Source organism: Ktedonobacter sp. SOSP1-52 (assembly GCF_016587395.1).
Map to the genome: position 1 here is coordinate 922744 of NZ_BNJH01000003.1, position 230686 is coordinate 1153429.

The 230686-nt window shown below is 53.3% G+C and carries 175 protein-coding genes, 1 tRNA gene, 1 other RNA gene, 7 pseudogenes and 1 riboswitch (1 of these 185 cut by a window edge); of the genes and pseudogenes, 70 read left to right on the forward strand and 114 right to left on the reverse strand.

All coding sequences use genetic code 11. The features are described from left to right. The 4 genes and pseudogenes from JMJ16_RS29495 to JMJ16_RS29510 all read right to left on the reverse strand — a co-directional run. Positions 1-141, reverse strand: the 5' portion of a protein-coding gene (locus tag JMJ16_RS29495; RefSeq protein WP_201387434.1) for a type I phosphomannose isomerase catalytic subunit. It extends 906 nt beyond the left edge of the window; 141 of the gene's 1047 nt are visible here — the first part of the coding sequence; its start codon is at positions 139-141; its stop codon lies beyond the left edge, outside the window. An 84-nt stretch (positions 142-225) separates the two neighbouring features. After that, positions 226-567, reverse strand: a complete 342-nt coding sequence (locus JMJ16_RS29500; RefSeq protein WP_007906035.1) for a co-chaperone YbbN — start codon at positions 565-567, stop codon at positions 226-228. Positions 568-778: 211 nt separating this feature from the next. Next, a pseudogene (locus tag JMJ16_RS29505) lies at positions 779-2391 on the reverse strand (DNA repair helicase XPB); the annotation flags it as partial. Positions 2392-2394: 3 nt separating this feature from the next. Next, positions 2395-3069 (reverse strand): alpha/beta hydrolase, encoded by a 675-nt coding sequence (locus JMJ16_RS29510; RefSeq protein WP_201371563.1) that lies wholly within the window; start codon positions 3067-3069, stop codon positions 2395-2397. Positions 3070-4062: 993 nt separating this feature from the next. On the opposite strand from JMJ16_RS29510, the gene JMJ16_RS29515 reads away from it, so the two are divergent. Next, the gene (locus JMJ16_RS29515; protein ID WP_201387436.1) at positions 4063-5082 is read left to right on the forward strand and encodes a response regulator; all 1020 of its coding nucleotides are present in this window, start codon (positions 4063-4065) and stop codon (positions 5080-5082) included. 121 nt (positions 5083-5203) lie between these two features. Next, positions 5204-5608: a hypothetical protein gene (locus tag JMJ16_RS29520; protein ID WP_201387437.1), complete on the forward strand. Its 405-nt coding sequence runs from the start codon at positions 5204-5206 to the stop codon at positions 5606-5608. 12 nt (positions 5609-5620) lie between these two features. Here the strand turns inward: JMJ16_RS29520 and JMJ16_RS29525 are convergent, their stop codons facing one another. Next, positions 5621-6262 carry a hypothetical protein gene (locus JMJ16_RS29525; protein ID WP_201371566.1) on the reverse strand — a complete coding sequence of 214 codons (642 nt, stop codon included), beginning with the start codon at positions 6260-6262 and terminating at the stop codon, positions 5621-5623. Positions 6263-6400: 138 nt separating this feature from the next. Here JMJ16_RS29525 and JMJ16_RS29530 point away from each other — a divergent pair, with 138 nt between their 5' ends. Continuing rightward, a complete protein-coding gene (locus JMJ16_RS29530; RefSeq protein ID WP_201387439.1) occupies positions 6401-7342 on the forward strand; it encodes a GNAT family N-acetyltransferase in 942 nt (313 codons plus the stop codon). A 101-nt stretch (positions 7343-7443) separates the two neighbouring features. Here JMJ16_RS29530 and ruvA read toward each other — a convergent pair whose 3' ends face one another. The 4 genes from ruvA to JMJ16_RS29550 form a co-directional block, all read right to left on the reverse strand. Beyond that, positions 7444-8034: a Holliday junction branch migration protein RuvA gene (gene ruvA / locus JMJ16_RS29535; RefSeq protein ID WP_201371568.1), complete on the reverse strand. Its 591-nt coding sequence runs from the start codon at positions 8032-8034 to the stop codon at positions 7444-7446. 42 nt (positions 8035-8076) lie between these two features. After that, the gene (gene ruvC, locus JMJ16_RS29540; protein WP_201387441.1) at positions 8077-8625 is read right to left on the reverse strand and encodes a crossover junction endodeoxyribonuclease RuvC; all 549 of its coding nucleotides are present in this window, start codon (positions 8623-8625) and stop codon (positions 8077-8079) included. Between the two features lie 29 nt (positions 8626-8654). Beyond that, positions 8655-9416, reverse strand: a complete 762-nt coding sequence (locus JMJ16_RS29545) for a YebC/PmpR family DNA-binding transcriptional regulator (protein ID WP_007906012.1) — start codon at positions 9414-9416, stop codon at positions 8655-8657. A 173-nt stretch (positions 9417-9589) separates the two neighbouring features. After that, on the reverse strand, positions 9590-10330 hold the full coding sequence (locus tag JMJ16_RS29550) for an alpha/beta fold hydrolase (protein ID WP_201387443.1): 741 nt from the start codon (positions 10328-10330) through the stop codon (positions 9590-9592). A 193-nt stretch (positions 10331-10523) separates the two neighbouring features. Between JMJ16_RS29550 and JMJ16_RS57325 the strand changes: the two are divergent. The 10 genes and pseudogenes from JMJ16_RS57325 to JMJ16_RS29595 all read left to right on the forward strand — a co-directional run. Further along, a pseudogene (locus tag JMJ16_RS57325) lies at positions 10524-10601 on the forward strand (YraN family protein); the annotation flags it as partial. Positions 10602-10666: 65 nt separating this feature from the next. After that, positions 10667-10873: a YraN family protein gene (locus JMJ16_RS57330; protein ID WP_374229104.1), complete on the forward strand. Its 207-nt coding sequence runs from the start codon at positions 10667-10669 to the stop codon at positions 10871-10873. A 233-nt stretch (positions 10874-11106) separates the two neighbouring features. Continuing rightward, complete coding sequence (locus JMJ16_RS29560) at positions 11107-11532, forward strand: hypothetical protein (protein ID WP_201387447.1); 426 nt, start codon at positions 11107-11109, stop codon at positions 11530-11532. A 675-nt stretch (positions 11533-12207) separates the two neighbouring features. After that, on the forward strand, positions 12208-12420 hold the full coding sequence (locus tag JMJ16_RS29565; protein ID WP_201387449.1) for a hypothetical protein: 213 nt from the start codon (positions 12208-12210) through the stop codon (positions 12418-12420). Between the two features lie 41 nt (positions 12421-12461). Continuing rightward, a complete protein-coding gene (locus JMJ16_RS29570) occupies positions 12462-12854 on the forward strand; it encodes a tRNA (adenosine(37)-N6)-threonylcarbamoyltransferase complex ATPase subunit type 1 TsaE (RefSeq protein WP_236601740.1) in 393 nt (130 codons plus the stop codon). Continuing rightward, complete coding sequence (gene tsaB / locus JMJ16_RS29575; RefSeq protein ID WP_201387451.1) at positions 12835-13638, forward strand: tRNA (adenosine(37)-N6)-threonylcarbamoyltransferase complex dimerization subunit type 1 TsaB; 804 nt, start codon at positions 12835-12837, stop codon at positions 13636-13638. Before JMJ16_RS29570 ends, tsaB begins: the two co-directional genes overlap by 20 nt. A gap of 22 nt (positions 13639-13660) precedes the next feature. Further along, on the forward strand, positions 13661-14305 hold the full coding sequence (gene rimI, locus JMJ16_RS29580; RefSeq protein WP_201387453.1) for a ribosomal protein S18-alanine N-acetyltransferase: 645 nt from the start codon (positions 13661-13663) through the stop codon (positions 14303-14305). Between the two features lie 146 nt (positions 14306-14451). Then, a complete protein-coding gene (gene tsaD, locus JMJ16_RS29585) occupies positions 14452-15618 on the forward strand; it encodes a tRNA (adenosine(37)-N6)-threonylcarbamoyltransferase complex transferase subunit TsaD (protein WP_201379442.1) in 1167 nt (388 codons plus the stop codon). Positions 15619-15626: 8 nt separating this feature from the next. Beyond that, the gene (locus tag JMJ16_RS29590; protein WP_201387455.1) at positions 15627-16661 is read left to right on the forward strand and encodes an ROK family protein; all 1035 of its coding nucleotides are present in this window, start codon (positions 15627-15629) and stop codon (positions 16659-16661) included. Positions 16662-16754: 93 nt separating this feature from the next. Beyond that, on the forward strand, positions 16755-17369 hold the full coding sequence (locus JMJ16_RS29595) for a GNAT family N-acetyltransferase (protein ID WP_201387457.1): 615 nt from the start codon (positions 16755-16757) through the stop codon (positions 17367-17369). 81 nt (positions 17370-17450) lie between these two features. On the opposite strand, the gene metG is transcribed toward JMJ16_RS29595, so the two are convergent. Both metG and JMJ16_RS29605 read right to left on the reverse strand, forming a co-directional pair. Next, on the reverse strand, positions 17451-19127 hold the full coding sequence (gene metG, locus JMJ16_RS29600) for a methionine--tRNA ligase (RefSeq protein WP_201387459.1): 1677 nt from the start codon (positions 19125-19127) through the stop codon (positions 17451-17453). 204 nt (positions 19128-19331) lie between these two features. Continuing rightward, positions 19332-20354: a ThiF family adenylyltransferase gene (locus JMJ16_RS29605; protein WP_236600293.1), complete on the reverse strand. Its 1023-nt coding sequence runs from the start codon at positions 20352-20354 to the stop codon at positions 19332-19334. 369 nt (positions 20355-20723) lie between these two features. Here JMJ16_RS29605 and JMJ16_RS29610 point away from each other — a divergent pair, with 369 nt between their 5' ends. Together JMJ16_RS29610 and JMJ16_RS29615 are read left to right on the forward strand one after the other, a co-directional pair. Then, positions 20724-21170, forward strand: coding sequence for a response regulator transcription factor (locus JMJ16_RS29610; RefSeq protein WP_201371582.1), 447 nt, complete (start codon positions 20724-20726; stop codon positions 21168-21170). Between the two features lie 151 nt (positions 21171-21321). Further along, on the forward strand, positions 21322-21717 hold the full coding sequence (locus JMJ16_RS29615; protein ID WP_201387460.1) for a PleD family two-component system response regulator: 396 nt from the start codon (positions 21322-21324) through the stop codon (positions 21715-21717). A 211-nt stretch (positions 21718-21928) separates the two neighbouring features. Here the strand turns inward: JMJ16_RS29615 and JMJ16_RS29620 are convergent, their stop codons facing one another. The 11 genes and pseudogenes from JMJ16_RS29620 to JMJ16_RS29670 form a co-directional block, all read right to left on the reverse strand. Continuing rightward, a complete protein-coding gene (locus JMJ16_RS29620; RefSeq protein WP_201379435.1) occupies positions 21929-22936 on the reverse strand; it encodes an ABC transporter ATP-binding protein in 1008 nt (335 codons plus the stop codon). 15 nt (positions 22937-22951) lie between these two features. Then, the gene (locus JMJ16_RS29625) at positions 22952-23929 is read right to left on the reverse strand and encodes an ABC transporter ATP-binding protein (protein WP_201371585.1); all 978 of its coding nucleotides are present in this window, start codon (positions 23927-23929) and stop codon (positions 22952-22954) included. A 19-nt stretch (positions 23930-23948) separates the two neighbouring features. Next, positions 23949-25037 carry an ABC transporter permease gene (locus JMJ16_RS29630; protein WP_201371586.1) on the reverse strand — a complete coding sequence of 363 codons (1089 nt, stop codon included), beginning with the start codon at positions 25035-25037 and terminating at the stop codon, positions 23949-23951. Positions 25038-25057: 20 nt separating this feature from the next. Beyond that, a complete protein-coding gene (locus JMJ16_RS29635) occupies positions 25058-26017 on the reverse strand; it encodes an ABC transporter permease (protein ID WP_201379428.1) in 960 nt (319 codons plus the stop codon). A 969-nt stretch (positions 26018-26986) separates the two neighbouring features. Continuing rightward, positions 26987-28744, reverse strand: coding sequence for an ABC transporter substrate-binding protein (locus tag JMJ16_RS29640; protein WP_201387463.1), 1758 nt, complete (start codon positions 28742-28744; stop codon positions 26987-26989). 697 nt (positions 28745-29441) lie between these two features. Beyond that, positions 29442-31198: pseudogene (locus tag JMJ16_RS29645) on the reverse strand (ABC transporter substrate-binding protein). A 620-nt stretch (positions 31199-31818) separates the two neighbouring features. Continuing rightward, entirely contained in the window at positions 31819-33546 is a 1728-nt protein-coding gene (locus JMJ16_RS29650; RefSeq protein ID WP_201387465.1) for an ABC transporter substrate-binding protein, read from the reverse strand. A gap of 255 nt (positions 33547-33801) precedes the next feature. After that, complete coding sequence (locus JMJ16_RS29655) at positions 33802-34752, reverse strand: hypothetical protein (protein WP_201387467.1); 951 nt, start codon at positions 34750-34752, stop codon at positions 33802-33804. A 47-nt stretch (positions 34753-34799) separates the two neighbouring features. Further along, the gene (locus JMJ16_RS29660) at positions 34800-35237 is read right to left on the reverse strand and encodes a hypothetical protein (RefSeq protein ID WP_201387469.1); all 438 of its coding nucleotides are present in this window, start codon (positions 35235-35237) and stop codon (positions 34800-34802) included. A gap of 116 nt (positions 35238-35353) precedes the next feature. Next, on the reverse strand, positions 35354-36121 hold the full coding sequence (locus JMJ16_RS29665; protein ID WP_201387470.1) for a hypothetical protein: 768 nt from the start codon (positions 36119-36121) through the stop codon (positions 35354-35356). 150 nt (positions 36122-36271) lie between these two features. Continuing rightward, positions 36272-38515 (reverse strand): tetratricopeptide repeat protein, encoded by a 2244-nt coding sequence (locus tag JMJ16_RS29670; protein ID WP_201387472.1) that lies wholly within the window; start codon positions 38513-38515, stop codon positions 36272-36274. A 227-nt stretch (positions 38516-38742) separates the two neighbouring features. On the opposite strand from JMJ16_RS29670, the gene JMJ16_RS29675 reads away from it, so the two are divergent. Further along, positions 38743-39171 carry a Crp/Fnr family transcriptional regulator gene (locus JMJ16_RS29675; RefSeq protein WP_201379412.1) on the forward strand — a complete coding sequence of 143 codons (429 nt, stop codon included), beginning with the start codon at positions 38743-38745 and terminating at the stop codon, positions 39169-39171. Positions 39172-39267: 96 nt separating this feature from the next. Here the strand turns inward: JMJ16_RS29675 and nrdR are convergent, their stop codons facing one another. Both nrdR and JMJ16_RS29685 read right to left on the reverse strand, forming a co-directional pair. Continuing rightward, positions 39268-39759, reverse strand: coding sequence for a transcriptional regulator NrdR (gene nrdR, locus JMJ16_RS29680; protein WP_201386983.1), 492 nt, complete (start codon positions 39757-39759; stop codon positions 39268-39270). A gap of 86 nt (positions 39760-39845) precedes the next feature. Beyond that, the gene (locus JMJ16_RS29685) at positions 39846-40112 is read right to left on the reverse strand and encodes a DUF6788 family protein (RefSeq protein ID WP_201379410.1); all 267 of its coding nucleotides are present in this window, start codon (positions 40110-40112) and stop codon (positions 39846-39848) included. A gap of 578 nt (positions 40113-40690) precedes the next feature. Between JMJ16_RS29685 and hpf the strand changes: the two genes are divergently transcribed. Continuing rightward, positions 40691-41326 carry a ribosome hibernation-promoting factor, HPF/YfiA family gene (gene hpf, locus JMJ16_RS29690; RefSeq protein WP_201387475.1) on the forward strand — a complete coding sequence of 212 codons (636 nt, stop codon included), beginning with the start codon at positions 40691-40693 and terminating at the stop codon, positions 41324-41326. Positions 41327-41481: 155 nt separating this feature from the next. On the opposite strand, the gene JMJ16_RS29695 is transcribed toward hpf, so the two are convergent. The 3 genes from JMJ16_RS29695 to JMJ16_RS29705 are packed head-to-tail and all read right to left on the reverse strand — an operon-like array spanning position 41482 to position 44903. Next, a complete protein-coding gene (locus JMJ16_RS29695) occupies positions 41482-42129 on the reverse strand; it encodes a ClpX C4-type zinc finger protein (protein ID WP_201379406.1) in 648 nt (215 codons plus the stop codon). 30 nt (positions 42130-42159) lie between these two features. Then, positions 42160-43095, reverse strand: coding sequence for a type 1 glutamine amidotransferase (locus tag JMJ16_RS29700; RefSeq protein ID WP_201387477.1), 936 nt, complete (start codon positions 43093-43095; stop codon positions 42160-42162). After that, positions 43092-44903: a Mur ligase family protein gene (locus tag JMJ16_RS29705; protein WP_201387479.1), complete on the reverse strand. Its 1812-nt coding sequence runs from the start codon at positions 44901-44903 to the stop codon at positions 43092-43094. Before JMJ16_RS29705 ends, JMJ16_RS29700 begins: the two co-directional genes overlap by 4 nt. A 303-nt stretch (positions 44904-45206) precedes the next feature. Here JMJ16_RS29705 and topA point away from each other — a divergent pair, with 303 nt between their 5' ends. Further along, the gene (topA, locus tag JMJ16_RS29710; protein WP_201387481.1) at positions 45207-47669 is read left to right on the forward strand and encodes a type I DNA topoisomerase; all 2463 of its coding nucleotides are present in this window, start codon (positions 45207-45209) and stop codon (positions 47667-47669) included. 253 nt (positions 47670-47922) lie between these two features. Next, entirely contained in the window at positions 47923-49008 is a 1086-nt protein-coding gene (locus tag JMJ16_RS29715) for an isocitrate/isopropylmalate dehydrogenase family protein (protein ID WP_374229128.1), read from the forward strand. Positions 49009-49097: 89 nt separating this feature from the next. On the opposite strand, the pseudogene glpX reads toward JMJ16_RS29715, so the two are convergent. Further along, positions 49098-50046, reverse strand: a pseudogene (gene glpX, locus JMJ16_RS29720) (class II fructose-bisphosphatase). 74 nt (positions 50047-50120) lie between these two features. After that, on the reverse strand, positions 50121-50777 hold the full coding sequence (gene gmk / locus JMJ16_RS29725) for a guanylate kinase (protein WP_201387485.1): 657 nt from the start codon (positions 50775-50777) through the stop codon (positions 50121-50123). A gap of 399 nt (positions 50778-51176) precedes the next feature. Between gmk and JMJ16_RS29730 the strand changes: the two genes are divergently transcribed. Then, a complete protein-coding gene (locus JMJ16_RS29730; RefSeq protein WP_201387487.1) occupies positions 51177-53156 on the forward strand; it encodes an NFACT family protein in 1980 nt (659 codons plus the stop codon). A gap of 39 nt (positions 53157-53195) precedes the next feature. Here JMJ16_RS29730 and rpoN read toward each other — a convergent pair whose 3' ends face one another. Both rpoN and rnc read right to left on the reverse strand, forming a co-directional pair. Next, positions 53196-54668 carry an RNA polymerase factor sigma-54 gene (rpoN, locus tag JMJ16_RS29735; RefSeq protein WP_201387489.1) on the reverse strand — a complete coding sequence of 491 codons (1473 nt, stop codon included), beginning with the start codon at positions 54666-54668 and terminating at the stop codon, positions 53196-53198. Positions 54669-54840: 172 nt separating this feature from the next. Continuing rightward, the gene (rnc, locus tag JMJ16_RS29740; RefSeq protein ID WP_007905931.1) at positions 54841-55524 is read right to left on the reverse strand and encodes a ribonuclease III; all 684 of its coding nucleotides are present in this window, start codon (positions 55522-55524) and stop codon (positions 54841-54843) included. Positions 55525-55938: 414 nt separating this feature from the next. Here rnc and rnpB point away from each other — a divergent pair. Further along, positions 55939-56348, forward strand: an RNA gene (rnpB, locus tag JMJ16_RS29745) — RNase P RNA component class A. Between the two features lie 109 nt (positions 56349-56457). Here rnpB and JMJ16_RS29750 read toward each other — a convergent pair. Then, a complete protein-coding gene (locus JMJ16_RS29750) occupies positions 56458-56658 on the reverse strand; it encodes a hypothetical protein (protein ID WP_007905871.1) in 201 nt (66 codons plus the stop codon). 288 nt (positions 56659-56946) lie between these two features. Then, positions 56947-58095 carry a glycerate kinase gene (locus JMJ16_RS29755; RefSeq protein ID WP_201387491.1) on the reverse strand — a complete coding sequence of 383 codons (1149 nt, stop codon included), beginning with the start codon at positions 58093-58095 and terminating at the stop codon, positions 56947-56949. Between the two features lie 131 nt (positions 58096-58226). Between JMJ16_RS29755 and JMJ16_RS29760 the strand changes: the two genes are divergently transcribed. After that, complete coding sequence (locus tag JMJ16_RS29760; RefSeq protein WP_201387493.1) at positions 58227-59129, forward strand: cytochrome c oxidase assembly protein; 903 nt, start codon at positions 58227-58229, stop codon at positions 59127-59129. A gap of 107 nt (positions 59130-59236) precedes the next feature. Here JMJ16_RS29760 and JMJ16_RS29765 read toward each other — a convergent pair whose 3' ends face one another. From JMJ16_RS29765 to JMJ16_RS29775, 3 genes are all read right to left on the reverse strand, one after another. After that, the gene (locus JMJ16_RS29765) at positions 59237-60991 is read right to left on the reverse strand and encodes an oligosaccharide flippase family protein (RefSeq protein WP_201387495.1); all 1755 of its coding nucleotides are present in this window, start codon (positions 60989-60991) and stop codon (positions 59237-59239) included. A gap of 83 nt (positions 60992-61074) precedes the next feature. Then, positions 61075-61539, reverse strand: coding sequence for a hypothetical protein (locus JMJ16_RS29770; protein ID WP_201387497.1), 465 nt, complete (start codon positions 61537-61539; stop codon positions 61075-61077). A gap of 168 nt (positions 61540-61707) precedes the next feature. Then, positions 61708-63279, reverse strand: a complete 1572-nt coding sequence (locus JMJ16_RS29775; RefSeq protein ID WP_201387499.1) for a glycoside hydrolase family 3 protein — start codon at positions 63277-63279, stop codon at positions 61708-61710. Between the two features lie 471 nt (positions 63280-63750). Between JMJ16_RS29775 and JMJ16_RS29780 the strand changes: the two genes are divergently transcribed. The 4 genes from JMJ16_RS29780 (at position 63751) to JMJ16_RS29795 (ending at position 73894) form a co-directional block, all read left to right on the forward strand. After that, on the forward strand, positions 63751-69030 hold the full coding sequence (locus JMJ16_RS29780) for a HEAT repeat domain-containing protein (RefSeq protein ID WP_201387501.1): 5280 nt from the start codon (positions 63751-63753) through the stop codon (positions 69028-69030). A gap of 81 nt (positions 69031-69111) precedes the next feature. After that, positions 69112-71127: a WD40 repeat domain-containing serine/threonine protein kinase gene (locus JMJ16_RS29785; RefSeq protein ID WP_201387503.1), complete on the forward strand. Its 2016-nt coding sequence runs from the start codon at positions 69112-69114 to the stop codon at positions 71125-71127. Between the two features lie 124 nt (positions 71128-71251). Further along, positions 71252-71749, forward strand: a complete 498-nt coding sequence (locus JMJ16_RS29790) for a pyridoxamine 5'-phosphate oxidase family protein (protein ID WP_201387504.1) — start codon at positions 71252-71254, stop codon at positions 71747-71749. Positions 71750-72184: 435 nt separating this feature from the next. After that, a complete protein-coding gene (locus tag JMJ16_RS29795; RefSeq protein ID WP_201387505.1) occupies positions 72185-73894 on the forward strand; it encodes an ATP-binding protein in 1710 nt (569 codons plus the stop codon). A gap of 24 nt (positions 73895-73918) precedes the next feature. Here JMJ16_RS29795 and JMJ16_RS29800 read toward each other — a convergent pair whose 3' ends face one another. Continuing rightward, positions 73919-74869 (reverse strand): heme NO-binding domain-containing protein, encoded by a 951-nt coding sequence (locus JMJ16_RS29800; RefSeq protein WP_201387506.1) that lies wholly within the window; start codon positions 74867-74869, stop codon positions 73919-73921. Positions 74870-75663: 794 nt separating this feature from the next. Here JMJ16_RS29800 and JMJ16_RS29805 point away from each other — a divergent pair. Genes JMJ16_RS29805 through JMJ16_RS29815 form a run of 3 tightly spaced genes read left to right on the forward strand, consistent with a single transcriptional unit; the run spans position 75664 to position 79442 of the window. Beyond that, the gene (locus JMJ16_RS29805; RefSeq protein ID WP_201371635.1) at positions 75664-77025 is read left to right on the forward strand and encodes a PAS domain-containing protein; all 1362 of its coding nucleotides are present in this window, start codon (positions 75664-75666) and stop codon (positions 77023-77025) included. Continuing rightward, entirely contained in the window at positions 77016-78218 is a 1203-nt protein-coding gene (locus tag JMJ16_RS29810) for a sensor histidine kinase (protein ID WP_201387507.1), read from the forward strand. Before JMJ16_RS29805 ends, JMJ16_RS29810 begins: the two co-directional genes overlap by 10 nt. Positions 78219-78221: 3 nt before the next feature. Beyond that, on the forward strand, positions 78222-79442 hold the full coding sequence (locus JMJ16_RS29815) for a response regulator (RefSeq protein ID WP_201387508.1): 1221 nt from the start codon (positions 78222-78224) through the stop codon (positions 79440-79442). Between the two features lie 21 nt (positions 79443-79463). On the opposite strand, the gene abc-f is transcribed toward JMJ16_RS29815, so the two are convergent. The 6 genes from abc-f to JMJ16_RS29845 all read right to left on the reverse strand — a co-directional run bounded on the left by abc-f (position 79464) and on the right by JMJ16_RS29845 (position 89122). Then, positions 79464-81134, reverse strand: a complete 1671-nt coding sequence (abc-f, locus tag JMJ16_RS29820) for a ribosomal protection-like ABC-F family protein (protein ID WP_201387509.1) — start codon at positions 81132-81134, stop codon at positions 79464-79466. 463 nt (positions 81135-81597) lie between these two features. Next, positions 81598-82782 (reverse strand): VWA domain-containing protein, encoded by a 1185-nt coding sequence (locus JMJ16_RS29825; protein WP_201379356.1) that lies wholly within the window; start codon positions 82780-82782, stop codon positions 81598-81600. Then, complete coding sequence (locus tag JMJ16_RS29830) at positions 82769-85096, reverse strand: DUF5682 family protein (RefSeq protein WP_201387511.1); 2328 nt, start codon at positions 85094-85096, stop codon at positions 82769-82771. Before JMJ16_RS29830 ends, JMJ16_RS29825 begins: the two co-directional genes overlap by 14 nt. Further along, positions 85096-86226, reverse strand: coding sequence for an AAA family ATPase (locus JMJ16_RS29835; protein ID WP_201371641.1), 1131 nt, complete (start codon positions 86224-86226; stop codon positions 85096-85098). The genes JMJ16_RS29830 and JMJ16_RS29835 overlap by 1 nt, the downstream gene beginning before the upstream one ends. Before the next feature lie 2 nt (positions 86227-86228). Continuing rightward, entirely contained in the window at positions 86229-87803 is a 1575-nt protein-coding gene (locus tag JMJ16_RS29840) for a DUF5691 domain-containing protein (protein WP_201387513.1), read from the reverse strand. 2 nt (positions 87804-87805) lie between these two features. Then, on the reverse strand, positions 87806-89122 hold the full coding sequence (locus JMJ16_RS29845; RefSeq protein WP_201387515.1) for an SWIM zinc finger domain-containing protein: 1317 nt from the start codon (positions 89120-89122) through the stop codon (positions 87806-87808). A 374-nt stretch (positions 89123-89496) separates the two neighbouring features. Here JMJ16_RS29845 and JMJ16_RS29850 point away from each other — a divergent pair, with 374 nt between their 5' ends. Beyond that, positions 89497-89991: a hypothetical protein gene (locus JMJ16_RS29850; protein ID WP_201387517.1), complete on the forward strand. Its 495-nt coding sequence runs from the start codon at positions 89497-89499 to the stop codon at positions 89989-89991. Positions 89992-90169: 178 nt separating this feature from the next. Further along, entirely contained in the window at positions 90170-90565 is a 396-nt protein-coding gene (locus JMJ16_RS29855) for an Hsp20/alpha crystallin family protein (RefSeq protein WP_201387519.1), read from the forward strand. Between the two features lie 126 nt (positions 90566-90691). Here JMJ16_RS29855 and JMJ16_RS29860 read toward each other — a convergent pair whose 3' ends face one another. Continuing rightward, on the reverse strand, positions 90692-91123 hold the full coding sequence (locus JMJ16_RS29860) for a CrcB family protein (protein WP_201387521.1): 432 nt from the start codon (positions 91121-91123) through the stop codon (positions 90692-90694). Then, positions 91120-91509 carry a fluoride efflux transporter CrcB gene (gene crcB / locus JMJ16_RS29865; protein ID WP_201387522.1) on the reverse strand — a complete coding sequence of 130 codons (390 nt, stop codon included), beginning with the start codon at positions 91507-91509 and terminating at the stop codon, positions 91120-91122. Before crcB ends, JMJ16_RS29860 begins: the two co-directional genes overlap by 4 nt. A gap of 708 nt (positions 91510-92217) precedes the next feature. Here crcB and JMJ16_RS29870 point away from each other — a divergent pair. Then, positions 92218-93234 (forward strand): hypothetical protein, encoded by a 1017-nt coding sequence (locus JMJ16_RS29870; protein WP_201387524.1) that lies wholly within the window; start codon positions 92218-92220, stop codon positions 93232-93234. A gap of 205 nt (positions 93235-93439) precedes the next feature. Continuing rightward, positions 93440-94978: a xylulokinase gene (gene xylB / locus JMJ16_RS29875; RefSeq protein WP_201387526.1), complete on the forward strand. Its 1539-nt coding sequence runs from the start codon at positions 93440-93442 to the stop codon at positions 94976-94978. A 67-nt stretch (positions 94979-95045) separates the two neighbouring features. On the opposite strand, the gene JMJ16_RS29880 is transcribed toward xylB, so the two are convergent. After that, positions 95046-95591 carry a DUF4190 domain-containing protein gene (locus tag JMJ16_RS29880; protein WP_201387528.1) on the reverse strand — a complete coding sequence of 182 codons (546 nt, stop codon included), beginning with the start codon at positions 95589-95591 and terminating at the stop codon, positions 95046-95048. 311 nt (positions 95592-95902) lie between these two features. Between JMJ16_RS29880 and JMJ16_RS29885 the strand changes: the two genes are divergently transcribed. The 4 genes from JMJ16_RS29885 (at position 95903) to JMJ16_RS29900 (ending at position 100312) form a co-directional block, all read left to right on the forward strand. Further along, positions 95903-96562: an iron-containing redox enzyme family protein gene (locus JMJ16_RS29885; RefSeq protein WP_201387530.1), complete on the forward strand. Its 660-nt coding sequence runs from the start codon at positions 95903-95905 to the stop codon at positions 96560-96562. A gap of 574 nt (positions 96563-97136) precedes the next feature. Beyond that, on the forward strand, positions 97137-98402 hold the full coding sequence (locus JMJ16_RS29890; RefSeq protein ID WP_201387532.1) for an MFS transporter: 1266 nt from the start codon (positions 97137-97139) through the stop codon (positions 98400-98402). A gap of 97 nt (positions 98403-98499) precedes the next feature. Next, positions 98500-99096, forward strand: coding sequence for an IS607 family transposase (locus tag JMJ16_RS29895; protein ID WP_236601839.1), 597 nt, complete (start codon positions 98500-98502; stop codon positions 99094-99096). Further along, positions 99068-100312, forward strand: coding sequence for an RNA-guided endonuclease TnpB family protein (locus JMJ16_RS29900; protein WP_201387534.1), 1245 nt, complete (start codon positions 99068-99070; stop codon positions 100310-100312). Before JMJ16_RS29895 ends, JMJ16_RS29900 begins: the two co-directional genes overlap by 29 nt. 100 nt (positions 100313-100412) lie before the next feature. Here the strand turns inward: JMJ16_RS29900 and nth are convergent, their stop codons facing one another. Further along, the gene (nth, locus tag JMJ16_RS29905) at positions 100413-101156 is read right to left on the reverse strand and encodes an endonuclease III (RefSeq protein WP_201387536.1); all 744 of its coding nucleotides are present in this window, start codon (positions 101154-101156) and stop codon (positions 100413-100415) included. Positions 101157-101275: 119 nt separating this feature from the next. Next, complete coding sequence (locus JMJ16_RS29910) at positions 101276-101746, reverse strand: isoprenylcysteine carboxylmethyltransferase family protein (RefSeq protein WP_201387538.1); 471 nt, start codon at positions 101744-101746, stop codon at positions 101276-101278. A gap of 230 nt (positions 101747-101976) precedes the next feature. Here JMJ16_RS29910 and JMJ16_RS29915 point away from each other — a divergent pair, with 230 nt between their 5' ends. Further along, positions 101977-102783, forward strand: coding sequence for a hypothetical protein (locus tag JMJ16_RS29915; protein ID WP_201387540.1), 807 nt, complete (start codon positions 101977-101979; stop codon positions 102781-102783). A 136-nt stretch (positions 102784-102919) separates the two neighbouring features. Here the strand turns inward: JMJ16_RS29915 and JMJ16_RS29920 are convergent, their stop codons facing one another. Both JMJ16_RS29920 and JMJ16_RS29925 read right to left on the reverse strand, forming a co-directional pair. Continuing rightward, positions 102920-103726: an ABC transporter ATP-binding protein gene (locus tag JMJ16_RS29920; RefSeq protein WP_201387542.1), complete on the reverse strand. Its 807-nt coding sequence runs from the start codon at positions 103724-103726 to the stop codon at positions 102920-102922. A 21-nt stretch (positions 103727-103747) separates the two neighbouring features. After that, positions 103748-105193, reverse strand: coding sequence for an ABC transporter permease (locus JMJ16_RS29925; RefSeq protein WP_201387544.1), 1446 nt, complete (start codon positions 105191-105193; stop codon positions 103748-103750). 357 nt (positions 105194-105550) lie between these two features. Here JMJ16_RS29925 and JMJ16_RS29930 point away from each other — a divergent pair, with 357 nt between their 5' ends. Further along, positions 105551-106303 (forward strand): 2-phosphosulfolactate phosphatase, encoded by a 753-nt coding sequence (locus JMJ16_RS29930; protein ID WP_201387546.1) that lies wholly within the window; start codon positions 105551-105553, stop codon positions 106301-106303. A 7-nt stretch (positions 106304-106310) separates the two neighbouring features. Here the strand turns inward: JMJ16_RS29930 and JMJ16_RS57335 are convergent, their stop codons facing one another. Beyond that, positions 106311-106829 carry a WD40 repeat domain-containing protein gene (locus tag JMJ16_RS57335; protein WP_374229129.1) on the reverse strand — a complete coding sequence of 173 codons (519 nt, stop codon included), beginning with the start codon at positions 106827-106829 and terminating at the stop codon, positions 106311-106313. Beyond that, the gene (locus tag JMJ16_RS29940) at positions 106736-107614 is read right to left on the reverse strand and encodes a hypothetical protein (RefSeq protein ID WP_201387548.1); all 879 of its coding nucleotides are present in this window, start codon (positions 107612-107614) and stop codon (positions 106736-106738) included. Before JMJ16_RS29940 ends, JMJ16_RS57335 begins: the two co-directional genes overlap by 94 nt. Before the next feature lie 260 nt (positions 107615-107874). On the opposite strand from JMJ16_RS29940, the gene JMJ16_RS29945 reads away from it, so the two are divergent. From JMJ16_RS29945 to nadA, 4 genes are all read left to right on the forward strand, one after another. After that, positions 107875-108288, forward strand: a complete 414-nt coding sequence (locus JMJ16_RS29945; RefSeq protein ID WP_007905760.1) for a secondary thiamine-phosphate synthase enzyme YjbQ — start codon at positions 107875-107877, stop codon at positions 108286-108288. 350 nt (positions 108289-108638) lie between these two features. Continuing rightward, positions 108639-110333: an L-aspartate oxidase gene (gene nadB / locus JMJ16_RS29950; protein WP_201387550.1), complete on the forward strand. Its 1695-nt coding sequence runs from the start codon at positions 108639-108641 to the stop codon at positions 110331-110333. After that, positions 110326-111168, forward strand: coding sequence for a carboxylating nicotinate-nucleotide diphosphorylase (gene nadC, locus JMJ16_RS29955; protein WP_201371672.1), 843 nt, complete (start codon positions 110326-110328; stop codon positions 111166-111168). The genes nadB and nadC overlap by 8 nt, the downstream gene beginning before the upstream one ends. 123 nt (positions 111169-111291) lie before the next feature. Beyond that, on the forward strand, positions 111292-112479 hold the full coding sequence (gene nadA / locus JMJ16_RS29960) for a quinolinate synthase NadA (RefSeq protein ID WP_201379292.1): 1188 nt from the start codon (positions 111292-111294) through the stop codon (positions 112477-112479). 89 nt (positions 112480-112568) lie between these two features. Here nadA and JMJ16_RS29965 read toward each other — a convergent pair whose 3' ends face one another. The 5 genes from JMJ16_RS29965 to JMJ16_RS29980 form a co-directional block, all read right to left on the reverse strand. After that, positions 112569-113903 (reverse strand): hypothetical protein, encoded by a 1335-nt coding sequence (locus JMJ16_RS29965; RefSeq protein ID WP_201387552.1) that lies wholly within the window; start codon positions 113901-113903, stop codon positions 112569-112571. After that, positions 113875-114003 carry a hypothetical protein gene (locus JMJ16_RS56145; protein ID WP_255553253.1) on the reverse strand — a complete coding sequence of 43 codons (129 nt, stop codon included), beginning with the start codon at positions 114001-114003 and terminating at the stop codon, positions 113875-113877. The genes JMJ16_RS29965 and JMJ16_RS56145 overlap by 29 nt, the downstream gene beginning before the upstream one ends. A gap of 221 nt (positions 114004-114224) precedes the next feature. Next, on the reverse strand, positions 114225-115355 hold the full coding sequence (locus JMJ16_RS29970; protein WP_201387553.1) for a hypothetical protein: 1131 nt from the start codon (positions 115353-115355) through the stop codon (positions 114225-114227). Then, the gene (locus tag JMJ16_RS29975) at positions 115352-116779 is read right to left on the reverse strand and encodes a glycosyltransferase family 2 protein (protein WP_201387554.1); all 1428 of its coding nucleotides are present in this window, start codon (positions 116777-116779) and stop codon (positions 115352-115354) included. The genes JMJ16_RS29970 and JMJ16_RS29975 overlap by 4 nt, the downstream gene beginning before the upstream one ends. 98 nt (positions 116780-116877) lie before the next feature. After that, positions 116878-117348, reverse strand: a complete 471-nt coding sequence (locus JMJ16_RS29980) for a hypothetical protein (RefSeq protein WP_201387555.1) — start codon at positions 117346-117348, stop codon at positions 116878-116880. 524 nt (positions 117349-117872) lie between these two features. On the opposite strand from JMJ16_RS29980, the gene bcp reads away from it, so the two are divergent. The 5 genes from bcp (at position 117873) to JMJ16_RS30005 (ending at position 122338) form a co-directional block, all read left to right on the forward strand. After that, the gene (gene bcp / locus JMJ16_RS29985; protein WP_201387556.1) at positions 117873-118370 is read left to right on the forward strand and encodes a thioredoxin-dependent thiol peroxidase; all 498 of its coding nucleotides are present in this window, start codon (positions 117873-117875) and stop codon (positions 118368-118370) included. A gap of 220 nt (positions 118371-118590) precedes the next feature. Beyond that, on the forward strand, positions 118591-118851 hold the full coding sequence (locus JMJ16_RS29990) for a glutaredoxin family protein (RefSeq protein WP_201387557.1): 261 nt from the start codon (positions 118591-118593) through the stop codon (positions 118849-118851). A 36-nt stretch (positions 118852-118887) separates the two neighbouring features. Continuing rightward, a complete protein-coding gene (locus JMJ16_RS29995) occupies positions 118888-119544 on the forward strand; it encodes a DUF2085 domain-containing protein (RefSeq protein ID WP_201387558.1) in 657 nt (218 codons plus the stop codon). 168 nt (positions 119545-119712) lie between these two features. Continuing rightward, complete coding sequence (gene mtaB / locus JMJ16_RS30000) at positions 119713-121200, forward strand: tRNA (N(6)-L-threonylcarbamoyladenosine(37)-C(2))-methylthiotransferase MtaB (RefSeq protein ID WP_201387560.1); 1488 nt, start codon at positions 119713-119715, stop codon at positions 121198-121200. After that, entirely contained in the window at positions 121187-122338 is a 1152-nt protein-coding gene (locus tag JMJ16_RS30005; protein ID WP_201387562.1) for an SMP-30/gluconolactonase/LRE family protein, read from the forward strand. The genes mtaB and JMJ16_RS30005 overlap by 14 nt, the downstream gene beginning before the upstream one ends. Positions 122339-122387: 49 nt before the next feature. Here the strand turns inward: JMJ16_RS30005 and JMJ16_RS30010 are convergent, their stop codons facing one another. The 9 genes from JMJ16_RS30010 to JMJ16_RS30050 form a co-directional block, all read right to left on the reverse strand. After that, positions 122388-124427, reverse strand: coding sequence for a S9 family peptidase (locus tag JMJ16_RS30010; RefSeq protein ID WP_201387564.1), 2040 nt, complete (start codon positions 124425-124427; stop codon positions 122388-122390). A 100-nt stretch (positions 124428-124527) separates the two neighbouring features. After that, entirely contained in the window at positions 124528-126243 is a 1716-nt protein-coding gene (locus JMJ16_RS30015) for a M14 family metallopeptidase (RefSeq protein WP_201387566.1), read from the reverse strand. 159 nt (positions 126244-126402) lie between these two features. Beyond that, positions 126403-127233: a hypothetical protein gene (locus tag JMJ16_RS30020; protein ID WP_201387568.1), complete on the reverse strand. Its 831-nt coding sequence runs from the start codon at positions 127231-127233 to the stop codon at positions 126403-126405. Positions 127234-127691: 458 nt separating this feature from the next. Continuing rightward, entirely contained in the window at positions 127692-132809 is a 5118-nt protein-coding gene (locus JMJ16_RS30025) for a hypothetical protein (protein WP_201387569.1), read from the reverse strand. Positions 132810-132923: 114 nt separating this feature from the next. Beyond that, positions 132924-134084, reverse strand: coding sequence for a hypothetical protein (locus JMJ16_RS30030; protein ID WP_201387571.1), 1161 nt, complete (start codon positions 134082-134084; stop codon positions 132924-132926). A 195-nt stretch (positions 134085-134279) separates the two neighbouring features. Further along, on the reverse strand, positions 134280-134825 hold the full coding sequence (locus tag JMJ16_RS30035) for an acyl-CoA thioesterase (RefSeq protein ID WP_007905712.1): 546 nt from the start codon (positions 134823-134825) through the stop codon (positions 134280-134282). 166 nt (positions 134826-134991) lie between these two features. Continuing rightward, positions 134992-136839, reverse strand: a complete 1848-nt coding sequence (gene typA / locus JMJ16_RS30040) for a translational GTPase TypA (protein ID WP_201389184.1) — start codon at positions 136837-136839, stop codon at positions 134992-134994. Between the two features lie 278 nt (positions 136840-137117). Further along, the gene (locus tag JMJ16_RS30045) at positions 137118-139004 is read right to left on the reverse strand and encodes a glycoside hydrolase family 15 protein (protein WP_201387573.1); all 1887 of its coding nucleotides are present in this window, start codon (positions 139002-139004) and stop codon (positions 137118-137120) included. Positions 139005-139178: 174 nt separating this feature from the next. Further along, complete coding sequence (locus JMJ16_RS30050) at positions 139179-139604, reverse strand: hypothetical protein (RefSeq protein WP_201387575.1); 426 nt, start codon at positions 139602-139604, stop codon at positions 139179-139181. A 529-nt stretch (positions 139605-140133) separates the two neighbouring features. Between JMJ16_RS30050 and JMJ16_RS30055 the strand changes: the two genes are divergently transcribed. After that, positions 140134-141306, forward strand: a complete 1173-nt coding sequence (locus tag JMJ16_RS30055) for a DUF1786 domain-containing protein (protein WP_201387576.1) — start codon at positions 140134-140136, stop codon at positions 141304-141306. Positions 141307-141465: 159 nt separating this feature from the next. Here the strand turns inward: JMJ16_RS30055 and JMJ16_RS30060 are convergent, their stop codons facing one another. Both JMJ16_RS30060 and JMJ16_RS30065 read right to left on the reverse strand, forming a co-directional pair. After that, complete coding sequence (locus tag JMJ16_RS30060) at positions 141466-141942, reverse strand: helix-turn-helix domain-containing protein (protein WP_007905702.1); 477 nt, start codon at positions 141940-141942, stop codon at positions 141466-141468. A 303-nt stretch (positions 141943-142245) separates the two neighbouring features. Next, on the reverse strand, positions 142246-142569 hold the full coding sequence (locus tag JMJ16_RS30065) for an SCP2 sterol-binding domain-containing protein (RefSeq protein WP_201387579.1): 324 nt from the start codon (positions 142567-142569) through the stop codon (positions 142246-142248). A 237-nt stretch (positions 142570-142806) separates the two neighbouring features. Here JMJ16_RS30065 and JMJ16_RS30070 point away from each other — a divergent pair, with 237 nt between their 5' ends. After that, positions 142807-143307, forward strand: a complete 501-nt coding sequence (locus JMJ16_RS30070; RefSeq protein ID WP_201387581.1) for a 6-pyruvoyl tetrahydropterin synthase family protein — start codon at positions 142807-142809, stop codon at positions 143305-143307. Between the two features lie 54 nt (positions 143308-143361). Here the strand turns inward: JMJ16_RS30070 and JMJ16_RS30075 are convergent, their stop codons facing one another. From JMJ16_RS30075 to JMJ16_RS30130, 12 genes are all read right to left on the reverse strand, one after another. Further along, complete coding sequence (locus tag JMJ16_RS30075; RefSeq protein ID WP_201387583.1) at positions 143362-144531, reverse strand: alanine--glyoxylate aminotransferase family protein; 1170 nt, start codon at positions 144529-144531, stop codon at positions 143362-143364. A 48-nt stretch (positions 144532-144579) separates the two neighbouring features. Further along, a riboswitch (ZMP/ZTP riboswitch) is annotated at positions 144580-144673 on the reverse strand. 120 nt (positions 144674-144793) lie between these two features. Next, positions 144794-145873, reverse strand: a complete 1080-nt coding sequence (gene aroF / locus JMJ16_RS30080; RefSeq protein ID WP_201387585.1) for a 3-deoxy-7-phosphoheptulonate synthase — start codon at positions 145871-145873, stop codon at positions 144794-144796. A gap of 249 nt (positions 145874-146122) precedes the next feature. Next, complete coding sequence (gene aroH, locus JMJ16_RS30085; protein ID WP_201379249.1) at positions 146123-146494, reverse strand: chorismate mutase; 372 nt, start codon at positions 146492-146494, stop codon at positions 146123-146125. A 341-nt stretch (positions 146495-146835) separates the two neighbouring features. Next, positions 146836-147690, reverse strand: a complete 855-nt coding sequence (trpA, locus tag JMJ16_RS30090; RefSeq protein ID WP_201387588.1) for a tryptophan synthase subunit alpha — start codon at positions 147688-147690, stop codon at positions 146836-146838. A gap of 3 nt (positions 147691-147693) precedes the next feature. Further along, positions 147694-148425, reverse strand: a complete 732-nt coding sequence (locus JMJ16_RS30095; protein WP_201387590.1) for a B3/4 domain-containing protein — start codon at positions 148423-148425, stop codon at positions 147694-147696. A gap of 22 nt (positions 148426-148447) precedes the next feature. Continuing rightward, entirely contained in the window at positions 148448-149686 is a 1239-nt protein-coding gene (trpB, locus tag JMJ16_RS30100; protein WP_201387592.1) for a tryptophan synthase subunit beta, read from the reverse strand. Positions 149687-149724: 38 nt separating this feature from the next. After that, a complete protein-coding gene (gene trpCF / locus JMJ16_RS30105; RefSeq protein WP_201387594.1) occupies positions 149725-151161 on the reverse strand; it encodes a bifunctional indole-3-glycerol-phosphate synthase TrpC/phosphoribosylanthranilate isomerase TrpF in 1437 nt (478 codons plus the stop codon). 4 nt (positions 151162-151165) lie between these two features. After that, positions 151166-152209 (reverse strand): anthranilate phosphoribosyltransferase, encoded by a 1044-nt coding sequence (gene trpD / locus JMJ16_RS30110; protein WP_201387596.1) that lies wholly within the window; start codon positions 152207-152209, stop codon positions 151166-151168. 51 nt (positions 152210-152260) lie between these two features. Further along, complete coding sequence (locus JMJ16_RS30115; protein ID WP_201371701.1) at positions 152261-152824, reverse strand: aminodeoxychorismate/anthranilate synthase component II; 564 nt, start codon at positions 152822-152824, stop codon at positions 152261-152263. A gap of 1 nt (position 152825) precedes the next feature. Further along, positions 152826-154436, reverse strand: a complete 1611-nt coding sequence (gene trpE, locus JMJ16_RS30120) for an anthranilate synthase component I (protein WP_201387598.1) — start codon at positions 154434-154436, stop codon at positions 152826-152828. A gap of 71 nt (positions 154437-154507) precedes the next feature. Beyond that, entirely contained in the window at positions 154508-155545 is a 1038-nt protein-coding gene (trpS, locus tag JMJ16_RS30125; RefSeq protein ID WP_201389186.1) for a tryptophan--tRNA ligase, read from the reverse strand. Positions 155546-156052: 507 nt separating this feature from the next. Further along, positions 156053-156757: a LysM peptidoglycan-binding domain-containing protein gene (locus tag JMJ16_RS30130; RefSeq protein ID WP_201387599.1), complete on the reverse strand. Its 705-nt coding sequence runs from the start codon at positions 156755-156757 to the stop codon at positions 156053-156055. 261 nt (positions 156758-157018) lie between these two features. On the opposite strand from JMJ16_RS30130, the gene JMJ16_RS30135 reads away from it, so the two are divergent. The 3 genes from JMJ16_RS30135 (at position 157019) to JMJ16_RS30145 (ending at position 160125) form a co-directional block, all read left to right on the forward strand. After that, the gene (locus JMJ16_RS30135) at positions 157019-157738 is read left to right on the forward strand and encodes a metal-dependent transcriptional regulator (protein ID WP_201371704.1); all 720 of its coding nucleotides are present in this window, start codon (positions 157019-157021) and stop codon (positions 157736-157738) included. Positions 157739-158149: 411 nt separating this feature from the next. After that, the gene (locus JMJ16_RS30140) at positions 158150-159712 is read left to right on the forward strand and encodes an O-antigen ligase (RefSeq protein WP_201387601.1); all 1563 of its coding nucleotides are present in this window, start codon (positions 158150-158152) and stop codon (positions 159710-159712) included. Between the two features lie 98 nt (positions 159713-159810). Beyond that, on the forward strand, positions 159811-160125 hold the full coding sequence (locus JMJ16_RS30145; RefSeq protein ID WP_201379231.1) for a DUF3307 domain-containing protein: 315 nt from the start codon (positions 159811-159813) through the stop codon (positions 160123-160125). Positions 160126-160235: 110 nt separating this feature from the next. On the opposite strand, the gene JMJ16_RS30150 is transcribed toward JMJ16_RS30145, so the two are convergent. The 3 genes from JMJ16_RS30150 to JMJ16_RS56435 form a co-directional block, all read right to left on the reverse strand. Beyond that, the gene (locus JMJ16_RS30150; RefSeq protein WP_236601078.1) at positions 160236-160970 is read right to left on the reverse strand and encodes a transposase; all 735 of its coding nucleotides are present in this window, start codon (positions 160968-160970) and stop codon (positions 160236-160238) included. 5 nt (positions 160971-160975) lie between these two features. Then, positions 160976-161527, reverse strand: coding sequence for a helix-turn-helix domain-containing protein (locus tag JMJ16_RS30155; protein WP_201377651.1), 552 nt, complete (start codon positions 161525-161527; stop codon positions 160976-160978). A gap of 74 nt (positions 161528-161601) precedes the next feature. Next, entirely contained in the window at positions 161602-162426 is an 825-nt protein-coding gene (locus JMJ16_RS56435) for a PadR family transcriptional regulator (RefSeq protein WP_201379230.1), read from the reverse strand. Positions 162427-162988: 562 nt separating this feature from the next. Here JMJ16_RS56435 and JMJ16_RS30165 point away from each other — a divergent pair. Both JMJ16_RS30165 and JMJ16_RS30170 read left to right on the forward strand, forming a co-directional pair. Further along, on the forward strand, positions 162989-163528 hold the full coding sequence (locus JMJ16_RS30165; RefSeq protein WP_201387604.1) for a DinB family protein: 540 nt from the start codon (positions 162989-162991) through the stop codon (positions 163526-163528). 523 nt (positions 163529-164051) lie between these two features. Beyond that, positions 164052-164468: a cupin domain-containing protein gene (locus JMJ16_RS30170; RefSeq protein WP_201387606.1), complete on the forward strand. Its 417-nt coding sequence runs from the start codon at positions 164052-164054 to the stop codon at positions 164466-164468. Positions 164469-164650: 182 nt separating this feature from the next. On the opposite strand, the gene JMJ16_RS30175 is transcribed toward JMJ16_RS30170, so the two are convergent. After that, positions 164651-165364 (reverse strand): TetR/AcrR family transcriptional regulator, encoded by a 714-nt coding sequence (locus tag JMJ16_RS30175; protein ID WP_201387608.1) that lies wholly within the window; start codon positions 165362-165364, stop codon positions 164651-164653. 270 nt (positions 165365-165634) lie between these two features. Between JMJ16_RS30175 and JMJ16_RS30180 the strand changes: the two genes are divergently transcribed. Both JMJ16_RS30180 and JMJ16_RS30185 read left to right on the forward strand, forming a co-directional pair. After that, positions 165635-166621: an alpha/beta hydrolase gene (locus JMJ16_RS30180; RefSeq protein WP_201389188.1), complete on the forward strand. Its 987-nt coding sequence runs from the start codon at positions 165635-165637 to the stop codon at positions 166619-166621. Positions 166622-166853: 232 nt separating this feature from the next. Continuing rightward, positions 166854-168125: a serine/threonine-protein kinase gene (locus JMJ16_RS30185; RefSeq protein WP_201387610.1), complete on the forward strand. Its 1272-nt coding sequence runs from the start codon at positions 166854-166856 to the stop codon at positions 168123-168125. A gap of 94 nt (positions 168126-168219) precedes the next feature. Here JMJ16_RS30185 and JMJ16_RS30190 read toward each other — a convergent pair whose 3' ends face one another. The 3 genes from JMJ16_RS30190 to purU form a co-directional block, all read right to left on the reverse strand. Continuing rightward, positions 168220-168633 carry a gluconate 2-dehydrogenase subunit 3 family protein gene (locus tag JMJ16_RS30190; protein ID WP_201387613.1) on the reverse strand — a complete coding sequence of 138 codons (414 nt, stop codon included), beginning with the start codon at positions 168631-168633 and terminating at the stop codon, positions 168220-168222. A gap of 214 nt (positions 168634-168847) precedes the next feature. Further along, positions 168848-170323 (reverse strand): serine hydrolase, encoded by a 1476-nt coding sequence (locus JMJ16_RS30195; protein ID WP_201387615.1) that lies wholly within the window; start codon positions 170321-170323, stop codon positions 168848-168850. A gap of 78 nt (positions 170324-170401) precedes the next feature. Beyond that, the gene (gene purU, locus JMJ16_RS30200; RefSeq protein WP_201387617.1) at positions 170402-171265 is read right to left on the reverse strand and encodes a formyltetrahydrofolate deformylase; all 864 of its coding nucleotides are present in this window, start codon (positions 171263-171265) and stop codon (positions 170402-170404) included. Positions 171266-171528: 263 nt separating this feature from the next. Between purU and JMJ16_RS30205 the strand changes: the two genes are divergently transcribed. After that, positions 171529-172608 (forward strand): L-threonylcarbamoyladenylate synthase, encoded by a 1080-nt coding sequence (locus tag JMJ16_RS30205; RefSeq protein ID WP_201387619.1) that lies wholly within the window; start codon positions 171529-171531, stop codon positions 172606-172608. 19 nt (positions 172609-172627) lie between these two features. On the opposite strand, the gene JMJ16_RS30210 is transcribed toward JMJ16_RS30205, so the two are convergent. The 4 genes from JMJ16_RS30210 to JMJ16_RS30225 form a co-directional block, all read right to left on the reverse strand. Further along, entirely contained in the window at positions 172628-174241 is a 1614-nt protein-coding gene (locus JMJ16_RS30210; RefSeq protein WP_236601840.1) for a helix-turn-helix domain-containing protein, read from the reverse strand. Positions 174242-174333: 92 nt separating this feature from the next. Next, positions 174334-175152 (reverse strand): tetratricopeptide repeat protein, encoded by an 819-nt coding sequence (locus JMJ16_RS30215; protein WP_201387624.1) that lies wholly within the window; start codon positions 175150-175152, stop codon positions 174334-174336. Between the two features lie 43 nt (positions 175153-175195). After that, positions 175196-176704 carry a MiaB/RimO family radical SAM methylthiotransferase gene (locus JMJ16_RS30220; RefSeq protein ID WP_201387626.1) on the reverse strand — a complete coding sequence of 503 codons (1509 nt, stop codon included), beginning with the start codon at positions 176702-176704 and terminating at the stop codon, positions 175196-175198. A gap of 228 nt (positions 176705-176932) precedes the next feature. Then, positions 176933-178294, reverse strand: a complete 1362-nt coding sequence (locus tag JMJ16_RS30225; protein WP_201387628.1) for a phenylacetate--CoA ligase family protein — start codon at positions 178292-178294, stop codon at positions 176933-176935. 419 nt (positions 178295-178713) lie between these two features. On the opposite strand from JMJ16_RS30225, the gene JMJ16_RS30230 reads away from it, so the two are divergent. Then, positions 178714-179370: an HAD family phosphatase gene (locus JMJ16_RS30230; RefSeq protein WP_201387630.1), complete on the forward strand. Its 657-nt coding sequence runs from the start codon at positions 178714-178716 to the stop codon at positions 179368-179370. A 44-nt stretch (positions 179371-179414) separates the two neighbouring features. Beyond that, positions 179415-179510, forward strand: a tRNA-Sec gene (locus JMJ16_RS30235). A 424-nt stretch (positions 179511-179934) separates the two neighbouring features. Here the strand turns inward: JMJ16_RS30235 and JMJ16_RS30240 are convergent. The 6 genes and pseudogenes from JMJ16_RS30240 to JMJ16_RS30260 form a co-directional block, all read right to left on the reverse strand. Continuing rightward, positions 179935-181221, reverse strand: a complete 1287-nt coding sequence (locus JMJ16_RS30240; protein ID WP_201387632.1) for a HEPN domain-containing protein — start codon at positions 181219-181221, stop codon at positions 179935-179937. 259 nt (positions 181222-181480) lie between these two features. Continuing rightward, positions 181481-184006, reverse strand: a complete 2526-nt coding sequence (locus JMJ16_RS30245; protein WP_201387634.1) for a nuclease-related domain-containing DEAD/DEAH box helicase — start codon at positions 184004-184006, stop codon at positions 181481-181483. 652 nt (positions 184007-184658) lie between these two features. Then, a complete protein-coding gene (locus JMJ16_RS30250) occupies positions 184659-186791 on the reverse strand; it encodes a TniQ family protein (RefSeq protein ID WP_236601743.1) in 2133 nt (710 codons plus the stop codon). A gap of 54 nt (positions 186792-186845) precedes the next feature. After that, a pseudogene (locus JMJ16_RS57340) lies at positions 186846-187346 on the reverse strand (TniQ family protein); the annotation flags it as partial. Then, on the reverse strand, positions 187343-188560 hold the full coding sequence (locus JMJ16_RS30255; protein ID WP_201387638.1) for an AAA family ATPase: 1218 nt from the start codon (positions 188558-188560) through the stop codon (positions 187343-187345). The pseudogene JMJ16_RS57340 and the gene JMJ16_RS30255, both read right to left, overlap by 4 nt. After that, entirely contained in the window at positions 188560-191295 is a 2736-nt protein-coding gene (locus JMJ16_RS30260; protein ID WP_201387640.1) for a TnsA endonuclease N-terminal domain-containing protein, read from the reverse strand. Before JMJ16_RS30260 ends, JMJ16_RS30255 begins: the two co-directional genes overlap by 1 nt. Positions 191296-191863: 568 nt before the next feature. On the opposite strand from JMJ16_RS30260, the gene JMJ16_RS57345 reads away from it, so the two are divergent. Continuing rightward, positions 191864-192055, forward strand: a complete 192-nt coding sequence (locus JMJ16_RS57345) for a hypothetical protein (RefSeq protein WP_374229130.1) — start codon at positions 191864-191866, stop codon at positions 192053-192055. Here JMJ16_RS57345 and JMJ16_RS30265 read toward each other — a convergent pair. Together JMJ16_RS30265 and JMJ16_RS30270 are read right to left on the reverse strand one after the other, a co-directional pair. After that, positions 192045-193421 carry a TniQ family protein gene (locus JMJ16_RS30265; protein ID WP_201387642.1) on the reverse strand — a complete coding sequence of 459 codons (1377 nt, stop codon included), beginning with the start codon at positions 193419-193421 and terminating at the stop codon, positions 192045-192047. The two genes, JMJ16_RS57345 and JMJ16_RS30265, sit on opposite strands and share 11 nt — an antisense overlap. A 4-nt stretch (positions 193422-193425) precedes the next feature. Continuing rightward, positions 193426-194775 (reverse strand): hypothetical protein, encoded by a 1350-nt coding sequence (locus tag JMJ16_RS30270; protein ID WP_201387643.1) that lies wholly within the window; start codon positions 194773-194775, stop codon positions 193426-193428. Between the two features lie 192 nt (positions 194776-194967). On the opposite strand from JMJ16_RS30270, the gene JMJ16_RS30275 reads away from it, so the two are divergent. The 3 genes and pseudogenes from JMJ16_RS30275 to JMJ16_RS30285 form a co-directional block, all read left to right on the forward strand. Then, entirely contained in the window at positions 194968-195510 is a 543-nt protein-coding gene (locus JMJ16_RS30275) for a helix-turn-helix domain-containing protein (protein WP_201387645.1), read from the forward strand. A 372-nt stretch (positions 195511-195882) separates the two neighbouring features. Beyond that, the gene (locus JMJ16_RS30280; protein WP_201387647.1) at positions 195883-199404 is read left to right on the forward strand and encodes a helicase-related protein; all 3522 of its coding nucleotides are present in this window, start codon (positions 195883-195885) and stop codon (positions 199402-199404) included. Then, positions 199401-200288: pseudogene (locus tag JMJ16_RS30285) on the forward strand (DUF1156 domain-containing protein); the annotation flags it as partial. The gene JMJ16_RS30280 and the pseudogene JMJ16_RS30285, both read left to right, overlap by 4 nt. Positions 200289-200314: 26 nt before the next feature. Here JMJ16_RS30285 and JMJ16_RS54695 read toward each other — a convergent pair. The 3 genes from JMJ16_RS54695 to JMJ16_RS54705 are packed head-to-tail and all read right to left on the reverse strand — an operon-like array spanning position 200315 to position 201320. After that, positions 200315-200794, reverse strand: a complete 480-nt coding sequence (locus JMJ16_RS54695; RefSeq protein WP_236601122.1) for a transposase — start codon at positions 200792-200794, stop codon at positions 200315-200317. A gap of 26 nt (positions 200795-200820) precedes the next feature. Beyond that, on the reverse strand, positions 200821-201018 hold the full coding sequence (locus JMJ16_RS54700; RefSeq protein WP_236601630.1) for a winged helix-turn-helix domain-containing protein: 198 nt from the start codon (positions 201016-201018) through the stop codon (positions 200821-200823). Further along, the gene (locus tag JMJ16_RS54705) at positions 201015-201320 is read right to left on the reverse strand and encodes a helix-turn-helix domain-containing protein (protein WP_236601631.1); all 306 of its coding nucleotides are present in this window, start codon (positions 201318-201320) and stop codon (positions 201015-201017) included. Before JMJ16_RS54705 ends, JMJ16_RS54700 begins: the two co-directional genes overlap by 4 nt. 98 nt (positions 201321-201418) lie before the next feature. Here JMJ16_RS54705 and JMJ16_RS30295 point away from each other — a divergent pair, with 98 nt between their 5' ends. The 3 genes from JMJ16_RS30295 to JMJ16_RS30305 all read left to right on the forward strand — a co-directional run bounded on the left by JMJ16_RS30295 (position 201419) and on the right by JMJ16_RS30305 (position 208896). Next, positions 201419-203323 carry a DUF1156 domain-containing protein gene (locus JMJ16_RS30295; protein WP_201387651.1) on the forward strand — a complete coding sequence of 635 codons (1905 nt, stop codon included), beginning with the start codon at positions 201419-201421 and terminating at the stop codon, positions 203321-203323. A 307-nt stretch (positions 203324-203630) separates the two neighbouring features. Continuing rightward, on the forward strand, positions 203631-207017 hold the full coding sequence (locus JMJ16_RS30300) for a DUF499 domain-containing protein (protein ID WP_201387653.1): 3387 nt from the start codon (positions 203631-203633) through the stop codon (positions 207015-207017). Between the two features lie 112 nt (positions 207018-207129). Continuing rightward, positions 207130-208896: a DUF262 domain-containing protein gene (locus JMJ16_RS30305; RefSeq protein WP_201387655.1), complete on the forward strand. Its 1767-nt coding sequence runs from the start codon at positions 207130-207132 to the stop codon at positions 208894-208896. 246 nt (positions 208897-209142) lie between these two features. Here JMJ16_RS30305 and JMJ16_RS30310 read toward each other — a convergent pair whose 3' ends face one another. From JMJ16_RS30310 to JMJ16_RS30320, 3 genes are read right to left on the reverse strand one after another with little or no spacing between them, the layout of a single operon-like run. Beyond that, the gene (locus JMJ16_RS30310; RefSeq protein ID WP_201387657.1) at positions 209143-209706 is read right to left on the reverse strand and encodes a hypothetical protein; all 564 of its coding nucleotides are present in this window, start codon (positions 209704-209706) and stop codon (positions 209143-209145) included. Next, positions 209703-209972 carry a hypothetical protein gene (locus JMJ16_RS30315; RefSeq protein WP_201387660.1) on the reverse strand — a complete coding sequence of 90 codons (270 nt, stop codon included), beginning with the start codon at positions 209970-209972 and terminating at the stop codon, positions 209703-209705. Before JMJ16_RS30315 ends, JMJ16_RS30310 begins: the two co-directional genes overlap by 4 nt. Continuing rightward, positions 209959-213885: a tetratricopeptide repeat protein gene (locus JMJ16_RS30320; RefSeq protein WP_201387662.1), complete on the reverse strand. Its 3927-nt coding sequence runs from the start codon at positions 213883-213885 to the stop codon at positions 209959-209961. The genes JMJ16_RS30315 and JMJ16_RS30320 overlap by 14 nt, the downstream gene beginning before the upstream one ends. 318 nt (positions 213886-214203) lie before the next feature. On the opposite strand from JMJ16_RS30320, the gene JMJ16_RS30325 reads away from it, so the two are divergent. From JMJ16_RS30325 to JMJ16_RS30335, 3 genes are read left to right on the forward strand one after another with little or no spacing between them, the layout of a single operon-like run. Next, positions 214204-215436, forward strand: a complete 1233-nt coding sequence (locus JMJ16_RS30325) for an ATP-binding protein (RefSeq protein ID WP_201387664.1) — start codon at positions 214204-214206, stop codon at positions 215434-215436. Positions 215437-215452: 16 nt separating this feature from the next. Beyond that, entirely contained in the window at positions 215453-216484 is a 1032-nt protein-coding gene (locus JMJ16_RS30330; protein ID WP_201387667.1) for a response regulator, read from the forward strand. 56 nt (positions 216485-216540) lie between these two features. After that, positions 216541-217137, forward strand: coding sequence for a BglII/BstYI family type II restriction endonuclease (locus JMJ16_RS30335; RefSeq protein WP_201387668.1), 597 nt, complete (start codon positions 216541-216543; stop codon positions 217135-217137). A gap of 544 nt (positions 217138-217681) precedes the next feature. Here the strand turns inward: JMJ16_RS30335 and JMJ16_RS30340 are convergent. From JMJ16_RS30340 to JMJ16_RS30385, 9 genes and pseudogenes are all read right to left on the reverse strand, one after another. After that, complete coding sequence (locus JMJ16_RS30340; protein WP_236601744.1) at positions 217682-220306, reverse strand: ATP-binding cassette domain-containing protein; 2625 nt, start codon at positions 220304-220306, stop codon at positions 217682-217684. 235 nt (positions 220307-220541) lie between these two features. Continuing rightward, complete coding sequence (locus JMJ16_RS30345) at positions 220542-221069, reverse strand: L,D-transpeptidase (RefSeq protein ID WP_201387670.1); 528 nt, start codon at positions 221067-221069, stop codon at positions 220542-220544. 152 nt (positions 221070-221221) lie between these two features. Further along, entirely contained in the window at positions 221222-221677 is a 456-nt protein-coding gene (locus JMJ16_RS30350; protein WP_201387672.1) for an NUDIX hydrolase, read from the reverse strand. Between the two features lie 87 nt (positions 221678-221764). After that, the gene (locus JMJ16_RS30355) at positions 221765-223036 is read right to left on the reverse strand and encodes a sugar ABC transporter permease (RefSeq protein ID WP_201387675.1); all 1272 of its coding nucleotides are present in this window, start codon (positions 223034-223036) and stop codon (positions 221765-221767) included. A gap of 5 nt (positions 223037-223041) precedes the next feature. Beyond that, positions 223042-223866 carry an ATP-binding cassette domain-containing protein gene (locus JMJ16_RS30360; RefSeq protein ID WP_201387677.1) on the reverse strand — a complete coding sequence of 275 codons (825 nt, stop codon included), beginning with the start codon at positions 223864-223866 and terminating at the stop codon, positions 223042-223044. A 151-nt stretch (positions 223867-224017) separates the two neighbouring features. Then, positions 224018-225253, reverse strand: a complete 1236-nt coding sequence (locus JMJ16_RS30365) for a sugar ABC transporter substrate-binding protein (RefSeq protein ID WP_201387679.1) — start codon at positions 225251-225253, stop codon at positions 224018-224020. Positions 225254-225385: 132 nt separating this feature from the next. Continuing rightward, positions 225386-226716 (reverse strand): annotated as a pseudogene (locus tag JMJ16_RS30370) (PTS sugar transporter subunit IIC). 39 nt (positions 226717-226755) lie between these two features. Continuing rightward, positions 226756-227076, reverse strand: a complete 321-nt coding sequence (locus JMJ16_RS30380) for a PTS sugar transporter subunit IIB (protein WP_201379154.1) — start codon at positions 227074-227076, stop codon at positions 226756-226758. Between the two features lie 292 nt (positions 227077-227368). After that, on the reverse strand, positions 227369-230404 hold the full coding sequence (locus JMJ16_RS30385) for a sigma 54-interacting transcriptional regulator (RefSeq protein WP_201387686.1): 3036 nt from the start codon (positions 230402-230404) through the stop codon (positions 227369-227371). Positions 230405-230686 lie beyond the last annotated feature (282 nt).

A 230686-nucleotide genomic window follows, 5' to 3' on the forward strand; every position in this document is an offset into this window, starting at 1 on the left:
GCTGATTTCAGTCTCCCAGGACTCACCGATGGCTGTATCATCTTCTGGGAGTTGCTTCCAGCTGTCGTGTTCCAGGCGGCGTCCACCCCAGATGGTTTCGTGTAGCGAAGACTCTAATCGAAGTGGGTATAGTAAACTCACAAAAAATCTCCCCTCGCATCCATACGTTGTGTTCTGTATGGAGCGTGTTTGTTTGTGGTAATGGGTTGCAGCGTGCGGCGCTATTTACTCGCTCGCTACGAGCAGGACTCCTTCGAGCTGGCGACGAAGCTTATCACGCATCATAATGCCTTTGATGCGATAGATCTCGTTCCCCCCTTTGAAGAAGACGAGGGTCGGAATGCCATCGATTGTGTACTGGTTGGTCAGGCCTTCCTCGTTTTCGACATTTACCTTCGCGAAGGTGACGCGATCCTGGTACGCTTTGCTGACCGCGACAAACTCGGGTTCCTGTATCTGGCAGGAATTACTCTTATCGGCAGCAAAGTAGACGACTACGAGCTGCGGAGCCTGGAGTACCTGCTCAGGAAAGTTTTCATTTGTAACAGAGATATACGTATCTGCCATACCATCCTCTTAGAAAATAGTAAAGAAGCGTTGTTCGTCTCTCAAGGTACCACTCCATTGATGGTACTGTCAAGAAGAGGTTTTTCCATGTACTTCCTCATACGTCCTATTACGCTTCTGGTAAGGATGAGAGGAGCGCCTCTGCATCCTCGATGCTATAGCGATATCCCTGTTCGGTCAGGAAGAGCTGACGGTTGGTGGAGAAATCCTGGTCGCATGTATCGCGTGTCACGATGGTATAAAAGTGCGCGATCCCGCCATTACTTTTGGGGCGCAAGATGCGTCCAAGTCGCTGAGCCTCCTCCTGGCGTGAGCCAAAGGTGCCAGAGACCTGAATCGCCACATTCGCGTCGGGCAGGTCAATGGCAAAGTTCGCAACCTTGCTGACGACCAGGCGTTTGATCTGTCCCTGGCGAAACTGTTCATAGAGCTTTTCACGCTGGCTTGTCGAGGTGCGTCCGGTGAGGAGAGGCGCCTGTAGCTCCTGGGCAAGCACTTTGAGCTGGTCTAGGTATTGGCCAATGATAAGTACCTGGTCGTCTTTATGCTGCTCGGCCAGGAGGTGTGTCACCGTAAACTTGGCGGGATTCTCAGCGGCCAGACGGTATTTCTCCCGCGTCTGCGCCATGGCATAGGTAAGCTGCCCCTCATCTGGAAGGCTGACGCGAATTTCATGGCACTCGGCAGTGGCGATCCAGCCCTGGCGTTCAAGCTCGCGCCAGGGAACATCATACTTCTTGGGACCGATCAGGCTGAAGACATCGGCCTCACGCCCATCTTCGCGTACCAGGGTGGCGGTCAGCCCCAGGCGCCGGCGTGCCTGGATTTCGGCGGTGACACGAAAGACCGGGGCAGGCAGTAGGTGGACTTCATCATAGATAATCAGTCCCCAGTCATAGCTCGTCAAGAGCGAGAAGTGTGGGTAGTCGGCGAGCGACTCTGTGCCTTCCTCCTCACCATTGGCGCGGCGGTAGGTCAACATCTGATAGGTGCTGACAGTCACTGGCGCGATATCCTTGCGTTCACCTGTATATTCTCCAATCATTTCGGGAAGAAGCGAGGTTTTCGCGCGAAGCTCGTGAATCCACTGGCGTACCGCGACGGTATTGGGCGTGAGAATCAAGGTTGCGCGCTGAATGTCGGCCATCGTGACCAGGCCAACGATGGTCTTGCCCGCCCCACAGGGGAGTACAACCACGCCGCTGCCCCCACCCGGTGCTCCACCTGCATAGAAGGCCGCGGACGCCGCCTGCTGATAGGTTCGAGGCGTAAATGGCTTTCCTACCTCATCGTGCTCACGGAGTTTAAAGGGCAGGGGCGAGCCATCGGCGTAGCCTGCAAGATCCTCAGCCGGAAAACCGATATGGATCAGCGCTTGCTTGATATGCCCCCTCCGGCTGCCGTCTACCAACAGGGTCGAGGCATCGCGTGGACATCGCAGGTAGGGTTGTATAAGCCGGTGATGAAGAATTTCGGCGATAAGGCGGGAATCTTCGGAGGTGAGCAGCAACTGGTCGCCATCGCGTATGAGCTTAAGACGACCATAGCGGCTGATATAGTCGTGGATATCGGTCAGGATATTTGGCGGAAGGGGGTATTTGCTATAGCGTTCAAGCAGGTCGACAATGGCTGGTGCCTGCATCCCCCGGAGGCCGCGTTCCAGAGCGAAAGGGGCGAGAGACGATAGGTATGAATATGCTCCGGTGATTTCTCAAGCTCAGCAAAGCGTGAGAGCGCGTCACGAGCCTCGGCATGGAGTGAGTGATCGACCTCAAGTAAGACAGTACGATCACTCTGGACGATCATAGGGTTCTTGGGATTCATGGACTACACTCCAGGCATGCTCGCCCATTTATTAATATAATTCAGGATCGCGAGCACGGCAGGCTCTTCAAAGCCACGCATCAGGTGACGTGCGCCAGTAATAACTTTGATACCCTTGGGGCCGCTCTGTTGCTCCACAAAGGGTTCTAGCTTGTAGAGAGGACAGATCTCGTCGAACTCGCCCGTCACAAAGAGCTTGGGGCGTTCGAAGGGACGTGGAAAGCCACTTGTCGCGCGAAAGAGAGGGAGGCTCACAGAGACAAGCGTGCGTACCCGTTGATCAAATGGAGCATAGAGGAGTCCAATATAAGCACCGAAGCCATGCCCTACAACGCAGAGCTTGGCTGGATTGGCTCCTGGGAGTGAGAGTGCCATGTCAATAGCGCCCGCCAGGTCCAATGGTTCCAGGCGCCCATCAGTTTGTTGCCCCTGGCTGCGACCAACGCCACGGAAGTTGAAGCGCACAGCGTACATCCCTGCCAGTGCCAGGGCGCGTGCCAGGACAACGAGCAAACTGTCGTTCATATTACTGCTGGCAGGCTGTGGATGGCATAAAATAACGACAGGCGCGAGCTGCATCTTCTGGAGCGGTTCATGGACGACCCCCTCCAGGATAAATGCGGGTTGCCCCTTGCTATAGAAGGAGATTGCTCGCTCCGCAGGTGCTGATAAGGTCATGTTGTGCCTCTCTCCCCTGATCAAGAAGATATTTCTGGAACGTATCTTATCTCAGCCTGGGACTAGCGTCAACTTTTCACGAAAAATACTGGGGCCAGTTCTCTTTTGCTATCTGCCTCGGCTTGCAAGCTCATCTAGGGGTAAGGCGTGTGGTAGGTGTGGTGCTGGCTCCACCAGCACCACACCTACCACACGCCTTACCCATCAGCGCCGCAGGCGCGAAGAGAGATGGTGGTGCATCTGGACCGTTCCTGGCGCAATTATAAACGCAAGAAAATACAAAAGTGTGGATTCTTATTATTGCCCATCATTATGTAGTACAAAAGTCACTATGTTGTGAGTTCCGCGAAAATTTTGACGAAATGGGCAAAATTGAGTGGCAAATACTTTGCATGGACCACGAAGGATGTTATACTGATTAAAGACATATGTATGCATATTTATAATTATGTTCGTTCGTATGTCAACTAGACGCATGATCTCGTTCCGCTACATGTCCTTTATTTTACGAGCCTTTCTGGTAATCCGTCACTGTGCTATGAGCGGCAAGAGGCAAGCGTACAGCGAGCATGTAAGTTCTATTTTGTGGGTCTATGGTGCAGTATTGCCTCTTGTGTATGAAGCCTTCCACCCCACATATATGTGCATTGGATGGTAAGTTCTTTAAGCTTGCAGGTTTTTTGCGCTCAAGCACATTTTTGTTGAGCATAGAGACGATGGTGGTTGTCAGGGGGCTGGTAGAGGAAAGCGCATAGTACGCTTTACTAATGAAGACATGCGTACCTATACTATGCGGCATATTTCATGAGAACGAGTATGTGGAGAGTGGTGATAGCGGATGATACTTACTGATGAGAGAGATATGTGAGAGCGGGAGAGAGATTGCAATCTCACGGACAAAAAGCTTCCACAAATTGTTAGTGTTTCATGACAAGAGTGGTATACGTGAGGTATACACAATGTGTAAAATGAAACGTAGAGGCAGGAGTGCATATGTCCAGCATTTTAGTCATCGAGGATGAGGAATTGATCACTAAGCTGCTACGAGAGAAGCTAGCGTTCAAAGGTTACCAAACTGCGATGCACCTCAATGGCGATGCTGCGCTACAGTTTGCTTTACGTGACATTCCCCATGTGATTGTCATTGATTTTTCGACCAGTGGTCTCGATGGATATGCTTTGCTGCGGAGGCTGCGCGCTCATCCCAAGAGTATGCACATTCCTCTTATCGTCGTCAGTTCTTCACAAGAAATAGATGACCGGGTGCGTGCCCTGGACATGGGAGCAGACGCCTACATCGCTACACCTGTCAACAATGATGAGCTTCTGGCCCATGTGCATAGGCAACTCCGTCGTATCCAGCAATACTCTCTCTCCCCTTTGACCCTGCTTCCTGGTGGCTTGCAACTTGAATGGGCACTGGATAATAAGCTCAAGAGCGCAGAACCCTGGAGCATTCTCTATCTTGACCTCGATAACTTTAAGGCCTTTAACGATGTGTATGGCTTTCTGGCTGGCAATGACATGATCCTGCTCGTAAGCCATATCTGCCAGAGTGTCGTCTATGATTATGGGAACGCGGATGACTTTGTTGGCCATATCGGAGGCGATGATTTTATTATTTTAACGACCCCTGAGCGCGCTACCGTCCTCTATCAGCATATCCTCAATCTCTATAAACGCGAGAGCCTGCAACTGTATCGGCCAGACGATGTCGAGCGCGGTTCCATTAGTGGGGTAGACCGCAAAGGCCGCCCCTATCAATTCCCACTCGTCTCCCTCTCGATTGGGATTGTCAGCGATCAACGTCGTTATCTTCACGATGAGATAGGCTCCCTAACCGCGACGGCCAAACGGCGCGCAAAGCAGTCTTCCGGGAATGTCTGTCATATCGACAAAATGCCTGCACACGACTGCGCCTATCCCTTCTCTCCCCCCTCAGGCAAGCGTATAAGCCTGGTTACCAGGCCGATAGCATGCCTGAAGGAAGACGCTTTCGCGGAAAGTAAGTGATGCGAAGTAACTACTATCAGGTCTTGCCTTGGGTATGAAGCCTGTTCGTAGATAGGGATATCTGCTACAATCTGAGGGAGCCGCCGGCTCACAAACTCAAACATAGAGAGAGAATGGCTGTATGAATCAGGAACCCGAGACACTACCGAACGCCTCACCTCTGGAGGAACATAGTCAGCAGCAGCGCGAGAACGCCAAGCGTATCTTTCGTGTCAGTGGCTTGCCAGAAATGCTTCAATCAATCAACACGACCGAGTTGAAGGGGCGTGGCCACTTTGAAGAGTACGATACCATGGTGTTGTTCCGTTGGGGGACTGGCTACACGCGACGGCATATGTGGATTGAAGTCGTCGAGGAGAATATTCGTTTTCGCTTGCTCCCTCATCTTAAGCATAAGCACGAGGTCCCCATCTGTGATGGCGAGTATCACATCTTCACGCCACAGATGTGGCAGCAGCGCGATTTTCTCCAGGCGGAACTCAAAAAATATTATGACCGCCCGGTCCATGAGACGAGCGTCGATTAGGTAAAGGGCGCGCTAAAGAATTTCAAACGGTAGCGTGTGTAGCTTCCCTAGCGATTGAAGGATATTCCCCAGAGCCTGGGTATGAGGGTGTTGAAAGAAGGCCTCGCTTTCCTCCTGACTACTCCAGCTAAAGAGGCCAAAGAGCGTGGTTTGTGGCTCATTGCTTGTGGATGTGGGCTGGGTGAATTGAGAGGGACCATCAGAGACACCATAGGCCAGGAAGGCGAAGGTCAGCGGGGCCTGGAGCGTTAATTGATGTAGGTAGCGCAGGCATTCCTGGTTGGCGCGCTTGAGTTGCTGCGGTGGTAGGGAGAGCAGGTGAACTGTCGCGAAGCCCGGTTGTCTCGTGGCACGGCTATATCCCCAGAGATAGTGCATATACCATTGCTGAGGAGGCCCTGCAAGCAGATCGGCCATACTACTACGCAGGAGGAACTGTGGATTATGACGTTCGCCCGCGCTTTTCCAGCTGGTTTCATCATCCCAGGTGGTCAGGAGCAGGTAATAGGGTTGCTTGCCTCGACCTTGATACAGGTTGGAGGAGATGACTCCTGGAGCATTGCGTGCCGTATCAAAGACCAGGCGTATGCGTGCTATGCTATCAATATCTTTCCCTGCCTGAAGCGAGGTCAGGGTAGCGACAAGTAATTCCATACAGTCAGCATCTATCTCTATCACTAACCCGATGTGTACGTTATTGGTGTGACACCTCTGGAGTATAACCTAAGCTTTTCAGATTGGCAAGGAAGGGGACCTGCTCTCCTATAGTTCCTCGCTGTTGGAGGTCTACCGATGCTTGATTCTGACGTGATGCGTAACTCTGTCGAATGGCGCCAGGCACTTCCACAAGATGCCGAGACCTGGGTGTCGGTTACCCGGCAGAGCGCGGACCAGCTGCACTTTGAAATGGAGGAGGCGCAAATCGAGCGATATCGCAGTGAGCCGCTGAAAAAGCAGGCTCAACGCTATCTCCTCTGGCAGGGCGAGAGGCCCGTTGGTCGCTTACGCTTCTATGTGGCTGAAGACGAGGAGGAGAAGACCGCCGTTCTAGATGGTTTTGTCTTGCTCTTTGACGCGGGCGGGAGTGTTGCGGCTCAGGTGGTAGCTGAGGCGCAGGTGCGCGCGGCTGCCCTGGGCGTACGCTATATTAAGGCTACCTATCCCGCGGCTTATACCGCCTCCTTTGCCGCCGCCAATTTTCGTGAACTACGCCGGCGTACCGTGATGGTGGCCTCGACCCAGCTCACAATGCCCCTGTTTCCCTTGCCTGCCTCCTTGCGTGTCCGAGAAATTACCCAGGGTGATGTGGAGCAGCTAGGCATCTTGTTGCAGCGTGCGTACGCAGGTGGCCCCGACAATGTCCATGCCGATCCGGGAGAGTGGCGTGCTGAGGCGCGAGCGATACAAGAAGGCGCCTTTGGCCCATTTATGCCTGAATGTTGTTTTGTCGTTGAGCATAGCCTGGACCGTTTTCATTTGGCGGGCGCCGTTCTGGTGCATCTAGAGCGGGGTGTGCCCCGCATCCGGCATATGGTGGTGGCTCCCGCCTTTCGGCACATCGGTCTGGGGCAGTACCTGGGCGTGCGGTGTATTCGCCGCCTGCGCGAGCTGGACTATGCAACGGTGTTGCTCAATATTACCCTCAACATTCCAGCGGTCAATCTCTACCATCGCCTGGGGTTTATCGAGGCAGGTCCAACCTATATCGAAGCCGAACGCATCTTAACGCGGTAAAAGTCCCTGTATGGATGCTGATTCACGGCGACCGTCTCTTCATAAAGCGAATTGTGGAACCGATTGCGCGCCTGACGTGAGCCCTGTCAGGCGCTTTTGCCTCATGAGCGAGAGAAGGTGCGTAGGGCGTAGGTCACCTGCTGTTCGAGGGTCATGGCCTGGTCCTGAGGAATTTTCGCAATGGCTGCCTGGGCCTCCGCGCTTGAGAAGCCAAGTCCCATCAAGGCCTCCAGCACCTCGGCCTGAAGCTTGCCCGAAGGAACACCGCTGATCGTGCCCGCGGGGACGATAGATGGTAGTTTCCCCTTGAGCGCGAGTATGAGCTGCGCGGCGAGGCGCTTGCCAACACCCTTGGCGAGTCCCAAGCGCTGCTGATCCTCATCGGCGATGGCTTTATAGAGCGCGGGCGCATCCATTACCGAGAGCAGCGAGAGGGCCACGCGTGGGCCAACCCCGTTGACGGCGATGAGTTGCTCAAAAGCGTCGCGATCTATCTCGGTCGCAAAGCCGTAGAGCGCGATCCCATCCTCGCGCATATGAAAATGCGTATGTAGCTCTACCTCGGTGCCAGTTTCACCCAGGCCACTAATGGTGGTGGCTGGCGCGAAGACCTGGATGCCAAAACCACCCACACGTACCGTCACGTGGTCGGGGTGGCAGGTTTGCAATATTCCATGAATACTTGTAATCATCTTTTTACTATTCTGTTTCACGAGCTGGAAAGCGGTTGCTTACTAGCGCTGGTAGCTCGTGTAGCTCGCAAAGTTTCTGGCCAGGGGCAGGGTATGCAGATGGCAAATAGCGATGGCGGCGGCGTCAGCGGCGTCATCGGGCTTGGGAACCGCGGTCAGCTTGAGTAAAATGCGCACCATTTCGCCTACCTGGTCCTTGTTGGCGTCCCCATAGCCGGTAACAGCCTGTTTAACTTGTTTGGGCTTATATTCAGCGACAGAGAGTCCACCATTCGCCAGAGCCAGCATGGCGACGCCGCGCGCATGTCCTACCGTCATGGCGGTCCGGGCATTTTTGGCGAAGAAGAGCTCTTCAATGGCGGCTTCCTGGGGCTTAAAGGTGGCAATAATGTTGCTGAGTTCGGCATAGATCGTCTGAAGGCGCTGTGCGAGCGGTGTTTTGGCCGGGGTAGTGATGACATCACAGGCCAGCAAGCTCAAGTTACTTCCCTGAGCCATCACTACCGCATACCCTACAATGGCAGTGCCCGGGTCGATACCCAGCGCGATGCGCGGACGAGTTGCTGATGCTTGATCGCGTACGGTATCCATGAGGCTACTTCCCTTTTCTTTTTGTGCGCCTACTGATACGAGGCCGCGAACTCCTCAGGGAAGTCAGCGTTAGTATGAACACCCTGGACATCGTCCAGGTCCTCAAGCTTATCAATCAGGCGCATTAACTGGTGAGCCTGTTTCTCGTCTGTGATCTCGGCCTTGGTCTTCGGCACCATCGAGGTCTCGGCCTTGACGATGGTGTAGCCCTTCTCCTCCAGCGCCTTCCGCATGCTCTCCAACTCAGAGGGATCGGTATAGATGGTGAGTGTCTCACTATCGGCTGCGACTGGCTCCACATCATCGGCGCCCAGGTCGAGCGCTTCGAGCGAGAGTTCATCAGGGTCTTTGCCCGCCAGCTCAATCTCAATAATGCCTTTGAGCTCAAAGAGCCAGTCAACGCACCCATTTTCACCCATGTTGCCGGCGTTACGGTTAAAGGCGTTACGGACCTCGGCAACGGTGCGGTTGCGATTTTCGGTCATGGTCTGAACCAGGATGGCGGTGCCACCAGGACCATACCCCTCGTAGGTGATCTCTTCCAGGCTGGGTCCCTCGGCGCCACCCAGCGCGCGCTTAATCGTGCGCTCAATATTGTCGAGTGGCATATTGGCGTCGCGAGCACGCTGAACTGCCATGCGCAGGCGGAAGTTTGCTGCTGTATCACCGCTTCCACCCTCACGTACGGCAACAACGATTTCGCGTCCCAGGCGGGTGAAGAGTTGACCACGGCGTGCATCGTTGACGCCTTTTGAGCGGCGAATCTGCGCCCATTTAGAATGACCTGACATATCGTTGCTCCCTAATTTGATCTTATTGTACGAGTGACATTGTTGAAAATATGCCTCAAGCATATGGTCACGCTCGTGTTTTAAGTGCTGCTCGATTATTGTAACACGAACAGCCGTAGAGCGTCGAGGGGGTGAGATGAGCTAGTGTATCTCCCTTGGGAGACTGCGCGTAGCTAGGCATCACCTTCGATTTCTTGTAGCCACAATGAGAGCGCCTGGTAGATCGCCTCCGCTTGCTCACACATGACGTAGTGTCCTGCGGCGGGCAAAACCTGCAAAGATGCGTGCGCAAGTTGCTGCTGGAGATAACGGCTATACTTAGGAGGCGTGAGTTGATCATCCTCGCCGCAGAGTAGGCAAGTTGGCAGCGTGATCTCGGGGATGCGTTCCATGACATCAAAGCTATTGCAGGCGGCCAGGTCACGATAGAGCATCTGCATATCATTGGCGCCTTTCTGTTGTAACAGGCGAGGTAGCATGCTGGCGCTAGTGCTGGGTGCCAGGGCCAGCGTCGTCAGTCGCTCTGCGGCCATGCCTGGCTGGTGTTGGGCCTCCTCTAACAAGGTAGGATGGACACGTAGGCGCGCTCCACTGCCGATCAAGGCCAGCCCCGAGAGCATCTGTGGATACTCTAACGCAAGCGTGAGCGCGATGGCCCCACCCAGGGAGTGCCCAACGATAATCGCCGAGGAGAGATGTAGCTCATTGCTCAGGATATGGGCGACCTCCCTGGCGTAGTCGGCAACGCTCGCCGTCGCGGGCAGCGTATCTGTCCGCTTGCCATGCCCGGGGAGGTCGAGCGCGTAGGTGGGGTGTTGCCCCTGCTGCTGAAAATAGGGCAGCAGCGTATCCCATATCCGGGCATTATCGCCTGAGCCATGGATGAAAACCAGGGGCCTGGGTACTATCTGCATGTGGGTGAGTCCTCCTTGTCTTAACAGACGTCCTACTATCTCTATCATATCCTATGAGAGTGGGTTTATGGTGGCGCGCTGGCATCAACCAGCACGCCACCATAAACCCGGCACAACATTTCACCTGGTGCTTCGTACTAGCTTTGTAGAGCCATAAAGAGGATTGGGAGGAGTTGTGCCAGAGAAAAAGAGTGTGCAGCGAAGTCTGGGTATACTTGGTGAGGATCTGGCCGTAGCCAGGTTACAGGAGTGTGGCTATCATATAGTAGCACGCAATTTTCGTTGTGTCTTTGGTGAGATTGATATTATCGCGGAAGAGGGGAAGACCTCGTATTTGTGGAGGTTAAGGCGCGCCGGGGATGGAGCTACGGCTTGCCGGAAGAGGCTGTGCATAAGCGTAAGCAGCACAAGCTCATTCAGGTCGCGCAATACTACCTGGCTCATCACGGGCTTACTGAGCGTTCATGGCGTATCGATGTCGTCGCGATTGATCTGAATGCCCAGGGGCGACCAGAGAGATTCGGCTCTACCAGCACGCAGTAGTAGAAGAGTAGTATGCTGTTAAAGCTTAACTTGAAAAGGAAAAGTGGGGAGTGCAGAGGGGCTGACGCCCTCTGCGTCCTTTTCCTATGCCGCCGCAGGCGGTATGAATACCTTTCAGTTGAACTTTAACAGAGCAGTTGGCGTGCAAAAATAGACAGATATCAAGAAAATACTATACAATGTAGCAGTTGTGCAGGCCAAAAGCACACCTGACACAGATTTTGGAGGCAGAGATGAGTGACTTTATTGAATCGGCAAAAAATTTCTTGAATACCGCTGTCAGTCGCACAGGTTGGGAAGCGCAGAAACAAATGCGTGTCCGTGGCAAGCAAGGCGAGATTGATAAACTGCTGGAGCAGCGCCAGCAGCTTTTGAATGACTTGACCGTTACAGCCATGAACTTGTATCAGCAGGGGGCTTTGACGGATTCCCAGCTCTCGCGTCTCTGCGCGAGCATTATCGAGCTTGATCATGATGTGAAGCGGCGCGAAGAGCAGTTAGATGAGGTAAAAAGAGAGCTCTACCCGGCCGATCAGTATGCCCCGGGTCAGACCACCAACTACACTCCCCCTCTCCAAACCAGGGGAATCCAAACACCAATTCACAGCCTGGCACGCCTCCCCCAGCTTCAAGTGTTGCGCCAAACTATCAGCCAGTGACCGGCAATACTCCAACGGCGCAGGGGCAAACAATCTGTCCCAATTGTAAGAGCGTCGTGCGTCCCAATGCGCTCTATTGCCGCGCCTGTGGGGCCAAATTACGCTAAGTGTGGCGCTTAATTGCCCATCGACTGCTGCATTGCGCCGTTAACGCGTGAGCAGTTGCTGGCTGGTGAGGTCGCATAGTCGTCACGAGGGTATGCTATAATAAGTTCACCATTCTGCCCTATGCATGCGAGGAATGTATTTTCTGGCAGGTAGCTGGCAATGGTCAAGTGAACTACCACTGAGCTGAAGACGCAGTGGCTTCTTCGGGAGTCACTGAAGACCCAGTTCAGTAGCTTCGCAAGAAGCCTGAGTTCACCAGACTCAGCCCCAGAAATGGGCGCTACGTTCGAAGAGGTCAGGACACCTGCGGTTGACGCATCAGACCGCTGCTCTGTCGCCTGGGTTTAAGGAGGACTGAGGAAAGGTCCGGTGATCCAGGTGCAAAAAGCCTTTTGAACCTTGTCGAGATGAAGCCGGATTCCCTTGGTGGTCACAGCGAAGGGATACGCATCACCTGCCTTCGGGCAGAGTTTTTTGAGTCAATGGATCGTCTCTTGCTCAAAAGAACAAGGGGCGTTCCGGCGATTCATCCACGAGGCTGAAGACCTCGTGGTTTTCTCGCCGCTCATGTATAAAAAATTTCACGAGATAGAAGAGCAGCGCCTCTGTTCGTTGCTGGAGGCGTTGCGTTGTGGTGAAGGTTGTCTGGTTGTGACTGAACATTTGCCAAGAGAGACACTCGAACTTGTCAGCCAGAGCACGCAGCAGACGCAGCATATTGGTCGTACCCTGGGTACCTTATTGCGAGGTGGGGAACTGCTCTTGTTTGAGGGCAGCTAGGGGCTGGGAAAACGACCTTTACGCAAGGGCTGGCGAAGGGATTGGGGATTACCACTACTATTAGTAGCCCCACATTTACGATTTTGAAAGAGTATCCGGGACAGCCACGTGCGCAGTCTGAGCGGATTGCTGGCTCGTGGTCTACGGTATCCTCGCAGAGAGGACCGGCCCTCTATCACTTTGATCTGTACCGGCTGGAAGACCCCGATGAGATACTTGACCTGGGCTTTGAAGATTATTTTTCAGGCTCGGGCGTTTGTGTTATTGAATGGGCTGAGAATGCCGATATCTCCTGGTTACCAGAACGCCTTGCGATCCACCTATCGGTTATCAATGAAACGGAGCGTCGCCTGCGGTTCATCGCAACTGGAACAGTCTATTGCGAGCTATTGCGACATTTACAGAAACAAATTTATGCTTCTACTGGCTTTTGATACTTCTACACGACAATCTAGCATCGCCCTTTGTACAGAAGAAGCGCTGCTTGGAGAATATACCTGGAACGCTGGCACTAATCACAGCGTGGAACTACTGGAAAATATGCAGCGCTTGCTTGCAGATTGTCAGTCCACGTTGGCACAGGTCGAAGCGCTGATCGTCGCAGCCGGACCGGGTTCTTTTAATGGTGTACGCGTTGCTGTCTCGACAGCGAAGGCGCTGGCTTTTTCTCTGCAAAAGCCCCTGTTGGCCATTCCCACCCTTGATAGTGTCGCCGCGCAGCAATCTGCCTGGCAAGGGCCTCTCTGTGCCGTTCTAGAGGCTGGGCGCGGTGAATTGTATGCCGCGTGCTATCGCTCTCAGGAGGAGCTTACGCCCGAGGGCGAGGTGCAGAGGCGCCTGGAGCGTGAGGGCGATTACCTCGTGTTGGAGCCTGCTGCCCTGGTAGCACACCTGCGCGCGAGCTTGCCAGGTGGGGCAGAGGCCGCCACAGAGACGCCACCATGGCTCTTCTGTGGCGAACTGAAACAGCCATCACGTGTCGCGCTTCAGGCGTTGCTGGGATCGCAGGGGCGTTTCGCCACAGCACATGAGTCAGCGCGCCGGGCCTCTACACTGGCTATGCTGGGGCTACAGCGTTTACGCATGGGTCAGAGCGACGATCCATTCACGCTTGAACCATTGTATTTGCGGCGTCCATCTATCACGAAGAGCACACGCAAACAACCGTTGCTCGCAGGCGTGACGCCACCGGAGAGTGAAGCCACACAAGCTGGCTGAACGAGAACAGAAAGGGAGAAGGGTGCGTTACGTCATTGACCGAATGACGATGGCAGACGTGCCGCGCGTCATTGAAATAGAGCGCCTGGCTTATCCATCGACCTGGCCACCAAGTGCCTATCGCAAAGAGCTTCAGGACAATCGTTGGGCGCATTATATTGTGTTGCGTGACAAACAATTACTTGATGGAGAGCCTACAACGACGGTTGTAGCCGCGGATCAGGAGAAACCACGCCGGAATCGCCTCTTCCCGCTCTCACTGTTGCCCAATCGCCCGGCGATATCTATGCCGGTGCCAGAGTTGGCGTCCATCTTGGGCTTCGCGGGTCTCTGGCTCATGGTTGATGAAGCACATGTGACAACCATCGCTATGCATCCCGATTTTCGCCGCCGGGGCCTGGGTGAACTGCTGCTGGTGAGCCTGGTTGATATCGCCTACGAGATTGGTGCGAAGTGGGTGACCCTTGAGGTTCGCGTCTCAAATTATTCTGCGCAGGGCCTCTATCGTAAATATGGCTTCCGAGAAGCAGGCGTACGCCATCGCTATTACAGTGATAATCAAGAAGATGCACTTATCATGTGGACAGATGAGATTCATTCAGATGCCTATCGTCAGCAGTTCCTGGCCTTAAAAACAGATTTGTATCATAAGCTAGAGGCGCAATAATATTCGTGTAGGTGTTTGTGGTATCTCCCGGTGGCCTTCGGCTGCCAGGAGATACCACAAACACCTACACTGACGAGCACCGCAAGTGCGAGACGTCACGCTAACATATTGCACATCGGGTTACTTCATTTATTAGGACTGTATCTATGCTTGTACTGGGTATCGAAAGCTCCTGTGATGAGACAGGGGCTGCAATTGTTCAAGATGGGCGCTATCTGCTCTCAAATATCGTGGCCTCACAGATTGAGGTACATAATCGTTATGGGGGAGTCGTGCCGGAAGTTGCCTCGCGCCAGCAGCTCACGGCCATTATCCCCGTACTGGAGGCTGCGTTAGAGCAAGCACACTGTGGCTGGGATGATGTGGACGCGATTGCAGCTACCTATGGGCCGGGACTGGCAGGCTCGCTGCTGGTAGGCCTGACCGTAGGGAAATCACTGGCCCTGGCACGTACTAAACCCTTTGTGGGGGTGAACCACCTGGAGGCGCATATTTACGCGAACTGGTTGCGCCAGGGTGAGCAACCGCAGGCAGGCGTTGGGGCCATCAGCGAGGGCGATCCAGAGTTTCCCTTGATCTGCCTGGTGGTTTCTGGCGCTCACAGCGAACTCGTGCTGGTACGCGAACATGGACACTATGAATTGCTGGGCCAAACGCGTGACGATGCGGCGGGCGAGGCCTTTGACAAGGTCGCGCGTATTCTAGGCCTGGGGTATCCAGGAGGGCCAGCTATCCAGCAGGCGGCACAGCGGGTCGAAGAGGAACTGCGCCAACAGAAGAAATCACTGAAGCAGGCTCGTAAAGCCTATCTCTTGCCACGGGCCTGGCTGCGTGGTACCTATGACTTCAGCTTTAGTGGTTTGAAGACTGCCATGCTGCACTTGGCCGAGGGGGCAACCGGGGTCGCGCCTGAGCTACGCAGCACTGGCCAGGCCAAGCAGGGAAGCCGCTATGCTCGTATGGGCGAGCAGGCCGCGCAGGCGGGAGCGCCCGATGTGGCACTGCTGGCCTCAAGCTTTCAAGAAGCCATTGTGGATGTACTGGCAGTCAAGACGCGCCAGGCCGCTCAAGAGTACAATGTTAAGCAAGTGGTGCTGGCGGGTGGAGTGGCCGCCAATGCGAGCCTTCGTGAGCGCCTACAACGCGAACTGACGCCGCTCCATGTGCGACTGAGCTACCCGCCGATTGAGTTTTGTACAGACAACGCTGCGATGATCGCAAGCGCGGCCTTTTTCCACCTGAGCCGGGGAGAGCGGCATGGGCTTGATCTTGATGTGCAGCCAGGTCTTAGTTTGCCATTTGTTCAAAGGTGACGTGGAAAATGCCAAAACAAAAAAACTATGCTCTCGGTATTGACCTGGGAGGAACCAAAACGCTTGCCGCTGTCGTGGATGTGCACACGGGCGAGGTCCTGGCCTCCGCGCGTAAGCGTACACGTGCAGAGCGTGGCGCCGATTTTGTCAGCCAGCGGACCATTGAGCTGGCCACAGCAGCTATTCAGAGCGCGAACCTGGACGCGAGTGATAACCTGGTGGCGATTGGGGTGGGGGCCGCAGGCATGATTGACCGCCAGAATGGAGTGATCATCGATGCCCCTAACCTGGGCGTACGCAATATGCAGCTGGGACAAATTCTACAGAAACAATTCAACGTACCAGTCGCGGTAGGCAACGATGTCGAGGTGGCGGCGCGTGGTGAGTTCTTCTATGGCTCCGGTCGCGGTTACAGCAACTTTATCTGCGTCTTTGTTGGGACAGGCATTGGCTCGGGTATCGTGCAGGAGGGGCATCTCTACACGGGGAGCACCGGGACCGCTGGCGAGATTGGGCACATGGTGATTCAGGCTGGTGGACGCATCTGTGGTTGTGGTGCTCGTGGCTGTCTGGAGGCCTATGCCTCGCGTACAGCGATCACCCGCGCCATTATGGCCGAAATCCATCATGGTCGTCAATCGGTTCTGGCAAGCGATGCGCAGCGCCAACTGAAACAGGGCGAGACGATTATTCGCTCGGGTATCCTCGCCGACGCCATTCGCCAGAAGGATGAACTGACAATTGAGGTGGTGGAGGAAGCGGCGAACTACCTTGGTATTGCTCTGGGCAGTATTATGAACGTCTACAATCCCGAGAGCATTATTCTGGGTGGCGGCGTGATTGAAGCCATCGACCTGCTCTTCGATACGGCTGAGCATCGGGCACGTACCGCGGCTCTGGCAACACCTGCGCGTCGTACACCTATCCATAAGGCCAAGCTTGGCGACTTCTCCGGCGTGGTGGGAGCGGCCTGCATGGGCGCTATGGCCGTGGGCATTCAATTAGATGGCGAGGCCCAGGATAACGGCAAGCAGAAAAAGTAGGCAGGCTGCTATGTAATGAATGTGGCGTCATCGCTCAAGGGCGGTGGCGCCGCCTATGGCCTCTAGGCCAGAAAGACTCTGGTGGCTGTTGTCATGGACGAAGAGACACCCCACATCGAAGTGCGCGCTGTGCAGGTCGATGACGCCCCGGACCTCTATAAATTAGAGCATGATTTCGAAACAGATCGTGTGTACACGCTGCATGTGCGCGATCACCTTCTCCCGCAGGCCGCGCCTGAAGAATTGAGTCGCCTGGCATTTGCCTTTGACTTGCTAGAGACCCAGGTCGATCCTCCTATTTACAAAGATTTCTTCACGGGACGAACGCTGGAAGATGTCGCGCAACAACTACAAGAGATTGAAGGCGGTTATGTTGCCATAGCGGAGGGTCATATCGCTGGCGCGATCCTGCTCAGTATTGATCCCCAGCATGCCGTGATGCGTATTCAAGATGTAATCGTCGGGCGACAGTATCGGCGCTACGGCGTCGGTTCGCTGTTGCTGCGTTGCGCGGCGGATTGGGCACGAAAACGTGATTGCTGGGCAATGGTGCTGGAGACACAAAACATTGACTATCCCGCCATCCAGTTCTACCTGCACAATGGCCTGGAAATCTGGGGTATTCAGCAGCATTTCTATCCTCCTGGCTCCTCTGAGCACGAGATTGCGATCCTGATGGGCAAGCGTCTCGCCTCAAACGCTACATAGGGGATATTTGGTGAAGAAAATGTGATGCGTTCTGGCAGCCCGCGGCTGCCAGAACGCATCACATTTTCTTCACCAAATTATTTAACCAACTGCGACCTCGGCCTGGTCGCTCTCTAGCTTGGGGAAGAGTGGCGCGGGCTTGGGTAGCGTCGCGTTAGCCGCCACGCCCTCCTGGCGCCATGCCTGCTTGCTTACATCGCCCGTAAAGCCCAGGTACTCATGCAGCTTCTGGGAGGAGAAGGGCAGGTAGGGGCAGAAGAGGATGCGTAGCGCGCTCAGCACCTGGAGCATCACATAGATGGTGGTGCCAGCGGCTTCACGATCCACTTTAATCTGCTTCCAGGGGGCCTGCTCGTCCAGGTAGCGGTTCGCGGCGCGGGCGACCACCATGGCGGCCTGGAGACCATCTTTGAGGTGGCACTGCTCGATGCTATGCGCCACCTGCTTATAGCCGCGCTCAACTTCGGCCAGAATGGCGCGGTCAGCCTCATTGAGTTCGCGTGGCTCAGGCACGACTCCGCCGAATTTGCTCTGCAAGAAGGTGAGTGTACGATGGACAACGTTGCCATAGGTGGCAACCAGCTCGTCGTTGTTACGGCGCAGCATTTCATCGAAGGTGAAGTCGGTGTCGCGTCCCTCGGGCGCGGTCGCCGAGAGGTAGTAGCGCAAGGTATCCGCACTGTAACGCTCAAGCACGTCACGCGTCCAGATGACGTTGCCGCGACTGCTGGAGGCCTTGGCTCCACTCATGGTCATAAACTCATTAGCTGGCACATCGTAGGGAAGGTTCCGATTGCCATAGCCGAGTAGCATGGCGGGCCAGATAATGGTGTGGAAGGGAATATTATCCTTGCCAATGAAGTAGTAGGTCTTGACGGCTGGATCGGTCTGGCCTGGTACCCACCAGGTCTTCCAGGCCTCGGGCTTGCCCTGCTTCTCGGCCCATTCCACGCTGGCGGAGAAGTAACCGATGACGGCATCGAACCAGACATAGATGCGCTTGTCTTCGTAGCCCTCAATGGGAATGGGGACGCCCCAATCCAGGTCGCGTGTGATGGCGCGTGCGCGCAGGCCCTCTTTGATCCAGTTGAGCGCGAAGGCCAGGGTATTGGGGCGCCAGTGCTCTTTGCCCTGGTTGAGCCATTCTGCAAGTGGCTCCTGGAGTTTGGGGAGATCCAGAAAGAAGTGCTCGGTCTGGCGCATTTCGAGTGTGCTGGTCTTACTTCCGCAGAGGCGACAGCGTGGGCGAATCAGGTCCACTGGATCAAGCGTCTTGCCACAGTTGTCGCATTGGTCGCCACGCGCGGAATCGTAGCCACAGTGGGGGCAGGTCCCTTCAATATAGCGGTCGGGGAGGAAACGCCGGTCTGTGGGGCAGTATGGCGATTGCATGGTGTCTTTGAAGATGTAGCCTTTGTCATACAGGGTCAGGAAAAAGTCTTGCGTAATCCGGTAGTGATTCTCTGTGCCGGTCTCGGTATAGAGATCCCAGGATATGCCCAGGCGTTCCCAGACCTCGCAAATTTGCTGATGATAGCGTGCGACAAACTCCCGGGGCGAAATGCCCTGGCGCTCGGCATCGACGAGAATGGGGGTGCCATGCTCATCGCTGCCCGATACCATCAGTACCTGGTTGCCTGCCATGCGGTGATAGCGTGCGAACGTGTCCGCAGGAAGATAGGCGCCAACAACCTGGCCTACATGGGTTGATGTCTTGGCATAGGGCCAGGCGACGCAAACGAGAATATGTTCACTCATGAGTTCCTTAGAATCTCCCTTACATAGTGGTAAAAGTCGTGTGTGATGTTATGTTTGACCCCACGTGCAAGTTATTTCGGGTAGGAGGTGTGGTGCGTGCTGGTAGCCTGCGGCTACCAGCACGCACCACACCTCCTACCCGGGCGAGCGCCGTAGGCGCGAGAAGTTACGCAAAAAGTTGCACATCAGGTGAGTAGTTGAAGGTCACATGCCGATGAAACGTGCGTAGAGAGAGCGTGCGACCTGTTCATCATCTGTCCCTTTGATAATGGACCGCGCATCCGGAAAGATGGTGAGTTCATAGCCATCAATGACGCAGCGCAGCAGGAAATCGTTGTACTGCACCTCTCCTACTGAAGCGAGACGTTCCGCGAGCGCGGCAAAATCCAATCTTCCTCCGCCCTTCCCAAAAGTACTACGTACCTGCACCGCGTTTCGCCCGCACAGGGTCGTGGTGACGGACCCGACTTCCGCGTCAAGAAATTCATAATGGTGTTCTCCACAGGCGGGGCAATCAGGTTGCCGTGGGAGCGCGATGCGCTCAGCCGTGTTTTCCCACAGGTCCATCCAGACCAGGTCACGACTGATTTTCTCACTCTGCAAAAGTATTTTGAGCGCCTCAGTTGAGGCGATTCCTGAGATTGTACCAACAATACCATTGAGCACGCCTGCCGTATCGCAGGTAGGCGTGGTACCGGGCAGGGGCATCTCGGGAAAAACACAGCGCAGACAGGGTGTCTCACCCGGGAGAATATTCATGGTGACGCCATACGATGCAATGACCCCGCTATAGATCCAGGGGCGCTGGTGCTTGATACAGGCATCGTTGAGCAGATACCGTGTCTCGAAGTTATCGGTGGCATCGATGACCAGGTCGCTCTGGCGTACCAGTTCCTCGATGCTCTCGGCCTGGATATCCTCGACTCGAGCCTCAATGGTAATCTCGCTATTCACTTTGTGCAGTTTCTCAACGGCGGCGATGGCCTTGGGCAGGCGCCTGGCGACATCCTCTTCGTCGAAGAGAATCTGGCGCTGCAGGTTATTGAGCTCGATATAGTCTCGGTCGGCAATAGTCAGGTGCCCAATGCCGCTACGACACAGATTCGTTGCCAGAACGGTGCCCAGAGCACCACAGCCAATGATGGCGATTGTGGAGGCATGCAGTCGCTCCTGCCCCTCCTTGCCAATGGGTCCGAAGAGTGTCTGGCGTGAATAGCGTTCGAGCATTACAATGTTTCCCTTCGCTGTGCCTGCTGAAATTTCTTGTTTGCGAAAATAGTACGCATGTCCAGTGTATTCTAACATACATAGGCACATCTGGCATACTGGCTCTCTCCGGAGCTTCAAGGACTCATCCCAGTAGTCTGCATCAGAGGTATGTTGTTTCAAGTTGCTCCTACTGAATATATGATGTACCATACTAATATAGCAGTGTCGTTGCCCATTCGGAAGGACGCATGTAGTAGCCAGCGAGACGTGCGCAAATCAGAAGAATGCAGGTTGGCAGTAGAAGAGAACTGTGTTACAATGCAAAAGAGTAATAACTCTGCGAAACCTGTAACCAGTACGGTTGTGTTTTGTGATGGGGAACCTTTTATGAATAGCGGGAATGCTATAAAAAAAGTATTGGTTATCGATGACAATCCGACCATTGTGGAACTCATCAAGTATGCGGTAAACTTGCAGGGCGTCTATCAGGTTGCGGTTGCCTATGATGGCGTGCAAGGGCTGGAGCAGGTCTATGCCGAGCATCCAGATTGCGTGATTATAGATGTGAAGATGCCCCGTATGGGTGGCTATCAACTCGTGCGCTGCCTGCGTGGTGATGCTCGCACGGCTGATATTCCGCTGATTATTTTAAGCGCGATGACGCGTGAAGAAGATCAGATGACGGGTTTACTTTCAGGGGCCGATGAATACCTGACCAAACCGTTTAAGCCAACCGCCTTAAATGAGGCTATTGAGCGGGTCCTGCGCCTGACACCTCAGGAGCGCCAGAATCGTACTGATCACCTCGTGCGCACGCAGACGGATTGCGAATAGATCGTTCCTGTGCTGCTCGCGCGCGTATCGAAAAGGCGGCACTAAATAGTACCTCTCTCTTACTCTCATCTTGAGTAAACAAATTTGTAGCTTGGTCCCCGGCGGCCATATCCTGGCCACGGCGTAATACAAAGCATGTAGGTTACAGGTATTGCGTAGGTTAAGTATTTTGCTCGTCGACAGTGAAGTGCTTGCATACGAGAAACTACAACGCGTGGTTGGCGACCAGTTCACTGTTCAATCTGTAGCCTCTCTACGAGAGGCCAAACAGGTGCTTGAAGAAGCTCCTCCCGATATCCTGGTGCTAGAAGTTCACCTGAGATCGGAAGATGGGCTAGAACTCTGTCGCTATGTGCGCGCCAGGTCCTCCCTCTCGTATCTTCCCATCTTGCTTCTCTCTTCTTTTTCAACGCTCCAGGACAAGGTCGCTGGCTTTGACGCGGGCGCGGATGACTATGTCGTCAAGCCATTTGATGGGCAACACCTGCTGGCCCGTATCCGTCTCCTCTTACGCATCAAGCGCCTCGAGCGCCGTACCCACGTTTAAGCCTTGCGGGGCTTTTTTTGTTCTTGTTGATCTCTCCCCCTGTCATAAGCTATGCTCAGTGCCTGCGACACTTCGCGGGGAGTTATATGTGCTGGTAATATAAAGGTTTGTGTGAAACACAACAGGAGAGGGGCTCTCAAATTGAGAACCCCTCTCCTGTTGTGTTTCTGTCTCTGTGTGCTCGAGTTGAAAGGGAACGAGCAGGCAGTTGCTAGCCAGGGAAGTGGCAGGCCGCAAAGTGATTGGGCTGCTTCTCCTCCAACTGGGGGATCTGCTCGCGGCAGATGGCCTGGGCTTTCCAGCAGCGAGGGTGGAAGTTACAGCCACTGGGAGGATTGACCGGGCTGGGTACGTCACCCTCAAGGATGATACGCTTGCGGCGTGACTCAATGGTCGGATCAGGCACAGGAACCGCTGAGAGAAGCGCCTGGGTATAGGGGTGAAGTGGCGTTTCATAGAGCGTCTCGCTCTTGGCCAGTTCTACTACGCGCCCCAGGTACATCACGGCCACGCGGTCGCTGATATGCTTCACGACCGAGAGGTTGTGGGCGACGAAGAGGTAGGTCAGGCCAAACTGCCCTTGCAGTTCCTGCAACAGGTTCAAGACCTGCGCCTGAATCGAGACGTCAAGTGCCGAGACCGGCTCGTCGGCGACGATAAAGGATGGACGCAGTGCCAGGGCGCGGGCGATACCGATACGCTGACGCTGACCACCGCTAAACTCGTGCGCGAAGCGGTTGACGTAAGAGGGATTGATGCCCACCGTCTTGAGCAGGCTGGCGACCTCATCCTGGACCTGCTTGGCGTTACCGCGATTGAAGTTCTCCAGAGGCTCAGACACGATCTGGCCAATGGTGAAGCGCGGGTCCAGCGAGGCATAGGGGTCCTGGAAGACCATCTGCATCTGGGCGCGCCTGCGTCGAACCTCAGCCGCTGGGAGCGTCGTGAGTTCGGCGCCATCGATTTTGACGCTACCAGCGGTCGGTTTGATGAGCTGAAGGATCGCGCGACCCGTTGTACTCTTCCCGCAGCCGCTCTCTCCTACCAGGCCGAGCGTCTCACCACGGCGGATGTGCAGGTCGACACCATCTACGGCTTTGACCGAACCAACCTGGCGACCAAGGAGACCGCCCTTGATGGGGAAGTGAACCTTCAAGCCTTTTACATCGACGAGAGTGGTTCCAGTCTGCTTTGGAGTTTCTACTTGCTGTTGTACCATCGTCTTTTCTTCCCCTTAGTTTGGATAGAAACAGGCTGCTGCTTGTTCGCCGCGTCCGACTGGCTGCAATACCGGAAGTTCCTTCAAACAGCGGCTCTGCGCCCGAGGGCAGCGTGGAGCATATGGACACCCGACGGGCGGGTTCGCGAGGTCAGGTGGCTGACCGGCGATAGGTGTGAGTCGGGAGCCACGCCCCTCGTCGAGGCGGGGAATCGATCTGAGTAGGCCGATGGTATAGGGATGGGCAGGGCTTTCAAAGATCTGCTTGACCGGGGCTGACTCTACGACATGGCCCGCGTACATTACGTTCACATATTGGCAGGTGCCCGCGACCACACCCAGGTCATGGGTAATAAGCATGACGGCTGTGCCAAACTCCTGCGAGAGACCTTTCATCAGTTCCAGCACCTGGGCCTGAATGGTCACGTCAAGAGCGGTTGTTGGCTCGTCCGCGATGAGCAACTGGGGATTACAGGCGAGGGCGATAGCGATCATGACGCGTTGGCGCATGCCACCACTAAACTCGTGGGGATAGTTCTTCGCCCGGCGCTTCGCGTCAGGAATACGCACCAGGTCAAGCATCTCAACCGAGCGCTTCCAGGCCTGGTCATTCGTGACATCTTTTCTATGGCGTTTGACCGTCTCAGCGATCTGGTAACCCACGGTGAAAACCGGGTTGAGAGAGGTCATGGGGTCCTGGAAGATCATGGAGATTTTGCTGCCGCGCAGGTCGGTCAACTCGCCCATGTCTTTGTCCAGAATATTTTCGCCATTAAAGTTGATCTCGCCACCCACGATCTTGCCAGGAGGGTTGGCGACCAGGCGCATGATAGAGAGCGCGGTGACGCTCTTACCGCAGCCGCTCTCGCCCACGACGCCGAGTGTCTGGCCTGGTTTGATAGAGAAGGACACATCGTCTACGGCCTTCACCACTCCACTGCGCGTAAAAAAGTAGGTTTTGAGGTTTTTTACATCCAACAAATTGGCTGTCATCGTTATGTTACTCCGCTAACTAGTCTTTAGATCGTGGATCGAAGGCGTCACGCAGGCCATCACCCAGGAACGAGAAGCTCAAGACGATAATCGTAAGCACAATTGAGGGCAACAGGACTTCCCAAGGATGCGTATCGACCAGGTTAGAGGCATCATTAATCATCAGACCGATGCTGGAGCCAGGAGGCTGTACACCCAGGCCCAGGTAGCTGAGACCGGCCTCGTTGATAATGGTCGAACCCAGGTCCAGGGTGACCTGCACAATAACGATGCTAAACAGGTTGGGAACGATGTGCCGGACGATGATGTTCCAGTCAGTGGTACCCATGGTGCGGGCGGCTTCCACAAACTGCTGTTCGCGCAACTGAAGGGTCAGGCCACGAACCTGGCGCGCCATGAAAGGCCAGCCGACCAGGGCCAGGGCCATAGAGACCAACACGAGGCGTGCATTGCCGTTTGCGCCCACGAGTGGAATATGACTGAAGGTTGCATCTGCCGAAGAGCCGAAAATACCGGCGAGCAGGATGGTGAAGAGCAAGCCCGGGAAGGCGAACATAATATCGGTAAAGCGGGCCAATAGCTGGTCAATCCACCCGCCATAGAAGCCAGCGAGGATACCTACGGCCAGGCCAAGCACGACCGTAATGATCTCAACGATGATCGCGACAGCGATGGAGATCAACATACCCGCCATCAGGCGTGCAAAGAGGTCGCGGCCCACACTATCGGTACCGAGCAAGTACTGGCCTGAAGGATTCTCATCCTGGCGATCCAATTCCTGGTGGAAGGGATCATGATACTGCTGAGGGCTGATATTGCCATAGGTGGTGCTGTTATAGGTACCACCAACATGTTGGTAGATAACTGGACCAATAAGGGGCAAGATGATAAAAAAGATGAGGAACGCCAAGCTGATCATGGCGCGCTTGTCACGGCGCAGGCGGCGCATGGAATCCTGGAAAGGCGTCGGCGACTTTTTGGGTTGCCGAATGTCGGGCTGGATTCCATCCTTGCCCGTTGTTTCGACCGCGTACTCGCTCTCCATTGGCATGGCTGTGTCAGGCGCTATCATACCAGGGGAGGCATTGTTCTTGTCTCTTGTTTCCATATTCTAGTGTCTCCTGTCTCCTACTCGGCTTTGATGCGGGGATCAACCAACGTATAGAAAATATCCGACAAAAGGTTGCCGGACACAACACAGGTCGCGAATAGGACGGTAGTAGCTTGAATGACCGGATAATCACGGTCCGTCACCGCCTGCAAACCGGCAGAGCCGATTCCAGGAATGTTGAAGATTTGCTCAATGAAGAAGGCACCCGCTACAATGGTACCAATTGCCAGGCCAAGCACAGTCATGATTGGGATCAGTGTGTTGCGGAAGGCATGACGGTACACAACCGCGCCCTCATGCAGGCCCTTGGCACGCGCAGTACGGACATAGTCCTGGCGTAGAACCTCTAGCATGGTGGTGCGAGTCAGGCGGGCATAGAAAGCAAAGCCAAGAGCCGCGAAGATGATCACAGGCACGATTTTGTATTGGATATCACTCCAACTGTAGCTCCACACTGTTCCCCAGTTGGCCACGGGCCAGGGGTAGCCCGTTACCTTGTCGAGCCAGACAATGAGAACCTGTGCGAAGATGGCAAGAATAAAGGCTGGAAGTGCCCAGAAAATCAGCGACGTTCCCATGATCAGGGTGTCAAGCCAGGTATTGGCTTTGAGAGCCGCGACAATTCCTGTCGGAATACCCAGGAGCAACGTCAGCGTTAAGGCCCATATTCCCAGTTCGGTTGAGGCGGGGATTCCCTGGAGGATGATCTCCGAGACAGGGCGCCCTTGTGTATGGAATGAGTAGCCAAAATCGAGATGGAACAGACCACTGAGGAAGTTCCAATACTGCTGATACCAGGGTAGATCAAGGCCGTACTGATGCTTTAGCTGGGCATACAGCACAGGATCTTGGTGCTGGCCTAAAAGTGCTCTGATGGGATCGCCTGGCGCCAAATAGCCGAAAATGAATGTGATGAAAGTTACGGCGAGAATCACAAAGACGAGCCCTATTAGCCGCTTTACGAGGAATTGAACCATGTTGTACCCCTTACTCCCTACTCGAGGTTTGGTGTGCTAGGTTGACCACGATGGTCTTATGCGCAAATACTAGATTTCTTGCTCATCGTACGATATCTATGAAACGGCACCTCTCCATAGACGATCTCCGATTATAACTACCCATGCATGATCGTGGATAGATGCTGTCTATTGTAAGTTAGCCTGATGCGTATGTCAAGCGAGCCGTTTGAGATATGAGTGTAAGAAATGAGTAAGAGTGTAACCAGGGTGAGTGCGCTCGTACTGTAGTTGTAGCCCTCCTGCTCTATATGCAGTGCGTGCTACATTCCAGCGCAGCGGGATACATCACTCTTTTTCTAGTCGATTTGCCTCAACTGCTCATTCGTTCCGCATTCGGTCCCAGATCCCGCGTCTTACCTCTGTCGCTTTTGTAGCGGCAACAAGGGCTTTTGGCGTATTGATAAAGTGCTTTATCATATTCTGAATGCAATTTATCAGGGTCCTGGTACTGTTCTTATTGTAAAAGACGCGTTAAAATGATCAGTTTCTATTGGTTTGAGTCGAGAGAAAAACTACTGCCTACGGATAAGCTTCTCTTCTTGTGCTTTCACTTTACACTACGCCGGAAGATGTCGAATTCTCTCACAGAAGAAGACCATACAAGAGACAATCGGCAGAAAGACTTACAAGAACAGAACGCAGAAGGCGGTCTACCAGCGTCTGTTCTTGAGCTATTATATGTTATTGTATGCCATGGAAACGGCGTTCCCATGGGGAGAGAAGGTCATAATGAACGTTCGGATGGCCCTTATAGCGCCTCCCTTCCTATAGGACGTTTGTCTTATGTTGCGGGCACGGATGCTGGCTGAGAAATCCTCGTCATTTCAGTCGTTATCCCATATCATTATTCCATTAAGAGGGAGACAGGCCAGTGGGTAGTATCTACCCACTGGCCTGTTTAAAGTACTGCTTACTGTGTAGAGAAGACTACTTGTAAGCGTTGGTGTTGCCACAAGGAGAATCGCCGGTCTTGTAAATCTTAGACCAGTCCGCTGGCGGAACCAGACCCTGAGCGTTATCGATAATACCCTTGACGCAGGGTTTGAGGACATAGGAGCTCTGGCGCTGCAACCTGGGAATCCAGGCGGCATCGTCGACGAGCTGCTGCTCAATCTGGTTGTACTGCGAGATGCGCTCAGAGCTGTTCTGGTTGGCATCCGCGGTCGTCATCAGATCCTGGATCTGCTGCTCGGTGCTAGCGTTTTTCGACTGGTTCTGGCCAAAGTTGGTCTCGTTGTAGGAGGAACCCTTACCAAAGAGGAGGGTGGTCCAGTCCTGAGGATCGGGATAGTCCGCGATCCAGGCAATGGCCCACATCTGAATACCCTTGGCATTGCCAGTGGCTGCAGAGGTATCGTCCAGGAGTTTATTGAAGTCCTCGTCGTTAATGGTGACGTTGACGCCCAGAGTATCCTTCCACTGCTGCTGCACAAACTGGAATTCGTTCTTGGCTGTTTGCGAACCACCAGTGGCGACGGTCAGGGTAACCTGTGGGAAGTTCGCCGTGGTATAGTGCTCTTCCTGCATGCCTTGCTGGAAGAGCTGCTTGGCGAGATTCTTGTCGCCCTTGGTGCTGGTCACACCACCAGGTCCCTTCAAATTAGGATTGTAACCGGGCATGCCCTGGGGAACAATATGGTTAGTCGGCAGGCGCGAACCCTTATAGATGTTCTGCGAAATGGTGTCTTTGTCGATGGCAAGGGCAAAGGCCTGGCGAATCTTGATGTTGTTAAAGGGCTTCACCAGGAAGTTCAAGGCGTAGTAGTCGATAGCCAACTCAGGCGCCTGGCGGAACTGCTTATTAGGCAGCGCACGTGCCTGGTCCAGGTTCGCGGTAGGAACACCAGCGGTATCGACCTGGTTGGATTGGTAGGCTTTATAGGTTGTCTGAGGGTCTTTGTAGAAGGGGAAGACGACCTTTTTCAGCTGTGGCTTGGGACCCCAATAGTTTTTATTGGGTGTGAAGCTGACCTGCTGACCACTGACGTGCTTATCCAGGATGAAGGGACCCGAGCAGCCACCCTCACCGAGGTGCTTCAGGAAATCGGTATCGCCATACTTCTCGACGAAGCTCTTCTCCACCACATAGGAGGTGGAGTAGGTCAGGGCATCGAGGAAGTACTGGGCTTTCTGCGTGGTCACGATCTTGACGGTTGAGGGATCAGGGGCGAAGAGGCTGTCATTAATCAGAGTTGGAACTTTCCCCGCGAAGCGCTTGTCCGAGTCCTTGACCAGGGCCAGGTAGGCGGGAGCGACGGTGGATTTGAGTTCGGGCTTGAGGGCGCGGTCGATGCTGAAGATCACGTCGTCGGCGGTGATGGGGTTGCCATCACTAAACTTCAGCCCCTGGCGCAGGGTGAAGGTCCAGGTCAGGCCATCGCTGGAAGTATTCCAGGTCTGCGCTAGTTCGCCGTATACCTTGAGGTTGTCGTCGAGCTGGACCAATCCCACGAACATCATATCCAATGCCGAGATAGATGCTGAGTCTGTAGAGAGGGCAGGGTCGAGTGTGGCGACGTCGGAGAGGCCGCTGTCGGGGGAGACATAGATCTGCTTGTCATCGGAGAGCTTGTTGCTCGTCGCGGTGCTGTTGCCAGAGCTGCCGCCACAGGCGACGATCAGCATCGCTAGTAGCACCAGGATCGCTGGTAAAAATTTACCAGCATGTTTCTTGCCAGGTTGCATGTAAATACTCCTTGTCCTAAGGATAGTACATACGAGCATTTCTATGAGCTGAGAACAACTTCTTCGAAATGCTTTTTATATAGGTAATGCCTGCTTGCTCCTGAAAGGGGTAAGAGAGCATATTACCTGCCTGGTGACGGGTATTCTGTTGAGATGACTGCTTTGGCACCCGAATTGCTGGATAAAGAGAACCCTCTTCTTTTGTTGGCTGTGAGCTATGTTTGCGCGCAATGCAGATATTTTTTTACTGTAAATAGAAATATGCGGAAAGCAATCGACTTATCTCTCTCTTTACTCACTTTACTTTTAAAGAAAGGTGAATTCTCTAAGTCGTTTGCTTTTGGATATGGCTTTTATATTCCCAAACATAACTCTTGTGTGTAATTACGTAAGTATAGTGACTAAATCTCTCACGAATTTACCACAATTTTGAGCTTTTTCCTTAGTATCTATATTTCGATAAATATTGATGCGGAAGAAAGATATAGATTTGCTGGTCGTCAGACGCTTTATCGCCATTGGCACCACTTCCCGAGCCACCACAGGCGACAACCAACATGGCAAGCAGTACCCTGACAACAGGTAGAAACCAGCTAGCAAAAAGGGGGGAGCAAGCCATATATGGCCTGCTCCCCCCTTTTTTGTGGGAAGAAGTGCATGAGCGCCGCTCTTCCTCCCTTCGCTTACCAGTTCTAACTTACTTGTAGGCGTTGGTGCTGGCACAAGGGGAGTCACTTGTCTTGTAGATGTTGGCCCAGTCCCTTGGCGGAGTTAGCAACTGCGCATTGTCCACCACGCCCTTGACACAGGGTTTGAGAACGTAGGAACTCTGGCGCTGCACGATGGGAATCCAGGCGACATCATCGACGAGTTGCTGCTCGATCTGATTGTACTGCGAGATGCGCTCCGCGTTGTTCTGGTTGGCATCCGCGGTCGGCATGAGGGTCTGAATCTGCTGCTGAGTTGTGATATCAGTGGAATTGCCCAGACCGTAGTTGGGGTTATTGTTCGAGGACCCCTTACCGAAGAGCAGGCTGGTCCAGTCCTGGGATCGGGATAGTCGGCGATCCAGTCGATAGCCCACATCTGCAGACCTTTGGGGTTATTGACAGCGTTGGAGGTATCGTCGAGAAGCTTATTGAAGTCCTCGTCATTGATGGTGACGTTGACGCCCAGGGTATCCTTCCACTGCTGCTGTGCGAACTGGAACTCATTCTTAATGGTTTGTGAGCCGCTGGTCGCAACGGTGAAGGTGATCTGCGGGAAGGTAGAAGCCGTGTAGTGCTCCTCCTGCATGCCTTCCTGGAAGAGTTTCTTAGCCAGGTCCTTGTCGCCTTTGGTGCTGTCCACACCAGCTGTCCCCTTCAGATTGGGATTGTAGCCAGGCATGCCCTGAGGGATGATATGGTTTGTGGCAAAACGTGCGCCCTTAAAGATATTCTGGCCGATGGTATCTTTGTCGATGGAAAGGGCAAAGGCTTGGCGGATTTTGATGTTGTCGAAGGGTTTCACCAGGTAGTTCATTGTGTAGTAGTCGATGGCTAGCTGAGGTGCCTGGCGGAATTGCTTGCTGGGGAAGGCGCGTGCCTCATCCAGGTTGGCAGTGGGGACACCAGCGGTATCGACCTGGTTGGTCTTATAGGCCTTGTAGGTTGTCTGTGGGTCCTTGTAGAAGGGGAAGACCACCTTCTTGAGCTGGGGCTTGGGGCCATAGTAGTTATTGTTTGGCACGAAGCTGATCTGCTGACCATTGACGTGCTTCTCCAAGATGAAGGGACCAGAACAGCCGCCCGTATCAAGATGCTTGAAGTAGTCGGTATCGCCATACTTCTGGACCAGGCTCTTCTCAACCACGTAGGAGGTAGAGTAGGTCAGGGCGTCGAGGAAGTAGGCCGCTTTCTGTGAGGTGACGATCTTGACAGTGGTTGGATCGGGAGCGAAGAGGCTGTCATTGATCAGGGTTGGAATTTTGCCGGAGAAGCGCTTGTCCGAGTCCTTAACCAGGGCCAGGTAAGAGGGGGCGACGGTGGATTTGAGCTCGGGCTTGAGGGCGCGGTCGATGCTAAAGATTACATCGTCGGCCGTAATGGGATTGCCATCGCTAAACTTCGCCCCCTGGCGCAGTTTGAAGGTCCAGGTCAGGCCATCGCTGGAGGTGGTCCAGTTATCTGCCAGTTCACCATATACCTTGAGGTTGTCGTCGAGCTGAACCAGCCCGGTGAACATCATATCAATGGCGCCGATGGAATCCAGGTCGGTAGAGATGGCCGGGTCGAGTGTGGCGACATCGGAGATGCCGCTGTAAGGGGTAACATAGATCTGCTTGTCGTCGGAAAGTTTGCTGCCTGTGCTACTGGTACCAGAGTTGCCGCCGCCACAGGCGACGATCAACATGGCGAGCATGATAAACATGCCAGGTAAGAATTTACCTAAAAGCTTTTTGTTCGGCTTCATGTACGAAATCTCCTTGAACTGAAGAGGGAAAAGAAGATACGCCACAGAGCTATATAATAGCATAACAAGCAAAATATTCAGTATTGAATATTTTGCAAGCGACGCTACTTGCTCTAGAAAGATAGATTGTTAGTATATCTGCTTGCAAGGTTAAAACTAGGAAATATATACTCTTCTACAAAAAGAGCATAAAGAGGGGTTTAGCCCAGAAAACAAATCTTATAGAAAGAGTCATTTTCTGTGCAGGTTACTTCTACTTAAGAGCAGATTGTGATTATGGATACTATATATATACGCTGATGTTTTGCACAATCTCTCAGATTTATTTAAGAAAAATCAAGCCCAGAAAGTTTGGCCTGATTTTTCCCTTTGATAAAGCGTTCAGGGCCGGAAAAGCGTAGAGGAGAGCAGTCCAGGCTTGCTTTTCTTTCTGGTGTTGCTCGCGTTTTATGGCCGAGACGAGGTGGGTACAGAGAGGGAGAGACGTAGGATCTCAATCGATGTGCAGTAGCATGGAGCCGTGCATGGCACGACGCTACTAAAGTACGCGTCTACATATGAGGCGCCTCATATGTAGACGCGTACTTTAGTAGCGTCGTGCTTTAACTTGCAGCGTAAGCTTAGCCTGCCTGTACGCGGTAAATCTTGGCCCAATCATCAGGCGGGGTGGTATTCTGCCCGTTATTAACGAGGCCGACGATATCGGTGGTACGCAGGAAGATGGCTGTTTCCTGCTCCATCGGTAGCCAGGCAACATCGTTCACAAGCTGTTGCTCGGCCTGCTGGTATGCCTGGAGTCGGCCACCTGTATTGCTGAGCCCATCGGCCCTGGTAAGCTGGTCCTGTAGTGCCTGCTGTTTGGCGGCCGTCGGACCAAAGTTCTGGCCATAGTTCATATTGTTGTTGACTGTGCCCTTCCCAAACTGATAAGAAAGCCAGTCCTGTGGATCAGGATATTCACCAATCCAGGAGAGCGCCCACAACTGTAGCTCCTGGTTATTCATAGATGAGGCCGTTATCTTGTCCAGGAGGGTATTGTAATCCATGGGGTTTGGTTTCACGGAAATATTGAGGACTTTCTGCCATTGCTGAATGGTTGCCTGGATCTCCTGTGCGATGGTAGGAACCCCGGTTGCGTAGCTTAGCTCGATATCTGGTAGATCGGAGACGCTGGCAATATTCTCCTCTTTGAGTCCCTCTTTGAGCAAGGTTTGGGCCAGTTTGGGGTTGCCAGAGAGCTTTTGCGTCTGGTCTGGGCCAGTGAGTTTCTCATTATATCCGGGCATACCCTGAGGGAGAATATGATTTGTCGGGAGTGCGGTCCCTTTCCAAACGTTTTGCACGATGGCCTGTTTATCAATGGCCAGGGCAAAGGCCTGGCGAATTTTCACGTTATCGAAGGGCTTGGTCAGGTAGTTCATGGTGTAGTAGTTGATCCAGAGCTGTGGAACCTGGTGAAAGTCCTTCTGTTTGCGCGCGTTCTGGTAGTTGGCCAGGGGCACGCTGGCGGTATCGACCTGGCGATTGGTATAGGCTTTATAGGCTTCCTGGGCGGTCTGGTAGAAGCGATAGGTTACTTTTTGTAGCTGGGGCCTGGCATTATAGTAGTGTGTATTGGGAGAGAAGGTAATGGATTGCCCATGTTTATAGTCTGCGACGCGAAATGGACCCGAGGCCCCTCCCTGGCTTAAATGGTCAGTAAACTGGGCGCCATACTTTGTGACCATACTTTTTTCAACCACGTAGGCGCAATTCATGCCCAGGCGCGCAAGCAAATACGCGGCGGGTTGCTCTGTCGTAATCATGATGGTACTGGAATCTGGCGTCGTAACGCCTGTGCCGATGATAGATGCACTGCGGCCCGCGATGACCTGGCTTGCACCCTTGATAATATTGAGATATAACGGTGCGACCGTCGATTGGGTCGCGGGGAGCAGCGCTCGGTTGAGGCTGTAGGCGACGTCAGCAGAGGTGAGCGGTGTGCCATCACTAAACGTCAGGTGTGGCTTGAGTTTAAAGGTCCAGGTGAGTCCGTCACTATCGGTCTGCCAGCTCTGGGCGAGCTGAGGTACGACTTCGAGTTTATCGTTGAGCTGTACCAGGCCCGTATAGAGTATCTGGACAGCATGAATTGAGGCATCATCATGCGCCAATGCCGGATCAAGAGTATCAAGATCGGTAATCCCAACCTGAGGAATGACATAGGTCTGCTTGTTCGCAGGAGCCTTGACCATGTGCGGTGAAGCATCCCCAAAGAGACTACACGCGCTGAGTAGGACGAGTAGTAGACAGAGCCCTGGTAGATAGAGGTATTGCCTGGTGAGATCGGTTTTCCTGGTAGGAAACATAAAGCGTGTCTCCTTTAACGCTTGTGATTGTGTGAAAGAGGCTGGACAGCGAAAATAAAGGCATGTGGTGCTGGATTGCTCGCAATAAGAGAGGGGCACGGGTATTTAACGCGCGTGCCCCTTATACTCTAATAACGTCGCAGGCATGTCACTTCTCACATACCTGGTCGTAAATTGCTATTCGCTGCGAAAGAGGCTTGCCTCCTCTCCTCTATACAGGAGCTTCTTGGATGCAAGCTCTATGCCTCTACCCGGCTAGAAGCGTACGCTTATCTCGTCGAGAGGCCCCCCAACGATAGCGCGCAAGGCGACATGGAGGAAGGCATCGGCACTGGTTGTCGCCAGCGCTTTAGGCCAGGCCATATATGATTCCGCTGCCGCCTGAACAATCTGCAGAGTGTGTCCCTGATCCCTGGTCGCGTCGATGTGGCCAGCGGCGATTGCGATAGCTCCAAAGAGCGCGCGCGGATCATGACCAACTTTCAAGTAGCGCTGGGAGGTCGCCAGGGCGCCAGCGAAGTCTTTATTTTTGAGCTGCTCCTGAAGGGTCTCAAGCTGAGAGCTGGCGATAAAACCGCCGCCAGGAATGGTGCCGGCCGCTGTCGGCTCGGTTTGCTTGAGCGAAGAGCTGGCGATCTCCTGGCGCAACGCGTTGACATAGGCTGCGGAGGTATAGAGCAGGGGCAGAGCCTCTACATCCTGTACGCGGCGCATAACCTGGTGGACGGCGGAGGCGAAGAGTAGGCCATGGGCTGCCTTGATATACTGCTCATGTTCGGCATTGTCGAGGGTGCGCAGTAGCTCAGCGGCTGAGAGCGCGATGACCGCAGCCGTGGCGACAGGTGAGGTCTCGCTCTTGATCACTGTGTTGTAGACACCCTGGCAGACCTGTATTGTATCCGAGGTGCTATTGACGAGCTTATAAAGCTCCAGTGCATTCTCATCTTTGGGCGTGGAGAGACGCGTGCGTACACTCTTCATGCTATTTTCGGGCTTAGAGGCAAAATCGCGTACGGTGCGCGCCCAGGCTGGCTCATCGCTGCTTGATTGGAGGGGCAGATGGGGCGCGAGCCAGTGCAAGATGTTGGGAACGCGGTCGCCCCACTCAACGGCATCAAGCAACTGAAAACCACGCACGGCGAATATGAGTGGGTGCCCACCATGTTGGAAGGTGTCGGCAACGGCCTCAAATGCCCGGACCTCCATCGTGCGGTAATCCGCGCCAGTGCCATAGAGCCCAAAGAGCAGGCGTTCTACTGCCAGGACATCGTTGCTGTGTACTGCTTTGCGCAGAGACTCGCCAACAGTCGTATTTTCGCCAAGGTCGCTGGGAAGAGTGGCTCAGGATAGTTAGGCTCGACGCCAGCGCCCGCGCGCAAGGCGGTTCTGGCTAGCCTGGCCGCCTGGAAAAAGAGCGGCAAGGCACGCTCTTTGACGGGAACAGTCGAGTCCACTGGTTCTGGAAGAAAGTGAATCAGGCGGCTCAGCATGGCCGCGGCAGCCAGCACGGTGGCGGGATGCCCATCGCTGTCCCCGTGAACGGTTATCATGCCCAGGCGTCCCAGGAGGACGTCGGGTGAGTTGGTGTCATGTAAAATGTCACGCACAGAGGCGATTAATTGTTCTGTATTGCCCTCAATCGCTGCGCTAAGCACGTTTGAGAGGTCTACCCTCATTTCAACTTGTGCCATGGATAAGCTCCTACAAGAAAATATATTTTGTAAAGATAGGTATGATACCTGCATCATAGCATAGCCCATGAGCAATGCTATGGGTATGAGTGCGGCAGGAGGCGAGCTGCCAGAAGCTAGCCCGCGTCCTTTAATTCACGAATGTCTCGCTCAATGCCGGGAATATCTGCGTATTCCTCGTCGAGGAGTTTATATGCTCGACTGAGGTAGAGACCAGAGAGCCTGGCGCCACGCTCGTTTGGCGAGATAGCTGCGGTAACAAGCTCAGAACCGCGATACTTCTCGGCCAGGGTGCCCGCAATGCGTTGCATCTGCTGCTCTGTCTCGCGTAAGAGTTGCTGATCGTGCCCCTCGATGGCGTACCGAGCTGTCCCAATGAGTTTGCCCAGCTCAGCCAACTTCTGCCTTTCAGGCATGGCATGGAAGACGAGGGAATCGGCATCCAGTTCCTTTACTGAAAACTGTTGCGCCTCGCGTTTCCTGGTCTGGATAGTGGCAATGTACGAGGTGTACAATTGCCCATATTCCTGACATGCCTCGGCCGCCAGGTTCATGCGTGCCATGTCATCCCTGGAACTGACGCTACCAATGTCACAGAGATCATCATCGCGGTGCTCCGCCAGGAGTTGCATATATTCCAGGGTCTGGCCCTCTTCCGGAATGGGAGGAATTGGCATGCCAGAAACCGTGTCACTGTCTTGCAGCTCCTCCGTAGGGAGATGGGCCGCTAGCAGCGGTGGAATATATTTCGCAATGGACATAGGGATAGGGGGTATGATGCAATAGGTGCAAAAGACATTGTTGGCATCGTTGCGATTGCGCACAACAAAGATGGCATGCCCCTTGGGTGCTTGTGAATTACCGCGTAGGAATTGGATTGCCATAACGATGATTTCCTCCAATACAGGGCAGTCCGTCATGTCGATGCATGTTTCTTGCCCCCCTCTATATCAACTGTTCAACTTCCAGCGTCTGTTCTGTCGTGACAGGATGCCTCTCTATTTTCGCATGATCAGCCCTCTTTGTACAAACTTTTATTTAAGGCCCTTATAAAGTTGCCCAATACGTCGTACCAGGTCTTTATTGGCCTGTATCTCCTCGTTGGTGAGATCCTCACCGCTGGTGGGAATAGCGCTTTCAAAGCCCTGGAGATGCTCGATGATCCCTTGGCTGCCTGCGATACGCGCAAAGTTTTCGACGAGAATACGCGCCTGTTCGTCGTGATCCTGGCGCACATCAGTCAGCGCGGTCAGCGCGTAAAGATCGACATATTGACGCAGGAAGAGGCTCCAATGCTCTGGCTTGCTCAACGTATTCATGACTCGCTCAACCTGGGTGATCGCTTTACTCTCTTCATCACGAGCGCGGTCGAACTCGTTACGTCTAAAGTAGATGCTTGCGTGCGCCGAACGTGTGTCGACCACGCCTAGTGGCTGGCGTGTCTGGTGGTACAGGTGCAGGGCCTCTTCAAAGTCGCTGAGTGCTTCGTCTAGCTCGTCTTTTCCGCGCCTGGCGAGGCCGCGACTCAGGAGTGCATCGGCATGGCCTGGTGTGTGTCCTGCCTGCTTGAAGCGCGTGATCGCGGCCTCGCTATTTTCGCTGGCCTCATCCCAGGCGGATTTGGCGATGCTGACCTGGGCCAGGCCAAGGACCGCTGAGCCATCACCAACGAGGCTCTCCAGGAGCTGGAACTGACGACCAGCCGCGAGCAACGTCTCGGTCGCGGCATCCAGCTCAGCCTCTGCCAACTGTTTTTGCCCTAGACCAAGCAGGGCCTGGGCTGCTACCAGCGGCTCCTGCACATGCTGAGCCTGAGTTTTGGCCTGCTCGAAAAGCACTCTGGCCTGGGCAAAGTCGCCGCTCGTCAGCGCATATTTTCCCTGGATCAATGTGACCTGAGGCTGGATACGCTGTGCCAGGAGATTTTGTTGTATGGCCTCCTGCGCCCTTTGCAGGCTACGCTCGGCCTCGTGTAGATCACCACCATAGATGGCCACCTGGGCCTCTCCAACTGCGATCTGGGCACGCAGTGTTGCGCTGGCGACCGGGTCGATCTCTTCGCAGCGATTAGAGGCATCAGCATAGGCGCTCTGAGCCTGTTGCAGCTTCCCCATGTGCAGGTAGGTATTGGCGATCCCAACAATGGCACGCCCCTCGACCAGCACATTCTGCAACTTATGAGCCTGCGTCCGTGCATCGTCGAAGGTGGTAAGCGCGCTTTCCGCGAAGCCACGACGATATTGCACCTCACCCAGGCTGGTGGTTGTTTCGGCCTGCCCCACATGGTACGCAATGGCTTTGTAGGTGCGGGCAGCGCGTTCGAGCAGGGAATTGGCGAATGTGAGCTGACCACGGCGGGTATTTACTTCACCCAGTACACGATTGGCATTGGCGTTGCCCAGGGCGTTGTGCTGTTTGGTGTAGAGATCGAGCGCGGTCTGTGCGCCTGTTAAGGCCTGGTCAACCTCGTTGCGCAGGAGCATCGTCTCGGCCAGGCCCAGGTTGGCGTCGGCCTCGCCCAGCTCATACTCAAGCGCGCTTGATGTTTTGTAGGCCTCAGCGAACAGGTTGGCGGCCGTCTCAAGCTCTTCGCGTTCCAGGTAGATGCGTGCCAGTCCGAGTTGAGCATCAATGGTACCAAAGATATCATTGGTGCCCTGGTAGATATTCAGCGCCTCTTGATAGGCCTTCAGTGCCTCATCAAATTTACGCTGCATACGCTGGACATCCGCCAGGCTACGACTGGCATCTGCAAGATTGATGCGGTCGTTAGACTCTTTGTAATAGTGGACGGCATCCTGGTAGTGTTCAGCGGCATAGGCACTATTGCCGCGCTGGAGCTCGATGTGTCCAAGGGCGAGCTCGGTGTTGCCCAGCCCCTGAGGGTATGTATGGGCGCGATAGATCTGTTGTGCCTTCTGATAGGTATCCTGAGCGCGATCCAGGTGGGCAAGCTGGCGTTCGAGGTGTCCGATAGCGAGTAGACCGCCAGCTTCGCTGAGCGGATGGCCTGAGTCGCGGTAAAATTTGATTGCGCGCTGATAGCTGGTAATGGCCTGTTCCGGGGCATTGTTTTCGCGCTGTACCTCGGCGATGAGCATGCGGCTATCGCCTGCGCGTTTAAACTCTCCAAGGAGGCGAAAGCGTATCTCTGCGTCGCCAAAGGCGTCAGAGGCCTGGTCAAGTTTGCCTTCGTTATATGCTTCCAGCCCTGCTTGCAGACGTTTTTCTGCCTGTTGGCGATCCTTGAGTTGTTTCTCTGTATCCTGTGTAGACATCGTATATCTATTCCTCAGACGGTGAGTCAGTGGATGTAAATTGAATAGGCTTATTTTTCTAGATTCATTGTAGTGCCTGAGGTCCAGAAAGTCAAAAAGCTATGAAGCAGGTGACCAGCGCGCAGGAATGTGATAGAATACCTGCTACGATAGTAAAAGAATCAGGCAAGCATTGAGCCGTCTTTTATGTACCGGGTCAAATACGTTGCCGAAGGAGCCGTAAAACCATGAAAGAAGACATCCTCTCGCGTGTAGACCTCTTTTCCACTTTAAATAAGAAAGAGTTGCAAGAGATTGCAAAGAACTGCCAGGAGCGCACATTTAGCGCGGGTTCCACATTATTTTCGCAAGGTGATCCTGGGGTTGCCTTGTATGTATTGACGCAAGGCAATGTGCGTATCAGCCAGGCAAACAATTCCGACCGAGCCGAAGAGGTTATTGGCAGCGCAGGTGTCGGCGAAGTTTTGGGCGAGATGGCACTTCTTGATGAATTGCCACGCTCGGCGACGGTTGTCGCGGCAGAGGATGTGACGGTACTCGTATTGCCCGTGTGGGAGTTCCGAAGTATCTTACGCTCACATCCCGATATTACCTTGAAGTTGTTGGCTGCCCTCAGTCGGCGTCTGCGCAAGGCAGAGGCGCGTCAGCACGATTAAGTGACGCCATTGGGCCAAACTATTTCTAGGAGGTGAAGTGATGGGTCCAGGCAACCACAGGCTGCCTGGACCCATCACTTCACCGTACTCTATAGCTTATTTTTGTCGAGATTGATCCTGCGTATCAGTCTGTGGGGTTGTGTCGCGATGCAACAGCTTTTGCATCTCTTCAAACATTGTTTCCACATCGGTAAATGAGCGATAGACGCTGGCAAAGCGAATATATGCGATTTTATCGAGATGTTGCAGGTGCTCCATAACCAGTTCGCCGATAACGCTACTGGCAACCTCTTGTTTGCCGGAGCGATCAAGTTCTTGTTCAATTTCTTCGACCGCTTTCTCTATTTCGCTAGCTGGTAGCGGTCGTTTTTCGCAGGCTTTGCGCAGGCCTGCATAAAGTTTTTGCCGGTCGAATGCCTCACGTCGCTGATCGCGTTTGATGACCATCAAAGGTACTTTTTCAACCCGCTCATAGGTGCTGAAACGCCCTTTGCAGTGCTCGCATTCGCGGCGTCGGTGAATTGCGTCACCGATGTCACGAGAGTCTTTTACGCGAGATTCGCCACATCCGCAATAAGGACATTTCATGGTATGTCCTCCAATACTATTTTGTGTGTAATAGGCATATTTTATCACAACCTGACGCATTGGAGGATATTCTTAGGAGACATTCCTTAGCGAGAGCGGGCCGTAGCCAGTTTTTGCAGACGTGTGTCCGCATTTGGCACGTTTGACTCAGTCTGTTCATCAGGCTGCTGCTGTTGTAATTGAGGATGGACCTTCCCCACATAGCCTGAGCGTAAGCGCGAGCCCTCACGCCAGTAGGCATACCAGTAGGGACCATGGCCAGGGCCATTGCGACAGGTGCTGCACGAAGCTTTGCCACATTTACGATACTGCAACTGATAGGTAATATGCTGATCGTTTGGTATAGCTTTCATTGATCAACGCGGCGCTTCATCTCCTGCCACCAGTGCTCCCTTGCACGTAAACGAGAGACATCTTCTCTTGATCGTTGTCTATCAATCTGGCTAGGATAAGCGCCGCCTCTCCTTTCATGACACATAGACCATCGCTATGATGGCACACCTTTTGCCACGTTTCCGGAAAAAATCGCCAAATGTGTATGTAAGTCTTTAATATAATAACATTATGTCCTGAACATTGTATGAATTCATGCCGTGCAAATATGAAACATCGTTCATCAAATGTTCTGCGATGAAAACAAATTATAGTATGAGAAAAGTGAAAACATATTAAAAACCTATAGGTATTTGTTACATTTTTTTTAGCATTGCTCCAGGGGAGGGCGTGAGCGGAAGTTCTCGTGCTTACGGGGCTCTCGGAATTGAGAAAAGCTAAACGTAGCTTTTTAAAAGGCTTCTTGGTAATTTTGCTGCAATATGTTTCTTTTCTCTTTGGGAAATGATGTATAATATGTCTGTACATCTACCTTCGGCGAGAATCTTCTGTTCCGTTTGTTGTGTTGTGTTGTAGGATCGGAAAGAGGAAGGACACTATGCAGATCATCATCAAAGGCCGACAGATGCACGTCTCCTCACAGTTGCGCCAGCGTATTGAGCGCAAAATTCAGCGCCTCTCCCGCTTAATTGATGAGGACGTACTTGTGCAAGTTACGGTTGCGGAAGAGCAGACCAAAAGCGCACAGGATCGCTTCTCAGTACAAATCTCCCTTCCCGCACATGGACATGTGCATGCCGCGCGTAGCGAGGAACGCGCCCCCAACGCAAATGCAGCGCTCGATATTGCTATAGATAAAATCGAGTATCAACTTGGTCGTGAAAAAGATCGTTTGACGCGACGTCGCCAGCACCAGACACCTGGGATTAAGACGCTTGAACTTTCACGTACCGGGCGGCTCTCTTCTCTTGAAGAGGAGCTACACTCTCCTACAGAGGAGCCTGCTATTGACCAGCTCATGATGGAGGAGCAAGAGAACGAGCAGATCTGGTCAAAAATTGTTGAGATCAAGAGCCTACCAACCAGGTCGATGACCGACAAAGAAGTAATTGCGCTGATGGAGAAGGATGGCGTTTCGTACTACCCGTTTTATAATGAGGAGACCAGTAGCGTTAATGTGATGTATCGCCTGGAGCAGGGCGGCTATGGCTTGTTAATTCCAGCTATGGAATAAGGGCTGGTCAGTGCCATATACAAAGGCTTTACAAAATCTACTTTCAACGTACGTTTTCGCGCCTATGGCGCTTACAAGAGCAAAGGATGTGGGTGTGGTGAGGGGCAATTGCCCCCTCACCACACCCACATCCTGTATTTAGCAGCATCGGACCTCTAGGGAATGTGGACTTCAAATTCCCAGGGAGGCAGAATTGGCGTCTCGAATTGACCAAGGGGATCGGCTGCTCGCACAAGTAGCTGCTTTACCTCTGGCTCTGGGAGCGGGCGGAATCGCGCACTTCCCTGGTACACGGTATGCTCTGGATCATTGCCCAGGTCTGTGCGGGCCACGATCATGCCTCCACGATCTCCGGCCCATTGCGCGCCAGTGTCGGCATGCAGCGAGAAGATGAGGCGTGGCACGAAGGCGAAGCCAGCAGGGAATGGAGGGCGAATCCAGAGATAATGGATTTCAAAGTGTTGCGCATAATAGCAGAGCTGCTGGAGGAGCAGCGTCATCCCCTGCTGCTTTTGCTCAACTTCGAGCGTGATGACGCGATGTGGCTTATGCTGGGGGGCAGGCGGAGCGCTCTCCTTATCAGGAGTGGGCGTGGTTTGCGGGGCAGCAACGACTACTGGAGGGCGCGAGGCCAGTTCCAGGGCTTGAGGCGAGAATGGAGCAGGGTCCTTCAATATTTCATTACACAATTGTAGGCATTCATCGCAGATGTAGGCTGCTCCAGGTCCTGCGACAAGATGCTTTACCTCTGAGGCATGGCGTCCGCAAAACGAGCAACGCGCCAGAGACCGATCTGTGCTCATAACTCCATCCTTAGTGACGAGGAGAAGCACCTACTCCTGTATATGGGCGCGTATGGTGGCTGCGGCGGCATGATGCAGGCCAAGACGCTCAAGAATATAGGCGTGGGCTTCCCACTCCAGTCTATCATCCAATGGTGCGAGTTGGAAGGAGGGAGGCGAGAGCGGTTCCTCCTCCATAACTGCCGCCACCATTATTGATTCTCCAGATGTTTCTCCAGACTTTTCAGGGAGAGTCGCCGACGAATAGCCATTGCTCGCGGAAGGAGCCTCGGCTACAACGCGGTAATATTCGCCACCATATTTACGTTTGAGTGCCAGTGAGAGTAAATGGTCCGCGAAGTGCGGATTTTTGGGCAGGAGTGAGCCATGCAGATAGGTGCCATAAGCGTTGCGGTAAATGGCTCCCTCGGTATGATCCTCGGCGTTATTGCCAGAGCCTTTGAGTACTTTTCCCAGGGGTTTGGCCGTACCCAGGTAGGTGCGACCACCATGATTCTCAAAGCCCACCAGTGTGGAACCATTCCAATTGAGAGCAATATCGCCAATACAGCGAGGGACGCGTTTCCCCTTGTGCAGGGTCCAGGCATCAAAAACGCCCAGCCCACGCATGTCTGGCCCCTCCGCGGGTCGATAGTAGTGCGCCAGCAGCTGAAAGCCGCCACATACCGCAAGAACAGGCATATCATCTTCTACGGCCGCCCATAAGCCGATGCCTTTGAGATCATAGAGATCCTGGGCAACGGGCGCCTGTTCTTTATCCTGCCCGCCCCCGATAAAGAGCATATCATACTCATCGGGAGCCAGGGCATCTCCAATGCCCAAGCCAACAACGCGAAGTTCAATGCCGCGAGCCTGGCACCGGCGTTGAAGCGTCATAATATTGCCACGGTCACCATACAGATTCAATTGATCTGGATAGAGGTGCCCGAGGGTCAGCGTGAGAGGCTTGACGGAAGCGTGCGTCATGCGTCTCTTCCTTCCCAGTAGCGGGGTGCGAGGCCCTGCTCTTCTAAAAGACGATGAATTTCTAATAATCCAGTATACGTTGGAACTACAAACAATGTCTCCCTCTCAGGTGTTTGCTCCAGGGCAATGCGTATTGCTTGTTGAACACCATAGACACGTGTGGAGGGGCCAGCAGGGTAACTCTCGCTCCCTTCTGCTTGTCCTTTCGCACGTGAGCGTTTGCGCCTGGACATATGTTTCTCACGCTCCGCGCGTAGTGGCGTGGAGGGAATAAGCCTCATCTGCGTTTCGGCGATGCCAGCGTACTTGAGACGGAGCATCAGATCGCGTGCGCGCGTCCCTGAAATGGTGACCGAGGCAACATTGCCCACAGCCCTCTCAAAATCTACGTCCCAGATCCAGGAAATATCTCGCCCGTCCGCGGTGTTATCATTAAGCACAAAGAACACATGCCGCTTATCTGGAGCTGGCAATGAAGTCACTTCAGTTGGCTTCTCTGGCTGGCTGGATTCAACAGTGGTGCCCGTTGTTGTTTCGCCTGCGTGTGTAGAGTGGGTTATACTTACCTCGGTAGTAAGTGCCGTATGCTCCTCTTCTCTTGTAGGACTAAAGAGGGTTCTCAGCACCTCATTGAAACCAGTTGGATTTTTGGCAAGCAGCAAGCGAATGGTGCGTCCTTCGACATCAATGCTTTCGCCCCGGCCAAAGACCGGCTTGAAGCGTTCAATACCCGTTTGCATAGGTATCCAGGGTAAGTTGATGGCCTCGGCAACTGCGATGGCGCCTAGCGTATTATAGATATTGTAAATCCCAGGCAGTGGTACGACAAGTTCATGTTCTGTGTCACCAATGGCGATATGTAAACGCTGGCGGTCGAAGCTTTCGGGCTGGATTTTTGTGACCCGTACCTGTGGCTGCGGACGCGACCAGTCCCCATTAGGGCAATGGTAGTGCCCAATATGGCTATAGAAACGTGCGTCATAGACATATTCCTCGCCACATAGGGGGCAGGTGCGGCTATCAATGACCTGGTGTTGCTCATTCTCCTGCTTGTGGCTCAGGTCCAGAGAGAGATCATCAACTCCATAGTACACGACCTGTCCCGCGAAATCTCTTCCCAACTGCGCCGTGGTTGGGTCGTCGGCATTTAAGACCAGGATGGTACTTGTGGGCAGGTTTTGCAGCGTCTTCTGCCACTGACTGGAGATGCTGTCAACCTCGCCATAGCGGTCCAGTTGATCGCGAAAGAGGTTGTTAAAGAGGAGTACACGCGGGGTGATGGCCTGTGTGACCTGGGGGAGCGTGGCCTCATCGACCTCCAGAATGGAGATAGCCTTGCCAGAGCGTTTGAGCTTTCCGCTCGGGAGGGCACGGATGACCAGGGAACTGGCGATGCCGCGCATCAGGTTGGAGCCTTCTTTATTGTGCCAGACGCGCAGACCCGCATCGCGGATGATGTTCGCGATGAAGCCACTCGTCGTTGTCTTACCATTAGTACCAGTGACAATGATACTGCCATGTTCAAGCTGGGTTGCCAGGTGTTCTACAATACCTGGATACATGCGCTGAGCCACGATGCCAACAATGCTCGTGCCTCCACCGACATGGAGACGGCGACTGAGGGCGCCCGCGGTGCGGCCCGCGACCACGGCCAGTCCTGCGCGTAATTGCTTACCCTGAGACCTGGTTGATAGCTGACTCTGTAGGTTACGCCGGGTCCGGGTAAGCGATGTGCGATTCGCGGTCTCTTCTCTTTCCGATGTGTTCCGCTCCTGTTCCACTGGCTGAGACGATTTATTCTTTCGCATATTCTCCCTCCGAGTCAGCGCTGTGTATTGTATCTTATTTATAGTATGGCTGAATGCAGAATAGCATGTAAGTTCCTTGGGGGTCAAGAGATGGCCCTCTTGCCAGAATGTGGTATGCTTCTTAAGAAAATTTTTGCGGTTACCCGACGATTTTGCTAGTATAGGGTAGCGACTTGTCAGACTATGCTATTCTATGCTTTGGAAATATTCATCAGGTATTTGCGTGTTTCGACTGAAGGAAGATTGTTGTGCATGGTTTATGGTAGTCAAGCTGAGAAATAACGAAGGTCGGGGATAAGGTCGATGGCAAAGAAATTAGTGATTGTAGAGTCGCCAGCCAAGGCAAAGACCATTGAAAAATTCTTGGGGCGAGACTTCGAGGTCCGGGCCTCAATGGGCCATATTGTTGATTTGCCGAAAAAGGGGTTGGGAGTTAATACGCGCAAAGACTTTACGCCCAAGTATGAGGTGATCGAGAAAAAAGACCGCCTGATCGATGAGCTTAAGGCGGCTTCCAAGCGCGCGGATGAAGTGTTCCTTGCGCCCGACCCGGATCGTGAAGGCGAGTTTATTGCCTGGTCACTCCAAAATGTATTGGGCTTGAAAAATCCTCATCGTGCGGTCTTCCATGAAATTACCAAGCGCGCTGTGCAAGAAGCTATCAAGCAGCCGCGCCGTATTAATGAAGATCTGTTTAACGCCCAGCAGGCGCGACGCGTGCTGGATCGCCTGGTCGGGTATAAAATTAGTCCCCTGCTCTGGCGGCGTGTCCAGTCTGGTACCAGTGCTGGCCGTGTCCAGTCAGTCGCCCTGCGCTTGATCTGTGATCGCGAGGCCGAGATTCAGGCCTTTGTGCCTGACGAGTATTGGAGCATTATTGCGACGCTCAGTAAACAGCAGCGTCCCGAGCGTTTCGAAGCATCATTGATCGCGCGCTTAAATGACCTGGAGGCCTTGAATGCCTCTGAGTCGTCAACTGAGGGCGAGGAGAGTCCTGCCGCTGCCAGTGGCAGCAAGGCTGTGAAGAAAGGCCGTATCAAGGTCTCTTCTAAAGAGGAGGCCGATACGATTCTCTCCGATCTCAAGGGCGCGACCTATAGTGTCCTGAAATATGAGGAGCGCGAGCAGCGTCGCCAGCCACCTTTCCCCTATACGACCAGTACTATGCAGCAGGATGCCTCTTCGCGCCTCTATTTTAAGCCGAAGCGGACGATGAGCCTGGCACAGCAGTTGTATGAGGGTATCGAACTGGGCGAGCGTGGGCACCAGGGCTTGATTACCTACATGCGTACAGACTCAACACGTATCTCTGACGAGGCTCAGAAGATGGTGAAGGGCTTTATCTCGCAGGAATACGGTCAGGAGTATGTCGGCGGAGGGCGCACCAGCAAGGCCAAGGCCACAACGCAGGACGCGCACGAAGCCATTCGCCCAACCGATGTCTCGCTGACACCAAAGAGCGTGAAGTCCTACCTCTCGCCCGAGCAGTATAAGCTCTATACGCTGATCTGGAATCGCTTTGTTGCGAGCTTTATGGCTCCCGCCATCTTTGATACCGTGCGTGCGGATATTGGTGCCAGGCAGTACGTCTTCCGCGCGACGGGTTCGAACTTGAAATTTCCGGGCTTCTACGCCGTCTGGCCGCGTGAGGAGGACGAGAAACTCTTGCCAACTATGAAGGTTGGCGAGGACCTGGATTTTCATGGGCTCAAACCGGAGCAGCACTTTACGCAGCCCCCGCCCCGCTTTACCGAAGCTAGCCTGATTAAAGAGCTTGAGGAGCAAGGTATCGGGCGTCCAAGTACCTATGTCCCGATCATTAGTACGCTTCAGGATCGTGGCTATGCGGAACAAGAGCAGCGACGCTTCATGCCGACCTGGTTAGGTGCGACGGTCAATGAGGTGATGAATAAACACTTCCCCGACATTGTCGATACCAACTTTACCGCGGATATGGAGCGTAAACTCGACGATGTAGAGGAGGGACGCCGTTCCTGGATCGAGTTCCTGCGCAACTTCTATGGCGATTTCAAGGTCACCATGGAAAAGGCCGAAGCGGAGATGGATAGGGTGCAGGCTCCGGTTGAGGAGATGGATGAACTCTGCCCCGACTGTGGACGTCACCTCGTCATTCGTAACGGGCGCTTCGGGCGCTTCATCTCTTGCTCTGGTTTCCCTGAATGCCGCTATCGTCGCTCGTTTGTCAATAAGACTGGGGCGCTCTGTCCCCAGTGTGGTGGCGACCTGGTAGAGCGCAAGACGAAGCAGCGCAAGCGGCTCTTCTACGGGTGCAACAATTACCCAACCTGTAATTTTGCCATCTGGGAGAAACCCGCGCCCAATCCCTGCCCCAACTGCGGTGGCCTGATGGTAATACCGAAGGTTGGCCAGGACCCTGTCTGCTATAACGAGGTCATCCTGCCCCAGCGGAAGACGGAGGAGCAGCCTACACCCGATGGCTCAGCCGCCAAAAAGACGACTGCGACGCGGAGTAAAAAATCGGCTGCCAGTGCGGCCTCGACTGAGGATGAGGCACAGGCGAGCGCTAATGGCAAGACCGCCACGCGCAAAAAGACCTCGGTGACCACCACCAGGAAAGCCACCAGCACAAGCAAAAAGACGAATACCACCGCCAGTGTGAAGAAAGCACCGGCTAAGAAAGCCGCAACCAGGAAAACCGCTGCCAAGAGTTCTACGGCCAAGAATACTACGACCAAGCGTGCCACGGCGGCCAGCAAAAAAACAGCGACCCTCCCCACGGAGTAGCCAATGTATACCACGCCCCCAGGAGCAGGTATCCGCCTGCTCCTGGGGCGCTTTCTTTTTTATAGGCGCGTGGACGGCACTCATCAGCCTTCCCCGAGCAGGGTATGCATGACCTTTGTGAGGCCTTGATGGGTATTCTGCCTTTCATACCAGAGATCGCCTAAAAGTGATATAATCACAGAAAGTTGACATATTTTGTGGAATAAGATTCCACCTTTCTGGATGGCATTTTTGTGGAGGACTATTCATGCCCATGCCGCACACCGTAACCTTGATACCGGGGGATGGCACAGGTCCGGAAATTACAACAGCTACAAGGCGCGTGCTCGAGGCCACCGGGATCGAATTTGAGTGGGATGTGCGTCAGGCTGGAAGCGAGATGCTGGAGAAGCAGGGGACGGTTCTGCCTGATGATGTGCTAGAATCGATTAAGCGGACGAAGGTGGGATTAAAGGGGCCAATCACTACTCCTGTAGGGCGCGGTCAACGCAGCGCGAATGTGACGTTGCGCAAGAAGCTAGATCTCTACGCGAACTTGCGGCCCGCCAAAACCTATCCTGGCCTGCGCTCGCGCTATGAGAATATTGATCTCGTCATTGTACGCGAGAATACGGAAGACCTCTACGCGGGTATTGAGTTTCAGCGTGGGACATCGCACCAGGAAGAGTTATTAGAGCTTATTGAGCGCACCACAGGGCAGAAACTCGATCCTCATTCCGCGTTGAGCATCAAGTATATCTCTGTGCTGGCGACGCGACGCATTGTGCGCTTCGCCTTCGACTATGCGCGTACCAATGACCGGCGCAAGGTCACGATTGTGCATAAGGCAAACATTATGCGCCTCTCTGATGGCCTCTTTCTCGCGACGGCTCACGAGGTCGCGAAGGAGTATCCCGATATTCAGCACGAGGATCGTATCGTGGATAATATGTGTATGCAACTGGTGCAGAAGCCAGAGATGTATGATGTGCTTGTATTGCCTAACCTGTATGGTGATATTATTTCAGATCTCTCGGCAGGCTTGATTGGTGGCCTGGGAGTGGCTCCTGGGGCGAATATTGGGAGCCAGTATGCGGTGTTTGAGCCGGTACATGGGAGTGCGCCTAAGTATGCGGGTCAGAATAAGGTCAACCCGATGGCGATGATGTTTTCCGGGGTCATGATGTTGCGGCACCTGGGCGAGAAAGAGGCCGCTGTGCGCCTGGAGAAGGCCTTAATGCAGGTGATCGCGGAAGGAAAGTATGTGACCTATGATCTCAAGCCACGCCCAGACGATCCCACGGCGGTGGGAACATCACAGGTTGCCGACGCCGTCATTGAGCGCTTGCGCCGCCTGTAGAGACAAAAGAGTGTGATGCGGCATTCACTGGAGTGGGTGTGATACGGGTTGGCTGCCTTCGGCAGCCAACCCGTATCACACCCACAACTTTACTGGGCCTGGCTGGATTTGCGCCACTTGTGGCGGGCCTGGATATAGCGAACCGTGCCAGAGCGGGAACGCATCATCACGGAGGAGGTGCGTGCGCCCCAGCCGAAATACTGGACGCCATCGAGCAGTTCACCCGTAGTAATGCCTGTGGCCGCGAAGGCCACGTCGTTGCCCTTGACCAGGTCATCGGTGCGATAGATCTGGCTGAGATCAATGCCATCGGCCTTGAGCTTCTCACGCTCCTGGTCGTTGCGTGGCCAGATCTTACACTGAATCTCGCCCCCGATACATTTAATAGCAGCCGCGGCGAGAACCGCTTCAGGCGCGCCACCAATACCTAGCAAGACGTCGATACCGCGGTAATCTTCCATCGCGGCCTGGATGGCGGCGGCGACATCACCATCACCAATAAGGCGAATGCGAGCCCCCACTTCGCGTACTTGGCGAATAATCTCAGCGTGGCGCGGGCGGTCCAGGATGGCCACTGTCAGGTCGTCGATGCGTGCCTCGCGTGCGCGCGCGATCCTGTCCAGGTTGACTGCGACGGGCGCATTGATGTCGATAGCGTTGCGCATGGCGGGTCCGACCGCGATCTTCTCCATGTAGAAGACTCCAGGAGGGGCAGAGTACATCGTGCCACGTTCTGCTGTCGCGACCACGGCCAAGGCGCCAGGCAAACCGAGCGCCAGCAGGCGCGTGCCATCGACGGGATCAACGGCGACATCTACTTCGGGCTTATGCCCATTGCCGACGTGCTCGCCGATGTAGAGCATGGGGGCCTCGTCTTTTTTCGCCCTCGCCGATGACGACGACGCCGTCCATATCGACACCATCGACGGCATGACGCATGGCATCGACGGCCGCCTGGTCTACCATCTCTTTATTGCCTTTACCCATCCAGCGACCAGCGCTCAGGGCAGCGGCTTCAGTGACGCGTATCAATTCCATGCCCAGGTTGCGTTCGCGTGTCCCGGACTGTTCAAAACGTTCTTCCAAAGCAATCCTCCTTCTATTGTCAGGTGCTAAAGCGTGACATATCTGGGTTGTGTGCGACAGTGCTCAGCAAGTATAATGGCGCGTACCTGCTCGACAGCTTTGTCTAGATATCCCTGGCGGTTCTCTACGACATAGTCATAGTGATCGCGTTGTGCCAGTTCTGTTTGAGCATCAAGAAGACGACGTTGTCTCTCATCCTCTGTCTCTGTCTGCCGCCTGGTCAGGCGGTAGGCAAGCTCTTCAAATGAGCCGGGAACCAGAAATAGAAAGATTGCTTCAGAAAGCTTGTGGCGAATGGTTGCCGCTCCCTGAACATCTATCTTGAGCAGGACATCACGCCCTTGACTCAGATGGTCGCGAATCTGTTGCTTGGGTTGTCCGTACCAGTTACCATGTACGTTGGCATACTCAAGTAATTCATCATTGGCTACCAGTTGATCAAATGTGTCTTGGTTCACAAAGTGATAAGGGTTGCCCTCGCTCTCCCCGGCGCGGGGAGCACGTGTGGTAACGGACGCCACCACGTGAAAGTCCATCCCTTGCGCTTTGAGCGCTTGAATAACCGTATCTTTTCCTGTCCCTGAGGGGGCTGAAAGCACAAACAGAAGACCACGTTTATGAGAGGTATAGAGATGTGATTTATCAGATGGTTGAGGTACGGTAGAACCTGTCTCAATATGCATGTTTCTCTTCCCGGCAGATCTGGATGTTTTGAGGGTTGATGTACGAACAGCCAACACTTTGTTATACTGTGGTGCATCAGCGAGCGTATTTTGACAGTGGTGTCTCTACCCCTCTACAATAGCTATTCGGCAAGAGGCGATCACCACTAAAGTGCAACGCTCATTACTACTGATCCGACACCTTGAGCGTGCTTGCCGTACCATCGCTTGCCCCCGAAGGGGGTTAGGTGGTCCCCGAATGGGGAAGCGCTAGTCACGCCAGTGACGTTGGGTCTCGGAATAAGAGCTTAGTGATATTGTACAACACGAAGCAGGCTGCACCAAAGCAAAAATGTGCTTGCCTGTTCATTGCTGCTTGCTTGTTTTTACGCGCAGCAAAAGTCTAGATTGGAACGTCGTATGCATGTAGATGCCATGACCCTGGCGGCCGTCGCAGATGAGTGGCGTATGCTGCTGATGGGGGCGCGTATCGATACTATCATTCAGCCTACTGAGTATGCGTTGGCGTTGCAGTGCTATGCCCCCCGTCCCCAGGGGGAGGAGCAGGGAGGCGGACGCAACTATTGGGTCTATTTCTCTGCCCATCCCCAACTGGCGCGTGCGCATATCACGGCGCGTAAACCCCCTCGCATCGCCAGCGAGCCGCCTGCGTTTGTGATGTTGCTGCGCAAATACCTGGAAGGCGCACGTATTGAAGCGGTCAAGCAGCCACGTGGCGAGCGCGTGATTGAGATTATTGCGGGCTATCGCAACTCGCCCGAGAGCGAGGAGCGTACGCGCTTCCGCCTGATCATTGAGATTATGGGGCGTATCAGTAACATTGTCTTCTGTGACGAGGGGGGGATGATCCTGGGTAGCCTCAAGCGTGTAAGCGCGGAGGTGAACCGCTATCGCGTGATCACGCCGAATGTCCCCTACGTCGCCCCACCACCCCAGCAGCGCACCCTGGCGGGTCAGACGTTGCCGCGCCTCGATCCTCTGACCGTGACGGCGGCCCAACTGGCGATCTGTGCCGCTGAACAGTCAGAAGAGGCGAGTACAGAGCAACAGAAGAAGCGTAAGAAGGGGCCAGCGAAGGCGACTCTCTGGCAATTGCTGACGCGCCACCTGGAGGGATGTAGCCCGCTGCTGGCCCGCGAAATGGCCTACCGGGCGACAGAGAACGCCGAGCTGCCGGTCGAAGAGACCAGTGAGGCAACCTGGGAGGAACTGGCCTGGGTCATTCGTGATCTCTCCTCGCTCTATGAAAGCCATCAGTGGCAGCCGCAACTGGTGGTGCGTGAGAAGGCAGGCGAGGGGCTGGAGGCCCGCGAAGAGGTTCTCGCCTTTGCCGCCTATCAACTGGAGCAATACGCGACCCGTGAAGATGTCACCTTCCGCTCGTCGCCCTCGATCAATGTCGTACTGGACGACTATTTCGCGCGCGCCGAGTGGCGGGATGCCATGGACGGGGTTCGCTCACCGGTGCGCAAGATACTCCAGACGCAGCGTGATCGCTGTGTGCGTAAGGCGGAACTCCTGCGCCAGGAGATGGCCTCCTCCGAAGAGGCGGCGCGCTATCGCCTCCAGGGTGAATTGTTGCTGGCTCACCAGCACGAGGTGGTGCAAGGCCAGGTGAATGTCGAGCTGGAGAACTATTTCGAAGAGGATGAGAGCGGGAACGTACCCAGGGTGAGTATGACCCTGGACCCCCGTTTTGATGCTGTAGGCAACGCCAACCGCCTCTTCAACAAGTATCACAAGCTCCGGCGCGCCCTGGAACTCCTGCCGGATCAGATCGAGCAGAACAACGCGGAGCTGGCGACCATCGAACAGCTCTTGCTGGATCTCTCGCTGGCTGAAACGCCCGCTGAGGTGGCCCTGGTGAAGGCAGAGGTCCAGGCGGCGGGCTACATTCGTGGAAAGGCTGCCCTGGACAAGAAGGCTTTGAAGGCGGCGAAGAAAGGCAAGCCTGCCAAGGGAGGCAAAGGCGCCAAAGGAAAGGCCGCCGCACCTGGTGGTGGTGTGCCGCTCTCCTTCCAGAGCCGCGAAGGCTTTACGCTCCTGGTTGGGAAGAACAGCCGCCAGAACGAGGAGGTCACCTTCCACCAGGCGAGCGGCAATGATGTCTGGCTGCACGCGCGTGGTGTGCCGGGGGCGCACGTCATTGTCAAAGCGGCCGGGCGTGAGATTCCACGCAGCACGATTGACCAGGCCGCGAGCCTGGCGGCATATTATAGCCAGGCGCGTGGTATTACCAATGCCCCGGTCGACTACACGTTGCAGCGCCACGTGCGCCATATGAAGGGTGGTGGTCCCGGCATGGTTGTCTATGAGCGTGAGCGAACGCTCTACGTCGATCCTGAAAGCGCTCAGGGATTGCTCGAACGCGCGAAGTAACGAGAGCGCCACATGCAAACGTATTCAGGAACCCGGCATTCATAGGTTCTTCACGGGAGCGCGATTGCGCTCCCGTGAAGAACCTATACCCATCTCCTCGCGATACTTGGTTACGGTACGCCGGGCCATGGGAATACCCTGGGCGGTCATCAAGCGTGCCAGTTCATCGTCGCTATAGCGGTGGCGCGCCTCCTCAGAGTGAATCAGTTCGCGTAACATGTCCTTGACTCCCAGCGAGCCATCGAAAAAGTCTGCCAGGGGGAGCAGACGCCCATTAGGGAGCAGGGCGTATTTATTAGCTGTCGCGCGGCTGACGGTGCCTTCATCCAGGCTTAAGCGCGTCGCGACCTCTGCGCGTGTGAGTGGCCGGAGGTAGCGCACCCCTTTCTCGATAAATTCGCGCTGGTAGTTGACGACCAGCTCTGCGACGCGGCGCAACGTTTGCCAGCGGCGTTGGACGCAGTCAATAAAGAACTTTGCGCGGTCGTTATGGTAGTGTATGTAGCGTTGCACATCGTTGCTGGGGGCCTCGCTGGTTGGGAGGGGATAGCGTGAGCCAATCGAGAAGTGATAGCGTCTCTCTTCCACCAGCTCAATTTCAAGACCATTTTCTCCCTGGCGAATGATGATGTCAGGACGAATATAACTTGTGCCATGACTTGAGCGTCCATAGCTTTGGGTCACGCTATAGGTCTGTGCTGGATAGGGGTGGAGTGTGGTGCGGATATAGTGATAGGCCTCTTTGACACTCTCCTCGGGAACCTTGAGCTGGCGCGCAATCTCGTGAAACTGGTTATGGGCCAGTTGGTCAAGATAGTGGGTGATCAGCGTCTGGGTTAGAGCGGGTGCATCATCGACCTCTGCCAGGGCCTCCAGTTGTAGGAGAAGGCATTCGCGTAGATCGCGGGCGCCAATTCCCAGTGGTTCGAGTGTCTGAAGCTGTTTGAGGACATAGCTCACGCGCGTTACAGGCACTTCGAGATGGGTAGCGATCTCCTCAATGGAGACCTCCAGGTAGCCTCGCTCATTCAGATTGCCAACAAGCTGCTCGGCGATTAAGGCATCCTCGGGCGCGATCAGTGCCTCTAGCTGTTGCAGGAGGGTCTCGCTCAGGGATTCATTGGTCGCGATCCTTGCCATGGGATCAAAGGCGTCCTCGTCATCAATGGCCACGAAGCCGTAGTTATCAATATCAAAGAAGGTATGTTGTTGATAATTCCAGTGGGCGCTCTCGGGCGAAAGGAGAGGTCCCTCGGTCGTGGTGGAGGGTTGCTCCTGTTGTATGAAGTTGCCACACGCGGCGCATACCTGCCCATACTGGCTATACAGGGGGGTGCCACAGGAGAGGCAGATGCGTTGTTCTTTCACCGAGAGTGCGGGATTCTCTGCCTGTTCCTGACTGACTGCATGTTCAAGCTCTTCAGAAGAGAAATGTAAAATTGTGCTGGATGTGATGAGCTTTGCGTTGACGCGGACGACCTGTTCTGGCCTGGGTGTCGGCTCTAGTCGCATACTCTGCCCTACTTCCCCTCTTACTTCTTCTCCGAAAACCCTGAGCGCGCTTGTCCCCGAATGGGGGTTTGGGTTTCGGAATAAGATCTCTGTCCGGCGACGGACGGGACATAGCACGTACCTCTGCGCTTCATTGCGCCCTGGATGGGTAACGGACTGACTGGTTACTTCGCTATGAGATCCATCCCCGGCTGAGTAAAGCCTGGCGTGCGGCCTCTTGTTCCGCAGATTGTTTATTGCGCCCCTGGCCTCGTCCCGCGACCTGTTCACCAAGGAGTACCTCGATAGTAAACTCGCGGTTGTGGGAAGGACCTTCCTGATTGACAAGACGGTAGGATGGGGTAATACCGTCATGAGCCTGCGCAAGTTCTTGAAAGAGCGACTTATTATCCTTAAAGAGGCGATTCCTGACGATAGTGTGAGCCAGAGGTTCAAGGCGTTTGAGGAGGAATGTCTGCACTGCATCCAATCCCTGATCGAGATAAATCGCGCCTAGTAGGGCCTCGAACGCTGAGGCAAGGACGCGTTGACCCCCACCGCTATGTTGCTCCCCTTTGCCCATAAGCAGGAAATTGCTCAGGTTAATGTCACGCGCAAAGTTCGCCAGCGTCTCGGTGCGCACCAGGACTGCACGGGCATCGGTCAATTCGCCCTCCGCCAGGTCGGGAAATGTGCGGTAGAGAAAGTCTGCGCTAATGAGAGCGAGAATGGAGTCTCCCAGAAACTCCAGGCGTTCATTTGAGCTTCTCCCTTCACCCGCTGCCTCGTAAATATAGGAGCGGTGGGTGAGGGCAAGGGTGAGCAGATTGGGATTATGAAATTGTATATCGAGAATAGCTTCCAATTCTTCGTGCATTCATATACCTCTAGCAACACTTGAGCCTCATCATGCACTTTTGTATCAGTATCGCGACGATGTGCCAGAATGAAACTTTGGGGACCAGGGACAACGATATCCGGGTCCCCTATATAATAAGTTATTCACCGCTGACATTTTAGCGCGTTTTGTGCCAGTTCGCAATGCTGTTCAAGGCACTCTATCCCCATGGTCGTCATCTTAACTATGCTTGTCGTAAGGCTTCTTTGCCTTCTGTGAAGAGCCTTGGATCCATCTATCTCCATGTGGCTGATATTCCCATAGCAAGCCGCGCTCCCTTCCGGGTCAGATGTGGTGCGTAAAAAACTGGGCAGCGCCCAGTTTTTTACGCACCACATCCCTTTACCCCTGGACGATCCAGGAGAGATATGGTACTCTGTACGACGGTGGATTTGAGGAAGCCTGGCAATCGCGTGTAGCATACAGCTATGCGAGGAAAGTCCGAACTCCACAGAGCGGGATGCTGGCTAACGGCCAGTGGGGGTGACCTTAAGGAAAGTGCAACAGAAACATACCGCCTGTGCTCAGCGCATATGTGAGGGCACAGGTAAGGGCGAAATGGTGAGGTAAGAGCTCACCAGCAGCCGAGTGATCGGCTGGCTGGGCAAACCCCATCCGGAGCAAGACCGAGCAGAGGGGATAGTTTCCTCGCACGTCGAGGAGGCTAGCAGGTGGCTCGTCTGTCAACCCTCGGGTTGGTTGCTTGAGATGCTGAGTAATCAGTGTCCCAGATAGATGATTGCCACCCGTGTAATCGAGAGGTTGCGCGGGAACAGAATTCGGCTTATGGCTTCTCTCAACTCCACACGCACAAAACAAGAAGGCAGCGGAGATTATATCTCCGCTGCCTTTCTTTGAGTTCTAGGAAGCAAATTTATGATGAAAAGCCGTGTCCTGATCGTAACCAGGTCTTTAGCGACTCATACGGTTGTGTTCGAGTAACCAGCGAATAAAGTTGAGGCGCCGACTCTCTTCAAGCATCTCGCGGTACTCAATCTGCTCATCAACATGATCACGCATGAAGAGGAGCTTACGGGCCTCGGCTTCACTGAAACCGGCAGACAATAGACGCTGAATATCCGAAGCACGTGTGGTGTAGGACTGTTCTGGCATAACATGCTCCCTCAATCAATAAGAACAATGGGACAAACTACGATGGCGAACATTCCTGGTTGGCATCGGCCTCTCTATTCATAATTACATTTCGTCGATCCCATCGAGAGATAGGTGGAACTTAGTGAGGCTAATGGTAATAAAAAGAACAATACAACTAGAAAATGTGTACGTATACGAGGGATACCTCATTGTACCACGATTTTGCTTTCTTGTAATAAGACGTCCACAAACCAGTATTTTAGTAATAGCAATTTGTAATAGCAATTTTGAGATCCGGCCCCGGTATTATTTGTTCGTATAGTCTTGAGCGGTTCGGAAGAGGCGGAGGGCGCGTTCAGTCGCCTCCCGTGCCAGCTTATAGGCATGCTGCATCGCATATTCAAGCGTCATGGGACCATCAGGAATAAGTATCAGGCCATCTATGCCAAGCTGATAGACCTCTTGATAATTTTCGCCCAGGCCACCCGCCAGGACAAGCACTGGGAGATGATAGCGTTTCGCCAGTTGGGCGACCGCACCTACGCTTTTTCCGTATGCTGTTTGTCCATCAAGGCGCCCCTCGGCGGAGATGACAAGGTTCGCCGAGGGGAGATACTGCTCCAACGCTACAGCCTCCAGGACAATCTGTGCCCCCGGACGCAAACGCGCCCTCAAGAAGGCAACCAGCCCCGCGCCCATACCCCCGGCTGCTCCTGCGCCGGGCAGATCCTTCACCCCAATGCCTAGATCACGTTCGATGATCTCCGCATAGTGCGCTAACGCGCCGTCAAGTTCCTCAACCATGGCGGGATCGGCACCCTTCTGTGGACCATAGATCGCTGAGGCCCCTTCTGGCCCACAGAGGGGATTGGTGACATCACAGGCCACATCAAAGGTACATTCCTGTAGGCGCGCATCCAGGTTCTCAATATCAATATGATGTAGCCGCCGAAGTGCAGCTCCGCCATAAGGAAGCTCTTGTCCTTGCCTATCCAGCAAGTGCACGCCCAGGGTCTGAAGCATGCCCGCACCTCCATCGTTGGTGGCGCTTCCCCCCAGACCAATAATAAAATGGCGGCAACCCGCATCGAGGGCTGCACGAACCAGCTCCCCCACACCATAGGTCGTCGTGATGCGTGGATCGCGTGCCTCCGCCGCAACCAGGGGCAGGCCCGCGCTGGCAGCCATCTCTATTACCGCAGTCTGCCCATCACCCAGTAACGCGTAAAAGGCCTTGACCGGAGCACCCAGTGGACCAGTCACCGTGTGCTCTATGATGCGGCCACCCGTTGCATCAGCCAGCGCCTGGGCTGTCCCCTCGCCACCGTCCGCGATGGGAATAATCTCGATACTGGCCTGGGGATAGATGGCTCGCGCGCCTTCTGCAATGGCTTGCCCGGCCTCAATAGCGCTCAGGCTCCCTTTAAGGGACTGTGGTGCGATTACAATATGCATTGCCTCTGCCTCTCTTGACGTACTTTTTTCAGGGTAGTGATTTGCATGCACTATGTCTCTGCACTATACTACGAGGTGGTGCAGACACGTCGTTCTGTTGCTAGATGTTAGCTTTCTGGAGATTTCTCACAATGGTGCAAGCATGGTCCTGGAACATTCCTGCTCTCTGTATTCTGCTTCTTCTCACGATATTCTATGTTGTAGGCGTGGTACGTCTACGACGTCTCTCTTTATCTGAAGCGCACGCCTCTCCGGTCAAGGCGCGCCATATCATCTTTTTTGTGCTGGCATTGGCCTGTTCAATCGGAGCGTTCTTTTCGCCCATAGATGCTATCGCGCGTACGCAGCTCTTCTCGGTGCATATGACCCAGGTGGTGATCTTGATCACCCTCTGCTCGCCGCTTTTTATGGCGGCCTGCCCCGAAGAGATGTTGCGTCTCCTGTTCGCATTGCCTCCTATGCGTGTGCTGGCGCGGGTTCTCTTGCGCCCGCTCACGGCTTCAATTCTCTTCAACCTGATCTTCTTATTATGGCATACGCCGCTCTTATATAGCAGGAGCGTGACCAGTGCTGGGGGTTATCATGGCTGGTTGACCCTGGTTTTTGTGGCCTCGTTCTTAAACTGGTGGCCCCTCATTGGTCCCATGGTGGGCCAGCGTGCTTTAAGCCTGCCTATGCAGATGTTGTACGTCTTCCTGGATGGGCAGCCAGTCGATATCCTGGCCTTTCTCCTGGTGGTGACCGAGGTCCCAATCTACTCTCACTATATCATCCCCTATCAGCTTGGACTCTCGCCCTTTTCAGACCAGGCTGTAGGCGGCTCGATCTTGCTTATCCCGGGCATTGTCGACTTAATTGTGATGTCGCCGCTCTTTATCCGCTGGCTCAAGACGATCGAGCAGCGCGCGCGCGAGCGAGATCTGCAACGCCAGGCCGAAGAAGAAGAGTATGAATACGTGGATGAGTGGGAGGAGGAGGAGGAGGAGGAAGCTGGAGACGTGGCACATAGCTCGTCACCACGCCTGGCAGAGTAAGCAGACTGGCAACGGTAGCGGTGCTCCAGGGCCAGGAATAGGATTTAGGACTGAAAACGGGAAGCCTCTACACGATCGCGTAGAGGCTTCTCTTTGTATACGCCGTTTTAGCGTGCAAAGTGACGCAGGTATTTGACCAGTCCCGGCTTGATGCTCTTGAGGAGTGTGATGTCCTGCTGATTGAGTGGCTTGAGGAGGCTCAGGATACCGATACAGCAGGCGAGGAAGAGTACACCTGAGATTCCCAGCGAGCCAAGCAGGACCAGGCGGTTACCGGGCTGCCAGAACAGGGTGAGCCAGAGCGTGCTGGGAATTGCGGCCAGCACCAGCGAGGCCAGGAAACGTAGTGTAAAGGCCAGGGGATACTTGCGTGGCAGATCTTTGCGCAGAAAGAAGAGCATCAATAGACCTGTGGCGAGGCGTCCCACGCCATCGGCGATCAGCGCGCCAGCTGCTCCCATATGCAGAAGTCCGATAAGAATCGTGCCCATCACAATGACGATGCCCAGCCCTATCCACTGACTGAGCACAGCCAGGGGGGCTTTTCCGACGACGTAGAGCGTGGGCTGGTGAATATATGTTCCCAGGACGCGCATCAGCAGGTTGAAGAAAACAAAGATGCCGAGGAGCAGTCCCACATCACTATAGCGCTGGGAGTAGAGCGCGGTGGCCAGGTTATTGGCGCTAAAGAGACAGAAGATGAGTCCTGGAGCGGCCAGGAGGGTCTCGATTTTTATCAGAGCCTGCCAGGAGAGGGAAAGACGCTCATGGTTCTTGCCAATGAAGGCCGCCGCCAGGGCCGAGCCTGCGACGCCACCAAAACCGGCCACCAGCAAGAGATTTGCGGCATCCGCGAGCTGGAAGGCCAGGTTAAAGTAGCCAATTTCGATCAATCCAACCGCGAAAATTTTCAGCAGATTGATAGAGATCTGCTTGAGTAGCGCGCCCGAAACCAGGTTAGTCAGCCAGGCATTCATCCCAAGAGTGAACAGCGGACGTAGTGGTTGCTTGTAAATGCTTTTAACGCTGTCAGGGGCGCCTCGCTGGAAGAGGAAAGGCGTCAACCAGATAAGGTAGCCTACCATTTGGAGCAGCGAGACGATGCCCAGCATCCACAGCACGCCATTGACTCCCCAGCCCAGTTGGAGCAGGATATAACCAAAAATGAGCAGCGCTACCTGGACCAGGCTGCCAAGGATAAAGACAATGCGCATGCGCATCAGGCCAGTACAGAGCGCCGTTAACAGGCTGGCGACGCTGCTACCAAAAATATAGATGGTCAAAGGAGCCAGGTTGGTGCGCAAATAGGGGTCGCGCAGGGCTGTGACCGTCCCCTGGCTGCCTGGAATGTGCAATTGATCGATGAGTGTGGCCAGAACAGGCAGGCTGTAGAGCAAGAGCGCGCTCACTACAATCAACACCAGGATACGCAGGCCCACAAGACGGCGAATAAGCCAGCCAGCCGAGGCACGCCCATGCTCGGCAAAAACGCGAGGGATATAGGTATAGGTCGCATCCTCAAAGCCGAAAGCCACTATATACAAGATCGTGTTATAGGCCGTGGTAACATCTGCATAAATACCATACTGCTCTTTGGGAAGTTTACTCGTCAAAATAATAGTCAAGAGGAACCACGAAATATAGACCCATAAGCCATAAGCCTGGTTTAAGAGATAACTATTGGGTGTGCGTTGTAGCAAGCCCCTGGCCTCTGCCTCCGTTTGCGCCTGGTGAGCGGATGCCAATGGCTGCTCATGTATGGGCGCCTGGCCTATCTGAAGTTCTGCTTGCTCCTCCTGCTGATGAAATTCCTTTTTCGCATTTTGTTCAGAGTGTGTTGCTATGTAGTTTTTTTCTTCCATTGATGTCAATAGCTCATGCTGCGATAATGCGTTTAGACGTATGAGTCGTAAACGTTTGAACGTCGTCTTGTGCATGATCTATTTTATCTCAATTTAAAGATTTGTCTTGCTAACCAGCCCATACTTCCCAATGCCGCGAAGAGTTCCAGCACACTGACATTTTCGGTTACATGGTCGGTTGAGACAAGATAGAAGATTCCTACTTTTGAGGTTGCGGCAATCAGAAAAAGCCCCAGGCCGATCCAGGCGGGCAGGGTCGCGGAAAGCAAGGCCTTTTGCCAGTTGCGGCAGAGAAAACCAATGATCGCGGGAAGGAGATACAGGAGGGCCGTAATCAGAGGCGCGATGGAGGCCGGAAATGGACCATTGAGTGCCGCCCCACTCGATTGGGGGAGCAAGCGTGTCCATAACTGCGCCGGAATAAGCGCCAGCGTCACAATAATAGTTTCAAGGACTACACAGGCAATAATGGCTGTGTCTATATATTTTTCTTTGCTGATCTTTTGCGCTGCCCTTTTCTCTGGCGCCCTGGTACTGGTGCTAAGCATAAAAGAATCCCTTTCACAGGTGTATTCTGTAATCCGATGCGCACATCTTTGGCATGGCTTCTCGCGCCTGTGGCGCTCGCCTGGGTAGTGGATGTGGTGCGTACTGGTGATCTGCCACCACCAGTACGCACCACATCCACTACCCAAATACATTACATAAGAGGTCAGTTAGTTTTTGGGTAAGGCAAGAAGCCCCATCTGATACTTCATGAGCAAAATACGGCGCACAGAGTCATCGATGTGCTGCTGGGTAATGGTGCCATCATGGAGCGCTTGCTTAATACCTTCAATCATGGAGGTGACCTGGCTGGCACTGGAGGCGCCCATCAGCAGGTCGCAGCCTGCTGCGATGGCCAGAGCGGCTGCCTGAGACTGAGAGACGTAGTTCGTGATGCCTTTCATTGTCAGGCTATCTGTCATAATGACGCCCTTGAAGCCAAATTCATCGCGGAGGATATTCTTGATGACCTTGGGTGAGAGCGTCGAAGGCTGGGTTGGATCGATAGCGTCGAGAATCTCATGGGTGACCATGATGGACTGGACCTTGTTTTGCTTGATCAAGGCGCGGTAGGGCGCCCAATCGACCTGTTCGAGCTCACTCTTCGAGGCGGTAATTTGCGGGATAGCAAAATGAGGATCAGTTGCCGAGCGGCCCAGGCCGGGGAAATGCTTGAGGGTGCCGACGACCTTTCCCCCTGCCTGTAAACCATCTAAATACGCGCCAGCCATCTGCGTCACCTGTTCTGGCGTGGTGCCAAAGGTTCGCTGGTCAGTATGCATTTCAGAATAGGGCAGCGTATCAACGTCGACGACCGGAGCTAGATTCATATTGATGCCATAGGAGAGCAGGTCCTGGGCGTCCTGCTGGCCCGCTGCTTTGGCCTTGGCTGGATCATTGGAGGCTCCGATGGTGGCGGCGGAGGGTCGCATTCCATCAAGTTGGGCTAAGCGGTCGACATAGCCACCCTCCTGATCGATGGAGACGGCCATGGGGATGGTACTATTGCTCTGCATCTGCTGGATGAGCCCCTTGAGCTGGCCTTTATCGATGATGTTGCCATTGGCGTAGAAGATCAGTACCGCCCCTACTCCATACTGACTTACCATCGTACTAATGTCTGATGCGTAGGTCGCACCCGTAAATTGCACCAGCATCATTTGACCAATTTTTTGCTCAATCGTCATGTTATGTAGAATTGTGTCAATATACTGCTGAGGCGTAATGCTTACATGCTGCTGGTTTTTCTGATTGGTCTGCAATTGCTTATTAATAGTGTGAAGTAGGTCAGGGTTATTGGCGCTGACGGGATCTCCGAGCAGTGAGGCCCAGCCCTGGGGACCCGCAAACTGTGCTCCACCCAGGGAGAGCGCATGAAAAAGCACGATGAGTAGCAAAGGGAGGAGGATGGCCACTTTGCGCCAGGAGAATGTTCCGCCAGATGGAGAGGAGGGAAGGGACGGCGTTTTGATGGTTTCCAGGGTTGCGAGTCGCGTTTTATGTTGTGCGGCGGCTACTTTGTCTTTAAAGCGTGAAAGCGCACCGGGGCTTGCCGGGCGAGGAACAACAGGGTAGACATGGGTATCAATTTCATCTGGACCCGTTGCTGGCGGCTGTGCGCTAGCCTGAAAAGCGGGCCGCATCTGTGAACTGGCATTATTTCTTGTTGGCACTGGTATCCCAGGGGGGGCATGCTTGTGTGACGGCTGTCCCTCTAATGGCCGGGAGTTCATATGAGGCATAAACGGGCGAGCCCTTTCGCTAAAATCTTTTTCTTCGTAAATAGTAGTATATAATACTATAAATATGAGAAGCCCGAAAAAGGTTGCTCTATTATCTCTAACGCGCCTATGCGTCTGATGGTCTCAGCAACATAGAGGACCAGCCCTGTAGACATCGATGTCTAGCATGCGAGTTTAGTGCCATCCCTGAGATGCGCGAGAGATTGCGAAAAGGTAGCTCTTTGTCCCCTATTATAAAGATCGCTTCAGGCGGATATTTGTAACACTCTTTTCATGATAATGCTGGTGACAACGTGTACGTTTGGCAAACTCAGGAAGTGCGACCGGGAGATGCTCGCACTGATGATGATACCACATAGCTGAGCTTCCCTGGCGTGTTTTACCGTAGTGGTCTACATGCGTGCTTGTTCAGAATCAAAAACTGGGCTATACTGTTTTTACCATATTGCTACGAAAGGTTTCTGGGTCACTATGCTACAGGAGCAACCATTCGTGCAGCCTCCTTTGCCACGTGGGAGCCGCGACGCACGTAAGCTCTCCAAGACACACACGCTACCACAGCGGATATTGAGGAGCCTGCTCTTTGCCTTCGGAGTGTTGTTGGGGGTGGGGCTGGTCCTGGTCCTGGCCCTCTTGCTGCTCAATACCCAGCATCGTCCGGGGGGAGCCAGCATCTCCTCTGCGTTAGCATTGCTTCTGCACGCGCCTCTCTTGCTGATCTTGTTGTGCCTCCTGTTTATAGCAACCTTTGGTAGCACGCTCTTTGGAACGCGTTTATATGCGCTCTGGCGCTATGCCCGCGCTGTAGAGCAGGTCCAGAAACGCTTTCAACTCCTCTACACGCCCCTGGAGGCTATGGCCAACATCCGCCCAACGGCCGAGCAGAACCATCATGAAGTGACGGCACCAACGATTGCGGTGCAGAGCGAACACGTCTCCATTCTTGATCTCTTAGAGCAGAGCTATGCGCATCAATTGATTCTTGGGGTTCCGGGGGCCGGGAAAACAATGGCGCTGCGCGTCTATCAATATCGCGCGGTGACTCACCCCTGGCGCCTCATCTTTCGTCGAGGCTATATTCCCGTATTGGTACCTATGAAGAACTACAGCCTTTATCTCAAGCGCTATAGCGAGGTTCCGCAAGAAGCCTGGGTTGATAGCAATATCGGCCTGCTCAGCTTTTTACAGGAGAGCGATCTACCGGGCATGGAGCACCTGGCTCCGTACTTACGCCAGCTCGCGCAGCAGGGACGCCTCCTGCTGCTGTGTGATGGTCTTAATGAGGTGGATAGTAATTACCTGACCTACGTGAGCCACGAAATGGCCGAGCTGATGCTGCACTCAAAGAACCGCCTGGTGATGACGTGTCGCGAGATTGATTATCGTGAGCAGCCCGAGTTTATGCGCCTGGTCGCGCGCGGTCAGGCGGCCTGTGCCACTATTTATCCTTTGCAGCCAGAGCAGATCCAGCAATTTATTGAGCGCTATATCGTCGTTCAGGATCAACCCTGGCGCCATACTGCTGGTCAGATTATGCAGGTGATTGATCGTAGCCGCTTGCGCTACCACTGCACCAATCCAATGATGCTCTTTACCCTTATGGAGATCATTGATCAGATAGGTGTCGAGCGTGGAAAGCAGATTGACACGCGTGGTCGTCTCCTGCGCGAATCAGTTGTGCAGCTTGTCGCGCGTGAGCGGCGTCAGGGGCGTTGGCAAGGGAGCGAACTGCGCGAACAACTGGTGATCCGCTTTTTGAGCGTGGTGGCCTGCGCGGCGCGCTGGGCCAATGATCGCAACGCGATTCAGCTCTCGGTTTCGAGCGCCAGTGGGCGCTGGCGCGAGGCTGAACTGGAGGCTTTCGCTGACGAGCTTATTATCTGGCTCAACGAAAATCCTGCCCAGGGTCCCTATCCAGATATTGAGGAGCCTGATGCGCTGGAGGAGATGCGCGACGACCTGCCGCAGCTCTTACAATTCGCGATGACCGCGGACCTGATAGATATCAGCCCCAACGGCGTATTGAGCTTTCGGCATGAGCTGATCGCTGAGTATTTTGTCGCCGAGTACTTCCAGGCGGCTGAGCAGCAGACTACAAAGCCTGAGATCCGCGAGGAACTCCTGGAAAACGTTGGGCGCTGGAGCGAGCCAGTCGCGATCTGGGCGGGCTTGCTGGATGATCCATTGGTGCTGGCCGAGCAGCTCGGCTCGCGTGGCCTAGAGAATCGTGTCCACCTGCTCCAGGCTTTGTCCCTGGCCCTGGTATGTGTTGGCGTGCTCTGGACGCCACCCCAGGCCGATGCCAAGCGCCTGGTGATGCTCCCGCCAAGCGTTGAGGAGGCGCTTTCCATTGCGGTACGCAATCGGGCCGCGCGCGAAGAGTTGGCCCGTATCTTCACGCGTTGCGCTGAGGAGGGAGGGCAGGAGGTCTATCGCTCGCTTCTACCGCTGATTATGGTGGCGGGTGTTGATGACCTGTTGCTGCTGCTTGATAAGGCTGTGGTCCCAGTCTTGCTGTTTTCTTTCCTGGAAGATGTGGTAGATGATGTGGCCTATGAGGCGCAGGTGAAGCACTTAACCCAGGTGCTGGGTCGCTTTGGGGCCGTTGTGGTCGATCACGCGGTCGAACTCAGTCGCCCCCATGCTGAACGGAGTACGCGTATGCGTGCCTCCGCGGTCAATATTCTGGGTGGCACCTATCATCCACGCGCTGTTGAACCGCTGATTGAGCGGCTTCAGGATACTGATATCTTTGTGATGCGACGTGCGACCAATGCTCTCTATCGCCTTGGGCCAGAGTTGACGCTTAAGCGCCTGCTCCAGGTGGTGGAGCAACGCGATGCAACCGTCACAACGGTCTACATGCATTTAGCGGCCCTGGCCATCTTAGAACGCTTTATGAGTGGTCAGGATATGCAACGGCGTGTGACACAAATGCAGTATCTGCGCATCATGGAAGCGATTGTGCCAATGCTGACCTCTAATTATCAGCAGGAGCCACAGACACAGCAGCGGGCACGCGATATACTTGTCCGGCAGGCCCTCCAGGAGGAGGGGGCCAGTTCACGCACTGATCGGGGCGAAAAGGTGATTGATGCCTTGCTCCTGTACCTTCCCTCGCAAAATGAGGTGGCGGTGGGGAATGTGGTCCAGGCCTTGCGCGCGATAGGTCCGCTGACAACACCGAAACTGCTGCCGTTCTTGCGCCAGCCCTCTGAGGAGGTGCGCTTGCGTGTGCTAGATGTCTTGAAGGAGACACGCGACCTGGAGGCACTACCTGATGTGCTGCAACTGCTCACGGAAGCGGGGCCAACTCTGGTCCAGCGCGTTTCTGAGACGCTCTATGCCTATGCTCCTGACAGCATTCCAGGTTTATTGGAAAGTATTCTGCACGCTACACGTGAGGATAGCGCTGAGCGTGCGGCAAGTATTTTGAAGCTGATCGGTGAACCCGCCATCGCGCCGATGATTGAGGCCCTCTCTCCCGTCGTTCCAGGACGGACACGTATCCTGGTGCAGGTCCTGGCTGATATGCATGCGACACAGGCTGTCACACGCTTTATTGAACTGGTGCAAACTCCCCCTGATGAGCCATTGCTGACCATTGCGCTGGTACGAGCACTGGGCCAATTTCGCGAGCCGCATGTCGTCTCCCCTCTCTTACAGATGCTGACGAGTACGCATCCGCAAATTCTGGAAGAGGCGATTGAAGCCTTGAGCCAGCTAGGCGAGGTGGCGTTGCCCGCGCTGATCGATGCGCTTGATACGTCTCATTCATCTCAGCAGGTGCAGCGTGTACAGCGGGCGATCCTGGGTATGAATCCCTTCCCTGGCGAAGAGCTTATCGAGGCCCTTGCGCTCAGCAGCGATAGCCAGGCAAGTGCCTTGCTCACGATCTTTCGTATGCGCGCAGATAAATCGGCGGATGTGCTGGTGCAACATCTGCTCTATCCCGATCAACGCGTCCAGTCCTATCTCTATCAGGCACTGGAGGAGCTACCAGGCGTGGCGGTCGTACCTGCACTAATCAATGGCCTGGCCCAGCCAGCATTGCGTGAGCCTCTCTCTCCCCTGTTGCTCAAACATCCCGATGTCGCCATTGCGCGCCTGGTCGAATTGCTAGGAGCGGAAGAACTGGGGGAGGTGGCGGCAGAGCTTTTACCGCGCTTTGGTCCCGGAATTTTGCGGCCCTTAGTGGAAGGCCTGGACGATAGGCGCCAGGTGGCGTGTACACGGGCACAGGAGGTGATCGTGGCTCTTGTGCATCAACATGGCGATACACAGACAATGCTGACCGCGCTGGTCAAGCTCTTTGCTCTCATTCTTCCTGATCGTGTACGCGAGGTGCTTTTTTATGTCTTGACCAATGAGCTTGCTGCTATCAGTCTGCCTGCTTTATTGGAGGGGCTGGAAACTGCCCAGTTGCTCGAAGGGGTCGCGGAAGCTCTCAAGCGCCTGGTCTACCTTCAGGAACACCGCGAGCGTGTACTTGATAGCCTGGTTGAAGCGCTCAAGGATGGCGAGCGCCGGCGAGGGGCGATGCTTACTCTTGTGCAGATTGGCGCACCGGCCGTTCCCAAAATGGGCGAGCTGATTACCTCGCATGACGCGATGCTGGTGCGCTCCTCAAAGGAGGTCTTGCGTGACCTGGGCGTTGTCGCTTTGCCTTTTATCATGAGTGCCTTGAGTGATTATACCTCGCTGGAGCGGCGTGAGGCGGCGCTTGAGGTCTTCAATACCATGTCTCCTCAGAATATCAAGGAGCAACTGGTGACGCAGCTTTCGCATGATGATCCCTCTGACATGGGAATGGCTGTCACACTCTTGTTACAGCGCATCATGGGAGAGTCTGACGCTTTCGGTGATCGGGCCATGGTCTCTGATCTAATTGCGCATATCCAGACCCATACGGAGGAGACAACGAACCTGCGTCTCCTGGCCCTGCTCTTGTTGCTGGGTGAGCCATTGATCGTTACGCCACTGCTCCAGGCGCTGGATAGCGACCCACGCCAGAGCAAGCTTCTGACGGCCCTCTTTTTACTGCTAGGGAGGTCCGCCCAGGATGAAGCACTCCAGGTGTTTAAGCGAGGGGAGACAGCCCTGGAGCTGCGCGAGGAACTGGCTGCGGTGCTTGGGATGAATACGATGTCGGGTGTTATTCAGGAATATGCTCAGAGCACGCATCTCTATGGTCCTGGCACTTCTCGTCCTGGGATGCAGCAAATGGAGCGGCTCTCAGTGGCTTTACGTGCCCTGGGCGGTTTGCTCGCGGGTGGTCAGTGGGATGTGCCGCGTTTACGCGAGTTGCGCGAGCGCATACCCGAGGGCGCTCCAGAGCATGAACTCTTTAGCATACTCCTGGGGGTACGCTATGGTCCCCAGATTCAGCAGCTCAAGCGTGCTTTGCGGGATGAGCAAGAGACGCACGAAAAGCAATTGCTTCTGGTTATTCAGCAGGCACAAGCCGAAAAAGAGCGCGCTGATAAGCTTGATAGTCAACTGGAGGAATTAAAACAGGAGCATACTGAGCGTGAGGGTGACCTTGAACGCGGCAAACGCGAGCGACAGAAAATGCAGGGAAATATTACGCAGTTGACGCGTGAGAATGACTCACTGTCCGCGCGCCTGGAGCAGATGACGCGTGAGCGTGATAACTTGCAGCGTGAGCGCGATACGTTGAGTGGGCAACTGCGAGCATTTACGGGTGAACCCTCCTCATCTGCGGATACCAGGCGCTCAAAGAGGCGTTAACATGTTCTTCATCAAAACGAACAATCGTAAGCAAGCTGGCATACGCCGTTTTTCGACACTAGAAGGTACGAGTGGATATCGATGCTAATGGCTGGCGAGCGCTATGAGCGCATAGATCTCCTCTATCCGGGGAATATGAGCGAGGTCTGGCTCGCACGCGATATGCGTACGCACCAGGAGGTTGCGCTAAAAATCCTCAAGCCTGTCATTGAGGATGATCAGCTCAATCACAAGGCTCAGGAGCGTTTTCAGCGCGAAATTAAGATTGCCAGGAGTCTGAAGCATCAACATATTCTGCCCTTGCTCGATTCGGGATGGACGTATTATAATCAGCGCAAGGTGCCCTTTCTCATCTCTCCCTATATGCCTGAGCGTTCATTAGCGTCTATGGCGAAGAAGCAAGCTCCCTGGCAATACTGGACGTTGGTTCAGACGGGGGATGCGATTATGCAGGCCGCTCAGAGCCTCTGGTATTTGCATACACGTCAGCCTGCGATTATTCATGGAGACGTCAAACCTGGGAATTTTCTTGTACGTGTGGTGAGGGATGCCCGACCGACGCAGCGCTGTGTCGAACTCTTCCTCTTCGACTTTGGGATCGCGCATCTCAAAGATGTGTCCGTGGAATATATTGAAGTAAGCGATGTGATTGGCACTTATCAGTATATGGCGCCTGAGCAGGTGAATCAGCGAGCGTATTGTGCTTCAGACCAATATTCGCTGGCGATTATGGCTTGCTGGATGCTGACAGGACGCTTTCCCATTAATGTAGGTGCTAATCCCCTGGCACATGTCGTAGATCCTCCCCTGGCGCCCAGCCAGTTGAACGCTGAACGTATCTTCTCATCCGCGATTGATGCGGTCATCCTTCGCGCGCTCGCGAAGGACCCCGAGCAGCGCTTTTCCACAGTGCTGGCATTTGCCCAATCCCTACAACAGGCGATTGAGCAGCAGGCAAGCGAGGAGACGACGGCGCGAACAATCAGCGTTGACCTGGCGCTAGATGTGCTCCCCGAAGAGCGCTCGCGAGTGCCAGAAGCCACTATGCATCCACGCTATACACTCCCTCCCGAGCAGATGCAGTTCTCACTTGATCCGATCGATATCAGGGAAGGGCTGGTGCTTGACGAGCCAATCGCACCAGCGCCTGTCAAGGCCGCCACTACTTCTGGACGGCGCGAGATCTCTGGTCGCTTATATACTCCACTGGCGCTTCAGACCCTGGCGCATTTTGATCTTCCGGCACGTCTGCGTATGTTAAGTTGGCAACCTCAGGGGGAGATACTGGCCTGCGCACTCTATGGCGAGCCGCCATGTATCTTGAGCCGTAATGGGCCGCTAGAGCATCTGCCACGTGTCTCGCAGGTGGAAGATACGCATGAACTCTGCTGGTCTCCAGATGGGCGTATCCTGGCGTTAAGCAAAGGGGGAGAGGTGCGCTTCTGGGATCGTGTCGAGCAACGTCTGTTACCCCTGGTGATGCGTTTTCAGGCGCGTTCGATTGTGGCCTTCTCCTGGTCATCGACCTGGAATATGGCCCTCTGGGTAGGTGAGCGGGTGGTCTTGTATGCTCTGCCCCTGCACCAGTTACATATCCCCCAGCCACCACTACCCGTTACCCTCTCACGCGAGGAAATGAGTGGGAGTGGAGTGCTCTGCTGGTCTCCTGACGGCAAACGCCTTGTAGCCGGGACACGTAGCGGACGCCTCATGTGCTGGCGAATCGGGCAACGCATTGAATTTCTCTATGACCATGAGGATGGAGAAATCGTACGAGGCATAAGCTGGGCGCCTGATAGTTCATTCTACGCCGTGGCTTTTCGTGATAACCGTGTGGAGGGCTGGGAGCGTTCAGGGCAGCAACGGATTTTTCAGTGGAGCAATCTTCCGAGTCTGCCACGTATGGTGAGCATTGCCCCTGATGGGCGTGTTGCCGTCGTATTGAACTCACAGCGAACGCTTTTTGGTTTTCCGGGCGAACTGGCGCCTCTCTACACCCTGCCCGTGTCCTTTCAAGCCACCTGGTCGCCGACTCGTATCGAGCTTGCCGCGCTGGATGAGGGGAATGATACACGATTGACTATCTGGGGTGGATAGGGGAAGTAATGGTATCGCTTTTTGTAACATGCCTCGTGAACTCTGCGTGCCACTAACGTGGAGTGAATACGTTATGACCTCCTATTGCCTGGCAAGGTGTGATACGAGAAAGGAAGACCCTCATATGGCTGGCCCCGAGAAAAAGAGCGATGTGAAGCTTCTAGCTGAGAAGATTAAAGATATACGTATTGCCATGATGACCACGCAGGAAGCGGATGGCACGTTGCGTAGTCGCCCTATGGCGACCCAGGATGTCGAGTTTGATGGTGATCTCTGGTTTTTCACGTCATCGGATGCCCCCAAGGTGAGCGAGGTGTCTCAGCATCACCAGGTCAATATCAGCTACTCCAAGCCCAGTGATAACCTCTTTGTTTCCGTCTCAGGCGTCGCGGAGCTAGTGCGCGATCATGACAAAATTAAGCACTACTGGCGGCCTTTCTACAAGCCCTGGTTCCCCCAGGGCCTGGATGATCCTACCCTCGCGTTGCTCAAGGTACACGTTGAGGGCGCGGAATACTGGGATGTTCCCTCAGGGAAGATGACCCTGCTCTATAGGTTAACGAAAAAGGCGGCTGGCGCACGGGAAGATATTGGAGAGGATATAAAGCTCGACATGCGCTAGCATGAGGCAAGGCGTACGCAATGAGCTTTCGCGTGAAGGGGTGTGCGTGGAACCTGGGCCAGACCCCAGGTTCCACGCACACCCCTTAATGGTATTCTCTGCGCAGAAAGTGGTAGAAATGAGAACAGGGCGCAGGCGTAGAGATGATGAGTCAAATAACAAAGGAGAATTTGCGAAAATCGCGGAATAAGTATATACTAGATGTATAGAATACTCTATAATAGGCATGTGTGCAGAAAATTGCCTTGCAAGAAATATGCAACATGAGCCTTTGAGTATAAGATTACTCTTTAGCAAGAGCAGATACGGCTCTTTCGTTTTTATTTGGGGCGTTTGTTGGCAGGGCGAGAGTCGGTGTCAGGCTATTTTTATTGGTCTCTGGCAACGACTCCTCCACTGAGATCAGGACGTGGCGTTTTTTGACAGGTGGTTGTGGTGTTTATAACTCTCTTCTTGAAGACACTCTTTACGGCCTCGCCTTCCCTCCTGTTTGGTGGGTTAGTGCTGGTGCAGTATGGGATTGTGATGGCGGTAATATGCCTGTTTGTGCTCTATGTTCGCCGAATGCGCCTGCACGCGGACCAGGTACAGCGGCGCCTGGATGCTCTCCTGGAAGTCTCTCCCGAGGCAATTTCTGTCTATGATAGTACGGGGAGACTGGTACAGTGTAATCGTGCCACGCGTGCTCTATTGCGCTCAAGTCAGTTTGAGCATACCCCAGACGAAGCGCGTGATGAATCAGATCCGCAGGTGACTGATTTTTCCCAGACCTACCATCCTCTGAGTCGTGCTTTAAGCGGTGAGGCCGTGGCTGGCTACGAGGTACGTCTCCTGGATGGGCGCCGGCGCGGACAGGTGCTTTCAGTGGCCGGTATACCTATCTCTCAATGTGATGGGAAGGTTGAAGGCGCTGTACTGATCGCACGGGATATCTCGGCCTTTCAGGCACTGCGGCGCGAGGCTGTGGCACAGGCGAAAAAGTGCCAGGCATTGCTCAATGTTGTCACCGATGCCGCCTATGTATTGGATTGCGAAGGGCATATTATTCAGACGAATATGAGTGCACGCCTGGCTCTCCTGAAAATGGAGGGGGGAGCGTTGAGTAGCGCCTCGCTGGTAATGCCGAGCCTTGAGTGCCAGATCTTAGATCCTCAAGGTGGGCCTCTCTGGCCGGACGCCTTGCCTTTAAAACGGGTACTGCGGGGCGAGGAACTGGTGGATGAGCAAAGGGTTGAGCTTCAGGTGCATGCGCATGGCGTGTCAGATCTCTGGCTCAGTGTGAGTGGTGTGCCCATTATTGGCGATGAAGGGTATATCTGTGGCGCGATTCTCATCGTGCGCGATATTACGCAAGAGCGCTCGCCAGGGTTGCAGGTTGAGCCGTCTTCGCAAACGATCCAGCCAGGTCAGCCTCCTCTGGACCAGTTCCTGAGTATTGTTAGCCATGAGTTGCGTACTCCCCTTACAACGATCAGTATGAGCCTGCAATATTCACGCTTACTGTTAAGCAATACGACGCAAACGTTATTAGCCGATGATCCCTTGCGTGAGAAGCTCCAGGAAATTCACCACTTGTTGGGGAGGGCCGAGCGGCAAGTTGGAGTCCAAAATCGCATCATTAACGATTTGTTCGAGCTTTCTTCTATCCAATCTAGCCGCTTTCTTTTACAGCCGGTGGCATGTGAGCTACAATCGACACTCTCTCTGCTGGTAAGCGACTATCAATCCTCTCATCCCGAGCGTGTCATCACGTTTGTTCCGCCGGTTTCTGTTCAGACGATACCGACAGAGATTGATGTGGAACGGATCACGCAGGTGCTCAATAACTACATGAACAACGCGTGTAAGTATACGCCTCCGGTGACACCAATCGAGGTTTCTGTAGAGGTTACACAGGAGGAAGTGCGTGTTCTGGTGCGAGACGAGGGGCCGGGGCTAACCGCTGAGGAGCAAGAGCAGGTATGGAAACTGTTCTATCGCGCCCCAGGTGTTGAAGCCAACGAGGGGGCGAGCAAGGGGTCAGGGCTGGGCCTGTATATTTGCCAGGTGATCGTTGAGCAACACCAGGGGCGGGTTGGTGTTGAGAGTACCCCTGGTGTTGGCTCAATTTTCTGGTTTACCCTTCCGCTGAAGCGAGAGACATGATGATTTTTTCTGAAAACGTTTGCCCTATCTGCTCTGAGTGGTTGAGGAGTGGCCTCCGGTGCGTGTCCTGGAGATCCGGGGTTGTGGACCGGTGGCGGAGTGATACCCCTTCGAGTGCGCAGGGGTTGCCTGTGTCGAGGTGGGAGCGCGCCAGTAGCGTCGATGCATGGGGATCTCGCCCGGCTGATTTGCTGTACTTGCTACCAGGCCCACAAACTGTAGATGATTGATGGCCTCTTGCAGGGCGCTCAGGCGGGGCGCGTTCAACCCAAGTAGGGGGAGCTGGCGTTGCAGGTATTGCTGAAGCTCGCCCAGCTCGATTCCATCGTGATCGGGGAGCACTTTGAGCACGAATTCGGCCAGCTGCTGTTTTTCGCGCCGCTTGGCAATTTGTTCTGGTGTCTCCTGCGTGTTTGCCTGGTACCTCGGGCGGAAACGAAGCTCAAAGCGACAGACGGGCGCCCCCTGTTTCATACACGTGGTTTCAATAACGCTGACATGTTCGTGAAAGCGCTCGGCTGCGCCCTCGATGGCGCCATGTAGCACTGGACAGAGCTGACGTGGACTATCATAGATGAGCGCAAACTCATTAGGGTGTGTGCCGGCCTCATAGCCAAAGAGCGGAGGTGTCAGAGCTTCGGGGACGCGTCGCATCTGTGCATGTGCGGTGCGCATAACCAGGAGCAGGTCTTTTCCGCTATGGACACGCGTGAGGAGATAGGCGCAGAGATGGTTGGTGAGACCATTCAAAATGAAGTAACGGCCGTATTCGCGCAAGATGACCTGGGCAGAGAGTCCAGTTAATTCGCAGGCGGCAGCTACGCCCGCTAAGAGATGGGTATCTTCGTAGACCTTACTGGCGAGGGGTGCATTAGCACTTGTTTCGCCAATCGCTTCTCTATAAGCTTTGAGGAGTGAGTTGCCAAAGCGGTCCACCAGATACTTCTCCCACGTAACAAAAACCAATCCATGCATGAGTATACCCTTCCAATAGTACAAAGCTGATGCTCTTTAAAAATTTGTTGGCCAACGATTGAGCATGCTCGCTTTCAGATGTAATCTTTAAAAAGCATCAACTATCCAGAACGCTTACTCTCTTTGCTTATATCCATGCTCTCTGCATACGAAATACGAAGTGTTATGTAGTCAGCAGGTTGAGTACACAACCTACATATTTTCTGCCTGTCCTGAGACTCGTCTAATACAGATTGCTGCTGATGGCATCATACGTTGTCTCCCTCCTTGTTGAGTATGCCAATATGCCGATTTAGAATCGTTTCCAGCCTGTGCTTACGCCCTACCTGTTAAAGCCTGCTTGCCCAGAATGTTTTTCTTTGCCTCTGTCATAAATTTCTCCATCAGTATAACATGTCTGTAATTGAAATAGATATATTGCCGTGATTAGGTGAATAACTTGTAATAAATTAATATAGACTTTATATATATATTTATATGTTTTTAATTACCTTGTATAATAAGAAGCGAAAAAAGAAGAATTAACCTGGTAAAAGCCACTTCTGTCTAGGAGTTTTGTCTTATATCCATGCTTGAGAGGTGAACCAGGGGAAGTCGCGAGAAGTGCAGGCGCGAAAGTTTTTGTTGCCCACTACCATGTGTCCATCCTTTGTTCAAAGGATCTAGTTGCTTGCCCTAAGTAAAAAAGGTCTGTTATACTCTTAGAGAATTGCTAAACAACCTACGCTTTTGTCTTTTTTGTTCTGTGATTCGTGACAAAAATACTATAGTCTCTGGCCGGAGGTTGCTATTTTATGTTAGAGAATGTGGTTCCTAAAACTACCGCTGATGGTCATGTCAACACCATCGGAACCAAATCACACGGCTCATTGGATGCCGATATCATCATTAAAAATGCGCCAGATCCGGTCTTTGTCGCGGATCTGGATGGCAAGATCCTGCTGGCGAACGATGCTGTCTACGAACTGTTAGGCTTTCGCACCGATGAGGTCTTGGAGCAGTCGCTCTCGCGTTTCATCAACCAGGAGGAGACGCGCGAATTTACCGCCGCGTTGCGCGAAGTCATTGAGCGTGGTGTCACGCGTAATGTGCGCCTCAATCCCCTGAGTGCCTCGGGCGAGATCATCTCGACCAGCTTGAACGCCTCGGCCTTGCGCGACGCGGATGGGAAAGTCATCGGCGCGATTGGCATCCTGCGCGATATGCGTGAGCTGGAGCAGGCGCGTGTATATGCCGACAACCTGATCAAGAATGCGCCAGACCCGGTCTTTGTCTCGGACCTGGAGGGCAAAATTTTAACCGCTAATGACGCGGTATATGAGCTACTGGGGTTCCGCACTGACGAGGTGCTGGAGCAGTCGCTCTCGCGTTTTATAAGTGCGGAGGAGACGCGCGAATTTACCGCGGCACTGCGCGAAGTCATTGAGCGTGGTGTGATACGTAACACGCGCCTTAATCCCCTGAGTGCCTCAGGCGAGGTCATCCCTACTAGCTTGAATGCCTCGGCCTTACGTGATGCGGATGGGAAAGTCATCGGCGCGATTGGTATCCTGCGTGATATGCGCGAACTGGATAAGGCCCTGGCCTACTCTGACAGCTTGATTAAGAATGCGCCGGACCCGATCTTTGTCTCGGACCCAGAAGGTAAGATTCAAAAGGCCAACGACGCAGTGTATGAGCTACTGGGTTTCCGCCCGGATGAGGTCTTGGAGCAGTCGCTCTCACGTTTTATAAGTGCGGAGGAGACGCGCGAATTTACCGCTGCCTTACGCGAGGTCATTGAGCGTGGCGTGACGCGTAATGCGCGCTTAAATCCCCGCAGCGCCTCCAATGAAGTCATTCCAACGACTCTAAATGCCTCTGCCCTGCGTGATACAGATGGGAATGTTATCGGCGCGATTGGTATCCTGCGCGATATGCGTGCCTATGAAAAGGTCTTGTTTGACTTACAGGAGTCTAAAGCCGAACTGCAAGAGAAAATCCTGGACCTGGAGAAGTTTGAGGAAGTGGTCGTTGGTCGCGAACTGAAGATGATCGCACTGGAGAAAGAGATAGAGAACTTGAAGCGCGAAGTAGAGGATCTGCGTCGGGGGCAGGTCGTCAAGCGCGAACATGATAGCAGAGATAGTCGTAGTCAGGGGGGACGATGGACCTAGCACAGCGGCATGCTATGGACTATACCAACAAAACCGCAAGTTACCGAGAGCAAGTGGCTGAAGCTGAACAACTCAGAGCCGAACTCGCGCAACTTCGTAAAGAGCATGAGTGTGTGCTTCAGGAAAAGCAGATGCTGGAGACGCGGGTGCAGAGAAGCGAGGAGCGCCGCCGTGCTTTTGTGCATATTCTCAGTGATGTCAACACCCTCAATCGCAAGCTTGTGGATCAACGCAAGGCCATGATTCATATCCTTGCCGACTATGAGCAGGACCGCCGCCGCATGGTCAAGCAGACCGAGCGACTGGATAACTCACGTCGGGCGCTCCTGCATATTCTTCAGGATTCGCATCAATCAAATTTGCGCTTGGAGAATAGCCGCAAAGCCATGATTCACATCATGAACGACTTGAAAGTAACGACGGAAGCCGTCCAGCATAGTGAGCAGGAGTTACGCGCGAAGCAAGAGCAATTAGTGCAGGCCGGAAAACTGGCAACGCTGGGTGAGCTGACGACCGGGGTCGCGCATGAACTGAATAACCCTTTGAATAATATTGGCCTCTTTGTCGGCAATGCGATTGATCTCATCGAACTGGGTATGGCCGATACCGAGCCTGGACGCATTTTGCAAGAGCTATCGAATGCGATGCAGCAGGTGCGTAAGGCCACTGAGATTATCTCGCACCTGCGTACCTTTGGCCGGGCCGCTTCTGTAAGCCGCGAGACGATCAATGTGACTCAGGTCATCCAGCGCTCCATCTCGCTTATGGGCGAGCAGCTACGTCTGCGCCTGATCGAGGTAAAGATGCAATTCCCCGAGGAAGATATATTTGTGATGGGGAATGCTATTCAGATGGAGCAGGTCTTCATCAATCTCCTGACAAATGCTCGTGATGCCCTGACCAGCGCTCCAACGAAGATTATCTCTATTGAATGTATCAGGCGCGATGAGATGATCGAGATCAGCGTGGCTGATACAGGTCCTGGTATTCCCATTGAACTGGAGCAGCGTATCTTTGATCCTTTCTTTACCACCAAGGAAGTTGGCGCTGGAACGGGTTTAGGTTTGTCGATCACGTATGGTATTATAAAAGAACATAATGGAGCGATTACCGTACAGAGCCGACTCGGAGAGGGAGCACGTTTCCTGATCCAGCTTCCACTTAAGCCTGATGACGATCCTGAAGAGGTGTAGTCCTTGAAGCAATCTTGCATTCTTTTAGTCGATGATGACACTGCCCTGTTGCAGGCCTTACCCCAGGCAATCTACCTGCGTATGAAGGATGTCACGGTTGATACCTGTGACTCGGCCCTCGATGCGATTGAGCGGATCTGCTCATGCGAATATGACGCGATTGTGAGTGATATTAAGATGCCGGGTATGGATGGCCTGGCCCTGCTGGGAAAGGTGCAGCAAGTCTCTCCCAATACGCCGGTCCTCTTGATTACGGGCCATGGTGATCATAACCTGGCGATTCAGGCCTTGCGCGGCGGTGCCTATGATTTCATCCAGAAGCCAATTGATCGCGATTATTTTGTCGCCGCGCTCGCACGGGCGATTCAAATACATCAGCTTCGTTACCAGGTGGAGGAACAACAACGCGCGCTAGAATTGCATGCTCGCTCGCTTGAACAGGCGGTAGAGGAGCGCACTCGTGAACTCACAGCTGCAAACTCCGCCAAAGATGAATTCCTGAGCATGGCTTCGCATGAACTAAAAACCCCGCTCTCGAGCCTGAAGGGCATGACGCAGTTGCTGCGTCGTAAACTGGAGCGTACTGGCTCAACTGATGTCCCGAACTTGATTAGCATGGAGAACTCCATCCGGCGCATGGAGGTGTTGGTGAATGACCTGCTCAACATTTCTTTTATTGAGATGGGTGTCTTTGAGCTGCATACCATGCCGTGCAACCTGAATGCGTTGTGTCAGCGCCTGGTAGATGAGTATGTTATCGGTACCAATCCCCAACCTGTCGTAGAACTCCATCTGCCATCTGAGCAGATTGAGGCCAATGTGGATGTGGAACGCCTGGGCCAGGTTGTGATTAACCTGCTTTCTAATGCACGTAAATACTCGAGTGCATCTATTTATATGGCGCTTAGCTATGATGAGACCGAGTGCGCGATCACGGTGCGCGATACTGGGATTGGCATCTCGCCTGAACTCTTGCCCCATATCTTTGATCGCTTCTATCGCGTTCCAGGCGTGGAGGTACAGCGTGGCTCTAGTATTGGCCTGGGCCTGGGCCTCTACATCTCCAATCAGATTGTCGAGAGCCATGGTGGTCGGATTACGGTCGAGAGTATTCCTGATAGTGGGAGTGTATTCTCGGTCCATCTGCCATATCTCTCTGTACAGCCAACTGAAGCCAGCGCCGCCGCCGATGATGCATCGTTACCTTCTCAGCCTCATCCATAGTGACGGCGGCGCTCTGCCATTTTAAGCCGAGGTAACTATTTCATAGTCCTCCTTCTTGACCAACTGGCCCTCTCGCAGCTCCCAGACTTCGCCACCGAAGCGCTGGATAAACCAGCGGTCATGCGAGATGGCGATGACTGGACCAGGAAAATGCAGGACTGCTTGTTCAAAGGCTTCCAGCACATCGAGACTGATGTAGTTGGTCGGCTCGTCGAGTAGGAGCACATTGGGGTTCCTGGCCATCAAGCTGGCAATCTCCAATTTACGTCTCTGCCCGATACTTAATTGCCTGACCTTTTTCTGCATATCCTCCAGGCGGAAGAGTCCATACCCGATCAAGCGACTTATAAACTCCCCCTCATAACCTATCTGCCCATAGCGATAGGTCTCGATGACCGTCTTCTCCAGGTCGGGAAGCGCCGGGTCCTGGGGGAGATAGCCCACACGTGCGCCAGGTGCAAGGGAGATCGTACCACCGTCAGGTTGCTCCTCTCCAAGTAGCAACCTGAGCAGCGTCGTTTTTCCCGCTCCATTGGGGCCAGTCAGCATGATGCGCGACCGAGGGGCGAGGTTGAGATGAACATGCTCAAAGACCTGGCGTTCGCCAAAGCCTTTGCGCACATCGGTCATCTGCACCACGGTCTGCGATTGAATGGCCTCTGTGCGAAAGTAGGAGGTGACGCTGAGTAGTTCGGGTGGCTTGGGAACCGGATCAGCCTCAATACGCTTCAGACGCTCTTCCGTTTCATGAATGTCGCGTGCCACGGCGCTGTCAACGCGCTGCCCCAAAAAGTGCTTGACGAACTTATCGTTATCGCGTGGTGCGCGATTGCTATGCCCGATATGTCTTCCTTTCTCTTTGATGCGTTTGCGCAGCTCTTTGATCTCTTCTTGCTGGCGCAGGTAATCCTCCTCCCACTGCTTGCGCTCCGCCTCGCGTGCCGCGACATAGGCGTCATAATTGCCAGTATAGGCTTTGAGGTGATGAGAATTGTCATCGATCTCAAAGATGGCATTGACGGCGCGATTGAGAAACTGGCGATCATGCGAGACGATGAGTGCGGCTCCGTGATAGCTTGAGAGATAGTTCTCCAACCACTCCATGCTGGCGACGTCGAGATGGTTAGTCGGTTCATCTAACAAGATAATATCTGGAGAACGTAGCAACAAGACCGCCAGGCCGACACGAGCCTTCTCGCCACCAGAGAGCGTCTCGACCTCCTGGGTACGCGGAAGGTAGCTCAGGCGCAGGCCCTCCAGGATGCTCTCTATCTTATAGTCTATTTCGTAGCCACCACTGTCTTGAAAGCGCGTTGAAACAAGGGCATATTCCTCAAGGAGCGAGGTGAGTTGCTCAGGGGTGGCCGTGCTCATGACCCCTTCAAGCTCGTGCATACGTGTCTCAAGTTGGCGCAGATTTCCTACGGCTTCAAGAATTAAATCCTGTATGCTACGTCCATAGAAGGGGGGCGTGGTCTGGGGCAGATAGCCCACCTCAACGGAGGGAGCATAGACAAAGCTGCCCTCGTCGGCTTCTTCGCTCCCGGTGAGGATACGTAAGAGGGTAGATTTGCCCGCGCCATTGGCACCAACGATGCCCACCCGGTCTCCAGCATTGACTACGCATGAGATTTCGCTGAGCACGGTAATCGCGCCATAGGTTTTAGTGAGATTGCGTACAGTTAATAACATAAAGCTGCACCTCGTGATTCTGGTTGCGGTCGTTTTGCCGCCATGTGTATGTAATGAAGTTGTCTGCGAGGTGCCTGAACGCGCTCAAGGGGTACAAGTTGCTAATTGGTTGTGGTTAACATCGTGGGTAGCTTCTAGCGAAGTGATAGCAGAAAGTGGTAGAGCACCTTGTGATGTACCATGAGCACGGCATCAGGCCAGAAGTAACCAGTAACGAGCGCGAGTAAGCATGCATGAGATTTCTGCTAAGCATACTCTGAAGGCGTACGTGGAGGTTACTAGCGGTAGATGTTGCTCATGTCTACAAGTGTGACTCCTTTGATAGAGGTTTTTTACTGTGATGTATCCATCATACAGGATCTCAACAAAGAAGTCAAGCAGTTATGTGGTTGTTGTGGTCCTGGAGGTGCTGTTGGCGCGTCCGCGCCAACAGCACCTCCAGGACCACAACAACCATTTCTTTTTAACGGGTGCGTGTGGCGACGATGTCGTTGCGCGCGGCCCACATATTGAGATCTTGTTGCTGAATGGCAGCGGCCATGAGATCCGGGAAAAGGTCAGGCGTACAGGCGAACGAGGGAATACCCATGCTCGCCAGGTGGGCGGCATTCGTTTTATCGTAGCCTGGGGCACCATCGTCACTGAGGGCCAGCAGGCAGATGACCTGGACTCCGCTGGCGACCAGTTCTGCGGCGCGGCGAAGCATCTCGCGCTGGTTTCCGCCTTCATAGAGATCGGTAATCAGCACGAGGATGGTCTGGCTGGGACGACTGATGATTTGCTGGCAATAGGCCAGGGCACGATTGATATCGGTGCCGCCGCCCAGTTGCGTGCCAAAGAGCAGGTCGACCGGGTCTTGTAGGTCTTCGCTGAGATCGACAACGGCGGTGTCGAAGACGACCATGCGTGTACTGACCGCGCGAATGGTTGCCAGGACAGCGCCAAAGATGCCTGAGTAAACGACGGAGGTTGCCATAGAGCCGCTCTGGTCTACGCAGAGGACGATATCACGCAGGGAAGAGCGCTTATGCCCATGCCCGATCAACTGTTCGGCAATGATGGTCTTCTTCTCCGGCAGGTAGTTTTTCAGGTTGGCGCGGATGGTGCGATGCCAATTGATCTCATTGGCACGTGGTCGTCGGGTATAGGTGGAGCGATTGAGGCTACCCCGTACCGCCTGTTGCAAGGGATTGGCGAGTTTCCGCTCCAGTTCTTCGACGACCTTGCGCACCACTTGCCGTGCCGTATCCTTGGTTTTCTCGGGAATGACGCGACTCAACGAGAGCAGGGAGGCTACGAGATGGACATCCGGCTCAACCTGCTCAAGCATCTCTGGTTCGAGCAGCATGCGTGTAAGGTTGAGCCGTTGAAGCGCGTCCTGCTGCATCACGCGTACGGTCGAGGAGGGGAAGTAGGTACGAATATCGCCCAGCCAGCGGGCTACGTTGGGCGAGGAGCCTCCCAGCCCGCCCGAACGCTGGGCATCGTAGAGGGCTTCGAGCGTTTTATCCATGCCCAGGTCGCGGCCACTCAACATGTCCTGCCCATCTCCTGGCGCACCTCCACCCGCGCCCGCCATTCCTTTCTCAGCCTGCTTGCCTAAAACGAGGCGCCAGCGACGCAGGCGCTCTTGCTCAGTTATGCTCATTGAAGCTTACCCCCATCAGTTGTGCCAGCACGGGCAGAACGCCCTCCGCTCGTTGCTGGTCGAAGCCCACGCCGGTAGATGATGCCGCCATCCCTGCTACCGTGCCGCTCTGGCCCGACATTGTGCGCAGGTGTTTGACCTTTTCGCCCATGGCACGGCGCTCAGGCGGCTCAAATTCGCTGAAGGCGCGGCGTAGGATTGGTAAGAGAGCCTCGAAGGTCTCGCCCGAGAGATCGCTGAGCCAGCTATCCAGGGCGCGCCACAGCTCCTCCTGGTGGAGGACAATAAGCCCGCTGCCCATGAGGACGCCCTCGATCCAGCGCGCGGCTTGAGCCGCCGGAACGGCAGGCGTAAGCGCCAGGCGCGTCTGGCGTTGCAGTTCAGCTCCATCGATGACGTGCTGCTCTAGCAGTAAGCGACAGCTTCGCCCGCGTAGCAGGCCATGCAGATCCTCCTGTTCCATCAAGCGGCGCAGGAGCTTCTGCCAGTCTTGACGCTCCTCTTCCTGGTTGAGCAGGCTGAGGGCCTCCTGAACATGATTGATGCTTGTGAGCATGCCCCGAGCGGCGTCATCGTCGAGCGAGGAGCAGGCACCTGGTAGACCAACCAGCACGCGCTCGAAGAGACGTGTGAGAATGGGCTGGACCAACTCAGCCTGGGTGCCGCGAACATTGCCGTAGCGTGCGATCCGCGCCAGGGGTGGCATGGCATCCATCAAATGGCGTATATCTGCCGATATTGCCGCGCGCTGCTGGATGACTGTAAGCAGGTGCGCAATTGCCTGGGGCAAGGCCGCCAGCATGGCCTGGTCGAGCAGGCTGGTGAGTTGCGGTAGCTCTTGAAGCTCTTCGGCCTGGTGCGCGACGAAGGCGCTTGCGGCCTCGAAGACGGTATTCCCCCAGGCGCTGGCTTCAATGAGGGTTACGACAAACTCAACCTGCCATTGTAATTGCCAGTATTCCCAGAAGGTGCCCTGCTTCTGGTTGCCGGTATGCAGAGTTTTGCCCCAGGGAATGTTGAGCAGGGAGAGGCGGTGCAGCAACTGGCTGCGCGCCAGGGCGCTCTCTTTGCGCAGGTCCAGCTCCAGGCGTGTACTCTCAGGCGAGGGCGCCATGCGCAACTGGCGCTGTTGCTGCTCCAGGTCGCGCTGAAGCGGGATGGCTGGCGTCTCCTCCGGTACGCGCCCCAGGCGCTCGCCAATTTCGAGCTTCTCGCGAATTAACTGCATGGGTTCTGTGTTGCCATGACAGAGAACCGTCTGGATGGCCTCGTGCAGTTCGGTGAGGCCGGGCATGGGAAGCTCGCGCAGGGCCGCCAGGGTCTCGCTCAAGCGTACCGCCTCAATGACGCTGGCCGAGGAGGCATCCAGGTCTTCTTTGCGGAGCAAGCGCGCGGCGCGTGTCACCCAGCGTACCACGGCCTGATCTGGCGTCTTCCAGAGATGCTCGTACCAGCCAGGAGAGGTGATGCCAGCTCCATAGCCGCTGCGATAGGAGAGGCGTGAATTGGTCCAGGGAATCCAGGTGGCCTCAACCTTCAGTTTTTTTAGACCCTTCAGGCGTTTCTGGTCCTCGCCAGGGGCGCCGGGATCGACCAGGACGGGGGCATGCCAGGCCCCACATACAACGGCGATGCGCTGGAAGCCCTCGCGCTGAGCCGTGCGGATGCATTGACGCATATAGGCCTCGCGAAGCGCGTCCTCTTCCCTGGTTTCTCGCCCCTCTCTGAGGGCCGACATGGCTTCAAGAATGGCCGCGAAAATGTCGCGGCTATCGACGCGCTGCTCAATCTGCTGTTCCCACCAGCTTTCATGATCGCTATAGCCTGCGGCCTCGGCAAGCATCCCGAGTGGGTCCTCACGCTCCTCCGTTTGAGGCGCAGGTGCGAGGGTTGCATTGCGTGTCTCCTGACCTGGCTCTGCCTCAGCTCCAGGATGATCGAGCGCTTGCGGCTCCTGCTGCTTCGTTTGTTCAGTCAAGGCCTCTTGTTCGAGGTGTAGCGCCATCTGCATGGCCTGGGGCAGGTCCATAAAGCGCGTTTCTATACCCTGCTCAAAGCTATAGCGGAGCGCCTGCCATTCTGGCGAGAAGGTGGTAAAGGGATAGAAGACGGCACGCTTTGGATGCTCAGGCGCGTAGATGAGGATCGCGACGGGAGGCCGCATCTCCTGGTGCATACATAGCGGAAGCACTTGCTGGGCGTCGGGCGGGCCTTCGACCAGGACGATATCTGGCTGGTACTCTGTGAGCGCCTGGCGCAGGCTGCGTGCGCAGCCTGGCCCATGGTGGCGTATCCCAAAGACTGAAATGCTCACTACAACACCTCGCGACACGCTCGATAGAGGTCCTTCCAACCTTCACGCTCTTTGGCGACTGTTTGCAGGTATTCGAGCCAGACGACACGATCCTGGACCGGGTCTTTGACAATGGCGCCGGTCAGGCCTGCGGCCAGGTCGGCGGCTTTTAGCTCGCCATCGCCAAAATAGCCCGCCATGGCCAGTCCGTTGTTGATGACGGAGATGGCCTCCGCCGTTGAGAGCGTGCCACCCGGTGACTTCAGCTTGGTCTGTCCGTCTTCTGTGACGCCATTGCGTAGCTCGCGGAAGATGGTGACGACGCGGCGAATCTCCTCCAGCGCGGGCTTCTCGGCTGGCAGCTCCAGGGCGCGACCCAGGCTGGCGACGCGCCGCTCCACGATGTTAACCTCGTCGTCCATGCTATCAGGCACGGGGAGAATGACGGTGTTGAAGCGGCGCATAAGTGCGCTGGAGAGCTCGTTGACGCCCTTGTCGCGGTTATTGGCGGTCGCGATGACGTTAAAGCCTTTGCGCGCCTGGACTTCTGTGTTGAGCTCGGGTACGGGCAGCGTCTTCTCCGAAAGGATGGTAATCAGGGTATCCTGGACCTCGCTGGGAATACGTGTGAGCTCTTCAATACGCGCGAGCTTGCCATCTTGCATGGCCTGCATCATGGGGCTGACCACCAGAGCCGCTGGTGAAGGACCTTCAACCAGCAAGCGCGCGTAGTTCCAGCCATAGCGAATGGCATTCTCATCCGTGCCAGCCGTGCCTTGAATCAGGAGAGCCGAGTCGCCCATGATGGCGGCGCTTAGATGCTCGCTTACCCACGATTTTGCAGTACCAGGAACGCCATAGAGTAACAGGGCGCGGTCAGTGGCGAGTGTAGAGATGGCGATCTCCATCAGGCGCGGGTTGCCAATATACTTTGGCGAGATCTCGAAGCCATTGTCGAGCTTGCCGCCCATGAGGTAGGTGCGCACAGCCCAGGGCGAGAGCTGCCAGTTAGGTGGCCGCTGGCGCGTATCCACTTTAACCAGTTCAGCCAGTTCCTCCGCGTATTGCTGCTCGGCGTGCTGGCGTAGAACGCTATTGACCTCGGCGCCTGTGATATGTCCATTTTGTGCAGTATTTTGCGTGCTCGTCATAATTAGCCAATCTCCTCTACTATCATTTTGCGCAGGTGTATTGTCTCTAGAAAATGATTTACGCTATTTTTGGTTTGCTGATGTTCGTAGTATATGCTGTATTCATATTTTTCAGGCAGATCGGGCAAGTTCCATTCCTGTAAAGCCAGGGGAAAACAAGTTGGAGGGAGGGCGAGCGCTGCCGGTGGGAGCGTGAGTCTCAGGTATTCAAGTGTAGCTTTCCCTGTCTCAGTTTCTATGGGAAAATTGTGTACCACCTCGCGTGCCCAATCCAGGTAGAATGTGCCAAAGTTGTGACTCCAGGGGCGTGGCAGGACAGACACATTCAAGATATGGGATGCAAAGTGACGCCCAAGCATTCCCTTGAATATACTCTCAGCCTGTTGCTGGGAAAGGCGAGAGATAAGACCGGCTATCTCCAGATTACGTTCCTCGCGCCGCGCATCGCGCAGTGCATCTGGTTGTGCTTCTTGCCAGAAAGCCAGGAGGCTGTCGATGCTCGGCAGGTGATACTCGCGTGTGGCACGTCTGCAAAGCACCGTAAAAAGCATGTGCTGCCAGGTTTTATTTTCAATCGCCGCCAGCAACTGGTATGGTGCCAGCGAAAAGCGTTCTTCCCAATAGACGAGTGGCAGGTGTTCTAGGAGGCGCTGGCAGGCATCGTTAATGCCAGATGTGTTCTCCACCCTGTTGATCAGGCCATCACGCACCCAACTCTTATCAAGTGCTTCAGGCCTGTGAATGGAGATTTTTCCGTTCTTGTAGTGGAGCAAGGTATCGGCATGAGCATGCATGCGTTGCATAAAGGCCGAGCCTGGGAGCAGAGCAAGCAGCCGTATTGCGACCAGGCGCACCTGTTCGCTGCGGTCATCGAGCGCTTTCTCCAGAAAATCTTCATCTTCTGGTGAGAGCTTGAGTGCCAGGATTTCGAGGAGTGGTGTGCGGGTATCGGCACGCTCCTTCTTCCAGCTCTGCTGGAGCCATTGCCTCGCCATATCTGGAGCGAGGAGGCGCTGCTGGCGCAGGGCTTCTACGCGCTGCTTGAGTGTTCCCTCTTGCCATGTGGCTTCGATCTGTTCAGCAGGGATCGCGTCTGCCTCAGCGGACAACTCGTTCACCCAGTTCCACTTTTGGTTGTGCTGGCTCAGCCAGCGCCCGCGTTCACCTAGCAGAGGGCGCGCTTGCTCACGTAGCTCTTTCCCTCTGGGGACGGTTTCCAGAAACGCTGGCAGGAGATCATATGGCACCCGGCAGCGCCGCTCTTGCATATAGCCTAGAGCCTCCTGAAGGAGTGCTGTTTCTTTATGAGCCAGGAGCATCTCAAGAATCTGCGGTCGCTGAAGTGGATGCCAGTCCTGGGACTCAGGTTGCGCGGGTGCAGGCAGTTCAGGCGTGGACTCGGCGAGGTGTCCCGCGTTTTGATAGGCGCCCCAGGCAGCGGCTGTCAGCAGGAGCTGGCGTTCTTTTCCACCCTCACTGAGTTGACTACTCAGTTCATCAATTCTGGTACCGGTGGTGAGTGCTGCATCGCCGCTCTGCTCTGTGCCAACGATGGCGGCGGTGATAAAACGTTCCATGTCTACCTCCCCTCCGATAAGCTATAGTAGCGGCCCTCGGCCAGGATGCCAAGCGGGGTCAGCACTTCGCCGTTCCAGATTCCCGCGAAGTGACTAGCATGCCCTCCTGAAAGTGCGAGCAGGCGCCAGTGCTCCCCTTTCGCCAGTGGCAAGACCTGCCCGGCGTTGTCACACAGTAGCCAGCGTTTCTGATCGAGAACAGGGACGGCATCTCGCAGAACGCACAGAAAGGTGTCCTGCCAGGGGTGACGTGCCAGTGTCAGAGCGACTTGATTGAGAAAGGCATCTATCGTCTCTTCTCCAGGCAGCGTGTGCTCAAAGGGGCGAAGTTCTCCCTGTTGCTCGACGATAAGCGCGCGCGAGGGTGCGGCCCCTGGCCAGTACGCTAGCTCGACCGCTTGGCGCATACCAAAGGGATACACGTGAGCAAAAGCAGGATTCACTCGTGGCGCGAACTGTATCAGCATGGCTGTACGTTTGCTCCCTTCTCCGTAGAGCCAGGTGCGCTGTGTTGTGCCCTTATCGGTCTCCTCAAGCGTAGAGCCGAGGAAGAGCCAGGTATCGCGTACGTGTTCGCCGCGCGCGAGCACCTCGTCTTCGGTTAGTGCCCACCCCAGTTGCGTACGTACCTCATCTTGTAGATTGGGTTGAAGCGTATCGATATTGCGATATGCCTGACTGAGCAGAGTTAATTGCCCGGATTGTACGAGCAATTTCTCGGTCCAGTCTGGCGAGGCATGAATGCTCTCGCCCAGGCGCCGGATGCGCGTCGCGACGCCCGGAAGCTGGTTATCGACCATCTGCTTCGCCATATCGCTCCAGTAGGTTTCTGGATGCGTCTCGGCGCTGGCCAGGCCGGTACGTACCAGGTCGCTTAACCAGAGATCGAGACGTGCCAGGCCCTGCTCGACTAGCTTCTGCCGCCGCGCGACAGTCTTCTCGGATGGAGCTGTATGTTCTTTAGTTTGCTTGCTTTCTTTGCGTTGTAACGACGCGGCCCGCTTTTCTAGCCAGGCGGTGACCCAATCTGGTGGATCGCCGCTTGTGATCTCCTCACCCATGGTGCTTGTAAGCAGTAGCAGGCCCAGACAATGTTTACAGGGCTGTTTCCGACTGGGGCAACTGCATTGTGCTGTGAGGGTGGAGAGTTCAACCTTGACCTGGTAGAGCGCGCTCCCCTGGCATTCTCCCCAGAGGGCAAGCTCGTTATGACCAAGATTTGCCCAGTGCTTGCGATTACTGAGCTTTCTAGCGTTGGCGAGCGAGGCCGTGTCGGGAGCTATAGCTTTAACCTGTTCGGTGGTGAAATCGAATCCCACGTGTTCTGCTCCCCCATCTAGTGTTTTTTTGTTCTCTCTCTAAGTATATGTTCTTGCTGAGGATAGAGAAAGCGGAAACGCCACCTATGAGACTATATTCCTGTTTACAATGGGTGTTCTCAGCGTCTACGCCGCTTCGCGAGGAATGATTACTGGAGTGGTGCGCAATGACAGTCATTGCGCACCACTCCAGTAATGAGGGCGATTGCCGCAAGCGCGGGGCTATTATTTGCTGTGTTGAAACCTCTTCCCGCTGGAAGACGTGGCTACATTAGTAGCTACGCATCAGCACAGCTTGTGTAGTATGGCTCCACAAGTAGGCTCTAATGCCATACTGTTTCCTGTGCCATCCCAAAGGATTGGAGGATCCCTTTATGTATACAAATAACGAGCATGATTCTGCCAGTCAGCAGCCTGGTGAAAATGTCACGCGTGAAGATATAGTAAATATAGATCGAGCCGCTGAGGCGGCGGGTACCACGCGTGAGAAGGCCTCTCGTAACCTGTCTCCCCAAGAGCAACAGCAGCTAAGCAGACGCCAGCAGTATAACCAGCAGGCGGCAGAATTAGAGCAGAATCAGACTGACTTCTATAATGAAAGTGATGACAATACACCCTTACGCCAGGATGGCTATGAGGAGACCGAGGGGAGTGGCTATGGTGAAACGCAAAACACGATAGGCCAGCCCGCGCAGGAGAATCCAGCACAACAAGGCTATGATCCAGCGCAGAGTGGGACGCAGCCATCCAGGAGGCAGCCAGGCGCGAAGGTCCCCGCGCCTGGACGTGAAACAGGAACCGCCTGGGCAGAGAATGAGCAGATGGGTTATACAACCGATACCCCGGATCGCGGTAATCCCGCGAACTAGGTACTCGATTATATGCCTGCGAATTTAAGTTAACCCCCATCTGCAGGTTTTTTTCGGGTAGTGGGTGTGGTGCGTGCTGGCAGCCAGCACGCACCACACCCACTACCCAGGCGAGCGCCGCAGGCGCGAGTGGTCACGCAAAAACATGCACATCGTGTGAGTTAAAGAAGGAGCCGTGATGATGTCCGAGAAAGCTAAAATTCAACATATTCCAGTCAAAGTCTATCGCACACAAGATCGCTTAATGGTGGCTGCGCCTATGCCTGGCTTACAGCCAGAGGATCTCGGCATCGAGGTCACGGTGGATAACCACCTGATATTACAGGGCGAGATTCGTGGTCTGCTCAAGGATGTCAAGGAACTGGTCATCGATGAGTGGAGCGTGGGTGCCTATCATCGCGAGATCCAGCTTCCCGTACCCGTTGATGCGGAGCGAGCCAACGTCTCGTATGGCAATGGCGTGATCGTGGTGGCCTTTATAATCAGCTCGCAAACCGTGCCTGCGCGCCTGACTGTCCAACGTGTCGCACCCGATCACGGACAGCGCGCAGGCTATACCGGGCATACCACCTAAATCAAGTAGGGTCCATGCTGGCATGGACTCCGAGCGCAGCGACCTCCCCAGTAGTTGGATATCGGCCTGCAGGCCTCGGAGTCCATGCCAGCATAGACCCCACAATTTTCGGCGTCTTGTTTCCCTTCACTTAGGAAGCATGCACCGGCGCTTTTTGAGCCAGGAGACTCCTCCTTGCCCCAGGCGCACGCCTAGCACGATGGCGAGCAGCCCACCAAGCAGGCTGGTCAGTAGATAGAGAAACGCGGGGAGTGTCGCGCCCCCATTGAAGAGATTGAGTGTGCCCAGCGCCAGGCTGCTAAAGGTGGTATACGCCCCCAGGAAGCCCGTAACGAGGAAGAGGCGCCGTGTGGGGCCAATCAGCATGGTGGTCTCAGCCAGAGTGCTAATCAAGGCGATCAGCAGGGCGCCAGTAATATTTATCAGGAGAATATCAAAGGGCCAGCCTTTCCCCAGTGCTTGCTGGATCGCCAGACTGAGAAGATAGCGTGTCATGGTCCCCAGGAAGCCACCTGTGAGCACGGCTCCGAGCTGACGTAACGTCACACGGTTTTTCATGCCAGCCAGCCCCCTATCCCTAATCCAAGGGCCGCCATCCCGAGGCCTAGCAGATAGGTACCTCCCAGGTAGCAGAGCGCGCGGATGCTCTCGCCGCGGCGTAGCAGCAGAAGCGTCTCCCAGTTAAGTGTACTAAAGGTCGTATAGCCACCCAAAAAACCGGTGGCGAGCACGGCTTGCAGTGACGTCGAAAGCGCTTTGTGATTTACGAGCGCGAAAATAAAACTGATCAAAAAAGCCCCACTCAGATTAATACAGAACGTCCCCAGGGGGAAACGCGTAGGAAGCCATGTGGTCACCAGATTACCAAGCAAATAACGCGTAACTGCGCCCAGAGCACCAGCCAGGCTGATGCCTCCGAGCAGGGCCAGCGTGGTCCATGTCATACTTTATTCCTACCCTTCTAATATATTTTTAAATACACTCATCAACTCTTTGGGCATCCACTCATCAACTCTTTGGGCATCCACTCATCAATTGCTTGGTTAGTAGTGTGATGCAGGTTGGCAGCCGCAGGTTGCCAACCTGCATCACACTACTAACCAAGCGAGCGCCGTAGGCGTGAGAAGTCCAGCATTAAGCCCCCCCAGAAAGCACAAAAAAGACTCCTGATAACGCATACTCAACAAGTATGCGTTATCAGGAGTTATTAGCTTCTTTGCGGTTTCGTCAGGTATAGCCAATTCTTCATAAGATAAAAAATCGGTCAGTGAACGTTTCTCTTGAAGAGGCCTTCTATGACGTGGTGAACCCCATCACCAATTATTCTATTGCTCTGACTATAGCATAACCACGTGGACCAAGCCAGTTTCTTAGGAGTTGTTGGTAGAGGAAAAGCTGTGACCTGGTTCATTCACAAAATGTGAAGTATCCTCTAGCATGTTTCCCTGCTTTGCGTTATAGTTGCTACAGTTGATTGCTAGCTACCGCGCCCGCCTCTCTGCTTTGACACAGTGAGATGGTGGACGGTTTGTTGGAGGACTTCGAGGACTTCATGGAAGGAGTTTACTTATATGTACTGTGGAAATTGTAGAGCTATCTTGCCGGCCGGAGCTGCAGTGTGCCCTTCTTGCGGTACGCCGGTTCCCTACAATGTGTCTGGAAACGTTGCGCCAACAGTACAGGCACAGCCATCATATCCGCAAGAGACCGCGAACCCCCAGGTTGCGCCAACTGTCTTTGCACAGTCACCTGATCAAGGTCCTGGCGGCCCTTCTGGTGCATATTATAACCAGGGGAACTCAAATCCCAATAACGCAGCCCCACCACCGCCATCGTATTACAATCCTAATCCAGGGGTGTCACAGCCTGGAATTTCGGGTGCTCAATATAACCAGGTACCCGCGACTCCCAATGTGTCGGGAGCTAATTACAATCCCTATGCTAATAGTGCCCCACCGCCACCAACGCCTTATCCAGCTGGTCCGCAGCCCGGTGCTTATCCACAACCCGGTGCTTATCCACAGCCCGGCGGCTATGGGATACCCCCACAACCGCCTAAGAAGAAGAGCAGTCTTGGTCTAATTCTCGGTATTATCGGAGCTATTGTCCTGTTTGCCTGTATTGGTAGCGCTGTTCTGATTGGTTTGGCCGCCAATAAAGGCGTTAGCGATGTGAAAGCCACCGCGACCGCGATCTCAAAGGACACAACTCCTACTGACAACGCGACACCTACTACCGATGTCGCCACGCCGACGACCAGCACAGGTGATAATTCTCAATCGCCATCGGGGCGACCGTTCTCACCGCTTGCTCAACAGATTATCACTGATCCAGTAACATCGAGCGCGGTCGATAGCAATACGCTGCCAACGAATCCTACGAAGTCGTTTACGGCTGGTTCGTATGTCTATATCACCTTCAAGCTCAAACTGGCTTCAACTGGCTTGAACTTTGATAATGGTGACAAAGCATACGTCGAGGGCCGTTTTTATGCTGACAACGAATTTGGGAAAAATACCATCCTGACAATTGATCGGAACGCCCCCAATGGATATGTAGCCATTCAATACCTGGTAGCTACTCAGGGCGCGGCTGAACTCTACTGGTGCCGCCAGGCTGATTGCAGCGACCGCCAACTCGCCCAGGTCGTCACGTTTACGGTTTCCTAAAACGTTCTCATCTTGCTCGCCTGGCGAACCTTTAACCAAAGAGTGAGTGCGCAACGAGGCGAGAGTGAGTGCGTGGGAAACGGGCTTTGCCCGTTTTCCACGCACTCACTCTTTTTCCCCTTCGCGCCGCATGCGAGAAGGTTCTTCTGAGAAGGAAAACAGTGGTAAAATAGGGGTACATATTTTTGTCAGCAAAGGAGCCTACATGCAAGCCCTGCTTGGTATTGATCTTGGAACTACAGGCGTGAAAGCCGCTCTGTTCGCGGTTGAAGATGGCCATGTTCTGGCAGACGCCTTCATCGATTACCCTCTCTATCATCCTCAGCCCGGCTGGGCCGAACAGCAGCCCTCTGAGTGGTGGCAGGCGACACTTACAGCCATTCAAGGATGTTTGGAGCGCGCGAGTGGCCTTGGGGTTCGCCCATCCGATATCCGTGGCGTCGGTCTCTCAGGCCAGATGCATGGGGTCGTGCTGCTAGACGCGCAGCAGCAGGTGTTGCGTCCCTGCATCATCTGGGCGGATCAGCGCAGTGATGCTCAGTGTCGCTGGATGACCGAACGTGTAGGCGCTGCCCAGTTGATCTCTTATGTCAGCAATCCCGCGCTCACAGGCTTTACCGCCCCCAAACTCCTCTGGGTACGCGACAACGAGCCAGAAATTTTCGCTCGTGCACGTACACTACTTCTCCCTAAGGACTATATTCGCTACCGCCTGACAGGCGTGCTGGCGATGGAGATCTCGGATGCCGCCGGGACATGTTTGCTGGATGTCAAACAGGGCACATGGTCGCGAGAGGTGTTGAGCGCCATCGAGCTTGATCCCTCTCTCCTGCCACCCGTTGTTCCAGCTGATGCCGCCAGTGGCTCTATCACCGACGAGGTGCAAGCTCTGACGGGCCTGCCAGCGGGCATACCCGTAGCAGGTGGTGGCGCGGATAACGCCTGTGGTGCGGTTGGCAATGGTATTGTGGAACCTGGCCTGGCCCTGCTCTCAGTTGGGACCAGCGGCATCGTTCTGGCCCATGCAACCTCGCCCCAGGTGGATACCTCAGGTCCAGTGCCCCGTGTGCATACCTTTAACCATGCCGTTCCCGGCGCGTGGTATCTTATGGGGGTCACGCAGGGCGCGGGCCTCTCGCTGCGCTGGGTGCGTGACAACATTGGCCTGCCCGAGCGTGCGCTGGAGCGCTGGACAGGTGTAGATGCCTACGAGACACTGGCACGCGAGGCTGGATCTGTTCCCGCGGGAAGTGAGGGCCTAATCTTCCTTCCCTATCTGCAAGGTGAGCGTACGCCGCACCTGGACGCCTATGCGCGTGGTGGCTGGATTGGCCTGACCGCCAGCCATGATCGCCGTCACCTGGTGCGCTCAGTGTTGGAGGGCGTCGCCTTTAGCCTGAAGGATTGTATGACGATCATCCGCGAGCAGGGCCTTCCCCTGGAGCAGGTGCGCGCGACCGGTGGTGGCGCGAAGAGTCCGCTCTGGCGTCAGATCATTGCTGATATTCTGGAGATGGAATTGGTTACAACGAACGCAAGCGAGGGACCTGCGTTTGGCGCTGCCCTGCTGGCTGGCGTCGCCGGTGGCGTCTACGCCTCTGTTCCCGAGGCCTGCGCGCAGACCGTGCGCATCGTGGAGCGCACCGCGCCTAACGCAGCCCTGGCCCCGGCCTACAGACAGGCGTATGAGACCTATCGTGCGCTCTATCCCGCGCTCAAGCCTGTTATCAGCAAACCGCTCTAGGCAAAGTTTTTATTCACAAAAAGGCAGCCGCGTTCTTCTCGTGGCTGCCTTTTGTCATCTCTATCTATTAGCGATGCATTGCCAGAATGATACCCAGGATCGCATTACCTAGCGAGAGCACAAGGCCAATAATCGAAAGCACCAGCCCCCAGGTGGCCATTGTCTTGCGCTGTATGGACTTTCTCCCGAGAGCCGAAAAGGTAATACCAGCGATAGCGACAAATAGTCCAATGCATGCAATGAACCATGCGAGCATGCTGATAATGCCTAATACCAATCCAGCAATCGCCATGCCACCGCGTGAATCCGGTGCCTGCTGAGGTGGATAGTAGCCCTGTACTGGCGGCTGCATATAGGGGTAGGCCCCTGGATATTGCGGTTGCGGATACTGAGGCTGGTAGTTCTCCACAGGCTGCTGTGGGTACTGAGGCTGGTAATTGGCTCCAGAGGGCTGCGGTGGATACTGGGGTTGGTAATTGGCTCCTGAAGGCGGCTGGTAACCAGGTTGGTAGTTCTCCGCAGGCGGCTGGTATTGGGTAGGCGGATACTGATTGGGATCACCAGCTGGATTGTTTTGCGATGGATATGGATTGTATGGATTTTGATCGCTCATAAGAATGAGATCCTCTCCCTGATTCAATGAGTGGCGGCAAAAGGGACCTGCTTGTAAGCAACCTATGCAGTTTTACATTTCCCCTTTAGCGCCAGATGATAAAGAGTTAAATAAAAATGCATTGATGCCTATGAATGTAGCAGAGATTTCTTGCAATGTAAAGTTTCTTTCTGCTATTCAATAAGACGGAAAAACTATTCCAGAATACAAGCAAGCCAGAAATGAAGCGAGGGGGTGAGGAATATGAGCTACAATAAAGGCGCAAGCAATAAAAAGAAAAAGTAGTCTTTGAGAAAGAAAAGAGGACAGCTATGAGTTTCGCCGATAGTATCGTTTCCACGGATATTCAGCAGTTGCGCGCGCATATTTTGAGGCATGCCCTCTGGCGGCGTATCGAGGAGGGGACGCTGGAGCCCGAGCGTTTGCGGCTCTTCGCTTTGCAGGACTGGTGGCTGGTGCGTGAAGCCTACCGCCTCGATGCCCTGGCGATTGCCGCTCTCCCTGATCTGGAGATCCAGGATCTATTGATTCGTAAGTTGACGCCCAAAGTGGGCGGCTACAAACTTTTGCTGCGCTTCGGAGAGGCTCTTGGTCTCTCGCGCGCTGATTTTGATGCCGTAGAGCCGCTGGCAGGCTGTATGGCGCTGACCAACTTCTTCTACTGGATGCTGGCCTACGGCGCGCCCGCCGAGAAACTGGCCTCGGTAAGCGCCAGTGAGGATATCTTTGTACAGATCTGCGCTCGCATCGCCCCCGCCTTAATGCGCCACTATAATCTGACTGCTGAGCAGGTGGAGTTCTTCTCCGCTCATGACGCCATTGGCGAGCAGGTCACCCCCGTAGATGAAACCCTCCTGGCGCGCTATAGCTCGCCCGAAGACCAGCAGCGTATCACCCGCGCCATTCGCCTCAGCCATGAGTACGAGATCATGTTTTATGACACTATTCTGACGGCGAAGATCGATTCATAAGCGAGTACGAGAGTATATCTTTAGAGACGCGCGCTGAGCGGCCTGCGTATATTGACGTTGAAGCCGCTCGCATGCTACTATGCTAGTGTGAAATTACCTTATATCAGACTGAAAAATCATCCACACGTCAAACGCGGGTGGATGATACATCGCAACCGCAACCGCGCTACAAGCACCCTCGCTGCGTAAGCCCGGCACGCGCTTACGTGGCTATTGAGGTTGTGCCGCCTGTTGCTATCACACAGTAGTCTTTGTTAGCTACTGTGATAGTGTTGTGTTTTCTGCAGGCGTCATCTCTCTTCTCTACTCACCTGCACATCTCCCCAGTTGCCGGGTATAACGCCCTTTCTCCGTGGCGTTCTCGGCTCTATTCCTATAGACATGCTCTGTTTATGGCGTTTTTCTGCCTGGATGCTGCCGCGAAGGGGCACTTTCCTCCTTGCCCTTTATGGTATAGCTTTGCTCATTTTTGGAGCAATTCTCTTGCTGACAACTATGCTATTTCCATTGCCAGTGTTTCTACACTCATGCTTCTGGATAGCAGTCAGCATGCTTTGATGAATGGAGTCATCGTATGACAATCTCTTCTAAGAATGCTAGGCAGCACCCTTCAATCCCGCTCTGGAGAAATCGAGATTATGTTTTGCTTTGGAGTGGACAGACGATCTCAACTATTGGAGGGAGTGTTTCATTATTGGCGTTTCCTCTGTTAGTACTGGCGGTGACTGGCTCAGCGTTACAATCGTCTATCGCTCTGGCCTTGCGCACACTTCCACGAACATTGAGTATGTTTTTTGCTGGAGCGTTAGTGGATCGCTGGGATCGCAAACGTGTTATGATCGCCTGCGATATCGGGCGCGCGCTGAGCATTGCAAGCATTCCGCTGGCGCTCGGCCTTGGCCACCTGACCTTCGCACAGCTCTGTTTTAACGCTTTTCTTGAAGGGACGCTACAGAGCTTTTTTGAAGTTGCGTATTCCTCTAGCCTGGGCCAGGTCGTCAGTGGCGAGCAGTTATCCGCAGCTATGGGCCAGGAGGAGGTTGTTGAAGGCATTACAAGCCTACTTGGTCCCTCGCTTGCTGGCCTGCTTTACGGCGTGGCGAGTTTGCTGCCCTTTCTCGCTGATGCCATTTCATATACCGCTTCATTTGTGACGCTGTTCTTGATTCGCACACCGTTTCAGCAGGTACGTACAGACACGCGACGCCACCTGATTCTTGAGATTCGGGAGGGCTTTGCCTGGATGTGGCGCCAACCAGTATTGCGTACCATGAATCTTGTGAATAGCGTTGGTGCTCTCATCATACCAGGCAGCACGCTGGTCTTAATTGTGCTGGCGAAGCAGCAGCACGCTTCTGACGCTCTGCTTGGTGCTGTGGTGGCATGTGGTGGTATTGGTGCGCTAATTAGCTCGCTGCTGTCGCCGCTTATCCAGCGAACTCTCCATGTAGGCCGCGCGATACTCATCACACGTTGGGCCTTTGCCTTGCTCTGGCCTCTCTACATGCTCTTGCCGCATTTCTGGTTGCTGGGAGTTGTAGAGTTTCTGATTGGCTTTGCGGATCCGATTGAGGATGTCCCCTACTTTAGCTATCGCCTGGCGATTATCCCAGATCACTTGCGTGGTCGTGTGATTAGTGCCTGTCGCCTCTTCACTAGCGTAAGCAATCCCCTTGGCTTGCTCTTGACGGGCTGGTCTTTGGAGCACTGGGGGACAGTCCCCACCATCATTATTGCCAGTGTGGTGTTAGGGGCTACCGCCCTGGCCTTCTCCTGCTCCCGAGCAATCCGTCAGGCCCGGCATCCGCAGTCAGAAACATATGCGCCCTCCAGTAAATGAATAATAATCAGGCTGTAATACATGAAGGAGATACTGAAACAGATTTGACATAAGCACTCAATTGTGTTAAAATGTGTTTATGTAGAACACATATGATATTCAAGCGTTTGGAAAACTTATTGGGAAGTCTACCAAAACGCTGCAAAAATGGGATCGTGAAGGCAAGCTCGTCGCCCATCGTTCTCCACAATCAAATAGGCGCTATTATACTCACGACCAGTATCTTGAGTATCGTGGGCTAAAAGCACCGGAGCAGGGACTTACCATTGCCTACTCACGCGTCTCTGGAATTGCTCAAAAGCCTGATTTAGTCAACCAAACAAAAGCGTTAGAAGCCTATTGTCATCAGCATTCGCTCAAGGTCGATGAATGGATGTCGGATATTGGCAGTGGGCTAAACTACAAACGCAAACAATTCAATCGGCTTATGGAGATGGTTGAACTTGGTCAGGTACGGCGTATCATTCTTGCTCATCGAGATCGGTTGGTTCGTTTTGGATATGAATACTTTGAAGCCTTTTGTGAGCGACATCATACCCAACTTCTCGTCATCAATGGCGAAAATCTTTCTCCTGAACAAGAATTGGTACGTGACCTCATTGCTATCGTGACAGTCTTCTCTGCCAGATTACATGGACTGCGTTCCTACAAGAAAGCGATTAAGGATGCTGCTTTGCAAAAAGATCAGAATTAACGTTTCTGAGCAAGACGCGGCAACCCTTGAATTTATGCAAGGCAAGTGCAGGGGACTATACAACTGGTGGGTGCTCAAGCTCAGGAATGGTGAGAAATGGGATCTCTACGATGCTAAGAAAAACCTACAAGAGAGCAAACAACATGATCCCGAGCTTGTTCAGGTGTATGGAAAGCTTTTACAAGAGGTCTACTATCGCCTCGATGGAGCCATGAAAGCTTTCTTTCGCAGAGTCAAAGCCGGAGAAGCACCGGGATTCCCACGGGTACGCCCACGGCATTACTTTTTTACGCTTTGCTATCCCGCTATGTACCTCAAAATTGAAGGCGACAAGCTCATTTTGCCCACCGGAGGCAAGGGCAAAAACAAGCAATACTCCAACATCGTTGCGCGCTTGACTGAGATACCGCCTGAACAGTTTAAAGAAGTGGCGATCAGTCGAGATGGTAAGGGAAACTACTTCGCGTCATTTGTGAGAGAGCGCCAAGAGAAACAGTATGAGATAGATGGAATCGTTGCCTTTGATCTTGGCATCAAAACACTGGCAACTAGCGTAAATGAGCAAGGCAGAGTCTACACGGTTGGCGGCTTTAAAGGATCACGCTGGTACAACAAACAACTCGACAAGATTCGATCCAAGCGTGATAAGTGTAAGAAAAAATCACGTCGGTATATCCATCTCAGTAAGGTTTACAAGCGCGTTTCCCAGAAGAAACGCAACAAACAACAGGATAGCTTGCATAAAGCATCCCATCTTATCAGCCACAATTTGGTTGAAAGAACTATTGTGGTTGGTGACCTTTCACAGAGGCAAATGGTTACTAAACAGCATGTAGAGCGCAATAAACATCTGAATCGAGCGGTCTATAACGAGTGGGGCTTGTACGCCTTTCTCGAAATGCTGAAGTACAAATGTGTCCTCTATGGGAAAGAGTTGCATTTCTTAGATGAGCGCAACACGTCCAAGCAGTGTAGTGGCTGTGGCAATCTACAAGCCATGCCATTGTGGAAGAGAACGTATTGTTGCGTCGAATGTAGACTCGTCATGGATCGAGATGAGAACAGTGCACACAATATCCTGACGAGGTTCTTTGCGCGGCGAGCGCCACACACCGAAAGGTGCGGTGTGCTGCATACGCCCCAAAGCGGCGTAGATGTCACGATGGCATCCTGTGAGGGGCAAGTGCAGCAATTGAATTTGTTTGAGAGTGCGTAAGCACTTTTGAGGAGATTTAGAAAGGCAGATAATGAGCAACTAGAAAACTGTACGATGAGAGGAAGAAGCGTATGCCTCTTCCTCTTTTATTTTTTATCGTTCACTGTTTGGCCTGGCTTGTTAGTGTTTTATAATAATCGCAGATGTCAGTAAGAACGCATTGTTTGCAGCGAGGACGCTCAAAAACACAAATTCGTTGACCATGACGAAGCAATGCTTTATGAAAATCATAAATACTGCGAGCATCCTGTGGCAAAAGCGCTTGTAGGAGAGTATGAGCTGTCTCTGCTGATACTCTCTTCCCAATCAAACCGAGCCGGATGGAGGTGCGCGCGACGTGGGCATCAACTGGAAGGATAGGACGCTGACATGAGAAGAGCAAAACGCAGGCCGTCGTTTTCGGTCCTACTCCTTCAAAACGATTGAGCCATGCTACGCTCTCTTCAAGAGGTAAGTCGCGTAAAAAGTCAAGGTTAAGGCTTCCCCTCTCCTGTGTAATTTGGCGGAGTACTGCTTGAATACGAGGCGCTTTCACTTCAGGAAAGTTGACATTCGCAATTGTCTCCTGGACTTCTGGTGTTGGTGCGTCTCGTACTGCTTCCCACGAGCCAAAGTGCTTCAACAGATTCTCATATGCCGCATCTGTTTGTGCATCATAAGTACGATGCGAAAGGAGGATTTCGACCAGCATACTCATCGGGTCTTTGCTGGAAAAAGGTAGCTCCCCGTAAAGCTGCGTTAACCGCTTTGTGACTTCGACAGCTTTCGCAGAAAGGACTGCAATATCAGCAATCGGATAGCCATAATCTCTGGGATCGCGTGTAGATTGGCTGGTTCGCTTCACACTTGTCTCCCCTCTTACTTGAGCACAACATACACTGTATACCACGAACCCTCATAAAGAAGGGTTCCAAATGGTGAGGCAGGAGGTGAAAGATACAAGTAGAACTGAGTCGCTTTCCTTTAGAGCCAGCGAGGCACACGCTCTTTGTAGCTGATATATTCTGCGCCAAACTTCTTTTCCAGGTACTTTTCTTCTCGTTCAATCACGCCGATACGTATAACACGTAGTAGGGCTGGTAGCAGTAGCAATGGCCAGGAGCGATTCATGATGAGCGCGAGTCCAGCATAGAGTAAGGTGAAGGCGCTATAGATAGGGTTGCGTGTGAGCCGATAGGGTCCATGTTGAATGATGGTTGTGGTGGGTTTGGTAGGCTGCAGCGCCGTACCCGCCTGGCGCATCTCGCGTATGGCCATAATGCCTGTGGTCAGGCCAATACCAAGGAGTGATCCGCCAACAAAGGAGCGTGCCGTGCGTGGAATCAGGCGCAGGGGAAGCCATGAATCCAGGTAGAGACCAAAAAGGAATGTGCCGGCGTAGAGCAGTGGTGGCGGGGCTATGACGTTGGCGTGGTCCTCGTTGTTGCGTTTCATATTATCCATATCCTTCTCCGATCACAAATTGTCCCGTTCTTGCGCACGGGGGTCAGTATCTCGCGAGATGTATCTCTTCTCTAGTATGGCACGTATCAAACCTCTACAACGTGACAGGATAAATAGTTTTATGCGTGAGGGGTCTTCGTAACGCTTCTTGTGGCTCATTCGTGATGAAGATGGTAGGTTCCACATAAGAAGGATAGAGGTGTTTGCTAAAGGAGACTGGTATGACTGATATGGCTTTGGGACAGGAGGTTGTGCGCCAGAAGTTGGCGGCATTTGAAGAGCTGCGGCCAGAGTTCGAGCAGTGTTTTCGCTTTGTGCAGGAGGCCCATGGCCAGAAACGCTTTGTCTCCTGCTCTGTCGGAGATATAGTGTACTATTTGCATGCGCGCTGGATCTGTGATTGTAAGGGCTATCTTTTGAGTGTGCCTCATTCGCATAAAATATATGAGGGCCGGCGTGGCCTGGAACTGTTGCGCGAGTGGCAAACCGATGGCAATAGCGCGAATGTGATCGCTTTCTTGCAGCGCAAGCTTGACACCCTCCCTTTCGCCGATCTGACGCGTCAGATTGAGCAGGCGCGCTTACGGAACCAGGAGGATGGCCTGGCGAGACGTCTGTTGCATGGGCGCACTATTTTACTGAATCGTGGCTTTAATTTGTTTATCGCGCTTGATCGGTTGTTCTCACTCTTGCATGAGGAGCTAAGAGCAGAGGTTCACGCAGCCTGCGAGCAGTATGGACATCTCCCGGAACAGATTGAGCAGCAACTGGCGCTTCTGGATACGCCCCTGTATAGTTATGTTCCTCATCAAGCGCTGGCTCGCTTGAACATGACGCTCATGAATGGGTTTGGAAGTGATGTGCTGGCTCAGGAAGGGAATGCCCCCGGTGAGCGCTCCTGGCGTGTGTTATCCGCGAAGGAGCCACTGACACCGCCCGCTGAACATCTCTTTCCCGCCTACCAGGACCTGACCCAGACCGGGCATAACAACATCATGCGCCACCGTTTTAATAGCCCAACGCCCTAGCGAGTATGAAAAGTGGGGAGTGCAGAGGGGCGTCAGCCCCTCTGCACTCCCTTTCCCCTACCGCCGCAGGCGGTATGAATCCCTTTCAAGCGAATTTGAACAAAGTACTAGATGCATATGACCAGAAGCGAAGCTGCTATCTTCTACGCTTCTTCTTGAGGGTTGGCTGAGGCGCGGGTACAACAACGCCGCTGATATCCTCAATCTTGCCATCTTCAATCTCGATGCGCACATCTGCCACCTTCGCTACGCTGCGATCATGACTGACTACGATGACCGTGCGCCCTTGATTCGCCAGGCGCTTTAACAGGTCTATGATGCGCTTGCCATTCTGTGAGTCCAGGTTTCCAGTTGGCTCATCCGCCAGAATGACTTTGGGATCGTTGGCGAGCGCACGAGCGATGGCGACGCGCTGCTTTTGTCCACCAGAGAGCCTGCCAGGGCGATGCCGGTGGCGATTCTCATCGATACCGACCTGGAGCAGGAGTGTCCGCGCTCGCTCGCGCATGTCGGCTCGCGATTTTCCTCCTGCCAGCTCCATTGGAAGCATGACATTCTCTAGCGCCGTCAGATTGGGAATCAGGTGAAATGATTGGAAAACGAAGCCCACGTTTTGACGCCTGAACTTATGCTCCTTTGGCCCGGTCAGGCTCATCACATTAATACCATCGACGACCAGTTCTCCTCCAGTCGGCTTATCCAGGCTCCCGAGAATATAGAGTAAAGTCGATTTGCCGCTGCCACTGGGACCCATGATGGTGACGAATTGCCCCTCTGTAAAGACAAAGCTTGCCTCATCTACGGCCTTGATGACCTCACCATACATCTTAAAGTGCTTGCTGAGCTTCTCGGCGACAATCGTGACAGTTGGCTCTTTCTGAACAGTTGAATCTTGCTCTAGAACTGCGGGCGTGGCCGCGTCGACAATAGTCTCTTCTCCCATAGTTTTTCCTCGCTTCTCAGACTAGTTGTTGCCTTTTCTCAGCACGACTGCGGGTCGGATGCGCGCGACATAGAGAGCGGGAATGACGCTTGTTAAGATTGCCAGGCCGATTCCCAACCCCATGATGATGAGCAGTGTTTGCGCATTAAGGGTGACCGTTGATAAATGAATGTCACTGAGCTGTTGCGTTAATCCCTGGCGAAAGCCCTGGAAGCCCTGGAACGATGGACCTCCCTGTGTGCCTTGTGCCGTCGGAGTTCCTCTCGTCATAAATGAGCCTCTGCCAGCTACAGAACCAATATCACTGGATGCTGTGGAGACATCAAACTTCTGTGAGATGATGGGACCAAGTGTCACGAGAAGCACGGTCGCGACCGCCGATGCCAGGACACTGAGCGCCAAAACTTCTGTCCAGAACTGCCCTATCACCTGCCAGTGTGAGGCACCTATTGCCTTGAGCGTCCCGATTTCCGCGGTGCGCTCGCGAACAATAACGAAGACTGAGAAGATGATAATTGCGGCCGAGGTGGCTATGGCGACGATGAGCGCTAGCTTGATGCTGTTCTGTGCGGTACTGAGCGCACTAATCGCGCTTGAGTACATCCTGTTCTCAGTGACGACGTTGTATTTGCTGCCCAGCGCTGTGCGAATATTGGTTGCAATAGTGTCTACCTGGTCATAGGTCGTGGCGTAGGCTGTAATACTGTCGACGCCACTGACAGCGTAGAGCTTCTGCATGGTTGCTAGAGGCAAAGTGAGCGTGTTGTTGACTATTGCTGCATCTGAGGTGTAGAGTCCAATAACTGTGAGCTTGGTGCTTTTGAGTGTAAAGGTTGAACCAACCTTGAGATTATTTGTGTCGGCCAGTGTCTTGCTCATGAGGGCAACGTTTGCCGTAGCATCGCTCGTCTGGAGGCCGCGTCCAGAGGTGATTGTAGGCGTGCCACCCTGGATAGTGAAATGCGTGGAGCCGCTTGAAATACCATAAATTGAGGCTGGAATAGTTCTGCTTTGCCCATTAGGCATCTGGACGCTGGCGGTCTTCAATTCCTGATCGGTGTCATAGCGCCTCAAACTCTCCTCGACACTGGTAACGCCGGAGACCTTTTTGACTTTATCGATAGCGTCAGATGGTATCGGCGTACTCGCGTTTTGTGATTGGAACAGATTGAAGCCGCCATTATTGCCATTTCCACCACTACCACCATTGCCACCAGGGAAACCTCTATCATTTCCGTTGTTGTTATTTCCATTATTCTGTGTTTGACTCTGGTTGTCGGTCACATAACTGATGGTAACGCCCGTTCCTACTTCTGAGCGCACTTTGGTAAGTTGCTGCTGTGCGCTGCTGTTGAGGCTGACCATGGCCGCAACAAACATCAAGCTTGCTCCCAACAGCAAGACGATGAGCAGCAGCCGTAGTGGATTCCGCACCACATTCCGCATGCCGCGTAAGACTATGCCCATGCAACTAGTACTCCTTCGTTTGGTTCGTCAGCCTGGTGACTGGTTTCATTTTTTTATCAACGATGCCTGCTGGCTTCTTAGCTACGAAGGATAGCGAAAATTTATCAGAGAGTCTTCAGAAAAGTGTAAAAGTAGTGTAGGAAATTGTAAAAGAAATTTAAAGCAATCGATGTGTAAGCGTTGTAAATACATATTTAGAGGAAAAGAGTAATTAATGTAATGTGTAGAATTCTGTACTATGGTGTGTCGAAGCACTTTATTTAACTGTTAAGAGCCAGGCAGGAAAGGCGGATACCGCTTTTTAGGATGTATAATGCTTGGTACGAAAAGAGCCATAAACTGAAAAGAGGAGCATGCATGTATTTCTCGCAGGAAGCCTATCGCTGTCGCCTGGAGTGGGGGCGGCGTGGCGTCGCTGAGGCGGCGGCGCGCGGCGATATACTGGTAATTATTGATGTTCTTAGTTTCTCCAGCGCGACCGTGACCGCCATCGCTCGCGGAGGTCGTATCTACCCCTGTCCTCTTGAGGCCGATACCGCTGAACTGGCGCGGCGTGTGCAGGGGGTGGCAGCGGTTTGGCGTCGCAAGGTTCCGCAAGAGGGACGCTTTTCGCTGTCGCCAGCGACTATGCTCTCGCTTGAACCAGGAATGTGTGTCGTGCTAGCCTCTCCCAATGGCGCGACTTGTAGCCACTATGGCCGTTCCGTGTCGCATCTACTGGTTGGATCACTGCTCAATGCGCAGGCGGTCGCGGACGCAGTGGCCTCGTTGCTGGCAGAGAATGAGCAACGCGCGGTGAGCGTTATCGCCTGTGGCGAGCGCTGGCATGAGCCCTCTGAGGATGGCACGCTCCGTTTCGCCCTGGAAGATTACCTGGGGGCAGGCGCGATTCTCTCTTCCCTGGATACCTTCTCTCAGTCGCCCGAGGCCCAGGTGTGCGTGGGAGCTTTTCGCCAGGCCAGAGAGCAACTCCCCGAACTCCTCCAGGGATCGTACTCGGGCCAGGAATTGATCCAGGCGGGCTTCCCTCAAGATGTTGAGCATGCAGCCAGGCTGGATCTCTATAGCTGTGTCCCGGCCATGCGTGAGGGCTTTCTCGAACAATTATAATAGTGCGTCAACGAGCCTGCCATACCTGGATATGCCCGTCGAGCAGGCCCGTTGCAACGAACTTACTATCGGGTGACCAGGCTAGGGTCCAGGGGGTCAGACCTTCTGGCAGGTAGGTATAGACGCTGGCGCTCCTGATAGGGTCCCAGAGCTTGACGGTATTGTCGGCGCTACTGGAGACAATCTGCCTGCCATCGGGTGACCAGGCTACCGATTGAATGACCCCATTGTGCTCCCGGTAGACCTGGCGCGTCTGGCCTGTTGCCGCGTTCCAGACCTGAACCGTCGTGTCGCTACTGCCTGAGACGATGAAGGCGCTATCGTTTGACCAGGCAATGGCTGTTACTTTATTATCATGCTCGGTATAGATGCTGGCGGCGTGGTCTGCGTCGAGGTCCCAGATATGTACTGTGTGATCCCAGGAGCCAGAGGCTATCTTTCCCCCATCGGGTGACCAGGCGACGCTGTAAACGACATCCTGGTGCCCCGGTAGGTGTAGGCGCTGCGCCCACTCTGTGTGTTCCAGACGTTGACTGTGCCATCATTGATGGCGGCTGCCAGAAAATCACTGCCAGGCGACCAGCTTACCTCCCAGATGGTATCGCTGGCCTGCCATACCTGGAGTGTACGCAGGCTATGCGCATCCCAGATACGCACTGTGTTGTCAGAGCCTGCTGAGGCCAGGAATTTTCCATCAGGTGACCAGGCGACGGTCTGAACGTTTTTTGTATGTCTGGCATAGACCTGGTCGTGCTGGCCCGTAAAGGCATCCCAGATATGAATATGCCCCCCTTTTAAGTCCTGGGGACCCGCGGCTGAGGCGATGCGCGAGCTATTTGGGGACCAACTCACACTGCCCACCGATCCTTCTCCACCCGGATAACGATAGCGGAGCGTACCTACACCTGTATGGGTTTGTGTGGCCGTAGGATGTAGCCAGGCTTGAGCGCGCCGCAAGAGCGTGTCTCGCTGGAAATAAGCGACCGAGCCACCAGCACCCAGGAACAGGGCCGTGGCACCGCACCAGGCCAGTGCGCTTCGCCTGCTGTGACGGCGTGGCCGCTCCTGCGGGATGGGTGTATGGGGAGCCGCGCTTGAATCTACAGGAAAGGTGGTCGCGCCAGCTATGTGCTGTTGTGGACTTGATATGGAATGCCTATTTCGTGTGCCTGTTGGCTGCGCAAGAATAATAAGGGATTGTTCCGTGGTTCCTTCCCTATTTGGGTCACGCACAAGCAGGCCACATTTGCCACAGAATGTGGCATTGCTATCTACGGCCTCTCCGCATTTTTTGCACGTTCTATGCTCCATAGCCACCCCTCCAAAATCACACACCGCTTAAAAACATTTGCTGCTATTGTACTAAAAAAAAGAAGTTTTTGAAAGTAGTACGCGCAAAGAAAAACATTTGAAAGAAGTACAGGATATTTGTTATTCTGTGGGTGTACTTCTGATTCGAAAACCCTGAGCGCGCAGCGCTAGACACGTAAGTGGCGCGCGCCCCCGAATGGGGTTGGGTTTCGGAATAAGATCATATTGTATTCCAGCCAGAATAATAAGGAGTAGCTTCGATGAAGACGCATACTGCGTACATTTCTTTGCATACGAAGAAGCGCCGGGAGTTTGTACCCTTGACGCAGCAGGTTGAACAGATTATACGTGAGAGTGGTATTCAAGATGGCCTGGCGCTGGTCACCTCGATGCATATTACCGCGGCGGTCATTATTAATGACTATGAAAGCGGTCTATGGCAGGATATTATGCAGTGGCTAGAAGAGATCGCGCCTGCAAAGCCCGATTATCTGCATCATCGCACCGGCGAAGACAACGCTGATGCCCACTTAAAACAACTGCTTCTGCATAACCAGGTCGTGGTTCCCATTACCAACGGCGAGTTTGACTCTGGCCCCTGGGAACAGATCTTTTATGTCGAGTTTGATGGGATGCGCGATAAGCGCGTCCTGGTAAAAGTAATCGGGGAATAGAGGGAGGAAAATGATGGCCCGGCGCTCCTGACGTACGCCAGGAGCGCCGGGCCATCATTTTCCTCCCTCTACTAGGCCTTTGGTACTAGCTTTAAGGATAGGCAAGGTACGACTTTTTGGCCCTTGTGTTTCTACTCCCTTGTCTGGTATACTTTCTCCTACAAAGGTTAGTGTATTTACAACACCTTTTCTTTTTTGTCCGGCTTATAAGTGTACAAAATACACTTATAAGAAATGAGACTACTTCCTCTCCGAAACCCTGAGCGTTTATCCCCGAATGGGGGAAGCGCTAGTCACGCGAGTGACGCTGGATTTCGGAATAAGAGCTTATTCAAAGGAGAATAAGGGGTATGCCTATCCTGGATGGCCAGCCCTTTGCTGCCGCAATTATAGGTGGAGGAATCGCGGGTTTATCACTTGCCCTGCGTCTTCCCGAGACGATGCCTGTGGCCCTGCTTACTAAGGGACAACTTGGCGAGAGCAACACCCGCTATGCGCAGGGTGGGCTTGCGGTTGCCTTGGGGCAGGACGACAGCTCAGAACTACATTTTCAAGATACTATGGCTGCTGGTGCTGGCCTGTGTGATGCGGAGGCGGTACGTATTCTGGTCGAGCAAGGACCAGGGGCGGTGCGCTGGCTCATGCAACAGGGCGTGGAATTTGATCGTGCGCAACCTGGAAGCGATGCCTATACAACCCCTGATGGGTTCTTGCTGGGTCGCGAAGGGGCGCATTGTCGCTGGCGTGTCTTGCATGCCGGTGGCGATGCGACTGGTGCGGAGATCGAGCGCGCTTTAATGAAAGCTGTCCGTCAGCGATCCTCCGTGACTGTGTTTGAAGAGACGTTTGTCGAAGAACTCTTAGTAGAAGATGAGCGCTGTGTGGGTCTGCGGGCCCGCAAACGTGATGGCACGTCCCTGGCTATCTTCGCTCAAGCGACCGTGCTTGCCAGCGGAGGCGCGGGTGGTCTCTGGCTCCATACCTCTAATCCCTCGGGGGCCACGGCTGATGGTCTCTCTCTGGCCTGGCGCGCGGGTGCCGCCCTGGTCGACCTTGAGTTTATGCAGTTTCACCCTACCGTCCTGGTGGTGAATGGCACATCACATCTGATCACGGAGGCAGTCCGTGGTGAAGGCGCTTACTTACGCAATCACGCGGGCGAACGCTTTATGCCGCGTTATAGCGAGCAGGAAGAACTTGCTCCACGTGATGTTGTGGCACGCGCCATTCTTAAAGAGATGCTGTTGGAGGAGACGGATTGCCAGTTCCTTGATCTCCGTCACCTGCCGGCTGAGAAGATGCATGCACGCTTCCCCACGATCTCGGCGTTCTGCCGTGAGCATGGGCTGGACCTGGCTCGCGATCTGCTTCCCATTGCTCCCGCGGCGCACTATTGCATGGGGGGCGTGATGGTAGATACATGGGGGCGCACCTCTGTGCCTGCGCTCTATGCGGTTGGCGAGGTCTCCTGTACCGGCGTCCATGGCGCGAATCGGCTTGCCAGCAACTCGTTGCTGGAGGGATTGGTCTATGGCCTGCGCATCGCTGATGCGCTTGCCTCGGGTCAGCAATCACATGCACAGCCAGGCCCTCAATCGACGCTGCGTGCCTCCTCGTCGCTGAATGTCTATGCTGAGATCTCATCTGCTGACATACAGTCATTGGGTCTTGCGCATGATATATCGGCCACACAGGTGCGTAGCGAACTGAGGCAGCTCATGTGGCAATATGCCTCACTCTCGCGTAGCCACGAGGGGCTGGAGCTGGCTAAAGGACGTGTCTGCTTCTTGCGCTCTCTGGTGGCAAGCAAGCTGGAGACCGAGGGTCCATCTCGGTGGCGCGAAGTGCATAATATGTTGCAGGTCGCTGAACTTGTGATGGTGGCCGCGCAAGCGCGCTGTGAGAGCCGTGGTAGCCATTGGCGTCTTGATTACCAGGCAACCGAGGAACAGTTACAGCAGCGCCACTTTGCCTGGCAGCGGCAAGCGGTAGGAGAAGAGTCGATCACTCAGATTGTCCAGGAAGGAAGTTGCCCTCATGCATAAAGCTATTCTTGACTTAATTACAGCGGCGCTCGAAGAGGATGGAGCCTATGACGATATCACAACCCTGAGCACTGTCTCGCCCGAGGCGCAGGCAAGTGCCCAGATTGTGACGCGCCACGAAGGCGTGATCGCTGGGCTCTCCCTGGTTCCTGAGACCTTTCGCCTGTTTGATAGCCGGGTCTCTGTCGAACTGGTAGTCAAGGATGGCGCCCATGTGCAGGAGGGCGATGTGCTGGCGCGTATTCAAGGCCCGGCTCGCTCAGTCTTGAGCGCCGAGCGTGTGGCACTAAACTTCCTGGGACGCCTCTCGGGCATTGCCTCGCTGACTGCGCATTGTGCTCGTGCGCTTGAGGGTACACAGACACGTATCCTGGATACGCGTAAGACTACTCCGGGCCTGCGTCGCCTGGAGAAGGAGGCTGTACGCCTGGGTGGAGGCCAGAACCATCGCTTTGGTTTGAGCGATGGGGTGTTGATTAAAGACAACCATATTAAAGCCGCTGGAGGTGTTGCGCAGGCTGTTACTGCCGCGAGATCTCTTGCTCCTCATTTACTGAAAGTCGAAGTTGAGTGTGAGACGTTGGAAGAAGTGCGAGAAGCCTTACAGGCCGACGCCGATGTTATTCTGCTAGATAATATGGATGCCGCGCTTATGCGCCAGGCCGTTACCATTATTCGTGAGCAGAGTCCGCGCGTCCTGATCGAGGCCTCAGGCAATATCGGCACCAACACCGAGCGCCTACTCGAGGTGGCCCATACGGGAGTCGATTTCATCTCCCTGGGTGCCCTGACGCACTCCGCACCTAACTTCGATGTCTCTCTGGAGTTCGCATAGTGATGTAGCTGCCAGGCTTCCTATCGGAAACCTGAGCGCGAAGTGCTAGCCACGACAGTGGCGTTGGTTTCCGCATAAAAAGGTAAAGGCACACACGACACTTATTCATGGAGGAGAAGATATATGGCAATCGATACAGCTTGCGCGGAGAGCCAGGAGTCGCGTATCCTGCCGCTGCTCAATCCAAAGACACGTGCCAGGCATGACCTGTCGAAGCGTTCTGACGTCATTCCGACCTTCTACGCCGAGATGGACGGCGACGAACTCGACCGTCGCATCGCCGCGGCCCGGGCCGCCCTGGGCGAGCGCCTGGTTATTCTCGGTCACCATTATCAGCGTGATGAGATTATTAAGTATGCTGATTACCGTGGAGATTCATTTAAACTAGCGCAGCTTGCCGCCGAGCGTCCCGAGGCCGATTATATCGTCTTCTGTGGCGTGCACTTTATGGCTGAGAGCGCCGATGTGCTCAGCGGCCCGAACCAGAAGGTGATTCTGCCCAATCCCGCCGCTGGCTGCTCCATGGCCGATATGGCCAATATTACCGAGGTTGAGGAGTGTTGGGAGACCCTGACCGACGTCCTGGGCGAGGATGCGGGTATTATCCCCGTGACTTACATGAACTCTGCTGCCAATCTGAAGGCTTTCTGTGGGCGCCATGGTGGCATCGTCTGTACCTCGTCGAATGCCCCCGCCGTCATGAAGTGGGCCTTTGAGCAGGGCAAGCGCGTCCTCTTCTTCCCTGATGAGCACCTGGGACGCAACACGGGCCTCAAATTTGGCATTCCCGATGATGAGATGACGATCTGGAATCCGAAGAACCCCATGGCCGAGAACGATGCCGAGGACCGCCTTGAGCGTGCGAAGATCATTCTCTGGAAGGGCTACTGTACCACGCATATGCGCTTCAATGTACAGCAGATCGAGAAGGCTCGCGCTGACTATCCAGACATTAAGATCATTGTCCATCCCGAGTGCCGCCGCGAGGTCGTTGAGGCCGCGGACCTCTATGGCTCGACAGAGTATATTATTCAGCAGATTGAGAAGGCTCCCGCTGGCACGAAGTGGGGCGTGGCGACAGAGATCAACCTGGTGCATCGCCTGGCGCAGGAGCATCCCGACCAGTTCATCTTCTGCCTCGATCCCATCGTCTGCCCCTGCTCGACGATGTACCGCATCCACCCGGCCTACCTGGCCTGGGTCCTGGAGGGCCTGCTGGATGGCGAGGTCATCAACCAGGTAAGCGTCGACCCTGATACCATTCACTGGGCACGCGTGGCCCTGGAGCGCATGCTGGCGCTCAAAGGCTAACGCGAATACCTGCATGGCTATGACTGAAAAACAGGTGTGAGGAGATTGGCGGACATACTCCGCCAATCTCCTCACACCTGTTTTTGGCTTCACATACTCGGGTTGGTGGGATCATTGTAGTCTGGCCCGGTATCCAGGCTTGTGAGCATGACCAGGGAGTTGGCCGGCACCTGGGTTATTAGTTCTCCATTTTTTTGCTGCCTGCTTGCAGCTACGGGTAGCGGAAGTTGTGAGGCGTCGCTCAAACGTGTTTTATCACTGTAGATGTATTGGCGAAAGATGTCTTGCTGGGTGTTTTCTGGCAACTTGAGTGCGAAGACCTGGGTTGTGGCCTGGCGATTGAGAAGCATGAGTGTCCAGTAGTGGCGTGCCGGATTGGCTGCACTCGACATCTCTGCCGCCAGCAGGCGCACAGCCATAGGTTGTTCTGGATGGTAAATCGTCGCACCTGGTCGGAGATAGCGGCTGAGCAATGACCAGGAGTAGAACCAGGGGCGTGGTAGTGGCTCTGTGCTGATATTCCACATGCCCCAGACTTTGTTGTGCATGGCATCGTCCAGATTCCAGGCGGCGCCGCCAGACATACCGGCTCGAGCCAATTGTATGGCGTAATCAGCCATCTCCAATCCATATTGATACGTCTTTACCTGGTACTGGTTGTCGCCGGGGCCACTCTGATAACCCCATCCCATCTCGCCCAGGAGGAGTAGTTTTTGTTGCGCTGGATCAGCGCTCTTAAAGCGCTCCACGATTGGACGGAATATGCTTTCAACCTGCCCATGCTGAATGTCACAACAGGTTCTGACATAGTTATGCCATTCATACGCTGCAGTTTGCTTGTTCGAAGGGAGCGTACTATTGGTAATCCAGCCGTTGGTATTTGCGGTATCTGGACCAATGATCTCTACCTCGTTTGTGAGTTGGTGGTGCTCCAGGGCGGTGTATAACTGCTGATTGAAGACTTCCCAATCTTGAAATGAAGGAAGTTTGGTATCTGGTTCATTGACGCTGTTGGTATAGCGAATATTGCTGTACCCACGTTCATGGATCAGGTAGTGGAGTAAATCGCTCAGGGCAGTGGCATACTGGTTTGTGTGGTAGTCCCAGGGCTTCAGATCCCATGTTCCAATGGTGAGCGGAATATTGTGCGCCCATGCATAATCGAGAATAGGGTACCAGGCTAGCATACTGGACGAATTGAAGGTATAGCGTCCTACAACCCCCTCCGGACAAAACCATTGAACATCGATCATGCTGCGTATCCATGCCGGGCGCATATAATCAACACGAGTATAGAGCATGTCCCATTGTGTCTGTGAGAGTTGAAGTGGTTGAATATCGTTAGTTTCGGCATCCCATTCAATGCCAAAGCCCAGCCAGGGCGTGCGTGTCGCGTCAGTAGACCAGATGTTGATTGGTGTCATAGGTGCTCCTGGAGAGAGAGAGATCGGGGGCAGCGTCGGCGTTTGCGTGCTTGCGGTCTGAAGGAGCATAAGGAGCATAGTGAGAAGTAGTCCTATCCATGCCAGGCGTGCTCTCTTCTGCCCATGTATCACGATTCTAGCCTCCTGCTCGTTTGTTGCATAATACTATTGTGTTTCTCTTTATACAAAGATGGTTGAGAGCCTTCGCTGGAGAACCCACCAGATGTACGAGCACAAGCCCATTCCAGCCTGGACTCTGCCAGTCTTCACCACACGCCCTTATTCTGGCGATGTGAATTGTAGGGTCCAGGCTAGCTTGGACTAAGAAAGCTTCTCATACCACTGGTGAATAGTTTGAGCGGCAGGGGTGCTGTTGGGCGCGAAGGGTGGTTTCGACCAGGCCCAGATAAAGATTCCATCGATGAGGTGATCATTGGCGATGTTTTGTAGGGCGGCATCATAGAGCGCAGCCTGCACCTTCAGATCTTTCTGTCCCTCATCTGTGTCCTGGTAGGGACGATAGCCAGCATGGTTGGTGTTACGGTAGCCTATCTCGGATAGGAAGATGTTTTTCCCCAGTGTATGCGCCAGGTCATCAACATGCGCTTGCACTCGCTCGCGCCAGAGCACAGGTAGTTGCGCTAGCGGCACAGTGCCCTCGTTATCAAACAGTGAATAATAGGCTGATACGCCAATCTCGCTCAGCAAGGGATCATGCATCCACTGCGGGATGGGAGACTTCAACTGGGTTGAGAAATTGATATTGTAGACGATCTGCCCGGAATAGGCACTATGGACGCGAGTTAAGAGTTGATGCCAGTAGCCACCAGGAGATTGCTCAAGCCCCTCGTCTTCATTGCCTATCGAGAAGCGGTCACATCCGGCCTCCTGGCAGGCCGCGACAAACGGCTGTAGCTGTTGCCAGTAGTTATCAAACCATTCCTGGTTCTCTGCATCGCTTGTATATTTAATGTAGCCTGCCCAGCCATGGGCATTGTCCAGTGTGATCGCGGGAAACACATAGACCTTATAGCCCATTTTATGGGCCATCTCAATGCCTTCCTTGAGTCCGGCAGGTGTCTGCCCGTCCTTTGCTAATTCAATTTGGGTCGTATCCTCTGAGGCCTGGTGAAACTGGAGATAGAGTCCCAGCCAGCGTGCCCCGGTCTGGGATTTAATCTCCTTGAGGCCCTGTGTCCAGTTTTTATCGGCTTTCGTATAGGCATTTGGTCCCCACTGGGGAAAGATCATGCCAGTGGCCATGTCAGGGCGTAGTGGTACTGGCGTTGGCGTTGCTGGATTTGCTGTCCGGGTTAGATTGGATTTCTCACCGGCTGCCTGCGTGATAAGGGCCGCGAGTGGGGCTGGTTTGACATAGTAGAGTCGCGCCGCCAGGAGCGCGCCAATCAGGATAATCAGTGTGAGCCAGAGCAATTTCCCTTTGAGTTTCATTGTCCTCCTCCTGCCGTGATAGAAACCTTGTCAGCCTCAGCCGTCTTGGGGGTTGGTTTCCAGGAGACCTTACGATTTCCGCATATCCATTGAAAGATGGCCCAGAAGGCCGCGGAACTCTCCAAAACGCCCGCTATAGGCGCGATGGCAATAACCTTGGCCATCTCCGCGATGCCCTGGTTGGCAGGCAGGTGCATAATGGTCGAGATGTTATACCAGGCGCCGATAAAGATCGAGTTCAGCCAGAGAAAACCAGCGAAAATCATCCAGAGCATGACTGGCAAGGGCATAGGCGGCGTTGCCTGGTGTCTCAGAAAGAACTGGGCGTATTGATACATCAGGTAGAGCAGCGAGATCGCACCCGCAGGCAGACCCAATGCGAAGGTCGTGATACGATAACGTGTTCCCCAGGTCAGGCGAAAGCGCAGCCCTTTGGGAAGCTGCGAAAACATCGGCGTACGCTTCATCATCTCCATTCCCTGGAGCACGCCAATGATCCAGCGGAAGCGCTGGCGAAAGGCGCTCTTAAATGAGAATGGCGGCTGCTCAAGCATGACGCTGCCATGCCAGCCGAAAATTGAGGAGCCATATTGCAGATAGGCGTTAACGCCAAAGACATAATCCTCAGCGATAAAGGGTTGACCATCCAAATTGCCAATATCCCAGCCCAGCTCGTTCTCTAAATCCTCGTCAATCACCAGGTTGGAGCCATGTAAATGCAGGGGAATACCCTTCTCCATCACGTCGCGGCATTCGAAGCAGCCAATAGGGCGGTTAGCCTCCATGGCGCGGCAGATCACGCTTGCATCACGATATTCCAGGGGATAGTAAATGGGTCCCTCTGTCAGCTTCTTATCAGTGAGCGCGAGGTGGCGGAAGAGGCGCCGCAGTTCTAGCGGCTCCATGACGCTCTCCTCGTCATAGTGAACAATCACGGTGCGCCCATGTTTGCGATTTAATCCGCGTCTACGCATCTCGACCATGTAGTGCAGGCCACGTGCCTTGAGCTGAGTGCCTCCCCGCGTTTCATAATTTTTGGGCAGAACAACAACGTAGACCGGTATGGGCGTATCCACAAATTCACGCTCAAAGAGCTGTTTCTGCTCCTCCGATTCGGTCACCACTTCAATGTTGAGATAATGACCATAAAAGGTCGGGTCCTCATAGGCCAGGCGCATGACATACTTAATGCCACGCCGGATAACCTCAGTGCTGCCTGCGCTCCCACGTGTCGTAATCTGGATTTTTATATAGGGCAGCGGTAGCCTTTGTAAATCACTGGTGGTGACCTTTTCACGTCGTCGATAGCGCGGCCAGTGGACGAAAAAACTGTAGAAGTAAGAGATGAAGCGGATATTGATAAGGCTAATTAGCGCAAACATGCAATATCCCAGCCCATCTCCTACCATTGCAAGTATATTCATAAAGCGTTCCATTCTATAAACGGCATCGCATGAAAGAGATTTTTAATGGGTGATTATAATTTTTTTAAAGAAGTCGATATAGAGGTGTTCTTCAGTTTCTATCGTCTCGTGACTGGTATTTTTACTGTTTCATCTTGTTCAAAAGGGCTTGCTGACTGTTGCGAGTGTGCCACAGGAAATCGCTCCGTTTCCGCATCTACCAGTACATTGAAGGGCATGTTCTGTGCTGTGGAATCGATTGTATTCTTATGCTGTTGCTGCTGTAGTGTACGCATCTCTTGCGTGTGCAATTTCCTGGCACGTGACGTCTTGATCAAGATGCTACATATGATAAACTCACCAAGTGTGAGAATGAATAGGGCGCAGAGCAACTGTGTCATCCAATCATGCAGCCCGCTAAAGAAAATCATCAGAGGAACGACCAGGTAGAGGGAAATGACTATGCATGCCCCAATCACTGCAATCGTGCCCCAGGCTTTATTCCCCGATCCACGGCCATTTTGTGTTGTGTCCAGGCTCGCTGTTGGGGTGCTATATGTTTCATGTTGAATGTCTCTTGTCGTCTTCATAATGAGAGATCTATCTCCTCTAGATACAAATTGACTGCAAAGACAAAGGTCATATGTCTTACGTTTTTGCTCTATCGATTGGTTTCAATATAATGAGAGGTATTTCCTCTCAATGAGGTATCTTGCATCCCAACAAGTTCGCGCCGAGGGACGACAAGTTGAGAAATCTTGCCGTCTTTCAAAGAATTGTCCGGAGGGTGCTCTCTCTTAATTTGTGGAGTTGAACATACTATGGGCGTTGAGTAGTAATATGTTTGTACCTGATTGTACAGGAGGAAGATAGTCCAGGTGAGCGAATATCAACGCTACGAATTTATGACCGTTGACCGCCCTTTGATACGCGAGCAACTGGAGAAGGTCAAACCTGGTTAGCGGATCAGCCTGTGCTGGGTCAGGCTATAGAGACAAAACTATCTCTATATGCTATGTTTATAGAGCAAGAAAGTGGAGCTAACGCCGCTCGTGGCTTGCTTCACTCTGCATATACACAAACGAATACAAATTGTCTTTCAAGGAGACATTCAATGAGCGATACAGCCATTCAGGAGCAACAACTAGCTCCCGACTTTACCCTGCCCGCCGTTGGCGATGAGAGCGTCGTACGCGATGGCCAGGTACACCTGGGCGATCTCAAAGGCAAAATCGTTGTCTTGTACTTCTATCCAAAAGACGATACTCCAGGCTGTACTGTGGAAGCTTGCTCGTTCCGCGATGCCAACCACCTGCTGCAACAGCGTGGAGTTGTGGTCCTGGGTATCAGCAAAGATAACGTGAAGTCACACCAGAAGTTTGCTGAGAAGTTCGGCCTGCCCTTCCCGCTGCTCTCCGACACCGAGGCCCAGGTAGCCCAAAACTATGATGTCTATAAAGAGAAGAGCATGTACGGCAAGAAATACATGGGCGTCGAGCGCGCCACCTTCTTAATCGATAAAGAAGGCGTCATTCGCAAGATCTGGCCCAAGGTAAAGCCCGACAATCACGCCAACGAAGTGCTCGAGGCAGTGGAAGCCCTCCAGCTCTAAACATGCTGCCAGCCTTGGCTCCTTACACTTGTCTTTAGAGTAAGGTGTGTGTGCCTGGAAAACGGCAAAGCCGTTTTCCAGGCACACACACCTTACTCCTTGAGCGCCGCAGGCGCGAAAGATAGACATGAACTGCTTGTCTCATGACATTGCCTTCTTGCAGAGGGCGTAGTATGATTAAAAGCGAAGCTAGCAGATGTGCGGGAAAGGAAGCGGATTTTTGAGCGAAGCATTACCCCAGGCCTTGCCGAAGGTCATACTCTATACAAAAGCAGGCTGCCATCTCTGTGATGAGGCCCGCGACATATTAGATGAGATCGCGTCCGAGGTCGAGTTCCTATTGGACGAGGTCGATATTCGCAGCGATATGGCGCTCTTTGAGGCGTATCGCTACCGTATCCCCGTTGTGGTACGTGATGAAACTATTCTCGCCGAGGGGCGTATAGAGTATGAGGCACTGGCGAGCGCCTTTGGCGTGTAGCGTTATAGAAGAAGGGCAAGCGAAGGTTAAAGCATCATGGCAACATCTTCTCTGCATACAACTGGGCGTGGTAAACAGCAGCTACCATTGAGGCCGGGTCAACTTTCTCGGCCAGCTCGCAAGCAACCGCGTATCATTCAATCCCTGTCGGACTTCTCTAATAAGATGGGAGATTTTCTCACCGAGCACTGGGCGACGATTGTTACCGTCGGTCTGGGAATACTCGTTTTTGCTGCCATCTCTGTTCCCTTCCTCTCTTACCTGGGACTGGACGTCCTCTCTAAGCCCATTTTCTACACGCTGCACCTCGTCTGCGCACAGATTCCCTCGCACTCCTTCTACATTTTTGGTCACCAGCTCGGCATGTGCGCACGCAACTTTTCAATCTATACCTCGATGTTCATTGGCAGCCTGATCTTTACCCTCTCCAAGAAGCGCATACCCGGCATTCCCTGGTGGTTCTGGGTGATCCTGATGCTTCCTATTGCCTGGGATGGGCTAACGCAGATGTTCGGTCTACGCGAAAGCACCTGGCAGCTCCGCCTGCTGACAGGCACGCTCTTTGGCCTCGGCAATGTCTGGTTCGCTCTCCCCATGATGCAAAAGAGCCTCTCCCTGCCTGTTGCCTCTCCCTATCCCACTAGAATACCGGGCCAGGAGAGCGCGGCCCAAGCCTCTTCTCAGAATGCGTAAAAGGAGAGAGGGGTAATAACTCACGAAGAGCAATGCCCTGGTCTTCGTGAGTTATACATACTACCCAAGCAAAGTATAATGCGCTATAATCATGCACAGACACCAATCATTTTCTGAAGATAAAACCTCCTGCATAACGTAAAGAGCGCGTGGAAGATAGTAGTAAAGATGTCTGAGCACACAACACAAGAAACCACATTCGCCGTTACGACGCTTGGCTGTAAGGTAAATCAGGCCGATAGCGAGGCCATTGGCGAGCAGATGAGCACTGCTGGCTTTATTCGGCGTGACTTTGACGAGGCCGCCGATATCTATATTGTCAATACCTGCACTGTGACGCATCTGGGCGACCGCAGCTCGCGCCAGCTTATCGCACAGGCCCAGCGCCGCCATCCAGATGCCTTTCTCGTGGTCACCGGCTGTTATGCCGAGTTGAATCCGCAGGGTGTGGCCGCGCTCCCCGGCGTCGATATGGTGATTGGCAACACTGGCAAAGACTCGCTGGTCGAGACCATTAAGCAGCGCTATGAGTCCATGACAAGCCAGGTCGCTGCTTCAGAACCAGAGGCGCCAACGCCCCCTATAGATGAGATGCCTGCGCGCCGCGCTCTGCCCGTCTTGCCGCTGGATACGCAGCATATCGGGAGCGATAATGCCCTGGACTTCCTACCGGCAGAGCCTGAGCCAGCGCCTGAAAACCCCTCCAGCCTCTCGCCCTTTACCGATAATACGCAGACCACGGAGCAGGCCAACGCGCGCATCTTCTCGCGTACCCGTGTGCAGATGAAGGTCCAGGATGGCTGTAATAATCGCTGTACCTACTGCATCGTTCCCTACGTACGTGGCAACTCGCGCAGCCGAACTATCGACTCTGTCGTGGAGCATGTGCAGCGCAAGGCGCGCGCGGGCTACCAGGAGATCGTGCTGACCGGTATTCACCTGGGCGACTACCATCCTGCGGGGGATGAGCAGAAGGACCTGGGCGACCTGATCGCGACCCTTCTGCGTGAGACCGATATGCCCCGCATTCGCGTCTCTTCGCTGGAGCCTGAGGATTTCCGCCTGGAGTGGCTGGACCTCTGGCAGGACCCGCGTATGTGTCGCCACTTCCACCTGCCCATGCAGAGCGGCTCCGACAACATCCTGCGTCGCATGGCTCGCCGCTATAACAGCGCCCGCTATCGTGAGATCATTCTGACCGCCAAGCAGCGCATCCCGGGCGTGGCCATCAGTACCGATATCATCACTGGTTTCCCTGGCGAGACCGATGAGGATTTTGAGCTGACCTATCAGCTTGCGCAAGAGCTGGAGTTTGCCAAAACGCATGTCTTCCGCTTCTCCGCCCGCCAGGGAACCGCAGCCGCACGCATGCGTGGACAGATTAAGGACGTGGTCAAGAAGGAGCGCAGTGCTCGCCTGCTTACCCTGAATGAGGAACATAGCCGTCAGTTCCGCCAGCAGTTCCTGGGCCAGACCGTGGATGTGCTGATTGAGCAGTCCAAGCACGGTTACTGGGAGGGTCTCACTGATAACTACCTGCGCGTTGAACTGCATGATCTCCCCAATCCCGAGAGTGCCTGGCAGCATAAGCTGGTCACCGCGCGTCTCTCGCATCTGGTTGATGATGGCATCCATGGCGCATATGTGGCGCACTAAAGGCCTGCCCTCTACTCAACAAGCTCGACGGCTGACATGGCTGCTACCCTTGCTCTGCCTGCTCTTATGGTTGCTGCCTGCCTGTAGCAATTTTACCCAGGATAGCCAGGCGGGTAGCAGTAACGGCACACAGGATACTCCGCCCCTGACCCTCTCTACCTCGGGACGTTTTCGTGAATATGCACTGCCACAAGCCCATAGTGGCTTGATGCGGCCCGCTGTCGACTCACAAGGCCGTGTCTGGTTCTCCGAGATGTCGCGTGGCTACCTGGCGGTGCTTGATCCCCGAACGCGCTCTCTTCAACAAATGACGCCTCCAGAGAGCGCGGGTGGTCTGATGGGGGTCACGGTTGCCCCCGACGATACGATCTGGTTTGCCGAGGAGTATGGCAATTTCATCGGGCACTATGATCCCCGCTCGGGACAGTTTAAAAACTACCATCTACCGATCTTGAGTATTCCCGATCCCCAGGATGCGCAGAAGACGCTAAAGCTCTCTTCGGCTCCCAACGAGATCGTCTTCGATCCCCACGGCAACGCCTGGTTTACCGAGCTGAATGCCGACTCCGTTGGCATGCTAAATCCAAAAACAGGAGAGATAAAGCAGTATCCGCTCTCTGCTCAGCCCAGCGTACAGAAGCTCAATCCCTATGGTCTGGCGCTGGACCACCAGGGTATGCTCTGGGTAACACTATCGAGTTCCGCCCAGCTAGCGCGCCTCGATCCAGCCAGCGGTAAGGTGCAGCTCTATCCCCTGCCCGATCCTCAGCTCTACTTGATGCAGGTCACCAGCGACCGCCAGGGTACTATCTGGGCTACCGGCTTCAACAAGCTCCAATTGCTGAAGTTTGAGCCAGCCAGCACGCGTTTTACCTCGTATCCGGTCTCCTCGAAGAAGAGCCAGGAGACAGACGGGACGGTCTATGATGTCGTGGCGCTGAGCAACGGCGATATCTGGATGAGCGTACCTTCTGAGAACGCCCTGGCCCGTCTCGACGCGAAGTCGCATGCGCTCATCTTCACGCCGCTTCCAACGAGCGGTGCCTATCCGCTCGGGCTTGCCCTCTCCAGCGACAACACGCAACTCTGGTTTACTGGGAGCGCCAGCGACAAATTAGGTGTCTATAAATTAGCATAAAGGGAGCGTGCTCGCATGTGAGCACGCTCCCTTTATGCTAATTTATAGACTATTGCAGGTACTTCGCGAACCAGCTCTGGATGTGGCGCAGGCGCTCCTGGCGTGAGCGTGGATGCCCCCCACGCGAGAGACCGTGGCTCTGCCCTTCAAAGCGTACCAGTCGCACTTCGCGTCCCATATATTTGAGCGCGGCGAAGAGCTGTTCTCCCTGCTCGATGTTACAGCGCAGGTCCTGGTCGCTGTGGATGATGAGGAGCGGCGTACGAATATTCTGCACATACTTGATGGGCGACATATTCATATACTTCTCCAGGTCCTCCCAGGGTGTGGTATCCAGGTTGTCATAGCTCAGGTCCCAGCCTATATCGCTTGTGCCAAACATGGTCGCCATGTTGCTGACGCAGCGGTCGGTGATCGCGACCTTAAAGCGGTTGTTGTGGCTGATCAGCCAGTTGGTCATAAAGCCGCCATAGCTGCCCCCAGTAACGCCCATGCGCTCAGTGTCGATATAGCCACGCTGTACAACCTCGGCGACGCCGTTCATGATATCGATGGGATCTTTCTCGCCCCAGGCCCCGCGTACAGCATGCGCGAACTCAAAGCCATAGCCGCAGCTACCGCGTGGATTGGTATAGAGGACGACATACCCCTCGGCAACGAGAAGCTGCATCTCGTGGAAGAAGCCATAGCCATATTGCGTTTGCGGCCCGCCATGAATCTCCAGGACCAGGGGATACTTCTTGGAGGGATCAAAGTTGTGCGGCTTTAAGACCCAGCCATCCATAGGCCAGCCATCAGCCCCCTCATAGGTGAAGTGCTCTGGCGTTGCCAGCTGGAGCTCATTGAGTAGGGCATCGTTGAAGCCGGTAATCTTGCGCAGTTCGCCATTGGTCTCGGCTGAGCGTACGAAGATCTCCTGTGGGTGCGTGGCGTCGGCAACATTCATCGCGAAGGTCTGCTTGCTGTGATCGATGCTAAAGTCGCGTACATGCACATTACCAGGGGTGACCGTCGGTGGCTCTTTGCCCGCGCCATTGGTGGTGGAGATGGCATAGATACGCGAGGCGCCCCGACGCGAGGAGAGGACATAGAGCGTCTTGCCATCGGCGGACCAGGCAGGCTGCGGCATCAGATGCTCATCGCCAACGTCGCTATTGGTGAATTCGAGGGCCGTTCCCTCAAACTCGGGCGTCAGGTTCTTCGGCTCGCCTTTCTCTGCGCTGGCGGCGATGGTGTAGAGATAGGCATGCCCTGCCGAACCAACTTTCTTTGACGCGATAAAGGCGATCTGCTGCCCATCTGCTGACCAGGAGGGTGAGGAACATCCCATGCTGCCATCGGTCAGGATGTGTGGCTCACCCACAACCTTGTTATCCTGAAGCGCGAGCACATAGACATCTGCTCCAGGAAGGCGCCAGCGCTCCTCGTTGCGGTCAGAGGTGAAGGCGATCTGCTTTCCATCAGGTGACCAGGCAGCATCGCCATCGTTCCAATCGCCATCCGTCAACTGCTGTGGCTCTCCGCCCTCGCGTGGGATCAGGAAGAGATGCGAGCGGCGCTCATAAATAAAGCCAACGCCATCCAGGCGATACCAGAGCTGGTCTATCACATGCACTTTGGGCAGCGCCTTGCCGTCTTCCGTTTCCTCATCAGCAGGCCCGACCTGTGCGCTGAAGAGCAGGTGTTGGCCATCGGGTGACCAGGCGGGAGATGAGGCACCATGCTCCATGAAAGTAAGCTGGCGCGCCTCGCCGCCATCGGTGGGCATGATCCAGATCTGGGGCTTATCCTTGCCAAGCTTCTTCTGCTCCGCCGTGGGAGGCTGATCGCTGCTCTCACGCTTGGCGACAAAGGCCAGCCAGCGCCCATCGGGCGACCAGGTTGGTGCACTGGTCAACTCGGTCTCCTGGGTAAAGCGGCGCGCCTCTCCACCCTCAGTGGGACTGATCCAGATGCTTGAACGATAGGCATGCTTCTTGTCGTCGATGCGCGTCACGACATAGGCGACCTGTTTGCCATCTGGGGAGATGCGCGGCCTATCGATAAACTGCATACGATAGAGGTCTTCAATAGTGATGTTCCGTGTCATGAATCCAACCTTTCTGGTAATGTGTAGGGGCAGCGCTTGCCTGGCCTTCTTCTGCGAGGGCGGGCCATGCCAGCATGACTTCTACTCTTACACCTATAGCTTAGCCATTTTCGAGGGTAATGGTGCGCCGTAGAACACCAGCGCGCTGTGCCTGGACTGTTAGTTCTAGTGTAGCATGTGCTGGTCCCTTGATGGTCCATTCTACTTTACAGCGATGGTCAGTAATGCTGCGCCCATAGCTCCCTTGCAGCTTATTAGAGCGTCCCTCCAATTGGCCCACCTCTTGATACTGTTTCCCTTGCAGCAGTTCAACCTCCTCTGGCAGGCTCAGGGTTACTTGAAGGGGACGCACCACTTTGCGCTCACGAGCCTGGGCGCTAGTGTCTGTGGGGAGAAAGCCATTGTTTTCGATGACGGCAGTGATATGGTAGATCTGCTCTGCTTGCTGTTCGACCTTGAGGGCGTAGAGACTGAGATAGGGATTGAGCGAGGCATGCATCAGAGTGAAGGCGCTATGTTTTTCGCACATCTCTGGCAGATAGCGCAGCGGTGCGTTCTGTCGGTAGAGCTTACTCTTCCAGCCGCCGATCTCAACCGCTCCCAGTTGCGGATGCTCAAAGGGACGCCAGTCCTCGAAGGCCTCGCCCTGCATGACCTCGTCGTTCCACTGCATCAGTTTAATGTCATCCTCTTCTGGGTGCCAGCGCATCCAGGGAATGAAGTCGCGTGGCCCGATGCCTGCTGTGGTGGGCAAGTCCCAGAGTTCAACTGTAAAGCCAAACCAGCCCAGGTGATCATAGACATAGTCATCCATCGCGCCCTTTGTCAGATCTTTAGGTCCGTAGCGGAAGCCATGATAAGTTGAGACGGCTGGATAATCCGTGATCTCCTGACTCCTCTCGCCAAGGAGCTTGAAGACCTCCAGGTCTGAGGGCAACATCTCATCATCAGACTTGGTGCTGTATGGACGCAGCAGGACGCCGGAGGTGGTGTGGTAAGAGGCAAAGCCTGAAATATTTGTATGGGTGCGCCAGAACTCGGCCTCGGCCCGTGTCTCTGGCTCTGAGAAGGGATAGGCCCCCGCGCCAGACTGCTCATTCTCCGCCGCCCATTGATAGGGGTAGTTGCGGTTGATGTCCAGACCCTCTTTGCGTGGAACAAGAGGAATAAGGTAGCCATCATAGTTGCGGATGAGGCCCTCGGTCATCAGGTGATAGTAGGTTCTGCCTTCTTCATCAATCTCGCGGCGGCGCATAATGCGTGCATCTTGCCTGGAGCTTTTCCATGCCCCATTGGGGTCTGGGACACGCATCATAAGGATCTCGCCATCCCCATCAATGTCCTCGGGATAGAGTCCATCGGGATCATGGGCATCGTCATAGGGATAGGGCCGGGTACTGCTGCGCAGAGTATAGGGTGTAGTCAGGTAGCGTTCCGCTCCATCCACACTCAGGCGTGGCAAAATATAGAAGGTGGTGCGGTCAAGCAGGCGCGTGATTTTTTCGTCCTGCCCATAGCGTGTCAGGTATGACCAGATGGTATACAGGGCGATGGTTGAGCCAGTAACCTCACCTGCATGTGTATTGCCATCGATCCAGTAGGCTGGCTTTTCCAGGGCCGGCCCCGTTGCCTGATTGGTCAAGGTGACGAGCCAGATTTCACGCCCTTCCAGACTTTTGCCTAGAGACTCGATGGTGGCAAGCTGTGGGTGCGCTTCGACAAGCTCAAAGAGGAGTTTGGTCAGTATCTCGTAGGTGTAGTATGAAAGCTTTCCTTGCTGAGGGTCGAACTCCTGATGAACAATAGCATTGGGCATGGTGATGTCCTGTCTCTATTCTAAAAAGGCCTCTCTATTAGCCTGGCGTTGCATTGATGAAGGAGAATGTTTGGGGCACTATAGGACGAGCATTCTGCCCTTAAGTGGGGTATCACCTGCTGTACGTTTGAGGGCGTACAGCAGGTGGCCGAGACTATTTTACGCCTTGGGGCGGCGTCGGCCTCGGCGCTCACGCTCCATAGCGAAATCGAGCGTTTCGTGCAGGCGTTCAAAATCGTCTACATCGAGCTGAAGCTCTACCGCGGCCAGATCGTCAGGGCGTGCGCGCCCCTCTTCAAAGAGCTGAAGCACCATTACCAGCTCAACCTCGATGTCGATGACACCGCTGCTGGTATCGATTTCAAGCTCTTCGTCTTCGTCATCATCATCATCATCACTGTCTTCGCTGGTGTGAGGGCGAGGAATGAACTCAATGTTGGTGCGCGCGCACTTGAAGCGTCCCGTTAACTTGAGCGCGTCAGTAGAAATCTCTTCGGCCAGTTCGCGTACAACTTCCATCATCTGGCTAAAGGCGTCTTGCAGTTGTTCTAACGCGTCATCATCATCCCCGAGAGCGTCTATCTCTTGCGAGAGATCTCCGCTGGTCTGGTTGCCGGGGATGCCTGCTTCTGGTAAGCGCTGGCGTGCAAGCTCATTGAGTTGTTTGAGTGCCTGGGCGAAGGCGGGGGAGAATGTAGAACCATCTTTTTCGCTGGTCTTTGTTTCTCCTTCGTGAGCCACACCCACCTCCTGGCCCTCGCCTTCCTCATGCTCCGTCTCCTCCTCACTTTCCAGGCCTACGGCTGCCTCGACCATGAGAATTTGTTGGTGCAGTTGTTCGGCCACCTCGCGAGGAAAGTAGGCTAAGATTCTTGCCTGTCTTGACGCTGCGAGTAACTCAAATTGGGGCCAGTCCCGGTAACGTTCGCGGCCCCGCAAGTATCTCACTTCCACTAATCCCAAGGTGTCCAACCGCAACGATAGATCCATGTCTTCCTCCTCGATAGCAGAATGAACCCGGCTGCATCTTCCATATGTTCCGCCGTTCCTGGCTCTTTGCACGTATTGCTTCTGCTCGTGTATTTTTTAGGCAAGAGAGTACATACCCCTGTTCTCTGGGGTATATGTATTGGTAAGAAATAGGTTTGTAAATAGCCGTCCTCGCCAACTCACCCTGGCGCTATTTCCCTTACTTGGCACCAACAAACTCTCCAGGTTGTGATTCTTCTATCCTGTCCCATCATATCACAACAGGCGCGAAATAATACAACTAGCAGTACATATTTTGCCCTTTTTTAGTACTGAATCGGATTATTGATAAATTCTAAAGCTATTTTCGTTTTGAAAAAAATTCATAATTTACCCAGGCGATAATTATTGGCGTAGACATGGTATGTGGTGGAAAAATGCGCCGCATTTTTCCACCACATACCATGTCTATCTTTTGTTTACTGCCACTGTGTCCAGGCGGAGCGCAAGCGGTGGCGGGTCAGGCTTAAGGCGGTTGCCAGGATTAACAAGCTGAGTCCCATAATGGCCAGGGCGAGCGAGGATGGCAGGCCGAGCGAGGGCAGGAAGAGCGCGTGCATAGCCGCGATTACTACCAGGCCCGCTCCGCTGAGCACAAACACGCGGATATGAGTTCCGATACCCACCAGCAGCAGCACCAGAGCCTCTCCTCCCAGGAGCAGCGTGGGCGCCAGCTCCGACCCTTGGAAGCTGAGCCAGAGCGTGGGGAGGAGTAGGAGGGCCGTGCCAGCCAGCGCGCACAACTGCGCGCCCGCTCGCTGTTGTAGCAGACCTTCATCCCGTTGCAAGAATGCTGCGATCAGAATAAGAGCTGTCGCTGGTGGTAGGGTGAGCACATCAAACTGCGTTTGCTGAAGCGCCAGCAATTCCCACGATAGAGCCAGGCTACCAAGTAAACAGGCACTGTAGTAAGCCCAGCGTTGCCAGTTTGTCCTCCTTTGCGTATAGCCATAGGACGCGATGAGCATAGACAGGACCAGGAGTGTGAAGGCGCCTGTGTGGGCCAGAACCGGTATACTGCTGCTTAATCCTCCCTGCATAATCACGCTGCCAACCACCAGGACTTGCCCCATGAGACTGACGATTGTGGCAAGCCCTGATGTGGGGAGCCAGTGAGTGCGTGGGCGTAGCCTGTGCCAGAGCCATTGTGAGGTGAAGATGAGTATATTGAGAGCGCTATACGCCAGCGCCGCCTGCCAATTTGTGAAGGGTAGAGTGGAGATGATCCATAGGGCCAGGGCGCTGGAGAGAAGCACAAGCTCTGGCATGCGTTCCACCAACATCACAACAAGGCTCAAGGCGAGCAGTGTCACCAGCATGCCTGAGGGAAGACCCGCATAGTGATGTTGCGTAATCTGCATCTGCCAGCCAAACATAAGCAGCAACCCAAGTAGGCTGGCGAGGTACCAGGAGGCATTCCATGGCAAGGCCAGAAACTGGGTCTCCCTCTCTTGCTTCTTGCCTCCTCTGGCAAAGAGCTTTACTAGGCGTCCCACGAGCAATCCCACACCTCCCAGGCCCAGGGTCAGGGTTAAGAGGTATGTGCTTTGCTGCTGCACCTGCTGTACTGAGCATGCCTGTGAGACGGGATCGCATGTAAGTACCCTGGTTGCCCGGAGCAAGCCCCAGGCCGCAAAAGCAAACACCAGCGCCTGCCAGCGTGTCGGAGCCTTGCGCTCATTAAGCAGGACACCATAGGCGACGAGCGCGTATACGATGAGGATATCCGGCACGGCGGCATAGAAAGGAAAGTTGACGTTTGAGAGCGAGCCATAAATTCCTGTCAACAAGGCCGAAGCCAGGGCCGTGGCATAGAGCGGCAGGCTATAGTTGTGCCACCAGTCACGCTTCTCGTCTCTTTCCCCACCGCGAAAGAAGGCTATGTACTTGCTGACGCTTCCTAGCAGGGCAAAGGTTAGCGCGATCAGCACAGGACGATAGAGATCACCCAGCGCACCCGCGTAATATACCGACCAGGTCGTGTACGCAGGTGCCAACCATGTAAAGAACGGATCTTCACTTACCAGTCCACCGACGTAGAAGAGTTGTGCGCAGAGCAAGAGAACCCAGCTCGCGCTTGCCATTTCACCATAGATGGTGCCCTGCACGCCAAGCGCGATAGTAGCAACATTTGCGCAAACTGTGAGCGCTAGCGCCTGGCGTGGCCCACGCCACAAGCGAATACCGAGCGCGAGGAGGATACTGGTAGGTGCAAGCGAGGTGAGAATGGCAAAGGTATTGATGGGCAGACAGAAGGCCCAGATTGTGCATATGCCAGCGAGCCAGGTAACCTCATGCTCCTTGCTGAGCAGACCCGCGATATAGTAGAGTGCGGCAGAGAGCAGGAGCAGCCAGAAGGTTGCGAGCAGGGTAGTAGAATTCCCACTCGTCATTCCCATCAGCCCTACATCAAATGTTGCCAGGACAACTATCACGAACATTGGCAGGGCCCGCGCTCTCCCCATGAGAAGATGTATTCCTAGCGCCAGTAGTATGCCGAGTGGCGCGATCCAGACGATCATGTTAAAGGTATTGGTGGGAAGGAAGAGGCCCCATGCCGCGAAAAGCACAGCAATCCAGGTCTCTTCGAGTCCCTTACTGAGCAGACCCGCGCCATAGAAGAGGGTCGCGCAGAGCAGGAGTAGCCAGAAGGTTGCGTGTAACATCGTCTGGTTGCCGCTGCTGGTTCCCAGTACACCTAGCGTGATGGTCGCTATCAGCGCGGTTATGCCCAGGGCAACGCTATAGGTGCGCCCAAGCCAGAGATGCGCGCCCAGCATAAGCAGGATGCTGATCGGGGCTATCCATGTCAACAAGGAGAAGTTCGCAAACGAGCACGCGATAAGCAGGACTAAGGTAGCTGGTGTGAGGCCAGTCACGGCAGGCTCCTGGCTGATAATGCCTGCTACATAGTAGAGTGAGGCACACAGGAGCAGAACCCAGGTGGTGAGCGTCGCTTCATGATGAACACTTCCACTAATGCCAACCATCAGTGTCGCCAGAAAGGCGCTTATTGCCAGTGGCGCACTCCAAACTCTCCCAAAGCGCATGCGCGCAGCCAGTGCGACGAGAATGCTCATTGGAGCAAGCCATGCTAGGAACAAGAAATTATTACTGGGCAGGCAGATGGCTACGCCCGCAAAGAACGCGGAAACAATCAACCAGAAGGGTCTGCGTGCCAGGATTGCACCGATATACCAGGCTGCAGCCAGGAGTGCCAGTTCCAGGAGAATAGGTATCGCGATAGGCTGCAAGTTCTCGGCGAGCACGCCCGTTGTTGCCCCAGAGAGGGCCTGTATGCTCTCCATGCTTGCATAGAGGAGGCCATACAGCAACCCCTGGAAGAGGGTAGGCCATTCCCAGGTGATGCGCTGGTATCTTGTCTCGACTCTACGAGGCCAGCATTGCGCGAACTGGCGCGAGATCCCCGCTGCGAGTACAGGAAGGACCAGGCAGAGACTAAAGAAGAACGGAATATAGTCAAAGAGTGGCCCTATTGCCAGGACGCCTAACACCATTGACAGTACTAGAAGGCCAGGACGTCGTTGCGCAATGGCAAGCCCATAGCTGATCACTTCGAATCCCAGTAGTAGGCTGAGCTGAATGGCTGCCGTTTGCGAGATGGCGAAAAACAACGTCAGGCCCATGCCAGTGAGGGCGACAAGTTCAATGGGGTTGCTCCATGCCTGGCTATATCTCGCGCGTGTCTGAAAGCCCAGGGCGGTAAGCAGCAGCGTGACGCCCAGGAATAGCCAGGTGGGATGAAGCGAGCTGAGCAGCAGAGTCTCACCGCAGAGCCAGTAGAGTAAGAATCCGCAGAGAAGGAGGAGCCAGCACCAGCGTGCCTGAGCAGGAGCCAGTTGACGCTGCAACTTGGTATGTAATTGGACGCTACTGAGCGTGAGGAGTAAACCAAGGATGCAAACCACCAGGGTCGCGATGCTATCTATCATAGCTGTGGGAGTGTGAAGAGGCAACCAGTCGTTATGCGTGAAGGTCTTAAGGAACACGTGTAGAGGCATGCTTGCTTCACCGACCAGGGGAGCGAGCGCTATCAGTGTTAAGCTTATGTCTTCCAGTTGTTTCTCCAGGCCCTGCGTTCTGAACTGGCGCATGAGTGAAGGCGCGAAGCGCAGCAGTATGTGATAGTAGGCGGCCACGCTAATAAGTACGACAGCGTAGCCAGCAGGGCGTAGTGAGCAGGCAAAGGCGATGGTGAGTGCCAGGACGATAAACAGGTAGCACGTTCCCGTGACCCAATATGTTTTGCGTGTTCGCCAGGCCATACCCGCGCACCAACCTAAAAGCAACGCGATCTGTCCACAGAGCGCAATCTTCTCCTCCAGGTTGGAGATGCCGGGCAGAATGATGTATTCAGATGAGAGCGCTATCGCTATAGTCAAAAGGGCTCCCAGTGCGCAGATGCCTACCCAGAGGTACATGCAGACGCGTAGTGGGTCGTGCAAGACTGCCAGCCTTCCATCAAAGATGCTTGCGCTATTCTTATCGGGGGGAAGACAGAGCATCGCTCCAAGTGCCAACAGCATTGGCCCACAAAAGAGCCAGGGCAAGGCCAGGTGAAAGGCACTGAGGGTCGCGACATCAGCGATGCTCAGCGCCGCCAGCGAGAGGTAGCTAAAGAGACTAAAGCGCTGATAGATCGCGAGCGATCCGTACGCTATTGCCGCATATGCCGTGACCATGGCTACCAGTGCCGCAGGTGAAAATGTCACCAGGCTTCCAGACGCCAGGCGGTACGCAGAGAAGCTGACCAGGGGAATAAGCAAGGCAAAGATGGCAGTGTAGATGATCGAGACGATCCGAAAACTATCGAACCTGCGCGTTACAATCCCGGTGGCGCCAAAGACGATATGCACCAGGAGCATTACAATAAATGATTTCAACAGATCCGGAGTTGTAGCGATAAAGTTGAGCGACCCTGTGAGAAGGAGAAACGCACCCAGCGAGGCCACAATATTGATGGTCTGGTCTTCAAAGAAGGTCCGCAACGAGAACATCTGGCGTGGAGATCGTGTCACGGCCTGAGGCTCTGGGCTGGGCGCCAAAGCCTCCTCAGACCGACTTGTGTTTGCTCTCACAGGTATGACTGGACTTATTGGGCTTTGTGCTGGTCCAGGCTGGACGACTCGTGTTGGCTCTACTGATGGCATACCATTGTGTATATGATCTACAGGTGCGCTGATAGGAAGTGTAGGCACCTGTTTCTCACTCACGACAGATGGCGCTTGAGTGTTCATAGCTGGCGTGGGCGGAGTCAACGGCATTGGCGCTGGTATCTCCAGGCGTATCTGCTGAAGCGTATTAAGTCGAGCCTGGTGTTGCACGATCAGTTGCCCTACGGTGATGTTCCTATGCTGGTAGGCTGCGACCCGCACAAGGTCCTGAATCGACCTTCTAAGAAAGTTCTTCTCTTTCTCTAACTCGACTGGATACTGGCAACGAGGGCATTCCTCTCCTGGAGGGCTGCCATGGATGGGTAGCTTGCAGCCAGCGCACCATTGTGCAATAGTAGGCATATATCCCTCTCTTTCGCTACGTCTCTCTTTATAAGGGGCCATAGCCTTGATGCTTAAAAAAACAGGATAATGAACATATGAGTACGTTACAAAACATTGTACGTTCAGTAAACGCTACTGCTGAGTGTCATTTGTCCCATTTCCTGTGCCTGGGGCTGGATAGTATGCCTGAAGCCTAGATAGTGCCTCTTCAAAGCGCGTCTGCACATCTTTTTCCCGATGCGTAATCTTCTCAACTTCATACAATGTGCGCCCAAAGCGAAAGACGCCTTCTTGCTCAACATGGGCGACACGCGGTAGCGTGCTAGGAGCTGGGAAATGCTTCTGGCCTAGTGGATAGGGCATATGGAAGGAGAAGACGAGATCTGGAATAGCCTCGGTCTGAATCTCTAGCAAGTAGAGCGAGTAGTAGTCCTTCTCTTTGGTGTAGAGACAACGCAGGCAAGCTTTGACCTCCTGTGTGTTCAAACTCAAGTACTCCCAGATGTTCTCGTAATATCCCTCTCTTTTCTCTTCATAATGAGTTTTGCAGAGGTGCAGCGAGATTTTATGTGGTTCTGGTGGGCGATAAAAAGAGAGGCGTGCATATGGTGTTTGGGCAAGCAGGCGCATAGCCTTATTTTTGTGTTGGTACCAGGTATTTTTCTGTTCCAGGTAGCGTGTTGCATATTTGGTGGCACGTCTGCTTTTGAGCTGATTCTCCTTGGCCCAGCGGGAACTCCAGACGGTCCAGTATGCTAGCTCCAGAGTCGCAACAAGCCCGGCTGATCCATGGCTCTGCCATTGCATTATTAAAGCCTGCCAGGCATCTTGCTGTTCTTTCCGCAGGCGTTGATGCTCCTTGCGGCTCTCGGCGCTCTTTTGTGATCCCGCATGCCGATTTTGCTTTGTGCGGGTAGTATGCTCGCCTCGCCATTTTGCTACATCCTTCTGAGTGATTGCCAGAATCACGCGGCGGTCATGCACCGGGTAGTCAAGTGTACGTCCGGCTTTTCTAAATTGCCGATGGGTGAGCACTGGTAGTTTGCCTTCCTCAATCCAACGGCGGCGCTCAAGAAGCGTGCATTGAAGCAGTGTTTGCGCCTCTACCGGCTCAACCGCCAGTTCCTCCGGATACATTTCTAGCAAACGTTGCCATGCTGTCGCATCCTCATCGATCAGCTTCATAAGCCGTTCCATTACCTGTTCCTTAGATTCTTTGAGCTTATGATCCAGCCCCAGAAACGCCAGGATCTGCGCCTTGGTAAGCATTCTATTGAGTTGCTGTGCCTCCATCTTCTCCTCCCATACCATCATCAAAATTGTGCTCTATCTTTTCAATACACTGCTCATTGCCAAAAGCGGAAAGCAAATAACGTCATTTCGGGTTGATGGTGTGATGTCCATGAAGTGAAAGTAGGAAAGCGAGCGGGCCGCAAAATTGAATTTTGCGGCCCGCTCGCTTTCCTACTTTTCTATTAGAGCTACTTGTTAGGAAGGATTCTCTTTGAGAAGCTGCTCTAGTTTCTGAGTATGCTGGCGGCGTATACTTGCGCGCTCGATAATGGCGCGCTCCTCGTCGTCCGCTGGCTCTAGGGGCGGAATGGGCGTTGGCTTGCGGTTCTCATCAAGCGCCACGTAGATGACGTTGCTGCTGGCGATCTTACGTACCTCGCGTGTAATGAGGTCCTCCGCTGTGACCTCGACGCCGACATCCATACTGGTGCGTCCCGCGTAGTGTAGCTCGCAATGCACGGTGACCACATCGCCAATGAAGGCGGGGGCCAGGAAGTCGAAGCGCTCAACTCTGGCCGTCACGACGTATGGACGATGGCAGTGCTTGATGGCGACGACGGCCGCGGCTTCGTCTACCATTCTCATGATCACGCCGCCGTGGACGTTGCCCTGGCTGTTGGCGTCGATCAGCTCCATGTTGCGGCGTGTGGTGCTGCGTGAATAGGCGATGCTATGCCCCTGGGTCAGGTCAACCTCGGGTAAGTTCTTATATCTATTAGCAATTCTCTCGAATGGATTCATTGGCTGTGACTCTCTCCGGCAAACAATATTTGTGTAACAATATACTTTATTATCTCATCACCAACAAGGCTGTAGATATGTAGCTAGCTGCATATTTCTATCCAGGGCAACAAAAAACTTCCCACAGGATCGCGGGAAGTTTTTTGTTGCCTGACTTACTTCTGAGCTAGTCTTCGCGGGCGCGTGAGCGCTCGTTCTGGGTCAGGTAGCGTTTGCGCAGGCGAATGTTCTTCGGCGTAACTTCAACCAGTTCGTCGTTGTTGATGAAGTCCAGCGACTGCTCCAGGCTCATCAGAATTGGCGGCGTCAGGCGTACCGAGATGTCAGATGTGGAGGAGCGGATATTGGTCTTCTGCTTCTCTTTACACACGTTGACTACCATGTCCATGGGGCGTGTGTTCAGGCCAATGATCATTCCCTCGTACACCTGGGTTCCCGGCTCGATGAAGGTATCACCGCGCTGCTGGGCATTGTTCAAACCATAGGTGACGGCGGTTCCTAGCTCGGAGGCCATTAAGACACCCATGCGTGTGGTACCCATCTTACCCAGCCAGGGTTCGAAGCCGATCAGAAGGCTGCTCATAGCGCCGTTACCCTTGGTCAAGGTCAGGAAGCTATTGCGGAAGCCGATCAAGCCACGGGTTGGAATCTTGTACTCGATGCGTACATTGCCGTAGCCGTCGCTGGCCATGTTCGATAGCTGGGCTTTACGTGTGGCCAGGACCTCGGTCAGGGCGCCGATATACTCGTCCTTTGTATCAATGACCAGGTGCTCAAAAGGCTCAAATGTATGCCCATGCTCATCCTGGCGCGTGATGACCTCGGGACGCGAGACCTGGAACTCGTAGCCCTCACGGCGCATGGACTCGATCAAGACGGAGAGGTGCAGCTCGCCACGACCCGAGACGATGAACTCATCGGGAGAGTTACCGTCCTCGACGCGCAGGCTGACGTTGACCTCCAACTCGCGATAGAGGCGCGCACGCAACTGGCGCGATGTGGGGTACTTACCCTCGCGTCCAGCAAAGGGGCTGGTATTCACGCCAAAGGTCATCTTCAGAGTTGGCTCTGAGATGGCGATGGTCGGCAGGGCCTCTGGCTGCTCTGGATCGGCAAGCGTCTCGCCAATGTTGGCATCCGAGATGCCCGTAACAGCAATGATATCGCCCGCCTGGGCCTCGTCGATCTCGACTCGCTGTAGGCCGCGGTTGGTAAAGACCAGGTTCACCTTCTGGCGGCTCACATCGCCATCGCGTGTAATGCGGGCCACACTACTGTTGGGGGTGATACGCCCACGTGTGATACGTCCAATGGCGTACTTGCCCTTGTAATCGTCATAGTCCAGGGCCGTGACCAGCATCTGGAAGGGCGAATCCATGTCGACCTTCGGTGCTGGAATGGTATTGATGATGGTCTCGAAGAGTGGCTCAAGACTGACGCGCTCATCATCGGGATTGCTCATGGCGACACCTTCGCGTCCAATCGCATAGAGCACGGGGAAGTCGAGCTGCTCATCGGACTTGGCTAGCTCCAGGAAGAGGTCCTGCGTCCATTCCACGACCTGGTCGATACGCGCGTCTTTGCGGTCGATTTTATTGATAACTACGATGGGCTTCAAATTAAGCTCTAGCGCTCTTTGCAGCACGAAGCGTGTCTGAGGCATGGGGCCCTCAGCAGCGTCAACGAGCAGGATACAACCGTCGGCCATGTTCAGTACACGCTCAACCTCACCACCGAAGTCGGCGTGTCCAGGTGTATCGATGATATTGATCTTGGTACCGTGATAGCTTACAGCGGTATTCTTCGCCAGGATGGTAATGCCACGCTCGCGCTCCTGGTCGTTTGAGTCCATAATCAGTTCGCCGACCTGCTGATTCTCGCGAAAGATGCGGCTCTGCTTGAGCAAGCCATCGACAAGCGTTGTTTTGCCGTGGTCGACGTGAGCGATGATCGCTACATTGCGGATGTCGGTTCGTTCTTTTAGCTGATTTGGGGTCTTTTCAGGGGTTGCCATAGTCGTCTCGGTATCGATAGCGTCAGAAATTTGCATGGTAATAGCGTAAACTCCTCAAGGGGCAAAAGAAAACCGGGACGTCCACGGCGCCCGGTGGATAAAGCAAGCAAGTAAATGGACCGACAATTCCAAGCTACATTGTAACGACTCCGCTCGCCTTCGTCAAGGCAAGCGTGAATTAATGGGTAGTGTATATGGAGGTGGTTTCGGACGGTACCGCCCCAAATCACCTCCATATACACTACTTCACTTCTTGAGCGCCGCAGGAGTGAATAGGCCTAGAAAAACGTGCGTGACTGCGCGGGATGCGTTCTATTTAATGCCTGGTCAACGCTGTAGCAGGCCGTAATCAGTGAAAGATGCGTAAAGGCCTGGGGGAAGTTTCCCAACGCCTCACCCGTAGGACCAATTTCTTCTGCGTAGAGTCCCACATGGTTTGCATAGCTCAACATCTTCTCCAGCATCAGGCGTGCTTCCTGGACGCGACCTGCCCGTGCCAGTGTCTCCGCCATCCAGAAGCTACATGGGCTAAACGTTCCCTCAGCGCTGCCCAGGCCATCGGGCGCGGCCTTCTTTGGATGATAGCGGTGAACCAGGGAGTCACTGCTCAAATCGCGCTGGATGCGTTGAATCGTGCTCAAGATGCGCGGATCAGTCGGACCCGCGAACTTTGTCAAGACCATAAGCAGCGAGCTTGCGTCTACTGCATCACTCCCATAGTATTGAACAAAGCTACCAATTTTTTCATTCCATCCCTTGCTCATGATCTCTTGATAGATCTGGGCGCTTGTGCGTGTCCAGGTATCGACGGGCGCGGGTAAACCCCGGTGGCGAGCCAGGCGTAGACCACGATCAAAGGCGACCCAGCTCATCAGACGTGAATGCACAAAGGGCTTGGGACCACCACGTACCTCCCATATTCCTTCATCGGGCTTTTGCCAGTTATCCTTTAGCCAATTGAGCAAACGGCACAAATTTTCCCATAGATCGTAGGAGATTGAGGCGTACTGATTATAAATGTAGATGGCATCCATTAGTTCGCCATAGATGTCGAGCTGTACCTGTGAGTAGGCCCCATTCCCAATGCGTACCGGGCTGCTCTTCTTGTAGCCTTCGAGATGATCCAGGGTAAGCTCGGTCAGGTCATGTCTGCCATCGATGGTATACATCGGTTGCAGCATCATCTCGTTATTTTTGAGTTCATGACAGCGTGTGTCGAGCCAGCCCATGAAGGCCTCGGCCTCCTGGGTGAAACCCAGTGTGAGCAGGCTATAGAGGCTGAAGGCGGCATCACGTAGCCAGGTATAGCGATAGTCCCAGTTGCGTGCGCCTCCCAGCGTCTCGGGAAGGCTGGTGGTTGGGGCCGCGACAATGGCCCCGGTCGGAGCATAGGTGAGCAGCTTCAGGACGAGGGCCGAGCGTTGCACCATCTCGCGCCAGCGCCCTTGATACTGGCACTGGGCGAGCCAGCTCTGCCAGTAGGCCATGGTTTCGTTGAACTCGGCGCGATAGTGCGCCTCCGAATGATCCTGGGGCGCGATCTCATCGCAATTGGTGCTTTCGAGGATGAAGCGTGCGGATTGCCCCTGGTGCAATATAAAGTGAGCTTCTACGCCACCCTCATCGTTTGTCTGCAAGGGAACGGAGGATACGAGCGCCAGGCACATGCTCTGACTATGAAAAATGACGCCTTCCCTATCATCGGCGAATGTCAATGTATGGGCGTCGCGAGCATAATTGAAGGCTGGCTGACAGACCATGTCAAATGAAAGCGAGCCGCGCACCACGGAGACCGAACGCACGATATGATGCTGGCGATGCGAGCGTTTGCCGCGTTTAATGGGCATAAAATCCGTAATCTCAGCAACGCCATCAATGGTCAGAAAGCGTGTAATCAAGATGTTGGTCTCGGGCAGGTAAATCTGCTTATGCCCCATGTTAGGAGTCTCGATGGGGGCGATGCGGAAGCGACCGCCTTTCTGGGTATCAAGCAGCGCGCCAAATATGCTAGGAGAGTCGAAGCGAGGGAGGCAACACCAGTCAATCGAACCATTCTTGCCGACCAGAGCCACGGTATGCAAGTCACCAATGATGGCGTAGTCTTCGATGGGCAGATAGCCATTTGCCGAGCGGTTGAGGGTCGTGGGCTGCGAATCTATAGCCATAGAAATCCTTTCGTAGCAATCTCTTCTACCTCTTATTAGAGATATACGATTAACAATCACCAAATAGACATATTGGTATGGCTGTATTGATCTCTGATAGGAGAAAAGGGTGTGGTGGTGGTTGCAGATCGCAACCACCACCACACCCTTTTCTCATTCGTAACTTATATATAACTACTTAATCTTCGCGAGTATTTGCTGTACCATATTTTTGAGGTCCAGGTGTGAGCGGGCATCCTGGCTGCCCAGGCAGGTGAGGTCGCTGCTCGTCTTGCCCTGGTAGGTAATCGTAGTTGAGGTACCGAAGGAGGCAGATTTCAGGCAACCGCGTTGGGGAATCTTGCTCACGTCGCCTACTGCCTGCAATGCGGTATGAAGTTGCAGGGTCGCGAAGGTGCCAGCAGGAAAGGTCTTATCCTGGTAGGTGCCGAAGTGCGTTTTGCCTTTCTGCGTATAACTCAGGCTGCCACTGCCATCGCTATGAATCACCAGCGTATAGCCGGGAGTATTGGTCGAGCCAGAATTGGTAATGGTGGCCAGGGAGCCACCAGTCGCTGCGCCAGAGCCGTGTCCTTTGGAGGTAGTATCAAATGCCGACATTGCTGTTATTCTCCCTATACTCATGGATGCAACGATAATAACTAGAAGGAGCACTATGGTTGTGCCTCCTATCCATAATACGCGCCTCCCTGGTAAAAAGGAACGATGTCCAGGGGTATTGATGTGATGAACTGACATAAATTGCACCTCTCCAGGATCAGGTTATCGCAGGCAGGCAAGGCCTGGTCAAGTCGTTTATCTATAGAATTACTTATTGGTGTGTCCAACAAATTGTAGGGTCCAAGCTTGCTTGGACTTCTCCCCAAGTAGGACCATTCTCGCCAGCGTGCAAAGGCCATGCCCCAGCATGGCCCCTACAGATCTCTTTGTAATGACGTTATCGACAGGAGAAAAGTTCCCCATGGATTGCTGCTATGCCGTTGGACGAATGCAACTCTCTCTTCCCATAAACAAATTGTAGGGTCCAGGCTTGCTTGGCTTCCTCTCGCCGCTAGACAGAAAAGCCATCGTCCTGGTGATATACTCCAAATTGATGCACTATTAAGTTTACGCAAGGAGAATATACCCTATGCAGCCATCCACACGTATCCTGGCCGTTGATGTTGGGACCGGAACCCAGGATATCCTTTTGTTTGAGAGTGGCAAAGAGATGGAGAACTGCTTCAAGCTGGTCATGCCCTCGCCCACTGTCATTATCGCGGAACGCATCAAGCAGACAACAAAAGTGGGAAAACGCCTGCTCTTAACGGGTGTTACGATGGGTGGTGGTCCCTGTCACTGGGCCGCTCGCGATCATGCGCTGGCGGGCTACGCCGTAGCTGTCACGCCTGACGCTGCTCGCACCTTTGATGATGACCTGGCGGGCGTCGAGCGCATGGGTTTTGAGATCATTGATGATCAAGAGGCCGAGCGTCGCGCCGCGCAAAATGATACCGTCCATATCGAGATGCAGGACTTCAATGCCCAGGCTATTCTGACGGCTTTTACGGCCTTTGATGTCGATCCCACTGTCGATGCCATTGCCCTGGCAGCCTTTGATCACGGGGCCGCGCCTCCTGGATATAGCGACCGGCGTTTCCGTTTTGACTTTATTACAGAGACGGTCCGGCGTCGTCCCTCCCCCAGCGCCTTTGCCTACCTGGCCCAGGATATTCCGCCCTCACTCACGCGCCTCCATGCGGTGGCGCAGAGCGCCAGGCGCTATTTAAGTCTGAGCGGATCGCGCCCGGACGCGCCTCTGCTCTTGATGGATACCGGCTCGGCGGCGGCGCTGGGTTCGCTCGAGGATGCCAGGGTGCGCGAGCAGCGTGAGTCTATTCTCTGCAATATCGGCAATTTTCATACCCTGGCCTTTCACCTGCGCGATGGCGAGATCATGGGCATTTTTGAGCATCACACGGGGGAGATTGATCGCGCACGCCTGGAAGAGCTGCTCCGTAAACTGGCCCAGGGCACATTGACTAATGAAGAGGTCTTTGCGGATAGCGGCCATGGAGCCTTAATTATCAAACGCTTGCATGAGACAAGCACTCAGCCAGGTGGGGACTTGCCCTTTCTCTCGGTGACGGGACCGCGCAGGGCGCTGCTGGATGGCTCTGAACTCAAGCCCTATGCCTGTACGCCTCACGGGGACATGATGATCACTGGCTGCTTCGGCCTCTTACGCGCGCTCGCGGACAACAATCCCGCGCTCGCTCCAGCCATTGAGCCAGCGCTACTACCTGCCTTCAAGCTGTCCTGAATACTATCCAGTTTGAGACGCTCCCCGGCCCTGCCAACCTGGGATTGTGCGCCTCTCTCGCTTGCCCTGGTCTATGTGTTGAGCCTTTGTCCTGGACAAGCGTGTGCAGGTGTTGTGTTTTCTATGTGTATATGGAAGAAGCGTTTGGGCGTGCTTAATTCATAGGCTTGCCGTGAGGGGTGAGGAATGGGATCGGTTACGAGTTCTGCGTTGGGGCTTGAGAGGAACATCGGCAGCGGTTTGGACACGGGTGACTTTTTCGCGGATTAACGATATCTGTGAATGGACGGCCTGGCGGGACTGCTGGAGTTTTCGCGCTATCTCAGAGGGGCGTTCATTAGCAACGATGTACTGGCATATTATTGCTTGCTTCTCAGTCAGACCTATGGCCGGGTGATCAAGAGCCAGGCGAGCCATATCTTCCAATTGACCATAACGACTACGTCGATAATCATTCAGGTCGTCCGGAGAGAAGAGCCATCGGTCGACGACACGTACTCCTGGTATGCGTCCTGCCTCAACCAGGTGCATAAAGTGCCAATAGCTCAGATCGAGGTGTTTCGCCGCCTCGTGAGTTGTCATCATGCCATTGAGATGCTGTAGGTTACGATGTAAATCGCTACTCCTAAGGACCATTGTCGGACGCCTTTCTACGGGTACAGCCGTGAGTTAAAAAGTGCCTGGCAAAAGACATTCTTAGTTACAATGAGTATAACATAGGAGCTTATCGTAGTTCAAGCTTGAGAATTCTGCAAATAGTCAAAAATAGGGAACGCTAGAGAATGCGGAGAACTTAGCCTTTGGGATAGTATTTCGCTCATCTCCGCATCCCAGTAGAGAAGAGAGCGCTTACTACTGATCCGAAACCCTGAGCGTTTATCCCCGAATGGGGGCGAAGCGCTAGTCGCGAGAGCGACGTTGGGTTCCGGAATAAAAATCTTAGCGACCCAGGTCAAATAGGCCCTGGAGGCGCATCGCCAGCATCATGTCGCCAGTCAGCTTGACTTTGCCTGCCATAAAGGCGTTCATTGCATCCAGTTTTCCTGCCGCGATGTCCAGCCAATCGCTATCCTTAATAGTGAAAGTCACGTCTGGCTTCTCGACGCCGCCCTCAATCAACTGGCAGGTCTGGTTCTCAATTTTCGCCGCGTACGACCCGGCCTGCTCGCCAGTGATATTAAACTGAAAGGTCTTGTTGAGTCCCGCTGCCCCTTCCGGCTTGAAGCGCGATTGTAAGGCCTGGAATGTTTCTGCTACTGTCATTTCTTTCTCCTTTGAATACGAGCAGGTAATTCCCTGCTGGCTATAGTATAGTCATAGAAACGCTAATGCCTTCAAGAACGCCGTTGAATACGCTCTTCTCCTCTTTTCGGCTTGTAAGCTTGTCTCCAGGATAGAGCCGGGCTCTTGTATACAAAGTCCTCTAATGATATGCTGACAGCAACAAGACATCGTTGGCGTGAACAAAAGATGTCGTAGAAAGAAGTAGGGGGTCCTATCATGTCCGGTGAGCGGATTGCGCGCAAGGTAAAAATCGAGGGCGGCTATCTCAATTTCAGCTCAGCCCACTTTATCACCTATGGTGGCAAGTGTGAGCGCTTGCATGGCCATAATTATGGTGTCCTGGTCGAGGTTGAGGGGACGCTGGGCGAGGATATGCTGGTCTTTGATTTTACTGTACTTAAACGCTTGACTAAGGAGATCTGCAAGCGCCTTGATCACCGCTTCTTGCTGCCTCTCCACAATCCGCACCTGCAATTGGCCTCCACCGAAGATGAGTGGGAGGTGTATTTCGCTGGCAAGCGCTATATCTTCCCACGCGCCGATGTGGCGGAGCTACCCATCGATAATTCGACCGCCGAGCGCCTGGCCGAGTATATTTGCAACGAACTCTGCCGTGAACTTCAGGCTTTTAACACCTCTAACCTCTCCTCTATTATGGTCGGCGTCGAAGAGGCCCCCACACAGATGGCTTACTATAAACTCTCGCTTAACGAGTAGCCATAAGGAGAAAAACAGCGGGTGCGCTCGAAAGCGCACCCGCTGTTTTTCTCCTTATCCCTGGCGTACGGCTTTGAGCCATACGGCTTGGGCGGCGGCAACCGCCTTGCCCGGCTGGATGTTATAACCGAGATAAGCCAGGCTGTTCTCAACAGCGCTTAGCGCGACCAGGACATCATTGGGGGTTATATAGCCCATGTGCCCGATACGGAAGATGCGCTCTTTCAGGGTTTTGCCCTGGCCCGCGGCATAGATGACGCCGAAGGTGTCGCGCGCAACCTTGAGGAAGGCCGCGGCCTCGACGCCCTCTGGAACCATGACGGCGGTCAGGGTATCGGAGGCAAACTGCTCTTCTGTGCACAACAGGTCGAGTCCAGCGGCCTTGATGCCTGCGCGGCACATCTCACCCATGAGGTGATGGCGCTCCTGTACCTGCTCCCAGCCCTCTTCTGCCAGCATGTTCAGCGCGGCTTGCAGGCCATAGTAGAGCGAGATGGGGGGCGTTTGTGGGGTCTGACCCTTGTCGTAGCTCTTGCGATATTCCTTCAGGCTGAAGTAGAACTTGGGCGTATGCGCCTCTTCCGCCTGGGCCCATGCTCGCTTGCTCGCGGCGATGATCATCATACCGGGAGGGCACATCAGGGTTTTCTGTGAGCCGGTGAAGGCGACGTCTACGCCCCACTCATCCATGTGCAGTGGAAGTGCGCCTACGCTGGAGACGCCATCGACGAGGACGAGCGCGCCATGTTTTGCGGCCTCGGCGGCGATCTCTTTCACGGGATTAAAGACGCCTGTACTGGTCTCATTATGTTGCAGGCAGACGGCTTTGATGCTGCCCTGGTGCTTGCTGAGCACCTCGGCAACCTCGGCTGGCTTGGCGGCGGTTCCTGGCTCGTAGTCCAGGTGCTCGACAGCATAGCCCAACTCCGCGTTGGCCTTGGACCAGCGCTCACCAAAATCGCCAATCACGACGTTGAGCACCTTGGCGCCTGCGGGCACAAAGTTGACCATCGCGGTCTCCCAGCCACTACTACCCGAGCTTGCCAGGACGTAGACCTGCTCCTGCGTGCGGAAAAGCGCCTGGAGCTTACTGGCAACGTCTTTTGCCAGCACGCTAAACTTTTCGCTGCGGTGATTGATCATGGGCATGGTCATGGCGGCGGCAACCTGCGGGGGAACAGGCGTGGGGCCTGCTAGATGTAGGGCAACTTTCTCTTTGAGCATGTGTATCTCTCCCTCGTTTCAGCAAACAAAAAAGGCACCATCAATCTGGTGCCCAGCCCAGGCGAGCGGCTGATACATAAATTAAACTGTTCTCCAGGCTTCCCCGTGGTAATCCACGTACGCGCCAGTTACCGAGAGAACACGGAATGTGTCTACTTTCTTCTTCCAGTATACCAGATATTCTGCATTTTTCCAGGGGCTGTGTGAGTCAGGTCCTCAAGATGAGAACCCGTCTCATGCAGCCCTGGAGCTTTTGTCGCGCCTAGCGTGTAATGAAGTCGCGGCCGATGGCGTGCGCCACTGCCTGCGCCTGTGGCATCAGTTCGTTGAACTGCTGAATGGTCAACGACTGCGCGCCATCCTTCAGCGCCTCGTCGGGATTGGGGTGTACCTCGATCAGGAGGGCGTCGGTTCCCGCGGCGATAGAGGCCAGCGTCATCGGCCCCACCAGGTGACGATGACCCGTGCCCTGGCTGGGATCTGAGATGATCGGCAGGTGCGAGAGTGTCTTCGCGACGGGGATGGCGCTGATGTCCATCGTGTTGCGGGTCGCCTTCTCGAAGGTACGGATGCCGCGCTCACAGAGGATAACGTTTTTATTGCCCTGTGAGAGCACGTATTCAGCGGCCAGCAGCCACTCTTCGATGGTCGCCGACATGCCACGCTTCAGTACGACGGGCTTGTTGGTGCGCCCAATCTCGTCCAGGAGCATGTAGTTCTGCATGTTACGCGTACCGATCTGGAGAATGTCAGCGTACTCGCAGACCATGGCTACATCAGATGGAGTCATGACCTCGGTAATCACGGCCATGCCGAACTCGTTGCGCGCCTTCGCCAGCAACTGAAGGCCCTTCTCACCCAGGCCACGGAAGCCGTAGGGGGAGGTTGAGGGCTTGAAGGCACCACCACGCAGGATGACGGCTCCAGCCTTGCGCACGGCCTCGGCGGCAGTCATCAACTGTGTCTCCGTCTCAACGGTGCAGGGACCCGCCATCATGACGACGTCTTTGCCGCCAATTGTGACGCTGCCACCGTCGACACAGGCCACGGGTACCTCGACCGTGGTATTCTCAGGGTGAAACTCGCGGCTGGCAAGCTTGTATGGCTTGGAGACGCGTAGGACATTGTCTACGCCGGGCAGACCCTCGAGAGAGTCCTCCAGGCCCGGAGTGATGCCGCCGATGCCACTGGGCAGGCCCGCGTTGCTGGTTTGCCCCAGCACACCAATAACGGTGCGCTCGACACCCTGTGAGAGGTGTCCCGAAAGTCCGTGGTTCTGCAAAAATTTCAATACGTGCTGTATCTCTTCGTTATTACTATGCGCCTTCATAACGACAATCATGAGTCCTTCTCCTTCTTCTCGCAAACAATTGAGTACGAGCAAACAGCGCTCGCGCTCCGGCCACCGTGACCACCTTGTCATAATTGCCGGGTCGATACAACTTACTTCTTTTCCGAAATCCCTGAGCGTGCTTGCCCCCGAATGGGGTTGGGTTTCGGAATAAGATCTTTGTCACCAACCTGCTTTTCTCTGTCGGTGATGAATAACAATAACTTGAGCCTGCCTGGACCTCTATTCAGCCTACACGCCCTATTTGTGTAGACCGTAGCTTGGGCGCAGGCGGATAGCTTCGTGCAAATACACGTGACGCATCTCGGCGTTGCTGCGCGTGCTGTTGACATGCAGCAGCACGCGGATGCACATTCCCAGGCTCTCAGGCACGGGAATCTCGCGTGCGCACATCAGCGGTACCTCGGTCCAACCGATCTCGCGTGCCGCTTTCGCAGGGAAGCAGGCATCAAGATCTTCGGTCAGCGTGAAGAGCGCGCTGGCGATGTCTTCAAGCTGAAGCTCATTCTCGCTGACGAGATGCTCCAACAGCTCTCTGGTTGCCCTACAGATCTCTTCCTCAGTGTTGTTCTTGACCGTTGTTGCGCCACGTATTCCTCGACAGTAGACCACTATGCTTTCACCCCTTTACCGGTTAAATACTCGCCCTTCTCGACCAGAAGCACTGGTAAGCAAGAACGAAAGTGTCTCCATTGTAAGGGATGAAGGCAAGGTTCTTCCAGCCCACGATGCTACTGTTGTAGGCGTGGTATATGCAAGTAGCCGTGTACGCCAGTAGCGGGCCAGCATATACCACGCCTACAATCACATTCCCTCCCTTTTTCTCTTTCCTATTTTGCCCAGTTCCTCTAGGCAAATATCCCTTACTACTTCTCCGAAAACCCTGAGCGCGCTTGTCCCCGAATGGGGGAAGCGCTAGACACGCCAGTGGCGTTGGGGTTCGGAATAAGATCTTACTGATTACTCCTGGTTCCCTGGTGCAGACTCTGGATATAGCTTTTGACTGCCCCAGGTTGCTCCTCTTCGCTAGTGCGGTCGATCAGGTTGACCAACGCACTACCAACGACCGCTCCATCGGCTAAGCGACTGATCTGCGCGATATGCTCAGGAGTCGAGAGACCAAAGCCGACTGCGATAGGTACCTGTTTGGGCTCGGTATAGCGCCGGATGCGCGCGATAAAGCTCTGCAGATGCGCTGGTAGCTCTGTGCGTGCGCCGGTGACGCCACTCAAAGAGACGCAGTAGACAAATCCGCCTGGTCCCTGCGCGACCAGTTCGACGACCCGCTCCATGCGCTTATCCTTGATGGTTGGCGGGATGAGGAAGATAAGAGCGAGACCATGCCGGGTTGCGGCCTCGCGCAACGGTTCTGCTTCGTCTGGGGGGAGGTCTGGTACGATGATACCACAAACCCCATGCTGGCGCGCCTCGGCACAGAAGCTCTCCAGCCCATAGGCCAGAATCGGGTTGTAGTAGCCCATAAAGACAAGCGGCGTCTCGCTTTGAGCGGAGATGCGTTCCGCGATGCGCATGCAGCCGCGAATCGACATCCCGCGTTCGAGGGCGACGTGCCCTGCGTGCTGGATGGTTGCGCCATCGGCCAGGGGGTCGCTGAAGGGCAATCCTAGCTCAATGATGTCTGCACCTCCCTCTATGGCCGCCTGGATAACGCGCACGCTCTGCTCTTCGTTGGGATAACCACACATAAAGTAGGGGATTAGTACGCCCCGCCCCTCCTCTCTGGCGCGCTCAAAGACGTGCGTGATGCGCGCCGCTGGCGACGCGATGGTTTCCTGTCGTCTCTCCATAAATCACTCCTCGTTTGCTTCGTCCGTTATCCTGGAATGGCTGGCGTCCAGGATAGTTGCGGTGAGCCGTGTTTCGTCTCCTGCCGCGTAAGTGCGTAGTAGCTCCTGAAGCTCTGCCAGGGCCTGCTCAATGTCTGCTCGCCCCTCGGCATGATGCGCCTCAATGGTAATGATGGCGCTGGTCGTGCTCTCCTGGGCTGCGCTTGGCTCGCTCTGGCGCCAGCACCAGCGTCTCGCGATGACCAGGCCCTGCTCATCCGAGAATACGACCTCGCCTACCTCCGGATGCTCGACTTCGTCTGCGCCCAGCAGGATGTAGCGCTCGCTGCCATCCGCGAAGTGGACCGTGACCTTGCCGGTGATGGACTGAATATCAAAGACCGCGACCGGCAGGCCATAGCGGATGCTGACCAGGTTGCCGATATCCACCATTGTATTGATGCAGGGAATATCTCCCTTCTTGGTCAGGCGGCGCAACAAGGCCTCGGCGGCGCTGCGGTACTGCGTAGGCTCAACACCAAAGCCACGAAAGGCACCACGCCAGGCCGCCAGGGATGGCAACTGGCTGAGCGGCGTCTTGCCAATGCGTTGGATGACCGCCTGCTGCTCGTTGAGATAGGCATCACGCAACCCTTCAGGAGTGGGGCCGTTGCGCAACCCGTGTGCCAGAATCACGCCCCCAACTACCTGGGGATAGCGCGCCAGTAGATCCGCGCTGTAGCCAAATGACATCATGTCGTCCTTTTCCCTTCTGTTTCTACAGGCTTACGTTCAGCGCCTTCGCGACGGTGATCATATCCTTGTCACCACGCCCGGAGAGATTGACGAGGATCAGTGAACCAGGGGCGATCTCGCCGCGCTCTCCCATCTCTAGCAAGTAGCCAAGCGCGTGCGATGACTCCAGTGCCGGAATAATGCCCTCGGTCCGGCTCAACTCTTGTAGGCCGCGCAATGCCGTGGCGTCGCTGGCGGCTCCATAGGTGGCACGCCCGCTGTCTTTCATATAGCTATGCTCTGGGCCGACGCCGGGATAGTCCAGGCCTGCCGAGATGCTGTGTGTGTCAAAGACCTGTCCATCCTCATTCTGGAGTAGGTAGCTCATAGCTCCATGTAGCACACCCGGCGTTCCCGCGACGAGTGTGGCCGCGTGTTCTCCCTGCTCCATGCTGCGCCCACCGGCCTCCACGCCGATTAACTTGACCTCGCTGGCATCGGCGAAGGGGTAGAAGATGCCTATGGCGTTGCTGCCGCCTCCCACACAGGCCAGGATCATGTCGGGGAGCCGTCCCTCAAAATCTTGAATCTGCTCGCGCGCCTCAGTACCGATAACAGATTGGAAGTCGCGCACGATGAGAGGATAGGGATGGGGGCCTGCGGCGGTGCCAAAGAGGTAGAAGGTGCTCTCGGCATTGGCTACCCAATCGCGGAAAGCTTCATTAATGGCATCTTTCAGTGTGCGCGAGCCAGTATCGACTGAGCGTACCTCGGCCCCCAGGAGCTTCATGCGAAAGACGTTGAGCGATTGTCGCTCGATATCGACGGACCCCATGTAGATGATGCACTCTAGCCCCAACATGGCGCAGACCGTGGCCGTGGCAACGCCGTGCTGGCCCGCGCCCGTCTCCGCGATAATACGCTGCTTGCCCATGCGCTTCGCCAGGAGCGCCTGCCCCAGGGCGTTGTTGATCTTATGTGCGCCCGTATGCGCCAGGTCCTCGCGCTTGAGATAGACCTTGACATCTGGTGCGACGAGCTTTGAGAAGCGAGGGACGTAGTAGAGTGGTGTGGGACGACCCACATAGTGCCGCAGGTACGCCTCTAGCTCGGCCTGGAAGGCTGGATCTTTGCGTGCCTCCTCATAGGCTGCTTCCAGCTCGGCAAAGGCCGTGGAGAGGCTCTCAGGGATAAACTGGCCGCCATATTCGCCAAAGCGTCCCCGCTGATCGGGATAGCGCTGGTGCTGATACTGTGGCGTCTTTTCCTCTTGTGCTTGCATGCGTATTATCTCTTTCTAGTCGTTCCAGAATTACGTGCTTAGCCCTGGCTGGTGCGTACCTGGCTCAGGAAGCGCTGAATTTTCTCGGGATCTTTCTGTTTCTCGCTTTCGACGCCGCTGCTGACATCGACGCCCCAGGGCTGAACCTGTTTAAGGGCCTCGCTGACGTTCTCAGGTGTCAAACCGCCCGCCAGGAAGATGCGTTGCCCCTGTGCTGCCTGGCGGGCCAGTTGCCAGTTCGAGACCTCGCCTGTTCCGCCCCACTGTGGTGTTGGCGTGTCTAGCAGGAGCCGCCACGCAACCTCGCGATAATCCTGCAACCTCGCCAGGTCGTCCTTCGTACGCAGGCTCAATGCTTTGATGACGGGTCTCTTGATACGCTGGCAGAACTCGGGTCTCTCATTCCCATGAAGCTGTACATATTGCAAGCCAGCCTCCTCCGCAACGTCGTTGATAAAGCTGGCCTCCTTATTGACGAAGACCCCAACGAGGTCGGGCACGCGTTGCCCCTTCTCCAGGCGCTGAGCGTAGCTGCTGCTCGCTACGATCTCGCGTACGTGCGCGGGCTCAATATAGCGGTGGCTTGGCTCATGAAAAATGAAGCCGAGCAGGTCCGCGCCTGCCTCAATGGCCGTGGTAATATGCTCCGCCTGGCGTAGGCCACAGATCTTGACCTGCGTGCTCGCGTTTGCCCCTCGCAGAAGACTCTGGATCTGCCCTGATATATTTTTTGAGACGACCAGGGATTCGCCAACGAGCATGCCCTGGACATCGTAGCGCGCCAGGCGCCGGGCATCCCCCTCGTTATGAATGCCACTCTCGGCGATAACAACGCGGTCGGCGGGAATCTGTTGGCGCATATCGCGAATGAGATCCGGGTGCATTTTAAAGGTCACCAGGTCGCGGCTATTGACCCCAATAACCATAGCCCCTGCCTCGACGGCGCGCCGCACCTCTTCCTCGCTGTGCGCCTCGACCAGGCACTCCATGTGCAGGGAGCGTGCCAGCTCCAGCAGGTGGCGTAGCTGAGTATCATCTAGCAGCGCGCAGATAAGCAAGATGGCGTCCGCGCCCCAGGCACGTGCCTCGTACACCTGGTAGTCATCGACGATAAAATCTTTGCGTAGCACCGGGATCTTCACGGCCTGCTTGATAGCCTGTAAATACGCGGGCGAACCCAGGAAGAAATGCGGCTCGGTAAGGACTGAGATGACCGCTGCCCCATTGGCTTCATAGGTTCGAGCCAACTCTACAGGAGTGGCATCCGTAAAATCATGGATGAGCATGCCCTTCGAGGGCGAGGCGCGCTTCACCTCCGCGATCAAGTGCACCTCTGAACGTGGCTCGAAAGCCCTCGCGAAGTCGCGTGGCGGCTCCTGCGCCCTGGCTTGCCGTTGTAGCTCCTCTAGTGGTACCTCGTGTTTACGCACTTCGAGGTCGAGACGCGTTTGTGTGACGATGCGATCAAGAAACATATTTTTACCTGGCAATCGACTGTGTACACTCTATAACATCGGCGAGGGTGCGCTTGGCTTTACCCTCGCGCAGTGTGGACTGGGCTAGTTTGATGCCTTCATGGATCGAAGGCACAAGATCATTGGCGTAGAGCGCGGCCCCCGCGTTCAGGCAGAGCATATGCGTCTTCGGGTTGTCGTTGTAGCTGCTCAGCAGTGTGCGCAGTAACTCCGCGCTCTCAGTGGCGTTCCCACCTTTGAATGCGGCGCGGTCACTGATAAGCGGCAGGCCAAACTCCTCCGGCCTGATGCTATATTCACGTGGCTCGGCCCCCCGGCGTATCTCACAGACATAGGTTGGCGCGCTGAGCGAGCATTCATCCAGGCCATCAGCCCCGTGTACAAGCAAGGCGTGTTGACAGCCCAGGCGTAACAGCACCTCGCCCATCTTACGCATCAAGCTGCGATCAGGCACGCCCAGAACTTGGTAGCTGGTGTGCGCCGGGTTGGTGAGCGGACCAAGAATGTTGAAGATGGTACGGACGCCGATCTCACGCCGGGTCGGACCAATATATTTCATGGCAGGATGGTAGACTGGGGAAAACATAAAGCCGAAGCCGACTTCCTGGACGCAGCGCGCAACCTCCTGCGGCCCCAGATCAATCTTCATACCCATGGCCTCCAGCACGTCCGCGCTGCCGCAATGGCTGGTTGCCGAGCGGCCGCCGTGTTTGGCGACTCTGGCTCCCGCAGCTGCTGCAATGAGGCCCGCGCTCGTGGAGACATTGAAGGTTCCTGCCTGATCACCTCCTGTGCCACAGGTGTCGAGTGCTCGTCCCTGGCTCTGCTCGTCGAGATGGACCTGGACGGCCTTATCGCGCATAACGCGTGCCATGCCCGCTATCTCTTCAATGGTCTCACCACCGGGGCGTATACGCAATACGGCCAGGAACGCGCCCATCTGGGAGGGCGTGGCGACTCCCGTCATCAGTTCTTCCATGACTTCGGCGGCTTCATCCTCGTTCAGGGTACCGCCGCTGGCGATATGCCCGATAGCCTCTCGTATCATTGCTCGCTCCCTCCTCGTTTTCTGCCTGTCGGCCTCGTGCCCCAGGCATCCTTACCGGGTTAAAAAATTGCGTAACAACTCTTTGCCTGCTGTTGTGATGATAGATTCGGGGTGAAACTGGACGCCCTCCACGGGATACTCGCGGTGGCGCAATCCCATAATCAGGCCGTCCTCCGTCTGGGCCGTGATCTCCAGCGCCTCTGGCAAGGTCTCACGCTCGACGATGAGGCTATGGTAGCGTGTGGCCTCAAAGGGTTTTGGCAGTTCTTGAAAGACGCCCTGGTTATCGTGATAGATGAGGGCCGTCTTCCCATGCACCGGCTCTGGCGCGCGAATAACGCGCCCACCATATACCTGTCCAATGGCCTGGTGCCCCAGGCAGACGCCCAGTAGCGGTGTGCGCGCGCCAAAGCGCTCGATCACCTGGCACGAGATGCCCGCCTCATTTGGTGTGCAGGGTCCCGGCGAGATGACGATGCGCTCGGGATGGAGCTCCTCGATCTCGTCAAGCGTGATCTGGTCATTGCGCTTGACGAGGACCTCCGCGCCTAGCTCTGCCAGGTACTGGTAGAGGTTGTAAGTAAAGCTGTCGTAGTTATCGATGAGCAGCAACATCTTATTGGTCCTTCCCGCTGGGTAGCGCGACCGTGGCGGCATGCGCCTGGAGATATTCGCGCGTAATGTTCTCGGCCTCGTCTACGGCGCGCATCTGGGCGCGGGCCTTGTTGATACTCTCCTGGTATTCCTTGGTTGGGTCCGAGTCGGCGACGACGCCACCACCAGCCTGCACATAGGCCACACTATCTTTGATTACCATGGTGCGCAGGGCTATGGCCGTCTCCTGGTTCCCGTTATGGCTAAAGTAGCCAACCGCGCCCGCATAAAGTCCGCGCTGGTCGCCCTCCAGCTCGCTGATGATCTCCATGGCGCGAATCTTGGGCGCGCCCGACACCGTTCCTGCCGGGAAGCCCGCGCGCAGGGCCTCAAATGGCGAGACATTCTCTCTCAGCTTGCCTGTGACGTTTGAGACCAGGTGCATGACATGCGAATAGCGCTCAATGGTCAGGAATTCATCGACCTTGACGCTGCCAGGCTCGCTTACGCGTCCCACATCGTTGCGCCCCAGGTCCACCAGCATGACGTGCTCCGCCTGCTCCTTGGGATCCTGGCGCAACTCGTCGGCCAGTTGCTGATCACTGAGGTAGTCTCCGCCTCGCGGTCGTGTGCCCGCGATAGGTCGAATCGTGACCTCCTCGTCTTCGTAGCGCACCAGTAGCTCTGGCGATGCTCCCACCACATAGAAGTCTTGCAGGTCGAGGTAGAACATATAGGGCGAGGGATTGATGGCTCGCAGCGCCCGGTAGACCGTAAAGGGGTCAGCCGTGATGCGGCGGCTGAAGCGTTGCGAGGGTACGATCTGGAAGGCGTCGCCCGCTTTGATATATTCAATCGAGCGGCGTACCATCTCCTCGTACTCCTCCTGCGTGCGATTGGAGGCCCAGGGCTCGGATTTATGTTCCAACTTCTCCGGCTCTGGCAGGGGAATGCGTACCGGCTGGCGCAGGCGCTGCTGCACATCCTCAAGGATGGCACTGGCCCGCTGGTATTCGGCTTGCAGGTCTGGCGCATCCAGGTGCAGGTGCGTGATCACGCGCACGCGCTGCTTGACATGGTCAAAGACCAGCACTGTCTCCGTAAAAATAATCACCGACAGGGGCAGATCAAGTGTGTTTTTCGCGGGTACGGGCACGCGCTCAAAGCGCGAGGCCGCCTCATAGGAGAGGTAGCCGACGCTGCCACCGAAGAATTTGGGCAGTTCGTTGGGCGCCATGTCGGGCGGCAAGACCAGTCGGTACTGCCCCAACTCCTGCTCAATCAGGGTCAGGGGATCGTGGCAGGGAACCTCTTCTCGGCGTGTGTTGACCTCACCCCGCTCATTCTTGCTCATCTTGAGCAGGGTCGCGGTCTCTTCGCGGTGCACCATGACCATGTAGGGGTCAATGCCGATGAATGAATAGCGTGCGACTTGCTCTCCCCCGGTGACGCTTTCGAGGAGAAAGCTATAGGGATTCTGGGCCGTTTTGCAATACGCGGAAACAGGGGTCTCCATGTCGGCCAGGATGTCACAATAGAGGGGCAGTATGGGTCTGCTCTTTCTGACAACCTGACTACCCGTCTCTATGTCATACAGCCTTTGAATTTCGGCGAGCGATGGCGAGTATAGCATGCTCAAAATCCTTCTCTCTGTTCTGGCGGGGCTTCTGAAGTGATTCACTTCAGAAGCCCTTTCACTTTGTGTTAACCCAGACCTACAACTGTTTTGACGTTGCGAACTGTCTCCTGCGCGATGGGGCGAACCGCGTTCGCTCCTTGCTTAAGGATGTTCTCCAGTTCACCCATGTCATTGATATATTCGTAGTAGCGTTTCTGAATAGGTTCCAGCGTGGCAACGAGCTGCTCGGTGAGCGTGGCCTTGAAGTCTCCATAGCCCTTGCCCTCGAATTCGGCTTCGATCACCGCCTGCTCTTTGCCCGTGATCGCCTGGTAGATGCCTAGCAGACTGGTGATGCCGGGGCGCTGGGGATCAAACTTCACCAGGCGCTCAGAATCTGTTTGCGCGCGTCCGATCTTCTTCTTAATGACCTTGGGATCATCCAGCAGGTTGATGCGTGACTGCGGATCGGGGTCGCTCTTGCTCATCTTCTTGGTTGGCTCACTCAGCGACATGATGCGCGCCGCGACATCGCGAATCTGTGCCTGTGGCAGCGTAAAGACTGGCTGTTTGTAAAGGCTATTGAAGCGCTGGGCGATATCGCGTGTCAGCTCGACGTGCTGACGCTGGTCATCACCAACGGGGACATAGTGCGCGTGGTAGAGCAGGATATCGCTGGCCATCAGGACCGGGTAGCTATACAGGCCGTTGCTCACGCTATCCGGATCATCCGCCGCCTTGGTTTTGAACTGCGTCATGCGGTTCAACCAGCCCATAGGAGTGAAGCAATTGAGAATCCAGCTCAGCTCGGCGTGTTCCTGGACGTGCGACTGGACAAACAGTTTGCAGTGTTCCAGGTCCAGTCCCACCGCCAGGTAGAGCGCCGCTAGCTTGCGTGTATTCTCGTGCAGCTCTCTGGCGTCGATGGGCAAGGTAATCGCGTGCAGGTCAACGATACAAAAGATGTTTTCGTACTGTGCCTGTCCCTCGACCCAGTTGCGGATGGCTCCCAGGTAATTGCCCAGGTGAATATTGCCAGTCGGTTGCACACCCGAAAAGGTGCGTTTCTTCACGGGAGGCTTGCCAGTTCCCGCCGCTAGCTGCTCAGTGGCTTTCGCATTCATCTCAATCGTCATTGCTCCATCTCCCGAATAAACATGTATTTATAGAAAACAAAAAACGCCTCTCATCCCCCACAGGGACGAGAAGCGTGTCGCTTTCGTGGTACCACCCTTGTTCAGATTATCCGCCAGTATCGTGTTGTTTTGCTGCCTAACTTGCTTTTCTAGGTTGCGAATAATCCCTCTTTGCCGGATACGGCCTCGTCAGAGCGCTCAATCTTTTTCTCTACTTCTGGCTCTGTCCTGGTGACATATCCTGTCCTCGATAACGGGGGACGTTCCGAAAGAGTACTACTAATTCTATCGGCGTAGAACGTTCGCTCTTTAGCTTGCAGGCCCATTCCATAGCTGTGCTGATATCGGTTTCCACCATCCCCGACTCTCTGGCATCGTCGACAGGCTATGTACTTTTCCTGTTCATCGCGTTCGGTATTTCTTTGTGCGTATGAAAAAAGTATAGTAACAAATTTGTGTTCTGTCAAGTGCTATATGCGCGCATTTTCGCTTTCTTCATTCATATTTTTCCATCAGGGCCTTTACACTTTTGACATATGTATGATTGAAGATACCGTAGTGATCCAGGTTCCAGGAGCCTTCGTTATAGGCGCTGACCACCTTGTCCAGGTCGCCATCATAGCGCTCCCACAATTTGTAGAGGTAATACGTTCCCAGGCGGATATTATCCTCAAGCTTATAGGGGTCGCGCCTCGTACTAATGGTACTGTTGAGTGCCTTCGCCGTATAGGGCATAAGTTGCATGACACCAATGCCGCCATCCTTGGCGATGACGTGCTGCTTCCAGCCGCTTTCCTGCCAGGCAATTGCCAGAACAAGGTCCGCTGGAAGACCATAGTCGTTCGCGTACTGGCGCAGCATATCTTCCACCTGTGTCTTTGAGGAGCTTTCCAGTGCTGTGTAGGCATACCAGCGTACGCTTCCATCTTCTAATATTCCAGCTTCTTGTATCGTTTGGGGCAGACAGAGCTGCTGGCCATAGAGAATCAGGTTCATATTCAGCAGGTAATTAGCCTGGGCGATATCCGCTAATGAGACCCCAGATTGTTGCGCGATATGATTGAGGTTATCTCCCACCTGGACGGTATACCATTTGCACTCCTTGCCCGCCCCTGGATCGGCTGCGAAGGTCTGGAAGTGGAGAAAACTCATCGTAAACAGGAAGAGGAGCAAGACACCCAACAACGGCGATGGCAGCATCCCTCTGCCCCTTCTCTTCTGCAAAAAGTATCTTCTCATCTTGCACTACCCCCTCCCCTTACAACTTTCTGCCTGCAACACATCTTTACTATAGACCCCTCTTGTATAAACAAATAGCAACCCTTTAATGCTATATTGAGTTTTGAAAGTCCCTGGCTGTGCTGAAATAACGCTCTTGACGGCTTTTTTCCTGCATGTTACAGTGAGGAGAAATGTCTACGCATATGACTGGCTAGCAAGTTTGGAGAAACGGGGCCAAGAATGATGAAAGCAGGCGAAGCGCTGAGCGCGACGGTCGAAGAATATCTGGAAAGTATCTATAACATGAGCGTTGAAGGCGAACTCGTGATTGGCGCGCGTCTGGCCGAAAAATTTGGGGTCTCCGCGCCTACCGTGACGGAGATGCTAAAACGCCTGGTGAAATCTGGATACATTGAGATGGACAGCAAACGCCATATCACCCTTACTGAGGCTGGTTATGAGGCGGCGGAGGCCGTGCTACGCCGTCACCGCCTGACCGAACGTTTCCTGGTGGATATGCTGGGAATGCAGTGGCACCAGGTGCATGAAGAGGCCTGCCGCCTCGAGCACTTTATCTCTGGCGCGGTCGAGTCGCGTGTGATTGCTAGCCTCGATCTGCCTCAGACCTGCCCCCATGGCAATCCTATTCCCGGCATCGTTCCCAATGCTCGCACCTATCTCAAGGATAATCATGCCCTGCGCCTCTCCAGTGTTTCCGAGGGGCAGCAAGTCACTGTGCTCTGTATCTCTGAAGTCGTTGAGGATGAAGAGGCGTTGATCCTCTACCTGCATCAGAAAGGCATTACCCCTCGTATGCATGTGACCGTGCTTTCGCAAGAGCATGTGGAGCCTGACGTCGATCCCACTGCTCGTGGCGAGCAGTTCTTGCTACAAGTGGATGGACGCCAGGTCGCGATTAGCAAGGCTTCTGCCGCTAAAATCTGGGTCGTTGCCAACTAAAGCCCATTCCCTCTTGCTAACATGCCTTCTCATCTTGTGCGCATTGCCAGGACCAGTCAGCCTCTAGAGTACCGAGCGCAGGCTGGTCTTTTCGTCTCATTCTTGGACGAGATCGACGCATATTTGCTATACTGCCTAAAAATAAGGATGTTGGCCTCGTTCTCTTCTTTACGGCGAGAACAAATATATCTGTGCGTCTAAATACTTACTACTTATCCGAAAACCTGAGCGTGCTTGTCCCCGAATGGGGGAATCGCTAGGCACGCCAGTGACGTTGGGTTTCGGAATAAGATCTTAGCGAGATTGTGTGAAAATATTATGAATGATGAGCATGAATCTTCTCAGTTGAGACCTTCCCTGGATGCAGAGTGGCAGAAGGCACCAGCACAAAAAAGACGTGCAGGCGTGATCTTGTCTGAAGAGTCAGTCAATGCACAGACCGAAAATTCGCGTCGAGACTGGCTCATTGGGATAGGCATGGTGCTCTCCTTTATGCTCTACTATCTGCTAGGAAATACCAATCTCCCCTTTGGGATCTTGAACGATCCCCATGTTGTGCCAGCCTCGCTCCTGCCCTTCCTGGGCCTGCCTTTTCTCCTTATATTTCTGGGCCTGGCCTGGATGCGCCTCCCTCTGGCCCTGGGACTCTTTCCATTGACGCTGCCCTATTTTCAGGATCATTACCCAAAGACCGTCTACAAAACTCTGCATTTTAGCCTGGCCGAGATCGCCATCTTTGCCATCTTTGCGCTGGCGCTGGGACAGCTTGTCTTGAAGAAGGAGGTGCGCGCCTCTTTCTCCTGGCGGGCGCTGCGTGAGCGTCTCGGCCCCTTCCTGTTCCCGGCTGCGATCTTTCTGCTCGCGGCCTGTGTCTCAGTCGTCATTGCCTATTCGCGTAGCAATGCCCAGGTGGCCCTGCGCAAAGAAGTGCTGCTGCCGCTGCTCTATGTGGTGCTGGTCCTGGGCTATATTCGCACGCCACGCCAGGTAACAAATCTGCTCAAGGGGCTTATTGGCGCGGGTCTGATGATCGGCCTCTTTGGTGTGATTCAGTATTTCTTCATGAAGAATACCCTGGCTCAAGAGGCTGATGGCGTGCGCATTCATACCGTCTACGGCAATGCGAATAATATCGGTCTCTTTATCGATTATGGGCTTCCTATTGCCCTGACCTGGCTGGTGGCGCTCAAGCTCTCCTGGCGCCAGCGCCTCCTGATACTTGTGCTCTGTCTCCCCATGCTGATCTCGATCTTCCTGACGCAATCGCTCGGGGCCTGGCTGGCCCTGGGAGCCGCGCTCCTCTTCATCGGTGCGCTCTCCCTGCCCAATCGCAACGTCTTGCTGATCGCGACGGTTGTCTTGCTGGTCGTCGCAGGTGTCGTCTTTGCGCTCTACCATGACCGTATCCTTGGCTTTGTCGTGGGACGTCACTCCAGCCACGGCGTGGGTACGGCTGAGAAGCGCATCTATCTCTGGCAATCCGCCTGGCATATGATCCAGGATTATCCCTGGTTTGGTGTTGGGCTTGATAACTGGCTCTGCCACTATAGCCTCAACAGTGTGTGCCACACATCGATGTACCACTACTGGATTGTCAAAGATCCTATAACTGGTGCTTCGACGGGGATGAGTGATGAGCCAACGCTCTCACATCCGCATAACATCTTCTTGCATGTCTGGGTAAGCATTGGGATCTTTGGCCTGCTGGCCTTTATAGCGCTGCTGGTACTCTTCTTCTGGACCTTCTCTCGCATCCTGTTGCGTCTTCGTATTGCCCCACTGGCTGAGCGTGCCGTCTATCGCTGGCTGGTGGTAGGTGTTGGTGCCTCCATGGTGGCAGCCCTGGTGCAGGGTCAGATCGATAGCGCCTTCCTGGAACAGGATCTCGCCTACTGTTTCTGGTTGCTGTGTGCCGCGTTGCTCATTCTGCGCCAGCTCACACAGACCGCCTGGTGGCGCGAAAAAACCAGGTAATTTGTGAGCGGCCTCACAGTAGGAATGCGAGGCCGCTCATAGCTATCTTCTCCCGATCCCTGTTACACTACAAAAAGAGTTTTTTCGGGAGAAGATATATGCTATTAGACATCCCCGTGATGACATTGCTCGTCTGGTGCGCCTGTCACTTTGTGGGTGACTTTGCCTTTCAAAGCACCTGGATGAGTCTGGAAAAAGGTAAGAGTTGGGAAGTCAATTTTTATCACTGTGCGACCTATACCGCTGTCTTTGTGCTCTTTGCCCATCCCTCCTGGCTGGCAACACTGCTTCTTTTTGCGACCCACTTTATTGTTGACCCACTGAAGGCGCGCTATAAACTCATCGGCCCCATCTGGCTTGATCAACTCCTCCACATCTTAACCATCGTCCTTATTCTCGCGTTCAAATTCTAGCTATGGCGTTTGTGCCTGGCGCGATGCTGCTGACGCTTTTACAACGTATAAGAAAGAGGGCGTTGCAAACCTTGCAACGCCCTCTTTCTTGTGTATTATGCACTAGTGGGTCAGCTTGCAATTGAATACCCTCGAATCATTGCAGCGCTCGATCCGGCCAGACGGCGTGTCCGCGCGCGTTCGCGCCGTCGCCTGCGCTTGCCATTCCAGACAAAGGGCGTCGGGTTCACGTTCCAACCGGCCACGGTTTGCTCCAACCAGTCGATGACTTGTTGGGGGTTCTTGGGATGTTGCCCAGCCAAAGCACGCGGCACAATGATGCGTTGCACCGACTCTGCCATATTGAGCCACGAGCCACCAACGGGGGTGTAGAGCGGCATCACCCCATGATGAAACAACCATACCACGAGGTCGGGAGTCAGGTGCCCAGCCAGATTGTCCCACACGAGCACGATACGTAAGGGAGGAAGCCCCTCATCGTTCTCGTGTGGCCACAACCACGTTTTCCACTGCGCATAGTGCGCCCGCTCTGCTTCCGGCGGCAAGGTCTCTGCTGGCTGTTTTTTCTCCAATTCGTCCAACACCTCCGAGAGTTGCTCTTTCAGCCAGGGATGCAAGACGGCATTGGTTGCCGAGACGACACCTTTGGCGCGCAAGAGACCCGTGGTCGGACGAAAGAGGGTGAGCAGTTTGGCGGTGCCCCCGCGCTCGTACTCGTGGGGGTGCAACAGGGGATGGCCCTCTGGTTGCCACGAGGAACCCGGCTGTGGGATGGCCTGATACGGTCCAGCTTCATCTTCATTGAGTTGCACGATCCCGGCAGCTTCCGCGTGCTCGCACGCCAACTCGATCAGTCTTTTTTTTCCAGTGTTTGCTCGTCATAGGTCGTCACCGTGCCGCCTTTGCGTTTGCGCAGCGCGTAGCCGGTGCGGCACCAAGTGCGTGTTCGCTGATAGCTGTAGCCTGACCCATGCAGCACCTGACGAATGGTTTCGTTGGCGATGTGAGGCAGATCCGAGGCTTGTAGTGCCTTGCGTAGTAAGGAGAGTGACCAGGTAGCAGTCTGATCGATCTGGCGATCTGGGGTCCTCTGTACTTCTTGCAGAATACGCGCCTGCTGCGCGCTCGTGTAGGTCGGCTTGCGCCCACGGCCAGCAGCAATCGAAAGCGCTGCCAGACCGTGCTCATTGAAGCGCTCGACCAACTCGCGCACACTGCGTGCCTCTCTAAAGCCTGCCACCAATGCTGCCTGCGGAAAAGACTGCGAGGCCGCTACTGCCAGCAGCGCTTTGGCTCGCCGTGCCACGTCTATCCGTTCACTGCTGGCCTTGACGATGCGCTGCAACTCTTGCTCTTCTTGTTTGCTGAAAGCACGCAGGGGATGTTTTTGGAAGTGAGCCATTGACGTGTTCCTTCCTTCTCCTCCTATTCTATCACCTCCGCTTCCCTCCTGGTGCTCAATTGCGAGTTGACCCACTAGCTTTGTTCAACCTGGGGGCCGTTCTCGCCCTCTGGACCACTTGGCTTCTCACCCTTGCCATAGATGAACGTAGAGAGATCACTGCGTGTCTCCTCCAGGATTTTGTGGAGCTGCGTCAGACGCTGAGCATCTCCACCTGTGCTGCGCGCCGCGATAACGAAGAGGCGTGCGACCTCGGCAGCCTCGGTACGTAGTGCCTGTACCTCTGGTGCATCCCAACGCTCAACGCGCCCCGCGAAGCGCTCCCACCAGGGGTTATGTCCAGGTGCGCCCCCTGCGGGATTTGTCTCCTCCGCCTTGCGCTCGCCCAGGAAGGCACGCCCGGCGTCGGTGATGTGATAGATCTTCTTGCCCTCTTCTACAGTCACGGTGACCAGGCCGCGATCTTCAAGCATTTGTAATGTTGGATAAATCGAACCCGCGCTAGGGGCATACAGGCCGTTCGATTTCTGCTCCAGGGCCTTCATCATCTCATAGCCATGCATAGGGCGCTCTTGTAGAAGCTCTAGCAGGGCATACTTCATATCACCGCGCCCAAAGAAGCGCTTCTTAAAGCCTTCAGGGCCAAAGGGACCCTCAGGGCCAAAGGGACCCTCGGCTCCAAATGGGCCATGCTGACCAAATGGGCCGTGAGGACCAAAGGGACCTCCAGGGCCAAACCCGCCGCGACGACGCATCCACATCCCGAAGCCTCTTGGACCATGATGTTCATGATGACCATGATGACCATGGCGCCTCTCAGACTCCCAGGGGGGCGTCCACCCCTCCCAGTCTCCGCCGGCGCCCTCAAATGCAAAATCTTTTCCAAATCTACGTGGCATTGCTGTCCACTCCTTTCAAGATGGTGTTGTACTTGCTGTTCTCATTGTCATTTGCTCAATACGATATATCGTTATTGGTAATATAAACGATATATCGTATTGTTGTCAAGACCCAAATGTAGCAATATCTCGCCTGGCGGTAATTCACCTGAATTTATGTCCACTTTTTACCCGAATCTTTGCTCACTCACCCGAGTTTGTGCTGTGCTAACGATATACTCATGCGCGTTTGTTAGATAGTAGTTTCTCTTTTTGTACGATTGAGTGGAGTGGTGGTTCGATGGACACGTAATCTACTAGATCTTCGACACGTCACGGTACCCCTGGATTAGATGTTTGCAAAATTGCGGGGCGATCAATTTCGGGTTTTCTGCCCGGCTTCAAGGTAGAAGGTCACCAATACAGTTGTTTGCCGAAACCGTGGCAATGAGTTGTTGCGTTGTATGTTCTCCAACAAATTGGTGGTCTGATCCTGATTTTCTTGCTAGAAAATGCTCTACATTGCCATAATATACTTCGAGAGGTCGAATGTTCAAAAAGCAAACCGAAAAGGAGTTTTTTGATGATAACAGATACATCCCCATTGATGAGTGTGTACGAAGGCTGGGATGGCCATCAGCGTAGCTTGATACGAACCATTGCTCCACTCTCCCCCCAACAGTTAGCCTATCGACCTGCACCCCATCTGCGCTCTGTCGGGGAAATCGCTAGCCACCTGAGCCTGGGACGGGTTGGTTGGTTCCAACGGATGCAAGCACCTGGCAGCAAGGAGGTCGTTCGTCAGGTCAATGGATGGGAAGATGAGCATCGTATTGTCGAAAATGCGGCGGAACTCGTCAGGCGCCTGGAAGTGACCTGGCAAATGATCGAGACCACACTCAACTCCTGGACAATCAGTGACCTGGCCCAGACGTATCAGCATACATACTGGGGAAAAACCTACGCGATCTCGCGCCAGTGGACGATCTGGCGTATCATGTCCCACGATCTTCATCATGGTGGGGAACTCGTCATCCTCCTTGGCATTCAGGGGATCAACGCTCCCGAGCTTGGTGATCTGGGCGGACATATTACCGAACCTCCTCTAGCTGAACCATCCTGATCGTACCGAGGACGTGTTATGCTCTTTGCTGGAAGGCGGCGAGAAGGAAGCCATCGATATGTCAGTTCCTCGTGCATGTCATTCAGACTGCCGATGGTTTTCTACTGTACCACCAACACCCTCCGACTCTCTTGCTTTCCGTAAAGGATATTGTGGCTGCATACTTGTCTTCCAGGAGAAGCAGGCAAAACACGAATGGCTTTCTCCCAACCTGCACTTACGTTTTATGGAGACATCGCAAATGCTAGGCATTTCTTGGAGAAATTCATGTGAACTTGAGATTGGCGTTTTGGGGACGTAGGTTTGGCGCAAGAAGAGCTCTTTGCTAGCGTGATGTTACCGCAAGGAGGACAAGGGAAATCAGCATTTTCCTTGTCCTCTTTCTAGTATACTGGAAAAATGCCTAAAAAACATCGTCCAAAGGGCTGGTGTGTGTTTTCGTTCTCTCCTGTATGATATGGGTCGTCATACGCTCAAATCATCAGCAGGGCTCTATGCTCTGTTGCTTCAAGGAGACAAACTCATGCAGATTCGACGTTTCAGCTCTGAGCTCAAAATCAAAATCCCTGGCAATCATCCCGGTCTGTACGGTGTACCTATCCAGCTCCAACGTGGACAGGTCCCTCCTGAAAAACTGGAAGCGCTTGCCAGGCGTGTTAATGGCATGCCTCTGCTGCTGGATGCTGAACTGCAGGTGGAGGCGATGTACTTTGATCCGCATGCCCACATAGAAGAACACGCAGCAGATCATCCGATCCTCTTCCTGGTCATTCACGGTCAGGGAACAGTGCGTATCGGTGGCCCCACGGGAGAAACGCGCGAGATCCAGGCTGGTGACGCCGTTCTTTGGCCTGCTCATGCAGACCACACCGTCTGGACAGGGGACGAGGAACTCCATGCAATTGTGATCAACGCATTTCAAGACAAGGTTGCTCACTGACCTCCTTGGCAACGTTTTTGTCTCCGTCCCGATGGCGGTTCTCAATTCACGTGGCCACCGAACATGCTAGGCATATCTTGGTGAAATTCGTGCAAAGGGTCGCGTAAAAAAAGCGCTGAAAGTTCGATGCGATGGCCCTCAGCCCAGTATTTTCGTTCGATCATTCAGCGCAATTACCACCTTTAAGCCGGAGGAGGCTCAGGCTGGTTGTCACGAGCCTGGTTGCCGGGAGAGCGAACAGACACGCCCTTGATATAGATACGCCGTATCCCTTCTAAGATCTGTTCTGGCGTGTACCCTCGCTTATGCCGTTGAAAGAGATAGAGAGCAGGATCGGAGGTTGCAATGATTGCATCAGCAGTGTAGATAATGTCCAGCGGCACAAGTTCCTCCTGGGTAATGGCTTCCTCTAGCAGATGCGCGATGAGGCTATGGGAGGCCCGATAGTACTGCGTGCCAAACTTCATCTCTCGTCTCTCAGCAGACGACGTATCCATGATGGCCACCAGGAATGGTCCTTCCTCCTCGATGAAGGTAATACTTCTCTGGAGGACGCTCTCCAATCGCTGTAATGCTGACCATATTTCCTCATCCTGGGCATAGGCCTGGATCTCTTCTAAGAATCGCTGGGCGCTCTCATTGAGCAGATCCAGGATCAATTCGCCCTTGTGGGCGTAGCGGCGATAGAGCGTCCCCTGACCCACACCTGCTTCCTGGGCAATCTGGTGCATACTGACATCCTCAACGCCTCGCTCGGCAAACAACTGTCGAGCCACCCGCAAGATTCGCTGGTCAAAATCGGCTGCCTGACGCCGTTCTGGCCTCCTGCGCATCCCCGCTTCCCTTCCACTGCGCTTTGCTATAACACCCCGTTCTTGCTGTTTCCCTGCTTTCATAGCACCTCTCTTTGTGTGATCTCCTCTTGACAGGGGGACAGTTGTCCTTTACAATCTCCTTGTTGAGGACAGTTGTCCTTATATGGAGTATAAGACCTCCCGTAACCCTCGTCAAGCACAGATGAAGCTTGAAGCACGATGCAAAACAGAGCACGTGTTTGTCTTGAAGGTCCGGGATGGCATCGCTAGCTCGTGCTCATGCCGAAGACGGCTGCCACATGACCTGTTTTCCGTCATTGAGCAAGAGGAATACGAATGAAGGAAGGTATGATGACGACCAGGCACCTTGTTGATCCTGAGCTTGTTGCTCTCCTTGACCAGATTCCTGCCACAGTATTAACTGATGAAACCCTGAGGCAGATACGCGCCATGAGTTCCCGGACATCTGCGGACTTGCCCCAGTTTTCTGCTCTTTCCGTGAGCGAGCGCTTTATCCCCAGCCTAGAAGGGGCACCCGATGTACGGGTGCTGGTCTACCTGCCAACCTCGATTCAGGGACCGCCCCCTGCCCTGCTCTGGCTTCATGGGGGCGGGTATATTATGGGTTCGGCTGACGCGGAAGATCTCACGGTCAAAAGCATCGTGTCAGCTCTCGGATGTGCTGCCATTTCGGTGGACTACCGTCTGGCCCCTGAGACGCCCCATCCTGGTCCGGTCGAGGATTGTTACGCGGCCTTGAAATGGCTCTCTACTCATGTCGACGAGTTGGGTATCGATCCGAATCGGATCGCGGTTGGCGGCAGCAGTGCAGGAGGAGGGCTGGCCGCTGCATTAGCGCTCTTGGCACGTGACCGTGGAGAAGTCCCCCTGGCATTCCAATTTCTGCTCGCTCCTATGCTCGATGATCGCACGTGTACACTGGCAAACCCGCATCCGTACACGGGGGAATTCATCTGGACGCCGGAGGCCAATCGCTTTGGCTGGAGTTCTTTGTTGGGCCAGGAACCTGGGGGGCCCGATGTTTCGCCCTATGCTGCGGCGGCACGTGCTGAGCATCTGGAGGGCTTACCCGCCACCTTTCTCTACGTGGGTGCTCTCGATCTGTTTCTGGAGGAAGATCTGGAGTATGCTCGCCGCTTGATGCGAGCAGGCGTGCCAACGGAGTTACACGTCTATCCTGGCGCCTACCACGGCTTCCGTATGGTCGCCGACGCCCAGGTGACACAGGCTGCCGCGCGAGATCTGTTAACTGCCTTGAAACGCGCCTTTGATCCATCTCGCCGCTCAGACAAGCACCTCCCGGCCTACCACTCCTGAAATCGAGAGAGGGGGGATATTTCTCGAAAGCCTCCTTCTCTTGGGGCACCAATCTCATAGAAAGCCAGGGCGTCTCCTTACGAATTACTTGCGTCCACCTAAAATATCTTCGAAAAGCGCTCCAATTCGCGTTTAGTTCGGTAAAGTCAGTTCTTAGCAATATCCTCTATGCAAAGATACGTGCCAAACGGCTCGAAGGTTTGCTGTAAGGGCGCGTGGAAAGGAAGAGGTAATGAAGGATGTGACAGGAACGACGCTTAATGGTTATTACCTCTTCAGGCGGTTGGCTGTGGGGCAGGTGGCCGATGTCTACTGCGCGCGGTCGGCCCACCTGGAGGAGGGAGAGGTCGCGGTAAAGGTCTTTCGGCCTGGATACGCCTTGCACGCGCTTGCACGCCGCTATTTTCTCTCTGAGTCGCGCAAGATCATGCGTTTTCAGCAGGAGTATATCCTACCGTTGCTGGCGTATGGCGAGGAGCATGGCTTGCTCTATATGGTGACCCCTTTTATTGTGACGGGGACATTAGACGATTTGCTAGGTAAGGTTGGGGGGCGCTTTTCAACGATCCAGGCTCTGTCTATCATACAGCAAGTATGTTGCGCCGTGCAGTACGCGCATGAGCACGAGGTGCTTCATGGAAATTTGAAGCCTTCGAATATCTTTGTCTCTGCAGATGGGCGGATGCTGCTAGCAGATTTTGGCATCGCCTGTGGCTATGATGAGCGCCAGCAGTCGCTGACATGTGTAGGCTGGGGATCGGCTGCCTATGCCGCCCCTGAACAATCGCTCGGCGTTTTGCGCCGCTCAAGCGATATCTATGCGCTTGGTGTCTTGCTTTTTCGCCTGTTGACGGGCCACCTGCCGTTTGTGGGCGAGACCCCATCCGACGTATTACTCAAACATGTACGCGAGGCGCCACCTGCCCTGCGCAGTTTCGATCCCACGCTCTCTTCATCGGTAGAGCAGGTGGTTTTGCGCGCGTTACGGAAGCGAGCGGAGGAGCGTTTCTCCTCCGCACATGAACTCAGCCTTGCTTTTCAGCAGGCCGTGATGTCTGAACGTGTTGTCCTGCCGCTTTCTCCGCTTCTGGAGCCTGCGCCGTCCCAGCAGCAGGAGCATTGGGGGCATAGGCCATTCATGGCACCCGCTACACTTTCGCAGCCTGTGACCGGCTTCCAGTGCGAAGAGCAGTCAGTCGAACCTGCCCCCATACTGCGTAAGCATGAGGTAACTGGCCTGTTGACCATGCGTAAACCTGTGCAGGAATCTACTTCCCCTGTCGCATCCCCTCCAGGCATCCTGACAGCGGCTCCTACGGAAAACCAGGTTCTCGCCAGCGCCCCGGCCTTGCCAGAGCCGCAGTCTCCAGACCCTGTCGAAGACATGCAGGCTCGCTTCCTGGGCCTCCTCTGGAGCCAGTGGCTGGCGTTGCTGGTCGTTGTCCTGCTTTTACTCGGCCTGATAGGCGCCCTGCTCTCATCTTTCTACTTTCCGAATGGCTAATGAGAGCAGTTGCCAAATTGTAAGGTCCATGCAGGCATGGACTCCGAGCGCAGCGATATCCCATGCGGCCACAGCCTCTAGGTCCAAAATAGTTTTAGGTTAAAATAGTCTCGCGTTTGTCTGACCTGGCCAGGCGCGTGTAATAACTATGCGTTGCCAGTGTCCAGAGTTCCTGGAAAAAGGCTGGATCGCGTCTCTCAAGCTGCTGAAGCAAATAATTTTGTTGCTCAAGACTCACACTACAAAAATTTCCTCCCGCGGCCTGGTTGAGGTCCTGCAGTACCACGCGTAGGCGTTTAATGTTGATCATACGTGGAACTTTGTTGCTGGAGCTAGGGAGGACATAAAAGAGGAACTCATCAATAAGTTGAAGACTCGATGGCGAGGGAAAATCGTCATCTGATGGAATAAGTAAATCTATGATCGAATTTAACTGGGTCCGTTCCTCGTAGGTGAGGGCTAGCGCACACATCTGCGAGGTCGGCGTCTGCCTGAGCATCTCTCTCATTGGGGGAGTCCTTTTATAGTTGAGACTATCAACCGTTACTACCTTACCTAATAGTATCATATCCATGAGGTTTTTATCAACCAAAGTTCAGCTTGTATGTTTCGCGCTGTTGTGGCTGTTGTAGTTGAATAATAGTCAAAAACACACTATCTTACTGCTCTACGTATAACGTATATCGAATTGCTACTACAAAGTCGTGACGCTGCTCCTTTGTTTACCGGGCAGGCTCTTGCTCCGCTGGTCTCCGCACGAATGAAAAAGCCGATAGGCTTTCTTCAAGTGGTAGGAGGCAGCTTGAGATCTCTCCCCGTGCATCGGTGACAAAGGAGCAGATGAGATCTCCATTTGGATCGTAGTTGGTGCTACGTAGCTCGAAGCTATCGTAGTGATAGTGCTGGAGCTCAAAGTCCAGTTCGTTGTAGCGCAGGCGCAACCTCGCGTCTTCCTGTATGATGGAGATGCATCCATACCCTGGATGCTCAAATACCCCCGTGTATGCCTCTAACTCATGGGAGGGGTGGGTCTCTGCGATATGTGCCGCTTTGTGCGCTGTGCGACGCTGCTCTTTCTCGGTCGCGCTCAGGCGATATTCTTGCTCAAAACGTGTGTGCCAGTCTACTGTTTCCAGTTCTAGCAGGCAATCCAGAACATAATAGGCGACGAGACTCTGGACGGGCCCGCTATTATGGTTGGTCAGGACCACGAGGCCAAGCTGTTTCTCTGGCATGAACGCGGTTAGCGAGCTGAAACCATCGATATTGCCTCCATGCCGCACCAGGGTCTCTCCCCGGTATGTATTTACCGACCAGCCAAGGGCGTAGCTATCATAAAAAAGCTCTTTGTATTTGCGCTCTTCGGGTTTGAAAACCTGTGGGGTGTGCATCTCCTGCATTTGTTTCTGTGAGATCAAGCGCTGTCCATCATAGACTCCTTGCTGCAGGTGAAAAAGAACCCATTTGCTCATATCGATGATGTCGGTATGGATACTGCCAGCTGGCCCAAGTGTCTGCCAGTTGCTATACCATTGCATCTCCTCCAGACCTTCACCTATCTGGCGATAGGGAGACGCGTAGTTCCCTGTTGCACGCGCCGATTCGGCATCAAAAACGCTATCCGTCATTCCCAGCGGGGCGAAGAGGCGTTGTTGCACAAAGCTCTCCCAGCTCTGACCCGCTACGACCTCTACCAGGTGTCCCGCCGCGACATACATCAGGTTCTGGTATTGCCATCCCTGGCGAAAACTTTTATTGGGCGGCAGGTATTGCAGACGCTTGACGAGCTCTTCTCGTGAGAGCGCCGAGGTATACCAGAGCAATTCATGACGTGGTAAGCCGGTACGATGCGTGACCAGGTCGCGGGGCGTGACGTGTTCGCTGGCATAGGAATCATGGAGCTTGAAATAGGGCAGGTACTCCTTTACTGGCCGATCCCAGTCCAGTTTCCCTTCATCCACGAGGAGCGCCATCGCGCTGGTGGTAAAGGCCTTGGTGCAGGACCCAATTGCAAAGCGCGTTTCAGGCGTCACATCAAGGTTGTGTTCCAGGTTTCGCTTGCCGAAGCCCTGCGTATAGAGCACCTCGCCCTCTTTTATGATGGCGATTGCCAGCCCTGGCGTGTGCCAGCGCTCCATATGTGCTGTGATAAAGTTTTCGAGCGCGTTCAGAGTCTCTCTCTTACCGAATTGAGCCATGTATTTCTTTTCTTTACTGTCCTGGCTAAGCGGATGATGGATGTCTGTCAGTGGATCGTGGCTACTATATATGATTGTCTAGTCAAAGGTCAATGTCTTGTTCTCGTAAATGAGTACGCGGTTCTCGGTATGTAATCTCACCGCCTCCGCTAAAACCCTGCGCTCCACATCGCTTCCCTTGCGGATCAGGTCTTCGGTATTATCACGGTGATCACAGTGGATGACATCCTGGGCGATAATAGGACCTTCGTCGAGATTGTCGGTCACATAATGGGCGGTGGCCCCGATGAGCTTGACGCCACGCTCAAATGCTCGCTGATAGGGATTGGCCCCTACGAAAGCCGGGAGGAAGCTATGGTGGATGTTAATAATCCGGTGGGGATAGGCGGCAACGAAAAAGGGTTCGAGGATCTGCATATAGCGGGCCAGAATCAAAAAGTCCACTTTGCCATCAAGGAACTCCAGGATGTGCTTTTCATCTGCTGTACGCGTCTCTTTAGCGACGGGAAAGTGATAGAAGGGAACATCATACATCTTCGCTAGTGGCTCTAGCACATGATGGTTGCTGATGATAAAGGGGATATCCATCTGTAACTCGCCGTGCTTCCAGCGCCAGAGCAGGTCTATCAGGCAGTGATCTAGCTTGCTGACGAAAATGCCCACGCGTTTGCGCTGCTCCGAATAGGCAACGCTCCACTGCATCTGGAATTTTTCTGCCAGTGGCGCGAAGGCCTCGCGTAGTTCTGTGGGCGAGAGCTTGAAGCCCTCCGCGGCAAAGCTCACACGCATAAAGAAGCGGCACTCCTGCTGGTTGCTTGAATGCTGTGCCGACTCGACGATATTTCCCTGGTGCTCAAAGATGAAGTTTGAGACTGTGGCAACGATGCCAGGACGATCTGGACATGAGATCAACAGCGTAATTGTTGGCTTCGCGATAGACATCAAATGCCCTCCCACCGTACGCAATGAAATATATTGAGCGTATTCCGTTCCCCGCCTCTAAATAGGGCAGTATGCCTCGTTGCAGCCTCTATCATAGGCATCTTTTCTAATTTTGTCAATGCATGCCATCCTATTTTGGCTACTATTTTACCGCTTATTCATCCTTAGCTGAGCTTTCTTACTCCTGTTCAGCCACAATAAGAACATGCTATAATCTCTGACAATATCTGTAAAAACCTATGTCGAGAGAGAGTTTCATGGCCATGCCTACTATACAAACTGAAATACTACCTATCAATTCCAGGCAACCAGAAGAGCATGTTCTGGCACATGCGGCCACCCTGCTGCGCGCGGGTGAGCTTGTCGTGTTCCCTACGGAGACCGTGTATGGCCTGGGGGCTGCGGCTCTGCAACCAGCCGCTGTTGAGAAGATATTCGCGGCTAAAGAGCGCCCCTATAGCGATCCCTTGATTGTACATATTGCCTCCGAGGCCGATATAGAGCACCTCGTGCGCGATATCTCCGAACAGGCCCGGCAGGTGATGCGCCACTTCTGGCCCGGCCCTCTCACCCTCGTTCTGCCGGCCCATCCGCGTGTGCCTCGTCTCGTAACCTCAGGGCTGGATACCGTCGCTATCCGTATGCCTTCTCACCCGGTCGCGCTTGGCCTCATTCGCGCCCTTGGAGCACCTGTTGCCGCGCCCAGCGCCAATCGTTTCATGCATGTAAGCCCTACGACCGCGCAGCATGTCGAGGCCGATCTCAAGGGACGTGTCCCTTTGATTCTCGATGGCGGAGCCAGTGCTGTCGGGGTCGAGTCTACGATTCTCGATATGAGTTCAGAGCTGCCAACAATCCTTCGACCGGGCGGTGTGAGTCTGGAGACATTGCGCGTCCTTCTTCCCCAGGTGCAGCCGCCACGCGCCCGCTCGCTAGCTACTCCTGATCTCGCGCATGAGGCCGAGGCGCAGAAGTCGCCCGGGCAGATGTTGATTCATTACGCGCCTCGCGTGCCCGCCTTCCTCTTTGAAGGCGCATCAATGTCCATGCGCCACGCCATGCTGCTGGATCTTCAGCGTCGCCAGCGCCAGGGCGAGACCGTGGGCGTCTTGATCGCCGATGAAGATGTGGCGTATTTTCAATCCAGTGGCGCCTCGATGTATGTTCTTGGGAGTGAAGATGATTCCACAAAGGTTGCTTCGCGCCTCTTCGCTGGCCTGCGCACCCTTGAAGACGCCGGAGTTGATGTGATCCTCTGTCGCGCCTTCCCTGAAACGGGCCTTGGCCTCGCCATTCGCGACCGCCTGCTCAAAGCCACCGGCGGCAAACTCATCCCTTGCTAACCTCGCCCCCCCTGGCAGGCTACTTACGCAAGTGGTGAATCTTGAGGGCGATCTGGAGGGAGAGGCGCAGTTCCGCGTCCTCCAAAGTGTGCCCGAGCAGCTCCTCGATACGCCCGAGGCGATAGAGCAGTGAGTTGCGGTGCAGGTGCATAGTGCGTGCGGTCTCGCTCAGGTTGCCATTGCAGCGGAAGAAGCATTCTAGCGTTTCGAGCAGCGTCCCATCGTTGCGGCTATCTGAGTTGAGCAGGGGACCGAGCGTCTCCTGGTAGAAGGTATTGAGTTCGTTATGCCCATCCAGGTGGAAGAGCAGGCGGTAGACACCTAGCCGTGAGAAGGAGTGTAGCTTGCCTTCACCGAAGAGGCGGCTGCCAATCTCCAGAGCTTGTTGCGCCTCGCGATACGACTGTGGAATGCCCTGAAGCTGCTGCGAGATCCGGCCAATACCACAGGAGCATTGTGTGTGTCCCTCGATGCGCAGACGTGTCTCCACGCGCTGGAGACGCTCATAGATCTCACCTTCGCCTGTGCCGCTACTCTTCTCTCCTGGTGTGCTCAGGGGCAGCAACGCCACCAGGCGCCGTGTCTCTGTAAGAACCCAGCAGCCAGGCCAGACGCGTTGTAGCTCATCCCGCACACGCCTGCCCCACGGGGGGAGGGTTGAGTTATGTGTGGAGGGTGCCGCCTCTGTGGAAGCAATCTCAAAAACGGCGACCACCTGGGGAATGGCCAGGTCATAGCCTAAAATACGTGCCCTTGCTAGCACCTCTTCCGGCTGCTGATAACGCCCCTGTAAAATATTGGTAAACGCCTCGACATGGTAGCGATTCTCTACCTCATTGCGCTCTCGCTCACGGGCGACCTCCATGGCGAGAATAGGGGCTACCTGGCGTAGGATGATGCGTTCCAGGTAGTCAAAGTTATTCTCTTCCCCAATCAGGGAGATATAGCCAACCGCCTCATGGCGAATCATAATCGGCTCGACTACGCGCGTCAGTCCCTGTTGCCTGAGCACCTGGTCGTTGAGGTGTATCGTCAGAGGTAATGACTGGCGTTCGGGAGGAACGCCCTGATTACGGATCTCATGTTCGGCGTCTTCTACGACAACCCATTTCTGCCGGTGCAGAGCCAGGTAGTCACAGATGCCCTGAGCACCTACTCCCTGGACGCTCAGTTGCATCAAGTGATGGGCGATCTCGGTCGCCTGGCGCTCGATCTCGCCACGAAAGCTGACCACAAAGTAGATAATCTCGCGGGCAACCTCTTCTATCTGAGCATTGGCCGGGAGGAGAATGAGCGGCAGGTTATGCCGATCGGCAAAGGCGAGCGACTCCTCGCCCAGGGCCTCGCTGGAGGCTGCGCCTACCGCTACGGCGGAGACACCCGCCTGGTGGAGGCTATTTAGGAGATGGGGAAGGGTTTCGTTCAAGCGGCGGAGTTGTGAGAGAGTCAGGAGGGCAATTTCGCCACCTTGCACACTCTCAAATGCAGGGAGACGCACGCGCATAGGACTCGCCCAGGTGACACGACGCTCCTGTCCTCCTGCTCCCGCTACTAAATGAGCATCCCGTGAGGAGAGCAGGGTCAGAATATTTCGGACTGAGGCCGATGACGCTGATGGTAAGAGGCTGCTCATGTTACTCACGGGATTTCATTCTCTCAGTAGGGACGTGCCTACATGCTTCTAGACTACGAAAAACTCTACGCATCAGAGATGCGCAGTCGTATTTACTCTTCAGAGTCGAGATTGCCGTCGAACTCCACGTCTTCGGCCTCTTCGCTCTCATCACCGCTATCGTAGTACTCGTCCTCGTTCGAGAAATCTTCATCGTCATCACGGTCGAGGCGCAGCATCGAGTCCTTAATGTACGCGCGGATCGTGTCACCACCACCCTGCGAGGGGAAGCTCACCTTACCAAACATGTTGGGATGCTGGTACACCTCGCGGATAATAATGCGTACTCGCCCGTTTTCCACTGCCTGGATGCCAGCGACATAGCGGTTGCCACCCTGGGTGAACTCAATAATGCGGTTGGCCAGGCGTGGCTCGACCTGCCCAATAATCTCCTCCTCCGAGTTGCGCACCTGAAGGGTATGCCCATTGATGTGCAGTTGCGCGACATCACCAACTCCAACTTTCGCTAGAATGGCGCTTGTGGCAATATTGACCAGCTCGGTTACCGCGGTCTTGCCCTTCTCCTCCACAAAGAGGCGCGGATCAATGCGCTCTCTCCCACGGGCAGAGACCGGCCCTTCCTGCTCAATCAGCAGAGCCAGGCGGTCAATATTCTTCCTGGCAATGGTATTAGCCGGACTATACTTTAAGGTCTGCGAGTAGGCATCATGTGCGTTCTGGTACTGCCCCAACTCGCTGTAAGCCTTACCCAGACGATTATAGGCGTCAGGCTCTGTGGGAAAAATATTCAAAACGTTTTTATTGGTCTGAACAGCTTCGTCCCACGAGCCCTCCTGGGCCTGTTTTATCGCCTGATCAGTCCACTGTTTTTTGAGTCGGATCTTCTCTTCCGATGATAGTGTTTGCGTCATCGAACGACACCTCCACCTGTGAATTTGCTATTTAAATTGCTAATTATACCTCAACAGCGCAACCTTGAAGGGACCAGGGTGTGGTCCGTTCAATACGCACATTGACGAGATCGCCAATCTGGATGGGCTGCTGCCCCTCCTCAGGTTGTGGGAAGAAGACGAGCTTGTTGGCCCGGTTGCGTCCCTTCCACTGCTGGCGTCCATGGGTCTCATTGCTTTCTTCGACCAGTACCTCTTCGGTCCTGTCCAGGTACTGCTGATTGATCGCCAGGGCGATTTTGCTCTGGACCTCTTCCACCGCGTGCAAGCGGCGCTTCTTCTCCGCCAGGGGAATATCATCCTCCCAGCGTGCCGCGACTGTTCCCGGGCGTACTGAGTAGGCGGCGACGTGTACAACATCAAAGCGTACGCGCTCAATCATGTCCAGGGTCGTCTGAAACTCTTCATCGGTCTCGCCGCAGAAGCCAACAATGACATCTGTCGAGAGCGATATATTCGGCCAGAGCTCACGGACGCGGTCGATCTTCTCGTAGTATTCCTCGATGCTATAGCCGCGTTTCATGCGCTTCAGCGTATCGTTATGGCCAGCCTGGACTGGAATATTGAGGTGTTCGCAGACCTTGGGCAGGCTGGCCATACGCTCGATCATGCTATCCGTCATATAGCGCGGATAGGAGGTCATAAAGCGAATGCGGTCCAGGCCATCGATCTCGCTCAAGCTTGTCATCAGGTCCGCCAGGTTTGGCTGATTTGCCAGGTCCAGGCCATAGGATTCAATGGTCTGTCCCAGTAGCGTGACCTCTTTTGCCCCCTTCTCCACCAGCAGGCGAGCCTCTATCATCAACTCATCTATGGGACGGCTGCGCTCGCGTCCACGGCGGTACGGTACTATACAGTAGGTACACACCTTGTTACAGCCCAGCACAATAGGCAACCATGCGGTCGGACTGGCCTTCTTTGGCTCAATCTTCGTAGGATAATGTGCGATGCGCTCGCCGGGCTTGGGCGTAATTGCCATCGGTAGCACGGTACGTTTCCCCGAGCGCGAAAAAGAGGTGGCGAAGGTCGGTGTCTGTGGCTCATTCGGCAGTGTGGTAAGACGCTGCGCCTGCTCAGAGAGCGCCTCTTCATTTGGCATGAACTCAATATCGAGGCAGCCAGCGCCAGAGATAGGGGTCCAACGCTCCTCCAGGAAGCGTGGCAGAATGTCAGCCTGCTCAACCTTCATGAAAAGGTCAATATGTGGATAGCGCTTGCTCAGTTCATCAATGGTCTTCTGATTGCCAATCATGCAGCCCATGAGTGCTACCAGCAAATCGTCGCGCTTCTCCTTGGCGTATTTGAGCAGCGCGAGCTGGTTGTGAGCCTTCTCCTCGGGAGCCTTACGTACGCTACAAGTATTGAGGACCACGAGATTCGCCTGATCCATATTTGCCTCTTCCCAGCCCATCCCCTCCAGCATCGTCTGAATACGCTGCGAGTCGGCCTGATTCATCTGACAGCCAACCGTCCAAATGTGATATTTCCCGCGTGGGATAGTTGTCGTGGTCATCTAACATGCCTCTCTTCGAGCGTGATTGCTAGTCATTGATCATATTGATCACAAAAATACCCTTGCACACCCTTCTCTAGAGACGGTATTATACAGCGTTGCTGAAGCTTTGTCTAGCAAGCTTGTTTGTCCCCATAGACGAAAGGATCATTTCATTCTCACAGAAAGCATATAAAGGGGGCGGACCCGCTAATCAGCGGGTCCGCCCCCTTCTCTTTACTCTTCGCCTTACTTCTGTTCGATCGCTTGCAGGTTGCGTCGATCCTCGACGCGCGCGCTGGCGGTCTTGGACTCGCCACCTGTGGCGCGTGGCAGGCTATCGGCTGGCACCAGGTGAACATGCGGCGTGTTGCCTGTGACGGACTTGACCGCCTCGGCCATCTGCTTCTGGAGCTGCTTCACAAACTCTTCGCTCTCCAGCATAGAGTTCTCTTTGACCTCCACCTTCAGATCGAAGGTATCCAGGCCGTTGCGCTTATCGACGATGATGCGGAAATTCGCGCCCGTCTCGGGGAAACGCAGCAACGCCGCCTCGATCTGGCTGGGGAAGACGATCAGGCCGCGAATGGGCACGGCATCGTCCGTGCGCCCCTTAATGGCTGCGATCTTCGGATGTGTACGTCCACAGGCGCAGCGCTCCTCCCACCAGACGCGTGAGAGATCGCGGCTACGATAGCGTAGCATCGCCGTACCATCGGCATTGAGCCAGGTCCAGACAAGCTCGCCCTCTTCGCCCTCGCCCACAGGCTCACCCGTCTCGGGATTGATGCATTCCACCAGGAAGGCGTCCGCCCAGGCGTGCATGCCATCGCGTGTCTCGCATTCACAGGTCATGCCCGGCCCCAGAAACTCAGTCATGCCAAACTCATCGTAGGCCGTAATACCGAAATACTCTTCCAGCTTGAGGCGTGTCTCCCAGGGCCATGGCTCCGCGCCAAAGAGACCAACTTTCAGCTTGCTCTTCTTGAAGTCAATCCCCATCTCGCGCGCCTTATTGCCGACGTAGAGTCCAACCGAGGGCGTCATACACATGCCAGCCACGCCAAAGTCAAAAATAAAATCGATAAAGCGCTCGTACTGGCGGGCATCCGAACCCATGGGAATGACCATCACGCCCATCTTCATCGCGCCATAATGGAAGCCAAAGCCGCCCGTGGGCAACCCATAGCCATAGCTATTCATAAAAACATCGCCTGGCCGCAGACCCGTCATCCATAGCTCGCGTGCGTTCAAGTCCGCCCAGTTCTCAATATCCTTCATCGTCGCGAAGACCGGCACACTCTTGCCCGTTGTGCCACTGGTTGCATGAACCTCTACTGCGCCATTCTCGCCGCCAATGGGAGCTAGCGCCATCCCATAGGGGTAGGCCCCGCGCACGCTCTTCTTCTCCAGGAATGGCAGCTTGCGAATATCTTCCAATGACTGAATATCCGAAGGCTTGACCCCCGCTTCATCATAGAGCTTGCGGTAGAAAGAATTCTGGTGGTAGACGCGCTCTACCATTGCCTGCAAACGCTGTAGCTGTAGTGCTTTCAGCTTCTCTTTAGGAAGGGTCTCTATCTCTTCCTGAAAGAATCTACGCAAATTCATCAATAATCCCTCCGGGTCACATATTATCTATTTCAACGCGATAGCTTTCTTTATGGTAGAAATAGCTTAGCATACGAGCCCAAATGTTCCCCTTCTACCTCGCCCGCACCGTTGAGATATTGAGATAGAAGCTGGAAAATTTTTTTTCCTTCTATAATATGCCATTTATTCTAGCATGACGCAGTGGGATACGTCTATTTCTCGGTACCTTCCCTTCGCGGAGAGCCTTCGCGCCAACGGCGCTCAGGGGAAGGGGATGTGGATGGCAACGGCTTCGCCGTTGCCATCCACATCCCCTTCCCCCGAGGCGAGCGTAGCGAGCCGAGGCAAAAACTGGAAACCCCTGACTAATATGATATGATGAAGAAAAGCTCATTTATTCTTCAGCTAAAACATCCATTACTGGAGCACATATTTCTATGACAGAAGCAATCGTCCGTGCCGTAATCTGGGATCTTGACGGCGTAATTATTGACAGTGCCGACTCCCATCGCAAAGCCTGGTATCGCCTGGCGCAGGACTTGAACATCTCCTATAGCGATGAGCAGTTCTGGTCCACCTTCGGCTGGCGCAATGACGCCATCATCCCCACCATGGTCGGCGAGGCCACCCCTGAGCGCATCAAAGAACTGGCCGACCGCAAAGAGGCCTACTTCCGCGACTATGCCCGCCGTACCATCGCCTTCCTTCCTGGCGCGGAAGAACTGCTTGCCGCTCTTCACAAGGCGGGCTATCCCCAGGCCCTCGCCTCCTCCACGCCCCGCGAAAATATCGCCCTGATCGGTGAGGTCCTTGGCCTTGAGCGCTATCTCAACGCCCTGGTCTCGGGTGAAGAGGTTGCGCGCGGCAAGCCTGCCCCCGACGTTTTCCTCAAGGCCGCCGATTCTCTAGGTGTCGCGCCCACGCGCTGCCTAGTCATCGAGGATGCCGTTGCCGGAATCGAGGCCGCACGCGCCGGCGGTATGCGCTCCATCGCCGTAGCTGGCGAGCGTGACCTCTCCGGACTGCGCGCCGCCAATCTCGTGGTCAAAGACCTCACCGAAGTCACCCTCCAGCGTATCCGCGCCCTGGCTTGACAGGCACCTTGTCGAGTGGCACAATAGCACATATCCACCGACGAGGAGGCGTAGGGGCCCCGGTGGGTCTCACCGTCTTCAAAACGGCTGGGGGGTCGCTCGGCGCGGTCCCCGGTGAGTTCGACTCTCATACGCCTCTGCCTCGCTTTTGGGATGACAATTCTGTCATTTTGTTATTGGACCCATAAAATTTCAGCTACTGCAATTTTACGCCTCCATTTTTTTCTGCAATTTTATGCCTCCAATTTTTTGAAGTACAATGCGCTAAAACGAATACTTTTTTGCTGGCTGCTACCTTTTCGGTAAGGTGAGCTTCCTCGATCAAATACTTATAGTAGTTCTTATACAAATGTGTCTTTTATAGAGCTACAGTACTATTTAAGCCTCTTGGAGCAATTTATTTTGTGGGAGTTATGTTTAGAGTGCTATCTATTTAGAGTGCTATCTATTAAGAACTCAGAATAAATAGATGAGGTGATGGGGAGGTTTTGGCCTTGACTTTCATTGTAAGATCTTTGTTTCTGTATTCAAATGCACTTTTACTCTCACGACATGATTGTATCCTCAATTTTCGTTCTCTTCAATGCGCTTGTATAAAGCACTTCTCAAATAACTCCCTGTTTTGGCTACCATTTCATCCAGTGGGTGCTTTGCTTTCTTTCTTTCACCGTGTATGTAGTGTGATCGCAGCGTATGGGAGCGAGTAAGGTCGTTATAAATTGTCGTGCGCTCCATGCTATTTTGCCCTAGATAGTAGGATGCGGCAAGCGCGAGAGACTTACCCATATCCTGGAACTCGTCCTCTAAAAAGAACAATGCTTCTAAAGCCGTCCAATAATCAATAAGCTTATCTTCCATTTTTGTCTTGGAATAGGAATCTTCAAACCTGGTTATTGCTGTCCTGAGCTTACTATTGGCAAGCGCTTTTCTCGCTTTTCTAAACAATTTTGGCAGAATCTGAGCATCTTCTTGCGTGAAGATATATCGATCGCCCGCTACAGTTGGATGGTGTTGAAAATTAGAAGAGTGAAACATCAGGTTAGAGATTTGATCTAAAAGAGGATGGCCTTGAAAAGGCCAAAATGGTTGATCAGGTATTCCCCATTGGTATTTCCCTATACCAATAGGCGTTGCTTTTATAAGTCGCAGAGCTAATAACACTGCTTGACCTATATGTGTGGCCATTTGCTGATCCGGAAAGGCGAACTTATTAATATCATGATGTATTTCAAGAAAAGCCTTGGGTACTTCTATAGGACGTAGGGCATTAATTGAGGCACTGCTCCCTTTGATGACATGCTCTTTTTCTGCCTCTGTGGTCTGACGGAGATAAATACCGTCCCCAAGGATGAGCTTATCTATCTCTAGCATGAGATCGCTAAAATCAATGAGCCAAAGAGCGGCAAATGGGCCATTGTTGTAGAGATAATACTCCAGTTTCTGGTATATCCGTTCGAACTCTGCTGGTATGAAGGTAAAAGCGTTGTTGGAATTCAGATAAACCACGAGGAATTTGTTGAGATAGAGCCCTATAAGCCATTTCTTTAATCCATCAGGATTAGAGTCTACTTGTTCAATAGTACCAATAAAATCAAAAGACGCTTGAGGAGGAGGTAACTTGACGATACTATTGGTGAGAGCATCGACTTCTCGAAGATTGAGAAGAGCTTCTTCATACCTCACATATAACATTTGATAGTCTGGTTTGAGACTACCTTGTGTCTTCCATCCGTCAGGTATAAAAGTTACTTGCAGATCTTGAGTAAGAGGCACTGGTTTATTATTTAGGAGAGACAAAGCTGCTTTCAGCCATGCCTCGCATGCTTGTTTAAATTCATTATTATGAGCCATAAGTTGGTTACCCCGACTTTCTTCGTGCTCGCTTTATGCGAAACACGGTCGTAGTTCTTCAGAAGTATAGCATAGAGGATATAACCCGAGTAAAGACTTCATCCTATGCTTTTGCTTGCGATTGCCTGCGTTCCTTAGAGATGATTGTCAATGGGCCTTCATTGCTGCGGAAATTTCAGTAGCAGAAAAGAGATGTCTTGGCGTCCCTGGTTCACCGCCTGATTGATCAGGCGGTGAACCAGGGACGCCAATGAGCATGCTAGAAGGAAATCTTGTTCACATCGATCTCATTGCTATTGGTTTTACCTGCCTCTCGCTTTTGTTTCTCTTCCCACATTTGTTGTTGATCGGGGTTAAAGGGGGGCAGAACGGCACGCCGGTATTTCCCTTTCTCAAGTTGCTCTAGCCATGTGATGTCTCTCCATTTGGAGAGGGCTAACTTGACATATTTATTCCATTCTCGTGCCTTTGCCGATGCTCCGGGGAGGCGAAGGGCTTCTTGAAAAATTTCTTCTGTCGTGAATATGTCTCCCACTGCTTTTGCGGCAATCGTGAGTCCAACAAAAAGCTTGCAGAGGGGATATACCTCTGTCGGTTCCAGGTTGTGTGTGTGACAGGCAATAAAGAAATTCTCTCTTGGTGTGAGTTGCATCCATTTTTGTAGAAGCAGTACCGGTATTGATGCTATCGGGAGTGGTTTTCCCATCTGGAGCGCCCGTGCCGTCTGGATGTAGAGGGTGGCTGTTTCGGAGAAATTTTCCGTTTGTTCAAACTCCAACTTCAAACAGTCCAAGCACAGTTGCGGGGATTTTCGAGACCTCCAGGCAAAACGGCTCCACTGCTCTTCTTTCTCACACCATTGAAAGCTGATCCTTGCGTCGACGTCATTCCCTGGGATTTGCGCTGGCGTATACACATGGAGTGTACTATAGGCGCTAAGAATGCCAACATAGAGCGGGTGAGACGCCGTCGCTTTGATATACGCTATCCATAAATCTCGTTCTAGGGTTTTCGATGCCCTATGTTTTTCCTCCTGACTGTAGGTGAGAATCCACCCCTGCCATCGAGAAGACCAGTACAACTGAGGGGTCGAGAGGATCTTTTGTGCTTCGAGCGATTTGCTATACCGATCGTCTATAGCGGCTTGGAATCCCCGTTCGCTTATGATTTGTTGGTAGAGCGGTGAGAGGCCTGGTTGTAGAAAGGTAGCAATATTGTATATTACGATGCATCTACTGGTTGCTCGTGAGAAGGCGCAAAGAAGAGGAATATCATCGGCACGCGTCGAGAGCCACACAATGACGACAGGGGCTTCAAGGCCTCGGCTTCGGAAAATGGATGTGATGGTATCTACCATGAGGTAGAGGTGAGGTTCGAGTTGAGGCTTTTCCGATGCATAGAGTAGCATGATATCCTCTGGTGGAATTCCGTCATCATGCAGCTGCTGGATCGTCTGTTGTAACACTGTGAGGGGATTATGCACAGTCAACTCAACAAATGCGTCTGGGTCTTCTGAACGGGGAGAGAATTGGGTGTAATCGGCTGGCAACGCTGTTTCTAAACGCTCAAAAATCGCCCGAGGCGAGCGAACATTTTCTGTAAGGATAAGGGGATTTGTGACGCCTACGATCTGGAGCATTTGCTGGAGTTTGGTATGTTTTTCATACGAAAAGACTTGGGTTTCGTCGCAACACAGTAGAATGGATTGTTCTCGGAACCAGCCGCAGAGATCCGCTAGCCATTCCGGTGCAAAGACTTGCGCCTCATCAATAATCAAGGCACCCATGTCTGGAAACAACCCAGCCCGAATGGCTTCTCGCAATGCCGTTGGGCCGCCTTCTTGAAACCATGTCTGGTCCGGGGGATCGATAGGCATGTTTAAAAGGGTACACGCTTTCCGGCAGAGGGAGTGGAAGGTCTCTATTTGCACGTCGGTGCCAGCTAAATGCTGCCTGGTTGTCGCTGCGAGCTGAGAATTGTACATAAGGTAGAGGACGCGTTTCCCTTGAGACGCAAGAGCATGGGCACGGATGTTTGCCAGTAACGTTTTCCCCGTTCCACTCCTCCCGGTAAGCACGGCGTGCTGCTTTTGGGCAATACGCTCAGAGAGTTTGGCCTGGTTCTTGGTAAGTAGGAGCCATTGACTGTCCCTCTTTATCCGTTCCTGCCAGGGGAGGGAATAGTCCTCCACCGGGCAGATGAGTTTGACGACCTCTTCAATGGTTGATGCCCCAATGCCCCAGGTGACTCCATGCCGTTTCCAAAAGGCCATGATCGCTTCAATGCGTTCACGAATGGCCGGGAGATCATGATAGTCAATGCAGATTGTTTCCGCATGGCTATCGGTCATATCTTGCAGGGCAGGTGGGAGAAGTTTCCCTTGCATGCTGCTCTCGGGGAACGCGAGCGCATATCCGACGCGTAAGGCGGGGCCTCCACGTGCGAAAATGAGGCGCGAGAGCGAGTGAACATTTTTACGCACTTGGTATATAGGATCTATGCGTGTTCCATCGCGGAGTACAAATTGTCCTTCATCATAGCGTACAACGCCTCCTTTCGCTTCTATTGCCAATATGCCGAGATCAGGATGTAAAATAAGAAAATCAATTTCCCCTGTAATAGCTGGCCCTTGAAAAGCCATTTTGACGGTACTGGTCAGCCAGGGCAGGCTATGGATGACGGTGAATGTGTCTGGAAGCTGCTCTTTGAGTGCCTGGTACATCGTTGGCTCTGCCCGGTAGCTGTCATTGCTCTTTGGGCCTTGTGAGGGTATCATCCTTGCCATAGTGTATAGGTCTGCTTTCTAGTGCATATCGTATACATTTAAATTTCTTGAAGAATATCATGCCCGATCCGGGACTTTTTTACAAGTGGGATATAGCGCGAAGGGGAGCATATTTCCGGATGAGATACAGGAGTGTAGTGGCAGCATGCCTTTGTGGGAGTGGACTGTGTTCCCAGGAAGCGATAGGCATGAGAAAGGGGTCCCTCCCAGGAGAGGTGGATTTGAAAGAAGTATGGTACGGGTGAATTGAGAGGCATCTAAAGCGGCTGTTTCTTGAGAAGACTGAGGTTCACAAATGCGCTTACAATGCGAAAACTCACTCGTGCCTCATGAAAGGCGATCCAGTTTTGTTGCCAGGAGAGGGTTGGCAAAGGGGAATTCCACTTCCTGCCTAGTTGTTTCTATCAATGGGATTTGGCCTACCTGGATGACGTATTCACGGATAAAATCGGTCACGATTTGTTCAAAGGTCGTGGGCGCACAATGGCTGACATGAACCTGTTAACGAGTAATTTACTGTCCGGTAATGAGGCATTAAACCTTGCCTTATTACATATTTTAGGGCTTATGGCGAGGGATCCCTCAATTTGCCTTTCCTATCATAGAAATTTTTTATATGCAGCAACCCTTTGGCCTAATGATCGAAGCTTAGCTATTTTAGCCTCTTAGGATGTGTTTTTTGATAATTTCTATATTTCATAACAATAGCCTGACATAATTCTGGAAATGGACGAGATAGCGATGTTGGATGATGATAGCCTAAATCTTTGGCGATATCTTTCAGCGGACGAGCAGGGCCAGTATTGGCAATTTCTGCCTCTAACTTTTCTCTAATTGAGTTTTTGTTGTACACTACCCAATTTCTTGCGGGTGGATTATCTGTAACTAAAGCCTTGATACGAGCAGGATTGATAGTGATAGTTTCTTCGGTTAAAAACTGAACTGGAGAAATATCCAAACTAAAGCAAAGCTGTAAAAGTAGGCTATGACCAATAAAGCGGCCAGATTTCCAACTGTATATATTTGACGCATTTATATTAACTTTACGTGATAGTTCAAATACATTACCTCCGGTTACTTGGTTTACACAGGCCATTACATTTGCAGCAATTTTTTCTTTACTTGGTTTCATTAACAAGTTGGGCGCAGTTGCTATCATTTCACCTGTAGATTTCGCGACCCATTGGTGCCATATCATATTATCTTCTACCGAAGTATCTCTCTCTACTAAAGAGGGCATGTAAAGTGGTTGGTCGCACTCAGAACAATAGCCAGGGCGACTTGTAGGAGCTAATACGGATAGACGTTTCTGACAGTCCTGATGGGGGCACTGAACCTCTAAACGGCGAAGATGGATAGGGCATATAGAAATTGCTTCTAACATCCAAAAGAGCGGTTCAAATAAGGTTTTCCCTTCTTTCCTCCATTGGTCTAAGCATAATGGACACCAGGTGCGATTATGGCGCATAAGTTCCTTTTGTGCTAATACATCTCCCCACGGCATCATAGTTAAAGGATTTAGATTGTGATTGATGCCTATGCATTCTAGAGCTCGAAACCACTCATTTAAAGAAGCGTGTGTACTGTTCAAACTTGCAGAATCTCTCCAGAGATTAGCTAAGCTGTAATCATTGTTACGGCTTAGAAGATATAACCTCTCAGCCGTAGGTATCACTAGTTGAATAATGAAGTCTCTTACATTCATTTTGTGAGCATTGGCTAATCTAGCAAAGTAGCTAGTAAAACTTTCTGTGTAGAATGTTCCTAGACCTATAGGTTCCAAGAGGGGGATTTGAGCAAGATTTGTATTACTATTTTGAGCGTCTGATTCTCTCAGTATAACCTCAATTACTTTTTGGGGATCCATCGATTTTCTGTCTGCCTCATAATTTTTCCCGGTGCCGATGTTTGCATCAGCGTCAATGTGAATCGGGCCCTTTGTAATTGGGGTTTTCTCTTCCCATCCTAACTCTTGAAGCACTTCGTGCCAAGCCGCATTAACTTCTAACAGACGTATAGACTTTGGCTTTTGCATAAACTGACTTATACGTATAGTGCTGGGATACTCACCTTGCTCATGAACTCTGTATGTTGCTTGCCGAACATCGTTTATCATGTTTTGTATATTTTCTTTATGCCTACTTTTTTGGTAAACTTGATAACGTTCAGTGATTTTTCTGCATAGCTCTGGGAAATGTTGTGATGCAGTATACGGATTATAGCCTAGACCTTTCATAATTTGCTCTTTGGATCGAGGAATACCGTTGGAAGCTAATTCATTTTCTAGCTCCTGCCGCAATAAATCGTCATCTATAGGACTATAAATCACATTTTTCTTATTAGAAGGTTTTATTGGAATTGGTATGTATAGATGGCTATTAAAGGCTATTTTTTCTTCCGTTAAAAGACTAACTAGTGATATTCCCAAGTGGTTGCAAAGTTTAAGCAGAGATGTAAGCTGTGGTCTTTGCTTTCCCTTTTCCCAGTCCTTTATTGTGGAACGATCTAGCTGCAATTGTCTCGCTAAATGTGTTGTATTTCCTTGCAATGTTAACTCTATATACTTTGCTAAATTCTGCGTGAAGTCTTCCTTCTTCAGGTGATGAGATAGTGTGGGAGTGACAGCAAGCATTTCCCCCACCGTTTTGGCAGCCCACTTCTTCCAGAAGAACATAACGCTATCGTTTGCGCTAGTTGGCGTTGCTTCTGCGTCTTTTGATAGGCCTAACCAGATACCACAATGCGAGCAGTGTCCAGGAATACTCTCTGATTCAAGAAATGCCATACCTCTTTTGCATTGAGGGGAAGGACATACTTGTTGTAGTGTATTGTTATGTAGAGGACATTCAGTTATTACATGTAGTGACCAAAGAAGCGGATCGTAGATTGGAAGTCCTGTAACACGCCAATCTTCATAGCAATATGGACACCAGGCTCTACTACGACGAATCAAGTCCTTAGGGGATAATATTTCACACCAGGTCAACATAGTGAGGTTGCGAAGATTACTATCTCCCGTTAACGTTTCAACCACTTGAATCCAATCGCTTGTCCAACTATTAAGTCCATTCAATGTTGGTGTTTTCTGCCAGAAACTAGAGACAGCGTTATCTTTTTGCCGGAGGTGATTGAAGTAGGCACGTGAGAGATTGGGGGCAATTTCCTCGATAAAGAGCTTTCGTGTAGTTACAAGATGTGCTTCTGAGAGCCTGACAATGTAACTTGTCAGGCTCTCTACAAATGGAGTACCTATTCCAATAGGATCTAGGTGATATAGGCGACTCCGTGGTGGGATGGACGCTGTATTTGTACCCGTTGAGTCATAAACTTCTACTGTCATTTTTTTACACCAACCTTATCCCGTTTCGCATTACGTTCTCCAGGTATTCGGCCTCTCTTCACTCTGTTAGGAGTTGGTTGTGATGCACCACAAGTATTATCTTGTTTTTGCTTACTAGCCGGGTTTGTTTGTGTGCTGATATCGTCCCTGCTCGTCTTTCCTCTACTTTTGGACTGATTTGGTGCATCTGTCAAAAACATATGTAGCTCGGCTATCTGCTCATTAGTTTCCCTCAAGACTCCTTCTCCCTCTACAATCTCGCGGCTCATTTGTATCAAATCACGAGCTGGCAAAGCACATTCTCGGAGCATCTTCTCTGTAATTGTGTCTTCGTCCTTTTCAAGCGCCATTGCCAATGCACTGTTTAAGAGTGCCTTTAGTACGCCAATACATCCAAATGTCTTCTCGTAGAAAAAATCCTCAAAGCTAAGTAAATCTGGAGTTTGAGCGAGTGGTAGATACCGTTGGAAGGTTTCTAATACACTAGCAAAAGCATCTTTATCGGTATCATCATGATTATGATATCGAGAAAAGTGAATTTCATCACCACGTCGACACAGTTGGGCACTTAAACTGGTCAGACTGAGTAATTCATAAGTTCCGATTAACACATGTATTGTATTTGTTGTTTCGGCGAGCGATTTGATAATATCCATCTGATCAAGGAGCCGGTGCCCACTTCTGACTTTATTTAAGTGCTGCGCTTCGTCGATGATGAATACTTTTGTACGGCGATGACGTAAACATGATTCCAATGACCTACGCAAGACTAATTCTGAACGGGTTGTTGGCTTCACAAGATCTCTTCCTTGAGATGATTTGCGTGCCTCATAGTCAATCTTATAATCTATTAATGGCTCATTGGCTGCAACCAGAGCACGGGTGAAATGCTCTTTCCAGTCGTAGCTCCTTGATGCCGCAATAGCTTCCATACTTACTATGGGCAAATATCCAGGATCTTTCTGCATGGCCTCCATTTCTAACTCAAGCAATTTTTGCTCGATACGAGTACGTAGTGTCGTTTTCCCTACGCCTGTAGGACCGTAAACGAGAATAAGTGATTTGCCGACAGGATAACGAATAGCATGAAGTAGTTTCTTATCTACCTCCAGCAGGCGATCATGTCCTATAACCTTATCCTTGAAATAATCAAAACGCTCCTTTTTGGAACGTAAAAGCAACTCGCGCGGAAAAGTCTTTGATTGTGTATCCATTAGTAATCCTCATACATCTTTAAATTTCTTTCGCTTCTTTGTGAGCTCGTCTTTGTTTCCAGATTAGGTATAGAGTGATTATCGTTAAGCCCTTGTACTAAATTATGGGGGACTTTATCCGTGTCTTCATAAATTTGGCCACTGTTAATCGTTCCCAATACGCTCTTAACTTCGGAGTCGTGTAGTCTCTGCATTAATATTTCTTCTTGAGCATCTGCTGTCCTCAAAAAGACTGCTAATTGCTTTTGAGTGATATTGAATTGTTGTCCGTGTCGTCTATTGCGCTGATGTAACTCTTTAGAGGCCAATTGTATCTCTCGTTCTGATCGTCCCTTGAAGTCCTGACGAAAATCAGAAACGCAATGTACCCATCTACCTTTTACATATGCGTAAGCGATACTTGCGTCGAAGGGATCATAGCGGATCGGAACTAATATGTTTTCAACTTCAGGATCTTGAAACGCCTTGGCCCAATAGAAGATATTTCTGATCTTTATTCCACTATTTGGCTGAACCTTTGCATTTCCTCGAGGCGTTGTAGGAAGCGTAAACATAATGAAATCTTCATCATAGGGGATGTGTGTGTTAGCTCTCGCCCCATGCATAACAAGCCCTGAACTGTAAGCTTCTCGTGGAGTCTGGCCGAGCGCAGGATGTTCTTGCATATCGTAGTAGTTATAGCACCATTGACACAAAAGATCATAAAAGCTCTCAAGAGTCCATACAGCAAGTTCCTTCGGATTCACACTTTTCGACACTTGCCGAACATTCTTCATAATTTGTGTGTTTCCGGTAAGGTTATGGATAAATTGAGTATGTACTGTTCCAAACAGTCGCTCACAAGTGGAGCCAAATCTCGGTTCGCTCCAAGGCCTGGTCTTACGTGTACATTCATAACGCGCTAGCAGTGTTTCAAAGTATATGCTCCTAAAATCGGAACCACCATCACACACCACTATTTGGGGTAAACGATTATGTTTGCGCACGCACTCGCGCAAAGTCATCATACAAGAACGATAACTTGGTTTATCGAACGTTATAAACATTGCTAGGATACGGCGAGAGTAGGCATCTGTGAGGAATGTCACCCAAGGACGCCCTAAATTTTTCTTTGTTTGTGAATGAATCAATTCTATTTCAAGCTGAGTATGATCTATATGTCCTATTTCCCATGGACGATCCCCATGACGTGGCGTTGACCACTCTAAATCCCAGAACCAAGGCTTTAGATTGTTAGCTGCTTTCCGACCCTTACGTTTCTTTGTTTCCTCATAGGCAGAATATTTATTTATCTCACCGATGAAAAATTTGTATGATGCTTCTGGTACATGCTCTGCTTCACATTTATCCAGAAACTTACCGTAGACGGTAGCTTTATTCTCTTGCTTCAAGCTTTGATAATCATTTTCTATGAACTCCCTAATAAGTTTTAGCGTATCGTCCCGTACTCGGGAAGTACGGTTGCCCCGCCCTTTCGTTTTGGGAAGCAAGCCTACATAACCGTTACCATACAGATTTAGCGCTTTTCTGTATGAACCTACCCAGCCCCAGACAGTGCGTTCCGTTTCTTTAAAATCACCTGCCGAGCTCTCTTTGCGCAAAACAGACATTACTATTGCTTGTCGGTAATTTGCCACTTTAAAATCCTCGCGCCTTGCACCTGTAAAGAGTTCCCTGACTTTTTCAACATCTAGTGCATCTTGCACATTATTCTTCAAACCAGTAAAGGAGCCATGAGCGATAAGGTTATAAAACCTTTCTAGGCGAAGTTCAGTGACAGATTGTTTCTCGTCTTCTGAAATTAAAGTGATTTTGCTTTCCCCGATATTGACAATAGTCCATGGCTTGTTATCCCATAGAACTGTTGTTTCTGGGGCAACAACTATGGCGTTGGTATCCCTATTGGGAGGACAGAAGGGTTGTTCAAGCATAATTGAGTATGCATCAGCGGTTTCCTTATCGCAGTAGAGGTGAGCATTTTTTTGATCTGCCAATGGGGCTGAATAGAGATCAAAGTAAAGCAATTCCTTTGCAATCAAAATATTGATATCATCGCTACTCGCCTGGTCTGCTCGTTGCCTCAGTTCCTCAACCGTTATGCCAGGCTCTTCTGCAACGAGACTCAATATCCGTGTTGCAGCCCTTTGGTTAGCTGAACAATTTCCATCTCGAAGATAGTCCTCCAAGTACACGATATTGCGGCTATAAATTATATTAATTGAGGCCGAGGAGACTACCTGAAAAAAGAAACCAAATTGTTTAGCGTATTCCTCTCCTGGAGGACAGCGCCACTGTCCATCTTCATCTCGCAAATAGCGTTCTGGATGCTCTTCTGCTAGCTTCAGTAATTCTTCCTCCATTTTGCATTCGACCCACCCTACAGAATCTTTTTTTATCAAGAAGAAATCAGGGGTATAATTGAATGCTACCTGTCTTCCTGCACGTTCCCCTTTTTGAAGAGTATAACTCAGCTTGATAAAAGGGGGTTGATCGTAATATTCCAGAACATCTGCATTGTGTTCAGTTTGGTGGATATATGGCAGCTCATTCTTGTGACTCTCAAACTGAATGGTGAAACCCATTTTATGACTAGAATAACCGCCACTAACATTACCACTAGCACTCCTTACGCGGCGGGATGGATCTGAAGAACGAATGTACTTAATAACAGCTATAGCCTTCTCAGAAAAACCGAGATGTTTACAGAGTTGTGAGAGTTCATGATCTGTAAGCATAATAACCTCATCTTCTCACTAGAAAAATTTAAAGCAATCTTGGAGTTGCCTTCCTGTGATGCAATTTCCCTTCATCATCAATATCTAATACCTCGTTGTTTATATTTAGCTTCAGGAAAGGCTATTGTTTTAGATAATAGTGACTGGAAATCAGTCTACCCTTGATGAGGCATTCCATTTTATGAGAAAGAAGCCCAAAGAGGGTAGTAATAAAGAAATACTAATGAAAGCAGTAACATGCTTATAAACGAATATTGTCTGGTGCCTGATATACTAAGCGAAAATAAATGAGAGGAAGGTACTGGACTTCATGGAAAAGAAACGTAAGCAGTACATACCGGAGTTGAAGCTCAAAGTCGTGCTGGAAAGCTTTCAACGAAGTGGAGCCTAGGAACATGTCTGCTGCAAATATGCTGTTTTCCAATTCCCAGTTGTATCGGTGGTGTAAAAAATCTTAAGAGAATGCCTCGGTTGTATTTCACAACAAACGTAATTCTCAGCTAAGAAAGGCTTTGTGCGCTCAAGGGACACCTACTGGTAGGGGCTGAAGGTGTTGTTGGTCTGAGGTCTGCTCAAACTTGCTGTCGTTGAACGCCGTCTCTATATAAACTTGAGAGCTCTTCTTCAAGCTGCTGAGCAGTGGGTCACGTTTTACAACCAGCGGCGATCACACCAATGCCTGGAATATTGTTCTCCTGATCAATTCGCCCAAGGCACTGGGCTTCCTATTGTCCCTTTTCACCCCTGCTCTAATGTTTAGCCTTGTGGGTACTGACCATATCAAGGGAATATATTTCTTGTTGCACATTAAAAAGTGCTTCTCTGGCTTCACGTTCACGAAAACACCCAGGATTGTCTAGGATGGCGCCCACCCTCTGAGTTGTTAGATTAAAACCTTGTTCATGCGCTGTATATGCGGCCTCGCGTATGCGTTGCTTTAGACGAGCCTTCCTATATTCTCCTTGCCGTTTGCAATAATTTATGTAGCGCTGGGAAATTCTTCGAGAGTATTCGGGGAAATACGTAGCAATTGTCCTCGTGTGATAGCCTAACTGTTGGGCTACTTTGCGCATAGAAAGAGACTCACTATGGGAGTCGGCCAAGATATTTTCAAGTTGTCGCTGTACTTTCTTGCGTTCTAAGGATCTACGAGCCCTCTTTTTTGTAACTGGTTCGTCTGCTGATGGAATTTCACATGTAGTAACTTCTGATCCAATAAGCAATTGATGCAAAGAAAGGCGATATTGCCAACACAGTTGGCTTAGCAATGGAAGGGACGGCGGAAATACCCCATGGGTTAGCTCCCACAGCGTGGTTTTAGATAGCCCTGTTTGGCGTGAGAAGGCTGCCATATTTCCTTGTGTTGTATTGGAAACAAGATTTTGTAACGATTGGATAAAATCTGCTGTTGGTATTGGCGATGATAATTGTGAAGCGTAAGCCACGAAATTTTCCATTGTCTCAGCAATGTATATGTCTTTTTCTTTGGCCTGGCTCTTGCTTTTGTCCCTTCCTAGCCAGTTTTCGCAAGTTGAGCAATAACCTGGTCGGGCCCTCCACGAAAGCCATTGAGGGTATGATGAGCAGTGCGGACAACACTTTTCCAGCACAACATTATGCTTGGTGCAAACTTTTATTTCATTTATCAACCATATAAGCGGATCATATATGTCGGATCCCTCATGGCGCCATTCATCGTAACAAATTGGACACCATTGCTTGGCAGATTGTAGTAGGTTACGCTGAGAAAGCGCGTTGGTGCATGCAAGCAGGGTAAGTTGCGAAATATCATGGCGAGATGTGAGTGTTATTAATACCTTAGTCCAGTCGGACGCCATGACGCCATTCCCATTAATTGGAGTGGCATAACGGAGGAAACTGCTGATGCTTCGGCTTTGATTAGCGTCAATGTACCCTTTAGGAATACAAGGAGCAACAATATGCCGAATGAGCGCTCCAACTTGCAAGTGATGTTCTTGTGCTAATCGGCAAATGTAACTCGTTAACGATTCAACAAAAGAACTGCCACAGCCAATAGGAGCGAGACTATAAAGCTGGCTTCTTTGGGGAGTATTTGGAACAGGTACATCCCATGTACAGAGTGCAGGCTCTAAGTCTTTTTGCAAAGATTTATACTCCTATCAAGGCGAGATCCTTTATTACGGCTGGGCTGGCTGCCCAGCGTAGAATATGCTCCTCGTGTTCGAGCAAAGCCTCTTCACTGATTAGGAGACATCGTTTATGGAGGTTGTGTTTGTGAAAGATTGGCCGAGATAACTCGAATTGTATGTTTGTAAATCGTTTTGGGGGTGCCACAACACAGAGATGCATCTCTTTTTTGGGAAAGAGCGTTTTGAGATCTGAGAGACGGAGCAGATCGGGGGAGATATCTGTTTCTGCCTGGTCAAGTTCGTAGGCAGCAACAACCTCATTCTTTTGAAGCCACAAAACATCGATTTTGCGTAACACATCCTGATACATAGTACGAGTGAGGGTAGGAAGGGTGCTGAGGCTAAGATCGCCCAGGCGCTCATTATTCCATATTCTGTTATGATCACTCTCTCCAATCCAGACTCGACAACCAACTTTCTGTCCAATTTTGGTAAGTAACCATAGAACATGGCTACGGTGAGAATGTATCCACCTATCTTGAAGCATTGAATCGGATAGGGCCATTTGTCTGATAGAGTCAGAGCCTGAAGTGCTTTTTGCATCCTTAACTGGGAAAAGGTGGTAGAGTATTGCCCTCTGGTTGGAAGTCTTTTCCTCTTGCTCATGAGAAACTTTGGTATCAGGATGGTTAGGCGTTGGTTGAATATTGTGCTGCACTAGCCATTGACAAAGATGTTCGATTTCCCACAGTGAAATGTCCAATGCTTGCGCTAATGAAAGAACTGTGAGGCGAAAATGGAAATACAGGTGAGCAAGTCTCGTAGCGCTTTCTGTGGGTACCTCGCCGATAGCGAGCATACCTCTTACCGCTGGTGAGAAAATAGGCCATTGCTTCTCGTATTGTATGTGCCATAAAGCGCTGAGGAAAAAAGGGGCTCGTGCAGGTTGAATATCTTGTTTGGTTGCCTGTCCTGTGTTGATGAGTTGATCGAGATAAAAAATGAAATCATGCATTTGCCTTTGAGCAGAGGTTATGTCTTTAGGAGCGTCGATTGCAGTACGAAGATACAGAGACAGCATATTTTTATCGCTGATATACTTCAATAACTTGCTTAAAAACATCCCGCCAGAAAGCCCTCTCAAACCAAAGGCATTGCAATCGCCTCGCACCTTTTTCTGAAATATTCTATTGAAATCATTGAGGGTTATACCTTGTGCAAGGAAGGTTTGTAGCAGTTGAGCTATTTCTAATTGAGCTTGCTTTCGGTGCGCGTCAACAATTTGATCATGTGTGCTTGTAGATATATCTGCTTTGTACTGTGAGAGAAGAATATGCCACTGCTCCAGATGTTCTTTTGACCATTCCATACCACACTTCCTCTTTCCACGATACTTACTCGTATTTGTCGATAATTTCAATGTTAGCCACCAAGAAAGTCATTTGCTGACAATCTGGAGCTATCACGTTGGTGGTGCATAGTATATCATCTTTTCAACAGATTAAAAAGGGTTACTGAATAGTGATAGCTCGAAAGGGTGTACAATCAGTACCCTAACTTCATGCGTGAAAGCCTCGATTTACCAAATATTCCAGAGTATGTCTCGATTAAAGAAGCAGCGAAGATGCTTGGTGTCTCTGATAAGAGAGTGTACGCCTACATTGAGGATGGGCGTCTTTCTGCTGTGCGTGCAGCTCATGTCATAATGATCCCAGTGGAAGAGGTAAAGAAATTTCAGCCGAAGATTTCCGGGCGCCCTCGTAAAAACACTCCACCTTGGCGTACATCTCCGGACAATAACAAGCTGTTTGTAACGTCTATTCGTGTTCGCGTTAGGCCAAATAAACTACCTGAGCTAGATCAAGAACTTGAGCGAATTAAAAAGAGCGATGAGTTTGTCTTCTCAGGAACGATAGCTCGCTATATTGTGAGGAGCATAGCTCACCCTGAAAAGGTAGAAATCCTCCTGCTATGGAGAAGCATTTCACCATCTGATGAAGCATCTCGAAAAAGCGCTCTTGAAGCCTTTCAGAGCGCGTTGGAAGATGTGTTTGATTGGGATACTATGGAGTATGACGAGGGAGAAGCGTTCTTGCATACATAAGCTGTGAGAGAATTTCATGAACCGCTTTTCGATACTCTGTATTCCCTGGTTTCAAGACCAGAGGAGCTTGGTTGAGTTCCTCACGATAGTGCTGTCAGAATGGCATAAACCTATTCATGTACGCAATGAAGCACTAGTTATGGAGGCGTTCGAGCAGGTGTGCCATGTTGAAAGGCCGACTGCTCTATGAAAGGACCTTTCCAGTTGTCGCTACTGAGCTAAGCTTATTGAACAGATTTAGATTTCGCAACAGAGCCTTGTAATCTTCTCTACAATACGTTACACTGAGGTCAATATTTACAAAGCAACCCCCAAAAACGATATAACTCCTGTTCGCACAGCAACGTGTTGGAAAAGAGGTCAATAGGCAAAATGGCTTCCCTGGAAGACCTGGTCCCTGGCGTTATCCTAAAAGGTATCCTCCCACATAGTTCTGTGACTCTTCTCAGTGTGCGACATCATGGATCAATTGGGGCGGAACTGGTTTATCAGGATGCAAGAGGCAAGACAAATGCGATTCTCCTCTACCAGGAGAATATGGCAGAGCTGGAAGTAGTGCCGCCTGATCTCCCCTGGAGCTTTGCCGCCGATGGAGCGCTTTTTCGCCTGGTCTCCGAGGCATATCGCATCAGCCTGGCCTATCTTTTTGACCCCTTGCTGGCAGTGCATACCTCTTTGATCGAGCCGCTACCCCATCAGATTACGGCTGTCTATGAGACAATGTTGAACAAACAGCCCTTGCGCTACCTGTTGGCCGACGATCCAGGCGCGGGTAAAACTATTATGACTGGCCTACTGATCCGCGAATTGATGCTACGGGGCGATCTGCACCGCTGTTTGATTGTGGCGCCTGGCAACTTGGTGGAACAGTGGCAGGACGAGCTACGCCAGCGTTTTCACGTGACCTTCGAAATCCTGACCAATGATCGCATGGAGGCGGCAGTTGGCAATACTTTTACAGAAATACCTTTGTGTATTGCGCGTCTGGATAAATTGGCCCGCGATCCTCGGTTGCAAGAACTGCTTGAACAGAGCGAGTGGGATCTAATTGTGGTGGATGAGGCTCATAAAATGTCGGCATCGTTTACTGGAGGTGAGGTGAAATACACCAAGCGCTACCAGCTTGGCGAATTGCTTGGCCGCGTGACCCGTCATTTGTTACTATTGAGCGCGACACCACACAATGGCAAGGAAGAGGATTTCCAACTTTTTATGCGCTTGCTCGACGCAGACCGATTCGAGGGGCGTTTCCGCGATGGCGTACATAAGGTCGAGGTCTCTGATCTAATGCGTCATCTGGTGAAAGAGCAGCTCTATAAATTTGATGGTACTCCGCTTTTTCCAGAGCGCCTAGCCTATACGGCAAATTACCAACTCTCCGGGTTGGAGGAGACTCTTTATCGTGAGGTCACTGACTATGTGCGCGAGGAGTTTAACCGGGCGGACGCGCTGGAGAATCATGGGCGTAAGGGAACGGTCGGCTTTGCCCTGACAACGCTGCAACGCCGGCTGGCCTCGTCCCCGGAGGCAATCTACCAATCGCTTAAGCGCCGACGTGAACGGCTGGAACGCCGGGCCCAGGAGTTGCAAGCTGCCAAGAATGGCGTGCCCCAAGAGGAACTGACTCCGAACCTCTGGTCATCACTGCCCACCCTCTCCTCCGACGACTTGGATGACTTGGACGACGCGCCTGGCAGCGAGTTGGAGGAGATAGAGGAGCGGCTGGTGGATCAGGCCTCAGCGGCGCGCACACTTGCCGAGCTTGAGCTTGAAATCAGCATATTGACCCGTTTAGAGGCACTGGCGTTACAAGTGCGGCGTAGCGGCACTGACCGCAAGTGGGAGGAGCTAGCCAGCCTCTTGCATAAAAGAGCGATGTTTAATACCAGGGGCCAGCGTTTCAAGCTGGTTATCTTTACTGAACACCGTGATACACTTAACTACCTCTCTGAGCGCATTTGCACGATGTTGGGTCAACCAGAGGCCGTGGTTACGATCCACGGAGGACTGAGTCGGGAAGAGCGAGGCAAGGCCCAGACCGCCTTCACCCACGATCCTTCTGCCCATATTCTGATCGCTACTGATGCAGCGGGCGAGGGTATTAATCTCCAGCGCGCTCACCTGATGGTCAATTATGACCTTCCTTGGAATCCCAATCGCATTGAACAGCGTTTCGGACGTATCCATCGCATCGGACAAACTGAAGTCTGTCACCTCTGGAATCTGGTGGCGGCGGAGACACGTGAAGGAGCGGTTTTTCACACATTGCTTAAGAAACTGGAGGAGGAACGTACCTCGCTGGGTGGGCAGGTCTTCGATGTGTTGGGCAAAGTACTCTTTGACAACCGCCCCCTGCGCGAGCTGATGGTGGAAGCCATTCGCTACGGCGAGCGGCCAGACGTACGCGCTCGCCTAACCCAGGTTGTGGACGAAGCCCTGGACCACGAACACTTGCAGAATCTGCTAGAGGAGCGTGCCCTAGCCCACGAGGTGATGGATGCGGTGCGTGTCTTCCGCGTGCGGGCAGAGATGGAGCGCGCAGCAGCTCGGCGTTTACAACCACATTTTATTGCCTCGTTCTTCCTGGCAGCCTTTAAATACCTAGGGGGGCAGTGTCACGAACGCGAACCGAAGCGCTATGAGATAACTCATGTGCCGCAATCTATCCGCAATCGGGGCGGGCGTGGTCAAGGGCGCGCGACTATTGTGCGCCAATATGAGCGCGTGGTCTTTGATAAGGAGCGTATACAGCAGGAAGGGCAGCCGCCAGCTGTTCTGCTCTGTCCCGGCCATCCCCTGTTGGATGCAACTCTGGAGATCTTGCTGGAACAGCAGCGCGATCTGTTGACCCAAGGGGCTGTACTGGTGGATCCTACAGACGCAAGCGAGAACCTGCGCGTGCTCTTCTACCTGGAGCATACTATCCAGGATGCCAGTAGCGACTCCCATGGTAGACGACGCGAAGTTTCGCGGCAACTGCAATTTGTCGAGATGAACGTGGCTGGTGAATTGGCCTCGGCTGGCTACGCACCTTTCCTGGATTATCGCCCACTGCACCAGGGTGAACGAGAGCTAGTAACGCAACTCCTGGCCGCGCCATGGCTCAAGAGCAACCTGGAAGAGGAGGCTCGCAGCTACGCCATTCGCGAGTTGGTCCCGCGCCACCTAGAAGAAGTGCGCAAGAGACGCGAGGAGCAAATTGACAAAACTAGCGCGGCAGTCAACGAGAGACTAACCCGCGAGATCAGCTACTGGGACAAGCGGGCTGTGCACCTCAAGGCCCAGGCGGCGAAAGGTAAACCCAATGCGCTCGTTAACTCCCAGCAGGCGCGCCAGCGGGCTGAAGAGCTGAACATGCGCCTGGAACGACGCCTTAGCGAACTGGAGCAGGAGCGCAAGCTCTCGCCGCTGCCACCCATTGTCGTGGGTGGTGTACTTGTTGTCCCCCAGGGGCTGCTAGATCGACTTCAGCGTGAGAGCGGAAATGGCGAGCAGAGACCCGATGCCTTAGCCCACGAAACGCGCCGTGTTGAACTGGCAGCCATGCAGGCAGTGATGCAGATCGAGCGCCAGCTTGGCTATGTGCCTCGCGATGTCAGCTCCGAGAAATGCGGCTACGACATCGAATCCAGCATTCCTGGCAGCGGCAAGCTGCGTTTTATCGAGGTCAAGGGCCGCGTCAAAGGTGCCAGAAGCGTGATTGTCACCAAGAATGAAATACTGACAGCCCTCAATCGGCCCGACGATTTTATCCTGGCCCTTGTCGAGGTAGATGGTGAGCAAACCAGCACTCGCTACGTCACCCGCCCCTTCAAGCGCGAGCCAGACTTTGGAGCTACCAGCGTCACCTATGATCTAACTCTGTTTTTATCTAAAGGAGTCTCTCCCCTATGACCTATCGTAAAAAACTGATTGAAGTTGCTCTGCCACTGAAAAAGATCAATGAAGCTGCTGCAACCGAAAAATCGATCCGTCACGGCCACCCCTCCACGCTGCACCTCTGGTGGGCACGCCGTCCCCTGGCTGCCTGCCGTGCCGTGCTTTTTGCCTCGCTGATCGACGATCCCTCTGAGCATCCTGAGAAATTTCCTACAGAACAGGAGCAGGAGCGGGAGCGGGATCGCCTTTTCAGACTTATAGAGGAGATGGTGGAGTGGAAAAACGCCAATAAAGAGGAGGTGATGGAGAAGGTCAGAGCAGAGATTCAACAGGCCACGGGCGGCAATCCCCCGCCTGTGCTCGATCCCTTTGCGGGCGGCGGCTCGATTCCCCTTGAGGCTCAGCGCCTGGGTCTGGTTGCCCATGCCAGCGATCTCAACCCTGTAGCTGTGATGATTAACAAGGCCCTGATCGAGATCCCGCCCAGATTTGCCAATCACGCGCCCATCAATCCAGCAGTCAAACCCTCCCTGCTCGGAGATGAATGGTCTGGGGCGCGCGGCCTTGCCACCGATATCCGCTACTATGGTCAGTGGATGCGCGACGAGGCCGAGAAACGCATCGGCCATCTCTACCCCAAAGCCATCCTGCCTAAAGAACAGGGCGGTGGAGAAGCGAGCGTCATCGCTTGGCTCTGGGCACGCACTGTCACCTGCCCCAATCCCGCCTGCGGAGCGCAAATGCCGTTAGTAAGTTCCTTCTGGCTCTCCAAAAAGAAAGGCAAAGAGACCTGGGCTGAACCAGTGATAGACCATACGGTGACACCGCCTGTTGTGCGTTTTGCAATCAGAACGGGAGCGGGCCAGCCACAGGAGCCTCCCAAAAGCGGGCGAGGGGCAAAATTTACTGACATCGTGATAAGAAACTAAACTGAGTAGCCGCATTGCAGTGAACAACTACGAATAATGTCGCGTTTGTGACGTAATCGCTCTTTTGCTCGAAGCAGCTCTTGATACAAGTGATCGAGGTCCCGACAACAGAGATTGCCCATCTCGACGCGCTTGAGATACTGCCAGATGCCCTCATCTGGGTTGAGGTCGGGAGCGTAGCCTGGAAGTTGCTCCAAATGCAGTCGTTTGCCCATCTTCGTTTTGAGAAAGGTCTTGATCTCATGGTTGCGATGGATGGGAGAGCCATCCCAGATGATCAGGACCTTGCCGCTGATCTTACGCAACAGCACTTTCAGAAATCCGACCACTGCCTCCGCATCATAGGAGGTCTGGCGCACTTGCATGAAAAGCCGCCCATCCAGGGTAATCCCACTGATCGCGGAGAGGTGATCCCGTGTCAGTTTCACGCGCAGAAGAGGCGTTTGCCTGCGCGGAGCCCAAGTACGAACCGCCATTGGCAGCAGATAGAACCCAGCCTCATCTACCCAGAGGATGGTGTATTTCTCGTTTTCGGCTTTTTTTTAATCGCTGGCCAACGATCTTCATACCACTGCTTGATAGCTTCTTCATTCCGTTGCGTCGCCCGTTCGATTGGCTGTTGAGGACTCCAACCAGCTTCTCGTAACAGTCGTCCGGCGTGATCGGGATGGTAACGGACACCAAAGCTGCGATAGATCACTTCCGCGATCCGCTTCCCTGTCCAGACATCTCCCCGAAATCCATAGGCTTCTGCCCCTCCACCAACAAGCCAGGAATCTGCGCTTGTTGCTCAATTGACAGTTTTGGCTTCACGCCTTTAGGAGGATGTGCTTTGAGTGCTTCTATGCCGCCTTCTCTTGCTTGTTTCATCCATTGGCTCACGGCTCCCTTACTTACCCCTAGTGCTTTGGCTATATCCTTTTGTTGCCATCCTTGTTGCTTCAGTTTCCATGCTTGTTTGCGTCGTTCTTCTCGCCAATCGGCTTTCTTTGGTGCTCCCATGCTGCCGATTCTATCACAGTTTACTTGCTTCCGTCGACATCAGTAAGTGCCTATGCTGCGATAGTGCGACCCAAGAACAGTATATCAAAGCTGAGGGTATGAGCAAACACTTGGGCACTCAACTCATGTCAATTGTAGCCGAAGGCAAAGGTCGACGTATTTACCTCTCTCCTACCAAGGCACACGAAGATATAGCTAGCCAATCCTTGCCTGGATGGATACCAGATCAATTCCTTGCTAACGACCCACGCAATATTTGGTGTGTGAACTATGGACTCACTACTTTTGGCAATCTCTTCACCCAGCGCCAACTCGCCGCCCTTACCACCTTTTGCGATCTAGTGCAGGAGGTGCGCGAGCAGGTCCAAGCTGATGCAAGCAAGGCAGGCCTGCTTGCGGATGGTGTCGCACTCAAGGATGGCGGCAAAGGTGCGCAGGCGTATGCTGATGCAGTGGCGACGTACTTGGCATTTGCGGTAGATCGCTCTGCTGACTTTTGGTCTACTATTGCTGTATGGAGTCCGCAACCAAAAAATGAGTTAGTAGCACATACTTTTATGCGGCAAGCATTACCTATGGCATGGGATTTTGCAGAAGCTAATCCATTTAGTGAATCTAGCGGTAATTTTGGTGGATCAATTGAATGGGTGGCGAAGGTCGTCGATTTTGCATCTTGCAATGCACCAGGTTTGGCTAAGCAGCGAGATGCGACAACCTCCAATGGGCTAACTCATATTCTAATTTCAACTGACCCGCCCTATTATGATAATATTAGTTATGCCGACCTCTCCGACTTCTTCTATGTCTGGTTGCGCCGCTCGCTCTCTGGCATTTATCCTGAGCTATTTCAAACAATGTTGGTGCCAAAAGCGCCGGAACTGGTGGCCACGCCTTATCGTTTTGGGGGGAGCAAGAGCAAAGCTCAGAAGTTTTTTGAGGACGGGCTAGAAGAGGCGTTTAGGCATATGCGCGCCGTCCACAATCCTGAGTATCCCATGACGGTCTACTACGCCTTTAAACAGGCGGAAACAGAGGATGAAGTTTTGGGATTAGAATACGACGAAACAGCAAAAACTATCAATGGAAATGGGCAAGGAGCAACAGCCTCGACTGGTTGGGAGACAATGCTGGAAGGTCTAATACGCTCTGGCTTTGCGATTACGGGAACATGGCCTATGCGCACAGAAAGACCAACAGGAGTTAAGGCTGCGGTGAATGTGCTTGCCTCGTCGATCGTGCTGGTCTGCCGGCCACGGCCTGTGGATGCTGAGGCGATTTCGCAACGCGAGTTTTTGCGTGCTCTGCGAGCGGAACTACCTAGGGCCATGCGTGAGATCCAGCATGGCAGTGTCGCAGCCGTGGACTTTGAGCAAGCATGTATCGGTCCTGGCATGGCGATCTTTTCACGCTATAGCAGAATCGAGGATACCGAGGGCAAGCCCATGCGGGTTCGCGTGGCCCTGCAATTTATCAACCGCACCAAAGATGAGATTCTAGCCGAGCAGGAGGGCGAATATGATGCCCAGACCCAATGGGCTGTTAAATGGTTTGAACAGTATGCTATGAAGGCGGGTCCCTATGGGGACGCAGAGACGCTCTCCAAGGCGAGAAATACCAGTGTGGCTAGTTTGGAAGTGAACGGATTGGTCGAGTCGAGGGCAGGCAAGGTGCGTCTGCATACTCGTACTGAATTGCCCCCTGTAGCGAATCTCGGCATGCGCGCTAATCTGAGCACTTGGGAGGTCACGCAGCGTATGATCCACGAGTTGGATCTGGAGAACAAGGACGGTGGAGGTGAAGTGGGTGCTGCCCACATCCTACGCCAGTCCAGTGAGATCGGAGAACTAGCTCGCGACTTGGCTTATCGCCTCTATACCATCTGCGAACGCAATGGCTGGACGCAGGAGGCCATGGCCTATAACAGCCTGGTGACCTCCTGGTCCGAGATTACTCGGCTGGTTCAGCGCGAGGTGGTCGATGTGAAGCAGACAACAATCTGGTAAAAACAATAATTTATATAAAATACTAAGTGGTGCATCCGCCAAGTAACATGGAGATTTTGTAGCGGCCATGCTTGCATGGCCTTGTTCTCGCCACCTGAACGAACGCATTCCCTGGGAAAAAGAGTCCAAGCTGGCTTGGACCCTACAACTTGCCGGATGCACCACTTAGCCTTCTGCCGACTGAAGTTTTAGCGTCTACAGTGCCCATAGTACCTGGATGATTATTTCCGTTTTTTTAAGGTGACAAAGAACACTAAAGTCATATATCTAAGATGCAAAGAGCGAGAAACAAGGGGGAGCAGCGATTATGGCACAATCAAATCGAGATCGGGTAGATAAAGCCCTCGCGATCTTGGGCAAAGGACTCAAACCCTTTATCGAACGCGAAATGCAGAATGTTCACGGGGAGCGCTGGCAGCAGGTCGTGGCCCGTGGCCTGCAAAATTTCCAGATTGAGAGCCTGCGCAACGGCAATCTGGATGATCCCCAGGTCTTCCTGGCCATCCTTTGGGAGCAGTGGCACGATGTCTTTAAAAAGGCCCTGGGCCTAAACGAGAAGAACTGGATTGGCGAACTTCGCGTGACTCGCAACGAGTGGGCGCATATGAAAGCCTTTAGTTCGGACGACGCCGAGCGCGCCCTGGATACTGTGCAGTTGCTACTGGGGGCCGTCTCCGCTCCCAACGAGGCTGCCGAGGTTAAGAAGATGAAGCTTGACCTGCAACGGCTGCGCGACGATGAGCAGGTGCGCAACGAACTGCGCAAGCTCAAACCCGTCGAGGGACAGCCAGCTCAGGGGCTGCGAGCTTGGCGTGAGGTCATGGCTCCCCAGTCTGATGTGCAGAACAGCAACTATCAACTAGCTGAGTTCGCCGCCGACCTGGGGGCCGTCCATCGCGGCCAGAGCACGCCCGAATATCAACAGCCGCGCGATTTTTTCCAGCGCACCTTCCTCACTACTGGCCTGCACCGCCTGCTGGCTAACGCGCTCCAACGGCTGAGCGGCCAGGGCGGCGACCCAATCATCGATTTGCAAACCAACTTTGGCGGCGGCAAAACCCACTCGCTGCTGGCCCTCTATCATCTCTTCTCCGGCGCATCGCTGGCCGATCTAGTCGATATTGATCCACTGCTGGAAGAAGTGGGGGTTAGCCAACCTCCGAAGGCGCAACGGGCGGTTCTGGTCGGGCACAATTTCTCGCCTGGCACGCCGCAGACCAAGTCTGATGGGACAAAAATACACACATTGTGGGGCGAACTGGCCTGGCAACTGCTGGGCAAAGAGGGCTTCGCTATGGTCGCGGAGGACGATCGCCTGGGAGTCAGCCCTGGCACTGATACTCTGCGCGCCCTCTTCACGGCAGCCGCGCCCTGCCTAATCCTCATCGACGAACTGGCCGTCTACGTGCGCCAGTTGCATCAAGAGGCCGGTCTGGCAGGTGGTACCTACGATGCCAACCTCAGCTTTGTACAATCGTTGACCGAGGCCGCCAAAGCCACATCGCGCACCCTGGTAGTGGCTACCATTCCTGAGTCCAACACCGAGGCTGGGGGTGAGAGTGGTCAGCAGACCGTTGAACATCTCAAAAAAATCTTCGGGCGTATGGACTCACCTTGGCGACCAGCCAATACGGAAGAGAGCTTTGAGATAGTGCGTCGCCGCCTCTTCCAGCCGATTAGGCATGAGGACGAGAAGCACCGCGACACCGTTATCAAAGCCTTTATGCAGCTCTACCGCGAGCAGGCTGGTGAATTTCCCTCGGAAGCCAGCGAGAGTCGGTACGAGGAGCGTCTCAAGCGTGCCTATCCGATTCACCCGGAGCTGTTTGATCGTCTGTATACCGAATGGTCGAGCGTCGATAAATTCCAGCGTACCCGTGGCGTGCTACGCCTGATGGCCCATGTCATTCGCGCTCTCTGGGAACGCCAGGATGGCAGTCTCATGATCATGCCTGCCCATGTGCCTCTCGACGATACCCGCGTGCACTCGGAGGTGCTCAAGTACCTGGAAAATAACTGGGCTGCGATCATGGATCAGGATATCGATGGCCCTAACTCGCTCCCCCTCAAGCTAGATAGCGAGAATACCAACATGGGTCGTTACTCAGCCTGCCGACGTGTCGCACGCACCATTTACATGGGCTCGGCTCCAACCTCACATAATCCCAATCGCGGCCAGAATGAGAGACACACCAAACTGGGCTGTGTACAGCCTGGCGAAAACGTCACAATTTTTGGCGATGCTCTGCGCCGTCTCTCTGATCAATCAACGCATCTCTATCAGGATGGTCAGCGCTACTGGTACTCAACCAATCCCAGTGTACTACGTCTGGCCCAGGAACGAGCGGGCCAGTTGGAGGAATACCTGGTCGAAGAGGAACTCGAGAAGCGCTTGAGAAGGGTGCAGCAAACGCGCGGCCTCTTCGCCAGGGTGCATCCCACGCCAGCTAGCAGTGCTGATATTGCAGATGAAGCGGCGGTGCGCCTAGTCATTCTCAAAGCCAATGTGCTACATAGCTTGCGCGATCAGCAAAGCCCAGCTATCCATGCTGCCCAGGAACTGCTTGACAAACGTGGTAACGCGTCACGTCATGCTCGCAATGCCTTGATTTTCTTGGCTGCTGATCGCATCAAGATCGATGCTCTTCAACAGGGAATTCGTCAATATCTCGCCTGGAACAGCATCTACCAAGAGCAGGAAAGCGAGGTGCTCAATCTAGATGCCTTCCAGCGCGCCCAGGTTAAAAGCAAGTTAGCGGATGCTGAGAAGACCGTCGAGTTGCGTATCCCTGAGACCTATGTCTGGCTGCTAGTTCCCGGCAAAGAGGGACCACACGGGGCGGAATTCTGGGAGGGAATCCGTTTGCAACCAGATGACGCGAAAACTCTGGCCCTAGCCGCCTCAACTCGTTTAAGCAAAGATGGCCAGCTCATCTCAGCTTATGCTGCGACCAGTCTGAGGCGTGATCTGGATAATCCCAAAGCCCCACTCTGGCGCGGAGCCAACCATGTCAGTATCGAAACACTCAAACAGGACTTCGCTAACTATCTCTACCTGCCGCGCTTCAAAAATACAGAAGTACTGCTTGAAGCACTGCGCAGTGGTTTACAATCCACCAACTGGGAGCGTGAGACCTTCGCCTACGCCGACCGTTGGGACCAGGAGGAACAACGCTACGTTGGCTTAAAGGCAGGCCCCGGCAGTAACCTGCTGGAGAGCGGTCTGCTGGTCAAATCTGAGGTAGCCGCCGCCCAATTCGCCTATGAGGCCGCCGAACGCGCCCGCCAGGAAGCTGAGCGTGCTGCCCGCTCTGGCAATCCCATGCCACCTGTGCTGGCCGACTACGACCAGCCTGGGTTAGGTAAAGCTGGCAATGAAGTCAAAGATGGGCAGGACAGGAACAATACATATATACCTTTACCTGGTGCGGTACCAGTGACAGTCAAAAACGAAACCATCAAGCGCCGCTTCTATGGTTCGGTCAAGCTCAATCCACGCATGATGGCCGGGGATGCAGGTAAGATCATGGACGAGATTGTTACACATCTCACCACACTCAGCAAAGCCGATGTCAGCATCACTCTAGAGATCCAGGCGAACATTCCAGGTGGCGTACCTGCTGAGACCATCAGGACAGTGATGGAGAACAGCAATACGCTGAAATTCGAGAGCGCGGAGTTTGAGGAGGAGTAGCGTCGCTTGCTCAAACCTTTTGTCCGAGAGATGATAGCCAGTGTGGTAAGCAATAGCTATCATCTCGCGACCATTTTATTATCGTATGTGGAAGAACAGGGAGGTTCCCCGAATGAAATATCAATCCGAGGCAATTGCTCAAGTTATTAAGCACCTGAACGTAAACTACTTTTTGCCAGCCATCCAAAGAGAGTATGTTTGGCGTCAAGATCAGATCATTGTGCTCTTTGATTCTCTCATGCGTGAGTATCCTATCAGCACCTTTCTTTTCTGGGAATTAGAGCCTGAGAATTATGACAAATGGGAGATTTATAAATTTATCAATAATTTTGACCAAACAAATACTCATAATGAAACTGCCAATACCAATGGAGTTCAAAACCTCAATCTCGTTCTCGATGGTCAGCAAAGATTAACTTCCCTCTTCATTGGACTGAAAGGTACATATACTGTTAAGAAGAAATACGTCAGCAAAAATCACTCTAAAGCCTGGCAGAAGCAGAAGCTTTATCTTGATCTCCTACACTATCCAGCTGTGACTGAAGACCAGACAGAAGAAGACATACACTATAGTTTTCGCTTTATAGAACCAGCAGCTGTGCCTGCTTGGGATAATAAGCAATGCTGGTTTGAAGTGGGCCAGATTTTGAATTTTACCAGTAAAAAGTCTTTTGAAGATTTCTTAGATCAAGCAGCGGAAAGCTTGCCTGATGATACAGTGACTATAAAGCAAAAGAAAATATTCGAGAAAAATCTGCGAAAGCTCTATAACACTATCTGGGAGCAGGATTGTATTGCCTACTATACTGAGCATGATCAGGATTTTGATCGTGTCCTGACTATTTTTGTTCGGGCAAATCAGGGTGGCACTATACTCAGCAAGTCAGACTTGCTACTTTCGATGATGACGGCTAAATGGGAAAGCACTAACGCGCGCGATGAAATATACGATTTTGTGGAGCACTTGAATAAAGATCTAGCGCGTAAAAATAACTTTGACAAAGATTTTATCATGAAAACCTGCCTCGTGCTCTCTGATTTACCCGTTCAGTACAAAGTGGAGAATTTTAACGCACAGAATCTTAAACTCATACATAGCAAGTGGCAATGTATAAAAAAGGCGATAGAAGTAGCAGCTAACCTGATTAATATGTTTGGAATTGATCGTGACACTTTAACCAGTGCGAATGCGCTTATCCCTATCATCTATTACGTCTATAAACATCCTGGTATAAACTTCTCGCTCGCTAGTGGTTCCGCACCTGTAGTTCAAAACACTAAGCGTATTCGTCAGTGGTTTTTTCTGATGCTACTCAATAATACTTTTAGCGGACAGTCGGACCGAGCTTTAAATGATACGCGGAAAGCATTGAATGAAGCGCGTAACGATAATATGTTTCCTGTGAGGAATATTAATGCAGAACTGAGGAGAACTGGTCGTAAAGCTAACTTCGAGCCTGAAACTATTGAAACCATTCTGAATCTTACCTATGGTAAGCCCTTAACCTATCTTGTATTATCCCTGCTGTATGGGGATAATACCGAGGTAAACAATGACTTACATCAGGATCATATTTTTCCTCAGGATCAATTCAAGCCACAGCACATGACCTCTGTAGGGCTAAGTATAGAGCAGCAGAAATCGTACAAAGAGCTGATGAATCGCCTCGGGAACTTACAGCTCTTGCCAGGAAGTGAAAATGAGGAAAAGTCGAATCAGGATTTTAGCAAATGGCTGACTACTCGTGACCCTGTTTACCGCAAAAAACATCTTATTCCCGATAACGATTTACTCCTCACATTCGATCAATTCGCTGATTTTATGCAAGCTCGCGAGGAAATAATCCGCCAGCGTCTGGCGCAAATATTTGCATCATAAGATGTAATTCTAGGCGACCGAAATCTGCAAGCGTAAGCCAACGCGATGTCTTCACGGTACGGCTTGGTGTGCAAGGCTTGGCGATCTTCACCGTCCTTGCACTAGTGCCGGTTTGGACTCACGGGCGGTATGCTCCTTGCGTCCTTCCCCTCCACGGATACGGATTGCAGGCGCCCTCCCTGCCTTGTAGTAGCGAGAACCCTTTGCGCCTCTTACAGGATGATTCGGTATCAGCCGATATAGTGATCAGGGCTGCGGAGTTGGTGTCAGAATGATGATTCGGGTTGGTTCGGTGGGCGTCGCGGGAGGTGATGGGAGCACGAGGAAGACCACGATGGAGAGCAGAACGAAAATAAAGCTGGCAATGAGCCAGCGGTGCGAGAACTGGAGCCAGCGCAACTTCTCCTCGTTGGCGCGACCATAGGTCTCCTTGACCTTGCGCCACGCGCTGACACTGATCTCGTTGAAGTCGATGCCTGGCTGTATGCGCGGGACGAAGACACGCGTGGCGTAGAAGAGACTGACCAGCCAGCAGAGCACAGGCGAGCAGAACAGGGGCAAGATGATCACTCCAGGTAGTCCTCCGGGGGCGACCATTATCTGTACATGGATGGTGCTGAAAACGACCAGGGTCACATACAGTCCCTGAAGCCCCGTCGTGACCATAATCATCTGCTTGGCAGCATCTTCGATCCGTGTGAGCGCTTGTACTGGAGCCGCATTCCATACGCTGCGCCAGTGCGTGGTCATCTCCTCAAGGATCTTCTCCTCCTCTGGGTTGAATTGCTGCCCCTGAAGCGGAGTTGTCATAGGTTCATCTCCCCCTGTAAGAGCGGAATGCCCTCGTTCGTATAGCGTATAAAGCCTTTATCCTTGCCCAGGATAAATATATGTTTGTCTATATTATCGGGCACTTCAATCTTATTGGCCCGGTTGCAGTGCTCACAATAATATACCTTCGCCACGTCCTTACTCTGAGTTGGGAGGGCTCGAGCAACTTTTATAATCACTTCTGTTTCTTTTTTACAGTCTGCATACACGCAAATGAACCGAATCACTTTTTCAGTCTGCTTCATTATGTTTCTCTTCCTCATGCTTACTTGCTTCAACTGATGCAGTGTTCAGCATCTCCTCAAGTTGTTGCCACAACTCCGTAAATGGAGCTTCCAACTTCTCCGCTTCTGGTATTTTGCCTCGTAGGGCCGCGACTAGGTATCTTAGGAAAAGAGCTTCGGGGGCGTCTTCTGGCGAAAGCTGTTGTTGTGCTTCAAAGAGGTTTGTTGCAAGTTGCTGTTGTTGCTCATCTGTCCCTTGTGAAATGAAAGAGGCAACATAACTTGGCAGTTCCTCAAGCGTCAAAACAATATCTTCGTCATTTTCTGTAGTCTCTTCCTCATCTATATCACTCAAAGGTTGGTCAACAGTCAGCGCCTGCCAGTGTGTCCGAAATTCTTCTTCGTCCATGTGGTAGCGTATTTTTGCAATTGTTTTTTGGACAGAAGTACGCTTAGGAGATCCTAAATCAGTAAAGATAATGTAAGACTGGATCATATAAGTCAAAGCATTTTTATAATCTTCTTGCTCATATGCTAGTACTCCTAACTGTCCGAGTGAACTGGCGCGTCCATCTTGATATTCCAATTGGTTAAATACCTCCAGACTCTCCTCGTACAATCTTTGTGCTTCCTTATACTCTCCTTGCAAATGAGACACATTCCCCAAATCATGCAGAATAACTGCTCGCGCTCGTCTGTCTCCCAATCGCTCAACTATTTCTAGGCTCTCTCTATATAACTTTTGTGCTTTCTCATACTCTCCCTGAAGTTGCGCTAGCGTTCCTAGTTGCCCAAGTGAGTTAAATCGAGCATCCTGGTTCCCCAGCCGCTCAGCTATCTCCAAACTCTTATTATACAATTTGCGCGCCTCCTCATACTCTCCCTGATTCTGCGCGATTATTCCTAATTGTTGCAAAATATTTGCTTGCCCTACCTGGTCTCCCAGTTGTGCTTTGATTTCCAGACTCTCGCCATATAACCTTCGCGCTTTCTCATACTTCCCTTGATTCTTTGAAATCATCGCTAACTGATATAAAATATTTGCTTGCCCTCTCTGATCCCCCAACTGGCTAAAAATTTCCAGGCTCTCGCTATACAACCTCCGTGCTTCCTCATACTTCCCCTGATTCTTTACCATTATCCCTAACTGATATAGAACGTAGGCTCGTCCTTCTTGGTCCCCCAATCGCTCTTTGATTTCTAGGCTCTCGCCATACAACCTCCGTGCCTCTTCATACTCTCCTTGGTCTTGTGCCAGTACTCCTAACTGGTACAAAGCAACTGCTTGCCCTTTCCAATCTTTTAACTCCTTGGCTATTTCCAGGCTCTCGTCACACAATCTGCGTGCCTCCTCATGCATTCCCTGATCCTTTGCCAATACCCCTAACTGATACAAATTAGCTGCACGTCCTCTTTGATCTCTCAACTGCTCAGTTATATCTAGACTCTTCCTATAGAATCCTCGTGCCTCCTTATACTCCCCTTGGACATAGGACAAAATACCTAATATATGTAACATGCTAGCTTGTAACTGTTCATAGTCATTTTGAATGTCATCCAAAGTTACAATACTCAGAGTATGCAGAAGGGGATAGAGCCCAAAGCGTCTAAGCTGTCCTGAGAGTTTCGACACCAACTCCCCTGCCTCATATACTTTGCCCGCTGCGCGCAGGAGGCGATGCGCTTCAAGGTAGTCAGGAAGTGCATTAGATTCCCGATCCGCATAATTCTCATACCAGATCGCCAGTTGTGCTTGGGTTTGCTTACGGGATTGCTCTTCGAGGAAGTCTTCGGCGTAACGCCGAGTCAGGCTGTGGAGGTGATATTTCTGCTCATAGGTATCATAGCGTAGCAGGGACCAGTCGAGGAGGGGTTGCCAGGCACTGCGAGGAGCACTAAGGCTGTCCTCGATGGCGAGGAGGGGGAGCGGGCGCTGTAAAACGCTGAGCTGAGCCAGGAGGGTGCGGGATGGCTCGGAGAGGCGTTGGACGGTGGCGTCGAGGGCAGCGAACTCGATGACCTGTTGGCGCACGGCTTGCCATTCCTGGGCTGAGCGTTGCTTGCGGGCCTGAGTGATGCGGCCCTGGACGTCTTGAATGAGCAGGTCGAGGCTCTGGCTGGCGGCACTGCTGCTGAGCAGATCGTAGACGTAGGGGAGGCCGCCGAACTCGTCGAGCAGGGTTGCGCGGACTGTCTCGCCCAGTTGTGCCAGGGCGGGATGGCGCAGCAGGAGCTGGTTGGTCTCGTAGCGGCTGAGGTCATCGAGGTCGAGGTGGCGCAGATTGGCGGCGAACTTCCCCTGCGGCAGCAGGTTTTTGATGGCGTAGCGGTCTGTGACAAGCACTCGCCCGCTGCGCAGGTTGGTGAGCAGCTTACGCAGGAGATAGAGTAGCATTGGATCGCTTATGGCCTGGTCGTCGCTCTGCACGCTCTCCAGGTTGTCGATGACCAGGAGCAGGGGACCCGCCGCATTGAGGGCCGCGATAGCCTCCTCGATCTTTGCCTCCGTGCTCAATTTAGGATCGGGCAGGCATTGCTCCAGGAAGCCCGGAACGCCTAGGCGTTTGAAGAACTCGCCCATGCGTTGGAGGAACAGGTCGATGCTCTGGTAGCCCTGGCAGTGCAGGGTGAGCGCGGCTTTGTATGTGCCACCGTAGCGCGTGATGGCCTGCGCGGCCAGCGTACTCTTGCCCACGCCGCCTGGCCCGGTAATCAGCGCCATCACGGGACCGCTACCGGGCGCGCTCTCCAGCATGAGGCGCAGCTCGCGCAGCTCACGGTGGCGTCCGACGAAGACGCCCGTGGGCGTGGGAACGTCGCTGGCGGCCCCTGTGCTTGTCAGCAAGGGATCAGTGGGGCCGGGAGCAGCCGCGTCGTCGAGGAGCGGGGTGAGGCAACCCCTGGTTCCTTGCAGGATGGGTACGGCCCAGTCGGGGCGCTCCGCTTGGGAGAGGGCCTGGCGCACCTCGAAGAGGGCCTCGGCAAAACTCTGGCCCGCTGTCAGGGCCGTGTACCAGGCCTCACTGGCGTGCTGGCTCGATTCATAGGTGAGGCTGGACTGCTGCGAGAGGACGGCGGGGATGCCTTCTGTGATGAGGGCCTCAGCGATGCCGCGCATCTCAGCCCGCGCGTGGCTCTTTCCCGTCTGGCAAGCGTGCAGCACCACGGCGCACAGGTTGCGGGGACGCAGGAGGTCGGCGAAGCGCTCGGCGCTGATGGGCGACTCATTGCCCTGCTCATCCTCCCATAGCAGGAGGCCCCCGCTGGACTCGCTATATACGCCATGACCGATATAGTGCACAATATGCGGTTTAAAGCGAACAAGGTGGCGCTGTACACGCTGGGGCGTCACGATATCTTCTACCAGCAGGTGCAAATACCCGGCCTCGCGCGCCTCGCGCACAGCTTGTTCGACCGCTGCCCGCTCACTTTCCACATCCACGCGTGAGTCATCGCCTAGGCCCGGCGGCGAGGAGACAAGCAGCAGGACACGCAAGGGCGGCTTCAGCATATCCACCGTGGCCTCGGAGGAGCTTCGCCTTATGAGCGGACGGCGCAGGGCCAGAAATCCGCTCTTTCCTGTCTGTTCAGGATTGTACAGGAGTTCCCAAGGAAGCCTGGCAAGCGTCTCAGGAAGCGTGAGTAGCAGGGTGGTATGCGCTGAGCGCAAGGCTTGGACTAGCACCTCACGTTCCTGTTGGGGTGCGCTTTCCGGCAATAGCGCCCGCCAGAGCCAGCTGCCCAGATCACGCAAGAGATCAGCCCGGGCCTCCTCTCCCACCAGCACGCGCTCCAGATGGCGCAAGCCATCGCTAAAGGCAAAGTTTGCCTCTGGATTGAAGGTGATAGTGTACGTTGTGGGGCCAGAGATCAGCCGATACTCTCCAGAGGCTGGCTCTCCCTCCAGGCGTAGCTCAAGAAATTCCTCTCGCATGCCCTCTCCCTTGCTAGCAGATGTGCTAAGTTTTGCCATTTTATATCATTTCACGTATTCTATCATGCACTTAAAATCTTGTATACTATTACTTACAATATAAATCTCTTTTAGCAAAAAAAGATTTTATGAAAGGCTTGGTTTATAGAGGACAGTTGTGTCATGGGTTGCTTCTTCTAATTCTGCTGTTATGTCTTGCAACTGGAGCAAAATTAACTTAAGCACAAGATTGCGCCATTTATTGTTTTTATTCATAAAAACTGATATATTTTGCTTGTTAGGAATTTCACAACCTTGTAAGAGCAATAGGAGATATTTATGGCTTCTTTTGATACGCTTATATTACTTATCTTACCAGCTGCAGCAGCTATTATCTCCACATTAGCGGCTTATTTTAGCAATAGAGTCTTACGAAGTGAAAGAGATACTTCGAAAAAAATATCTCGTATGGCTGAGATACTTAATCGCGACGATAGCAAAAATGATCGCCCTATTATGGAAGATAAAGACCTTCTTTTAAAATTGATGGATAGAATTGAATCATTAACTTCTTATCAGAACTATCTTGAGAAAACTGTAGTGGAAAACAGACACATTACTTTGGATCTCAATGATATGGTTGATGAGATTAGATATTCCATGAAAGCTCTTCGAGATGCATCCGTATTAGCTCAAGAAATTAAATCATCGGTGCGAGAACTGAGCCAGATCTCATCATCCTTATCTGTGACCTCTTCTGAAGATAGAACTCAAGTTGCCATTCGCGACCTGAGAGAGCTGGCAGAAAATTTATCGCGTAACATAGTTCCTGCTGATCATATATCATCTCAGCCCTCTAAAATCTCTGAGTCTTCTTTCGGTGACAAGTTATTAATTTACCAGCAGATTTCAAATGAGTTTACTCATGTCTTGGGTCCTCCGATTGCTTCTGCTGAATCCGCCGTTGGAAATGTAAAAGAAAAATTTGTCACGGTTTTAAGAGAAAACGGTGTTCAGTCAAAAGAGGCAAAATTACTGCTTTCATCCCTTGATAATGCCGCCCTGTCTTTACAAATGGTAAAAACTATACTTCAGCATGGTGCAGGGTTTTTCCCGGGGGTTGCTGAAAGATTTTCGGTAGAAATGCTAATACGTAAAGCAGTACGAATGGTAACAGTAGATGCGCAGGAGCGCGTAGAGCCTACTATTTATGCTGACAATATCCCAGAAGTAAAATATTACCCAGCCAACTTGTTGATGGCTCTTATGTCTGTATTAGAGAATGCATATCAAGAAATAGGTTTTGATGGAAAAATAAGAATCGATGTCAGGGCTGACTCATTGAATAAAAACATATCAATAGACATTTCTAACAATGGCAAACCCATACCTCCTCAAGACCAAGATAAGATTTTTATGCCTGGCTTTACGACGAAAAAAACTGGTAGAGGAATTGGGCTTTCAATTGCAAGAAAATGTCTGGCATCTGTCAATGGTAAAATTGATTTAGCTTTGTCTAAACAGGACCAAACAACATTTAAAATTGAATTTAAGCCTGAAGAAGTTTATTAGTTATTTGGAGGATCTCATGTCGCAAGATATTCTCATAGTGGAAGATGACAGACTATTTTTAGAGAATTTGGGGAATGAAGTTAGGCTTAACCTTGATATAGAGCCTTTTTTAGCGGATAACTCACAAGAAGCACTTAATATACTACATGACTATCCAATAAAAGTGTTAGTTACTGATCAAGAAATGCCTACTATGAAAGGTGTAGAGTTAGTACGACATATCAGAGAAGATTTAAAATTGACTATACCATGTATTATGGTAACTGCGTATCCTCAGAAATTGAATGCATTCGACTTAGTTAAACTACAATTCTTTGGTTTTATAGATAAACTAAACACCCATGCCGAGCTCGTTCAGACCTTAAGAAGAGCAATAGAACGATACGATATGGATGAAGCTGCCAAGTATAATATTAAAGTTGATAAAGTCTTATCAAGCAGGCTAGCGTGGATAAAATTTGGCGCTCGTAACACTTTGAAACTTTTACGTGTTAGCTCTATTATCGATCCCTATATTCGGGAGCAGGATTGGCGTACTGAGTTGTATGCTCAGAGGAATGTGAGCTCAACACAAGAAATGAATATTAGCCGCCACGTTACTTTGTCTTATGAATATGGGATAGATGCGGAGGTTGTAAATAAAACTGGTTTGAAAATAGGAACCTTAGTAAGTACCGTTGAGTCTGCTCTTGAACATAAATTTACCCTTTCAGGAAAAATAAAATACGAGGAAGATGTTACTGTAGAAGCCAAGCAAAAAATAGAAGTGAAGGAGATCACTGATACCCCAACATCGGAAGGACTGGTTCTGCAAGCTAGAGAATATCAAGCTGCGCCGGTTTATACGCGTGTTAATTGCGTACTTGAAATTGAGTGTAGTTGCTGCCAAGTACCCAGAAGCTTTACTGCATCTATAGATTTGCCAACGAATAAAATCGCGTTAAGACAAGTAGAACATTTTGATAAAGGACCTGAGAAGGTGATACGTGTAGGGAGTATAATACAAGGCCAATTTACTTTTAATTCTAATAAGAGCTTTAATCCTTAAAGTAATGTGTTTGTATAAAATATAAGAGTAGTATGGCCTAAAAGGTAGGTGTTCCAATGCGCATTGCTGCGACTTTTTCAATTAATGAGGGGAAAGATCGTATAGCACAAAGCAGACAAAATGAACTCTTGGAGATCCAGAAAGCTATATCCGAAATAAACGCGGAAGAATGTAAAAAGAAGATGAGTAAAGAAAAAGGAAGAGAGGGGAAGTTACTTTATAGTCCAAGACTAATCAATGAAGCTTTCGAAGCACAACTTGAAGCTAGAGGCTGGGAGCGTTGCTTAATGAAAGGCGGTTTTTCAATAACCCATTATGTTGAAGGTTATAAGCCTTTAACTCCAGAAGGAAGACCAGGTAAAAGCCCTAGCAGAGAAATTGATTTTGCTAAAAATCTTTTGGGTTTAGAAGTCCAATTTGGACCATACGATTCATTTGGATATAATATATTCCTAAAAATGCCTCTCTTTGCTGCTCAGAAGAAAATTACTTGTGGAGTAATAATTATTCCGGTTAAGGCTTTTGCTCGTGAGATGTCTACCGGCGTTACTAATTTTGAGCAATGTATCTGGGATTTAGAGAATAGAGGACTGTCAAGTGTAGATATTCCTATTCTCATAATAGGGATAGATGCTGATTCAGATATGAATTAAAATCTAAAATATTTTAGCGCTTGTCTAGCACCATCAGATAAAGTATGTCCAGAGCCCGATATTTGGGCTATCCCGCACTTTGCGTGATAAGCGCTGCAATAAAAACGATCAGACAAAAGTTTGTATGCTCTACAAGCAAGTTCTGAAAAAGGACATGCACTTGATAAGCTCATCTTTCACATGAATTGCGGGAGAGCCTGTTTATCAGAGACTTTCTGAAGGTTTATGCATCCATTTTTAACTTCATGAAAGTATATGCGTCCAAATTGTCAAAAAGCGTTTCCTTTCACTCTTAAATTTTGAGCTTAAGAAGGGGCTTTTTACTGAAAGTATATGCGTCCAGTACACTGCAAAGATATTGGAATAATGACACATTTTACCCATAGGTTTTGCAGATTCTACAAAACTATACTTCCTCACATCTGCAAAACCATCGGTTAAGTTACAATGCCGCTTGCTACAGCTTTTCAGCTACACTCGTTGCTTGCTTGGCCGCTTTTGTAGTAATATACTCAACCCAACCAATCAAGCAGAGCAAAGACCATTAATGGCGGATATCTTTTCGCTTGACACACCAGGCGATGATCCGCGCCTGCACAACGGTGATAACTACCAATACTCCCCAGCAGAGCAGTAGATGTTGCAAGGCCTGAGCATGCATATTACCATTGACACTTGAGAAGATCGTACTGACAAACGAGAAGTTGTCAGCTTCAACCTTGTTGGCATGAATACCAGCGGTGGTACCCATGGCCGCCATCGCCCAACGAGCAGCGAAGAGGGCACCGGGTATCTGGAGGAACTTCGGTTGATCTAGATTAAAGATCGTTCCTGAGAAGATGACCTGCGGGATCAGTGCCAGGGAGACGATACTCATAGCGCGATCGTTATTGGGCACGAGCGCAGAGATAAGCAGCCCGGTCATCAAGCCCGCGATACCGGTCAGAGCGAGCGAGATATAGATCTCCAGGAACGGCGGTAAGAAGACGCTATTGCTATAAGGCGTAAAGAGCGCGATTGCACCAACCAGGACCAGGCTCTGCACCAGGCTAAAGGCGCCCAGTACCACAAACTTCGAGCAGAGGTAAGGCATCAGACCCAGGTTCACCGAGCGCTCACGGCGATAGATGGGTGCCTCCTTGACGAGCTCGCGAGCGCCATTCAGACAGCCAAACATAATCGAAGCAAACGCCATAATGAAAAGGATCTTCTGTGCATCCTGACCTGATACAGGGAGAATAGCAGCGTCCAGTACCTGATCCACGGTCATATTCTTACTCGCGGCAAACTGCTGACCTTGAGGCGTCTTCAAGAAATTGACCAGATAGGTACAATCGGTTGTCGGTGCTGAATGCACATCTGCCGGTTGCACATGCGTCGCGCAGGTCGCGATCTTATTCGCGTCAAACATCCCATGTACCGATAGCCCAAAGAGTAGTGCACCAATGATCGGAGCTTGAAGGACCAGGATTGCCAGATTCACTTTATCGTTATAGATCAGCTCTAGATAGCGGATACTCAGCAGTATAAACTGCTTCCACGGATTGCCGCGCTTGACATGCTTGAGCGTCTTCGCAGCGGGATTCCCCTGACTATTCGCGAGGCTCTGGCGCTGCTGCGTGGGGATAGCTATATACTTCTGATAATCGGGCGACTGTCTGAAGCGGATCTCAGCCTCGGCTGGGATCTCCGGATGCTCCTCGGTTGGTTCTAGCGCGCTATAGATCTCAGCGAAGTCGGTCTTCCCAAAGAAGTCTCTGGCCTCATTCGGTGGACCAAAGTAGGCGACCCGACCACCCTGGCAGAGGAAGCAGATGTAGTCACACGCATTGATGTTATTCGTTGCATGTGTCACCAGGACGATCGTATGCCCTTTATCTGCCAGCTTACGCAATAGCATCATCATCTTACGGTCCAGACCGGGATCGAGTCCAGAAGTTGGCTCATCTAAGAAGAAGATACTGGGTTTGGCCAGCAGTTCCAGCGCAATCGAGACACGTTTCCGTTGTCCACCAGAGAGCTTGCTCACCAGCAGACCACGGCGGAACTGCATCTCAACATCGTCCAGCACCTCATCAATGCGTTCATTGATCTGTGCCTCAGTGAAGTCTTGTGGCAGACGAAGCTTCGCCGCATAGTACAGAGCGCGCTCCACCGTCAGCTCGCGATGGATAATATCTTCTTGCGGAACATAGCCGAGCTGTGAACTAAACGCTGCCAGATTGGCATAGTAGTCCTGGCCGTTATAGAGGACTGAGCCACTATGTGCAGGGTGCAAGCCGTTTAGCGCATCCATGAGCGTAGACTTACCGGTACCGGAACCACCGACCAGGGCAACGAACTTACGCGGCGGGATGACCAGTGAGATATTATCGAGCAGAATAACATGCTTGTTCCCCTCTTTACGCAGATTGATCGCATCGATGCGGACACCATGGCTCTCATCCTGCTGCGTCAGCTCATTACCGCTATACGTAAATTTGTAGGGACCGATGCGAATGATATCGTCATTCGCAAGAATCTGGTGGGTATGGACGCGCTCAGTATTTACATAGATATGATTGGTACTATTGAGATCGATAATACGGTAGCCGCCACCCGGTAGCAATTCAAGCCGCGCATGATGGGCCGAGATCTGAGGATGCTGGAGGACAACCCGGTTATCGCTCGCACGACCCAGTGTAATGACTGGCTCACCCAATTGAATAGGCGGCATCTGTGGAGTCGGTTCCTGTTCCTCTCCAGAACCATCATTATAGATCAGCGATGCAAAGGTACCGTTTTCATCACCGATGCGGAAGATATCGCCGCGTTGTAATACACGGCGGAACTGCTCATCACCCTGAAAGGTACGGCCCTGAAAGGTCAGACCATTCAAGGTGCGATGGCGCTTCGGATGCGGATGGATCAAAGTCAGTTGCTTATTATCACGAATGATCTGTACATGGAAGCTAGAGACGGTTGGGCAATTGATTACAATCTCATTGGAGGGATGACGTCCGATATTGATCTCTGGGGCAGTGAGTGAGAGCGGACAGAGCTGTTTCTCACGATCGACGTTGGTACTGATCTCAATGGAGGGCAGCCCTGGAATAAAGCGAGCCAGCAAGGTTCGATTACCAGGAGCATTATCATCATTCACGGCTGAAGATTCGTTTACAACATCCATCGTCTCTCCCTCAAGCCACATAATGCGGTATACATATTTCACACCTGCTATTATATGTTGTATCTGCTATTACATATTATAATGAAGTGTACTACTTGAAATAAGCTGAATAGATAGCAGCTATTTGCCTAAAAGCTTGCCTTCAGAATCTGCTTCCCCAAAAATGAAACAGCCGAGAGCGTAAGCCTGCACTCACTCTCTCGACTGCTTCTCACAGCGGGCGATGTCTTTTTATTTACTCCGTGATCTGCACAGGCGTCCCAATCGGTGCCCAGTTGTAGAGCCAGCCTGCGTCATCTACGGACATATTGACGCAGCCGTGGCTGCCCGTCACCGTCTGGTCGCTCTCTTCCTCATAGTGCTCGCTATTGGTGCCTGGACCAAACTCGTTGCGCCAGGGGGCATCGTGGATAAAGTAGCCGCCACTCGCGAACTCCATCGCGTAGCTCACCGTGGTCGGTGGATAGTAGTAGGGCGAATCTTTCCCCCAGGGCGAGTAAAATGTCGTCGGACTCTGCTTATTAAAGATGCTAAAATTACCAGTGGGGGTCGGGAGGGCCGGTTGTCCGCTTGTGATAGCAGTCTCAAACACCTCTTCCCCATCCTCATACGCATACAGAGTCTGCTCCGATAAACTAATGACGATCAGCTTGCCCGCTCCATCGGCATGACTATGCCGGGGCGGCGGACCCATCACTAATAAACTGGCAAGAACAAACGCGAGCATACCAAAGTAGAAAAATTTGTTTACTCGTTTTTTCATTTCAGCCATCCCTTTTGCTTGCGCAAATTTATAATACTTTCTAATAGTGAGTATATAGCGCCTTCTGCTAATAAGTATTTAAATGTTCTTTATACTTTATTAGTAATAAAATACCTATAAATAATAACGGCGCTGCTAAAGCACGAGCCGTCCTACGTTCTATGCCGCTTATAATCCTGATAAATATGCAAATAAAAACCATCCAACCTCGGCTCCAACTCTTCCCGCGTCAACCAGGCTGGCCGCCCCTCGATGCTGGGGTGCAGCTCCCCGCCTACGTGGCACCCGCGAAAGATCAAGTTGACCGTGCTCAGGCGATTGAAGGCCGGACTGCTGATGGTCGCATAGCTAACAATTTCATGCACCTCGACCTCAAGCCCCGTCTCCTCCAGGCACTCGCGTCGTGCCGTCTGCTCAGGCTGCTCACGCCAGCGCATAAAGCCTCCAGGAAAGGCCGTCTCGCCCTCTGGTCGCTCTACAACCAGGAACTTGCCGTCCTCTTCCACGATCACGCAGACACAGGCAAATGGAGGGAGGTTGCCACCAAGCCCCACATTTAGGACGTTAAAGAAGATTCCCACAAAACGCTTCAATGCCAGATAGAACACAAACTCTTACCACCTTCTGTGAATGATATAATGGGGCATGGCGGCCAGTGGCCGCCATGCCCCATTATATCATTCACTATCTTTCTCTTAGCGTCCGCTGCTGCTGCGAGACTGCGCGCGGCGTACCAGCGCGTCGGCGGTCACAGCCAGGACCAGGACGATACCTTCAACGATCTCTTTGATGTCGGTACCCTGGCTACGCAGGTCCAGACCATTCTCCAGGCCACCAATAATCAGTGCGCCCAGCACGACGGCCCAGACAGTGCCACGACCACCAAAGAGGCTCACGCCACCAATAACGGCTGCGGCGATTGCCTGCAGGGTCAGCGTCGGGCTGACGGCGCTGGCGACAGCCGTGGCGCGCGAAGCGGCGAGGATACCTCCCAGGGCGGCAAAGGCCGAGCAGAGGGTGAAGACCACGATACGGATGAGGACGACGTTAATACCAGCGCGACGCGCGGCCTCCATGTTGCCACCCACCGCGTAGACGTGGCGTCCAAAGCGCGTCTTCGTCATGATGAGCCACATTACCAGGAGCAGGCCAAAGAAGATGGCGACGCTATTTGGCACTCCCAGGAAGGTGCCATTGACTGGTCCTGGGGTGTTCTCCAGGACGGCGATTACGCCCTCGACAATGACGAAGGGAATCACGATGTTGGCTACCAGGCTCAAGGTTGACTTCACGCGCAACCCTTGCTGCTTGCGCCGCATCTGCTCAATGATCTGCCAGATCGCGTACAGGATCAGGATGGCGGTTGGTGCGCCAACTCCCAGCCAGTCCGGCAAGAAGCTGAAAGGGGTGCCCGCGATGGAGACAATCACCGGGTCATGCACGATCAAGGTTGACTGCCCATTGAGCAGGTACAGTAAGAGACCCGCGTACCCGATTGAACCCGCCAGGGTGACGATGAATGAGGGGACGCGCAATACTGCGATAAAGAGACCGTTAATAAATCCGGCCAATGCGCCTACCAGAATGCCCGCCGCCATCGCGACGTAGGGATCCACGCCCATGCGTGTCGAGAGCACACCTGTCACGACCGCGCCAAAGGTACCCACCGCCGCCAACGAGAGGTCGACCTCGCCAAGCAACAGCACCAGGGTCACGCCCAGGCCGTCAATACCAATGTTGACAATCTGTTGCAGCAGGTCTGACAGGTTTGCTGGTTTGAGGAACAGACCATCCGTGGTGATGGTAAAGTAGACAACGACAAGTACAAGTGTGAGCATGACTGGGAGAAAACCGAGGTCGCCTCGCAACAGTTGTCCCAGGGACCGCTTCTGTGTATATTCTGCTCGCTCAACACTGCCCGCGGCGCTTGTGCCCCGGGTGTTGGGCTTTTCTACTACATCGCTCATGATTCTTACTTTCCTCCCGGTACGCCGTTGCCGTTAGAGGCTGACTTGCCAAATTCCGCGCCTGTAATGGCGGCAATGACACGCTCGTTAGTGGTAGTATTGGCGTCAAAGGTGGCCACGCGCTGCCCCAGACGCATGACAATGATGCGGTCCGCGACCTCGAAGACGTCGGCCATGCTGTGTGAGATGACTACAACACCCAGACCCTGCTCGCGCAGGCGCCTGATCAAATTGAGAACCTGCCTGGTCTGCGCGACGCCCAGGGCCGCGGTCGGCTCGTCGAGAAGCACGACCTTCGCGTTGCGTAGAATGGTCTTGGCAACGGCGATCGACTGGCGCTGTCCACCTGAAAGCGTGGAGACAATGGCGCGTGCCGAAGGCAGTTTGACGTCCAGGGTGCGCAATACCTCCAGGCTGCGGCGCTCCATCTCGATCTCCGAGAGAGCTCCCACTGTGGTCAACTCATGCCCTAAGAACAGGTTAGAGACGACATCCAGGTTATCGCATAGCGCCAGGTCCTGGTACACGGTTTCAATACCCAGGCGGTTGGAGGTCTGTGGACTGCTAAGTGTGACCTGTTGCCCGTTGACAAAGACTTCACCTCCGTCGGCTGGCTGAACGCCTGAAATCGCTTTGACCAGGGTCGATTTGCCTGCGCCGTTATCGCCAACCAGGGCCACAACCTCTCCTGGATAGACCTCAAAATCTACATTATTTAGTGCGCGTACCGCGCCAAAATGCTTGCCGATGCCACGCATCTGCAAAATCGGCTGTCCTGCTGGTCTGCCACCGAAGGCCGCTGATGACTCCCGCGCCACTTGATCAGCCATAGAACCCTCCCAAATTGCTCGACTATTATGTTTACTCAGGGATAGACTCCGCTAGAGGCTCTCACCTCGCGGAGTCCATCGCGCACCATCTGAAAGAGGGGAAGAGTGGACAACTCTTGCGAGTCGCCAGCTCTTCCTTGCGTGAGGCTGACTAGCAGATGCCGCCGGCACCCGCGGGCAGACCTTTGCACAGATCGCCCTTGGTGACATAGTTGTCATCGAGAACGGTCTTGACGTTGGTCTTGTCGATTGCGACGGGCTGCTCGAGAACCGAGGGGACCGAACCACCATCGGCGGTCTTGGTGGTCGCGCCATTGGTGACGCTAGCTGTGTCGGTACCATCAGAGATGGCCTTCACCAGGTCAGCGGTGGCCTGCGCCTCTTTGCTGATAGCTTTGTAGACAGTCATCATCTGGTCGCCCAGGATGATGTTCTGCAAGCCAGCAACGGTCGCGTCCTGGCCAGTGACCAGTACTTTACCATTGAGCTGCTTGGCCTTCAGCGCGGCGATGACGGAGTTGGCCATACCGTCGTTGGCGACATAAGCGATCTGAACGTTGCCGTTCTGGGCATTGAGGGCGCCGTCCATCTCGGTACGGGCCTTGTCGTTGTCCCAGGCTGGGGTGTACTGATCATAGACCTTGGTCAATGATTTGGCGTCGACCAGGGGCTGGAGCTTGTTCAGGGCACCCTGGCGGAAGAGGATAGCGTTGTTGTCGGTCTGGGCACCGTTGATCATGACCATGTTGGTGCCATTCTTGGTGTAGTCCTTGTAGTGGTCGACGATGTACTGACCCTGGAGCTCACCAACTTTGACGTTGTCGAAGGAGACGTAGTAGTTGAGGTCCTTGGACTGAATCAGGCGGTCATAGGCAATGACGGGAACGCCACGGGACTTCGCTTTGGCGACGATCGCGGCCGCGGCCTGACCATCAAAAGGCGCGACGACCAGGATACAGGCACCCTTGGTCAGGGCGGTGTCGGCCTGGTTCTGCTGCTTGGTGGCATCCCCCTCAGCATTGTAGAACTGAGGCGCCTGGCCCACTGCCTTCGTGATGGCGTCGGTCAACAGAGGACGATCTTTGCTGTCCCAGCGCTCGGAGCTGGCAGTCTCGGGGAGCAGGACGCCGACATTTTTACAACCTTTGCCGTTGGCGGTGCTGCTGCTACCGGTGTTGCTGCCGGAGTTGTCGCCGCTGTTGCTGTTGCCGCAGGCCGCCAGGAGCATCGTCAAAACGAGCATGGCGAAGAGCGCGTAAAGGGGCTTGCGCTGACGAAATACTTTCATCGCTGAATCTTTTCCTTCCAATTGCTTGTGCTTGGTTCCCTTCCAATGGAAACCCAACTTCATTGAGAGCATCGAATGTTCGCATGTGCCGTTCATCATCGAACGATAAATGTTTGGGATAAGTCCCTATCCAGGCATACCCGGACACTTACAAAAAGGCGTTCTGCCGCTCATTACCTCCCTTCTTCCGGTACCATGATATATAAGCGCGTGCTTATGCAGCGCGGCGCCTCAGCCAGACATCACTTTAGCAGGTTTTACCGCTACACGCGCGGGTTCAGCCTCCTTCTGTGTCGCCTGTTCTTCACGCTCTACCAGAATACGTTCCCAGGACTTGAAAAACGGGTAATATATTAAAGCGGAAATCACGAGATTGACGCCTTGCAGGACACTGCCTCTCCAGTCTCCTCCAGTGGCGATAAACCCGCTTATTCCGACGGGAACGGTGAATGGCTGCATCACGATCGGTACATGCACGAGCCCCAGCGAGAACGCCAGGTAATTGATGCTCACCACGATGATGGGTACCAGGATAAACGGTATCATCATCAATGGATTGAGCACCATCGGCACACCAAAGGTGACCGGCTCGTTAATGTTAAAGATCGCAGGACCCAGGGCGACGCGGCCTACCGTGCGTAGCTGCGACGAACGTGAGCGCAGCATATAGATCACGAGCGGCCAGGTGGCTCCCGATCCACCCAGGTGCGAAAAGATGTGGAAGAATGGCTCGGTAACGATGCCATGTCCTCCTGTGGCATTAGCTGAGATCGTGGTAAGCCAGAATGGCAGGGCGATTGCCGTAACAATGTTCATGCCATGAATGCCTACCGACCAGAGCAACATCATCAGGATGATCTCCAAAATCGCCGCTGGATAACTATCCTGCACCACGACCAGTGGCTTGAAGACCTCCATGAGTAATAGCGGGAGTGTAAGCTGCTGTGTCTTCCCATCCGCGATAATCGTATGGGAGCTGATAAACCACTCCAGTAACCAGATCACGGTGATTAGAAAAAGTGTGGGTACCAGCGCTTCAAAGGCCCGCTTCACGTTTGGCGGCACCGTCTTGGGGAGGCGAATGGTATAGCGCGAATTGCGAAACCAGTACACCACCTCTGTGGTGCCAATACCCACCAGAATAGCCACCAGCAGACCCTGACCCCCAGTGAAGGCAGAATCTGCCCCAGTTTCAGCTCATTGAGATCCGTCACTGGCACATTGGCGATCAGAAAGACCACCATGGCCAGGATTCCCGGCTGAACCGCCTCCGTACGCCGGTACTGCGCCAGGCTATGCGCCACGCCAAAGGCCAGGAACAGGGCCATCAACCCGAATGAAAGCTCATACGGCACCAGGATCGCGTCCTGGTACGGCTTCAGCCACTCGGCCAGTGCTCCAATGGGCGGATTGGCGATGATGAGAAACAGGCTTCCCGCGATGATGAGTGGCAGCGTGAAGATAATGAAGGCGTCGCGAATCGCCTGCAAGTAGATACTACTTGCGATGGCCCCCAACGGAGGCACAAAATAGCGCTCAAAAATCTCGCTTATTCGCTCCATTGCCCTGTTCACGCCTTGCCTGCCTTGCTCAATAACGAGCTACTCTTCTCCCACACCGGAGAGGATCTGTTGGACCTGTTCTAGCACTGCCTCCCCGTTCATCGTCGCGTAATGAAAAGGCTCGATCATAGCGACTGGCTTACCAGCCTCATTAGCGATCTTCTCTATGCTCTTACGCAGATGACGGATCTGAGGCGCAAGCAGGACGATATCGCATTCGTCCACTCTGGACGTATACTCGCCCGCGCTCAATGCCTCAACGCTCAGTGCAAAATGTTGTTCCTGTGCCACAGCTAGCATACTTTCCACCAGGAGGCTTGTTGACATCCCCCAGCTACACACAATCAGGACTTGAACCATACGAAACCCTTCTGCCACGTCGTGTGGATGTTTGGTGCCTGGTGGTTGCTTTCTAGCACACTACGGACCAGGTTGTTTTTCCTACTCTCTATTACTGCAAGTCTCATGCCAATTAGTGTGCTACACACATAGCACACTTCTCCCCTCCCATCTGTGCGTTACTGTGCACCCCAAAGTGGAACGCTTTCTAACCATAGGCGCCCGATTTATCGAGCGCCTATGGTTTGGGATTGCCTTCCTGTAAATCGGGGAAGCTTCCTTAATTTGAACTATCGACTACACACAACTTTAACTATCGTATTGGTAAATTCGGATTGATGAATATATCTACCTGGCGCAAAATACCTACGATATTATACGCCTCCTCCTCCGGCAGGGTCCGCCCCACCTGGCTGCCTAAGACCTGCCAGGCCCGCCGACACACATCCAGCTCACGTGGATAATGCTTCTGCACGCGCTGTCGCACCTCGCCGCTGACTAGAAAGCGCCCCTGGTGCCCGCCTCGCTCCAGCACAGTTGCCAGGTGCACAATCAGGCCTGCCAGCACATCAATATCAAAGCTCTCCCCCACCTCGATCTCGATCATCTCCAACATACTCTCCAGCATTGGAAGCACGCGCCCTGGATTCAGGAAGAGTAGGCGCTCACTCAAGGTGCGCGCGATGGCCTCGAAGAGTTCGCGCCTCCCCTGGAAGGTGGGCGTCGTGCGCCTGGGCTGAGGCTGAAGCAGCGCCGGGTCGATGAGCGTGACGCCCAGCAATGTCCGTAGGCGTGCGATACCATCCCCAAAGAGCACCTCGGTCAATGAGATAAAGGGGATATGCGGCAAATGTGGATTGATCGTGCCAACGATGCCTACCACTTGCCTATCGCCTACCAAGCGTTGAATCTCGGCCTCCGTTTTGCCTGTGATGTTGATATCCATGCAGATAATCTCAACATCTTGCTCTTGCGTCTCCGGCAGGCGTTCATAAATAATCTCTGCCAGCTTAACGGCGCTTCCATGGCCCGTGATGCAGATCGAGAGGATGACTCGTGACTGGGGCGCATGGGAGTCATTATGCCCTGGAAAATTCTCTCCTCGTCCCTCCTCCGCTTGCTGTGCCGTCTCCGCCCAACCCCTGGTGTTGCCCGCGCCATTCTGCCCTACCTTCTCCTCGCTTGCGACCTGGCTTAAGCTCGCCGCCAGTTGCTCAAGCGCGATATGCTCTCCGCGCCGTGCCCGCCTGGAGGCCTCTACGACCAGGGGGGCGCTGACATTTGAGACCGTGTAAACTGCGATGCCCGTCCGTTGGGCGATCATATCTCCCAGCGAGAGCAGCGAGGCAAAGTCTACGAGTAGCAGGACACCATTCCCCTGGTCGGCCTTGCGTACACTCTGCTCTACCTGGTTGAGGATGGTCTCTGGTGTCTGATCCAGGTTCAACTCGATCGGCGCGACCGAATCAGCCCCAACTAATGTATTGGCCAGCTCCGCCAGCCCCGTGGCAATACCACGTCCATGCGCGGCGATGACGATACCCACGGTCGCGTGCTCGACGCTCAGCAGCGTATCGGCATTGGTAAAAAGGAGGGTCAGGACATTGGCTTCGCTGGCGGGTAGCGTAATCCCCAGTTCCGTTTGTACGCGTGCCAGGGCCGCCTGCGCGACTGCATATTCAATAGGATAGGTCTGGCGCACCGCTTGCATCCCTGGTACAGCCATTAAGGGCCTCTGGGCCATACGCTCAAGCATACTGGAGAGGTGCAGGGCCAGGACCAGGTCAAGCTTCTCGGGAAAAGCCCGCTGTAACTCTTCCTCCGCGAAGCGCACGACGGAGCGTGCCAGCGAAGAGACCCGTTCATCCACCAGGTGCGCCGCCTGGTTGGGACGTTCCTGGGTGACGGTCTGTGCGTAGTGCTGGAAATATTGCTGGATTTCAAGCTGGAGCAGCTTGGTAATCTCCTCCTCAGGTAGGCCGCTTTTACGTAGCGAGGCCAGGCCTGTGCTGATTGAATCGTACAGGTTGCGTGCCGACTCGCCGACCCCATTAAGGCTCAGCCCGCTCGGTGTAAAGATATGCGTCGCCTCCCAGACAGGTTGCTCCCCATCCGTGTCGTGTCGGAGGTCTTTGATACGCAACAGGCCACGCCGCACATGCTCTGGCAGCGTCTCAAGGTGCACATGAAGCTCATGCTGATTATTAGTGCGATACTCCAGGTAGGCGCGTGCACAGATCAACTGCACATCCGTGCGCAGTTGCCCAATATTGCCGGGGCAATCATAGAGTAGCAAGGCCTGCAAGACCTGGGGCGCGACCTGGATGTTAGCGCCAATACTACTACATTCCGCGTTAAAGAAGGCGCGAATCAGCTCATAACGCTCTCTGGAAGTACGCTCATTCAAGCCTGGGAGCGTAATCAGCATCGGAATGCGCCGCCTAAATGTCGGTAGGAGGGCTATGGCAGGATCTTCCGTGGTCGCTGCTATCAGCAGCAGTGAGGCCTGCCGCTCACGAATATCGCCCAGGCGCCGAAAGCGCTCCTGGTCCATCAGATAAAAAAGCATCTCCTGGCCCTCAGGCGGTAGGCGATGCACTTCATCCAGAAAGAGGATACCCCGGTGCGCCTGCTCGACCAGTCCCGCCCGGTCCCGGTCAGCTCCCGTATAAGCCCCCTTAACCACACCAAAGAGATGTCCCATCAACAACTGTGGATTGCCCGCGTAATCGGCGCAGTTAAAGCTGATAAAAGGCGCGTCGGGGGAGAGCGCGTTATGTTCCAGCGCGAAGCTATGCATCAGGCGCGCAAGCGTGGTCTTGCCTACACCGCTGGGACCATATAGGAGCGTATGCAGCCCGCGTGGTGGATAAAGAATTGCCGCCTTGGCCTGCTGTATCGCCACCTTCAGCCCCTCATGATGCCCGATCATCGTCTCAAAGCTAGTGATGACCGCACCCAGATCAGTCGAAGCCACAATCGTTTGCGGCCTACTCAGCACGAGTGGCGAGATGGGAAGTTCTTCCACCGGCTTTGGCACTGAGGCTGTTGCTACACGCAGATCGCGCGCCGCTGATACCACAGATGCAGCCTTATCTACAGAAGGAGCCTCAGCATCGCTCTTCTCCTTAAGCGCAAAAAGCACAGGACGCCCGGGAATCTTTTCAATCATCCCATCCTGTGCCAGTTGATTCAAATCTCGGCTAGCATTCGTCCGATCAATGCCCGCTTGCTGTGCAACCTCTTCCGCATTGAAGCCAGAATACCGCCTGAGCACGCTATTCTGACCTGGTCGCTGCTGAGTGCACAGGAAGCGCAGAGCCTCCAAGACACGCTCTTTGCGCTGCATGCATGGTCCTTTTTCTCGCTCCCAACCCACGCCTGGGGAAACATCCGGAGCAAATAATCTCATAGAAAGTAGAGCTTTTGTAGGCTTGCCCCCTAGTATACAAACCCCCATCGAAAAAGCAAATCCCCCCAATCCTCGCCCCCTCTTGCCCCCTCACCACCATAGGCGCCCGATTTATCGTGCGTGAGGCGATTTATCGCACAAATACTAAATTGCGACTATCACATCATAATACTCCTCCCATCTCCTCTCTGGCGATAACCGCTCTCACTAACACCCTAC

Bases quoted from the DNA above. Each gene is read 5' to 3' on its own strand.
- JMJ16_RS29500 (WP_007906035.1), bottom strand. From the start codon at position 567: ATGGCAGATACGTATATCTCTGTTACAAATGAAAACTTTCCTGAGCAG.
- JMJ16_RS29510 (WP_201371563.1), bottom strand. From the start codon at position 3,069: ATGACCTTATCAGCACCTGCGGAGCGAGCAATCTCCTTCTATAGCAAG.
- JMJ16_RS29515 (WP_201387436.1), top strand. From the start codon at position 4,063: ATGTCCAGCATTTTAGTCATCGAGGATGAGGAATTGATCACTAAGCTG.
- JMJ16_RS29520 (WP_201387437.1), top strand. From the start codon at position 5,204: ATGAATCAGGAACCCGAGACACTACCGAACGCCTCACCTCTGGAGGAA.
- JMJ16_RS29525 (WP_201371566.1), bottom strand. From the start codon at position 6,262: ATGGAATTACTTGTCGCTACCCTGACCTCGCTTCAGGCAGGGAAAGAT.
- JMJ16_RS29530 (WP_201387439.1), top strand. From the start codon at position 6,401: ATGCTTGATTCTGACGTGATGCGTAACTCTGTCGAATGGCGCCAGGCA.
- ruvA (WP_201371568.1), bottom strand. From the start codon at position 8,034: ATGATTACAAGTATTCATGGAATATTGCAAACCTGCCACCCCGACCAC.
- ruvC (WP_201387441.1), bottom strand. From the start codon at position 8,625: ATGGATACCGTACGCGATCAAGCATCAGCAACTCGTCCGCGCATCGCG.
- JMJ16_RS29545 (WP_007906012.1), bottom strand. From the start codon at position 9,416: ATGTCAGGTCATTCTAAATGGGCGCAGATTCGCCGCTCAAAAGGCGTC.
- JMJ16_RS29550 (WP_201387443.1), bottom strand. From the start codon at position 10,330: ATGCAGATAGTACCCAGGCCCCTGGTTTTCATCCATGGCTCAGGCGAT.
- JMJ16_RS29560 (WP_201387447.1), top strand. From the start codon at position 11,107: ATGAGTGACTTTATTGAATCGGCAAAAAATTTCTTGAATACCGCTGTC.
- JMJ16_RS29565 (WP_201387449.1), top strand. From the start codon at position 12,208: ATGTATAAAAAATTTCACGAGATAGAAGAGCAGCGCCTCTGTTCGTTG.
- tsaB (WP_201387451.1), top strand. From the start codon at position 12,835: ATGCTTCTACTGGCTTTTGATACTTCTACACGACAATCTAGCATCGCC.
- tsaD (WP_201379442.1), top strand. From the start codon at position 14,452: ATGCTTGTACTGGGTATCGAAAGCTCCTGTGATGAGACAGGGGCTGCA.
- JMJ16_RS29590 (WP_201387455.1), top strand. From the start codon at position 15,627: ATGCCAAAACAAAAAAACTATGCTCTCGGTATTGACCTGGGAGGAACC.
- JMJ16_RS29595 (WP_201387457.1), top strand. From the start codon at position 16,755: ATGGACGAAGAGACACCCCACATCGAAGTGCGCGCTGTGCAGGTCGAT.
- metG (WP_201387459.1), bottom strand. From the start codon at position 19,127: ATGAGTGAACATATTCTCGTTTGCGTCGCCTGGCCCTATGCCAAGACA.
- JMJ16_RS29605 (WP_236600293.1), bottom strand. From the start codon at position 20,354: ATGCTCGAACGCTATTCACGCCAGACACTCTTCGGACCCATTGGCAAG.
- JMJ16_RS29610 (WP_201371582.1), top strand. From the start codon at position 20,724: ATGAATAGCGGGAATGCTATAAAAAAAGTATTGGTTATCGATGACAAT.
- JMJ16_RS29620 (WP_201379435.1), bottom strand. From the start codon at position 22,936: ATGGTACAACAGCAAGTAGAAACTCCAAAGCAGACTGGAACCACTCTC.
- JMJ16_RS29625 (WP_201371585.1), bottom strand. From the start codon at position 23,929: ATGACAGCCAATTTGTTGGATGTAAAAAACCTCAAAACCTACTTTTTT.
- JMJ16_RS29630 (WP_201371586.1), bottom strand. From the start codon at position 25,037: ATGGAAACAAGAGACAAGAACAATGCCTCCCCTGGTATGATAGCGCCT.
- JMJ16_RS29635 (WP_201379428.1), bottom strand. From the start codon at position 26,017: ATGGTTCAATTCCTCGTAAAGCGGCTAATAGGGCTCGTCTTTGTGATT.
- JMJ16_RS29640 (WP_201387463.1), bottom strand. From the start codon at position 28,744: ATGCAACCTGGCAAGAAACATGCTGGTAAATTTTTACCAGCGATCCTG.
- JMJ16_RS29650 (WP_201387465.1), bottom strand. From the start codon at position 33,546: ATGTTTCCTACCAGGAAAACCGATCTCACCAGGCAATACCTCTATCTA.
- JMJ16_RS29655 (WP_201387467.1), bottom strand. From the start codon at position 34,752: ATGGAGGTCCGGGCATTTGAGGCCGTTGCCGACACCTTCCAACATGGT.
- JMJ16_RS29660 (WP_201387469.1), bottom strand. From the start codon at position 35,237: ATGGCACAAGTTGAAATGAGGGTAGACCTCTCAAACGTGCTTAGCGCA.
- JMJ16_RS29665 (WP_201387470.1), bottom strand. From the start codon at position 36,121: ATGGCAATCCAATTCCTACGCGGTAATTCACAAGCACCCAAGGGGCAT.
- JMJ16_RS29670 (WP_201387472.1), bottom strand. From the start codon at position 38,515: ATGTCTACACAGGATACAGAGAAACAACTCAAGGATCGCCAACAGGCA.
- JMJ16_RS29675 (WP_201379412.1), top strand. From the start codon at position 38,743: ATGAAAGAAGACATCCTCTCGCGTGTAGACCTCTTTTCCACTTTAAAT.
- nrdR (WP_201386983.1), bottom strand. From the start codon at position 39,759: ATGAAATGTCCTTATTGCGGATGTGGCGAATCTCGCGTAAAAGACTCT.
- JMJ16_RS29685 (WP_201379410.1), bottom strand. From the start codon at position 40,112: ATGAAAGCTATACCAAACGATCAGCATATTACCTATCAGTTGCAGTAT.
- hpf (WP_201387475.1), top strand. From the start codon at position 40,691: ATGCAGATCATCATCAAAGGCCGACAGATGCACGTCTCCTCACAGTTG.
- JMJ16_RS29695 (WP_201379406.1), bottom strand. From the start codon at position 42,129: ATGAGCACAGATCGGTCTCTGGCGCGTTGCTCGTTTTGCGGACGCCAT.
- JMJ16_RS29700 (WP_201387477.1), bottom strand. From the start codon at position 43,095: ATGACGCACGCTTCCGTCAAGCCTCTCACGCTGACCCTCGGGCACCTC.
- JMJ16_RS29705 (WP_201387479.1), bottom strand. From the start codon at position 44,903: ATGCGAAAGAATAAATCGTCTCAGCCAGTGGAACAGGAGCGGAACACA.
- topA (WP_201387481.1), top strand. From the start codon at position 45,207: ATGGCAAAGAAATTAGTGATTGTAGAGTCGCCAGCCAAGGCAAAGACC.
- JMJ16_RS29715 (WP_374229128.1), top strand. From the start codon at position 47,923: ATGCCGCACACCGTAACCTTGATACCGGGGGATGGCACAGGTCCGGAA.
- gmk (WP_201387485.1), bottom strand. From the start codon at position 50,777: ATGCATATTGAGACAGGTTCTACCGTACCTCAACCATCTGATAAATCA.
- JMJ16_RS29730 (WP_201387487.1), top strand. From the start codon at position 51,177: ATGCATGTAGATGCCATGACCCTGGCGGCCGTCGCAGATGAGTGGCGT.
- rpoN (WP_201387489.1), bottom strand. From the start codon at position 54,668: ATGCGACTAGAGCCGACACCCAGGCCAGAACAGGTCGTCCGCGTCAAC.
- rnc (WP_007905931.1), bottom strand. From the start codon at position 55,524: ATGCACGAAGAATTGGAAGCTATTCTCGATATACAATTTCATAATCCC.
- JMJ16_RS29750 (WP_007905871.1), bottom strand. From the start codon at position 56,658: ATGCCAGAACAGTCCTACACCACACGTGCTTCGGATATTCAGCGTCTA.
- JMJ16_RS29755 (WP_201387491.1), bottom strand. From the start codon at position 58,095: ATGCATATTGTAATCGCACCACAGTCCCTTAAAGGGAGCCTGAGCGCT.
- JMJ16_RS29760 (WP_201387493.1), top strand. From the start codon at position 58,227: ATGGTGCAAGCATGGTCCTGGAACATTCCTGCTCTCTGTATTCTGCTT.
- JMJ16_RS29765 (WP_201387495.1), bottom strand. From the start codon at position 60,991: ATGGAAGAAAAAAACTACATAGCAACACACTCTGAACAAAATGCGAAA.
- JMJ16_RS29770 (WP_201387497.1), bottom strand. From the start codon at position 61,539: ATGCTTAGCACCAGTACCAGGGCGCCAGAGAAAAGGGCAGCGCAAAAG.
- JMJ16_RS29775 (WP_201387499.1), bottom strand. From the start codon at position 63,279: ATGCCTCATATGAACTCCCGGCCATTAGAGGGACAGCCGTCACACAAG.
- JMJ16_RS29780 (WP_201387501.1), top strand. From the start codon at position 63,751: ATGCTACAGGAGCAACCATTCGTGCAGCCTCCTTTGCCACGTGGGAGC.
- JMJ16_RS29785 (WP_201387503.1), top strand. From the start codon at position 69,112: ATGCTAATGGCTGGCGAGCGCTATGAGCGCATAGATCTCCTCTATCCG.
- JMJ16_RS29790 (WP_201387504.1), top strand. From the start codon at position 71,252: ATGGCTGGCCCCGAGAAAAAGAGCGATGTGAAGCTTCTAGCTGAGAAG.
- JMJ16_RS29800 (WP_201387506.1), bottom strand. From the start codon at position 74,869: ATGCATGGATTGGTTTTTGTTACGTGGGAGAAGTATCTGGTGGACCGC.
- JMJ16_RS29805 (WP_201371635.1), top strand. From the start codon at position 75,664: ATGTTAGAGAATGTGGTTCCTAAAACTACCGCTGATGGTCATGTCAAC.
- JMJ16_RS29810 (WP_201387507.1), top strand. From the start codon at position 77,016: ATGGACCTAGCACAGCGGCATGCTATGGACTATACCAACAAAACCGCA.
- abc-f (WP_201387509.1), bottom strand. From the start codon at position 81,134: ATGTTATTAACTGTACGCAATCTCACTAAAACCTATGGCGCGATTACC.
- JMJ16_RS29825 (WP_201379356.1), bottom strand. From the start codon at position 82,782: ATGAGCATAACTGAGCAAGAGCGCCTGCGTCGCTGGCGCCTCGTTTTA.
- JMJ16_RS29835 (WP_201371641.1), bottom strand. From the start codon at position 86,226: ATGACGAGCACGCAAAATACTGCACAAAATGGACATATCACAGGCGCC.
- JMJ16_RS29840 (WP_201387513.1), bottom strand. From the start codon at position 87,803: ATGGAACGTTTTATCACCGCCGCCATCGTTGGCACAGAGCAGAGCGGC.
- JMJ16_RS29850 (WP_201387517.1), top strand. From the start codon at position 89,497: ATGTATACAAATAACGAGCATGATTCTGCCAGTCAGCAGCCTGGTGAA.
- JMJ16_RS29855 (WP_201387519.1), top strand. From the start codon at position 90,170: ATGATGTCCGAGAAAGCTAAAATTCAACATATTCCAGTCAAAGTCTAT.
- JMJ16_RS29860 (WP_201387521.1), bottom strand. From the start codon at position 91,123: ATGAAAAACCGTGTGACGTTACGTCAGCTCGGAGCCGTGCTCACAGGT.
- crcB (WP_201387522.1), bottom strand. From the start codon at position 91,509: ATGACATGGACCACGCTGGCCCTGCTCGGAGGCATCAGCCTGGCTGGT.
- xylB (WP_201387526.1), top strand. From the start codon at position 93,440: ATGCAAGCCCTGCTTGGTATTGATCTTGGAACTACAGGCGTGAAAGCC.
- JMJ16_RS29880 (WP_201387528.1), bottom strand. From the start codon at position 95,591: ATGAGCGATCAAAATCCATACAATCCATATCCATCGCAAAACAATCCA.
- JMJ16_RS29885 (WP_201387530.1), top strand. From the start codon at position 95,903: ATGAGTTTCGCCGATAGTATCGTTTCCACGGATATTCAGCAGTTGCGC.
- JMJ16_RS29890 (WP_201387532.1), top strand. From the start codon at position 97,137: ATGACAATCTCTTCTAAGAATGCTAGGCAGCACCCTTCAATCCCGCTC.
- JMJ16_RS29900 (WP_201387534.1), top strand. From the start codon at position 99,068: ATGCTGCTTTGCAAAAAGATCAGAATTAACGTTTCTGAGCAAGACGCG.
- JMJ16_RS29910 (WP_201387538.1), bottom strand. From the start codon at position 101,746: ATGAAACGCAACAACGAGGACCACGCCAACGTCATAGCCCCGCCACCA.
- JMJ16_RS29915 (WP_201387540.1), top strand. From the start codon at position 101,977: ATGACTGATATGGCTTTGGGACAGGAGGTTGTGCGCCAGAAGTTGGCG.
- JMJ16_RS29920 (WP_201387542.1), bottom strand. From the start codon at position 103,726: ATGGGAGAAGAGACTATTGTCGACGCGGCCACGCCCGCAGTTCTAGAG.
- JMJ16_RS29925 (WP_201387544.1), bottom strand. From the start codon at position 105,193: ATGGGCATAGTCTTACGCGGCATGCGGAATGTGGTGCGGAATCCACTA.
- JMJ16_RS29930 (WP_201387546.1), top strand. From the start codon at position 105,551: ATGTATTTCTCGCAGGAAGCCTATCGCTGTCGCCTGGAGTGGGGGCGG.
- JMJ16_RS29940 (WP_201387548.1), bottom strand. From the start codon at position 107,614: ATGGAGCATAGAACGTGCAAAAAATGCGGAGAGGCCGTAGATAGCAAT.
- JMJ16_RS29945 (WP_007905760.1), top strand. From the start codon at position 107,875: ATGAAGACGCATACTGCGTACATTTCTTTGCATACGAAGAAGCGCCGG.
- nadB (WP_201387550.1), top strand. From the start codon at position 108,639: ATGCCTATCCTGGATGGCCAGCCCTTTGCTGCCGCAATTATAGGTGGA.
- nadC (WP_201371672.1), top strand. From the start codon at position 110,326: ATGCATAAAGCTATTCTTGACTTAATTACAGCGGCGCTCGAAGAGGAT.
- nadA (WP_201379292.1), top strand. From the start codon at position 111,292: ATGGCAATCGATACAGCTTGCGCGGAGAGCCAGGAGTCGCGTATCCTG.
- JMJ16_RS29965 (WP_201387552.1), bottom strand. From the start codon at position 113,903: ATGACACCAATCAACATCTGGTCTACTGACGCGACACGCACGCCCTGG.
- JMJ16_RS56145 (WP_255553253.1), bottom strand. From the start codon at position 114,003: ATGGATAGGACTACTTCTCACTATGCTCCTTATGCTCCTTCAGACCGC.
- JMJ16_RS29970 (WP_201387553.1), bottom strand. From the start codon at position 115,355: ATGAAACTCAAAGGGAAATTGCTCTGGCTCACACTGATTATCCTGATT.
- JMJ16_RS29975 (WP_201387554.1), bottom strand. From the start codon at position 116,779: ATGAATATACTTGCAATGGTAGGAGATGGGCTGGGATATTGCATGTTT.
- JMJ16_RS29980 (WP_201387555.1), bottom strand. From the start codon at position 117,348: ATGAAGACGACAAGAGACATTCAACATGAAACATATAGCACCCCAACA.
- bcp (WP_201387556.1), top strand. From the start codon at position 117,873: ATGAGCGATACAGCCATTCAGGAGCAACAACTAGCTCCCGACTTTACC.
- JMJ16_RS29995 (WP_201387558.1), top strand. From the start codon at position 118,888: ATGGCAACATCTTCTCTGCATACAACTGGGCGTGGTAAACAGCAGCTA.
- mtaB (WP_201387560.1), top strand. From the start codon at position 119,713: ATGTCTGAGCACACAACACAAGAAACCACATTCGCCGTTACGACGCTT.
- JMJ16_RS30005 (WP_201387562.1), top strand. From the start codon at position 121,187: ATGTGGCGCACTAAAGGCCTGCCCTCTACTCAACAAGCTCGACGGCTG.
- JMJ16_RS30010 (WP_201387564.1), bottom strand. From the start codon at position 124,427: ATGACACGGAACATCACTATTGAAGACCTCTATCGTATGCAGTTTATC.
- JMJ16_RS30015 (WP_201387566.1), bottom strand. From the start codon at position 126,243: ATGCCCAATGCTATTGTTCATCAGGAGTTCGACCCTCAGCAAGGAAAG.
- JMJ16_RS30020 (WP_201387568.1), bottom strand. From the start codon at position 127,233: ATGGATCTATCGTTGCGGTTGGACACCTTGGGATTAGTGGAAGTGAGA.
- JMJ16_RS30025 (WP_201387569.1), bottom strand. From the start codon at position 132,809: ATGCCTACTATTGCACAATGGTGCGCTGGCTGCAAGCTACCCATCCAT.
- JMJ16_RS30030 (WP_201387571.1), bottom strand. From the start codon at position 134,084: ATGGAGGCACAGCAACTCAATAGAATGCTTACCAAGGCGCAGATCCTG.
- JMJ16_RS30035 (WP_007905712.1), bottom strand. From the start codon at position 134,825: ATGAATCCATTCGAGAGAATTGCTAATAGATATAAGAACTTACCCGAG.
- typA (WP_201389184.1), bottom strand. From the start codon at position 136,839: ATGGCAACCCCTGAAAAGACCCCAAATCAGCTAAAAGAACGAACCGAC.
- JMJ16_RS30045 (WP_201387573.1), bottom strand. From the start codon at position 139,004: ATGGCTATAGATTCGCAGCCCACGACCCTCAACCGCTCGGCAAATGGC.
- JMJ16_RS30050 (WP_201387575.1), bottom strand. From the start codon at position 139,604: ATGTCGGCATTTGATACTACCTCCAAAGGACACGGCTCTGGCGCAGCG.
- JMJ16_RS30055 (WP_201387576.1), top strand. From the start codon at position 140,134: ATGCAGCCATCCACACGTATCCTGGCCGTTGATGTTGGGACCGGAACC.
- JMJ16_RS30060 (WP_007905702.1), bottom strand. From the start codon at position 141,942: ATGGTCCTTAGGAGTAGCGATTTACATCGTAACCTACAGCATCTCAAT.
- JMJ16_RS30065 (WP_201387579.1), bottom strand. From the start codon at position 142,569: ATGACAGTAGCAGAAACATTCCAGGCCTTACAATCGCGCTTCAAGCCG.
- JMJ16_RS30070 (WP_201387581.1), top strand. From the start codon at position 142,807: ATGTCCGGTGAGCGGATTGCGCGCAAGGTAAAAATCGAGGGCGGCTAT.
- JMJ16_RS30075 (WP_201387583.1), bottom strand. From the start codon at position 144,531: ATGCTCAAAGAGAAAGTTGCCCTACATCTAGCAGGCCCCACGCCTGTT.
- aroF (WP_201387585.1), bottom strand. From the start codon at position 145,873: ATGATTGTCGTTATGAAGGCGCATAGTAATAACGAAGAGATACAGCAC.
- trpA (WP_201387588.1), bottom strand. From the start codon at position 147,690: ATGGAGAGACGACAGGAAACCATCGCGTCGCCAGCGGCGCGCATCACG.
- JMJ16_RS30095 (WP_201387590.1), bottom strand. From the start codon at position 148,425: ATGATGTCATTTGGCTACAGCGCGGATCTACTGGCGCGCTATCCCCAG.
- trpB (WP_201387592.1), bottom strand. From the start codon at position 149,686: ATGCAAGCACAAGAGGAAAAGACGCCACAGTATCAGCACCAGCGCTAT.
- trpCF (WP_201387594.1), bottom strand. From the start codon at position 151,161: ATGTTTCTTGATCGCATCGTCACACAAACGCGTCTCGACCTCGAAGTG.
- trpD (WP_201387596.1), bottom strand. From the start codon at position 152,209: ATGATACGAGAGGCTATCGGGCATATCGCCAGCGGCGGTACCCTGAAC.
- JMJ16_RS30115 (WP_201371701.1), bottom strand. From the start codon at position 152,824: ATGTTGCTGCTCATCGATAACTACGACAGCTTTACTTACAACCTCTAC.
- trpE (WP_201387598.1), bottom strand. From the start codon at position 154,436: ATGCTATACTCGCCATCGCTCGCCGAAATTCAAAGGCTGTATGACATA.
- trpS (WP_201389186.1), bottom strand. From the start codon at position 155,545: ATGAATGCGAAAGCCACTGAGCAGCTAGCGGCGGGAACTGGCAAGCCT.
- JMJ16_RS30130 (WP_201387599.1), bottom strand. From the start codon at position 156,757: ATGCTGCCATCGCCGTTGTTGGGTGTCTTGCTCCTCTTCCTGTTTACG.
- JMJ16_RS30135 (WP_201371704.1), top strand. From the start codon at position 157,019: ATGATGAAAGCAGGCGAAGCGCTGAGCGCGACGGTCGAAGAATATCTG.
- JMJ16_RS30145 (WP_201379231.1), top strand. From the start codon at position 159,811: ATGCTATTAGACATCCCCGTGATGACATTGCTCGTCTGGTGCGCCTGT.
- JMJ16_RS30155 (WP_201377651.1), bottom strand. From the start codon at position 161,527: ATGGCTCACTTCCAAAAACATCCCCTGCGTGCTTTCAGCAAACAAGAA.
- JMJ16_RS56435 (WP_201379230.1), bottom strand. From the start codon at position 162,426: ATGCCACGTAGATTTGGAAAAGATTTTGCATTTGAGGGCGCCGGCGGA.
- JMJ16_RS30165 (WP_201387604.1), top strand. From the start codon at position 162,989: ATGATAACAGATACATCCCCATTGATGAGTGTGTACGAAGGCTGGGAT.
- JMJ16_RS30170 (WP_201387606.1), top strand. From the start codon at position 164,052: ATGCAGATTCGACGTTTCAGCTCTGAGCTCAAAATCAAAATCCCTGGC.
- JMJ16_RS30175 (WP_201387608.1), bottom strand. From the start codon at position 165,364: ATGAAAGCAGGGAAACAGCAAGAACGGGGTGTTATAGCAAAGCGCAGT.
- JMJ16_RS30180 (WP_201389188.1), top strand. From the start codon at position 165,635: ATGACGACCAGGCACCTTGTTGATCCTGAGCTTGTTGCTCTCCTTGAC.
- JMJ16_RS30185 (WP_201387610.1), top strand. From the start codon at position 166,854: ATGAAGGATGTGACAGGAACGACGCTTAATGGTTATTACCTCTTCAGG.
- JMJ16_RS30190 (WP_201387613.1), bottom strand. From the start codon at position 168,633: ATGAGAGAGATGCTCAGGCAGACGCCGACCTCGCAGATGTGTGCGCTA.
- JMJ16_RS30195 (WP_201387615.1), bottom strand. From the start codon at position 170,323: ATGGCTCAATTCGGTAAGAGAGAGACTCTGAACGCGCTCGAAAACTTT.
- purU (WP_201387617.1), bottom strand. From the start codon at position 171,265: ATGTCTATCGCGAAGCCAACAATTACGCTGTTGATCTCATGTCCAGAT.
- JMJ16_RS30205 (WP_201387619.1), top strand. From the start codon at position 171,529: ATGCCTACTATACAAACTGAAATACTACCTATCAATTCCAGGCAACCA.
- JMJ16_RS30210 (WP_236601840.1), bottom strand. From the start codon at position 174,241: ATGAGCAGCCTCTTACCATCAGCGTCATCGGCCTCAGTCCGAAATATT.
- JMJ16_RS30215 (WP_201387624.1), bottom strand. From the start codon at position 175,152: ATGACGCAAACACTATCATCGGAAGAGAAGATCCGACTCAAAAAACAG.
- JMJ16_RS30220 (WP_201387626.1), bottom strand. From the start codon at position 176,704: ATGACCACGACAACTATCCCACGCGGGAAATATCACATTTGGACGGTT.
- JMJ16_RS30225 (WP_201387628.1), bottom strand. From the start codon at position 178,294: ATGAATTTGCGTAGATTCTTTCAGGAAGAGATAGAGACCCTTCCTAAA.
- JMJ16_RS30230 (WP_201387630.1), top strand. From the start codon at position 178,714: ATGACAGAAGCAATCGTCCGTGCCGTAATCTGGGATCTTGACGGCGTA.
- JMJ16_RS30240 (WP_201387632.1), bottom strand. From the start codon at position 181,221: ATGGCTCATAATAATGAATTTAAACAAGCATGCGAGGCATGGCTGAAA.
- JMJ16_RS30245 (WP_201387634.1), bottom strand. From the start codon at position 184,006: ATGGCAAGGATGATACCCTCACAAGGCCCAAAGAGCAATGACAGCTAC.
- JMJ16_RS30250 (WP_236601743.1), bottom strand. From the start codon at position 186,791: ATGGCATTTCTTGAATCAGAGAGTATTCCTGGACACTGCTCGCATTGT.
- JMJ16_RS30255 (WP_201387638.1), bottom strand. From the start codon at position 188,560: ATGGATACACAATCAAAGACTTTTCCGCGCGAGTTGCTTTTACGTTCC.
- JMJ16_RS30260 (WP_201387640.1), bottom strand. From the start codon at position 191,295: ATGCTTACAGATCATGAACTCTCACAACTCTGTAAACATCTCGGTTTT.
- JMJ16_RS30270 (WP_201387643.1), bottom strand. From the start codon at position 194,775: ATGGAATGGTCAAAAGAACATCTGGAGCAGTGGCATATTCTTCTCTCA.
- JMJ16_RS30275 (WP_201387645.1), top strand. From the start codon at position 194,968: ATGCGTGAAAGCCTCGATTTACCAAATATTCCAGAGTATGTCTCGATT.
- JMJ16_RS30280 (WP_201387647.1), top strand. From the start codon at position 195,883: ATGGCTTCCCTGGAAGACCTGGTCCCTGGCGTTATCCTAAAAGGTATC.
- JMJ16_RS54695 (WP_236601122.1), bottom strand. From the start codon at position 200,794: ATGGCGGTTCGTACTTGGGCTCCGCGCAGGCAAACGCCTCTTCTGCGC.
- JMJ16_RS54705 (WP_236601631.1), bottom strand. From the start codon at position 201,320: ATGGGAGCACCAAAGAAAGCCGATTGGCGAGAAGAACGACGCAAACAA.
- JMJ16_RS30295 (WP_201387651.1), top strand. From the start codon at position 201,419: ATGAGCAAACACTTGGGCACTCAACTCATGTCAATTGTAGCCGAAGGC.
- JMJ16_RS30300 (WP_201387653.1), top strand. From the start codon at position 203,631: ATGGCACAATCAAATCGAGATCGGGTAGATAAAGCCCTCGCGATCTTG.
- JMJ16_RS30305 (WP_201387655.1), top strand. From the start codon at position 207,130: ATGAAATATCAATCCGAGGCAATTGCTCAAGTTATTAAGCACCTGAAC.
- JMJ16_RS30310 (WP_201387657.1), bottom strand. From the start codon at position 209,706: ATGACAACTCCGCTTCAGGGGCAGCAATTCAACCCAGAGGAGGAGAAG.
- JMJ16_RS30315 (WP_201387660.1), bottom strand. From the start codon at position 209,972: ATGAAGCAGACTGAAAAAGTGATTCGGTTCATTTGCGTGTATGCAGAC.
- JMJ16_RS30320 (WP_201387662.1), bottom strand. From the start codon at position 213,885: ATGCGAGAGGAATTTCTTGAGCTACGCCTGGAGGGAGAGCCAGCCTCT.
- JMJ16_RS30325 (WP_201387664.1), top strand. From the start codon at position 214,204: ATGGCTTCTTTTGATACGCTTATATTACTTATCTTACCAGCTGCAGCA.
- JMJ16_RS30330 (WP_201387667.1), top strand. From the start codon at position 215,453: ATGTCGCAAGATATTCTCATAGTGGAAGATGACAGACTATTTTTAGAG.
- JMJ16_RS30335 (WP_201387668.1), top strand. From the start codon at position 216,541: ATGCGCATTGCTGCGACTTTTTCAATTAATGAGGGGAAAGATCGTATA.
- JMJ16_RS30340 (WP_236601744.1), bottom strand. From the start codon at position 220,306: ATGGATGTTGTAAACGAATCTTCAGCCGTGAATGATGATAATGCTCCT.
- JMJ16_RS30345 (WP_201387670.1), bottom strand. From the start codon at position 221,069: ATGAAAAAACGAGTAAACAAATTTTTCTACTTTGGTATGCTCGCGTTT.
- JMJ16_RS30355 (WP_201387675.1), bottom strand. From the start codon at position 223,036: ATGAGCGATGTAGTAGAAAAGCCCAACACCCGGGGCACAAGCGCCGCG.
- JMJ16_RS30360 (WP_201387677.1), bottom strand. From the start codon at position 223,866: ATGGCTGATCAAGTGGCGCGGGAGTCATCAGCGGCCTTCGGTGGCAGA.
- JMJ16_RS30365 (WP_201387679.1), bottom strand. From the start codon at position 225,253: ATGATGAACGGCACATGCGAACATTCGATGCTCTCAATGAAGTTGGGT.
- JMJ16_RS30380 (WP_201379154.1), bottom strand. From the start codon at position 227,076: ATGGTTCAAGTCCTGATTGTGTGTAGCTGGGGGATGTCAACAAGCCTC.
- JMJ16_RS30385 (WP_201387686.1), bottom strand. From the start codon at position 230,404: ATGCAGCGCAAAGAGCGTGTCTTGGAGGCTCTGCGCTTCCTGTGCACT.